The 224,402-nt window shown below is 73.6% G+C and carries 202 protein-coding genes, 1 tRNA gene and 7 pseudogenes (2 of these 210 running past the window's edge); 91 read left to right on the top strand and 119 right to left on the bottom strand.

What is annotated here, in order from left to right; all coding sequences use genetic code 11:
* Together pheT and pheS are read right to left on the bottom strand one after the other, a co-directional pair.
* A protein-coding gene (pheT, locus tag AC0VX0_RS07300) for a phenylalanine--tRNA ligase subunit beta (protein ID WP_036315647.1) crosses the window boundary here: on the bottom strand, window positions 1–572 show its beginning. Its footprint begins 2,008 nt before the window's first position; only the first 572 of its 2,580 coding nucleotides appear in the window; its start codon is at window positions 570–572; its stop codon lies beyond the left edge, outside the window.
* A gap of 3 nt (window positions 573–575) precedes the next feature.
* A complete protein-coding gene (gene pheS, locus AC0VX0_RS07305; protein WP_012750956.1) occupies window positions 576–1,658 on the bottom strand; it encodes a phenylalanine--tRNA ligase subunit alpha in 1,083 nt (360 codons plus the stop codon).
* Between the two features lie 86 nt (window positions 1,659–1,744).
* Between pheS and AC0VX0_RS07310 the strand changes: the two genes are divergently transcribed.
* Together AC0VX0_RS07310 and AC0VX0_RS07315 are read left to right on the top strand one after the other, a co-directional pair.
* Complete coding sequence (locus AC0VX0_RS07310) at window positions 1,745–2,152, top strand: CHY zinc finger protein (RefSeq protein WP_020624687.1); 408 nt, start codon at window positions 1,745–1,747, stop codon at window positions 2,150–2,152.
* Window positions 2,149–2,598, top strand: a complete 450-nt coding sequence (locus AC0VX0_RS07315) for a hypothetical protein (protein WP_036315645.1) — start codon at window positions 2,149–2,151, stop codon at window positions 2,596–2,598. The genes AC0VX0_RS07310 and AC0VX0_RS07315 overlap by 4 nt, the downstream gene beginning before the upstream one ends.
* Before the next feature lie 45 nt (window positions 2,599–2,643).
* Here AC0VX0_RS07315 and AC0VX0_RS07320 read toward each other — a convergent pair whose 3' ends face one another.
* Entirely contained in the window at window positions 2,644–3,306 is a 663-nt protein-coding gene (locus AC0VX0_RS07320; protein WP_036315688.1) for a pyroglutamyl-peptidase I, read from the bottom strand.
* A 92-nt stretch (window positions 3,307–3,398) separates the two neighbouring features.
* Here AC0VX0_RS07320 and AC0VX0_RS07325 point away from each other — a divergent pair, with 92 nt between their 5' ends.
* On the top strand, window positions 3,399–4,472 hold the full coding sequence (locus AC0VX0_RS07325; protein ID WP_020624690.1) for an Rv2578c family radical SAM protein: 1,074 nt from the start codon (window positions 3,399–3,401) through the stop codon (window positions 4,470–4,472).
* A gap of 34 nt (window positions 4,473–4,506) precedes the next feature.
* Here AC0VX0_RS07325 and AC0VX0_RS07330 read toward each other — a convergent pair whose 3' ends face one another.
* Window positions 4,507–5,019 carry a (deoxy)nucleoside triphosphate pyrophosphohydrolase gene (locus AC0VX0_RS07330; protein ID WP_036315642.1) on the bottom strand — a complete coding sequence of 171 codons (513 nt, stop codon included), beginning with the start codon at window positions 5,017–5,019 and terminating at the stop codon, window positions 4,507–4,509.
* A 56-nt stretch (window positions 5,020–5,075) separates the two neighbouring features.
* Between AC0VX0_RS07330 and AC0VX0_RS07335 the strand changes: the two genes are divergently transcribed.
* Together AC0VX0_RS07335 and AC0VX0_RS07340 are read left to right on the top strand one after the other, a co-directional pair.
* Complete coding sequence (locus AC0VX0_RS07335) at window positions 5,076–6,398, top strand: MFS transporter (protein WP_145951469.1); 1,323 nt, start codon at window positions 5,076–5,078, stop codon at window positions 6,396–6,398.
* Between the two features lie 141 nt (window positions 6,399–6,539).
* Window positions 6,540–6,812 (top strand): GlsB/YeaQ/YmgE family stress response membrane protein, encoded by a 273-nt coding sequence (locus AC0VX0_RS07340; protein WP_036315639.1) that lies wholly within the window; start codon window positions 6,540–6,542, stop codon window positions 6,810–6,812.
* A gap of 88 nt (window positions 6,813–6,900) precedes the next feature.
* Here the strand turns inward: AC0VX0_RS07340 and AC0VX0_RS07345 are convergent, their stop codons facing one another.
* From AC0VX0_RS07345 to infC, 4 genes are all read right to left on the bottom strand, one after another.
* Window positions 6,901–7,797, bottom strand: coding sequence for a TrmH family RNA methyltransferase (locus AC0VX0_RS07345; RefSeq protein ID WP_036315636.1), 897 nt, complete (start codon window positions 7,795–7,797; stop codon window positions 6,901–6,903).
* Between the two features lie 138 nt (window positions 7,798–7,935).
* A complete protein-coding gene (gene rplT / locus AC0VX0_RS07350) occupies window positions 7,936–8,322 on the bottom strand; it encodes a 50S ribosomal protein L20 (RefSeq protein ID WP_036315634.1) in 387 nt (128 codons plus the stop codon).
* 89 nt (window positions 8,323–8,411) lie between these two features.
* Window positions 8,412–8,606, bottom strand: a complete 195-nt coding sequence (gene rpmI, locus AC0VX0_RS07355) for a 50S ribosomal protein L35 (RefSeq protein WP_002853699.1) — start codon at window positions 8,604–8,606, stop codon at window positions 8,412–8,414.
* 104 nt (window positions 8,607–8,710) lie between these two features.
* Window positions 8,711–9,733 carry a translation initiation factor IF-3 gene (infC, locus tag AC0VX0_RS07360; protein WP_144818756.1) on the bottom strand — a complete coding sequence of 341 codons (1,023 nt, stop codon included), beginning with the start codon at window positions 9,731–9,733 and terminating at the stop codon, window positions 8,711–8,713.
* A 328-nt stretch (window positions 9,734–10,061) separates the two neighbouring features.
* Here infC and AC0VX0_RS07365 point away from each other — a divergent pair, with 328 nt between their 5' ends.
* A complete protein-coding gene (locus tag AC0VX0_RS07365; RefSeq protein ID WP_036313345.1) occupies window positions 10,062–10,433 on the top strand; it encodes a DUF1844 domain-containing protein in 372 nt (123 codons plus the stop codon).
* Between the two features lie 68 nt (window positions 10,434–10,501).
* Here the strand turns inward: AC0VX0_RS07365 and AC0VX0_RS07370 are convergent, their stop codons facing one another.
* Window positions 10,502–10,978: a hypothetical protein gene (locus tag AC0VX0_RS07370; RefSeq protein WP_041105247.1), complete on the bottom strand. Its 477-nt coding sequence runs from the start codon at window positions 10,976–10,978 to the stop codon at window positions 10,502–10,504.
* A 367-nt stretch (window positions 10,979–11,345) separates the two neighbouring features.
* On the opposite strand from AC0VX0_RS07370, the gene AC0VX0_RS07375 reads away from it, so the two are divergent.
* Window positions 11,346–11,594 carry a WhiB family transcriptional regulator gene (locus AC0VX0_RS07375; RefSeq protein WP_002854852.1) on the top strand — a complete coding sequence of 83 codons (249 nt, stop codon included), beginning with the start codon at window positions 11,346–11,348 and terminating at the stop codon, window positions 11,592–11,594.
* Window positions 11,595–11,656: 62 nt separating this feature from the next.
* Here AC0VX0_RS07375 and AC0VX0_RS07380 read toward each other — a convergent pair whose 3' ends face one another.
* From AC0VX0_RS07380 to AC0VX0_RS07390, 3 genes are read right to left on the bottom strand one after another with little or no spacing between them, the layout of a single operon-like run.
* Window positions 11,657–13,165 (bottom strand): sensor histidine kinase, encoded by a 1,509-nt coding sequence (locus AC0VX0_RS07380; protein WP_049145975.1) that lies wholly within the window; start codon window positions 13,163–13,165, stop codon window positions 11,657–11,659.
* Window positions 13,135–14,718, bottom strand: coding sequence for a tyrosine-protein kinase family protein (locus AC0VX0_RS07385; RefSeq protein WP_049145978.1), 1,584 nt, complete (start codon window positions 14,716–14,718; stop codon window positions 13,135–13,137). The genes AC0VX0_RS07380 and AC0VX0_RS07385 overlap by 31 nt, the downstream gene beginning before the upstream one ends.
* A 2-nt stretch (window positions 14,719–14,720) precedes the next feature.
* A complete protein-coding gene (locus AC0VX0_RS07390) occupies window positions 14,721–15,368 on the bottom strand; it encodes an SAF domain-containing protein (protein WP_113914377.1) in 648 nt (215 codons plus the stop codon).
* Window positions 15,369–15,593: 225 nt separating this feature from the next.
* On the opposite strand from AC0VX0_RS07390, the gene AC0VX0_RS07395 reads away from it, so the two are divergent.
* Window positions 15,594–15,818, top strand: a complete 225-nt coding sequence (locus AC0VX0_RS07395; protein ID WP_049147317.1) for a helix-turn-helix domain-containing protein — start codon at window positions 15,594–15,596, stop codon at window positions 15,816–15,818.
* 15 nt (window positions 15,819–15,833) lie between these two features.
* On the opposite strand, the gene AC0VX0_RS07400 is transcribed toward AC0VX0_RS07395, so the two are convergent.
* Entirely contained in the window at window positions 15,834–16,391 is a 558-nt protein-coding gene (locus tag AC0VX0_RS07400) for a hypothetical protein (protein ID WP_049147319.1), read from the bottom strand.
* 156 nt (window positions 16,392–16,547) lie between these two features.
* Between AC0VX0_RS07400 and AC0VX0_RS07405 the strand changes: the two genes are divergently transcribed.
* A complete protein-coding gene (locus tag AC0VX0_RS07405; RefSeq protein WP_044659782.1) occupies window positions 16,548–17,300 on the top strand; it encodes a LysM peptidoglycan-binding domain-containing protein in 753 nt (250 codons plus the stop codon).
* 50 nt (window positions 17,301–17,350) lie between these two features.
* Window positions 17,351–17,863: an Rv3235 family protein gene (locus AC0VX0_RS07410; RefSeq protein ID WP_049147321.1), complete on the top strand. Its 513-nt coding sequence runs from the start codon at window positions 17,351–17,353 to the stop codon at window positions 17,861–17,863.
* Window positions 17,864–17,950: 87 nt separating this feature from the next.
* Here the strand turns inward: AC0VX0_RS07410 and secA are convergent, their stop codons facing one another.
* The 12 genes from secA to AC0VX0_RS07470 all read right to left on the bottom strand — a co-directional run bounded on the left by secA (window position 17,951) and on the right by AC0VX0_RS07470 (window position 33,065).
* Window positions 17,951–20,686, bottom strand: coding sequence for a preprotein translocase subunit SecA (gene secA, locus AC0VX0_RS07415; RefSeq protein ID WP_049147323.1), 2,736 nt, complete (start codon window positions 20,684–20,686; stop codon window positions 17,951–17,953).
* A 174-nt stretch (window positions 20,687–20,860) separates the two neighbouring features.
* Window positions 20,861–21,538 carry a ribosome hibernation-promoting factor, HPF/YfiA family gene (gene hpf / locus AC0VX0_RS07420; protein ID WP_036316002.1) on the bottom strand — a complete coding sequence of 226 codons (678 nt, stop codon included), beginning with the start codon at window positions 21,536–21,538 and terminating at the stop codon, window positions 20,861–20,863.
* Between the two features lie 149 nt (window positions 21,539–21,687).
* Window positions 21,688–22,479 (bottom strand): ComF family protein, encoded by a 792-nt coding sequence (locus AC0VX0_RS07425; RefSeq protein ID WP_049147327.1) that lies wholly within the window; start codon window positions 22,477–22,479, stop codon window positions 21,688–21,690.
* A 109-nt stretch (window positions 22,480–22,588) separates the two neighbouring features.
* Window positions 22,589–24,334 carry an LpqB family beta-propeller domain-containing protein gene (locus AC0VX0_RS07430; protein WP_049147329.1) on the bottom strand — a complete coding sequence of 582 codons (1,746 nt, stop codon included), beginning with the start codon at window positions 24,332–24,334 and terminating at the stop codon, window positions 22,589–22,591.
* Window positions 24,331–26,265 carry an MtrAB system histidine kinase MtrB gene (gene mtrB / locus AC0VX0_RS07435; protein WP_049147332.1) on the bottom strand — a complete coding sequence of 645 codons (1,935 nt, stop codon included), beginning with the start codon at window positions 26,263–26,265 and terminating at the stop codon, window positions 24,331–24,333. Before mtrB ends, AC0VX0_RS07430 begins: the two co-directional genes overlap by 4 nt.
* Window positions 26,266–26,269: 4 nt before the next feature.
* A complete protein-coding gene (mtrA, locus tag AC0VX0_RS07440; RefSeq protein ID WP_049147334.1) occupies window positions 26,270–26,950 on the bottom strand; it encodes an MtrAB system response regulator MtrA in 681 nt (226 codons plus the stop codon).
* Between the two features lie 152 nt (window positions 26,951–27,102).
* Window positions 27,103–28,218: a hypothetical protein gene (locus tag AC0VX0_RS07445; protein WP_049147336.1), complete on the bottom strand. Its 1,116-nt coding sequence runs from the start codon at window positions 28,216–28,218 to the stop codon at window positions 27,103–27,105.
* Entirely contained in the window at window positions 28,211–28,600 is a 390-nt protein-coding gene (locus AC0VX0_RS07450) for a chorismate mutase (protein ID WP_049147338.1), read from the bottom strand. The genes AC0VX0_RS07445 and AC0VX0_RS07450 overlap by 8 nt, the downstream gene beginning before the upstream one ends.
* A gap of 9 nt (window positions 28,601–28,609) precedes the next feature.
* Window positions 28,610–29,746, bottom strand: a complete 1,137-nt coding sequence (gene mnmA, locus AC0VX0_RS07455; protein ID WP_049147340.1) for a tRNA 2-thiouridine(34) synthase MnmA — start codon at window positions 29,744–29,746, stop codon at window positions 28,610–28,612.
* A 39-nt stretch (window positions 29,747–29,785) separates the two neighbouring features.
* Window positions 29,786–30,988: a cysteine desulfurase family protein gene (locus AC0VX0_RS07460; RefSeq protein ID WP_049147342.1), complete on the bottom strand. Its 1,203-nt coding sequence runs from the start codon at window positions 30,986–30,988 to the stop codon at window positions 29,786–29,788.
* 36 nt (window positions 30,989–31,024) lie between these two features.
* On the bottom strand, window positions 31,025–31,714 hold the full coding sequence (locus tag AC0VX0_RS07465) for a potassium channel family protein (RefSeq protein WP_036315984.1): 690 nt from the start codon (window positions 31,712–31,714) through the stop codon (window positions 31,025–31,027).
* Window positions 31,707–33,065: a TrkH family potassium uptake protein gene (locus AC0VX0_RS07470; protein WP_162833775.1), complete on the bottom strand. Its 1,359-nt coding sequence runs from the start codon at window positions 33,063–33,065 to the stop codon at window positions 31,707–31,709. The genes AC0VX0_RS07465 and AC0VX0_RS07470 overlap by 8 nt, the downstream gene beginning before the upstream one ends.
* Window positions 33,066–33,130: 65 nt before the next feature.
* On the opposite strand from AC0VX0_RS07470, the gene folP reads away from it, so the two are divergent.
* From folP to AC0VX0_RS07495, 5 genes are read left to right on the top strand one after another with little or no spacing between them, the layout of a single operon-like run.
* A complete protein-coding gene (gene folP / locus AC0VX0_RS07475; RefSeq protein WP_136940065.1) occupies window positions 33,131–34,123 on the top strand; it encodes a dihydropteroate synthase in 993 nt (330 codons plus the stop codon).
* Window positions 34,120–34,911, top strand: a complete 792-nt coding sequence (locus AC0VX0_RS07480) for a pyrimidine reductase family protein (RefSeq protein ID WP_136940064.1) — start codon at window positions 34,120–34,122, stop codon at window positions 34,909–34,911. The genes folP and AC0VX0_RS07480 overlap by 4 nt, the downstream gene beginning before the upstream one ends.
* Window positions 34,908–35,861, top strand: a complete 954-nt coding sequence (locus tag AC0VX0_RS07485; protein ID WP_049147346.1) for a J domain-containing protein — start codon at window positions 34,908–34,910, stop codon at window positions 35,859–35,861. The genes AC0VX0_RS07480 and AC0VX0_RS07485 overlap by 4 nt, the downstream gene beginning before the upstream one ends.
* A 40-nt stretch (window positions 35,862–35,901) precedes the next feature.
* Window positions 35,902–36,462, top strand: coding sequence for a tRNA (cytidine(34)-2'-O)-methyltransferase (locus AC0VX0_RS07490; protein ID WP_044659766.1), 561 nt, complete (start codon window positions 35,902–35,904; stop codon window positions 36,460–36,462).
* Between the two features lie 7 nt (window positions 36,463–36,469).
* Window positions 36,470–37,900 carry an anti-sigma factor gene (locus tag AC0VX0_RS07495; protein ID WP_101966054.1) on the top strand — a complete coding sequence of 477 codons (1,431 nt, stop codon included), beginning with the start codon at window positions 36,470–36,472 and terminating at the stop codon, window positions 37,898–37,900.
* A gap of 62 nt (window positions 37,901–37,962) precedes the next feature.
* Here the strand turns inward: AC0VX0_RS07495 and AC0VX0_RS07500 are convergent, their stop codons facing one another.
* Window positions 37,963–38,742, bottom strand: a complete 780-nt coding sequence (locus AC0VX0_RS07500) for a PIG-L deacetylase family protein (protein WP_036314367.1) — start codon at window positions 38,740–38,742, stop codon at window positions 37,963–37,965.
* Complete coding sequence (locus AC0VX0_RS07505; RefSeq protein ID WP_051995236.1) at window positions 38,739–40,019, bottom strand: S1C family serine protease; 1,281 nt, start codon at window positions 40,017–40,019, stop codon at window positions 38,739–38,741. Before AC0VX0_RS07505 ends, AC0VX0_RS07500 begins: the two co-directional genes overlap by 4 nt.
* A gap of 254 nt (window positions 40,020–40,273) precedes the next feature.
* On the opposite strand from AC0VX0_RS07505, the gene AC0VX0_RS07510 reads away from it, so the two are divergent.
* The 3 genes from AC0VX0_RS07510 to AC0VX0_RS07520 all read left to right on the top strand — a co-directional run bounded on the left by AC0VX0_RS07510 (window position 40,274) and on the right by AC0VX0_RS07520 (window position 44,921).
* A complete protein-coding gene (locus tag AC0VX0_RS07510) occupies window positions 40,274–42,406 on the top strand; it encodes a TPM domain-containing protein (RefSeq protein WP_101966055.1) in 2,133 nt (710 codons plus the stop codon).
* 116 nt (window positions 42,407–42,522) lie between these two features.
* A complete protein-coding gene (locus tag AC0VX0_RS07515) occupies window positions 42,523–43,341 on the top strand; it encodes a PspA/IM30 family protein (protein ID WP_002854906.1) in 819 nt (272 codons plus the stop codon).
* Between the two features lie 179 nt (window positions 43,342–43,520).
* A complete protein-coding gene (locus AC0VX0_RS07520; protein WP_049147311.1) occupies window positions 43,521–44,921 on the top strand; it encodes a sodium/glutamate symporter in 1,401 nt (466 codons plus the stop codon).
* A 133-nt stretch (window positions 44,922–45,054) separates the two neighbouring features.
* On the opposite strand, the gene AC0VX0_RS07525 is transcribed toward AC0VX0_RS07520, so the two are convergent.
* The 3 genes from AC0VX0_RS07525 to AC0VX0_RS07535 form a co-directional block, all read right to left on the bottom strand.
* Window positions 45,055–45,128 (bottom strand) — tRNA-Met (locus AC0VX0_RS07525).
* A gap of 176 nt (window positions 45,129–45,304) precedes the next feature.
* Window positions 45,305–48,448 (bottom strand): UPF0182 family membrane protein, encoded by a 3,144-nt coding sequence (locus AC0VX0_RS07530; RefSeq protein WP_475451468.1) that lies wholly within the window; start codon window positions 48,446–48,448, stop codon window positions 45,305–45,307.
* Window positions 48,449–48,574: 126 nt separating this feature from the next.
* On the bottom strand, window positions 48,575–49,645 hold the full coding sequence (locus AC0VX0_RS07535) for a YlbL family protein (RefSeq protein WP_223247460.1): 1,071 nt from the start codon (window positions 49,643–49,645) through the stop codon (window positions 48,575–48,577).
* Window positions 49,646–49,841: 196 nt separating this feature from the next.
* Between AC0VX0_RS07535 and AC0VX0_RS07540 the strand changes: the two genes are divergently transcribed.
* A complete protein-coding gene (locus AC0VX0_RS07540) occupies window positions 49,842–51,242 on the top strand; it encodes a zinc-dependent metalloprotease (RefSeq protein ID WP_044659760.1) in 1,401 nt (466 codons plus the stop codon).
* Between the two features lie 64 nt (window positions 51,243–51,306).
* Here the strand turns inward: AC0VX0_RS07540 and AC0VX0_RS07545 are convergent, their stop codons facing one another.
* Window positions 51,307–51,978: a M48 metallopeptidase family protein gene (locus AC0VX0_RS07545; protein WP_036314354.1), complete on the bottom strand. Its 672-nt coding sequence runs from the start codon at window positions 51,976–51,978 to the stop codon at window positions 51,307–51,309.
* 97 nt (window positions 51,979–52,075) lie between these two features.
* On the opposite strand from AC0VX0_RS07545, the gene AC0VX0_RS07550 reads away from it, so the two are divergent.
* A complete protein-coding gene (locus tag AC0VX0_RS07550) occupies window positions 52,076–52,804 on the top strand; it encodes a ThiF family adenylyltransferase (RefSeq protein WP_144862243.1) in 729 nt (242 codons plus the stop codon).
* A gap of 42 nt (window positions 52,805–52,846) precedes the next feature.
* Here the strand turns inward: AC0VX0_RS07550 and AC0VX0_RS07555 are convergent, their stop codons facing one another.
* Together AC0VX0_RS07555 and nudC are read right to left on the bottom strand one after the other, a co-directional pair.
* Window positions 52,847–54,976: an ATP-dependent DNA helicase UvrD2 gene (locus tag AC0VX0_RS07555; protein WP_144862241.1), complete on the bottom strand. Its 2,130-nt coding sequence runs from the start codon at window positions 54,974–54,976 to the stop codon at window positions 52,847–52,849.
* 15 nt (window positions 54,977–54,991) lie between these two features.
* Window positions 54,992–55,981, bottom strand: a complete 990-nt coding sequence (gene nudC / locus AC0VX0_RS07560; RefSeq protein WP_049147297.1) for an NAD(+) diphosphatase — start codon at window positions 55,979–55,981, stop codon at window positions 54,992–54,994.
* A gap of 72 nt (window positions 55,982–56,053) precedes the next feature.
* On the opposite strand from nudC, the gene AC0VX0_RS07565 reads away from it, so the two are divergent.
* A complete protein-coding gene (locus tag AC0VX0_RS07565; RefSeq protein WP_122054445.1) occupies window positions 56,054–57,160 on the top strand; it encodes a phosphotransferase in 1,107 nt (368 codons plus the stop codon).
* Here the strand turns inward: AC0VX0_RS07565 and AC0VX0_RS07570 are convergent.
* Genes AC0VX0_RS07570 through AC0VX0_RS07580 form a run of 3 tightly spaced genes read right to left on the bottom strand, consistent with a single transcriptional unit; the run spans window position 57,135 to window position 64,494 of the window.
* Entirely contained in the window at window positions 57,135–60,659 is a 3,525-nt protein-coding gene (locus AC0VX0_RS07570; RefSeq protein WP_475451472.1) for an ATP-dependent helicase, read from the bottom strand. The two genes, AC0VX0_RS07565 and AC0VX0_RS07570, sit on opposite strands and share 26 nt — an antisense overlap.
* Window positions 60,647–64,087: an ATP-dependent helicase gene (locus tag AC0VX0_RS07575; RefSeq protein WP_036314339.1), complete on the bottom strand. Its 3,441-nt coding sequence runs from the start codon at window positions 64,085–64,087 to the stop codon at window positions 60,647–60,649. Before AC0VX0_RS07575 ends, AC0VX0_RS07570 begins: the two co-directional genes overlap by 13 nt.
* Complete coding sequence (locus tag AC0VX0_RS07580) at window positions 64,084–64,494, bottom strand: MGMT family protein (RefSeq protein ID WP_036314337.1); 411 nt, start codon at window positions 64,492–64,494, stop codon at window positions 64,084–64,086. Before AC0VX0_RS07580 ends, AC0VX0_RS07575 begins: the two co-directional genes overlap by 4 nt.
* Window positions 64,495–64,538: 44 nt before the next feature.
* Here AC0VX0_RS07580 and AC0VX0_RS07585 point away from each other — a divergent pair, with 44 nt between their 5' ends.
* The gene (locus AC0VX0_RS07585) at window positions 64,539–65,225 is read left to right on the top strand and encodes a 3'-5' exonuclease (RefSeq protein ID WP_036314335.1); all 687 of its coding nucleotides are present in this window, start codon (window positions 64,539–64,541) and stop codon (window positions 65,223–65,225) included.
* A 28-nt stretch (window positions 65,226–65,253) separates the two neighbouring features.
* Here the strand turns inward: AC0VX0_RS07585 and hemL are convergent, their stop codons facing one another.
* Both hemL and hemB read right to left on the bottom strand, forming a co-directional pair.
* Window positions 65,254–66,579, bottom strand: coding sequence for a glutamate-1-semialdehyde 2,1-aminomutase (gene hemL, locus AC0VX0_RS07590; RefSeq protein WP_036381097.1), 1,326 nt, complete (start codon window positions 66,577–66,579; stop codon window positions 65,254–65,256).
* On the bottom strand, window positions 66,576–67,562 hold the full coding sequence (gene hemB, locus AC0VX0_RS07595; RefSeq protein WP_036381100.1) for a porphobilinogen synthase: 987 nt from the start codon (window positions 67,560–67,562) through the stop codon (window positions 66,576–66,578). Before hemB ends, hemL begins: the two co-directional genes overlap by 4 nt.
* A gap of 107 nt (window positions 67,563–67,669) precedes the next feature.
* Here hemB and brnQ point away from each other — a divergent pair, with 107 nt between their 5' ends.
* From brnQ to AC0VX0_RS07615, 4 genes are all read left to right on the top strand, one after another.
* Window positions 67,670–69,064 (top strand): branched-chain amino acid transport system II carrier protein, encoded by a 1,395-nt coding sequence (gene brnQ, locus AC0VX0_RS07600; RefSeq protein WP_119217199.1) that lies wholly within the window; start codon window positions 67,670–67,672, stop codon window positions 69,062–69,064.
* A gap of 114 nt (window positions 69,065–69,178) precedes the next feature.
* Complete coding sequence (locus AC0VX0_RS07605; RefSeq protein ID WP_475451475.1) at window positions 69,179–70,186, top strand: IS481 family transposase; 1,008 nt, start codon at window positions 69,179–69,181, stop codon at window positions 70,184–70,186.
* Window positions 70,187–70,196: 10 nt separating this feature from the next.
* Window positions 70,197–71,315 (top strand): NYN domain-containing protein, encoded by a 1,119-nt coding sequence (locus tag AC0VX0_RS07610; RefSeq protein WP_119217197.1) that lies wholly within the window; start codon window positions 70,197–70,199, stop codon window positions 71,313–71,315.
* A gap of 99 nt (window positions 71,316–71,414) precedes the next feature.
* Window positions 71,415–71,696, top strand: a complete 282-nt coding sequence (locus AC0VX0_RS07615) for a hypothetical protein (protein ID WP_036314326.1) — start codon at window positions 71,415–71,417, stop codon at window positions 71,694–71,696.
* Window positions 71,697–71,723: 27 nt separating this feature from the next.
* Here the strand turns inward: AC0VX0_RS07615 and AC0VX0_RS07620 are convergent, their stop codons facing one another.
* Genes AC0VX0_RS07620 through hemE form a run of 6 tightly spaced genes read right to left on the bottom strand, consistent with a single transcriptional unit; the run spans window position 71,724 to window position 78,547 of the window.
* Window positions 71,724–72,563, bottom strand: a complete 840-nt coding sequence (locus AC0VX0_RS07620; protein WP_119217196.1) for a uroporphyrinogen-III synthase — start codon at window positions 72,561–72,563, stop codon at window positions 71,724–71,726.
* Between the two features lies 1 nt (window position 72,564).
* Window positions 72,565–73,698, bottom strand: coding sequence for a hydroxymethylbilane synthase (gene hemC / locus AC0VX0_RS07625; protein WP_119217195.1), 1,134 nt, complete (start codon window positions 73,696–73,698; stop codon window positions 72,565–72,567).
* Between the two features lie 4 nt (window positions 73,699–73,702).
* On the bottom strand, window positions 73,703–75,052 hold the full coding sequence (locus AC0VX0_RS07630; protein WP_475451478.1) for a ferrochelatase: 1,350 nt from the start codon (window positions 75,050–75,052) through the stop codon (window positions 73,703–73,705).
* A complete protein-coding gene (hemQ, locus tag AC0VX0_RS07635; RefSeq protein WP_036314319.1) occupies window positions 75,052–75,768 on the bottom strand; it encodes a hydrogen peroxide-dependent heme synthase in 717 nt (238 codons plus the stop codon). The genes AC0VX0_RS07630 and hemQ overlap by 1 nt, the downstream gene beginning before the upstream one ends.
* A gap of 50 nt (window positions 75,769–75,818) precedes the next feature.
* Window positions 75,819–77,327: a protoporphyrinogen/coproporphyrinogen oxidase gene (locus AC0VX0_RS07640; protein WP_036381112.1), complete on the bottom strand. Its 1,509-nt coding sequence runs from the start codon at window positions 77,325–77,327 to the stop codon at window positions 75,819–75,821.
* Complete coding sequence (gene hemE / locus AC0VX0_RS07645; protein ID WP_069941430.1) at window positions 77,324–78,547, bottom strand: uroporphyrinogen decarboxylase; 1,224 nt, start codon at window positions 78,545–78,547, stop codon at window positions 77,324–77,326. The genes AC0VX0_RS07640 and hemE overlap by 4 nt, the downstream gene beginning before the upstream one ends.
* 136 nt (window positions 78,548–78,683) lie before the next feature.
* On the opposite strand from hemE, the gene AC0VX0_RS07650 reads away from it, so the two are divergent.
* The 5 genes from AC0VX0_RS07650 to AC0VX0_RS07670 all read left to right on the top strand — a co-directional run bounded on the left by AC0VX0_RS07650 (window position 78,684) and on the right by AC0VX0_RS07670 (window position 84,789).
* On the top strand, window positions 78,684–80,036 hold the full coding sequence (locus tag AC0VX0_RS07650; protein ID WP_069941429.1) for a glutamyl-tRNA reductase: 1,353 nt from the start codon (window positions 78,684–78,686) through the stop codon (window positions 80,034–80,036).
* 25 nt (window positions 80,037–80,061) lie between these two features.
* Window positions 80,062–80,718, top strand: coding sequence for a TetR/AcrR family transcriptional regulator (locus tag AC0VX0_RS07655; protein WP_069941428.1), 657 nt, complete (start codon window positions 80,062–80,064; stop codon window positions 80,716–80,718).
* Window positions 80,719–80,838: 120 nt separating this feature from the next.
* On the top strand, window positions 80,839–81,063 hold the full coding sequence (locus tag AC0VX0_RS07660; protein WP_049147259.1) for a DUF3107 domain-containing protein: 225 nt from the start codon (window positions 80,839–80,841) through the stop codon (window positions 81,061–81,063).
* A gap of 68 nt (window positions 81,064–81,131) precedes the next feature.
* Window positions 81,132–82,697 (top strand): RNB domain-containing ribonuclease, encoded by a 1,566-nt coding sequence (locus tag AC0VX0_RS07665; RefSeq protein ID WP_049147257.1) that lies wholly within the window; start codon window positions 81,132–81,134, stop codon window positions 82,695–82,697.
* Between the two features lie 250 nt (window positions 82,698–82,947).
* Window positions 82,948–84,789, top strand: a complete 1,842-nt coding sequence (locus AC0VX0_RS07670) for a DEAD/DEAH box helicase (protein WP_095353688.1) — start codon at window positions 82,948–82,950, stop codon at window positions 84,787–84,789.
* Between the two features lie 118 nt (window positions 84,790–84,907).
* Here the strand turns inward: AC0VX0_RS07670 and AC0VX0_RS07675 are convergent, their stop codons facing one another.
* Complete coding sequence (locus tag AC0VX0_RS07675) at window positions 84,908–85,768, bottom strand: PHP domain-containing protein (protein ID WP_049147253.1); 861 nt, start codon at window positions 85,766–85,768, stop codon at window positions 84,908–84,910.
* 65 nt (window positions 85,769–85,833) lie between these two features.
* Between AC0VX0_RS07675 and AC0VX0_RS07680 the strand changes: the two genes are divergently transcribed.
* Window positions 85,834–87,432, top strand: coding sequence for an aminopeptidase P family protein (locus tag AC0VX0_RS07680; protein WP_073117084.1), 1,599 nt, complete (start codon window positions 85,834–85,836; stop codon window positions 87,430–87,432).
* 33 nt (window positions 87,433–87,465) lie between these two features.
* Window positions 87,466–89,271 (top strand): pyruvate kinase, encoded by a 1,806-nt coding sequence (locus tag AC0VX0_RS07685; RefSeq protein WP_036339218.1) that lies wholly within the window; start codon window positions 87,466–87,468, stop codon window positions 89,269–89,271.
* A gap of 6 nt (window positions 89,272–89,277) precedes the next feature.
* Here the strand turns inward: AC0VX0_RS07685 and AC0VX0_RS07690 are convergent, their stop codons facing one another.
* Complete coding sequence (locus AC0VX0_RS07690; RefSeq protein WP_036339215.1) at window positions 89,278–90,054, bottom strand: YflT domain-containing protein; 777 nt, start codon at window positions 90,052–90,054, stop codon at window positions 89,278–89,280.
* A 92-nt stretch (window positions 90,055–90,146) separates the two neighbouring features.
* Between AC0VX0_RS07690 and AC0VX0_RS07695 the strand changes: the two genes are divergently transcribed.
* From AC0VX0_RS07695 to AC0VX0_RS07705, 3 genes are read left to right on the top strand one after another with little or no spacing between them, the layout of a single operon-like run.
* Window positions 90,147–91,415, top strand: coding sequence for a magnesium transporter MgtE N-terminal domain-containing protein (locus AC0VX0_RS07695; RefSeq protein WP_036339212.1), 1,269 nt, complete (start codon window positions 90,147–90,149; stop codon window positions 91,413–91,415).
* A 40-nt stretch (window positions 91,416–91,455) separates the two neighbouring features.
* Complete coding sequence (locus AC0VX0_RS07700) at window positions 91,456–92,247, top strand: DUF1003 domain-containing protein (protein WP_036339209.1); 792 nt, start codon at window positions 91,456–91,458, stop codon at window positions 92,245–92,247.
* Complete coding sequence (locus AC0VX0_RS07705) at window positions 92,244–93,392, top strand: Mrp/NBP35 family ATP-binding protein (protein ID WP_036339206.1); 1,149 nt, start codon at window positions 92,244–92,246, stop codon at window positions 93,390–93,392. Before AC0VX0_RS07700 ends, AC0VX0_RS07705 begins: the two co-directional genes overlap by 4 nt.
* A gap of 48 nt (window positions 93,393–93,440) precedes the next feature.
* Here AC0VX0_RS07705 and AC0VX0_RS07710 read toward each other — a convergent pair whose 3' ends face one another.
* Together AC0VX0_RS07710 and AC0VX0_RS07715 are read right to left on the bottom strand one after the other, a co-directional pair.
* Window positions 93,441–94,049: a twin-arginine translocase TatA/TatE family subunit gene (locus AC0VX0_RS07710; protein ID WP_036316486.1), complete on the bottom strand. Its 609-nt coding sequence runs from the start codon at window positions 94,047–94,049 to the stop codon at window positions 93,441–93,443.
* A 60-nt stretch (window positions 94,050–94,109) separates the two neighbouring features.
* Window positions 94,110–94,982: a zf-HC2 domain-containing protein gene (locus tag AC0VX0_RS07715; protein ID WP_036316484.1), complete on the bottom strand. Its 873-nt coding sequence runs from the start codon at window positions 94,980–94,982 to the stop codon at window positions 94,110–94,112.
* A gap of 196 nt (window positions 94,983–95,178) precedes the next feature.
* Between AC0VX0_RS07715 and AC0VX0_RS07720 the strand changes: the two genes are divergently transcribed.
* Window positions 95,179–95,829 carry an O-methyltransferase gene (locus tag AC0VX0_RS07720; protein ID WP_036339203.1) on the top strand — a complete coding sequence of 217 codons (651 nt, stop codon included), beginning with the start codon at window positions 95,179–95,181 and terminating at the stop codon, window positions 95,827–95,829.
* A 78-nt stretch (window positions 95,830–95,907) separates the two neighbouring features.
* Here AC0VX0_RS07720 and AC0VX0_RS07725 read toward each other — a convergent pair whose 3' ends face one another.
* The 3 genes from AC0VX0_RS07725 to AC0VX0_RS07735 all read right to left on the bottom strand — a co-directional run bounded on the left by AC0VX0_RS07725 (window position 95,908) and on the right by AC0VX0_RS07735 (window position 97,403).
* Entirely contained in the window at window positions 95,908–96,078 is a 171-nt protein-coding gene (locus tag AC0VX0_RS07725; protein WP_002855133.1) for a DUF3117 domain-containing protein, read from the bottom strand.
* 180 nt (window positions 96,079–96,258) lie between these two features.
* Window positions 96,259–96,603 (bottom strand): hypothetical protein, encoded by a 345-nt coding sequence (locus tag AC0VX0_RS07730; RefSeq protein WP_036339289.1) that lies wholly within the window; start codon window positions 96,601–96,603, stop codon window positions 96,259–96,261.
* Window positions 96,600–97,403 carry an LOG family protein gene (locus AC0VX0_RS07735; RefSeq protein WP_036339200.1) on the bottom strand — a complete coding sequence of 268 codons (804 nt, stop codon included), beginning with the start codon at window positions 97,401–97,403 and terminating at the stop codon, window positions 96,600–96,602. The genes AC0VX0_RS07730 and AC0VX0_RS07735 overlap by 4 nt, the downstream gene beginning before the upstream one ends.
* Before the next feature lie 178 nt (window positions 97,404–97,581).
* On the opposite strand from AC0VX0_RS07735, the gene AC0VX0_RS07740 reads away from it, so the two are divergent.
* The 4 genes from AC0VX0_RS07740 to AC0VX0_RS07755 all read left to right on the top strand — a co-directional run bounded on the left by AC0VX0_RS07740 (window position 97,582) and on the right by AC0VX0_RS07755 (window position 100,927).
* Window positions 97,582–98,316, top strand: a complete 735-nt coding sequence (locus AC0VX0_RS07740; RefSeq protein ID WP_101965988.1) for an amino acid ABC transporter ATP-binding protein — start codon at window positions 97,582–97,584, stop codon at window positions 98,314–98,316.
* A gap of 47 nt (window positions 98,317–98,363) precedes the next feature.
* A complete protein-coding gene (locus AC0VX0_RS07745; RefSeq protein WP_036339193.1) occupies window positions 98,364–99,257 on the top strand; it encodes a glutamate ABC transporter substrate-binding protein in 894 nt (297 codons plus the stop codon).
* Between the two features lie 105 nt (window positions 99,258–99,362).
* On the top strand, window positions 99,363–100,043 hold the full coding sequence (locus AC0VX0_RS07750) for an amino acid ABC transporter permease (RefSeq protein WP_036339190.1): 681 nt from the start codon (window positions 99,363–99,365) through the stop codon (window positions 100,041–100,043).
* Window positions 100,040–100,927, top strand: coding sequence for an amino acid ABC transporter permease (locus tag AC0VX0_RS07755; RefSeq protein ID WP_475451483.1), 888 nt, complete (start codon window positions 100,040–100,042; stop codon window positions 100,925–100,927). The genes AC0VX0_RS07750 and AC0VX0_RS07755 overlap by 4 nt, the downstream gene beginning before the upstream one ends.
* Window positions 100,928–100,988: 61 nt before the next feature.
* On the opposite strand, the gene dapE is transcribed toward AC0VX0_RS07755, so the two are convergent.
* The gene (gene dapE, locus AC0VX0_RS07760; RefSeq protein ID WP_078025855.1) at window positions 100,989–102,125 is read right to left on the bottom strand and encodes a succinyl-diaminopimelate desuccinylase; all 1,137 of its coding nucleotides are present in this window, start codon (window positions 102,123–102,125) and stop codon (window positions 100,989–100,991) included.
* A 69-nt stretch (window positions 102,126–102,194) separates the two neighbouring features.
* On the opposite strand from dapE, the gene dapD reads away from it, so the two are divergent.
* Both dapD and AC0VX0_RS07770 read left to right on the top strand, forming a co-directional pair.
* Window positions 102,195–103,160 (top strand): 2,3,4,5-tetrahydropyridine-2,6-dicarboxylate N-succinyltransferase, encoded by a 966-nt coding sequence (gene dapD, locus AC0VX0_RS07765; protein WP_371506663.1) that lies wholly within the window; start codon window positions 102,195–102,197, stop codon window positions 103,158–103,160.
* Between the two features lie 271 nt (window positions 103,161–103,431).
* A complete protein-coding gene (locus AC0VX0_RS07770; RefSeq protein ID WP_245231861.1) occupies window positions 103,432–104,427 on the top strand; it encodes a DUF559 domain-containing protein in 996 nt (331 codons plus the stop codon).
* A gap of 110 nt (window positions 104,428–104,537) precedes the next feature.
* Here AC0VX0_RS07770 and AC0VX0_RS07775 read toward each other — a convergent pair whose 3' ends face one another.
* The 10 genes from AC0VX0_RS07775 to AC0VX0_RS07820 form a co-directional block, all read right to left on the bottom strand.
* A complete protein-coding gene (locus AC0VX0_RS07775; RefSeq protein WP_081339279.1) occupies window positions 104,538–105,824 on the bottom strand; it encodes a citrate synthase in 1,287 nt (428 codons plus the stop codon).
* Between the two features lie 148 nt (window positions 105,825–105,972).
* Window positions 105,973–107,124 carry a succinyldiaminopimelate transaminase gene (gene dapC / locus AC0VX0_RS07780; RefSeq protein ID WP_101965977.1) on the bottom strand — a complete coding sequence of 384 codons (1,152 nt, stop codon included), beginning with the start codon at window positions 107,122–107,124 and terminating at the stop codon, window positions 105,973–105,975.
* Window positions 107,125–107,129: 5 nt separating this feature from the next.
* Window positions 107,130–107,456, bottom strand: a complete 327-nt coding sequence (gene fdxA / locus AC0VX0_RS07785; protein WP_002855160.1) for a ferredoxin — start codon at window positions 107,454–107,456, stop codon at window positions 107,130–107,132.
* The gene (locus AC0VX0_RS07790) at window positions 107,453–108,019 is read right to left on the bottom strand and encodes a hypothetical protein (protein WP_060973537.1); all 567 of its coding nucleotides are present in this window, start codon (window positions 108,017–108,019) and stop codon (window positions 107,453–107,455) included. Before AC0VX0_RS07790 ends, fdxA begins: the two co-directional genes overlap by 4 nt.
* On the bottom strand, window positions 108,012–109,922 hold the full coding sequence (typA, locus tag AC0VX0_RS07795) for a translational GTPase TypA (RefSeq protein WP_060973538.1): 1,911 nt from the start codon (window positions 109,920–109,922) through the stop codon (window positions 108,012–108,014). The genes AC0VX0_RS07790 and typA overlap by 8 nt, the downstream gene beginning before the upstream one ends.
* A gap of 148 nt (window positions 109,923–110,070) precedes the next feature.
* The gene (locus tag AC0VX0_RS07800; RefSeq protein WP_354436144.1) at window positions 110,071–111,951 is read right to left on the bottom strand and encodes an ABC transporter ATP-binding protein; all 1,881 of its coding nucleotides are present in this window, start codon (window positions 111,949–111,951) and stop codon (window positions 110,071–110,073) included.
* The gene (locus AC0VX0_RS07805; RefSeq protein ID WP_070709048.1) at window positions 111,948–113,138 is read right to left on the bottom strand and encodes an ABC transporter permease; all 1,191 of its coding nucleotides are present in this window, start codon (window positions 113,136–113,138) and stop codon (window positions 111,948–111,950) included. The genes AC0VX0_RS07800 and AC0VX0_RS07805 overlap by 4 nt, the downstream gene beginning before the upstream one ends.
* A gap of 5 nt (window positions 113,139–113,143) precedes the next feature.
* A complete protein-coding gene (locus AC0VX0_RS07810) occupies window positions 113,144–114,664 on the bottom strand; it encodes an ABC transporter permease (RefSeq protein ID WP_036339165.1) in 1,521 nt (506 codons plus the stop codon).
* A 162-nt stretch (window positions 114,665–114,826) separates the two neighbouring features.
* On the bottom strand, window positions 114,827–116,689 hold the full coding sequence (locus tag AC0VX0_RS07815; RefSeq protein WP_036339161.1) for an ABC transporter family substrate-binding protein: 1,863 nt from the start codon (window positions 116,687–116,689) through the stop codon (window positions 114,827–114,829).
* A 251-nt stretch (window positions 116,690–116,940) separates the two neighbouring features.
* Window positions 116,941–118,419 (bottom strand): phytoene desaturase family protein, encoded by a 1,479-nt coding sequence (locus AC0VX0_RS07820; RefSeq protein ID WP_377636103.1) that lies wholly within the window; start codon window positions 118,417–118,419, stop codon window positions 116,941–116,943.
* 65 nt (window positions 118,420–118,484) lie between these two features.
* Between AC0VX0_RS07820 and zupT the strand changes: the two genes are divergently transcribed.
* Window positions 118,485–119,273, top strand: a complete 789-nt coding sequence (zupT, locus tag AC0VX0_RS07825) for a zinc transporter ZupT (RefSeq protein WP_036316454.1) — start codon at window positions 118,485–118,487, stop codon at window positions 119,271–119,273.
* Window positions 119,274–119,286: 13 nt separating this feature from the next.
* On the opposite strand, the gene AC0VX0_RS07830 is transcribed toward zupT, so the two are convergent.
* Together AC0VX0_RS07830 and tpx are read right to left on the bottom strand one after the other, a co-directional pair.
* Window positions 119,287–120,468, bottom strand: coding sequence for a S1C family serine protease (locus tag AC0VX0_RS07830; RefSeq protein ID WP_036316452.1), 1,182 nt, complete (start codon window positions 120,466–120,468; stop codon window positions 119,287–119,289).
* A gap of 2 nt (window positions 120,469–120,470) precedes the next feature.
* Window positions 120,471–120,971, bottom strand: a complete 501-nt coding sequence (gene tpx / locus AC0VX0_RS07835) for a thiol peroxidase (RefSeq protein WP_036316450.1) — start codon at window positions 120,969–120,971, stop codon at window positions 120,471–120,473.
* Window positions 120,972–121,052: 81 nt separating this feature from the next.
* Here tpx and AC0VX0_RS07840 point away from each other — a divergent pair, with 81 nt between their 5' ends.
* Entirely contained in the window at window positions 121,053–121,955 is a 903-nt protein-coding gene (locus tag AC0VX0_RS07840) for a patatin-like phospholipase family protein (RefSeq protein ID WP_475451489.1), read from the top strand.
* A gap of 24 nt (window positions 121,956–121,979) precedes the next feature.
* On the opposite strand, the gene AC0VX0_RS07845 is transcribed toward AC0VX0_RS07840, so the two are convergent.
* Window positions 121,980–122,519, bottom strand: a complete 540-nt coding sequence (locus AC0VX0_RS07845; RefSeq protein WP_036316449.1) for a PACE efflux transporter — start codon at window positions 122,517–122,519, stop codon at window positions 121,980–121,982.
* Window positions 122,520–122,648: 129 nt separating this feature from the next.
* Between AC0VX0_RS07845 and AC0VX0_RS07850 the strand changes: the two genes are divergently transcribed.
* A complete protein-coding gene (locus tag AC0VX0_RS07850; RefSeq protein ID WP_036316448.1) occupies window positions 122,649–123,167 on the top strand; it encodes a ferritin in 519 nt (172 codons plus the stop codon).
* A 145-nt stretch (window positions 123,168–123,312) separates the two neighbouring features.
* Complete coding sequence (locus tag AC0VX0_RS07855; RefSeq protein ID WP_036316447.1) at window positions 123,313–124,263, top strand: DUF808 domain-containing protein; 951 nt, start codon at window positions 123,313–123,315, stop codon at window positions 124,261–124,263.
* Between the two features lie 126 nt (window positions 124,264–124,389).
* On the opposite strand, the gene AC0VX0_RS07860 is transcribed toward AC0VX0_RS07855, so the two are convergent.
* Window positions 124,390–125,226, bottom strand: a complete 837-nt coding sequence (locus AC0VX0_RS07860) for an alpha/beta fold hydrolase (RefSeq protein WP_036316446.1) — start codon at window positions 125,224–125,226, stop codon at window positions 124,390–124,392.
* A gap of 128 nt (window positions 125,227–125,354) precedes the next feature.
* Between AC0VX0_RS07860 and AC0VX0_RS07865 the strand changes: the two genes are divergently transcribed.
* From AC0VX0_RS07865 to AC0VX0_RS07885, 5 genes are all read left to right on the top strand, one after another.
* A complete protein-coding gene (locus AC0VX0_RS07865) occupies window positions 125,355–126,089 on the top strand; it encodes an NUDIX hydrolase (RefSeq protein ID WP_036316445.1) in 735 nt (244 codons plus the stop codon).
* 28 nt (window positions 126,090–126,117) lie between these two features.
* Entirely contained in the window at window positions 126,118–127,446 is a 1,329-nt protein-coding gene (gene nadA, locus AC0VX0_RS07870; RefSeq protein ID WP_036316443.1) for a quinolinate synthase NadA, read from the top strand.
* Window positions 127,443–128,363 (top strand): carboxylating nicotinate-nucleotide diphosphorylase, encoded by a 921-nt coding sequence (gene nadC / locus AC0VX0_RS07875; RefSeq protein WP_475451493.1) that lies wholly within the window; start codon window positions 127,443–127,445, stop codon window positions 128,361–128,363. The genes nadA and nadC overlap by 4 nt, the downstream gene beginning before the upstream one ends.
* Entirely contained in the window at window positions 128,360–129,532 is a 1,173-nt protein-coding gene (locus AC0VX0_RS07880; RefSeq protein WP_136940143.1) for a cysteine desulfurase family protein, read from the top strand. Before nadC ends, AC0VX0_RS07880 begins: the two co-directional genes overlap by 4 nt.
* A 360-nt stretch (window positions 129,533–129,892) precedes the next feature.
* Window positions 129,893–130,363: an alkaline phosphatase D family protein gene (locus AC0VX0_RS07885; RefSeq protein WP_241253971.1), complete on the top strand. Its 471-nt coding sequence runs from the start codon at window positions 129,893–129,895 to the stop codon at window positions 130,361–130,363.
* Between the two features lie 12 nt (window positions 130,364–130,375).
* Here the strand turns inward: AC0VX0_RS07885 and AC0VX0_RS07890 are convergent, their stop codons facing one another.
* Genes AC0VX0_RS07890 through AC0VX0_RS07905 form a run of 4 tightly spaced genes read right to left on the bottom strand, consistent with a single transcriptional unit; the run spans window position 130,376 to window position 133,774 of the window.
* Window positions 130,376–131,383: a glycine betaine ABC transporter substrate-binding protein gene (locus tag AC0VX0_RS07890; RefSeq protein WP_060973550.1), complete on the bottom strand. Its 1,008-nt coding sequence runs from the start codon at window positions 131,381–131,383 to the stop codon at window positions 130,376–130,378.
* The gene (locus AC0VX0_RS07895; RefSeq protein WP_036382910.1) at window positions 131,380–132,132 is read right to left on the bottom strand and encodes an ABC transporter permease; all 753 of its coding nucleotides are present in this window, start codon (window positions 132,130–132,132) and stop codon (window positions 131,380–131,382) included. The genes AC0VX0_RS07890 and AC0VX0_RS07895 overlap by 4 nt, the downstream gene beginning before the upstream one ends.
* On the bottom strand, window positions 132,129–133,136 hold the full coding sequence (locus tag AC0VX0_RS07900) for an ABC transporter ATP-binding protein (RefSeq protein ID WP_070709188.1): 1,008 nt from the start codon (window positions 133,134–133,136) through the stop codon (window positions 132,129–132,131). The genes AC0VX0_RS07895 and AC0VX0_RS07900 overlap by 4 nt, the downstream gene beginning before the upstream one ends.
* The gene (locus AC0VX0_RS07905; RefSeq protein ID WP_002855197.1) at window positions 133,133–133,774 is read right to left on the bottom strand and encodes an ABC transporter permease; all 642 of its coding nucleotides are present in this window, start codon (window positions 133,772–133,774) and stop codon (window positions 133,133–133,135) included. The genes AC0VX0_RS07900 and AC0VX0_RS07905 overlap by 4 nt, the downstream gene beginning before the upstream one ends.
* A gap of 228 nt (window positions 133,775–134,002) precedes the next feature.
* Between AC0VX0_RS07905 and AC0VX0_RS07910 the strand changes: the two genes are divergently transcribed.
* Window positions 134,003–135,304 (top strand): dicarboxylate/amino acid:cation symporter, encoded by a 1,302-nt coding sequence (locus AC0VX0_RS07910; protein WP_221844987.1) that lies wholly within the window; start codon window positions 134,003–134,005, stop codon window positions 135,302–135,304.
* A gap of 73 nt (window positions 135,305–135,377) precedes the next feature.
* On the opposite strand, the gene AC0VX0_RS07915 is transcribed toward AC0VX0_RS07910, so the two are convergent.
* Window positions 135,378–136,859 carry a sugar porter family MFS transporter gene (locus AC0VX0_RS07915; RefSeq protein ID WP_221844986.1) on the bottom strand — a complete coding sequence of 494 codons (1,482 nt, stop codon included), beginning with the start codon at window positions 136,857–136,859 and terminating at the stop codon, window positions 135,378–135,380.
* Between the two features lie 138 nt (window positions 136,860–136,997).
* Between AC0VX0_RS07915 and AC0VX0_RS07920 the strand changes: the two genes are divergently transcribed.
* From AC0VX0_RS07920 to arfB, 3 genes are all read left to right on the top strand, one after another.
* A complete protein-coding gene (locus AC0VX0_RS07920; RefSeq protein ID WP_221844985.1) occupies window positions 136,998–138,734 on the top strand; it encodes a bifunctional 3'-5' exonuclease/DNA polymerase in 1,737 nt (578 codons plus the stop codon).
* 132 nt (window positions 138,735–138,866) lie between these two features.
* Window positions 138,867–140,312, top strand: coding sequence for an MFS transporter (locus tag AC0VX0_RS07925; RefSeq protein ID WP_063190258.1), 1,446 nt, complete (start codon window positions 138,867–138,869; stop codon window positions 140,310–140,312).
* Window positions 140,305–140,760, top strand: a complete 456-nt coding sequence (gene arfB / locus AC0VX0_RS07930) for an alternative ribosome rescue aminoacyl-tRNA hydrolase ArfB (protein ID WP_036338705.1) — start codon at window positions 140,305–140,307, stop codon at window positions 140,758–140,760. The genes AC0VX0_RS07925 and arfB overlap by 8 nt, the downstream gene beginning before the upstream one ends.
* A 27-nt stretch (window positions 140,761–140,787) precedes the next feature.
* On the opposite strand, the gene AC0VX0_RS07935 is transcribed toward arfB, so the two are convergent.
* On the bottom strand, window positions 140,788–141,777 hold the full coding sequence (locus AC0VX0_RS07935; RefSeq protein ID WP_475451495.1) for a cation diffusion facilitator family transporter: 990 nt from the start codon (window positions 141,775–141,777) through the stop codon (window positions 140,788–140,790).
* A gap of 247 nt (window positions 141,778–142,024) precedes the next feature.
* Between AC0VX0_RS07935 and AC0VX0_RS07940 the strand changes: the two genes are divergently transcribed.
* Together AC0VX0_RS07940 and AC0VX0_RS07945 are read left to right on the top strand one after the other, a co-directional pair.
* On the top strand, window positions 142,025–143,032 hold the full coding sequence (locus tag AC0VX0_RS07940) for an IS481 family transposase (RefSeq protein ID WP_043279157.1): 1,008 nt from the start codon (window positions 142,025–142,027) through the stop codon (window positions 143,030–143,032).
* A gap of 9 nt (window positions 143,033–143,041) precedes the next feature.
* A complete protein-coding gene (locus AC0VX0_RS07945) occupies window positions 143,042–144,172 on the top strand; it encodes a saccharopine dehydrogenase family protein (protein WP_122054477.1) in 1,131 nt (376 codons plus the stop codon).
* A 28-nt stretch (window positions 144,173–144,200) separates the two neighbouring features.
* Here the strand turns inward: AC0VX0_RS07945 and AC0VX0_RS07950 are convergent, their stop codons facing one another.
* Complete coding sequence (locus AC0VX0_RS07950; protein WP_069941701.1) at window positions 144,201–145,853, bottom strand: ABC1 kinase family protein; 1,653 nt, start codon at window positions 145,851–145,853, stop codon at window positions 144,201–144,203.
* 10 nt (window positions 145,854–145,863) lie between these two features.
* Entirely contained in the window at window positions 145,864–147,294 is a 1,431-nt protein-coding gene (locus AC0VX0_RS07955; RefSeq protein WP_475452040.1) for a DUF4921 family protein, read from the bottom strand.
* A gap of 126 nt (window positions 147,295–147,420) precedes the next feature.
* On the opposite strand from AC0VX0_RS07955, the gene AC0VX0_RS07960 reads away from it, so the two are divergent.
* From AC0VX0_RS07960 to AC0VX0_RS07970, 3 genes are all read left to right on the top strand, one after another.
* Complete coding sequence (locus tag AC0VX0_RS07960) at window positions 147,421–148,935, top strand: acetyl-CoA hydrolase/transferase family protein (RefSeq protein ID WP_135019574.1); 1,515 nt, start codon at window positions 147,421–147,423, stop codon at window positions 148,933–148,935.
* A 124-nt stretch (window positions 148,936–149,059) separates the two neighbouring features.
* On the top strand, window positions 149,060–150,631 hold the full coding sequence (locus AC0VX0_RS07965) for an AbgT family transporter (RefSeq protein ID WP_102708432.1): 1,572 nt from the start codon (window positions 149,060–149,062) through the stop codon (window positions 150,629–150,631).
* Window positions 150,632–150,660: 29 nt separating this feature from the next.
* Window positions 150,661–151,845, top strand: a complete 1,185-nt coding sequence (locus AC0VX0_RS07970; RefSeq protein ID WP_102708431.1) for a M20 metallopeptidase family protein — start codon at window positions 150,661–150,663, stop codon at window positions 151,843–151,845.
* 62 nt (window positions 151,846–151,907) lie between these two features.
* On the opposite strand, the gene AC0VX0_RS07975 is transcribed toward AC0VX0_RS07970, so the two are convergent.
* Window positions 151,908–152,333, bottom strand: coding sequence for a DoxX family protein (locus AC0VX0_RS07975; RefSeq protein ID WP_475451498.1), 426 nt, complete (start codon window positions 152,331–152,333; stop codon window positions 151,908–151,910).
* A complete protein-coding gene (locus tag AC0VX0_RS07980; protein ID WP_002855232.1) occupies window positions 152,333–152,752 on the bottom strand; it encodes an organic hydroperoxide resistance protein in 420 nt (139 codons plus the stop codon). Before AC0VX0_RS07980 ends, AC0VX0_RS07975 begins: the two co-directional genes overlap by 1 nt.
* Before the next feature lie 111 nt (window positions 152,753–152,863).
* On the opposite strand from AC0VX0_RS07980, the gene AC0VX0_RS07985 reads away from it, so the two are divergent.
* A complete protein-coding gene (locus AC0VX0_RS07985) occupies window positions 152,864–153,355 on the top strand; it encodes a MarR family winged helix-turn-helix transcriptional regulator (RefSeq protein WP_136940154.1) in 492 nt (163 codons plus the stop codon).
* A 31-nt stretch (window positions 153,356–153,386) separates the two neighbouring features.
* Here the strand turns inward: AC0VX0_RS07985 and AC0VX0_RS07990 are convergent, their stop codons facing one another.
* The 5 genes from AC0VX0_RS07990 to AC0VX0_RS08010 form a co-directional block, all read right to left on the bottom strand.
* Window positions 153,387–154,193 carry an alpha/beta fold hydrolase gene (locus tag AC0VX0_RS07990; RefSeq protein WP_036316503.1) on the bottom strand — a complete coding sequence of 269 codons (807 nt, stop codon included), beginning with the start codon at window positions 154,191–154,193 and terminating at the stop codon, window positions 153,387–153,389.
* A gap of 26 nt (window positions 154,194–154,219) precedes the next feature.
* On the bottom strand, window positions 154,220–155,230 hold the full coding sequence (locus AC0VX0_RS07995) for an NADP-dependent oxidoreductase (RefSeq protein ID WP_136940155.1): 1,011 nt from the start codon (window positions 155,228–155,230) through the stop codon (window positions 154,220–154,222).
* Between the two features lie 41 nt (window positions 155,231–155,271).
* Window positions 155,272–155,955 (bottom strand): type 1 glutamine amidotransferase domain-containing protein, encoded by a 684-nt coding sequence (locus AC0VX0_RS08000; protein WP_069941694.1) that lies wholly within the window; start codon window positions 155,953–155,955, stop codon window positions 155,272–155,274.
* Between the two features lie 114 nt (window positions 155,956–156,069).
* Window positions 156,070–157,722, bottom strand: coding sequence for a ribosomal protection-like ABC-F family protein (abc-f, locus tag AC0VX0_RS08005; RefSeq protein WP_070708874.1), 1,653 nt, complete (start codon window positions 157,720–157,722; stop codon window positions 156,070–156,072).
* 28 nt (window positions 157,723–157,750) lie between these two features.
* Window positions 157,751–158,575, bottom strand: coding sequence for a patatin-like phospholipase family protein (locus AC0VX0_RS08010; RefSeq protein ID WP_070708873.1), 825 nt, complete (start codon window positions 158,573–158,575; stop codon window positions 157,751–157,753).
* Between AC0VX0_RS08010 and AC0VX0_RS08015 the strand changes: the two genes are divergently transcribed.
* Window positions 158,574–159,383 carry a formate/nitrite transporter family protein gene (locus AC0VX0_RS08015; protein ID WP_070708872.1) on the top strand — a complete coding sequence of 270 codons (810 nt, stop codon included), beginning with the start codon at window positions 158,574–158,576 and terminating at the stop codon, window positions 159,381–159,383. The genes AC0VX0_RS08010 and AC0VX0_RS08015 overlap by 2 nt on opposite strands.
* 23 nt (window positions 159,384–159,406) lie before the next feature.
* Here the strand turns inward: AC0VX0_RS08015 and aqpZ are convergent, their stop codons facing one another.
* The 5 genes and pseudogenes from aqpZ to AC0VX0_RS08040 all read right to left on the bottom strand — a co-directional run.
* On the bottom strand, window positions 159,407–160,009 hold the full coding sequence (gene aqpZ / locus AC0VX0_RS08020) for an aquaporin Z (RefSeq protein ID WP_475451501.1): 603 nt from the start codon (window positions 160,007–160,009) through the stop codon (window positions 159,407–159,409).
* 11 nt (window positions 160,010–160,020) lie between these two features.
* Window positions 160,021–160,167 carry a hypothetical protein gene (locus tag AC0VX0_RS08025; protein ID WP_313955382.1) on the bottom strand — a complete coding sequence of 49 codons (147 nt, stop codon included), beginning with the start codon at window positions 160,165–160,167 and terminating at the stop codon, window positions 160,021–160,023.
* A 103-nt stretch (window positions 160,168–160,270) separates the two neighbouring features.
* Window positions 160,271–160,636: an NUDIX hydrolase gene (locus tag AC0VX0_RS08030; RefSeq protein WP_240739684.1), complete on the bottom strand. Its 366-nt coding sequence runs from the start codon at window positions 160,634–160,636 to the stop codon at window positions 160,271–160,273.
* Window positions 160,637–160,645: 9 nt separating this feature from the next.
* Window positions 160,646–160,906: a hypothetical protein gene (locus tag AC0VX0_RS08035; RefSeq protein WP_070708871.1), complete on the bottom strand. Its 261-nt coding sequence runs from the start codon at window positions 160,904–160,906 to the stop codon at window positions 160,646–160,648.
* A gap of 33 nt (window positions 160,907–160,939) precedes the next feature.
* Window positions 160,940–161,041, bottom strand: a pseudogene (locus tag AC0VX0_RS08040) (ATP-binding cassette domain-containing protein); the annotation flags it as partial.
* A 123-nt stretch (window positions 161,042–161,164) separates the two neighbouring features.
* Between AC0VX0_RS08040 and AC0VX0_RS08045 the strand changes: the two are divergent.
* The 3 genes from AC0VX0_RS08045 to AC0VX0_RS08055 are packed head-to-tail and all read left to right on the top strand — an operon-like array spanning window position 161,165 to window position 163,211.
* Window positions 161,165–161,890 (top strand): histidine phosphatase family protein, encoded by a 726-nt coding sequence (locus tag AC0VX0_RS08045; protein WP_186299915.1) that lies wholly within the window; start codon window positions 161,165–161,167, stop codon window positions 161,888–161,890.
* On the top strand, window positions 161,887–162,429 hold the full coding sequence (locus AC0VX0_RS08050) for a DUF3090 domain-containing protein (protein WP_063190266.1): 543 nt from the start codon (window positions 161,887–161,889) through the stop codon (window positions 162,427–162,429). Before AC0VX0_RS08045 ends, AC0VX0_RS08050 begins: the two co-directional genes overlap by 4 nt.
* The gene (locus AC0VX0_RS08055; protein ID WP_070708870.1) at window positions 162,429–163,211 is read left to right on the top strand and encodes an SCO1664 family protein; all 783 of its coding nucleotides are present in this window, start codon (window positions 162,429–162,431) and stop codon (window positions 163,209–163,211) included. Before AC0VX0_RS08050 ends, AC0VX0_RS08055 begins: the two co-directional genes overlap by 1 nt.
* 43 nt (window positions 163,212–163,254) lie before the next feature.
* Here AC0VX0_RS08055 and AC0VX0_RS08060 read toward each other — a convergent pair whose 3' ends face one another.
* From AC0VX0_RS08060 to AC0VX0_RS08070, 3 genes are read right to left on the bottom strand one after another with little or no spacing between them, the layout of a single operon-like run.
* Window positions 163,255–163,821 carry a mismatch-specific DNA-glycosylase gene (locus AC0VX0_RS08060; protein WP_041103934.1) on the bottom strand — a complete coding sequence of 189 codons (567 nt, stop codon included), beginning with the start codon at window positions 163,819–163,821 and terminating at the stop codon, window positions 163,255–163,257.
* A gap of 1 nt (window position 163,822) precedes the next feature.
* Window positions 163,823–164,077 (bottom strand): Txe/YoeB family addiction module toxin, encoded by a 255-nt coding sequence (locus tag AC0VX0_RS08065; protein WP_041103932.1) that lies wholly within the window; start codon window positions 164,075–164,077, stop codon window positions 163,823–163,825.
* A complete protein-coding gene (locus tag AC0VX0_RS08070; RefSeq protein WP_036340860.1) occupies window positions 164,078–164,338 on the bottom strand; it encodes a type II toxin-antitoxin system Phd/YefM family antitoxin in 261 nt (86 codons plus the stop codon). It abuts the gene before it with no gap.
* A 326-nt stretch (window positions 164,339–164,664) separates the two neighbouring features.
* Here AC0VX0_RS08070 and AC0VX0_RS08075 point away from each other — a divergent pair.
* Window positions 164,665–164,901, top strand: a pseudogene (locus AC0VX0_RS08075) (transposase); the annotation flags it as partial.
* A gap of 117 nt (window positions 164,902–165,018) precedes the next feature.
* Here the strand turns inward: AC0VX0_RS08075 and istB are convergent.
* Window positions 165,019–165,804, bottom strand: a complete 786-nt coding sequence (gene istB / locus AC0VX0_RS08080) for an IS21-like element helper ATPase IstB (protein ID WP_010078636.1) — start codon at window positions 165,802–165,804, stop codon at window positions 165,019–165,021.
* Window positions 165,801–167,324, bottom strand: a complete 1,524-nt coding sequence (locus tag AC0VX0_RS08085; RefSeq protein ID WP_031943827.1) for an IS21-like element ISMlu14 family transposase — start codon at window positions 167,322–167,324, stop codon at window positions 165,801–165,803. Before AC0VX0_RS08085 ends, istB begins: the two co-directional genes overlap by 4 nt.
* A 214-nt stretch (window positions 167,325–167,538) precedes the next feature.
* Between AC0VX0_RS08085 and AC0VX0_RS08090 the strand changes: the two are divergent.
* The 3 genes and pseudogenes from AC0VX0_RS08090 to AC0VX0_RS08100 form a co-directional block, all read left to right on the top strand.
* A pseudogene (locus tag AC0VX0_RS08090) lies at window positions 167,539–168,232 on the top strand (IS5 family transposase); the annotation flags it as partial.
* Window positions 168,233–168,367: 135 nt separating this feature from the next.
* Entirely contained in the window at window positions 168,368–168,778 is a 411-nt protein-coding gene (locus AC0VX0_RS08095) for an FAD-dependent oxidoreductase (RefSeq protein ID WP_070708869.1), read from the top strand.
* 224 nt (window positions 168,779–169,002) lie between these two features.
* Complete coding sequence (locus AC0VX0_RS08100) at window positions 169,003–170,085, top strand: L-dopachrome tautomerase-related protein (protein ID WP_475451505.1); 1,083 nt, start codon at window positions 169,003–169,005, stop codon at window positions 170,083–170,085.
* 174 nt (window positions 170,086–170,259) lie between these two features.
* On the opposite strand, the gene AC0VX0_RS08105 is transcribed toward AC0VX0_RS08100, so the two are convergent.
* Window positions 170,260–170,670 carry a four-helix bundle copper-binding protein gene (locus AC0VX0_RS08105; RefSeq protein ID WP_002855901.1) on the bottom strand — a complete coding sequence of 137 codons (411 nt, stop codon included), beginning with the start codon at window positions 170,668–170,670 and terminating at the stop codon, window positions 170,260–170,262.
* Between the two features lie 284 nt (window positions 170,671–170,954).
* Between AC0VX0_RS08105 and AC0VX0_RS08110 the strand changes: the two genes are divergently transcribed.
* The 6 genes and pseudogenes from AC0VX0_RS08110 to AC0VX0_RS08135 all read left to right on the top strand — a co-directional run.
* On the top strand, window positions 170,955–171,965 hold the full coding sequence (locus tag AC0VX0_RS08110; protein ID WP_119217898.1) for an IS481 family transposase: 1,011 nt from the start codon (window positions 170,955–170,957) through the stop codon (window positions 171,963–171,965).
* A gap of 339 nt (window positions 171,966–172,304) precedes the next feature.
* A complete protein-coding gene (locus tag AC0VX0_RS08115; RefSeq protein ID WP_256365920.1) occupies window positions 172,305–172,679 on the top strand; it encodes an NlpC/P60 family protein in 375 nt (124 codons plus the stop codon).
* Window positions 172,678–172,881, top strand: a pseudogene (locus AC0VX0_RS08120) (C40 family peptidase); the annotation flags it as partial. The gene AC0VX0_RS08115 and the pseudogene AC0VX0_RS08120, both read left to right, overlap by 2 nt.
* 494 nt (window positions 172,882–173,375) lie before the next feature.
* On the top strand, window positions 173,376–174,779 hold the full coding sequence (locus AC0VX0_RS08125) for a GntP family permease (RefSeq protein ID WP_396729171.1): 1,404 nt from the start codon (window positions 173,376–173,378) through the stop codon (window positions 174,777–174,779).
* Window positions 174,780–174,808: 29 nt separating this feature from the next.
* Complete coding sequence (locus tag AC0VX0_RS08130; protein WP_052001283.1) at window positions 174,809–175,963, top strand: glycerate kinase family protein; 1,155 nt, start codon at window positions 174,809–174,811, stop codon at window positions 175,961–175,963.
* A gap of 1 nt (window position 175,964) precedes the next feature.
* A pseudogene (locus AC0VX0_RS08135) lies at window positions 175,965–176,341 on the top strand (protein kinase family protein); the annotation flags it as partial.
* A gap of 120 nt (window positions 176,342–176,461) precedes the next feature.
* Here the strand turns inward: AC0VX0_RS08135 and AC0VX0_RS08140 are convergent.
* Window positions 176,462–176,698: pseudogene (locus tag AC0VX0_RS08140) on the bottom strand (antirestriction protein ArdA); the annotation flags it as partial.
* Window positions 176,695–176,907 carry an antirestriction protein ArdA gene (locus AC0VX0_RS08145; protein WP_052001236.1) on the bottom strand — a complete coding sequence of 71 codons (213 nt, stop codon included), beginning with the start codon at window positions 176,905–176,907 and terminating at the stop codon, window positions 176,695–176,697. The gene AC0VX0_RS08145 and the pseudogene AC0VX0_RS08140, both read right to left, overlap by 4 nt.
* Before the next feature lie 226 nt (window positions 176,908–177,133).
* Between AC0VX0_RS08145 and AC0VX0_RS08150 the strand changes: the two genes are divergently transcribed.
* From AC0VX0_RS08150 to AC0VX0_RS08165, 4 genes are read left to right on the top strand one after another with little or no spacing between them, the layout of a single operon-like run.
* A complete protein-coding gene (locus AC0VX0_RS08150) occupies window positions 177,134–178,699 on the top strand; it encodes a class I SAM-dependent DNA methyltransferase (protein ID WP_036340367.1) in 1,566 nt (521 codons plus the stop codon).
* Window positions 178,696–179,859 carry a restriction endonuclease subunit S gene (locus tag AC0VX0_RS08155; RefSeq protein WP_078025883.1) on the top strand — a complete coding sequence of 388 codons (1,164 nt, stop codon included), beginning with the start codon at window positions 178,696–178,698 and terminating at the stop codon, window positions 179,857–179,859. The genes AC0VX0_RS08150 and AC0VX0_RS08155 overlap by 4 nt, the downstream gene beginning before the upstream one ends.
* Window positions 179,856–180,662 carry an abortive infection family protein gene (locus AC0VX0_RS08160; protein WP_078025884.1) on the top strand — a complete coding sequence of 269 codons (807 nt, stop codon included), beginning with the start codon at window positions 179,856–179,858 and terminating at the stop codon, window positions 180,660–180,662. The genes AC0VX0_RS08155 and AC0VX0_RS08160 overlap by 4 nt, the downstream gene beginning before the upstream one ends.
* Entirely contained in the window at window positions 180,659–183,793 is a 3,135-nt protein-coding gene (locus tag AC0VX0_RS08165) for a type I restriction endonuclease subunit R (protein ID WP_145015303.1), read from the top strand. Before AC0VX0_RS08160 ends, AC0VX0_RS08165 begins: the two co-directional genes overlap by 4 nt.
* A gap of 550 nt (window positions 183,794–184,343) precedes the next feature.
* On the opposite strand, the gene ychF is transcribed toward AC0VX0_RS08165, so the two are convergent.
* On the bottom strand, window positions 184,344–185,429 hold the full coding sequence (gene ychF, locus AC0VX0_RS08170; RefSeq protein ID WP_036340374.1) for a redox-regulated ATPase YchF: 1,086 nt from the start codon (window positions 185,427–185,429) through the stop codon (window positions 184,344–184,346).
* A gap of 399 nt (window positions 185,430–185,828) precedes the next feature.
* Here ychF and AC0VX0_RS08175 point away from each other — a divergent pair.
* Window positions 185,829–186,281, top strand: a pseudogene (locus tag AC0VX0_RS08175) (GMC oxidoreductase); the annotation flags it as partial.
* A 109-nt stretch (window positions 186,282–186,390) separates the two neighbouring features.
* Here the strand turns inward: AC0VX0_RS08175 and AC0VX0_RS08180 are convergent.
* The 3 genes from AC0VX0_RS08180 to AC0VX0_RS08190 form a co-directional block, all read right to left on the bottom strand.
* Window positions 186,391–186,852: an Hsp20/alpha crystallin family protein gene (locus AC0VX0_RS08180; RefSeq protein ID WP_036317045.1), complete on the bottom strand. Its 462-nt coding sequence runs from the start codon at window positions 186,850–186,852 to the stop codon at window positions 186,391–186,393.
* Window positions 186,853–187,002: 150 nt separating this feature from the next.
* Window positions 187,003–187,554: a YdhK family protein gene (locus AC0VX0_RS08185; RefSeq protein WP_020626858.1), complete on the bottom strand. Its 552-nt coding sequence runs from the start codon at window positions 187,552–187,554 to the stop codon at window positions 187,003–187,005.
* Entirely contained in the window at window positions 187,551–188,117 is a 567-nt protein-coding gene (locus tag AC0VX0_RS08190) for an O-acetyl-ADP-ribose deacetylase (protein WP_036340380.1), read from the bottom strand. Before AC0VX0_RS08190 ends, AC0VX0_RS08185 begins: the two co-directional genes overlap by 4 nt.
* A 56-nt stretch (window positions 188,118–188,173) precedes the next feature.
* Here AC0VX0_RS08190 and AC0VX0_RS08195 point away from each other — a divergent pair, with 56 nt between their 5' ends.
* From AC0VX0_RS08195 to AC0VX0_RS08205, 3 genes are all read left to right on the top strand, one after another.
* Window positions 188,174–188,611: a hypothetical protein gene (locus AC0VX0_RS08195; protein WP_044658983.1), complete on the top strand. Its 438-nt coding sequence runs from the start codon at window positions 188,174–188,176 to the stop codon at window positions 188,609–188,611.
* Window positions 188,612–188,676: 65 nt separating this feature from the next.
* On the top strand, window positions 188,677–189,936 hold the full coding sequence (locus AC0VX0_RS08200) for a DNA recombination protein RmuC (protein WP_136940217.1): 1,260 nt from the start codon (window positions 188,677–188,679) through the stop codon (window positions 189,934–189,936).
* 127 nt (window positions 189,937–190,063) lie between these two features.
* Window positions 190,064–191,764, top strand: a complete 1,701-nt coding sequence (locus AC0VX0_RS08205) for an SLC13 family permease (RefSeq protein ID WP_129867342.1) — start codon at window positions 190,064–190,066, stop codon at window positions 191,762–191,764.
* Between the two features lie 108 nt (window positions 191,765–191,872).
* Here AC0VX0_RS08205 and AC0VX0_RS08210 read toward each other — a convergent pair whose 3' ends face one another.
* Both AC0VX0_RS08210 and AC0VX0_RS08215 read right to left on the bottom strand, forming a co-directional pair.
* Complete coding sequence (locus tag AC0VX0_RS08210; protein WP_475451508.1) at window positions 191,873–192,979, bottom strand: 4-hydroxy-3-methylbut-2-enyl diphosphate reductase; 1,107 nt, start codon at window positions 192,977–192,979, stop codon at window positions 191,873–191,875.
* Window positions 192,980–193,032: 53 nt separating this feature from the next.
* A complete protein-coding gene (locus AC0VX0_RS08215; protein ID WP_036340353.1) occupies window positions 193,033–194,121 on the bottom strand; it encodes a hypothetical protein in 1,089 nt (362 codons plus the stop codon).
* A 187-nt stretch (window positions 194,122–194,308) separates the two neighbouring features.
* On the opposite strand from AC0VX0_RS08215, the gene xseA reads away from it, so the two are divergent.
* Both xseA and AC0VX0_RS08225 read left to right on the top strand, forming a co-directional pair.
* Window positions 194,309–195,622: an exodeoxyribonuclease VII large subunit gene (gene xseA, locus AC0VX0_RS08220; RefSeq protein ID WP_221846258.1), complete on the top strand. Its 1,314-nt coding sequence runs from the start codon at window positions 194,309–194,311 to the stop codon at window positions 195,620–195,622.
* The gene (locus AC0VX0_RS08225) at window positions 195,619–195,906 is read left to right on the top strand and encodes an exodeoxyribonuclease VII small subunit (protein ID WP_043281217.1); all 288 of its coding nucleotides are present in this window, start codon (window positions 195,619–195,621) and stop codon (window positions 195,904–195,906) included. Before xseA ends, AC0VX0_RS08225 begins: the two co-directional genes overlap by 4 nt.
* A gap of 117 nt (window positions 195,907–196,023) precedes the next feature.
* Here the strand turns inward: AC0VX0_RS08225 and AC0VX0_RS08230 are convergent, their stop codons facing one another.
* The 5 genes from AC0VX0_RS08230 to AC0VX0_RS08250 form a co-directional block, all read right to left on the bottom strand.
* Window positions 196,024–196,608: a type 1 glutamine amidotransferase domain-containing protein gene (locus tag AC0VX0_RS08230; protein ID WP_010080458.1), complete on the bottom strand. Its 585-nt coding sequence runs from the start codon at window positions 196,606–196,608 to the stop codon at window positions 196,024–196,026.
* Window positions 196,609–196,735: 127 nt separating this feature from the next.
* A complete protein-coding gene (locus AC0VX0_RS08235) occupies window positions 196,736–197,653 on the bottom strand; it encodes a PPK2 family polyphosphate kinase (RefSeq protein ID WP_036316615.1) in 918 nt (305 codons plus the stop codon).
* A complete protein-coding gene (locus tag AC0VX0_RS08240) occupies window positions 197,646–198,884 on the bottom strand; it encodes a pyridoxal phosphate-dependent aminotransferase (protein ID WP_036316613.1) in 1,239 nt (412 codons plus the stop codon). Before AC0VX0_RS08240 ends, AC0VX0_RS08235 begins: the two co-directional genes overlap by 8 nt.
* Window positions 198,885–198,967: 83 nt before the next feature.
* Window positions 198,968–200,104 (bottom strand): glycine betaine ABC transporter substrate-binding protein, encoded by a 1,137-nt coding sequence (locus tag AC0VX0_RS08245; RefSeq protein WP_036316612.1) that lies wholly within the window; start codon window positions 200,102–200,104, stop codon window positions 198,968–198,970.
* On the bottom strand, window positions 200,101–200,577 hold the full coding sequence (locus AC0VX0_RS08250) for an NUDIX hydrolase (RefSeq protein WP_036316610.1): 477 nt from the start codon (window positions 200,575–200,577) through the stop codon (window positions 200,101–200,103). Before AC0VX0_RS08250 ends, AC0VX0_RS08245 begins: the two co-directional genes overlap by 4 nt.
* Before the next feature lie 160 nt (window positions 200,578–200,737).
* Here AC0VX0_RS08250 and AC0VX0_RS08255 point away from each other — a divergent pair, with 160 nt between their 5' ends.
* A complete protein-coding gene (locus AC0VX0_RS08255) occupies window positions 200,738–202,573 on the top strand; it encodes a hypothetical protein (protein WP_138976807.1) in 1,836 nt (611 codons plus the stop codon).
* A 59-nt stretch (window positions 202,574–202,632) separates the two neighbouring features.
* Here AC0VX0_RS08255 and AC0VX0_RS08260 read toward each other — a convergent pair whose 3' ends face one another.
* From AC0VX0_RS08260 to AC0VX0_RS08270, 3 genes are all read right to left on the bottom strand, one after another.
* Window positions 202,633–203,856 (bottom strand): phosphotransferase, encoded by a 1,224-nt coding sequence (locus AC0VX0_RS08260; protein ID WP_269295474.1) that lies wholly within the window; start codon window positions 203,854–203,856, stop codon window positions 202,633–202,635.
* Between the two features lie 22 nt (window positions 203,857–203,878).
* A complete protein-coding gene (locus tag AC0VX0_RS08265; protein WP_144825267.1) occupies window positions 203,879–204,790 on the bottom strand; it encodes a hypothetical protein in 912 nt (303 codons plus the stop codon).
* 77 nt (window positions 204,791–204,867) lie between these two features.
* Window positions 204,868–205,494 carry a GNAT family N-acetyltransferase gene (locus tag AC0VX0_RS08270; RefSeq protein WP_475451510.1) on the bottom strand — a complete coding sequence of 209 codons (627 nt, stop codon included), beginning with the start codon at window positions 205,492–205,494 and terminating at the stop codon, window positions 204,868–204,870.
* Between the two features lie 57 nt (window positions 205,495–205,551).
* Here AC0VX0_RS08270 and AC0VX0_RS08275 point away from each other — a divergent pair, with 57 nt between their 5' ends.
* Both AC0VX0_RS08275 and AC0VX0_RS08280 read left to right on the top strand, forming a co-directional pair.
* Window positions 205,552–206,217 carry a 5-formyltetrahydrofolate cyclo-ligase gene (locus AC0VX0_RS08275; RefSeq protein WP_475451512.1) on the top strand — a complete coding sequence of 222 codons (666 nt, stop codon included), beginning with the start codon at window positions 205,552–205,554 and terminating at the stop codon, window positions 206,215–206,217.
* An 88-nt stretch (window positions 206,218–206,305) separates the two neighbouring features.
* Complete coding sequence (locus AC0VX0_RS08280) at window positions 206,306–206,584, top strand: FmdB family zinc ribbon protein (protein WP_041104378.1); 279 nt, start codon at window positions 206,306–206,308, stop codon at window positions 206,582–206,584.
* 20 nt (window positions 206,585–206,604) lie between these two features.
* On the opposite strand, the gene AC0VX0_RS08285 is transcribed toward AC0VX0_RS08280, so the two are convergent.
* The 7 genes from AC0VX0_RS08285 to guaB all read right to left on the bottom strand — a co-directional run bounded on the left by AC0VX0_RS08285 (window position 206,605) and on the right by guaB (window position 216,670).
* Entirely contained in the window at window positions 206,605–206,844 is a 240-nt protein-coding gene (locus AC0VX0_RS08285) for a hypothetical protein (protein WP_101965831.1), read from the bottom strand.
* Window positions 206,834–210,598, bottom strand: coding sequence for a DUF4011 domain-containing protein (locus AC0VX0_RS08290; protein WP_101965832.1), 3,765 nt, complete (start codon window positions 210,596–210,598; stop codon window positions 206,834–206,836). The genes AC0VX0_RS08285 and AC0VX0_RS08290 overlap by 11 nt, the downstream gene beginning before the upstream one ends.
* A gap of 98 nt (window positions 210,599–210,696) precedes the next feature.
* Entirely contained in the window at window positions 210,697–212,316 is a 1,620-nt protein-coding gene (gene guaA, locus AC0VX0_RS08295; RefSeq protein ID WP_170079730.1) for a glutamine-hydrolyzing GMP synthase, read from the bottom strand.
* 22 nt (window positions 212,317–212,338) lie between these two features.
* Window positions 212,339–212,887, bottom strand: coding sequence for a DUF3817 domain-containing protein (locus AC0VX0_RS08300; RefSeq protein WP_010080440.1), 549 nt, complete (start codon window positions 212,885–212,887; stop codon window positions 212,339–212,341).
* Window positions 212,884–213,849 (bottom strand): SURF1 family protein, encoded by a 966-nt coding sequence (locus AC0VX0_RS08305; protein ID WP_036384661.1) that lies wholly within the window; start codon window positions 213,847–213,849, stop codon window positions 212,884–212,886. Before AC0VX0_RS08305 ends, AC0VX0_RS08300 begins: the two co-directional genes overlap by 4 nt.
* Before the next feature lie 47 nt (window positions 213,850–213,896).
* Window positions 213,897–215,033 carry a GuaB3 family IMP dehydrogenase-related protein gene (locus AC0VX0_RS08310; protein WP_002857600.1) on the bottom strand — a complete coding sequence of 379 codons (1,137 nt, stop codon included), beginning with the start codon at window positions 215,031–215,033 and terminating at the stop codon, window positions 213,897–213,899.
* Window positions 215,034–215,125: 92 nt separating this feature from the next.
* Complete coding sequence (guaB, locus tag AC0VX0_RS08315; protein ID WP_336644002.1) at window positions 215,126–216,670, bottom strand: IMP dehydrogenase; 1,545 nt, start codon at window positions 216,668–216,670, stop codon at window positions 215,126–215,128.
* Window positions 216,671–216,855: 185 nt separating this feature from the next.
* Here guaB and AC0VX0_RS08320 point away from each other — a divergent pair, with 185 nt between their 5' ends.
* The gene (locus AC0VX0_RS08320; RefSeq protein WP_061867093.1) at window positions 216,856–218,289 is read left to right on the top strand and encodes a dicarboxylate/amino acid:cation symporter; all 1,434 of its coding nucleotides are present in this window, start codon (window positions 216,856–216,858) and stop codon (window positions 218,287–218,289) included.
* Between the two features lies 1 nt (window position 218,290).
* Here the strand turns inward: AC0VX0_RS08320 and AC0VX0_RS08325 are convergent, their stop codons facing one another.
* The 3 genes from AC0VX0_RS08325 to groES form a co-directional block, all read right to left on the bottom strand.
* Window positions 218,291–220,246: a BCCT family transporter gene (locus tag AC0VX0_RS08325; RefSeq protein ID WP_475451515.1), complete on the bottom strand. Its 1,956-nt coding sequence runs from the start codon at window positions 220,244–220,246 to the stop codon at window positions 218,291–218,293.
* A 121-nt stretch (window positions 220,247–220,367) separates the two neighbouring features.
* Window positions 220,368–221,975, bottom strand: coding sequence for a chaperonin GroEL (gene groL / locus AC0VX0_RS08330; RefSeq protein ID WP_123244326.1), 1,608 nt, complete (start codon window positions 221,973–221,975; stop codon window positions 220,368–220,370).
* A gap of 108 nt (window positions 221,976–222,083) precedes the next feature.
* Complete coding sequence (gene groES / locus AC0VX0_RS08335; RefSeq protein ID WP_002857590.1) at window positions 222,084–222,380, bottom strand: co-chaperone GroES; 297 nt, start codon at window positions 222,378–222,380, stop codon at window positions 222,084–222,086.
* Between the two features lie 637 nt (window positions 222,381–223,017).
* Between groES and AC0VX0_RS08340 the strand changes: the two genes are divergently transcribed.
* The gene (locus AC0VX0_RS08340) at window positions 223,018–223,995 is read left to right on the top strand and encodes a hypothetical protein (RefSeq protein WP_036315903.1); all 978 of its coding nucleotides are present in this window, start codon (window positions 223,018–223,020) and stop codon (window positions 223,993–223,995) included.
* 205 nt (window positions 223,996–224,200) lie between these two features.
* Here AC0VX0_RS08340 and AC0VX0_RS08345 read toward each other — a convergent pair whose 3' ends face one another.
* Window positions 224,201–224,402, bottom strand: partial view of an iron ABC transporter ATP-binding protein gene (locus tag AC0VX0_RS08345; RefSeq protein WP_002857584.1) — the 3' end only. Its footprint extends 554 nt past the window's final position; the window shows 202 of its 756 coding nt (coding positions 555–756); its start codon lies off the right edge, out of view; it ends in the stop codon at window positions 224,201–224,203.

Raw genomic sequence — 224,402 nt, forward strand, 5'->3', positions numbered from 1 at the left:
TAGCCGCGGTCGGGCGTCACGTTGATCTCGGCGGCCTCGCCGTGCAGGTCCAGGACGTCCCGGGCGTCGGTGCCCGGCTCGGGGTCGAGCCCGAGGTCGCCGAGCACGATGATCCCGTCCGTGCCGTCGTCGCCCACGCCCAGCTCCGTGCTGGAGGCGATCATCCCGGCCGAGACGTGCCCGTAGGTCTTGCGGGGGCTGATGCGGAAGTCGCCGGGCAGCACCGCGCCGGGCAGGGTCACGACGACCTTGTCCCCGACCTCGAAGTTGTGGGCGCCGCACACGATGCCCTGCACGCCGGAGGGCTCGATGCCCTCGCCGGTGAGCGGCTGGGCGGCGCCCTCGGGAACCACCCGCACGGAGCACCAGTTGATGGTCTTGCCGTTCTTCTGCGGCTCGGGCTCCTTGGAGAGCACCTGCCCGACGACGATCGGGCCCTGCAGCTCGGCGGCCGGACGGTGGACGTCCTCCTCCTCGAGGCCGACGCGGACGAGGTCGGCCATCACGTCCTCGGCACGGTGCTCCGCGGGCACGGGGACGAACTCCCGCAGCCAGTCCAGGGGGATGCGCATGGATCAGACCTCCATTCCGAAGTGCTGGGAGAAGCGGACGTCGCCCTCGATCATGTCGTGCATGTCCGGGACCTCGTTGCGGAACATGAGCGTGCGCTCCACGCCCATGCCGAACGCGAACCCGGAGTACTCCTCCGGGTCCAGGCCCGCGGCGCGCAGCACATTCGGGTGCACCATGCCGCAGCCGCCCCACTCGATCCAGCGGGGCCCGCCCTTGGCGCCGGGGTGCCAGATGTCCAGCTCGGCGCTGGGCTCGGTGAACGGGAAGAAGTTCGGGCGCAGGCGGATGGCCGCCTCGGCCCCGAACATCTGGCGGGCGAAGTACTCGAGGGTGCCGCGCAGGTGGGCCATGGTCAGGCCCTTGTCCACGGCCAGGCCCTCGAACTGGTGGAACACCGGGGTGTGCGTGGCGTCCAGCTCGTCCGTGCGGAAGGTGCGACCCGGGCACAGCACGTAGGTGGGGGCGCCCCGCTCGAGCAGGGAGCGCATCTGCACCGGGGAGGTGTGGGTGCGCAGCAGCAGGTGGGCCTCGGCCGGGGCCACGAAGAAGGTGTCCTGCATCTCGCGGGCCGGATGGTCCGGCGCGAAGTTGAGGGAGTCGAAGTTGAACCACTCGGACTCGAGCTCGGGGCCCTCCGCGATCTCCCAGCCCATGCCGACGAAGATCTCCGAGACACGGTCCATCGTCAGCGAGAGCGGGTGACGGGCGCCGACGCGGCGGCGACGGACCGCGGTGGTCACGTCCACCGTCTCCTCGCGCAGGATCCGCGCGGCCTGCTCCGCCTCGAGCACCTCGGTGCGGGCGGCCAGGGCCTTGCCCAGGCGGCCGCGTGCGGCGCCCATGAGCTTGCCGGCCTCCGCCTTGCGCTCCTTGGGCAGAGCGCCGATCGCCTTGTTCGCGAGAGTCAGGGGGGCCCGGTCGCCGGTGTGGGCCAGGCGGGCGGCCTTGAGCTCATCGAGGTCCGCCGCGGCCTCGTACGCGGCGAGCGCGGCCTGCACGGCGGCCTCCACCGCCTCCGCGTCCACGGGGGAGATCTCCGCCACGGGCGCGGTGGGCTCCGCGCCGGTCTCGGGGCTGGGTGTCATCAGGGCAACGACCTTCGCATGGGGGACGGTGGGACGCCCGTCAGTCTAGTGTCCGCCCCGGGCGCGCTCGGCCTAGGCTGAGGCGCATGACCGCCCCGGACTCCCTCGACGGCACCGACCCGCTGCTGCGGGGCGTGGGGCTGGACGCGCAGACCCGCTGCGCCCATTACGCCACGGCGCGGGACGTCGTCGCCCTGCGCTTCGCCTGCTGCCCCGCGTACTGGTCCTGCCACCGCTGCCACGCGGAACTCGCCGACCACCCGGCCGTGCCGGTGCCGGCCGGCGACTTCGACCGGCCGCACGTGCTGTGCGGGGTGTGCCGCACCGAGCTCAGCGTGGCCGCCTACCTCGCCCTCGAGGCCACCGCCGATCCCGCGTGTCCGGCCTGCGGAGCGCCGTTCAACCCGGGCTGCGCCGCCCATGCCCCGCTCTACTTCGACGTCCCCGCGTCCGGGTCCCCCGCCGGTGACGTCGACCCCGCGACACGGCCGTGACCGCCGCCCCCTCCCGGCCGTCGCCTCCGGCGCACGTGCGGGCGCGCGGGCTGTGGAACCTGCTGAACCTGGCGACGCCGCTGGGGCTGGTGGGCGCCGTCGTCGCCGGCTGCGCGCTGCGGCCCGGGCCGCACGGGCTGATCGAGGCCCGCGGCTGGACGCACCGGTTCCCGGGCGGGGCCGCGTTCACGGTCGGCGACGTCGTGTTCACCCGCCCCGGCCTGCGCATGACGCCCGCGCTGTGGCGGCACGAGGCCGGCCATGCGGACCAGTACGCCCTCCTGCTGGGTCTGCCGTTCCTGCCGGCGTACGCGCTCGCGGCGGCGTGGTCGACGTGGCGGACCGGGGACCCGGCGTCGCGCAACGTCTTCGAACGACGCGCGGGCCTGGCCCTGGGCGGCTACGTCGAGCGGCCCGTGGTCCGCGGCCTGCGGCCGCGCCGCTGACGGGCACGGGCGGTCGCGCCGACGCGGACCCGGGGTCCGGGGAGGTCAGTGCATGGTGCCGCCGGGGACGTCGAGGTCGGGGCCGCCGGCCAGCGCCGTCAGGGCGGCCTCGGCCACCGCGCGCGCCAGGTCGGCCGCGGGCAGCGCCGGGGTGTCCGGCGTCGGGCGGTGCTCGGCGTCCCACGGCACGTGGAGGAAGCCGGCGGCCCGGGCGGTGCCGGGGGCGTCGAGGAGGGCGTACATGACGTGGTTGCACACGAACGCGCCCGCGGACAGGGACGGCTCCGCGGCGACGCCGGCCGCCCGGATCGCGGCGACGGCACGCTTGGCGGGCAGGGTGGCGAACAGGGCCGCGGGCCCGTCGGCGCGCACGGGCCGGTCCACGGGCTGGTCCCCCGCGTTGTCCGGGATCCGGGCGTCCTGCAGGTTCACGGCCACCCGCTCGACCCGGACGGCCGCCGTGCCGCCGGCCAGCCCGACGGCGATCGCCACCTCCGGCCGGACCCGGTCGAGGGCCGCGGTCAGGGCAGACCCGGCCGCGCCGAACGCGCACGGCAGCTCGACCGCCTCGGCCGTCACACCCCGGTCCGCCAGGATGCCCACGGCGTCCCGCGCGGCGGCGATCGACGGGTTGTGGACGTCGCCGCCGAAGGGCTCGAAGCCCGTGAGCAGGACGCGGGCGGCCGGGGCGGGTGCACGGGAGGTCATGGCGACCACGGTAGGCGCGTCTGGGCGCCCGCGCCCCGCCCGGACTCGAACACGCTTGCGGGTTGATTCGAACATGTGTTCTACTTCTGGCCATGCGATGGGAAGCGCAGACCCTGCGGTCCGAGGGCGGAGCCCAGCGGGCGACGGCCGGCACACCGGCCGGCTCCGCCGCCCTGCTGCCGCTCTCGGACCTGCAGCGGAGTGTCACCACCCCGGAGTTCGCGGGGGTCACCTTCCATGAGGTGCTCGCCAAGACCGCACTGAACTCGGTGCCGTCCGCCTCGGCCATGCCGTTCCGCTGGACCGTGAACCCGTACCGCGGCTGCACCCACGCCTGCCGGTACTGCTACGCCCGCAGCACCCACACCTTCCTCGAGCTCGACGCCGGGGCCGACTTCGACCGGCAGATCGTCGTGAAGGTCAACGTCGCCGAGGTGCTGCGCGCCGAACTCGCCCGCCCCACGTGGGGCCGCGAGGCGGTGGCGTTGGGGACGAACACGGACCCGTATCAGCGGGCCGAGGGCCGCTACGCGCTGATGCCCGGGATCATCCGGGCCCTGGCCGATTCCGGCACCCCGTTCTCCGTGCTGACCAAGGGGACCCTGCTCGCGCGGGATGTGCCCCTGCTGCAGGCGGCCTCGCGCCAGGTGCCGGTGCAGGTCTCGCTGTCCCTGGCGATGCTCGACCCCGCCATCGCCGCCGCGGTCGAGCCGGGCACGCCGTCGCCGACCGCACGCCTGCGCCTGATCGAGCGGCTCGCCGCCGCGGGTGCGGACGTCACCGTCATGGCCATGCCCCTGCTGCCGTGGCTCACGGACGGGGACCGCGAGATCGACGCCCTCATGCGCGCGCTGGCGGACGCCGGAGCCGCGCGCGTCATGCCGGGCGCCCTGCACCTGCGGCCGGGCGCGAAGGAGTGGTACCTGGACTGGATCCGCCGCGAGCACCCGGATCTGCTGGCCGGCTACGAGCAGATGTACGCCCGGTCCGCCTACGCGCCCGAGTCGTACCGCCGCATGCTCACCCGGATGGCCGGGGAGGCCGCCGCACGGCACGGCCTGGCCCGCGGCGGCGCCCACGGCATCCGGCGCGAGGACGGTCCCCCGGCCCGGCGCCGGCCGGCGTCCCGGCCCTCCGCTCCGGCGGCGCAGCCCGCGCTGTTCTGACCGGTCCGCGGGGCGCGGCCGGCCGCGTGTCGACTCAGCGCCCCGCGGAGAACGCCGTGGCGGCGCCACGGAGCACCTCGGCCACGATCGGCCGGTCCGCCGGGATCCAGTCCAGGTGCCGCACGCCCGGCCCGGCGAGCGGCAGCCACGCCAGCAGGTCGTGGTCCTGGAGGGCTCGGGGTGTCGTCCCCTCCTCCGCCAGGACGCCCCAGAACACCCGCATCCGGGCGCCGTTGGCCAGCTCCCACCCGTCCGGCTCCGGCGCCGCCACCTCGGGGCCGAGCCGCACGGCGACCCCGAGCTCCTCCCGGCACTCCCGCAGCAGCGCCTCCTGGACGCCCTCCCCCGGCTCGACCTTGCCCCCGGGGAACTCCCAGAGCCCCCGCAGCGGGGCAGGCGCGCTGCGACGGGCCGCCAGCAGGCGGGTCGGCGCGGCCACATCGTCGAGCAGCGCGAGCCCCACGACCAGCCGCGGTCGCGCACCGTCCCGGGGCGACGTCGTCGGGCTGGCAGCGGGCGCGGGGCGAGCGGGTGTGGCGGAGGTCATGAGCCCAGGCTAGCGAGGCCCCCGCCCCCGCAGACCGGAGTCCGTAGGCTGGGTCGGTGCCCACCCCCACTCCCGCCGCCGACGGCGCCCACGACCGTTCCCCCCGCGCCCCGCGTCCGACGCGCCCAGACCCGTCCGTTCCGCCGACCGTGCCGCCGGGCCCGGGCGCGTTGCTGGGCGGCCGCCGCGTGCGTCTGCTGCCGGCCATCCTCGCGCTGGCCCTGGGCAGCTTCGCGATCGGCACCACGGAGTTCGCGATGATGGGCCTGCTGCCGCAGGCGGTGGCCGACCTCGGCATCGGTCTCGAGGCCGGCGGCGTGCTCATCTCCATGTACGCGCTGGGCGTCGTGATCGGCGCTCCCCTGCTGGCCGCGTCCTTCGCCCGCGTCGACCGGCGGGTCACGAGCATCGTGCTGATGCTGCTGTTCGTCGTGGGACACGTGGCCGCGTTCCTCGCCCCGGACGCGGCCACCATGATGGCCGCCCGCTTCATCTGCGGCCTGCCCCACGGGGCCTACTTCTCGGCGGCCGCCCTGGCCGCCGCGGACCTGGCCGGGCCCGCCCGCCGTGGCCAGGCCGTCGCATGGGTGATGGCGGGCCTGTCGGTGGCCAACGTGCTCGGCGTCCCGGCCGCCACCGCCCTGGGCCAGAGCGCGGGCTGGCGCTGGATGTTCGTCATCGTGGCGACGTGCGCGGCCCTGTGCGTGGCCGCCACCGCATGGCTCGTGCCGCCGGTCCCGGCGCCCGAGGGGGCGTCCGTGCGCCGCGAGCTGCGCGGCCTGGCGTCCGGGCGCCTGTGGGCCACGGTGGCCGTCGGCGTCCTCGGCTTCGCCGGCATGTTCGCCCTCTACACCTACATCGCCCCCCTGCTGACCACGGTGTCCGGCCTCGATGAGCGGTGGGTGCCCGCCGTCCTGGCCCTCTACGGGGTGGGCATGGTCGTCGGCACGCTCGTCGGCGGCGCCCTCACGGACCGCGACCCGGTGCGCACGCTGCGTCTGAGCTTCGCACTCAGCGCCGTCTTCCTTCTGGGCGTCGGCCTGACCGCGCAGTGGGCGCCCGTGATGGTGGTCTTCCTCTTCCTGGTGGCCGTCAGCGGCTCCGGGATCGCCCCGTCCCTGCAGGTGCTGCTGGTGGACTCCGCCCCCACCGCGCCGCAGTTGGCGGGCTCCCTGAACCACTCCGCACTGAACATGGCCAACGCCATGGGGGCCTGGGTCGGCGCGGCCGCGATCGGCGCCGGAGCCTCCCTGAGGACCCCGCCGCTCATCGGTGCCGCCATTGCCCTCGGCGGCCTCGTCCTCGCGCTCCTGCTGGTCCGACGCACCCCCGCCGTCGGCGCCGTCCCGCACGACGGCCCCTCCGCCGCCACCGTGTGAATCGCGTGCGGCGCGCTCGGTCCACGGGCGGCTGACCTCGCGATCGAGGGGTAGCGGGCCGTCAGAGGTGGCACAGGTGGAATCGGCTTTGCTAAGTTCCTTTCCGTACGTCATCATCCGCAACTCGAAAGGAACATCAGCATGTTCACCATCATCGCTTGGATCATTATCGGCCTCATCGCCGGTGCCATCGCTCGCCTGATTCTTCCGGGGCGACAGGGCTCCGGCTGGCTGGGTGCCCTCATCACGGGCCTCCTGGGTGCCGTTCTCGGTGGCTGGATCTCCACCCTGCTCGGCGGGGAAGGGCTCGGCGACGCGTTCAGCTGGCAGACGCTCATCTGGTCTGTGATCGGCGGCGTCATCGTGGCCTTCATCTGGCAGGCCATCACCAGCCGCCGCGGCACCCGCGTCTGAGCTGACATCGGCTGACCCGGCACCCGCCGGGTCGACCCCAGAAGGGGCGGGGATCCTCACGGATCCCCGCCCCTTCTGGCGTGTGCGTTCAGTCCCGCGTGGTCGGCGAGGCCATCGCCGAGGCGTAGAGGCACACCGTGGCCGCCGTGCCCACGTTCAGGGACTCCGCGGCGCCGTAGAGGGGCACGGCCACCCGGCGCTCCGCCAGGGCCAGCTCCGCCTCGTCCAGGCCCTGGGCCTCATTGCCGAACAGCCAGGCGGTGCGCGCCCCCAGCGACGCCGGGGACAGGGCGTCCAGTCGATCGGACCCGTGGCCGTCGGCGGCCCACACCTGTAGACCCGCCGCCCGGGCAGTCACCGCCACGTCCTCCGCCTGCACCCCCGCGAGCACGGGCAGGTGGAACAGGGACCCGGCGGTGGAGCGGACCACCTTCGGATTGAACGGGTCCACCGATCCGGCGGTGAGCACCACCGCGTCCGCGCCCGCGGCGTCCGCCGCGCGCAGCACCGTCCCCGCGTTGCCCGGGTCCTGCACGCGGCACAGCACGGCCGCCAGCGCCGCACCGTCGAACGCGTCCTCCAGGGCGGGCTGATCCGGGACGCGGGCCACGGCCACGACGCCCTGGCCCGTCACCGCGTCCGCCATGGCCGTCAGGACCTCGTCCGAGGCCTCCCGCACGAACACCCGCTCGCCGCCGTCGGGCCCGTCGGCGGCCACCCGCTCCACGAGGGCCGCCAGCTCCGAGTCCCGGTCGGCGAGCCCGGCGGAGACGTAGACCTGGGTGAGGACGCGACCGGCCGGCCACTGCCGCGCCGCGCCCGCCGGCCCCTCCCCCAGGTGCGCGCGCAGCGCCTCGCGGCACGCCTGCGGGCCCTCCACCAGGAACGTGCCGGTCCGGCGTCGCGCGGGCCGGCCGGCCAGGGCGGCGACGGCGCGGACGCGCTCGGCGCGGGGGTGGGTCAGCGGCTCGGCGGGCGGGGTCATGGGCTCTCCTGGTCGGGTTCGGCGGGGCGCGGGTGCGCAGACGCCGACGGGGCGGGCCTCCTCATCGGAGGGCCCGCCCCGTCGGCGGCGGTGTCCACGTCTGACACGTGGCGGGGACCCGGGGGTCCCGGGGCCGGCTCAGCGGGAGGCGGCGGGGGCGTTGACGTCCGCGGGCAGGGCCTCGCGGGCGGTCTGCACCAGCACGGCGAAGGTCGCGGCGTCCGAGACGGCGATCTCGGCGAGCATGCGGCGGTCCACCTCGACGCCGGCCAGCTTGAGGCCCTGCATGAAGCGGTTGTAGGTCATGCCGTTGGCGCGGGCGGCCGCGTTGATGCGGGTGATCCACAGGCGACGGAAGTCACCCTTGCGCTTGTGGCGATGCTGGTAGTTGTAGGTGAACGAGTGGAGCATCTGCTCCTTCGCCTTGCGGTACAGGCGAGACCGCTGGCCGCGGTAGCCGGAGGCGCGCTCCAGCATGGTCCGACGCTTCTTGTGGGCGTTCACTGCCCGCTTCACACGTGCCACGTGCGTACTCCAATCTGTGTGGTCCCCGGGGCGCGCACTGGCGCGTCACGGCCGAGGAGGAAGGGGTTCCGGCGAGGCCGGGGGGGGTGTCAGATGCCGAGCATCCGCTTGATCTGCTTGATGCTGCCCTTGGAGACGAGCTGGTCGCCCTTGAGACGGCGGGTCAGGCGCGAGGACTTGTGCTCCAGGTAGTGGCGGCGGTTCGCCTGCTGGCGCATGATCTTGCCGGAGCCGGTCACGCGGAAGCGCTTCTTGGCACCGCTGTGGGTCTTCATCTTCGGCATGGCTGCCGTTCTCCTTCACTCATCGCTGCCGTGCGCGGCGCGCACGGCAGTGCTGGTCACCCCGGTCCGTCCGGACCGGGCTGGTCTGTGGCGACCCCGGGGGGTCAGGCCCGAGGACCGGACTTGGGGGCACCGCCGCGGGGGGCGGCGGGCTTGGGCGGGGCCGGCATCGGCTTGGCCGCCGGCTTCGGAGCCGACGACGGCGCGGCCGGCTTGGCGGCGGACCGCGGCTTCGGCGTGGCAGCCGGCGCAGCCGAGGACTGCGGCTTCGGCGTCGCGGCCGGCTTCGGGGCCGATGCGGGCGTGGCGCTGGAGGCCGGCTTCGCAGCCGGGGCGGCCGCGGCCGGGCGGGGAGCCGCCGGGGCCGGGGTCTTCGGCGCCTGCGTCGTCTCGGCCGGGGCCGCGGAGGCGTTCTCCTGCGTCCGGGCGGCCATGGCCTTCAGCTGCTCGGGGAACGCATCCCCGACCGAATTCCGCACCGGGGCGGAGTCGGACGCCGCCTTCTGCGCGGCGCGCTCCTTGGCCTCGCGGGCGGCCTGGTCGCGACGCGAACCGCCGCCCTGACGCTCGCGGTGGCTCTCGGCCGAGTTCTTGCGCTGGTCCGCCCGCGCATCGGCCTTGGTGCGCAGCGGGCCGACCACCATCACCATGTTGCGGCCGTCCTGGCGCGGCTGCGATTCGACGGTGCCCAGCTCGGCGACGTCCTCGGCGAACTGCTGCAGCAGCTTGATGCCGAGTTCGGGACGCTGCTGCTCACGGCCGCGGAACTGGATGATGGCCTTGACCTTGTCGCCCTGGCTCAGGAACTTCTTGGCGTGGCCGGTCTTGGTCTCGTAGTCGTGCTTGTCGATCTTCAGGCGGAAGCGGACCTCCTTGAGGACCGTGTTCACCTGGTTCTTGCGCGACTCACGGGCCTTCACCGCGGCCTCGTACTTGTACTTGCCGAAATCCATCAGCTTGCACACCGGAGGCTTGGCCGTGGGGGCCACCTCCACGAGATCCAGGTCCGCCTCGGCGGCGAGCCGGAGGGCGTCCTCGACGCGGACGATGCCGACCTGTTCGCCGTTCGGGCCGACCAGGCGGACTTCCGGAACGCGGATACGCTCGTTGATGCGGGGATCGCTGATGGTGGTACTCCTCTGTGTGAGACGACGGGTGACCCCGCGCCCACCGGAGGGGCCCTCGGAAACGAGGAAGGCCTCCCCTGCGCGGACGCAGACGGAGGCCTCGACACGATCCCGTCGGACGGGACCCTCGGTGCGGGCTGCGCGCCACGACGCGGCGGTCCCGACCGGCGACCCGGCAACTCGGCCCGGGGCGAACCGGACATCCTGCTGACGCGGGTGGGAGAGAGGCCTCCACTTTGCTGCTCCTGGCCCGTGCATGCCCGCCCCGGGGTCACCGGATGACGAGGTCTTGCGCGGACCACGAGTGGTCTATGGGAAGCTTACCACCATGACAGACGAACGTCAGGCCCAGGACGCCACCCCCATGGACGCCCCCGCCGAGATCCGCGACATCCACGAGGTCCCCGCCGTCGAGGTCATCACGACCACCGCCGTGCACCTGATGACCGCCGCCGCCGTCAAGTGCGGCCTGGCCGACTCCCCCGACGCCCGCGAGCTCATCGATCTCGACGAGGCCCGCAAGCTCATCACGGCCCTCGCCGGGCTGGTCACGGCCGCGGCCCCCGAGATCGGCAGCCAGCACGCCGGCCCGCTGCGCGACGGCCTGCGCTCGCTGCAGCTGGCGTTCCGTGAGGCCTCCCCGTTCCCGGACGCCCCGGGCAAGGGCCCCGGCGAGAAGTTCACCGGCCCGGTGAACTGACCACGCCCCCCGATGACGACGACGGCGCGCCCCCGACCGGGGGCGCGCCGTCGTCGTCGGAGCCGGGCTCAGGCGTCCGTCGAGGCCTCCGGGGCGGGGGTGAGATGCCGGGTGACCGGCGTCGTGAAGAGGGTGAGCAGCGCGACGCCGGAGACCGCGAGCAGCGGCCCACCCAGAGCGGCGGCGTCCACGCTGAAGAGCCACGAGGACAGGAGCACACCGAAGAGCTGGATCGCGACGGCGGCGCCGCGGCTCCACGCCCGACCGCGCAGCAGGGCGACGGCGGTCGCAAGGATCCACAGGGTGAGCAGCGCGTAGATGACGACCAGCATCACGCGGGCGCCGGCCGGGAGCACCCCGTCCGCCGCATGCACCACCGCGTCCACGGCGAGCCAGAGGAGCGCGCCCGCCTCGAGCACGAGCGCCGCGGCGACCACGAGGACGGCCACCGGCAGGCCCCGGCCGGGGCGGGGCGGGACCGTCGTCGCGTCGGCGCCCGACGACTCGGACGGGGCGACGGGGTCGGGGCGGCGGGACTGTGCCATGGGGCCTCTCCTGCGGGACGGCTGCGGGGACGGACGTGTCCCCCACCGTACGCCGGGCGGTGCGCGGGCCAGGTCCGCGGCGACGCGCCGCCCCGGGCATGGGTGTGACCAAGGACTCACTGGGAGGTGCGGTGATGCACCTCATTCACCTCTTGTTCACTCGTGAGGGCCGTGCGAGGATGGCACGCGAAAGATTTCCGGGGGCCGCGTTCGTACGAAAGCGGTCCCCGTTGCAATGACCAGGGTCGCCCTCCGTATCGGTCGTGCCGCGCGTCGTCCGCGCAGGCCCCCGCGCCCGCCGCCGGCGGAGGCCGTGACCACCGGCGCCCGCGGGCTCCGGCTCTTCCGACAGAAAGTGAGCGGACCGATGGATTGGCGCAGTAAAGCAGCGTGCCTGGACAAGGACCCGGAGCTGTTCTTCCCCGTGGGCAACACCGGCCCCGCCCTCCTGCAGATCGAGGAGGCCAAGGCGGTGTGCCGTTCGTGTGAGGTCGTGGACACGTGCCTGAAGTGGGCCATGGAGTCCGGCCAGGACTCGGGCGTCTGGGGCGGCATGAGCGAGGACGAGCGGCGCGCCATGAAGCGCCGCGCGGCGCGCGCCCGCCGCGCCTCCTGACCCACCCGGACCACCGGCCCCGTCGACCTCGTCGACGGGGCCGTCGTCATGCCCGGCCGGGTTCACGTCAGGGGCAGTCGCAGCACGACGCGCGTGCCGCCGTCGTCGGACCGCTCCCAGCGCAGGGTGCCGCGCAGGTCCCCCTCCACGAGCGAGTGCACGATGCGCAGGCCGAGCCCCGATCCCTCGCCCGCGCGGGGGGACTCCCCCGGCACCCATCCGTCGGGGGCGGCGGGGCCGCTGTCCGTCACGGACACGACCAGCACCGTTCCTGCGGGGGTCGACTCGCGGTCGGCGTGCAGGCCCACGCAGCCACCGCCCGGCGCCGTGCCGTGCTCGACGGCGTTGGCCGCCAGCTCATTGAGCACCAGCGCCAGCGGCGTGGTCACGTGGGAGGGCAGTTCACCGAACTCGCCCGTGACCGCGACCTGCAGCGGCCGCCCGTCCCCGGCCACCTCGACGGCCAGGCGGAACTGCCGCTGCAGCAGACCGTCCACGGGGACCTGGTCCTCGATCTCCTCGCTCAGCGTCTGGTGGACGAGGGCGATCGTGTCCACGCGCTGCATCGCCTGACGCAGCGCACGCTCCGCCTCGGGCGAGGACGTGCGCCGCGCCTGCATGCGCAGCAGCGATCCCACGGTCTGCAGGTTGTTCTTGACGCGGTGGTGGATCTCGCGGATGGTCGCGTCCTTGGTGAGCAGACGCTGCTCCTGGCGGCGCAGCTCGGTCACGTCGCGCAGCAGCAGCAGCGCCCCCTGCCAGCCGTCCGGACCGAGGAGGGGGACGGAGCGCACCGTCAGCGACACCCCGCCGGACTGCACCTCCCGCCGTCCGGCACGCAGCCCGGTGAGCACGGCCCACGTCCCCTCGTCGGTGGGAACGCGGGCGGCGTCGGTGCTGGCCAGGACGTCGGTGAGCCGGTGCCCCTCGAGGGTCGAGGCGATGCCCAGCCGGCGCAGGGCGGAGACCGCGTTGGGACTGGTGAACTCGGCGACCGAGTCCGGCCCGAGCACGACGAGGCCGTCCCCCACCCGCGGCGTGCCGCCCGCCCAGAGGCCGGAGGGCTCCTCGGGCGCCGGCCAGCGGCCGTGCTGCATCATGTCCAGCAGGGTGCTGGCCGTCCGGCTGTAGTTCTCCTCGATCACCGAGCGCGCCGGCCGGCCGTTCGGGTCCGCGTGCGCGGAGACGACCGCGATGACCCTCCCGGCGCGGACCACCGGCCACAGACGCACCTGCAGCGTGCCGCCCGGGGCCTCGACGGGGCCGGCCCCCTCGGCCCGCTCCCCGCCATGCCACGTCTGCCCGACGACGGCCCGCAGGTCCGCGCGGGCGCGCGAGCCCACGATGTCGCGGTGGAAGAGGGTGGGAGCGGTGAAGGGCCGGACCTGGGCGAGCGCGACGAACCCTCCGGCCTCGTCGCGGCGGGGCACGGGGCACCAGAGCACGAGGTCCGCGAGCGCCAGGTCTGCCACGAGCTGCCAGTCCCCCACGAGCCGCTGCAGCCAGGCGCGGTCCTCGTCTCCGATGTCCGGGTGCGACGTCAGGGGGTCCTGCGCGAGCGAACTGACCATGGGATCAGGGTACGGCGACGTGCCGGGCGGCCCGGGTCCGTGGCGTCGCGGGCGGCGTCGGACGACACGGCGGCGATGGTCTGCGAGGGCCGTGCGCGGTGCCGTCTGCGGCGGGCGGGGCGGGCGGGGACACCGGCCAGCGTGGCGAGGGCGCGACGCAGCGGGCTGTTCGGAGCGGCCTCGGCGAGCACCTGGCCGGCGAGCAGCGCGGGGTCCGCGGCGGCCGGGTCCCACGGCAGGAACGCCTCCAGGGGCGTGGCCGGCGAGGCGTAGCGGTTCCAGACGGCCTCGACCTGCCCGCGCGGGGCGACGCCGGCGGCGGCGGGCCGGAGCCGGTTGACCACGACGCGCAGCCGTGCCGCCGGGGCCGCCTCCGCCAGCTCCTCGACCGCGCGGACCAGGCGGGGCAGCGCGACGGCGTCCGGCCCGCCGACCGCGATGACCTCGTCGGCCGCGGCGAGCGCCGCCAGGGTCGCACCGTTGCGCTGTGGGGCGGGCACGTCGAAGGACAGCTCCTCGTCCTGTTCGAGACCGAACCCGACGTCGACGACCACGCGGTCCCAGTGTTCCCTGGCGGCCGCGATCAGCGCGGTGACGGCGGCGGGGCGCAGCTCGGGCCACCGGTCCACGCGGGTGAGTCCCGTCAGAACCGTCAGGTCCGCGCCGGCGACGCGGACGCGGACGCCCGCGGCCGCCAGGTCGGCGGCGCCCAGTCGGCCGTGGTCGGCCCGCCGTACGGCCCGCGCCACGCCGGCCGACTCCTCCGTCAGCCCCAGGTGCACACCGACGGCGGGGCCGTACGTGTCCAGGTCGACCAGCAGCGTGTTCCGGCCGGCCACGGCGTGCTCGGCGGCGAGGTTCACGGCGACGGTGGTGCGTCCCGGGGCGCCGGTGGGACCCCACACCACGGTCACCAGGGACTCCCGCGCGGGTGCGGTCGGTTCGCCCTCCTCCGGAGAGGGTGCGGGGTCGGCTCCCTCGTCCGCGGTGGCGGGGCCGTCGTCGGGGGTGGCCGCGGCGGGGGCGGCGCCCGGCCCGGCGTCGTCGGGCTCGTCGGCGTCGCGCCAGGGGTCCGTGAGGCCGGGCACCTCGTCCGCGCCGAGCGTCTCCAGGGTGATCGGCAGGTCGTCGAGGTCCTCGGCGTGATCCCGGGCGTGGTCGGCGTCCTCCCCGTGCGAGGTCTCCGGCCGGCGGCCCTCCGCGGCGGCGCTCGCGGACTCCACGACGACGGCCGCGATCTGCTCGGGGTCGGCGTCGGCGCGCACGCAGGGCACCCCCATGCTGCGGAGGCGACGGCGCTCGGTGCGAACCTCGCTGAGCGCCGCCACGCCCACGGGTCGGGGCAGCCGGGCCGTCTCCTCCAGGAAGGCGGCGGTGAGGGACTCGGTGTCCCCGGCTACGAGGACCGCGTCCACGAGACCGGAGCGGGCGATCGCGAGCAGCTCGGCGAGGTCCTCGGCCCGGCGGAGGACCGTGATGTCCGTCTGGTGCCGCTCGAGCGGGCCGATGTGGTCCAGGCCCGGCTGGACGGTGGTGGCCAGGGCGATGCGCACGGTCAGCGCACCCCGTGGGCCGGCACGAGGGTGACCCGCGCGTCCTTGACCTTCGCGTCCACGATGCGCGGCAGGGTCTCCTCCGGTGCCAGCAGCTGTACCCGGGTGGTGCCCGAGCCGCCGAAGCCGTTCTGCTCCGCCGTGACCTCGGAGATCTCGAGCGCCTCGGCCAGCCGGGCCGGGTCCGCATGGCCGCGGCCTCCCTCCGCGGGCATGGCCACCCAGACGTCCACGCGGTCTCCCACGCCCACGCCGGACGGCAGCGGCTCGTCCAGGGCCACCCCGACGGGACGACGGCCGTCCGGGTCCGCGTCCACCAGTGCCGCCGCCGGCAGCAGCTCGCCGGCCCGGACCGTCCCGGAGACCATCCGCCCCTCGGGCGCCGGAGCATCGGCGCTGAGGTACCGCTCGCCGGCCTCGCTGAGGTTCACCTCCACGGGCCGCAGGTCCCCGGCCGCGATGGGTGTGCCCGGGGGCAGGTCCTCCGCAGCCGTCCAGTACGCGGCGGTCCGCTGGGAGGAGGCGACCAGCGCCACGACGCCGGCGATCGAGGCGAGGACGAGCATGAGACCGACGAGGAGCCGGGGATCCCGCCAGCGGGGCCGGCGCAGACGGCCGCCCTCGGCGGACGCGGACATGGTCGTGGACACCGGATGTTCCCCCCTTCGGACCGGCCTCTCGGGCCGCCGCGGCCCCGGCACCCCGTCGGTGTCGGCCCCTCCGCGCTGCGCCCAGAGTAACCACAGGGGCCGTGGATCGCCGGATCCGCCGCGTACGCTGTGGAAAAGTGTCGCCTCCGGGTGTTCCCGGGGTTGAATGGGTCGACGTCGTGGGCCGCCCGCGACCGTCCTGGACGCCTCGACCGAAGGAGCACCGTGCAGCGCTTTCTCACCCTGACCGACGTGGCGGAGACCCTGAACATCTCCGGTCAGGCCGCCCGTGCCCTGGTCCGCTCGGGTGAGCTGCAGGCCATCCAGGTCGGGGGCCGCGGTCAGTGGCGCATCGAGGTGTCCTGGCTCGAGGACTACGTGGAGCGTCAGAAGGAAGTGACGCGCGCCCGCGTCCGGGAGTGGACCGAGGCGGACGCGCAGGCCCGCTGAGCCCACACGGTCTGCTCAGGCGGGGCGCAGCGCGGTCCGGACCGTCCCCAGCGCCCCGAACGGGATGACGAGCCGCCCGCGGACGGCGGCGGCCCGCCGGGCCTCGTCCCGCGGGTGGCGGGCGATGTCGAGGTGGTCGCCGCCGACCCGGTCCACGGTGCCCTCTGCCAGTGCCGCGCCGAGGCGCCCCGTCACCGCCACCGGCTGGCGCGTCCGCGCGATGCCGCGCAGCACCGTCCCCCAGCCGGCCGCGGCGAGCTCGGGCGCGACCGCGGCCCGGGTCAGGTCGGCCTCCACGGCCGCCACGCAGTCCACCGCGACGATCGCCGACCCCGAGCCGTCGACGTGCACGCCGACCCAGCCCTGGCCCACCGTGTGCACCACGCCGTCCACGACCTCGCCCCAGGCCAGGTGCAGCCGGACCTGCCGCCCTCGAGCTCCGCGCAGGCGGTCGGCCAGGGACAGCGCCATCCACTCCGCTCGGGTCAGCTCCGCGGCCTCGGCCACCGTCTCCTGCCAGCCGAGGTCGGCCCAGTGCGCCTCCAGGTCGTCGAAGAGTCCGTTCCACCGCATGCGCTCAGCATAGGAGGCTCAGCGCCGGACATCGGTCGTCATCAAACATCATCAAACATCACTCTTGACACCTATCGGCCCGTGCAGTTCACTGTGATCATCATCACCGGCCTGATCGCGGGATCCCGGCCGGACGGACGCACAGGAGGGGAATCCATGGAGCGCTCGACATCACCGGCCGGCCCGGCCCCGACCCGTCCGGTCGACGCGGCGGACGCCGTCGGCCTCACCGTCCTGCTTCTGGCCGGTCCCGGTCTGCTCGCCTGTGCCGCGGCGCTGCTGCAGACGGGCACCAGCGCGCCCGGGGCGGAACTGACCCGCGTGCTGGGCCTCGGTGCCGGTCTCGCCGGGCTCGGACTGCTCGCATGGTGGGCGGTGGGCCTGATCGGGCTGGCGCTCGTCGCGCTGGGGCGCCGCGCGGGTCGGCCGGCCTGGGCCCGCCTGGGCCGGAGCCTCACTCCCGCCCTGCTCGGACGCGTGGCAGGCGCCGTCGTCGGTGCCCAGCTGCTCGCGGCACCGGCCGCGTGGGCGGACGCGGCTCATCCCGTGCCGGACGCCTCCTGGACCGTGGCTGCGGTGCCTGCGCACGCCACCGGCGTCGAGGCCCCGGCGCCGGACGCCGCGTGGACGCCCCGGCCCCCGGCGCCGGCCCCACCGGGCGCCGGCACCGGCCGTGCGGATCCGGACCACCCGACCGTCACCGTCCGGCGCGGCGACTGCCTGTGGCACCTCGCCGCCGCCGAGCTCGGCCCGGACGCGACCCCCCGAGAGATCGACGCCCGCTGGCGCCGCTGGTACGAGGCCAACCGACGGGTGATCGGCGACGACCCGCACCTGCTGCTGCCCGGCACCGTGCTGACCTCCCCCGTGTTCACCCCGCACGCCGGCGTGGACGGACCACGGCCATGACATCCACGACCCTGCACTCCCCCGCTTCGCCTCGTCCTCAGGAGACCGCCATGACCACCCTCGCCACCCGCCCCCGCGCCGCTTCCGACCGGCGCACCGCCGACACCCTCCTCCACGGGCCCGCCCACAGCCCCGCAGTCCTGCCCCGCGGTGAGGAGATCGCCCGGCGGGCCCGCACCGAACAGGGGCGCGAGGAGCTGCGCCGCGTCCGCTCGCTCGCCGCCGTGATCGCCGTCGCCTGCGTCGAGGTCGAGACGGGCCGCCGTGCCCTGCGGGACCTCTCCGCCTGGCTCTCGCCCGAGGTCCTGGACAAGTTGACCCGTCGCATGGAGCTGCTGGGCGCCGTCGCGCCGACCGGGCCCGGTCGACGGCCCTCCGCGGCCGTCCCGCCCCGGACGCCCGCGTCCGCACCCCGCCCGGTGGGTGCCCGCGTGTGCGAGGTCGCGCCCGGCCGGGTGGAGGCCAGCGCGACGGTGCTGTGGGAGGGCCGGGCCCGGGCCTTCGCGCTCCGACTCGAGCGGCGGCTCAGCCGGTGGAAGGTGACGTCGGTCGAGATCGGCTGAGCCGGATCGTCCCGTCGGACCGACGATCGAGGGCCCGGAGACCTGGAGGTCTGCGGGCCCTCGTCCTGCGTCGTGGCGGGATGCCGGTCAGCCGCGGCGGCCGCGGCGCTCCGCCTGACGGCGGGAGCGGCGGTTCGTGCCCGCCGCGACCGTGGCGCCGGAGTCCGTGCCGCTGCGGGTGACCGCGCTCTGCCCGTCCTCGGACGGACCGGTGAAACGCAGCTGCGCCGGCTGCTGCGGGGCGTCGATGCCCTCCACGGAGATCTGCGGGGCCATCGTCACGGCGCGGGCGTCCTGGACGCCGGGCAGCGACGTCGGCGCGGGGGCCGCACTGATCTGCGCCTGGAACAGCGTGCGCACGGCGTCCTCGCGGATGGCGGCGAGCATGTTCTGGAACATCGTGTAGCCCTCGCGCTGGTACTCCACGAGGGGCTCGCGCTGGGCCATCGCGCGCAGCCCGATGCCCTCCTTGAGGTAGTCCATCTCGTAGAGATGCTCCTGCCAGCGGCGCCCGATGGTGGCGAGCACCACGCGACGCTCCGCCTCCCGCAGCGCCTCGGACCCCACCTGCGCCTCCCGGTCCTCGTACGCCAGGAGCGCATCGGAGACGAGTTCGCGCTTGAGGACCTCGGCCTTGAGCCGGCCCCGGCCGCCGACCTCGTCGAGGACGTCCTCCTGCGAGATGCCCACGGGGTAGAGCTCTGCCAGGTCCCGCCACAGCTGGTCGAGGTCCCAGTCGGTGGCGTGGCCCTCCTCGGTGGCCGCGTCCACGATGTTCCCGACGGCGTCCTCCACGAAGCGGCGCACCCGGTCCTGCAGGTCCTCCCCCTCGAGGATGGAACGGCGGTCCGTGTAGATGGCCTCGCGCTGGCGGTTCATCACGTCGTCGTACTTGAGCACGTTCTTGCGCTGCTCGGCGTTGCGCCCCTCGACCTGCGCCTGCGCGTTCTGGATCGCCTTCGAGACGAAGCCGAACTCGAGCGCCATGTCGTCCGGGATCGACGGGCTGTTCATGATCCGCTGGGCCACGCCCGGGTTGAAGTTGCGCATGAGCTCGTCCGTGAGGGAGAGGTAGAACCGGGACTCGCCCGGGTCGCCCTGACGGCCGGAACGACCGCGCAGCTGGTTGTCGATGCGGCGCGAGTCGTGGCGCTCGGTGCCCACCACGTACAGGCCGCCGGCCTCGATGACCGCGCGGTGCGCGTCCTCCACGGCGGCCTCGGCCTCCGCCAGCACCTCGGGCCAGCGGGCCTCGTACGCCTCCGGGTCCTCGGCGGCGTCGAGGCCCAGTTCCTGCATGCGGGCCACCGCCGTGAACTCGGCGTTGCCGCCGAGCATGATGTCGGTGCCGCGGCCGGCCATGTTGGTGGCCACGGTGACGGCGCCCGGGCGGCCCGCCTGCGCCACGATGGCGGCCTCGCGGGCGTGGTTCTTCGCGTTCAGGACCTCGTGGCGGATGCCGCGCTTGGCCAGCAGCGTGGAGAGGTACTCGGACTTCTCCACGGAGGTGGTGCCCACCAGGACCGGCTGGCCCTTCGCGTGCCGCTCGGCGATGTCGTCGACGACGGCGTCGAACTTGACCTTCTCGTTCTTGTACACCACGTCGTTGCGGTCCACACGCTGTGGCTCCCGGTTCGGCGGGATCACGACGACGCCGAGGCCGTAGGTCGACGTGAACTCGGCGGCCTCCGTCTCGGCGGTGCCCGTCATGCCGGCGAGCTTCTCGTAGCCGCGGAAGTAGTTCTGCAGGGTCACCGTGGCCAGCGTCTGGTTCTCGGGCTTGACCTCCACGCCCTCCTTGGCCTCGATGGCCTGGTGGAGCCCCTCGTTGTAGCGGCGTCCCTTGAGCACGCGGCCCGTGTGCTCGTCGACGATCTGCACCTCGCCGTCGAGGACCACGTAGTCCTTGTCCCGCTTGAACAGCTCCTTGGCCTTGACCGCGTTGTTCAGGAACTGGATGAGCGTGGTGTTCTGCGTCTCGTACAGGTTCGTGATGCCGAGGTGGTCCTCGACCTTCTCGATGCCGGGGCCGAGGATGCCGACGGTGCGCTTCTTGTGGTCCACCTCGTAGTCCGTGTTCGCCTCGAGGCGGCGCACCAGCCGGGCGAACTCGCCGTACCACCGGTTGGCCTCGCCCTGGGCGGGGCCGGAGATGATCAGCGGGGTGCGGGCCTCGTCGATGAGGATCGAGTCCACCTCGTCGACGATCGCGTAGTGGTGCTCACGCTGCACGAGCTCGTCGAGGGACCAGGCCATGTTGTCGCGGAGGAAGTCGAAGCCGAACTCGTTGTTCGTGCCGTAGGTGATGTCCGCGGCGTACTGCTCGCGCCGTACGGCCGGGGTCTGGCCCGCCACGATGACGCCCGTCTGCATGCCGAGGAAGCGGAACACGCGGCCCATGAGGTCGGCCTGGTAGGAGGCGAGGAAGTCGTTGACCGTCACCACGTGCACGCCCCTGCCGGACAGCGCGTTGAGGTAGGCCGGAGCGGTGGCCACGAGGGTCTTGCCCTCGCCGGTCTTCATCTCCGCGATGTTGCCCTGGTGCAGCGCGATGCCGCCGAGCAGCTGGACGTCGTAGTGCCGCTGGCCGAGCGTGCGTCCCGCGGCCTCGCGGACCGCGGCGAAGGCCTCCGGCAGGAGCAGGTCCAACGACTCGCCGTCCGCATGCCGGGCCCGGAGCGTGTCCGTCTCGGCACGCAGCTCCGCGTCGCTGAGCGCCCGGAAGTCGTCCTCGAGGAGGTTCACGGCGTCCACCGTGGCCTGCATGCGCTTGAGGACGCGGTTGTCCGAGATCTTCAGGACGCGGTCGATGATCGAAGGCACTGGTTCTCTGCTCCCTTGCGGTGTGGCCGGGGCGGGACGGGATGCCCCTCGCGCGCGGCCGTGGCGCGGTCTCCGGGACAGTGTACGGGCCGAGTCCGGACGGGCCGCGGCGCCCGTCCCGGAGGGGAGGGGCGTCGCGGCGTCAGCAGGTCGTGGTCGACGTCGGCGGGGCGGTCAGTCCTCCCGCGTCTGGTATGCCTGCTCCCCCTCGGAGGCGGAGACGTGATCCTGAGGGAGGGACTCGTCCAGGCGGATCACGCCGTAGCTCCAGCCTCGGCGGCGGTAGACGACGGAGGGCACGCCGGTCTCGGCGTTCTGGAAGAGGTAGAAGTCGTGGCCGACCAGCTCCATCGCGTCCACGGCGTCGTCCACGCTCATGGGGGTCGCGGGGAACGCCTTCTGCCGGATGCGCACCGGGGTGCCCGCCTCGGGGGCGTCCTGCGCGGAGGCGTCCTCCGCGGCCAGCGCGGCGCCCGACGGCGGCAGCGGTGGCACGAAGCCGACCTCGCCCGCGCCGCGGGAGGCGCCGAGCTTGCCGCGGCGACGGTCCTTGCGCCGGTCGCGCAGGCGCCGCAGGCGCTCGGTCAGTCGGGCGGCGGCTTTGTCGAAGGCTGCCAGCTCGTCGTCCGCGGCGGCCTCAGCCCGCACGACGTCCCGCGGGCCGCGGACCGTCAGTTCCACGCGGACCGCCTCGTCTGAGTGCTTGTGGTGGGATTCCTTCGTCACGCGGACCTCGAGCGTGTCGGCGCCCTCGGCGAGCCGCTGGAGGCGCTCGGTGCGCTCGACGACGTGGTCGCGGAAGCTCTCCGAGAGGCTGATGTTGCGGGCGATGTAGCTGACATCCATGGTCATGGCGTCCTCCTGGTCCGACTCTCACGGGTCCGGCCTCGGGAGGGGAGGTGCGCCTCGGTGTCGCGTCCGCAGGGGGGCGTCGGGTCCGAGGGGGCGACCTCCTTCCAGCCGTCGGCAGGACGGGAACCGTAGGGGCGATTCCGTGCCGTTCACCCTACCCGGGGGCCTGGCCGGGGGCCAGGCTCGGCGGGGTCCCGCGGCGGGGCCACCGCCGCGAGCACGACGGCCCCGACGGGGTGCCCGCCGGCGCGGCGCACCGCCTCCGCGAGCGCGGCGAGGGTGGCGCCGGTGGTGAGGACGTCGTCCACGAGCAGGACGGGCGCGCCGGCCGGCAGCCGTGCGGCGAGGACGCGCCAGTCCCGGGCCCGCCGGCGGCGCTGGCCCGCCCCGGTGCCCGCATGGGACGGGCCGCCGCCCCGGAGTGTGCTCGCGCGGGGCAGCAGCCGAGCGCGGACGGCGTCGGAGACCAGCCACGGCGCCGGCAGCGCCCGGGTGAGCTCGGCGAGCGGGTCGTAGCCGCGCCGTCGGAATCCGACCGCGCCGCCCGGGACCGGAACGAGCAGGGCGTGCGGTGCCCCGGGCAGGTCCGGCTCGAGGCGCGCCGCGGCGACGGTCCGGCAGAGGGCCTCGCCCAGCACGCCGCGCAGGTGCAGCGCGTGATGGTCCTTGAACGCGAGCACGGCGGCCGCCAGCGGGTCTGCGTAGCGGCCGGCCGCCATCACCGGCAGGGGAGCGCCGCCGGGGCCCACGGGCAGGGCCGGGGCGTCCTGTTCCGCCCGGAAGGGCCGGGACAGGGCGGCGGTCAGTCCCTCCGCGCAGGCCGGGCAGAGCCGGTGGCCCGGCGCCGCGCACACCGCGCACTCGGCGGGCAGGACCAGGTCGGCCAGGGCCCGACCGAGGGCGCCGAACGCCGGGGACGGGGAGGACGGCGGGGAATGCATGGCGATGAGTCCACCGCACGCCACCGCCGTCCGGGCGCCGGGGCGGGCCACTGTGCGGGACGGGGCGGCTGTGCAGGAATGGACGATGGGCGCCCGGCGCCGGCCCGGCTCAGTCCGGGAACGAGAGGTCGCGTACCCCGCGGTCGAGCTCCTGCGCCCGCCACGAGGAGCCCACCAGCAGGAACACGAACTCCTCCGTCTCCGCGTAATAGGCGCCGTCGTCGCCGGCGGAGATCCCCCGCAGGCCGCCCAGTGGGTTGAGCTCCCGGACGGTGCCATCGACCGAGACGATCCGCGGCACCACGCGCTCGTCGGGCTTCGCGGCGTACGCCGAGACGAGCAGGTTCGTGTCGCCGGCCCACTCCACCGAGTCCTCCGACCCGGAGGAGGGCAGCAGGATCGGCTCGGTCAGGGCGTTCGGCACCCCGTCCGAACCGCGCACGACGCCGGACACGCGCAGGGTGGTCCGCTGGCCGTCGTCGACGAGCATCGCGGCCCGGGCCCCGCTCCGGGCCAACCGCAGGTCGACGATCCGCTCGCCGGGGCGCAGCCAGGTGGCCGTCACGATGCGCTCCTGCCCGCCGGGCTGGGCCGAGACGGCGCGGATCCGCGAGGTCGTGCCCCGGTCGGCCGCCCACACCCAGCCCAGGAGGTCCAGCGACGGGACGGTGAGCCCGGTGCCGCGCAGCACCTCCCGCAGGGAGCCGTCCGTGCCGGCGACGTGGACCGCCGTCCGGTCACGGGTGACGAACGCGAAGCGGCTGCGGTCGCCGGACATGGTCGGGCGGACCGGATCGAGCGCGGTGACGTCCGGGGCGCCGCCCACCGGCGTGACGCTGGTCCCCTGCACGTACACGAGTCCGCCCGTCGCCGTGTCGATGCCCACCTGGACTGAGCCGACGGCGGGGTCGGTCTGGACCGGGGCGGGGCCGTCGTCTCCCGACGTGGACAGCTGGGCGCCGGCGACGGTCACCTCGACCTCCTTGACCGATTGGAGGCCCGTCAGGGTCAGCTCCAGCTGCTCCCGCATGCGGTGCCGCCGGTCGGCGTCGGCCCCCTCGGCGGCCGCCTGGGTGAGGTCGACGTGGGCCACGCCGTCGTCGTCGACGGGCACCGTGGGTGCGGCCAGGTCGGTGCCGGTGCGCAGCGGGAAGGCCGTGTCCACCGCCCCGGCCAGATACGGTGCCGGCCCGCGCAGCAGCGCTCGCGTCACCGCGGTCACGGTGGTGCCCCGATTGACGAACCACCGCACGTCCGGCACGACGTAGCGCTTCGCGGTGTCGTAGAAGGCGAGCTCGTGCGGGGCGAACAGCTGTCCGAACTGCGCCTGGGAGAGCAGCGTGCCGTTCTCCGTGGACGTGATCCGCATGCCCTGCGGCCGTTCCTGCACCGTGACCGCCCAGGCCTGCGTGGTCCCCGGCGGCGCGATGGTCCGCAGGCCGTACTCGTCGATCTCCGAGTCGACCTCGACCTGGATCTGGTAGTCCCCGGCGCCGTCGCCCCGGGTGATGCGCGGCTCCGCCGAGTACACGAGGGTGCGCTGCCCGGGCGTCCACTGGGTGGCCGCGGGCCCGTCGAGGAACTGGCGCGCCACCGCGTAGTCGTCCTGCGGGCTCGTGCCCGCGAGCAGGAAGCCCCGGATGGCCTCCTCCGCCGTGTCCGACTCGGCCGGTCCCGGCGGATGGAACTGCGGCGCGTCGGCGTCTGCGGTGGCCCCGTCGACCGGGTCGGCGCTGCGCACCTCGGAGCTCTGGGGGATCTGGGTGCAGCCGCTGAGGGCGAGCATCAGGGCGACGATCACGCCGACGACGGCGACCCGCGGCGGGCGGGGCGGCTGCGGATCCACGGTGGTCATCGGGCCTCCTCGGCCGGGTCGTCGCCGGTCGGGTCCCCGGGGGCCGACCCGTGGGCGGGATCCTCCGCAGGGACCACGCGCACCGGCCGGGTCGGTGCGGTCAGGGCCTGCTCGGTCTGGCGCGCGGACGGCGGGGCGGCCGCGGCCGCCGCGGCGACGTCCGCGACCGTGCCGACGGCGTCGGCGTCCGCCTCCTGCGGGACGGGCCGGGACAGGTCATCGGCGTACCGGCGGTCCGCCGTGCTGTAGCGGGGCGGAATGGGCAGCACGGAGCGGCCGATCGGCTCGGGGGCCTCGGCGCCCTGCGTGGCCGGGCGCGGCGCCCGCGGCAGGGTCACCATGAAGGTGGACCCCTCCCCCAGCTCGCCCCACGCCTCGAGCCGACCGCCGTGCAGCCGGGTGTCCTCGGTGGCGATCGCCAGACCCAGTCCGGACCCGCCGGTGGTGCGCTTGCGTGAGGGGTCGGCGCGCCAGAACCGGTCGAACACGCGCTGCACCTGCTCGGGGCTCATGCCGATGCCGTGGTCCACGACGGCGAACGTGACGGCCCCCTCGTCGGCCGCCACGAGCACGTCCACCGGCCGGCCCTCGGCGTGCTCGATCGCGTTGTTCACCAGGTTGCGCAGGATCCGTTCGATCCGCCGCGGGTCGACCCAGGCGACGTGGCCGTCGGCGCGGTCCCGGTCCATGGGCACCATGTACACGGGCACGCCGATCTGATCGGCCAGCGGCTGAGAGGTGAGCACGACGTCGCGGGCCAGCTCGAGCATGTCCGTGGCCTCGAGGGCCGGGGTGGCGGCGCCGGCGTCGAACCGGGTGATCTCCAGCAGGTCCGCGAGCATGGCCTGGAAGCGGTCCACCTGGTGGTAGAGCAGCTCGGTCGAGCGTCGGCTGACCGGGTCGAAGTCCTCGCGTGAGCCGTGCAGCACGTCGGCCGCCATCCGCACGGTCGTCAGCGGCGTGCGCAGCTCATGGGAGACGTCCGAGACGAACCGCTGCTGCATCTGGGACAGCTGGGCGAGCTGGCCGATCTGGTCCTGGATGCTGTCCGCCATCCGGTTGAAGGACATGCCCAGGCGGGCCATCTCGTCCTCACCGTCGACCGGCATCCGCACGGCCAGGTTGCCGCTCGAGAGGGACTCGGCCGCCCGGGCCGCCTGCTGCACGGGCAGGGTCACACGCCGCGAGACCCACCACGAGACCAGCACGTTGATCACCAGGAAGCCGACGCCGAACACCAGCAGCACCCTGAGCACCGAGTCGAGCGAGCTCTGGACGTCCGCGAGGTCGTAGACGAGGTAGAGCCCGTAGTTGGCACCCGGGGGCAGCACCATCTGGGCGCCGAACACGAGGCCGGGCCGGGTGCCACCGCCGGGGTTCGGCAGCGCCACGCTCGCGTCGTACACGCCCGGCCCGGAGGCGACCGCGTCCTGCAGCTCCTGGGGGATCACTGCGGGATCGAGCCCGGCGGAGGAGATCGTCCCCACGTACGCGGACTCGGAGTCCGGCAGCGGGGCGAGGTGGTAGCGGCGGCGGATCGTCGTGCCGGAGTCGCCTTCGAGGGCGCGCAGGGTCTGGGTCACCAGCACGTCCGTGCTCTGCGCGTCCGTGGCGGTGGTCTGCGCGAACGTCTCGCGCACCTGGCTCAGGCCACGGCGTGCCTCGGACTGGACCTGCTCGTAGCGGGCCTCGAAGAGGGCCTGGGTGATCTGCTGCGTGAGGAACGCGGCGACCACGAGGCCCGCGAGGATCGAGAGCAGGGCCGCGAGCACCGCCGTGCGCAGCCGCAGGGACCGACGCCACCGGCGGCGCAGCGCACGCCACGCGGGGCCGGGGCCCCACGACCGTGGGCGGGCGGCGGCGGGCTCGACCGGCTCGGCACCGGACTCGGCCGCCGGGGCCGCGCTCAGACCCGGGCCGGACACCGTCATGCCCTCAGCCCTGGCCGGCCTTGTACCCGACGCCGCGGACGGTCAGCACGACGCACGGGTTCTCGGGATCCGGCTCGACCTTCGAGCGCAGGCGCTGGACGTGGACGTTCACGAGCCGGGTGTCGGCCTGGTGCCGGTACCCCCAGACCTCCTCCAGCAGCATCTCGCGGGTGAAGACGTGGCGCGGCCGCCGGGCGAGGGCCACGAGGAGGTCGAACTCCAGCGGGGTGAGGGCGATGCCGACGCCGCCGCGGGTGACCTCGTGGCCCGCCACGTCGATCTCGAGGTCCCCGATGTGCAGGACCTCCGCCGGCTTGGCCTCCCCCTCACGCAGGCGGGCCCGGACGCGGGCCACGAGCTCGGCCGGCTTGAACGGCTTGGGCACGTAGTCGTCCGCACCCGACTCGAGGCCGCGCACCACGTCCGCCGTGTCCGACTTGGCCGTGAGCATCACGATCGGCACGTCCGACTCGGCTCGGATGAGCCTGCAGACCTCGATGCCGTCGATGCCGGGGAGCATGAGGTCCAGCAGCACGAGATCGGGGCGCTCGCGGTGGAACGCGGGCAGTGCGGAGGTGCCGTCCGCGGCGAACGCCGGCTCGAAGCCGTCATTGCGCAGGACGATGCCGATCATCTCGGCCAGCGCCTCGTCGTCGTCCACCACCAGGATCTTGGCCTTGCCCATCCTGACCTCCTCGTCAGCGCTCCCCCCGGCGCCGCGAGCGGGACCGGCCCCGGGCACAGGAAATTTTCAGGATCAGCCCGATGATACCCGCCGGGCGGGCCCGTCCACGGCGGACGACGCCGGAGGTCGCCCCGGTCCGTCGGGGCGCCGGCTCAGCCGCGCAGTTCGGCGAGCCGTGCGGCCAGCTCCTCCGCGTCCCGCCGCAGAGTGCGGAGCACGGCGGGGTCGTGCGACCCCGCCGCCGTGAGGCCGACGTCGCCCACCCGTCCGGGGTCCACCCCCAGCCGTTCCCACGTGCGGACGACGTCGACCGGGCGCACGCCCGGCTCGGGGGCCAGGGTCAGCCCGCGCCCGACGTCGGCCCAGCCGGCCGCGGCCTCCCACGCCTCGCGGGTGCCGGGCGTGCCGTCCGTGCCGTCGTCGAGGGCGCCCACGCCCACCACGAGCGAGACCGGGGCCCGGGCAGGCGCGTCCGCGGCTGCGTCGGGCCTGGGCAGGGACTCTCCCGTCAGCGCCGCCAGCGCGGCGGGCCCGGGCAGCTCGGCCCCCGGGGAGGCGGTGCGGCGGCCCGGCGCAAGCCACACCCGGGCGACGTCGGGCAGGGCGGTGAGCCCGTCGAGAGCGGCGCGCCACAGGCCGCGGGCCTCCTCGCGCGGCAGCGACCGGACGGTGCGGTACCCGCTCGCGGTGGGCAGGGTCCCGGCGAGGACGGCCGCCGCCCACGGCTCGTCGACGACGACGCCGAGGCGGGCCGCCCCGGTGGCCCTCCGGAGGCGGGGCAGGGCGTCCTGCAGTCCCTCGAGATAGGACTCGGCGACGTCGCGGCGGGCGCCGTGGTCGCCGAGGACGCGCTCTCCCCCGGGCAGCCAGAGGCCGGCGAGCAGGCTGAGCGGGCCGCGCACCCGCACGGCCAGACGTTCGACGACGGCGCCCTCGGCCCCCGCGGTGTCCGCCCAGCGGTGCGCGTCCTCGCGCCAGAGGGAGACGGCCCGGCGTCGGTCTCGGCCGGAGCCGGCGGCCCCGGGCGGGCTGACCCGCCAGCCGTGCGGCTGCAGGTCGACGGCCAGCTCCTGCAGGAGGGCGGCCGAGCGGCCGGTGGCGTCGGCGCCGGGTCCGCGATCGGGCAGCTCGGGGAGCACCGGCCAGTGGTCCGCGCCGAGCTCGCCGAGCGTGACGCGCTGCGCCTCGGCGACGTCGGTGCCGCGCCACGGCGTGCCGCCGAGGGCGACGGGGCCGGTGGCGCCGTCGTCGTGGGCGGCCTCAGTCATCCGCGTCCCCGGAGCCCGCCCCCGGCTCCGCCTCGGCGTCCGACCGGCCCTCGGCCGCCAGCGCGCGGTGGTGGCGGATGACCTCGGCGATGATGAAGTTCAGGAACTTCTCGGCGAACGCGGGCTCGAGGTCCGCCTCGAGCGCGAGCCGGTGCAGCCGCGCGATCTGGGCGGCCTCACGCCCGGGGTCCGAGGGCGGCAGGTCGTGCCGGGCCTTCAGCGCGCCGACCCGCTGCGTGAACTTGAACCGCTCGGCCAGCAGGTAGACGAGCGAGGCGTCGATGTTGTCGATGCTGCCGCGGATCGCGAAGAGCTCGTCGAGGACCGCCGGGTCCGCGGTGCCGGGCAGCGAGCTGGCGTGGGGGTCGTAGTCCGGGCTCATGGCCGAAGCCTACGCATCCGCGGGGGCCGACAGCCGGGCATTGCGGGCGGTGTCGATGGTGGCCTGGCCGAGCACGCGGGTGCCCCGGTACAGGACGGCCGTCTGACCGGGAGCCACGCCGCGCAGGGGGCGCCCCGGCTCGATCTCCCACCCCGGATGCCCCGCCGCGTCGGCGCGCTGGCGGGCGCGGGCCTCGACGATCTCGCCGTGGGCCCGGAACTGCAGCGCGCAGTCGAACCAGGCGCCCGTGCGGGCTTCGGGCACCGGGGCGCCGGCCCACGACGGGCGGATGCCGGTGATGCGGTCGACGTCGAGCAGCTCGCGGCCGCCGACGACCACCGTGTTCTCCTTCGGCCGCACCTCGAGCACGAACCGGGGCTTGCCGTCGGGCGCGGGACGGCCGATGGCCAGGCCCTTGCGCTGGCCGACCGTGAACGCCTGGGCGCCCGCGTGGGTGCCGAGCTCCCGCCCCTCCGGGTCCACGATGGGGCCGGGGGCCAGGTCGATGCGCTCGGCCAGCCAGCCGCGGGTGTCGCCGTCGGGGATGAAGCAGATGTCGTGGGAGTCCGGCTTCGCCGCCACGGACAGGCCGCGCTCGGCCGCCTCGGCGCGCACGAGCTCCTTGGACGGCGTGTCCGCGAGCGGGAAGAGGCAGTGGGCGAGCTGATCCGCGGTCAGCACGCCGAGCACGTAGGACTGGTCCTTCGCGTCGTCCGCGGCGCGGTGCAGCTCCAGCGAGCCGTCCGGACCGGGCCGCACGGCGGCGTAGTGGCCGGTGCAGACGGCGTCGAAGCCCAGCTCGAGGGCGCGCTCGAGCAGCGCCGCGAACTTGATGCGCTCGTTGCAGCGCATGCACGGGTTGGGCGTGCGGCCGGCCTCGTACTCGGCCACGAAGTCGTCCACGACGTCCTCCGCGAACCGCTCGGAGAAGTCCCACGTGTAGAAGGGGATGCCGAGCCGCTCGCACGCGCGCCACGCGTCCGAGGCGTCCTCGATGGTGCAGCAGCCACGCGAGCCGGTGCGCAGGGTGCCGGGCATGCGGGACAGGGCCAGGTGGACGCCGACGACGTCGTGCCCGGCGTCCACGGCACGCGCCGCGGCGACGGCGGAGTCGACTCCCCCGGACATGGCGGCCAGGACCTTCACGGGCGGACTCCTCTCTCGACGACGGACGGGCGCTCCAGTCTAGACGCCCGGCCCCAGCAGCGTCCGCAGCGCGTCGATGAGCGCGGCCGTCTCGGCCAGCGTCGTCGTCCGGCCGAGGGTGAACCGCTGGGTGGCCCGCGCGTCGGCCTCCGTCCGCCCCGGCAGGGCCGCGACCACGTGCGACGGCTCGGCCACCCCGGCGGTGCACGCCGACCCGGACGAGGTGTCCAGTCCGGCCATGTCGAAGGAGAACAGCAGCGCGTCCGCCGTCCGGCCCGGCACGGTGATGTGGACGTTGCCGGGCAGTCGGCGCGTCCCCGGCGGCAGCGGCTCCCCCGTCGCCGGGTCGAGGTCCCGCGGCCCGGTCAGGCGCACCCCGTCCAGGGCGTCGACGGCGGCGATCACCTCGTCCCGCAGCCCGCCCAGGCGGGCGGCCTCGGCGGGCTGCTCCGCGACGGCCTCCGCCACGGCGGCCGCCAGCGCGGCGGCCAGCGCCACCGACACCGTGCCCGAGCGCAGGCGGCGTTCCTGACCGCCGCCGTGCACCACGGCCTCCAGGGTGACGTCCCGGCGCACGAACAGGGCGCCGACACCCACGGGGGCACCGACCTTGTGCCCCGAGACGGCCAGGGTCGCGGCCCCGGACGCGGCGAAGTCCACGGGCACCGCCCCGAGGGCCTGGACGGCGTCGGTGTGCAACGGGATCCCGTGGTCGGCCGCGAGCCGGGCGGCCTCCGCGACGGGCTGGACCGTGCCGATCTCGTTGTTGGCCCACATCAGCGTGGCCAGGGCGGTCCGCTCGGGCGCGGCCGCCAGCGCGGCCCCCCATGCGGCGAGGTCGACCCGCCCGTCGTCGTCGACCGGGACGAGCACCGGCTCGGCACCCTCGTGCGCAGCGAGCCAGTCCACCACGTCGAGGACCGCGTGGTGCTCGATGCCGGTCAGCACGATCCGGGTGCGCTCCGGCGCGACCGCGCGGCGGGCCCGGTACAGCCCCTGGACGGCGAGGTTGTCCGCCTCGGTGCCCCCGGACGTGAGGATCACCTCGGGGGGGTGCGCCCCGAGCGCCGCGGCGATGCGCTCCCGCGCCTCCTCGAGGTGCAGCTTGGCCCGGCGGCCGGAGGCGTGGAGGGAGGCCGGGTTGCCCGGCAGCGCGGCCGCCTCGGCCAGGGCCGCGAGCGCGGTGGGGCGCACCGTCGTGGTGGCGGCGTGGTCCAGGTGCACGCGGTCCGGGGTGGTCACCCGGCCAGTCTAGGAGCCGCGCCGGATGTGCCCGGATCAGTCCCGGGCGAGGAACCGCTCGACGTCGCGGGTCGGGCCCACCAGGAGGATCGTGTCCTCGGGCTCGAGGACGTAGTGACTCGGCGGGTAGAGCCACGTGCCGCGGCTGCGGACCGCGACCACGCGCATGCCCCGCTCCCCCGCGAGCCCGGTGGCTCGCAGGTCCCTGCCCAGCAGGCGCGACGGCGGCGTGGCCCGGACCATGGCCAGGCCCGGCTCGACCTCGACGAAGTCCTGGAAGGACGTGCTGACCAGGTGCGCCACGCGGCGGCCCATGTCCCGCTCCGGGTGGACCACGTGCTCCACGCCGAGCTGACGCAGGATCTCGCCGTGGCGGTCGTCATTGGCCTTGGCCCAGAGCTGGTGCGTCCCGAACCGCCGCATCAGCGAGACGGTGAGGATCGAGTCCGCGAGGTCGCCGCCGATGGCGACGACGACGTGGTCCATCTCGTGGACCGAGAGCTGGCGCATCGCCTCCTCGTCCGTGCTGTCCGCGCGGACGACGTGGGTCAGCCGGCCGTTGAGCGCCTGGACGGCCTCGGCATCGGCGTCGACCCCCAGCACGTGGCAGTCGGACTCCATGAGCTCGCGGGCGACCCCTGAGCCGAACCGGCCGAGCCCGAGGACGGCCACGGTGGGGCGGTCGCCCCGGCGGGGGGCGAACAGGGAACGGGTGAGATCAGCCAATGAGGGGTCTCTCCTTCGGGTACTCGAAGTGGCGGGTGCGGTCGGTCAGGGCCAGGCTGCCGGCGACGGTGGCGGGGCCGATGCGGCCGACGAACATGAGGAGCATCAGGATGCCCTGCGCGGCCGGCGGCAGCTGGGCGGTGATGCCGGTGGACAGGCCCACCGTGCTGAACGCGGACACGCACTCGAACAGGATCTGGTCGGTCGTGAACGAGGACAGGCCCATGAGCGCCATCGTGGCGACGGCGATCGCGGTCGCGGAGAGCATGATCACGGTGATCGCCTCGCGGTGCGTGGTCCGGGAGAGCCGGCGGCCGAACGCATGGACGGCGCCCTCCCCCCGGATCTCCGCGAGCACGATGAACAGCAGGACGCTCGCCGTCGTGATCTTCACGCCCGAGGCGGTGCCGGCGGGGCCGCCGCCGATGAACATGAGCACGTCGGTGGCGAAGAGCGTCACGGGGTGCATCTGCCCGTAGTCCAGGGTGTTGAAGCCGGCGGTGCGGGTCGTGACGGACTGGAAGAACGCCGCGAGCACGCGCGAGGCCGGGTCCAGACCGCCCAGGGTCCGCGGGTTGGACCACTCGAGGACGAGGTACATGAGCGTGCCGCCCACCAGCAGCACCGCGGTGCCCACGAGCACGAGCCGGACCGTGAGGTTCCACCGCTCGGGTCGGCGCAGGTCTCGCCGCAGGGTCAGCACGACCGGCAGGCCCAGGCCGCCCAAGATGATCGCCGCCGCGATCGGCAGGCAGATGAACGGGTCCGAGACGAAGCCCATGAGGTTGTCGCTGAACAGCGCGAACCCGGCGTTGTTGAATGCGGAGACCGCGTGGAAGACCCCCTGCCACAGTGCCTGGCCCGGGGACATTCCCGCGCCCAGCCAGAAGCGCAGGCTCAGCAGCAGCGCCACCGAGGCCTCGACGGCCGTGGAGTACAGGATCAGGGCCCGCAGCACCCGGGGCAGGTCCCCGATCCCCTCGGCCCGGGTGGAGGCCGCGGCGTCGAGGCGCTGGGTGAGGCCGAGCCGCCGGAGGATCACCAGCCCCAGCAGCGACGTGAACGTCATGACGCCCAGGCCACCGAGCTTGATGAGCGTGAGGATCACGAGCTGACCCAGGGGTGTCCAGAACGTCTGGGTGTCCACGACGCCGAGGCCCGTCACCGTGGTGGCGCTGGTCGCCGTGAACGCGGCCTCCAGCGGGGTGGGCGCGCGGCCCTGATACGAGGCGGGCAGCAGCAGTGCGCCGGTGCCCGTCACGATGGCGACGAGGAAGGACCCGACCACGAGCTGGGTCGGACGGATGCGGGGCCGGCGCGGGCCGACCCGCGGCGACGAGGTAAATGTCACGGGAGGGAAACATAGTCCTTCCGGGGCGCACTGTCACCGTGCGGCGCCGGTGGTTGAATGGCCGGGTGCCGACCCCCTCCGTCCCGCTCGTCCACCCGGTGCACCGGTTCGCCCACCACGAGATCGACTTCCGCCGCCGGATCGTCACGATGGCCGTGGTCAACCGCACCCCGGACTCCTTCTACGACGACGGCGCCGGCGCCGTCCTGGAGGACGCCCTCGCCCAGGCCCACGCCGCGGCGGACGCCGGAGCCGAGTGGGTCGACGTCGGCGGCGTGCCGTTCGCGCCCGGGGCGGAGCTCGACCCGACCGAGGAGGCGGCGCGGGTGGTCCCCCTGATCGCGGCCCTGCGGAGCGGGGACGGGGCCGGGTCGTCCGAGGCATCGCGCCGGCTGATCCTCTCGGCGGACACGTTCCAGCCGGCCGTGGCCGAGGCGGCCCTGGCGGCGGGGGCGGACGTCGTCAACGACACCACGGGACTGTTCCACGCGGACCTGGGCCGGGTGGTGGCCGCCGCGGGCGCGCACCTCGTGGTCACCCACTCCCTCGCCCACGTGCGCGGACCCCGGGCCGTGGTCCCCCGGCCGACCTACGGCGACGTCGTCAGGGAGGTCCGCGACCACCTGCGGCGCACCGTCGACCGGGCCGTGGCGCTCGGCGTCCCCGAGGAGAGGATCATCGTGGACCCCGGCCACGATCTGAACAAGAACACCCGGCACACCCTCGAGATCACGCGGCGGCTGGACGAAATCGCCACCCTGGGGCTGCCCGTGCTGGCCGCGGTCTCGAACAAGGACTTCATCGGCGAGAGCCTGGACCGGCACCGGCACGAGCGCCTGCCCGGCTCGCTGGCCGCGGCCGCGGCCTGCGTGTACGGCGGCGCCCGGATCCTGCGCATGCACGACGCCGACGCCTCCGTCTCGGCGGCCCGCATGCTCGAGTGCGTGTTCGGGTGGCGCGAGCCGGCGCGCCTGGTCCACAACATGGGCGCGGAGAACCCGCCGCCGGACCGCAGCACCCTGGCCGGACACCGCGCCCACCGCGGGGGGCGGGCATGAGACGGCTGACCGAGACCGGCCCCGGCCTGGACGACGACGCCCTCCGCGCCGCCCTCGCGGCCCCGGCGGCCGAGGACACCGGCCCCGGACCCTGGGTCCGCGTCGTGTTCATCGCCTCCGCCGACGGCGCGGCCACCCTGGACGGCCGTGCCGGCGGGCTCGGCTCCCCCGCGGACCAGCGGCTGCTGTCCCTGTCCCGGCACGACGCCGACGTCGTGCTCGTGGGGGCCGGGACCATCCGGGCCGAGGGCTACGAGGGAGCGCTGCTGTCCGAGGAGGACCGGCGTCGACGCGCGGAGGCCGGCGGGCCCGCGGACCCGCCCGTGGCCGTGGTCAGCGGCAGCCTGGACCTGGACCCGGAGTCCGCGTTCTTCACGGCCGCCCCGGTGCGCCCCTGGATCCTCACGTCCCGGGCCGCCCTCGCGGCTGAGCCGGAGCGGGCGACGGCGCTGGCCGCGCGCGCGGACGTGCTGGCGGTCGGCGAGGAGCACGTGGACCCCCAGACCGTGGTGGGGACCCTGCACGCGCGCGGCGCCCGCGTCGTCCACTGCGAGGGCGGACCGCGCCTGTTCGGCAGCCTCGCGGCGGCCGGCCTCGTGGACGAGGTGCTCCTCACCGTGGCGCCGCTGCTGGCCGGACCCGCTCCCGGCCGCGTCCTGACCGGGGAGGACGGCCCCGGCCTCCCGGCCCGGCTGCAGCTGGTCCAGGTGCTCCACGACGACGGCATGCTGTTCCTGCGCCTGCACCACGAGGGGCACGCCTCCCCCGGCCCGGACCCCACGCCGTGAGCGCGGCCGAGGAGCACCGCACCGCCTACGAGGTCCTGGGCGTGCCCCGCGACGCGACGGCCGAGGAGGTCCGGCGGGCCTACCGCCGCGCGGCCCGGGCCGCGCACCCCGACGTCGGCGGCGACCCCGCCGCCTTCCGGGCCGTGACGCGGGCGTGGGACCTGCTCGGCGACGCCGAGGCCCGGCGCCGGTACGACCTCTCGCTGCCCGGCCCGGACGTCGGTCCCCGCAGCCCCCGCGCGACGGCCGGATCAGGGCCGGCGAGACCGTCGGGACGGTCCGGACCCGGCGGACGTGCCGCCCGCCCCGTGCGCTACGAGCCCCCGCCCGGCGAGGCGGAGACGGACCCGACCGTGCTGGACCTGCCGCGATCGAGCCAACGCGTCCACGGGGCGCCGCGGCCGCGCGGCATCCTGCCGGACGAGCACCGGGTGCTGCGGCAGGCCCGCACCCTCGACGTGCTGCTGCGCCACGTGGCGGACGCGCTCCCGGCCGCCCGGGTCCTGACCGGGCTGCGGCTGGGCGGGCGCTGGGGACGGCACCTCGACGTGGACCACGCGGTGCTGTGCGGCCACCGCCTGGCGCTGATCGGCTCCGTCATGGTCCCGGAAGGGACCTACACCTGGGACGGGGCGGACCTGCGCTCCCGGGGCCGCCCCGTGGCCCCGCCGCTGCTCGGCCCCGCGATGATGGCGTGGCAGCAGGCCCTGCCCCAAGTCACCGTCGGCGGATTCGTGCACGTGATGACGGACCGCGACGCGCGGCACGCACCCGTGATCCGCCACACGCGCGGCGCCGACGCGCCGGAGGCGCAGGCCGACCTGCTCACCGCCCCGCCCGCACCCGGGATCGCGTTCGCGCGCGAGGTCGCGCTCTTCCTGGGCACCGGCACGGACCCGGACCTCGTGGACCGGCGCGCGCTCGGCGCGCTGGTCGACCGGCTCCACTGAGGCACGCCCCCGCCCGGCGGCGCCCCACTAGGCTGGGCGCGTGCCCGACTCCCCCACCCCACCCCGACCGAACCCGCACGAGGGCGCCGACCGCGCCCCGGCGCCCGGCACCCCCGGCTTCCGGATCCTGCTGCTCACCCCGGAGATCCCCGGCAACACCGGCAACGCGATCCGGCTCGCCGCCCTCACGGGGGCCGAGCTGCACCTCGTGGAGCCGCTGGGCTTCGGGTTCGAGGACGCCCACCTGCGCCGCGCCGGCCTGGACTACCACGACCTCGCGGTGGTGACGGTGCACCCGGACCTCGACGCTGCGCTCGCGGCCCTCGCCCCCGCCCGTGTGCTGGCCTTCACCGCGCGCGGGTCCGTGCGGCACGACCGGGTCGCCTACCGGCCCGGCGACGTGCTGCTCTTCGGCCGCGAGTCCACCGGCCTGCCCGAGGAGGTGCTGACCGATCCGCGGGTCACCGAGACCGTCTGCCTGCCCATGCAGCCGGCCCGTCGGTCCCTGAACCTGGCGAACGCCGTCTCCATCGCCGTGTACGAGGCCTGGCGCCAGCACGACTTCGCCGGGTCCGCTGCCCGCCCCGATTCCCTAGACTGAGGCCACCATGCAGACTCCTGACGCGTCCGAGCCCCACGCCGACCGCCCCGATGACGCCGGCCAGCCCGCCCTGGACACCCTCCTGCGCCGCAGCGCCGAGGGTGACCGGGCCGCGTTCTCCGCGTTCTACGACGCCACGGTCCCGTGGGTGCACGGCCTGGCCGAAGCGATGTTCGGCCCCGGCGACGACGCCGCCGCGGCCACGGTCCGCACCTACCTGACGGCATGGGAGGAGGCCTCCGAGGCCGGGCTCGACCTGAGCGAGCGTGACGACGCGACCCACCGCGAGCGCCAGGTGTTCACGTGGCTCGAGGTCCTCGCCCACCGTGTGATGACCTCGCTGCGCCGCGCCGGCGGCTCCGCGGCGGAACGTGGGCGTCGTCCCGGCCCGGCCGGGCCCGCGCCGTTGCCCGAGGACCTCGTCGACCGCGTGGCCCCGGACGCCTACGAGGCCGTGCGACTGGCGTGGCTGGGCGGCTGCACCGACCGGGAGGTCGCCGATCGGCTGGGTCTGCCGGCCGACCAGGCCCGCACCCTCCTGCGTGACGGCGTGCGGCAGGTCGTGGCGGCCCGCCGCGACCTCACGCAGGACGCCGCCCGGCCGTCCGCGCCGGCCCCGGCGACCGGCCCGGCACTCGGCGCGGACGTGCGCGAGGACGTGGACGCCGGCCGCGCACTCGAGCTGGCCGACCTCTCGGCCGTGCACGCCCTCGACACGGCCGGGCACACCGCGGCCTTCTCCGCCGTGCAGCGGCGGGGCGGCGAGCTGGCCCGGTGGCGCTCCCGGGTGGACGGTGCGCGCCAGGCGGTGGCCTGGGCGTTCCGGTCCGTGACGGCCGAGCCGCCGTCGGCCCTGCTCGACGAGGTCCTGCGTCGCCTGCCCGCCCAGGACGTGGGCATGGACCTGATCGGCGACGAGTCCGCCCCCGCCGGCCCGCCGCGGGACCGCCTGCGCTGGCTCAAGGTGACCGCCCTCCTGCTGCTCGCGGCCCTCGTGCTCGGCGTCGGCGGGTGGACGGTGTGGAGTCAGTTCACGCGGCCGGGCATCGTGCACCGCATCGACCAGTCGAAGGACCTGTTCACGACCTCGGAGTACCCGGCCCAGGACGGCGGCACGGTCCAGGCGTTCCTGTCCCGGGAGCAGAACAGCGGCTACCTGATGATCAGCGGGATGCCCCAGCTGCCGGAGGGTCAGTCCTACCAGCTGTGGCTCTACCCCTCGGACGGCACGGCCCCGGCCTCGCTCGGCACGTTCGACGCCAACGGCTTCGGCGAGCCCGTGACCTTCCGGGGGCTGGACCGCTTCGCGGCGATGGGCATCTCCGTGGAGCCCAGCTCGGGCTCGGAGGTGCCGACGTCGGAGCCCGTCGTCGGCGTGGACCTCGACCCCACCGCGCAGACCGGCCCGCGCTACGGCGGGCGGCCGAGCAACAACTGAGTCCCCGGAGCAGAAGGGCCGACGACGCGGCGCGTCGTCGGCCCTTCTGCTGTGGGGGCGGTTCAGAACCCGGCGATGGTGCTCGGACCGTTGACCGTGACCAGGTGGAACGCCTCGGCGTGACCCGGCGCGGCGGCCGGGCCGGCGGCGCGCCGGTGATGTTCGGCCATCTGGGCGAGCACGTGCCGCCGCATCGCGTCGACGTCCGGGTGCTGGGAGAGGTGGGCGTCGAGGGCGCGCAGCTTCTGCTCCGCCAGGCCCGTGACGTCCACGACCGTGTTCCGGCGCGCGGCGGGGGCGGCGTACAGCAGCAGGTTCCGGACCTTGAACGCCTCGAGCCCCTCCGCCGCGAGCTCCGGGTACGCGTACGGGTTCTCGGCCGCCGGGTACGCGGCGCGCACCACGGCCTCGCCGCAGGCGAGGTGGTCCGGGTGGGCGGCCTGCATCCGCTCCCAGTCCCGCTCCGGGTGGGTGCTGAGCACCACGTCCGGGCGGACGCGGCGCATCAGCGCCACGAGCTTGCGGCGCACGCCGTGGTCCGGCTCGAGGTGTCCGTCGCGCTCGCCGAGGAAGTGGACCTCGGCGGCACCGACGACGGCGGCGGCCGCGCGCTGTTCGGCGTGCCGGCGGGCGGTCATCGCCTCCGGGCCCTCCGAGTCGAAGCCGCCGGCGTCCCCGTCCGTCACGATGCACAGCTCGATGTGCAGCCCGGCCGCGCGGAAGCCGGCCAGGGTGGCGGCGGCCCCGAAGTCGAGGTCGTCCGGGTGGGCGCCGACGGCCAGGACCCGGCGCCAGCCGTGGTGGGCCGCGAGCGCGGCGGGGGTGGTGAGCGTGGTGGTCACGAGCGGGTGTCCTCCGTGAACGTCACCTCGGTCGTCTGCTCCGCGCCGTCGCGGAGGTAGGTGACGTCCACCGAGTCTCCCACGCGGTGCTCGCGGACGACGGCGGTGAGGGACTCGGAGTCGATCACCGCGCGGTCGCCGACGGCGGTGATCACGTCGCCCTCCTTCAGCCCGGCCGCGTCGGCCGCCGACTCTCCCACGACCTGCTGGACGCGGGCGCCGTCGCTGAACACGGTCCGGGCGTTCTCGCTGCCGCCCTGCACCTCGGCGGGCTCCGGGGTGACGCTCACGCCGAGCATGGCATGCGTGGCCTTGCCGTGGTCGATCAGGTCCTGTGCGACCCGCTGGGCGTAGTCCACGGGGATGGCGAAGCCGACCCCGATGTTGCCCGCCTCGCTCGGGTCCTGGCCGGCCGAGGCGATCGCGACGTTCACGCCCACCAGGCGACCCTCGGCGTCGACGAGCGCGCCTCCGGAGTTGCCGGGGTTGATGGCCGCGTCGGTCTGCAGCACGTTGATGTACACCTCGCCCCGGGTGCCCTGCGGGGTGCCCGGCAGCTGGAAACGGTACTGATCGGTGCCGGAGGACGAGCCGGAGCTCTCGCCCTGCGGCTCGGGCGCCTCGGAGGACGCCACCGCGATGGTCCGGTCCAGGGTGGAGATGATCCCGTCGGTCACGGTGTTCGGCAGGCCCAGGGGGGCGCCGATGGCGACGGCCTCGTCCCCGACCTTCAAATCCCCGGACCGGCCGATCTGGATGGGGGTGAGGTCCGGGGCGTCGATCTTGATGACGGCCAGGTCGGACAGCGGGTCGGTGCCCACGACGGTGGCAGCGTAGACCTCCCCGTCCGAGGTGCGCACCGTCAGCTCGGCGTCGTTGGCCTGGCCGCCGAGGGTGACCACGTGGGTGTTCGTGAGGATGTGCCCCTCCGTGTCCAGGATCGACCCGGAACCGGAACCGGAGGCGGAGCTCGACGTCGCGGAGATGGTCACCACGGAGGGCAGCGCGGTCCTCGCGGCGTTCCCGACGGCGGTGTCCGCCACGGGCTGTCCCCCGGCCTCGGCCGAGGTGTCCGTCGCCTGCGAGGAGGAGGAGCTCGCGGCCTCGGACGCGGCCTCGCCGCCGTCCTCCGCGACCGCGCAACCGGAGAGCCCCACCATGAGCACGGCTGCGGCGAGCAGGCCCGCCCCGGCACGGGCGCGGGACTGGGGCCGGGGACGCGCGACGGTGCGGGCCGTCGGCACGGGGGGCTGGGTGGGGGCGGCGGTCTGGTCCACGGGGTCCTCGCTTCGGGTCGGGCCCCGGGCGGTCGACACAGACGCCCGTCGTCTTGCGGACGCGCGCCCCGGGGCACGTCCACGCTAGCGTGCATGACTGAACGCCGCCTAGAGGCCGAACGTCCGCTCCTCCCACGGTCCCGGCCGCGCCGGATCCCTGGTGCCCGATTCCCACGCCGCCCTACACTCAACCCCAGGATCCGGCGGGTCCGCCCGGTGCGGCGGCTCGCCTCCGCCGTCGAAGGAGACCCCGCATGACCGTGCCCACCCGCCCCGCCGATGTCGGCCGTCTGGCGCGCGCCGTGACCGCCGCGGGTCTGGGAGGCCTGGGCCTCCTGGTGGCGGCACCCGCCTCGCACGCCGTGACGGTGCCGCCGGGCGTGTACGTGGTGGACGAGGCCGGGGTGCTCTCGACCTCCGATGAGCAGCGGCTGACCCAGGAGATCCAGGACCTGCGCCGGGACACCGGGCAGGGGCTGTACGTCGTCTACGTGGATGAGTTCAGCACGGACGCCCAGACGCTGGCCCAGGACGTGGCGCGCCAGCGCGGGCTCGGGACGAACGACTCGGTCCTGGCGATCGCGGTCGAGGACCGCGCCTATGGGCTGGACAGCGGCGGGGACGCGGACCTGCAGAACCAGGTGACGCGCACCTACGTGGGCCCGGAGCTGTCCAAGATCGGCACGGACCCCGGCTCGGCGGAATGGCTCGCGGCGGGCACCGCCGCGGTGCAGGGGCTCGACGACGCCGCCGACGGCACGCTCGACGGCACGGGGGCCAGCGGGGCCGAGTACGATCCGGCCGGTGCCCTGCCGGCCGGCACCGCGGGCGACGGGAGCACGGCCCAGGGCGCCTCCGGCGGCGGGGCCCTGACGGCGGTGCTCGGCGCGGGCGCGGTGGCCGCGGCCGTGGGCGGCGGCGTGCTCGTGGCCCGCAGCCGGAAGCGCACGCAGGGCGGCGCGGTCGAAGGGGGCCGCACCGAGGAGGTCCGCCGCGACCCCCTCGACGAGCTCAGCGTGGAGCAGCTGCGCACCCAGGCCGGCTCGAAGCTCGTGGCCGCGGACGACGCCATCCGCTCCTCGGAGCAGGAGCTGGGCTTCGCCGAGGCGTCCTACGGGGAGAAGTCCGTGGCGACGTTCCGCGAGGACATCGATCGGGCCAAGGAGCACATGCGGGCCTCGTTCCAGCTCCAGCACCAGCTCGACGACGAGATCCCGGACACCGAGGCCGAGCAGCGCGCCTGGCTCAAGGAGATCATCCAGCGCAGCGAGGCCGTGGGTGCGGCCCTCGCGGCGCACAAGAAGGAGTTCGACTCCCTGCGCGACCTCGAGAACCAGGTGCCCGAGGCCCTGGAGCGCGTCGACGCCCGCCTGCCCGAGGCGCGGTCCCGGGTGCAGGAGTCCGAGTCGGCGATCGCCGCGCTGCACGGCCAGTACGCGGAGTCCGCCCTCGCCGAGGTCGCGGACAACGCGGCGCAGGCCCGGGAGCGGCTCGAGTTCGTGGAGACCGCCGTCGCGAAGGCGCGGAGCGCGTGGGACGCCCAGGACCGCTCCACGGCGGCGCTGGCCGTGCGTGCCGCCGAGGAGGCGCTCAGCCAGGTGGACACGCTCACGGAGGCGGTGGGCAAGGCCGAGGGGTCCCTGCGGGCCATGCTGGGCAACCTGCAGACGGGCCTCGCCCAGTCCGAGCAGGACGTCGCCGAGGCCGAGGCGCTCGTGGCCAACGGGTCGAACCCCGAGCTGGCCGGCCCGGTGGCGGGGATGAAGAACGCTGTGAACGCGGTGCGCCGAGCCCTCGCGGCCGGCCGCCCGGACCCCCTGGAGCTGCTGCACCAGCTCGAGGCCGCGCACCGCCAGCTCAACACCCCGCTGGCCGGCGTCCGCGACGCTCGGGAGCAGGCCCGCCAGGCCTCCCAGGTGCTCACCTCCACGATCGCCCAGGCCCAGGCGCAGATCGACGGCACGGCCGACTTCATCGGCGCCCGGCGCGGTGCGGTGGGCTCGGAGGCCCGGACCCGGCTCGCGGAGGCCGACCACACGCTGCGTTCGGCGATCAGCCTCGGCCGCACCGACCCCGTGGCCGCCCTCCAGCAGGCGCAGCGCGCCTCCCAGCTGGCCGAGCGCGCGAGCGAGCTGGCCCGCGCGGACGTCGAGGGCTTCGGCTACGGCCCCGGCATGGTGGGCGGCATGTACGGTGCACGCCCGCGCGCCGGAGTGGGCGGCAGCTTCGGCGGCGGCCTCGGCGGCGCACTGCTCGGCGGCATCCTGATGAACTCGATCCTGAACAGCGGCAGCTGGGGCGGCGGTGGCTTCGGCGGGTTCGACGGCGGCGGCCTCGGCGGCGGCGACTTCGGCGGGTTCGGCGACATCTCCGGCGGCGGCTTCTGACCGCCGCCCCATGAACTCCGGCGCCCCGGGCGCCGGCCCGGCCCGCACGCGCGGGACGGGGTGGACGCAGGCCGACGGTCTGCGCTGACGTGAAAGACCGACGAAAGGCAGACACCATGGTCAAGCAGTCCATCTTCGGCCGCATCAGCACGCTGGCGAAGGCCAACATCAACGCGATGCTGGACAAGGCCGAGGACCCCCAGAAGATGCTGGACCAGATGGTCCGCGACTACACGAACAACATCGCGGAGGCCGAGGCCGCCGTCGCCCAGACGATCGGCAACCTGCGAATGATCGAGGACGACTACCGCGAGGACCAGGACGCGTCCCGCAGCTGGGGCCAGAAGGCGCTGGCCGCCTCCCAGAAGGCCGACGACTTCCGCACCAAGGGTGACACCGCCTCGGCGGACAAGTTCGACAACCTCGCCAAGGTGGCCATCGAGCGCCAGATGGACTTCGAGCGCCAGGCGAAGTCCGCGGAGCCGACCATCGCCTCGCAGCGCGAGATCGTGGAGCGCCTGAAGACCGGTCTGGACCAGATGAAGGTCAAGCGTCAGCAGCTGGTCGCCAAGCGCGACGAGCTGACCGCCCGCGCCAAGTCCGCCCACGCCCAGTCCGCGGTGGCCGACGCCGTGAAGTCGATCGACCTGCTGGACCCGACCTCCGAGGTCTCCCGCTTCGAAGAGAAGGTCCGTCGCGAGGAGGCCCGCGTGCGCGGCCAGCAGGAGATCGCCGCCTCCTCCCTCGACGCCCAGTTCGAGTCCCTCGAGGACCTCGGCGAGAAGACCGAGGTGGAGGCCCGCCTCGCCGCCCTCAAGGCCGGCGGCGCCGGCCAGGCCGCCCTCACCTCGGGCGACGTCGACGCCGATGAGACCCTGACCCTCGACTACGCGGCCGAGGGGACCGCCGAGGAGACCGGCACCGCGCGCGGCTGACCCCGCCCCTCCCCACGGCCCGTCGCCCGGCCCACGCCGGCGCGGCGGGCCGTCCTCGTGCGCCCCGGCCCGGTGCTCCTCCCGGACGCGCCCCGGCCCCCGCGCTCCTTTGGTACTGTCCCGGGGTCCCTCGGCACGCTCCGCGGGACGCCCCCGTCCCCGCACAGAGGAAGAACCCCATGCAAGAGCAGTTCACGGCCTGGTCCGTGCTGGTCGACGCCGGCCTCATCGGCGCGCTCCTGGCCGTGGGCACGCTGGCCCGTGCCGTCATCACGCCCCTCCAGACCCTGATGATCCCGGCCTCCGTCATCGCCGGCATCCTGGGCCTGGTCCTCGGCCCGAACGGCCTGGGCTGGCTGCCGTTCAGCTCCCAGCTGGGCACGTACGGCTCGATCCTGATCGTCATCGTGTTCGTGTGCATCGCGCTCACCGACGACTTCGACGTCCGCAAGATCGGCCGCCCCGTGGGTGCGTTCGCGTCCTACGGCGTGCTGATCTACGCCTCCCAGGTGGCCATCGGCGCCCTCGTCACGCTGGTCCTCCTGCAGCCGCTGTTCGACGCGCCCGACTCGTTCGCCGCCCTGCTGTTCGCCGGCTGGGCGGGCGGCTTCGGCTCCGCGGCCGCCGTGGGCCAGGCATACGCGGCCAACGGTGATGCGACCGTCACCTCGCTGGCCTACACCTCGGCCACCGTCGGCATGATCGTCGGCGTGGTGGGTGGCATCATCCAGGCCAAGATCGGCGCGCAGCGCGGCCACGCGCGGGAGTTCGCGGGCCTGACCTCCATCCCGGAGGAGCTGCGCACCGGGGTGCTGAACCAGGTGGAGGAACGCCCGGTCATCGGCCGGCACACCTTCTCGGCGGCCTCGGTGGAGTCACTGGCCTTCCAGGTCGGCGTCGTCGCGATGATCGCGGCGGCCGCGCACGGCGTGGTCTCCTGGATCACGTCCGTGTGGCCGAGCGTCGTGGGCGAGGACGGACCCCAGCTGATCATCCCCGCGTTCGCGATCGCGTTCCTCCTCGGCCTGATCGCTCGCGTCCTGTTCCAGGCCACGAAGACGGCGAAGTTCCTCGACCCGGGCTCGCTGAACTCGGTGTCCGGCACCGCCACGGACATCCTCATCGTCTGCGGCATCGCCGCGATCGCCCCGACCGTGGTCGTGGACTACTGGCAGCCGCTGCTGCTCCTGTTCGTGATCGGCCTCGCGCTGGCCCTGTTCCTGGGGATCGTCGTGGCGCCGCGCGTCATGACCGACGCGTGGTTCGAGAAGCAGCTGTTCACGTGGGGCTGGGCCACCGGCGCCGTCGCCACGGGCGTGGCCATGCTGCGCATCGTGGACCCGAAGCTGAAGTCCGGGACCATGGAGCAGTTCGGCGTGGCCTACATCCCGGTGGTGCCCGTGGAGATCGCGGCCGTGTCCTTCGTGCCGCTGCTGCTCCTCGCGGGCCTGTCCTGGGCCGTCGTCGGCATCTGGGGCGCCATCGCGGTCATCGCGATCATCGCTGCCGTCTGGCTGCGCCGCACCGACCCGGGCCGCCGCACCCCGGCCCAGCAGGCGGTCCGGGCCTCGAGCCGCTGACGCTCCCGCTCCCCCGCGTTGATCGCCCGAGGGCGGTCGGCTCGCCCGCCGGCACCGTGCCGGCGGGCCGGGGCGACCGGGTCCGGACATGCGAGAAGGCCCCCAGCAGATGCTGGGGGCCTTCTCCTTCTCGTTGCGGGGGCAGGATTTGAACCTGCGACCTCCGGGTTATGAGCCCGGCGAGCTACCGAACTGCTCCACCCCGCGGCGACTTCTAGAACTATACACACCTGTTCCGTCGAGTTCAAATCGGCGTCAGCACCCCGCCACCCGGCGGCCATGCGGCGGCCACCTGCCCCGAGACGACAGCGGCCCCGACCACGCGCGGTGCGTGGCCGGGGCCGTCGTCGACGGTCCGGCGGGCCCGGCCCGCCGGCGCCGACTCAGCCGCTCGGCGTCGGGCTGGGGCTCGACGACGGCGCGGGGCTCGCCTCGGCCGGGGCCTGCTCCTGGGCAGGCGCGTCGCCGCCCAGGGCGTCGTCGGCGGCGGTGGCACGCTTCAGGGCCTCGTTGAGACGCTTCTGCTGCTCGCCGTAGCCGGCCCAGTCGCCCTCGGCCAGACGCTCCTGGCCCTGGGTCAGGGCGTCCTGAGCCTCCTCGAGGGCCGCCGAGAGCTCCTCCTCGACGGTGCCCGGAGCCGTCGGCTCCTCGCCCGGCGCGGGCGCCTCCGCCTGCTTCTCCTCCGGGGTGACCGCGCCCGAGTCCCCGTCGAACACCTGGTCCAGGGCCTCCTGGAGGGTGTCCGCGAAGCCGACCTTGTCGCCGAAGGAGACGAGCACCTTGCGCAGCGTCGGGTAGGTGGTGCCGCCCGAGGAGCGGACGTACACCGGCTGGACGTAGAGGATGCCGCCGGCCACCGGCAGGGTGATCATGTTGCCGTTGAGCACCTCGGACGCGCCCTGGCGCAGCAGGTTCAGCTCCCGCGAGACGTCCGCGTTCGAGTCGAAGTTGGCCTGCGCCTGGCCCGGGCCGGGCACCGTGGTGGACCGCGGCAGCTCGAGCAGTCGGAGCTGCCCGTAGCCCTCGGCCTTCACGCCGTCCTCCCCCGTGCCGGCGTCGCCGGCGGCGGAGAGGAACCCGTAGAGCACGTTGCGCTGCTGGGCACCGTCCGTGATCTGCGGTATGTAGCTGCTGGTGAGGGAGAACGCCGGCTCGTCCTGGCCGGGCATCTGCAGCGTCATGTAGTACGGCGGCTGCTTGACGTCCTCCTCGCGCGTGGGGTCCGACGGCACGGACCACGCGTCGTTGTTCTCGTAGAAGTCGTCCGCGTCGGTCACGTGGTAGCGGCCGAGCAGCTCGCGCTGGACCTTGAACATGTCCTCCGGGTAGCGGACGTGGTCCAGGAGTCCGGCGCTCATCTCCGAGTACGGGCGCAGCGAGGACGGGTAGACGTTCTGCCAGGCCTGCAGCAGCGGATCCTGGTCGTCCCACGCGTAGAGAGACACCGAGCCGTCGTACGCGTCCACCGTCGCCTTCACCGAGTTGCGGATGTAGTTCACCCGGCCCTGGAGCGCCGGGTTCTGGCCCTGGCTCAGGGAGTCCACCGTGACCTCGCCCAGCTGCTGCGCGGTGGAGTACGGGAACTGGTCCGAGGTCGTGTAGGCGTCCACGATCCACTGCACGCGGCCGTCGACGATCGCCGGGTAGGGGGCGGTGTCCACCGTCAGGTAGGGCGCGACCTTGCGGACGCGCTCGGCCGGGTCGCGGTCGTAGAGGATCTGCGAGGCCTCGTTCACGTCCGAGGACAGCACGAGCTCGGGCGAGCCGAACTTCACCGCGTACGCGAGCCGGTTGAACAGGTTGCCCACCGAGGGGCCGCCGTCGCCGGAGAAGGTGTACGCCGTGTCCTCCTGGGAGTCGGCCGTCTGCGGCCGGTCGCGTTCGACGGCCGGCGCGCCCTCGGGCGCACCCACCACCGAGTACGAGGGCGAGTTGAGCCCGAAGTAGATGCGCGGCTCGTAGTCCTGGTCGGAGGCCAGCGGCCCGCGCGTCGGGATCTCGGAGAGCAGCCACTGGGGCCGGCCGCCGGCCGCGACCTCGGAGGCGTCGGCCACGACCATGCCGTAGCCGTGCGTGTAGATGGTGTGGCGGTTCACCCACGACTGCATGTCGTCCACGTTGACGTCACGGGCCGCCAGGATGGTGTCCCGCGTCTGGCCGTCCACCTCGTAGCGGTCCACGTGCAGCGTGGTGGGGAACGAGTAGTACGGACGGAACTGCTGGAGCTGCCCGAAGGTCTGGGAGATCAGGTTCGGGTCCATGAGACGGACGTTGGCCGTGTTGGCCTCCTCGCCCGCCAGGGCCCCGGCCTCGGGGTCCGTGGCGCCCTCATAGTTCGTCACCTCGACGTCGTCCAGGCCGTACGCCTCGCGCGTCATGGCGATGTTCCGCTCGATGTACTGGGATTCGAGCGTGCGCTCGGACGGCTTCACCTGGTACTCCTGCACGATGAAGGGGTACGCCGTGCCCACCACGAGCGCCGTGATGACCAGGACCGCGGTGCCGATCAGCGACAGCCGCCACCGGCCCGAGACCACCGTCCACACGAACAGGCCGGCCACGATCACGGCCGTGACCGCCAGGATCGCCGACGTCGGGATGACCGCGTTCACGTCCGTGTAGAGCGCGCCGGCCCAGTTGCCGGTCTGCGACTGCGTGGTGCGGTAGCGGTTGAGCCAGAAGTTGACGCCCTGCAGCAGCAGGAACACGGCCAGGGTGATGCCGATGTGGGCGCGCGCCGCCGGGGTGATCCGCACGCCGCCGCCCTCCTCCACGCGCACCGCGCCGTACAGGTAGTGCACCAGAAGACCGGTGATGCCGGAGACCAGGACCACCGAGATCAGGTACCCGACCACGAGCGTCAGGAACGGCAGGGTGGCCATGAAGAACATGAGGTCCAGGCCGAACTCCGGGTCCGCCTGGCCGTAGGGCACCTGGTTCAGGAACAGCAGGACCGTGTTCCACCCGTTCATCGCGGTGGAGCCGGCGAACACGCCGAGCACGAGCGGGACACCCAGGAACACCAGGCGCCGGATGGGCTCCAGCTGGCGCTGGGCCTGGCTGAGCGAGTCCCGCGCGGCCGCGGACGCGTCCGCGGGGCGGTGGCGCCAGGCCGTGCGGATCGCCAGCCACACGGCGAGGGCCATCCCGAGCCCGGCGATCAGGAACAGCGCGGCCTTGGCGACGACCTCGGTCCAGAAGACCTCGGTGAAGCCCAGCTGCGAGAACCACAGCACGTCCGTGTAGACGTTCGTGAACACCACGAACAGCCCCACGAGCACGGCCACCGCGATGATGGTCAGCACGAGCGCGCTCGGCCGGCCCGGCCGGCCCCTGCCGCGCGCGGCGGAGGACCCGCCCCCGCCGAACGGGCCACCAGGACCGCGGTCGCCGTCGTCGCCCGGGCCGCGCGGGGCGCCGCCGAAGGGGCCGAACGCCCCGAACGGGCCGGACTGGCCCCCGGCGGTCCCGCCGCCGTCACGGGGCGGGCCGCCGAACGGTCCGCCGCCTCCCTGTCCGAAGCTCACTGCTCTGTCCTCTTCCCTCCCGCGTCCGCGGGGCTCTGCTCCGGTCCGGGGCGCTGCGCCCCGGACATGTCGTCCGGTCTGGTGGTCTGGTGGTCTGGTGGTCTGGTGGTCCTGGTGTGCGTCGGCTCAGCCGCACGTCCGGGCGGCGGCCGGGGTCTCCCCCCGGGCCACCGCCTCGACGATGTCGCGGGCCTGGCCCAGCGTGTCCACGGGGTACACCGTCAGGCCCTCGGGCACACGGCCGGCCAGCTCCTCGCAGTTCGCCGTGGGGGCGAGGAACGTCGTGGCCCCCGCCTCGGCGGCGCCGCGCACCTTCTGCGGGATCCCGCCGATGGGACCCACGACGCCGTCCCCCGTGATCGTGCCCGTTCCCGCGATCGGGGCGCCCCCCGTCATCGCCCCCGGGGTCAGCCGCTCGATCACGGTGAGCGCGAACATCAGACCCGCCGAAGGTCCGCCGATGTCCGGCACGGTCAGCTCGACGTCCACCGGGACGTCGTAGGCGGTCTCGATCAGGGCCCCCATCTGCCACGGCTGGGGCGCGCCCTCGGGGGCGGCCGCCACCGGCACCTCGAGGTCCTGCTCCACGCCGTCGCGGCGGACCGTCAGCGTGACCGGGTCGGGCCCCGCGGCCCCGACGGCGGCGCGCACGGCCTCCAGGTCGGCCACGGGCCGTCCCTCGGCGGCGATCACCTCGTCCCCGGCCCGCAGGACGCCCTCGGCGGGCCCGCCGGGCACGAGCTGCTGCACGACGAGCCGCTGGGGCACCTCGCGTCCGAGCTCGTGCAGGGCCGCGGCGGTCGCGGTCTGCTGGGAGTCCGACATGGCCGCCGAATTGGCCTCGCCGACCTCGTCGGAGGTGACGCCGGTGGGATACATCAGCTCGCGCGGGGCCACGTCCACGGCGGGGTCCGTCAGGCCGCGGCCGAGGTCGAGCAGGGAGGTGGTGCCGATGGGAGGACCCCCGACCATCACGGTGGTCATGTGCAGGGTCCCCTCACCCGGGTCCGCCTCGCCGCCCTCGACGCGCAGCACGGGTCGACCCTCGCGTTCGCCCAGCAGGTCCACGGCGGGGCCGGGGCCCTCGAGGATGTAGGGGGTGGGGGCCAGCAGTGCCAGCCCGGCGCTGCCCAGGGCGAGCCATCCGGAGAAGGGCACGCGGGCGGCGCGGGTGGTCCTCGAGGGCACTGCGCGCACGCGACACCGTCTTTCCTGGGGGTCCTGATCGGGCCGTCCTCGCCGCCGGGCACGGGCCGCGCGGCGACGGTCACACCAGTCTACGCGGGGCCGCGACCCCCGCCTGCCCCGCGCGACGCCGTGCGCCATGGGCGAACCGCGCCGCCGCGACGTCGGGAGGGCGGGCGCGCCGCGCCGACGCGGATACGCTGGAGACATGAGCAACGACGCGCGCACGCCCGGATCCGACGACGGCCGCGACCCCCTGGAGGAGATGCTGCGGCAGCTCTTCGGCGGCCAGGGCCCCGACCCGGACGAAGTCCGACGCGCCATGGAGGGCCTGGGCGGCCCCGGCGGGGTGCCCTTCGACCCGTCCCAGCTGAATCCGGCCATGATGCAGCAGGCCATGGCCCAGTTCCAGGCGATGATGAGCTCCGGCTCCGGCTCGGACGGCCCCGTGAACTGGGCTCTGGCGAAGCAGGCCGCCCGCCAGGCCGTGGCCGGCGAGGACCCGGCCGTCGGCTCGTTCGCGCGACGCGAGGTGGACGAGGCGCTGCGGCTGGCCGAGCTGTGGCTCGACGGCGTCACGCAGACCGAGCCCGTCGGCAGCGTCGGCGTGGCCTGGTCCCGTGCCGAGTGGGTCGAGGCGACCATGGACCAGTGGCGCCGGCTCACCGAGCCCGTGGCCGTCTCGATGTCCCGCGCGATGTCCGCGGCCATCGAGCAGCAGCTGCCGGGCCAGCTCCCCGAGGGCATGGACGCCTCCCTGCTCGGCGGGCTGCAGCCCATGCTGAAGAACATGGGCGGCACGATGTTCGGCCTGCAGCTCGGCGGCGCCGTGGGCGCCCTGGGCAAGGAGGTGCTCTCGGGCACGGACATCGGCCTGCCCGTCGCCGGCCACCGTCTCGCCCTCGTCCCCGTGAACATCGAGGAGTTCGGCGACGGGCTCTCGGTGCCGGACGACCAGATCCGCATCTACCTGGCCCTGCGCGAGGCCGCACGCATGCGCCTGTTCCTGCACTCGCCGTGGCTCGAGCGGGACCTGTACGCCGCCGTCGAGCAGTACGCCGCGGGCATCCGCCTGGACACCGAGGGCATCGAGCGGGCCGCGCAGTCGGTGGACCCGATGGACCCCGGCTCCCTGCAGGCCGTGTTCGACGGGGCGTCCTTCATCGCCGCCCCGGACGCCACCCAGCAGGCCGCGCTGGACCAGCTGGAGCTGCTCGTCGCCCTCGTGGAGGGCTGGGTGGACGTGGTGGTCGCCGAGGCCGCGCGCCCCCTCGAGTCGGCGGCCGCCCTGCGCGAGACCATGAACCGCCGCCGCGCCTCGGGTGGCCCGGCCGAACAGGCCTTCGCCGCCCTCGTGGGCCTCGAGCTGCGCCCGCGCCGCCTGCGCGAGGCCGCCGCGTTCTGGGAGCACGTCACGGCCGAGCACGGCACGGAGTACCGCGAGGAGATCTGGCGCCATCCCGAGCGTCAGCCCACGGCGGAGGACCTCGAGGACCCCGCCGGGTACGCCGGGCGCCGCTCCGCCGCGGACGCCAGCGCCGAGTCCCTCGACGACGAGCTGCGCAAGCTCCTCGAGGGCGGCTTCGGCGACGCGCCGCGCGAGGGCTGAGCCCCTCCCGGCACGACGGCGGCGGGCGGTCCGGCACCTCGGGTGCGGGCCGCCCGCCGTCGTGTCAGCCCGCGTCCTCGTCCTCCGCCCACCGGTCCGGCGCCGTGCGACCGCGGCCCTCGGCGAAGGTGACCCCCTCGAGGAAGGCCATCGCCTCGGCGTAGCGCGGGTACCGGTCCACGAGGCGTCGGAAGGCCGGGCCGTGTCCGGACTCCAGCAGGTGGGCCAGCTCGTGGACGAGCACCGCCGCCACCACCCAGTCCGGCATGCCGCGCAGCTGCGTCGAGAGCCGGATGGTGCCGCGGGCCGGCGTGCACGAGCCCCAGCGGCGGCGCTGCCGGGCCGACCACGTGACCGAGACCGGACGGGCCCGCCCACCCAGGTGCGCCGCCGAGAGCCGTCCCGCCCAGGCCAGGAGCGCGTCGTCGGAGCGAGCGTCGGCGGGGCCGCCGTCCGGGTCGGCCGCCGGCTGCCCCGTCCCGCCGCGTGCGCCCACCTTCGCGACCATCCGGCCGATCCACTCGCGCTCCTGCGCGGCCGAGAGCCGGGCCGGGACATTGACCTGCAGGCGGCCGTCGCGCCACGCCGCCGAGACGGTGCGGGTGCGGGCCGTGGAGCGCACGAGCCGCACGGGCGTGCCCTCCCAGTCCAGATGGATGCTCTCGCGGGCGGGACCGCGGTGGGCGGCCGGGACGGCACGCGGAGGGCGGCCGGGGGCGGGCGGGACAGGGCGCATCCGGCCATTGTCCGGCATGGGCCGCAGGCTGTGGACAATCCGGCGCGGTCCGGGAGTGCCCTGGCAGGGTGGGAGGCACCGAGCCGAGAGGAGAGCCGTGCGCACCGTCGCCGAGACCGTCACCACCGTCCCTCATGATGCCGCCGCGTCAGCGCTGGAGCCGGGGGCGTGGGCCCCGCCGACGGACGTCCATGTGGCGGGCCTCGACGCGGTGGGCGCGGCGATCGCCCACGCGCTGGCGGGGGCCGGGGCGCTGCGCCTGGCCCTGTGGGATCCGCGGCCCGTCGACGCCGCGGACCTGGGGACCGGCCTGCTGCCCGGGGACCTCGGTCGGCCCCGGGCGGGTGCGCTCGAGCGCCGGCTGGGCGATGTGGCCCCCGGGCTGCGCGTCTTCGCGCACCACGGCCCGGTGCCGGTGCTCGTGGGGCAGGCGACGGTGGCGGTGGGGTCCGTGCTCGACGCGGACCTGGCCGCGCACGCCCTCGCCGCCGACCACCCGCTGCTGCCGGTCAAGGTGGGGCCGAGAGCGGTCACGGTCGGACCGTGGTGCGCCCCCGGGGTGCGCGGGTGCCCGCTGTGCCGATGGCCCGCGGACCCGGCGGGCGTCCCCGGTGCCCCGACGGCGCCCGGCCCGTCGGCGCACCGGGGACAGGTGGACGGGCTCGCGGCGCTGCGGGCCGCCGTGCTGACCGTGGACGCGCTGCGGACCGGACCGGCCCCCGGCGTGCTGCGGGCCGATCGGGTGACGGGACGCACGCGCCGAGTGAAGGTCCGCCCCCGGCCCGGCTGCGCCTGCGACCCGGACGCGCTCGGCTGGGCGTTCTGACGGGGGCGGCGCCGCCGGCGGAACGGGGTGCGGGCCCGCGGCTCAGGCCGTCGGGGTGCCGTGCAGCAGCTCGAGCAGCTCCGGTCCGTGCTTCTCCAGCTTGGTCTTGCCGAGGCCGGGCACCTTCAGGAGCTCTGCCGGGGTCCTCGGCATGGCCTCGGCGATGGCCACGAGGGTGGCGTCCGTGAACACCACGAACGCGGGCATCCGCATCTCGGCGGCCGTGCGGGTGCGCCAGTCGCGCAGCTCCTCGAGCACCGCCTCGTCGTAGGTGGCGGGGCAGTCCAGGCAGCGGCCGACCTTGCGCTCGGCTCCCGTCTCGAGGGGCTTGCCGCACGTGCGGCACACGGCGACCTTCGCACCCCGGCGCCGCGGCGCCGTCGGGCCGGCCGCGGATCCGCGGGCCGGGGCGTGCTCGCGGGTGCCGCCGAGGGTCGGGTCGATGGCCCACAGGAACCGGGAGGGCCGCCGGGTGGAGCGCCCGCCCGTGCCCCGCGAGAGCGTCCACGTCAGCGACAGGTGCTGGCGGGCACGCGTGATCCCCACGTAGAGCAGGCGCCGTTCCTCGTCCACCTCGGCCTGGGTCTCCGCGAAGGAGATCGGCATGAGCCCCTCGGACAGGCCCACGAGGAACACCGCATCCCACTCGAGGCCCTTGGCCGAGTGCAGCGAGGCCAGGGTGATGCCCTGCACCGTCGGCGCGTGCTGGTGCTGGGCCCGCTCGTCGAGCTCGGCCACGAGCTCGGTCAGCGTGAACTCGGCCCCGCGCGTCGTGGCGAGCTGGTCGGCGAGGTTGACGAGGGCGTGCAGGGACTCCCACCGTTCACGGGCCGCGCCGGTGGCCGACGGCGGTTCGGCGGAGTAGCCGAGCGAGGAGAGCACGTCCCGCACCCGGTCCGTGACGTCGTCGCCCGTCAGGTCCTGGGCCGCGCGGGCGGCCGCCCGCAGCTGCAGGATCCCGTCGCGCACCTCGCGCCGGGAGAAGAACCGCTCGCCGCCGCGCAGCTGGTAGCCGATCCCCGCCGAGGACAGCGCCGTCTCGAAGGCCTGGGACTGGCCGTTGGTGCGGAACAGGACGGCGATCTCGGAGGCGGGCACGCCGTCGTCGATCAGCGCCGCGATCCGGTCGGCGACCCAGCCGGCCTCGGCCTCGTCGTCGGTGCACTCCGCGAACACGAGGTCGGGGCCGGCCGGCCGCTGGGAGACGAGCTCGAGGGGGTCGGGCCAGCGCGGCATCGTGCGGTCCCGCTCCCCCGCCTTGGTGCGGTCCGCCAGCAGGCGGTTGGCCGCCTCCACGATCTGCGGGCTGGACCGGTAGTCGCGCACGAGCCGGACCACCGTGGCCGCGGGGTACCGCTCACGGAAGTCGGTGAGGAAGCGGGAGGTCGCGCCCGTGAACGAGTAGATCGTCTGGGAGGCGTCGCCGACGACGCACAGGTCGCCGCGGTCGCCGAGCCAGAGGTCGAGCAGGCGGTGCTGCAGCGGCGAGACGTCCTGGTACTCGTCCACCACGAACACGCGGTACTGGTCCCGGATCGTGGCCGCGATCTGCGGCTCGGTGGACAGGATCCCCACGAGGATCAGCAGCACGTCCTCGAAGTCGATCATGTTCCGGGCTGTCTTGGCCTCCTCGTAGCCGGTGTAGAGACGGGCGACGGTGGTGGCGGTCCAGCCGGCGGGCATCTCCCGCTCCTTCGCGGCCTCGGCGTAGCCCTCGGGGGCGTGCAGGGAGACCTTGGCCCATTCGATCTCGCCGGCGAGGTCGCGCAGTCCGGCCCGGTCCACGGTCATCCGCATGCGCTGGGCGACCTCGGTGAGCAGGCGCACCTTGTTCTCGATCAGCGAGGGCATGGGGCCGCCCACGGCCTGGGGCCAGAAGTACTGCAGCTGGCGCAGGGCAGCGGAGTGGAAGGTGCGGGCCTGGACGCCGGCCACGCCGAGGTCGCGCAGGCGGGTGCGCATCTCCGCGGCCGCACGCGCCGTGAAGGTCAGGGCGAGGGTGCGGTGCGGGTCGAAGACGCCGGAGGCGACGCCGTAGGCGATGCGGTGCGTGATGGCGCGGGTCTTGCCGGTGCCGGCGCCGGCCAGGATGCAGACGGGCCCGTGCAGGGCCGTGGCGGCCCGGCGCTGCTCCGGGTCGAGGCCGCGGAGGATCTCGTCGGGAGTGCTCATGCGGGACGAGTCCTCCTAGGTGATCAGGGTCTGCGCATCGGGCAGCGTCCCACCGTACCAATCCTCGATGAGCGCCCGCGCGATGGACACGGCCCCGGGCAGGGTGACGTCGCCCTCGCGGGCCAGACGCGCGAGCTCCTCCCGCTCGAACCAGCGCACGGAGAGGATCTCCTCGCCGTCCGGAACCGGCTCGGCGCCGGCCGGTGCCAGCGCGGTGAACCCGAGCATGAGCGAGCGCGGGAACGGCCACGGCTGGGAGCCGCGGTAGCGCGGCTGCGTCACCGTGACCCCGGACTCCTCCGCGATCTCCCGGACCACCGCGTGCTCCAGGGACTCCCCCGGCTCCACGAACCCGGCCAGGCAGGAGTACAGCCCCTCGGGCCACGCCGCGTTGCGGCCCAGCAGGATCCGCCCGGCCGGGTCGATGACGGCCACGATCACCGCCGGGTCCGTGCGCGGGAACTGCTCCCGGGAGCAGTCGCGGCAGCGACGCACCCAGCCGGCCGCCTCGACGTCCGTGACGCCGCCGCAGAACGCGCAGAAGCGGTGGGTGGCGTGCCAGTTGGCGTTCGCGACGGCGGCCACGAACAGCCCGGTGTCCGCGTCGCTGAGGGCGGCGGCCGCGTCGCGGAGGCCGACCCACACGGCGTCCGCGAGCGCGGTGGCCGCGTCCTCGGGCAGGGCCGCCGGCGGCTCGACGGCGACGGAGACCACCTCGCGCTCCCGCCCGTGCGGGCCCCGGTCCGCCGCGGTGCCGCGGCCCAGATACGCGGCCTCGGCCGGCACGGGACCGGAGGGCGCGGTGAAGACGAGCCGGCCGTCCGCGACCGGTGCGCGGCCGCCCTGCAGCCACAGGACCTCCGTCCCCTCGCGCGCCCAGGACGCCGCCAGGTGGCCCGGGTCGAGGCGGGCCACGGCACCGCGGTCCAGCTCCTCGCGGGCCAGCGGCAGGGCCAGGGGTGGTGCGGCGGTGGGGTCGGACGACGACGGGGGGCAGGAGGCCATGCGTCCAGGCTAGCGACCCGTCTCCGGTGCGCCCGACGACGGGGGAGGGCGTTCCGCGCCTAGGCTGGAGGGGTGGATCGTCAGCCCCTTCGTCTCGCAGCCCTGGCCGCCGCGGCCGTCCCCGGCCTCGCCCCCGTCTCCGTGGAGGCGAGCCCGGACGACCCCGCGGACTTCTCGACCGCCGTCGTCGTGGACGGTGAGGGCCAGCGGTGGCGGGTCCGCTCGCCCCGCACCCCGGAGGCGGGCATCCGTCTCGAGACGGAGCTGCAGGTGCTGGCGGGCCTGACCCCGGCGGTGCGCGCCGGCCTGCCGTTCCGCACGCCCTCCGTGGCGGGCGCGGTGCGGCTCGAGGGGCTGCGCACCTTCGTCTACCAGGACATGCCCGGGCGTCCCGTCACCCTGGACGAGCTGGCCCGGCTCGGCGAGCCCGCGGTGCAGGACGTGGGCCGCGTGCTGGCCGCGATCCACACGCTGCCCTCGGACGTCGTGGACCACGCGGACCTGCCCTCCTACACGGCGGAGCAGATCCGGCAGCGTCACCTCCACGCCCTCGACCAGGCGGCCACCTCCGGCCGCGTGCCGCCCCTGCTGCTGCGCCGCTGGGAGGAGGCCATGGAGGAGGAGGCCCTGTGGCGGTTCACCCCGGTGCCCGTGCACGGTGACCTGCACGAGGACAACCTGCTCCTCGAGCGCGGCCGCGTGGTGGGCGTGACAGGCTGGACGGACCTGCACGTGGGCGACCCCGCCGGCGACGTCGCCTGGCTGGCCGCCGCCACGGACCCGGACCTGGCCGACCGCGTCCTCGACGCCTACGCGGCCCGGCGGGCCGACGCGGGGGCCGCCGACGACGGCGACGCCCACCTGATGCGCCGTGCGGCGCTGCTCGCCGAGTTCGCCCTCGCCCAGTGGCTCACGCGGGTCCTGGACCGGCACGACGAGGCCATGGTCGCCGAGGCGGAGGCCATGCTGGCCGAGCTCGCGGGCGACGTGCGCGCCGCGCAGGAGGCGGCCGCGCGCCAGGCGGAGGCCGACGCGGCCGCCGACGCCGCCGAGGACGCCCGGGATGCGGCGGAGGACGCCCGGGAGGCCGCGGCCGCGAGGACCGCGGACCCGGAGACGGGCCCGCTGCCCGCCGCCGAGGTGGTGCGGCCGATCAACGGCGGGCCAGGGCGTCCGTGATGTGACGCTCGAGCTCCTCCTCCCCCGGCAGGTCCGGGAAGGAGCGCTCCTGCCCGTGGGCCACGTACACGAAGCTGGCCCCGATCCGTTCCAGCGGGATCCCGTGCAGCCGTGACCAGGCGAGCCGGTAGACGGCCAGCTGCAGCGACTTGAGCTCGAGGTCGCGGCCCCGCGGCACGGCGCCGGTCTTCCAGTCGACGAGCTCCCAGTCGGCCTCGGGGTCGAAGGGCAGGCGGGGGTCGCCGCCGGAGCGGTAGATCGCGTCGACCCGGCCGCGCAGCGTGATCCCGCCGACCGTCGTCTCGACCGGGGCCTCGACGAAGGCCGGGGTGCGCTCCGCCCAGCGCGAGGAGCGGAACCACTCCTGCATCGGGCCGAGGTCGAGGGCCTCGTCGACCCACAGGTCCGCGGCGTCCTCGGCCGAGTCGATGTCCAGCATGCCGGTGGCCCCGAAGCGCTCCTCGAGCCACGCGTGGAACGCCGTGCCGCGCCGCGCCGCGTGCGCGGGCGGCCGGGGCAGGGGCCGGCGCAGCTGCTCGGCCACGGCCTGCGGGTCGGCGGCGAGCTCGCCGTAGAGGGACACGGAGACGTGCTCGGGCAGGGCGGTCTCCCCGCCCGTCCCGGCGACGTCCCGGCGGCGCACCAGCACCCAGTCCACCTGGCGGGCCAGCTCCGGGTCGTCCCCGAGCGCCGCCGGGTCCGCGGCGTGCACGGCCGCGGCGGCCGCCTCCACCCCGTGCCGGCGGGCCCGGGAGCGGCGCGGCAGCGGCTGCCAGCGTTCCTCGTCCTCGGGGTCCTCCGGGTCGGCGACGAAGGCCTCCGGGCCGTCGAGCGGGTCGAAGGGCCAGCGGGCGACCAGCGTCCGGCCCGCGGCGGGGTTGGCCTCGGGCAGGTCGTCCTCGGCCGGGGCGGGGCCGAGCGCGACCCCGGGCACCTCCCCCGCCAGACCGGCCACCTCCTCGAGGAAGGCCGAGGCCGGCAGGGGCTCCTTGTTGACTCCCTTGAACAGGGAGGTGCTCAGCCACAGGGCGGATCGCGCGCGCGTGTACGCGACGTAGGCCAGGCGCCGCTCCTCGCGCTCGGCGTGGGCGGCCACGGCCACGGCATAGGGGTCCGGGTTGCCCTCCTGGGCCGCCTTCGAGCTGTATCCGGTGCCGGCCGACTGGACCCAGTCCCGCTGGTCCTGCGCCCACGAGCCGTCCCACTGCGGCAGCGACGCGCGGTCCCCGCGCAGGGGCCACGGCAGCGCGCCGGCCCGGGGGCTGGTCCAGCGGTCCGCCCGCGTGGAGGGGAACGTGCCCTCCTGCAGGCCGGGGACCGCGACGACGTCCCACTCGAGCCCCTTCGAGGCGTGCGCGGTGAGCACCTGGACCAGGCCGGGGGTGGGCTCGGCGTTCTCGACGCCGAGGCCGTCCTCGTGCTCGAGGACGGACTCCGTCCAGGCCAGGAACGCCGTCAGGTCCGTCGCCGTGGTGCCGGCGCCGAAGTCGCGGGCCGCGTCCTGGAACGCGTTCAGGTGCCGCCGGGCCGCGGCCGCGGAGACGCCGGGCCGCAGGGCCACCTCGACGTCCAGCCCCGTCTCACGGATCACCTCCGCGATGAGGTCGGCCGGGTCCTCCCCGGTGCGCGTAGAGAGCCGGCGCAGCTCGGCGTTGACGGCCCTCAGTCGGGCCAGGCCCTCGGGTGAGAAGCCGCGGCCGCGCGAGCCGACCCAGTCCGTCCCCTCCCCGGGCAGGGAGTCGAGGGCCTCCAGCAGGGCGGCGGCGTCGGCGTCCTCCTCGGGGCTCACGTCCCGGGCCGGGTCCGGGGCGTCCCCGGCGGGGTCCTCCCGCCCACCGCCGGCCCGCCGGGCCCGCAGCCGCGAGACGAACCGGGCGCGCTCCTGCAGCACCTCGAGGTCGGCCACGCCGATGCGCCAGCGCGGGCCGGTGAGCAGGCGGACGAGCTGGTCGCTGCGCGTGGGGTCGGCCAGCACGTGGAGGACGGCGAGCACCTCGGCGACCTCCGGCAGCGCCAGCAGCCCGGAGAGCCCGAGCACCTCGTAGGGCAGGCCGGCGGCGTCGAGCGCGTCCAGCACGGGGCCGAACTGGGCGCGGGTGCGGCACAGGACGGCGCGGCTCGGGGTGGTCCCCCCGGGCCCGGACCCGGTGAGGGCGCCGAGGCGGGCGACGACGTCGGCGGCCTCCTCCTCCGCGGTGACGAACCGGTCCACCCGGACGACGCCCTCCCCCGCGCCCGGCCGGGGCCGCAGGGTGCGCACCTCCACCGGCGCGCCGCCCGTCGCGGCGGCGTGGGCGTTCAGCGGTGCGGCGACGGCGTTGGCGACCGCCAGGATCGACTCCTCGTTGCGCCACGCGATCGTCAGGTGCGAGACGTCCGCGTTCACGCGCCGCGGGGCGCCGCCGGGGCCGGTCTCCAGTCGGGGGAAGGCGTGCGGGAAGGCGAAGAGCTGCCCGGCGGAGGCGCCGCGGAAGCCGTAGATCGACTGGTGGGGGTCACCCACCGCGGTGACGCAGTGCCCCAACCCGGGCGCGTCGTCCTCGGGGCCGCGCGGGCCGAACAGCCCGGCGAAGATCCGCATCTGGGCGTGGGAGGTGTCCTGGAATTCGTCCAGCAGCACCACGGGGAACCGCGCGCGCTCCTGCTCGCCGGCCGCCGGCACCTCGACGGCGATGCGCGCCGCGTGGCGCAGCAGGTCGCCGAAGTCCATCACGTCCTGCTCGCGCTTGACCTCGTCGTAGCGGGCCACGAGGTCCGCCATGAGGGCGCGGTCCGCCAGGCCGGTCAGGAACTCCTGGATCTCCTTCGAGGGGGTCTTGGCGCGCGGGGGCAGCGGCAGGGCGCTCCCCTGCTCGGCCAGCCGGGCGAGGAACCCGCGCACCTCGTCCGCACTCACCAGGTGCTCGGCCATGTCCCCGGCCAGCCGCAACGCCTGCGTGATGAGCCGGGACGGGGCCACGCCGAGGGTGTCCGCGACCACCGGATGCGAACGCACGACGGCGCCCATGAGCCGGTGGGCGTCCGCGCCTCCGAGCAGCCGCGCCTCCGGTTCCACGCCGATCCGCAGGCCGTGGTCCCTGACGAGCGCGCCGGCGTAGGAGTGGTACGTGGACACCGAGGCGCGGCCCAGGTCCTCGGGCTCCCCGTCGAAGCCGGGGATCTCGAGGCCGGAGCGCAGCAGGGCGTCCACGCGCCCGTTGATCCGCTCGGCGAGCTCACCGGACGCCTTCCGGGTGAACGTGACGCCGAGGACCTCGTCCGGGCGCACGAGACCGTTGGCCACGAGCCAGACCACGCGGTCGGCCATGGTGGCGGTCTTGCCGGAGCCGGCGCCGGCCAGCACCAGGCGCGGAGTGAGCGGGGCGGTGACCACCTCGGCCTGCTCCTCCGTGGGCGGGGGCAGCCGCAGCCGTGCCGCGATGTCCTCCGGCGAGTGGACCGCGTCCTCGACGCGCGGACGATCGGTCTGGGCGGCGGGATCGCCGGTCAGCGGGGCCATTCGGTGACCTGCCTTCCTTCGGAGCAGAGCGGACAGACGGAGGGCAGCGCGCACCGGCGGGCGCCGGCCTCGTGGAGGGCGAGGAAGCGCGGCCCCGTGGTGCGGCGGGCCGCCGTGAACACCTGCTCGAGCGCCCAGGTGTCCTCGTCCTCGAGGGCCGGCTGGTCCTGCACCTTGGTCTTCTGGGTGCCGGCGCCGAGCTGGACGAGGGCCGCGCCGGCCGGTGTCGTGGGGTGCTCCAGACCGGCGAGCGCGGCGCGCAGGGCGGGGTCCGTGGCGGGGTCGTCCCGGACCTGCTCCAGACCGCCGGCGCGGACGGCCACCTGATAGGCGGCCAGCTGGGGCTGGCGCGCCATCTCCGCGCCGGTGGGCGCGCTGCGGCCGGTCTTGAGGTCGGCGATGAAGGGTCGGCCCTGCGCATCCGCCTCGAGCCGGTCCACGACGCCGGTGATCCGGACGGTGGTCCCGCCCCAGGTCAGGTCCGCGAGGAGCCGCACCTCCTGGGCCACGGGCCGACGCCCGGCCGCCCGGGCGATGCTCCAGTAGCCGATGTAGGCGTCCACCAGGCCGCGGGCCCGGTCGTGCTCGATCTCCGTGATCCAGCCCTCCGGCAGGCCGAGTTCGGGCAGGCGGCGTTCCAGTTCGGCGCGCACGTCCTCGGGCACGCCCTCGGGGTGGTGTTCGGCCACCGAGTGCACGAGCGTGCCCACGGACTGGGCGAGGGTTCCGCCCGCGTTCGCGCCGACGTGGTACAGCACCCAGTTCAGCGGATTGCGCAGGGCCGTCTCCACGCGGGAGGGCGAGAGCGCGACGACCTCGCGCTCCGGGTCGACGAGCGCGGCCTCGGTGGACAGCGGCAGCAGGCCCCACCAGCGTCGGGGGTCCGCGACGGTCACGCCGTCCTCGGCGAGGACCGCCAGGCCGGCGGCCGCCGCGGCCCGGGATGTCGCCCCGTCGGCCGCGTCCGCCTCGTCCCCGGCCTCCAGGACGCGGCGCAGCCGGCCGACGAGCGCGGACGCCGTGATCGGGTCGGGGACCGCGGTGAGCCGCCGGACGCCGGCGGCGTCGCGCGCCTCGGCGGGCAGCCGTTCGGGCGGGTCCACCAGGTCGAGGAAGTCGGAGGGGCCCTCATCCGGCGAGCGGACGGCCGTGACGACCACCTGACGCCGTGCCCGGGAGACCGCGGCCGCGAGCATGCGCAGCTCGTCCTGACGCACCTCGCGCAGCCGGGTGCGGTGATCCGTGGGCCACGGGGCGTCCGCGGGCAGGGTCACGAGGTCCACGAGGTCGGTGGCGCCGAGCAGCTGGCCGCGCAGCCGGGTGTTCGGCCACACGCCCTCCTGCAGGCCCACGACGATCACCGTGTCCCACTCCTGGCCGGCCGCCGCGGCGGGGGTGCGCACGTGCACGGCGTCACCGGACTCGGCACGGCGGGCCAGGGTGTCCACGGGCAGGTCCTGGGACTCCATGTAGACGGCGAACGACTCGGGCGACGCGCCCGGGAACTGGTCCACGAAGCGCTCGGCCACCTTGAACAGGGCGACGACGGCGTCGAGGTCCGCGTCCGCCCGGCGGGACTCGCGGCGGTCGTTCGCGTGCTCGGCGGGCCGCAGCGCGAGCGAACGCCACCGCTCGGCCCGACCGGAGGCGGACCACAGCGCCCACAGCACGGTCTCGGGCGAGGCCGAGGGGGCGCGGGCGGCCTCCAGGCCGTCCCGGAGCATCCAGTGGACGCGGCGCAGGGCGCGGTGCCGCTCGTGCTCGGGGCCGGCCAGGCTCGGGTCCAGCAGGGCCGCGGCGAGCAGCGCGTCCGAGGTGCGCCGGCCGCCCCGGCCCCGCTCGGCGGCCAGCAGGTCCTGGCGCAGCCGCCGCACGTGCAGCGCGCTGGCCATCCCGTACCGGCCGGTGAGCAGTCCCACGACCTCGTCCGGGTCGAGCACGTCCTCGACCCGGGCCTCCGGATCCTCCGCGAGCGCCCCCGCCGCGTCCACCAGCGTGAGCAGGGGCGCGACGGCGGGCTCCTCCTTCAGCACGAGCCCGGCGGCGTCGCGCAGCACGGGGACGCCCTCGGCCTCCAGGTGGCGGGCGAGCGCGGCCACACGGGAGCCGGAGCGGGCGACCACGAGGATCCGGTCCAGGGGCACCCCGTCCTCGTGGTGGACCCGCAGCACCCGTTCGAGGACGAGCTGGTCCTCGTGGGCGCGGGTGGGCACGACGTGCGCGCGGACGGCGCCGTCACCGTCCGCCGGGACGGTCTCGGTCCGGGTCCGTTCGACGCCGGCGGTGCGCTGGCGGACCCGGCGGGCCACGCGCAGGTAGGCGTCCTGGACCTCGGCGCGCATGCGGTGCCCGCGCGTCAGCACCCGGACGCGCCCGTCCGGGGACGCGGGCGGGGCGGCCCCCGGCACGGGATCGGGGTCGAGGACCCCGGGGTACCGGGCGAGGAGGTCGGGCCGGGCGCCGCGGAAGCCCTCCACGGTGGTGTCCGGCGACGCGGTGAGCAGCACGTCCCGCCCGCGTCCGAGCACGGTGAGCAGGTCGTGCACGGCGGGGGTGGCCTCGTGGAGGTCCTCGACCACGAGCACGGCCAGGCGGTCCCGCTCCGCCGCCACGAACGCCTGCGCCGCGGCGTCGCGCTCCGGGTCCTCGGGATGCCGCTCGGTGAGCACGCGGACGGCGGCGGACAGCAGCCCGGCGGCGTCGAACGCCTCGGCCATGCCCAGGTCGATCCGGTCCCGGTAGTCCTGCAGCAGCACGGCCGCGGCCTCCCACTCGGGGCGCCCGTGGGCGGTGCCGAGCTCCTGCAGGCGGCCCGGCTCGAGGCCGAGCTCGCTCATGCGGTCCACGAGCTCGCGGACCTCGCGGCGGAATCCCCGCGCCTCCACGGCGGGGGCGACGTCGGCCGGCCAGTCCGGCGCGGCGGCGAGGCCGGCGGCGTAGCCCTCGAGCAGCTCGGCGATGACCGTGTCCTGCTCGGCACCGGTGAGCAGCCGGGGGGCGACCTCCAGATGCCTCAGCGGTCCCGTGACGCGGGCACGGCGCAGCAGGTCGAACGCGTAGGAGGACCAGGTCCGCACGGGGGTGACGGCGCGGGTGCCCCGACCGGCGGCGGCGAGCCGGCGGGTCAGCGCGTCGCGCAGCCGCGCCGCCGCATCCCGGCTCGGGGCCAGCAGCAGGAGGGACTCGGGGTCCAGCCCCGCCTCGATCCGGCGGGCCGCGTACTCGACCGCCACGGTGGTGCGCCCCGTGCCGGGGGCGCCCAGCACGAGCACGGCGTTGTGCCCGGGGGCGAGCGAGGCGATCGCCTCCTGCTCGTCCGTGAGCGTGATCCGGTCCTCGGGCGCGGCGGCCGTGCGCACCAGCCGAGCGGCCCGTTCCGGCGCCGCCGCGTCGTCGTCGAAGGGGTCCACCCCGTGTTCCCTGGTCATGGCCTCATCCTCGCACCGGGCCCGGACACGATACGGTCGGCGATCGCACGGATCGCCCGCGCGGCGCCGTCGTCGGGCTCCCAGCGGGCCCGGGGCAGGTCCACGCGCCCGGCCGGGGTGCGGGGCATGGCCTCGCGTTCGTGCTCGACGGCGGCCCGCGCGGCCAGCTCCGGAGGCAGCGAGCCGTCGGCCCGGACCACCCGCCACCACGGCGTGCCGGGGCTCGATTCGGCCATCGCCCGGCCGGCCTGCCGCGGACCGCCGACCCCCAGCAGGCCGGCCAGCCCCCCGTAGCTGACGGCGCGTCCGGGCGGGACCAGACGGGCGAGCGCCTCGAGCCCCTCGCCGAGGGTGAGCGGTCCGTCGTCGCGGTGGCGGGCGCCGGGGAGCACAGGGTGATCGGTCACGACCCCATCCTGTCGTGTCCGCCGCTCCGGGTAGCGTGAGGCGCGTGACTTGGCATGAGAGCATCCGCGCCGGCTTCGACCTCGAGACCACCGGACGTGATCCGCGCACCGCGCTGATCGTGACCGCCACCCTGGTGATGGTGGACGAGCAGGGCCGCGCCGCGTCGTCGGCCGAGTGGCTCGTGGACCCGGGCGTGCCCATCCCGGCCGAGGCGGCCGAGGTCCACGGCGTCACCACGGAGCGGGCGCAGGCGGAGGGCATGCCCGCCGCGCAGGGTGTCACGGAGATCACCGAGACCCTGCGGGACCTGTTCGCCGCGGGCATCCCCGTGGTGGCGTTCAACGGCGTGTACGACTTCACGGTGATGGACCGGGAGGCGCGCCACCACGGGCTGACGCCGCTCGAGGCCCGCCCCGTGATCGACCCGTTCGTGCTGGACAAGCAGGTGGACCGGTTCCGCAAGGGCAAGCGCACGCTCTCCGCGGTGTCCGAGCACTACGGGGTGACCCTGGAGAACGCGCACACCTCCGCGGCGGACGCCCTCGCCGCCGTCCAGGTGGCCGACGCCCTGGCCGCCCGGTACGAGCAGCTGCGCGTCGCGCCGGTGGACCTGCACGAGCGGCAGGTCCGCTGGAAGGCCGAGCAGGCGGAGAGCTTCGAGCAGTACCTGCGACGCAAGGACCCGCAGGCCACCGTCTCGCGCCACTGGCCGGTCGAGGCCGAGCGCTGAGCGCCCGGCCCCGACCCGCACCCGGGTCTCAGCCCTGGGGCGTCGCCGCCGCGGCCGCCTTCGCCGCGGCCGGCAGCGCGTCGAGCACCCGGGTGACCGCCGCGTCGTCGTGGGCGGCGGAGACGAACCAGGCCTCGAACACGGACGGCGGCAGGTACACGCCGGAGGCCAGCATCGACTGGAAGAACGGGGCGTAGCGGAAGACCTCCTGGCCCTGGGCGTCCCGGTAGTCCCGCACGCCGGTGCCGGAGGTGCCGAACGCCAGGGAGAACAGGGTGCCGGCCCGCTGGATCGAGTGGTCCACGCCCTCGGCGTCGAGCGCGGCCACGAGGCCCTCGCGCACGGCGTCCGAGGCGCGCGTCACGGCCGCGTAGACGGCCTCGTCGGCGCGGGAGAGCGTGGCGTGGCCGGCGGCCATGGCCACCGGATTCCCGGAGAGGGTGCCGGCCTGGTACACGGGGCCGAGCGGGGCCAGGTGGTCCATGATCTCGGCGGAGCCGCCCAGGGCGGCCGCGGGCATGCCGCCGCCGATCACCTTGCCGAAGCACCAGATGTCCGGGGTCCAGCCCTCGGGCTGTCCGGACAGGCCCCAGCCGCCCGTGGCGGTGGCGCGGAAGCCGGTGAGCACCTCGTCCCAGATCAGCAGCGCGCCGTGGCGGCGGGTGATCTCGCGCAGGAACGCGTTGAAGCCCTCGGCGGGCTCCACGACGCCCATGTTGCAGGGCACGGCCTCCGTGATGAGCGCGGCGATGCGCTCACCGTGCTCGGCGAACACGGCCTCGACGGCGGCGCGGTCGTTGTAGTCCACCACGAGGGTCTCGGAGGCGGCGGCCTCGGTGACGCCCGCGGAGCCGGGCAGGGCGGCGGTCGCCACGCCCGAGCCGGCCGCGGCCAGCAGGCCGTCCGAGTGGCCGTGGTAGCAGCCGGCGAACTTCACGATCAGGTTGCGGCCGGTCACGCCGCGGGCCAGGCGCAGGGCCGTCATGGTGGCCTCGGTGCCGGTGGACACGAAGCGCACGCGCTCGACCGGGACCTTGGAGGCGATCAGCTCGGCCAGCGCGGTCTCCTCCAGCGTGGAGGTGCCGAAGCCGAGGCCGCGGTCCACGGCGGCGTGCACGGCCTCGACGACCTCGGGGTGCTGGTGGCCCAGCAGCATGGGGCCCCACGAGCAGACCAGGTCCACGTACTCGTTGCCCTCGACGTCGGTCAGGTACGGGCCGCGTGCGCCGGCCATGAACCGGGGCGTGCCGCCCACCGAGCCGAAGGCGCGCACGGGTGAGTCGACGCCGCCGGGGATGACGGCCTGGGCCGCGGCGAAGGCGGCGGCGTTGGTGGTCGGCTGGGACGCGGTCACAGGGACCCCTCCTTCATCCAGCGGCCGAGCTCGGCCGCCCAGTAGGTGAGCACGGAGTCGGCGCCGGCGCGCCGGATGGAGAGCACGGACTCGACGATCGAGGCCTTCCGGTCGATCCAGCCGTGCGCGGCGGCGGCCTCGATCATCGCGTACTCCCCCGAGATCTGGTACGCGGAGACGGGCACGTCCGCCATGTCCGCCACGTCGCGCACGATGTCCAGGTAGCTCATCGCGGGCTTGACCATCACCATGTCCGCGCCCTCCTCGAGGTCGAGGGCGACCTCGAGCAGGGCCTCGCTCCGGTTGGCGGCGTCCATCTGGTAGGTCTTGCGGTCGCCAGTGAGCTGGGAGTCGACGGCGTCGCGGAACGGCCCGTAGAACGCCGAGGAGTACTTCGCGGCGTAGGCGAGGATCGCGGTCTCGTGGTGGCCGGCGCCCTCGAGGGCCTCCCGGATCACGCGGACCTGGCCGTCCATCATCCCGGAGGGGCCGAGCACGTCCGCACCGGCCTCGGCCTGCGCGACGCCCATCCGGGCGTAGATCTCCAGCGTCGCGTCGTTGTCCACGGTGCCCTCGGCGGTGAGCACGCCGCAGTGGCCGTGGTCGGTGAACTCGTCCAGGCACAGGTCGGACATCACGACGAGCCCGTCCCCCACCTCCGCCTTCACGTCCCGGATGGCCCGGTTCAGGACGCCGTCCGGGTCCAGGGCGGCGCTGCCGACGGCGTCGCGCGTGGTCGGCACGCCGAACAGCATGATGCCGCCCAGGCCCAGCTCGGCGGCCTCGGCCGCGGCGGCCTTGAGCGAGTCCGCGGTGTGCTGCACGACGCCCGGCATCGAGGCGATCGGCACGGGCTCGGCGGCGCCCTCCTTGATGAAGGCCGGCAGGATCAGCTCGGCGGGGTGCAGGCGCGTCTCAGCGACGAGGCGGCGCATCGCGGCGGACCGGCGCAGACGCCGGGGACGGTGCAGCGGGAAGGACATGACGGGGTCACACGCTCCTGGTTCGGGGACCCGTCCAGTCTAGGCGCGGAGGCTGACCGCGCGCCGGGTACAGTCGTGGCGCCCCGTCCGCCGTCGAGAGGCCCGTGATGCCCCCGCGCCTGCGCCCCGGTCAGACCCTGCTGCTGGCCTCGCTCGTCTTCGGCCTGTTCTTCGGCGCGGGCAACCTGATCTTCCCCGCCGGCCTGGGCCGGGATGCGGGCGCCGCGGTCACGCCGGCCACGCTCGGCTTCCTCGTCACGGCGGTGGGGCTGCCGGTCCTGGGCATCGTCGCCTCGGCGGTGACGGGGGCGCGCTCGGTCCGTGAGATGACGGCGCCCGTCTCCCGGCGCTTCGCCGTGGCGTTCACGTGCCTGCTGTACCTGACGATCGGCCCCCTCTTCGCCATCCCCCGCACCGCCACGGTGTCCTATGAGATCGGTGTCGCGCCCCTGGCGGGCGACGGCGGCCTGCGGCTGCTCGGCTTCACGGCGGCGTTCTTCGCGGTCGCCGCGGTCGCGGCGTTCCGTCCGGGCCGGCTCATGGAGTGGGTGGGGCGGTACCTGACCCCGGCGTTCCTGGTCCTGCTCGGCGCTCTGGTGGCGGCCGCCGTCGTGGCCCCGATGAGCACGGGCGCCCTGCCCTCGCCGACCCCCGCCTACGCCGACGGGGCGCTCGTGCGGGGCCTGCTGGACGGCTACGCCACGATGGACGCGCTCGCCTCGCTCGCCTTCGCGGTCGTGATCGTCGACGCCGCCCGGCGCCTGGGCGTGACGGGCCCGCGCCGCATGGCGGTGGAGCTGGGCAAGGCGGGGCTGCTCGGCGGCGCGGCGATGACGGTGGTCTACGCCTCGCTGGCGTACGTCGGCGCCACGAGCCACGGCGCGTTCGCGCAGGCCACGAACGGCGGCGACGTCCTCGCCCGCAGCGCGAGCCACTTCTTCGGCACGGCGGGCGCGTACCTCATCGCGGCCATCGTCTTCGTCGCGTGCCTGAAGACCTGCATCGGACTGATCGTGGCGTGCGCCGAGATGTTCGCGGAGATGTTCCCCGGGTCCTACCGGCTGTGGGCGGGCCTCTTCCTCGTGGTGTCCTTCGCGCTCGCCAACCTGGGCCTGGAGGCGATCATCGCCTGGTCCGTCCCGGTGCTGATGTTCCTCTACCCGATCGCCGTCGTCGTCATCCTGCTCGGCCTCGCCTGGGCCTGGGTGCGGGACCGCCCGGCGGTGGCCCGCTGGGTGGTCGCCTGCACGGGGCTCGCCGCCTTCTTCGACCTGCTGGGCGCCCTGCCGGAGGCGCTCGTGACGACGCCGCCCGTCACCGCCCTGACGGGCCTGGCCGGCCGGGTGCTGCCCGGCTACGCGGTCGGCTTCGGCTGGGTGGTCCCGGCGCTCGTCGGGCTGGTCGTCGGCACGCTGGCCGCCGCCTCGCGGCCCCGCTCCCGCCGGGGCGAGCGGGAGGCGATCCCGGTCACCGCCGGCCACGGGCGCACCGCCGCCGACTAGGTGTTGTGGGTCATGAGGTTCTTGACATCCGTACCGGGCTGAGATGAGACGAGTGGGCCCCGCCCCGCAGGATGGAAGTTCCTCAACAACCCACCTGCCAGAAGAGACCCACTCATGACTCACGCTAACGCACCCCTGACCCCCACTGGCCGTCTCAGGATGGTCCAACGCCACCTGCACGACGGGATCCCGCAGGCACACGTGGCAGCCGAGTTCCGGGTGAGCCGGCCCACGGTGGCCACCTGGGTCGCCCGCTACCGCGCCCAGGGAGAAGCCGGCCTTCAGGACCTGCCCAGCCGGCCGCACCGTTCACCTGCCCAGCTCGATCCGGTCCTGGTCGCCCAGATCCACGCCCTGCGGCGGGAGCGCAAGTGGTCCGCACGGCGCATCCATCACCACCTCGTCTCCGAGGGCCACCGGGTGTGTCTTCGTACCGTGGGACGGTGGCTGCACCGGGCCGGGATCTCCCGCCTACGGGACCTGACCCCGGCCGGAGAAGACCTGCGCCAACGACCCCAGAAGATCACCGCGAGAGGGCCGGGGCACATGGTGCACCTGGATGTGAAGAAGATCGGGAAGATCCCAGACGGGGGCGGCTGGCGCACCCACGGACGTGAAAGTGAAGCAGGCCGTGCTTCCAAGCGTGGTGCAGGCCGGCGGGTCGGCTACACCTATCTGCATTCGGCGATCGACGGGTTCACCCGCCTGGCGTACACCGAAGCGTTGGAGGACGAGCGGGCGGCCACGACCGTGAGCTTCTACTGCCGGGCGAGGGCGTTCTTCGCCGAACACGGCATCACCGTGGACCGGGTGATCACGGACAACGGAAACAACTACCGGGCTGCGGACTTCACCGCGAAGGTGGTCTCGCTCGGAGGCCGGCACCACCGGATCCGGCCCTACACCCCGCGCCATAACGGGAAGGTGGAGAGGTACAACCGGCTGATGGTCGATGAGGTCCTCTACGCCCGCCCCTACACCTCAGAGCAGGCTCGGCGTGAGGCCCTGGCGGTGTGGGTGAACCACTACAACTACCATCGGCCTCATACCTCCTGCGGGGACGCCCCGCCGACCTCGTTGGCACCGGCCCGAGTCAACAACGTCATGCCCTCCTACAACTAGGGTGGGACACATGCCCGAACCCACCCCCGCATCCCTGCGCATCGCCGTCCTGATGGACAGCGACAACGTCTCCCCCAAGTTCGCCCCCCTGATCCTCGAGGAGCTCGCCACCTACGGCACCCCCACGATCAAGCGCGCGTACGGCGACTGGACCACGACCAACCTCAACGGCTGGAAGAAGGCGCTGAACCACCACGCGATCCAGCCGGTCCAGCAGTTCGCCTACACCGTGGGCAAGAACTCCTCGGACTCCGCGCTCATCATCGACGCGATGGACCTGCTCTGGATGGGCAACGTGGACGCGTTCGCCCTCGTCTCCTCCGACTCCGACTTCACGCGCCTGGCCACCCGCCTGCGCGAGGGCGGCAAGCGCGTGATCGGCCTGGGCGCCCGCAAGACCCCCGCCTCCCTGCGCAACGCCGTGGACCAGTTCATCTACCTCGAGCTGCTCGGCACCGCCACGGACCACGACGTCGACGACGACGAGACCGGCGAGGACGCCCCCGCCAAGGAGGAGAACGCCAAGGCGTCCGAGGGCTCCGGCCGCTCGGGGTCCCGCCGCGGCGGTCGAGGCCGCGGTCGCGGGGCAAAGACCACCGACGCCACCGACACCCCCGAGGCCACGGACGCGGACGCGGAGGCCCCCGCTGTCGACGAGGCCCCTGCTGCCGACGAGGCCCCCGCCGCCGACGCGGCGCCCGCCGGGGACGCGGCGCCCGCCGGGGACGCCGCCGCCGGCAAGGACGGGAAGGCCGCGGAGGCGAAGTCCGGGGCCGGTCGGCGGGGCCGCCGTGCGTCGTCGTCGGACGTCACCGAGGACCCGACCCCGCCCGAGGTGCCGGTCGAGGCCGAGCCCGAGCACGACGAGGCCGACGCCGCCCCGCGCATCGACCTGCAGGCCGCGCTCACCAAGGCCGTCAACGCCACGAGCACCGACGACGGCTGGGCCACGCTGTCCCTGATCGGCCAACACCTGAGCCGCACCCACGTGGACTTCGACCCGCGCGACTTCGGACACTCCAAGCTCTCCACCCTCGTGGAGGACCAGCCGTACCTGCGCACCCGCACCGAGGGCCGGACCATGGAGGTCTCGCTGGTCCGCCGCCGCAGCCGCCGCGCCGAGGGCTGAGCGGCACGGCCCGTCGTCCCCCGCGGCCGGCGGGCCGGTCCACCGGCCGTTCACCCGCCGGCCACCCGCCCACCACGCCCGTTCGGTAGGCTCCCCGGCATGGGGAACACTCTGGACTTCCTGCGCGGCGTCGACCGCCTGCACGCCTTCTACACGGAGAACGTGCGCATGCTCGCGCACGCGTACGACCTGACGGATGAGGAAGCCTCGGAGCTGCTCGCCAACACGGGCTTCACCAACGTCTCGGTCGCCATCCTGCGCGGCCCGCGGGTGGACATCATGGCCGCCGCCACCGGCGTGCCGCAGGACGAGAGGCACGACGCCGGCCCGGCGCCGACGGAGGACGACGCGCCCGACCCGGACGGCGGCCGCCCCGACTGAGCCTCGCCTCGAGTGCGGACGGGCGGCTCAGGCCGCAGCGCGCAGCACGGCCAGCACTCCGGCCGCATCCGGCGTGGGGGCCGTCCCGAGCAGGGGCAGACCCCGCCGCGCGCATGTGTCCCGGGTCGGCGCGCCGATCGCCACGAGCCGCACCCGCTCCCCCACCAGCGGCGTCAGACCCGCGGCCACGAACTCCTCCGCCGCGGACGAGCTGGTGAGCACCACGGCGGTCCCCGCCGCGACCTCGGCCAGCCGCGCGGGCGTCACGACGTCCCCCCGGCCCTCGTCCGCCGCCCCGTCGAGCAGCCGCCTGCCGGCCTGCGCCGGATACGGCACCGTCCGGTAGGCGAGCCCGGTCCGCACGTCCCAGCCCGCCGCGCGCAGGCCGTCGGCGAGGCGGGACCGGGCCCGATCGGACTGGGGCAGCCACGCGCGGGCGCCGCGGGGATGCAGGGCGGCGAGTCCGGCGATCAGGCCCTCGGCGGAGCGGTCCTCGGGCGGCAGCCACGGCGCCGCGTCGCAGCCCGCCTCGGTCAGCACCCGTGCCGTGCCCGGTCCGGTGACCGCGATCCGCGCGCCCGCCGGGACATGGCCGTCCCAGCCGACGGCCCTGAGCGCGCGCACGGTGTTGGGGCTCGTCACCACGAGCCAGCGGGACCCGTCCGAGCGCACCGGCCCGGCCGCATCACCGTCGGCCCCCGCCCAGTCCGCGAGCAGCGCGCGCAGGGGGCCGTCGTCGTCGGGCAGTGCGAAGTCGGTCAGCGGCAGGAAGCCGACCCGCAGCCGCCGCCCCGCCACCTCGGTGCCGGCGAGACCGGCCTCGAGGTCGCCGGCCTGGGCCGGCTGGCGGGTGAGCAGGACGCGCATCTCAGGCCGGGTCGTCGGGGCGCGGGGCGCCGTCGCCCCGGTCCACCCCGCGCACCGTGCCGGGCAGCAGGTCGGCGCCCTCGGCCACGAACTGCTCGGCCACGTGCACGCCGAGTGCCTCCGCGGCCACGAACAGGGTGTCCTCGAGCCACTCGTCGCCGGCCGCCGGGTCGCCGGCCACGTCGGTCGGCACCGGGTCGAGCTGCACGGACGAGGTCCGGCGCAGCACGCGCGAGCCGTCGAGGGCGGCCACCATCGCGGTCATCTCGATGCGCGGCGCGCCGGCCTCGCCGTCGGTCACGCGGGCCACGGCCCCGATCGGCGCGGCGCAGCCGGCCTCGAGGCGGCGCAGCAGGGCCCGCTCGGCGGTGACCGCCACGTGGGTGTCCCGATCGTCGACCAGCTCGAGGGCGGCGTGCAGCCTCCCGACCGGCGCCTCGGGGTCCAGGAGCGCCCGACCGAGGAAGGACTCGTCCTCGGCCCGGATCTCCACGGCCAGGGCGCCCTGCCCGGGGGCGGGCACCATGACCTCCGGGTCGATCCGCTCGGTGATCACGTGGTCCAGGCCGAGCCGGTCGAGCCCGGCACAGGCCAGGATCACGGCGTCGAGGTCACCGCGGGGCGAACCCGCGGCGGCCGGGGCGTGATCGTCGTGCTGCTCCAGCCCGGGCACGCGGGCCAGGCGGGTCTGCACGTTGCCGCGGATGTCCACCAGCTCCAGATCCGGGCGCAGCGCCTTGAGCTGGGCCACGCGGCGCGGCGAGCCCGTGCCCACCCGGGCGCCCTCGGGCAGGGTCGCCAGGGTGAGGCCGTCGCGGGCGCACAGGGCGTCCCGCAGGTCGGCCCGGGCCGGCACCGCGGCGATCTCGAGGGTCTCCGGTTGGACGGCCGGCAGGTCCTTGAGCGAGTGCACGGCCGCGTCCACGACGCCGTCGAGCACGGCGGCCCGCAGCGCCGAGGCGAACACGCCGGTGCCGCCCAGCGAGGCCAGCGAGCCGGTGGTGACGTCGCCCTCGGTGCGGATCACCACCAGCTCGTGGGCCAGGCCGGAGCGCTCCGTGAGCGTCTCGGCCACGTGGGTGGTCTGCGTGGTCGCCAGGGCGGAGCCCCGGGTGCCGATGCGCAGGGGGGTCACGGTCTCAGGCCTCCTCGGCGGGGGCCGCGGCGCCCGCCTCGTGCTCGGCCAGCCCGCGCACGGCGGCGTCGACAGCGGACGTCGTCGGCCGCGTCGAGCCGTCCCGCATCACCTTGACGCAGCAGTCCGGCCGGCACACGTCGTACCACGCCGGGAAGCAGCCGACCGCGGCGCGACCCTCGCGCCGGCCCAGCCGCTCCTCCACGATGTCCACGAGCCCGGCCACGAACCGCGGGTCGGTGCCCGGGGTGGGGCTGCGACGGAACCCCACGCCCAGCCCCTCGGCGGTCTCCTTGGCCTCGGTGTCGAGGTCCCAGACCACCTCCATGTGGTCCGAGACGAACCCCAGCGGCACGACGATGAAGCCCGCCACGGCACGCCCCTGCGCGTCCGTCTCGGCGCCCTCGCCCGCGAGGTGCTCCATCGCGTCGTTGATGTCCGGCTCCAGCCACGGCACCGAGGGCGGGCCGGAGCGCGACTGGTACACGAGCGACCACGGCACGTCCGCGGCCTCGGGCACGCCGGCGAGGATCTCGCGGGCCACGTCGAGGTGCTGCGCCGAGTACACGTCCGCACCCTCGTCGCCCGGCTCCGCCCCCGCCTGCGCGCGCAGGTCTGCGGCGAGGCCGCGCGGGCCGGCCGCGGCGGCGTCGGAGGTGGGGATCGAGTGGGTCGCGAAGAGCACGTGGATCCGCGCGTCGTCCCCCAGCTCCGCGCGCAGCGACGCCAGGTCCGCGCGCAGGCCGTCCCGGAACGGCTCGATGAAGCCGGGGTGGTTGAAGTACTGGCGCGTCTTGTCCAGGTCCACCTTCCCGGTCAGGCCGGTCTGCTCCAGGGCCATGCCCATGTCCTCGCGGTACTGGCGGCACGAGGAGTAGCAGGAGTACGCGGAGGTGGTGACCGTCAGGATGCGGCGGTGCCCGTCGGCGTGCATCCGCGCGAGGGTGTCCGGGAAGTAGGGCTCCCAGTTGCGGTTGCCCCAGTACACGGGCAGGTCCAGGCCGCGGGCGGCCAGCTCGGCCTCGATGGCCGCCTTCAGCGCGCGGTTCTGCGCGTTGATGGGGCTGACACCGCCGTTGGCGCGGTAGTGGGTGGCGACCTCCTCGAGGCGCTCGTCCGGGATGCCGCGCCCGCGCGTGACGTTGCGCAGGAACGGGATCACGTCGTCCTGGCCCTCGGGCCCGCCGAAGGAGGCGAGCAGCAGGGCGTCGTAGTCCTTGGGGGCCATCACGCCGCACACGTCGTAGTCGACGCCGGCGGCGGCCTTCTCGGGCGTCCGGAGGGCCGGGGCGACGCCGGCGTCCGGGCCGGTGTGGACGGGCGCGTTGGCGCGGGGCTCGGGGGCGGTAGTCATCAGGCCAGCACCTCCGCGATCTCGGCGGTCTCCAGACGGCGTCCGGTGTAGAACGGCACCTCGCTGCGCACGTGCAGGCGGGTCTCGTTGTTGCGCAGGTGGCGCATCATGTCCACCAGGTCCGTCAGCTCGTCCGCCTCGAGGCCCAGCAGCCACTCCCAGTCGTTCAGGCCGAACGCGCTGGTGGTGTTCGCCCACACCTGCGGGAAGTCCTGGCCGAGCTGGCCGTGCTCGCGGAGCATGCGGGCCCGCTCCTTCGGGTCCAGCAGGTACCAGTCGTACGAGCGCACGAACGGGTAGAAGCACAGCCACTTCAGGGCCTTGCGGCCCATGGCGAAGGCGGGGACGTGGTCCTTGTTGAACTCGGCCATGCGATCGGCGCCCATGGCCGAGAGCACCATCGTGGTGCCCTCGAGCAGACGGGTGCGGCGCAGCTCGCGGATGGCGGCCTGCAGGTCCTCGGGCACCTGGCCGTACATCCACACCATGACGTCGCCGGCCTCGCGCATGCCCGAGACGTCGTAGACGCCGCGCACGGTCACGCCCGTCTGGGCCACCCGCGCGACGGCCTCGTCGAACTCCTTGGCGGCCTTCTTCGCGTCGCGGCCCTCCAGTCCCAGCCAGCCTGGCTCGCCCTGCGGGCGGGCGAACACGGTGTAGGTGGTGAACCAGTCCTTGCCGGCCTCGGCAGGGGTGGTGGTGCTGTCCTTGGTCATGGTCCTCTTCCTTGGGATCCGATTGCGTCAGGGGTGGTCTGGGGGCGAGGTCAGCCGGCGGGCGGTGCGTCGGCGCCGAGGGTGCGGTCCACGCCGGCGACGACGGCGGCCAGCCCGGTGCCGTGCACCCAGCTGCCCACGAGGTCGAGGCCGGGCACGTCCCGTGCCCAGTCGATCAGCGTGTCCGCCTTCGCGCGGTCGGGGCCGGCCTGCGGCGGGATGGAGCGGCGCCAGCGGGTGACGGTGCGGGCGACGACGTCCTCCTCCGCCAGCGGCACCCCGGTGAGAGTCGCCGTGTCCACGAGCGCCTGCGCGAGCAGCTCCTCGTCCGCGCTGCGGTGGCCCAGGGCCTCGGGCCCGCCGCCCTGGCGGCCGTAGGACAGGCGCAGCACGTGGCGGTGGGGATGACGGGCGACGCCGTCCTCCTGCGGCCGCGCGACGACCTCGCGCAGCCACGCCCACTTGGCGGTGGCGTGGGTCAGGGCCTTGGCGGCCACGTCCGTCCCGGCGCCGACCAGCACTCCGGTGCCGCGTGGCGCGTCGTCCAGGCCCGCGGCCTCGACGACGAGCGTGGCCAGCGCGATGCCCTCGCCGAGGGCGGGGCCGGCGTCGGGGTCCAGGGCCTCGGCCGAGAGCGGGGCCAGCAGGTCCCAGGCGGTGACGCCGTCCACGGCCAGCACGACGCGGTCCACGTCGAGCCCGCGGACGACCTCGTCGTCCCGGTCCGAGATCTGGGCCCACCAGCCGCCGGTGGCGGGCACGCGGGACAGGGCGGCCACCCGGACACCGCGCAGGACGGTGGCCCCGTCCTCGCGCAGCGCCTCGACGAGCCGGCCGGTGAGGCGGACCATGCCGCCGTCCAGACCGGCCACGAGCGAGCCGGGGGTCCCGGTGGACCGCAGCGCGGCGACGCCCGCGGCCAGCCCGCCGTGCTCCACGGCGGCGGCGAGCAGGCCGGGGGCCACGCGCTCCAGCTCGACGACCGCGGGGTCGGCCGAGTGGACTCCGGCGACGACGGGGGCCACGAGGCGGTCGAGCACCTCGTCGCCGAGGCGGTCGGCCACGACCTGCGCGACGGTCACCGGCTCGCCGGCCGCGAGCGCGGCGGCCCAGCGATCCATGGGGGCCTCGGCGTCCTGCCGGGCGCGCTCCAGGCCGGCCGGCGTGAGGGCGGCGGCGAGGTCCTCGGCGTCGAGGTCGCCGGGGATGCCGACGATGCCGAGACGCGGGGCGCGCACGGGGCCGGCGGGACCGTGCAGCCACGAGCCGAGGGGCTCGGGCGCGACGATCTTCTCGCCCAGCCCGAGCTCCTCCACGAGCGCGCGCACGGCGGCGCCGCGGACGGCGAACGACTCGGCGCCGCCGTCGAGTTCGAGGGTCTGGGTCTCGGGGGCCCCGGTCTCGCCGTGCGAGGGGACGTCGAGGAAGCGCGGGGAGACCGCGCCCCCGAGCACGGAGGTGGCCTCGGCGAGGGTCACGTCCCAGCCCGCCGCGGACAGTCGGTGGGCCGCGACGAGGCCGGCGATGCCGCCGCCGACCACGAGCGCCGTGCCGCTCATGCGCGCTCCTCCCGCTCGGCGGTCTCGACCCCCGGTGCCGGGTCCTGGCCCTCCCGCTCCGGCACGGGCAGGGAGTGGATCAGCTCGACCACGCGGGTCAGCACGGCCGCGTCCGTCTCCGGCGGCACGCCGTGGGCGAGGTTGACGACGTGGCCGGGCGCGACGGCGCCGGAGGCGACAACGTCGCGCACGTGGGCCTCGAGGACCTCCCACGGGGCGGCGAGCAGGGCCGGGTCGATGTTGCCCTGCAGGGGCACGGCGCCGCGTCCGTCGGGGCCGGGGTTCGCGCTGAGCCGGCGGTGCGCCTCGGCGAGCGTGAGGCGGTGGTCCACGCCGACGGCGGTCGCGCCCGCGTCACGCATGTGGTGCAGGAACTCTCCGGTGCCCGTGCCGAAGTGCAGGAGCGGGGCGCCGTCGGGGACGCCGGGCCCGGCGAGGTCGGCGACATGGGCGAGGGCCGCCGTCGAGTGCGGCTGCACGTGCTCGAGGTAGTCGTCCGCCGAGAGCGAACCGGCCCACGAGTCGAACAGCTGCGCGGCGGAGGCGCCGGACTCGAGCTGGGCGCGCAGGAACTGGCCGGACACGGTGGCCGCCCAGCCGGCCAGGGCGGCCCAGGTCTCGGGGTCGGCGTGCATCATGCGTCGCGGGCCGAAGTGGTCGCGGGAGGGACGGCCCTCCACCATGTACGCCGCCAGCGTGAAGGGGGCGCCGGCGAAGCCGATCAGGGGGCGCGGGCCCAGCTCGGCGACGGTGGCCGCGACGGCCTCGCGGATGACGTCCAGGGCGGCGTCCTCGAGGACGGGCAGCGCGGCGACGTCGTCGGCGGTGCGGACGGCCTGGCCGAGCACGGGGCCCACGCCGGGCTGGATCTCCACGTCCACGCCCGCCAGGCGCAGGGGGACCACGATGTCCGAGAAGAAGATCGCCGCGTCGACGTCGTGGCGGCGCACCGGCTGCATCGTGATCTCCCGGACCAGGTCCGGCATGAGGCAGGAGTCGAGCATCCCGATCCCCTCGCGCACCCGGCGGTACTCGGGCAGCGAACGGCCGGCCTGCCGCATGAACCACACGGGGTGGCGGTCGGGGCGCTGGCCGCGCAGCGCGCGGAGGAGCGGGCTGGCCACGGTCGAGCGTGACGGATCCTCGGTGCGCAGCGGGTGCTCGGCGGGCAGTGCCGGGACGGCCGCGGGGGTCTCGGGGGTCTGGGACAGGGCGGACATGCCCCCAGTGTCCCACCGGTCGTGTCGCGGTGGCACATCCGCGTCCTCCGTGAGCGTCGTCACACTGGCCGACGGCACCCGGGTCAGGTCCGCCTTCCCGGACGGGCGGGGCGGTCGGGGCTAGACTTGGCCCGCTGTGACTGTCTTCTCTCTCGTCGCCTCCCACCATGACCTGGACCTGGACACGGTCGCCCGCCTCAGCGCCGGCGCGACCGGGGTCGGGCCCGCCCTGCCCGGCAGCGGCGCGGCGGGCGCCGTCGTGCTGGCCACGTGCAACCGCGTGGAGATCTACGCCGAGGCCGACGCGGCCGGCGTCGAGGCCGCTCGCGCGGGGCTGCTGTCCGCCGTCGCCGCCTCCACCTCCCTGCCGGACGAGGACGTGCACACCGCGTTCCGCACGCTCGACGCCGACGCCACGGCCCGTCACCTCTTCGAGGTCGGCGCCGGACTGGACTCCGCCGTGGTGGGCGAGCGCGAGATCGCCGGTCAGGTCCGGCGCGCCCTGACGGCGGCCCAGGAGGCCGGCACCGCCTCGGGCCCGCTCGTCCGCCTCTTCGAGTCCGCCACGCGCACGGCCAAGGACGTCGGCTCCCGCACGGCGCTCGGCGCGGCCGGCCGCTCGGTCGTCTCCGTCGCCCTGGACCTCGCGGAGGAGCTGCGCGGTCTCACCGACGCCGCGGCCCAGCGTGACTTCTGGGCCGGGGCCACCATCCTGCTGATCGGCACGGGCGCCTACGCCGGCACCACGCTGGCGCAGCTGGCGGACCGGGGTGCGACCACCGTCGGCGTGCACTCGGCCTCGGGCCGCGCGGAGCAGTTCGTCGCGGACCGCGGCGGCTGGGCCCTCGCGCTCGGCGGCGAGGCCGTGGCCGGCGCCGTCGCCGAGGCGGACGTGATCATCGGCTCCTCCGGCGGCGAACGCCAGATCAGCCCCGAGCGCCTCCAGGAGCTGCGCAAGGGCGGACGGCGTCCGCTCACGGTGGTCGACCTGGCCCTCTCGCGCGACTTCGACCCGGCGGTCGCGGACCTGCCGGACGTCGACCTCATCACCCTCGAGTCGGTGCGGCTGGCCGCCCCCGAGCAGGCCCAGGTCGCCGTCGCCGAGGCCCGCGCGCTCGTGGACGATGCCGTCGAGGAGTACCGCGCCGCGCAGCGCGGCCGCAGTGCCGACGCGGCGATCAAGGCCCTGCGCCGCCACACCCTCGGGGTGCTCGACCGGGAGCTCGAGCGCGTGCGTGCCCGCCACGGCTGCACGGCGGCTGCCGAGGAGGTGGAGTTCGCCCTGCGCCGCATGGTGAACCAGCTCCTGCACGAGCCCAGCGTGCGCGCCAAGCGGCTCGCCGCCGAGGGCCGGCTCGACCGCTATGAGGACGCCCTCGAGGCGGTCTTCGGGATCGAGGCCCCCGGCCGCCCCGCCCCCGCCGTGGGCACGGTCGAGGCGGTCTGCCCCGCGCACGAGGACGAGGGCGGCGCCGCGCGCATCGCGTGAGCCGGCCCCGCGCCAGGAGGACCCCGTGACCGCCCACCCCGCCGCCACCGCGCCCGACGAGCCCGGGCGAGGCCGTCGTCTGCCCCGGCACGAGCGTCGCCGCCAGCTGTTGGACTGCGCCCGCGCGGTCTTCGCCGCGGAGCGGTACGCGGGGGCCTCCATGGAGCAGATCGCCGAGCGGGCCGAGGTCTCCAAGCCGGTCCTCTACCAGCACTTCCCCAGCAAGCACGAGCTCTTCCTCGAGCTGCTGGACGCCGAGGTCGCGAGCCTGCGCGCGCTCCTCGAGGCGGCGATGGACACCCGCCGGGACAATCGCGAACGGGTGCGGGCCACCGTCGCCGCCGTGTTCGAGTACATGGCCTCCCCCGAGCGGACCCACCGCCTGATCTTCGACTCCGGCATCGACGGGGACCCGGAGGTGCGCACGCGCAGCGAGGCCGTGCACCGGCTGCTCTCCTCCGAGGTCGCGCGCACCATCCGCGCGGACACCACCGTGGCCGAGGCCGAGGCCGAGGTGCTCTCCCGCGGACTCGTCGGCTATCTCCTGGGCGCCGCCCGCCACTGGGCGGACCGGCTCGACGCCGACGCCCGCCCCGCCGCCGCCGAGATGGCCCGCACGGTGGACGCGCTCGTCTGGCGCGGCCTCGCCTCGCTGCCCTCCGCGGACGACGCGCCGCGCTGACCCGGCCGTCCGGCCCGTTTCGCCCGCGGGTGAACCTCGGGGGTGCCCGTCCACCCCGCCGAGCGGTCCCGTAGGCTGACGGCGGACCGCACAGGACGCGACGAAGAGAAGAGGTTCCCCATGGAGATCCGCATCGGTGTGCAGCACGTCGGCCGCGAGGTCGTCATCGACAGCGAGCAGTCGGCGGACGAGGTCCGCTCCCTCGTGGACGCCGCCGTCTCCGACGGCACCCCGCTGGTCCTGGCGGACGCCAAGGGCCGCCAGGTGGTCGTCCCCGGCGACCGCATCGGCTTCGTGGAGATCGGCGCGAAGAAGTCGGGCCCGCTCGGGTTCGCCGCCTCCTGACCCGCCCGCACGCCCCGGTGATCCGCCGGGGCGTGCGTCGTCTCGGCCCCCTGCCCAGGAGCACCGCCATGACCCCTCACGCCCTCGGCCTCCGCGGCCCCGCCGACCCGACCCTGCTCGAGCGCCTCGCCGCCCTGCGGACGGAGCTCGAGTTGCCGCCGGCCTTCCCCGCCCCCGTCCTGGCCGAGGCGGAGGCGGCCGCGCGTGAGGTGCACGCGGGCCTGACCGGGAGCCCGGACCACGCGGACCGCACGGCCCTGCCGTTCGTCACCGTGGACCCCGCCGGCTCCACGGACCTGGACCAGGCCCTGCTCCTGACCCCCGCCGACGACGACGGCATCCTGGTCCGCTACGCGATCGCGGACGTGCCCGCCTTCGTGACCCCGGGCGGCGCCGTGGACGGCGAGGCCCGCCGCCGCGGCCAGACCGTCTACCTGCCCGACGGCCGGGTCCCCCTGCACCCGGAGGTGCTGAGCGAGGACGCCGCCTCGCTGCTGCCCGACCGCGAGCGCCCGGCGTTCGTGTGGACGTTCCTGCTGGACGCCGCGGGCGCCGTCGTCGAGACCGGCCTCGAACGCGCCCGCATCCGCTCCCGGGCGCAGCTGACGTACGGGCAGGTGCAGGCCTTCCTCGACGCACAGCCGGGGGCGCAGGCGCCGACGACGCCGCGCCCCGGGGTCACCGACGCGGACCGGGCCGCCGCCGAGGGGTGGCCGGCCGAGGTGCGCGACTCGCTGGCGCTGCTGCCGGAGGTGGGCCGACGGCGGGCCGCGCAGGAGGCCGCCCGCGGCGGCGCCTCCCTGAACCTGCCGGACCAGGAGGTCCGTGTCACCGAGGACGGGGCGCACGAGCTCGTGCACCGGGCGCCGTTGCCGGCGGAGGAGCACAACGCCCAGCTCTCCCTGCTGACCGGCATGGCCGCGGCCGAGCTGATGCTGGCCGCCGGAGTCGGGATCCTGCGTACGATGCCGGCGCCGGACACCGACGCCGTCGCCGCCTTCCGAGAGCGCACGCGCGCCCTGGGCGCCCCGTGGGACGAGGGCCAGGACTACGGCGCCTACCTGCGTTCCCTCGACCCCGCCGACGCGCGGCACCTGGCGGTGCTGCACGCGGCCACCGGGCTGTTCCGCGGCGCCGGGTACACGGCCTTCGACGCGCAGGCCGAGGACCCGGCCCTGCGCACCCCGCCGGACGAACCGGCCCAGGCCGCGCTCGCCGCCCCCTACGCCCACGCCACCGCTCCGCTGCGCCGGCTCGTGGACCGCTTCGTCCTGGCCCTGTGCCACGCCCATGCCATCGGCGCCCCCGCCCCCGCATGGGTCCGCAGCGCCCTGCCCGCGCTGCCCGCCCTCATGGCGGACTCGTCGCGCCGGGCCTCGGCCGCGAGCCGGACGGCGGCGGACCTCGTGGAGGCGGCGGCACTCGAGTCCCGCGTCGGCGCGGAGCTCGAGGGGATCGCGGTGCGCGAGGCGAAGGACGGCACGGAGGTGTGGCTGCTCGACCCGGCCGTGAGCCTGCGGGTGCCGGGCAGCGTCCCGGCGGGCACCCGGGTGCGCGTGCGGATCGAGGGCGTGGACCGCGCCTCGGGTGCGATCACGGCCGCGGGGGTAGACTGGCCGCACAGCTCACGCTGACCCAGGATGACCGGTCGCTCTCTGATCACCCTGACCCGCCGCCCGCGCCCCTGACGCCCGGGACGGCACCATGACCTGCCGGATCCGGCACGGCCCGCCGCGTACGGCGCGCCCGCCCGGTTCCACGGGGCGCCGCCCGTCGGCCGCTCCGCGTGCTTGCCTCGCGATCGGCTTCCGCTTGAACCGCGCGCACGGCGGAGCCGGGCCTTCCGCCCGCCGTGACGACGCCTGACCAGGAACGCGAGTCGCCATGACCCAGAACTCCGAGCACACCCCCGCCTCCGCCGACCTCGACCCGACGGTCGCCGCGATCGCGGAGGACATCGTCACCGAGGACGCCGCCCCCGTGGCCCCCGAGCAGACCTTCGCCGACTTCGGGGTGCACCCCGCGATCGTCGAGGCCCTGGAGGCCAAGGGCATCGTCCACCCCTTCCCCATCCAGGCCATGACCCTGCCGGTCGCCCTCGGCGGCCACGACATCATCGGCCAGGCCAAGACCGGCACCGGCAAGACCCTCGGCTTCGGCATCCCCGCGCTACAGCGCGCCATCGGCCCGGGCGAGCCCGGCTGGGACGGCCTCGAGGCCAAGGGCACCGCGGGCGCCCCGCAGGCCCTGATCGTCGCCCCGACGCGCGAGCTCGCCGTCCAGGTGGCCGGCGACCTCACGGCCGCCGCGGCCCGGCGCCCCCTGCGCATCGCCACCATCTACGGCGGCCGCGCCTACGAGCCGCAGATCGAGGAGCTGCAGCGCGGCGTCGAGATCGTCGTCGGCACCCCCGGCCGCCTCATCGACCTGATGCGCCAGCGCCACCTGCGCCTGGACCTGGTGAACACGGTGGTGCTGGACGAGGCCGACGAGATGCTGGACCTCGGCTTCCTCCCCGACGTCGAGACCCTGCTCGCCGCCGTCCCGGCCGTGCGTCAGACCATGCTGTTCTCGGCCACCATGCCGGGTCCCGTGGTCGCGATGGCGCGCCGCTACATGACGCAGCCGACCCACATCCGCGCGGCGGACCCGGAGGACGAGGGCCTGACGAAGAAGGACATCCGTCAGCTCGTCTACCGCGCCCACCACATGGACAAGGACGAGCTCGTGGCCCGCGCCCTGCAGGCCGAGGGCCGCGGCCGGACCATCATCTTCACGCGCACCAAGCGCACGGCCGCTCGCGTGGCGGACGAGCTGACGGCGCGCGGCTTCGCGGCCGGCGCGCTGCACGGCGACCTCGGCCAGGGCGCCCGCGAGCAGGCGCTGCGCGCGTTCCGCAACGGCAAGGTGGACATCCTCGTGGCCACCGACGTCGCGGCGCGCGGCATCGACGTCGACGACGTCACGCACGTGTTCAACTTCCAGGCGCCGGAGGACGAGAAGACCTACGTGCACCGCGTGGGCCGCACGGGCCGCGCCGGCAACAAGGGCGTGGCGGTGACCCTCGTGGACTGGGAGGACATGCCGCGCTGGTCCCTGATCGACAAGGCGCTCGGCCTCGGCCAGCCCGAGCCGGTGGAGACCTACTCCTCCTCCCCGCACCTGTTCTCCGACCTCGGCATCCCGAAGGGCACGAAGGGCCGTCTGCCGCAGGCCAAGCGCGTGCTCGAGGGCCTCGAGGGCGAGACGCTCGAGGACCTCGGCGGCCCCGAGGCGAAGCAGCGCGACGGCGGCCGCGGACGGGGTCGCGAGGGCGGCCGGTCCCGCGACGGCGAGCGCGGCGGCCGAGGCCGGGGCGGGCGCTCCGGCGAGGGCCGTGACCGGGCGCGCGGCGGAGGCCGTGGCGAACGGAACCGGGGCGGCCGCTCCGGCGAGGGCCGTGACGATGCACGCGGCGGAGGCCGCGGCGAGCGCTCGGCCCGCGGGCGTGGTGAGGCACCCGCCGAGCAGCGCGCCGAGGGCCGGGGCCGTGGTCGCGGCGAGGGCCGCGAGCGCACCGCCTCGCGCTCCGAGACCCCCGCGGCCCGGACGTCGGAGCCGGTGGCCGGCGTCGAGCTCACGGAGGCCCGCCGGGCCGAGCGCGCCGAGGCCCGGGCCGAGGCCCGTCGTCGCCGGGGCGGCCGCTCCCGCACGCGGCGCCGCAACGGCGAGGTCGTGGACGGCTGACCCTCCCTTCCGGGCCCCCGGGAGTCTTCTGCACGAATGACCCTTCTGACCGCCGTGCAGGCGGCCGGAAGGGTCATTCGCGCAACGGATCCTCCGCCGTCGCCCGGGCCGTCCGGGCTCAGCCGCGGATGATCGCCGTGCCGGTGCCCTGCCGCTCGATCTCGGCGAGCACCTCCGCGCCCGTGGTGTGCTCGCCGATCGGATTGGGCTTGCCGGTGCCGTGGTAGTCGGACGAGCCGGTGACGAACAGTCCGTGCCGGTCCGCGAATGCGCGCAGCCAGGTGCGCTCCTCCGCCGGGTTGTCCCGGTGCTCGACCTCGACCCCCGCCAGTCCGGCCTCGGCCATCTGCTCGAACACCTCGTCGCCCACCACGCGGCCCCGCATGCGCGCCCGGGGATGCGCGAACACCGGCACCCCGCCGGCGGCCCGGATGAGCGCGACCGCCTCGGCCGGGTCCGGGGCGAAGTGCGGCACGTAGTACTTGGACCGGCCGGCGAGGATCTCCCGGAACGCCGCGGAGCGGTCCGGGACGGCCCCGATCGTCACGAGGGCGTCGGCCAGGTGGGGCCGGCCGATCGTCGCGTTCTCCGCCGCGTGCTCCTGGACCAGCTCCCACGTGATCGGGAAGTCCGCGCCCAGGCGCCGCACCATCTCCTGCGCCCGGATCAGCCGCGCGTCGCGGGCCAGGCCGACCTCCCGCAGCAGGGCGGGGTCCTCGGGGTCGTGCAGGTAGCTGAGCACGTGCACGCTCACGCCGTCGGCGGAGGTGCAGGACATCTCCATGCCGGGCACGAGCGTCAGCCCGGTCTCCCGCGCGGCGTGGGCGGCCTCGGCCCAGCCGGCGGTCGTGTCGTGGTCGGTGAGCGCGAGGCCGTCCAGCCCGGCCCGCGCCGCCGCACGCACCACGTCGGCCGGCGGCTCGGTGCCGTCGGACTCGGTCGAGTGCGTGTGCAGGTCGTAGCGGGCCATGGCGGCCATGGTACCGACGACCCGCGCGCGGCGGCCCCGACCTGCCCCCGCCCACCGGTGCCATGATGGAGGGCATGACCGATGCCGCACAGCACCCCGCCCAGACCACCCCCGACCAGCCCGCCGCCACCCCCGAGGCGGGCGCCGACGGCACCGGCGCGGTGAACCCCCAGCCGCTGGCCGAGCGCGTCGACAACCGCTCGCAGCGCCCCGCCTCGAACGCCTTCCGCGACTTCATGGCCTCCGATTGGGCGCCCTCGTCGCAGGCCCTGCCCGACCCCGACGCCTCGGCCCCGTACGCCGCCCGGCGGCGGGCCGCCGTGTCCGCGCGCTTCCCGGGCGAGCGGATCGTGGTGCCGGCCGGCCGCCTCAAGGTCCGCTCGAACGACACCGACTACCGCTTCCGCGCGCACTCCGCGTTCGCCCACCTGACGGGCCTCGGCGTGGACCACGAGCCGGACGCCGTGCTCGTGCTCGAGCCCACGGACCCGGGCGCCGGCGACGACGGCACGGACCACACCGCCACCCTGTACTTCCGTCCCCTGGCCGGCCGGGACACCGAGCAGTTCTACGCGGACTCGCGCTCGGGTGAGTTCTGGATCGGCCCCCGTCCGACCCTGGCCGGCCTGGCCGCCCGCACGGGTCTGCGCACGGCGGGGCTCGAGGAGCTCGAGTCCGCCGTCACCAAGAACGTGGCCGCGGACGGCACCGCGGTGCGGCTGCTGGCCGAGACCGACCAGGACGTGGACGCCCTGCTGGCCGCCGTCCGGACCGAGGCCGGCGTGGACCTGGCCGCCGCGGCCGAGGCCGACGCCCAGACCGCCGAGTTCCTCTCCGAGCTGCGCCTGGTCAAGGACGCGTGGGAGATCGAGCGGATGCGCGCCTCGGTGGCCGCCACGATCGCGGGCTTCGAGGACGTCGTGCGGGCCCTGCCGCGCGCCGTGGGCCACGACCGCGGCGAGCGCGTGGTCGAGGGCGCCTTCTTCGCCCGCGCCCGCCTCGAGGGCAACGACCTGGGCTACGACACGATCGCGGCCTCCGGCAACAACGCCACGATCCTGCACTGGATCCGCAACACGGGCGCCGTGCGCCCGGGTGAGCTGCTCCTGCTCGACGCCGGCGTCGAGGACGACTCCCTCTACACCGCTGACATCACCCGCACCCTGCCCGTGTCCGGCACGTTCACGGACGTGCAGCGCCGCATCTACCATGCGGTCCTCGACGCCGCGGACGCCGCCTTCGCGATCGTGCGCCCCGGCATCCGGTTCCGTGAGCTCCACGCCGAGGCCATGCGGGTGCTCGTCGACCGCCTCGACGGCTGGGGCCTGCTGCCGGTCTCGGCCGAGGTCGCGCTCTCGGACGAGGGCCAGCACCACCGGCGCTGGATGCCCCACGGCACCTCGCACCACCTCGGCCTCGACGTGCACGACTGCGCGCAGGCCAAGCGCGAGCTCTACCTGGACGGCGTGCTCGAGCCGGGCATGGTCTTCACGATCGAGCCGGGTCTGTACTTCAAGGAGGAGGACCTGGCCGTGCCGGAGGAGTACCGCGGCATCGGCGTGCGCATCGAGGACGACATCCTCGTGACCGAGGACGGGGCCGAGAACCTCTCCGCGGCCCTCCCCCGCACCCCGGACGAGATCGAGGCCTGGATGGCGCGGCTCCAGGCGTGATCCGGCGCGGAGGGCGCCCCTAGGGTTCGGACCATGGGTATCGACCTGACCACCGAGCTCACCGCCCTCCGCGACCGCCTCCTCTCCGCCGAGGCGGAGCACGCCGACCTCATCTCCCGCGTCCGGGAGCGCCACCGGGCCTCGGCCCGGAACCTCGTGCACTACGTCGCCCTGCGCGGCACCGACCTGCGGCCCCTGCAGGAGGCGCTGAGCGACGCCGGACTGTCCTCGCTGGGCCGCATGGAGGCCGGCGTGCTGGGCCACGTGGACGCGGTGCTGGCCGCCGCCCGCGCGCTCGACGGCGACCCCGCCCCCGCGCCGGAGGACGACGCCCTGACCTCCGCCGAGGGCCGCGCCATCCTCGCCCGCAACGCGGCGAGCCTGCTCGGTCCGGCCCGCGACGACCGGGACGCGCGCATCATGGTGACCATGCCCTCCGAGGCCGCCACGGACCCGGAGCTCGTGACCCGGATCGCCGAGGCCGGCATGGACCTGGCGCGCGTGAACTGCGCCCACGACGACGAGCAGGCGTGGGCCGCCATGATCGCGGCGGTCCGCCGGTGCGCCGGGGCGGGCCGGCCCGCTCCCCTGGTCGCGATGGACCTGGCCGGGCCGAAGGTGCGCACGGGCCCCATCGAGCCGGGCCCGCGCGTCGTGAAGGTGAAGCCCGCCCGGGACCCCTCCGGGACCGTCACCGAGCCCTCCCGCGTGTGGCTCGCCGCCGGGACCCACGACGCCGTGGCCGCGGCTCACGGGCCGGAGGGCGCCGTCGTCGTGCCGCTGGCGGACCCGGACGGGAAGACCCTGGCGGGCCTGCAGCGCGGCGACGAGATCGAGCTGACCGACGCGCGTGGCGCACACCGCAGGCTGGAGGTCGAGCGGGTGGACGGCGAGGGCGTGCTCGTGCGGGCGGAGAAGACGGTCTACTGGGCGACGGGCACGGCGCTGACGACGCCGCACGGTCCGCTCGAGGTGGGCCAGCTGCCCCCGCTCGAGCAGTCCATGCGCGTGCACGAGGGCGAGGAGATCGTGCTGGCCCGCTCGCTCGAGCCGGTCCCCGCGGTCGACACGCCGCCCTACCGGATCGGCCTCACCCTGGCGCAGGCGTTCGCGGATGCGGCGGTCGGCGACCGGGTCTCCATCGACGACGGACGGATCGGCGCGCGGATCACAGCGGTGTCCGCCGACGAGATCACCCTCGAGGTGACCCAGGCCGGCCCTCGCGGGGCGAAGCTCAAGGCGGAGAAGGGCGTGAACTTCCCGGACACGCACCTGGCCATCCCGGCCCTCACGGACGAGGACCTCGCCCACATCCCGTTCGCGGCCCGCCACGCGGACATGGTGAACATGTCCTTCGTCCGCTCGGCCGAGGACGTGGCCCAGCTGATCGACGCGCTCGAGGCCGAGGACGCACCGGACGTGGACATCACGCTGAAGATCGAGACGGTGGAGGCCTTCCGGCAGCTGCCGCGGATGCTGCTCGAGGCGATGCGCTGGCGGGACGTCGGGGTGATGATCGCCCGTGGCGACCTGGCGGTGGAGGCCGGCTTCGCACGGATGGCCGAGCTGCAGGAGGAGATCCTGTGGCTGTGCGAGGCGGCGCACGTGCCCGCGATCTGGGCCACCCAGGTCCTCGAGTCCCTCGCCAAGACCGGCCTGCCCTCACGGGCGGAGATCACGGACGCCGCGATGGCGCAGCGGGCCGAGGCCGCGATGCTGAACAAGGGCCCGTACATCGACCGCGCCGTCACCGTCCTCGGCGACATCCTGGGCCGGATGCACGGTCATGCGAGCAAGAAGCGCGACATGCTCCGGCGGCTCGAGTCCTGGTCCCTCTGACGGGGCTCAGCCGCGCGGCTCGTCCTGGGGCCGGGGCGGGTGGCCGCCGCGCGCCTCGATGAGCTTGGCGACCTCCTCCGGGGGCAGGGTCACGCCGTAGGAGCGGTCCAGGCCGGTGGGCGCGGGGTCCGCCTCCGGGACGGGCCGGGCCGGCGCCTCGGGTCCGCCGGGAGCGGGCGCCGCGTGGGACCCGCCCGACGACGGCGCGGCGGCCGGGGTGGCCTGCACGGGCCCGTCCTCGGCCTCCTCCGCGGCGGGCGCGGGCGCCGGCTGCGGGGCCGCGGGCGGCGTCGGGGCCGCGGCACCGCCCAGGCCCAGCTCCTGGCGGGCGCGGGCGGCGTGGTCGAACGCGACCACGAGGTCGAAGGCCGTGGGCACGACGGCCTGCGAGGACGCGAAGCCGTGCTGGCCCCGACGCATCGCGAAGCCGATCACGCCGAAGATCAGCCACACCGCCAGGCCCAGCAGCATGGAGGTGAGGATCTGCCCCGGGCCGGCCTCGGGGGCCAGCAGGTAGAGGAACACGCCGATCAGTCCACCGAAGAACACGCCGCGCACTCCCGCGGACAACGCCACCTGGGCGTAGTTCAGCCGGCCGCGCACCCGCTCCACGACCCGCAGGTCCTTGCCCACGATCGACACGGCGCTCACGGGGAAGTCCGTGGCGGCGAGGCGGTCCACCTGCTCGCGCGCCTGCGCGTAGGTGGCGTAGGTGGCCAGCAGCTCTCCGCGGGGCAGGCCCTGCTCGGCGCCGGGCTGAGGGTTGGACATCATGAACGACATGGACCCATTGTGCCCGGCCCGGCGCCCGGGCGGGCGGCGGTCCGCCGTCCGCGGACACGGAGCCGCGGCCCGGCACGCCGTAGGCTGGGTCGGTGAGCTCCCCCAAGATCTTCGTAGCCCGCCTGCTGGGCCTGGACGTCTTCGACCCCCTCGGCGACCGCCTGGGACGGCTGCGCGACGTCGTCGTGCTGGACCGCGGCCCCGCCGCAGCCCCGTTCGCCACCGGCCTCGTGATCGAGGTCCCCGGCAAGAAGCGCGTCTTCGTCCCGATGACGCGGGTGACGTCCATGGACTCGGGCCGGATCATCACGACCGGGCTGATCAACCTGCGCCGGTTCTCCCGCCGTGGCGCCGAGCAGATGGTGGCCGCCGACCTCTTCGACCGGAAGGTGCGCCTCTCCGACGGGTCGGGCGAGGCCTTCCTGGAGGACATCGGGCTGGAGCAGCAGCGCAACGGCGACTGGCTGGTCTCGGACCTGTACGTGCGCCGCATCGTCGGCCGCGGCCCCTTCGGCCGCGCCCAGCGGGGCGAGCACCTCCTGCTGAACTGGGACGAGGCCCGCTGGACGGCGCAGGCCGACCCGCAGGGGGCCACGAGCTTCCTCGCCGCGCACGAGGACCTCAAGCCCGCCGACCTGGCGGACATGCTCCACGACATGTCGGAGAAGCGCCGCGTCGAGGTCGCCAGCGAGCTGCAGGACGAACGCCTCGCGGACGTGCTCCAGGAGCTGCCCGACGACGACCAGGTGCAGATCCTCTCCCAGCTGGACATCGACCGCGCCGCCGACGTCCTGGAGGAGATGGACCCGGACGACGCGGCGGACCTGCTCCACGAGCTGCCCGACTCCCAGCAGGAGCTGCTGCTCGAACGCATGGAGCCGGAGGACGCCGAGGACGTCCGGCGCCTGCTCGAGTACGAGGAGGGCACCGCGGGCTCGCTCATGACCCCCGTGCCGGTCATCCTCCCCCCGGAGGCCACCGTGGCCGAGGCCATGGCGACCATCCGACAGCAGGAGATCTCCCCCGCGCTGGCCTCGCTCGTGATCGTGGCCCGGCCGCCCCTGGAGACGCCGACGGGCCGGTTCCTCGGCGTCGTCCACTTCCAGCGCCTGCTGCGGTACCCGCCGCCGGAGGCGATCGGCAACATCATGGACAAGGACCTCGAGCCCGTCTCGGACCTCGCCCCCATCGCCCATGTGACCCGCGAGCTCGCGACCTACAACCTCACGTGCATCCCCGTGGTGAACGAGCAGGACCGCGTCGTCGGGGCCGTGAGCGTGGACGACCTGCTCGACCACATCCTGCCCGACGACTGGCGGGCCATGGACCTCGACGACGCCGAGACCCGCCCCGCAACCTGACCCCCGCGGCCCGCCGCCGCACGACACCGGAGGTGTGAGCATGACCCAGACCGCGCGAGACCTGCGCCCGGGCCGCGGCACCGGCCTGGACACCCCGCTGAGCGCCAGCGGGCGCCGCGTGCCCCGGCTGGCCCCGAACCCGGACGCCTTCGGCGAGGCCACCGAGGGCATCGCCCGCTTCATGGGCACCCCGCAGTTCCTCGTCTGGATGACGCTGTTCTGCGCCGCCTGGCTGGGCTGGAACACGTTCGGCCCGATGGAGTGGCGGTTCGACTCCGCCGAGCTCGGCTTCACCGCGCTCACGCTCATGCTCTCCCTCCAGGCGTCCTACGCCGCACCCCTGCTCCTGCTGGCGCAGAACCGCCAGGACGACCGGGACAAAGTCGCGCTGCGCGAGGACCGTGACCGCGCCGAGCGCAACCTCGCCGACACCGAGTTCCTCACCCGCGAGATCGCCGGTCTGCGGCTGGCCGTCCAGGAGGTCGCCACGCGCGACTTCGTGCGCGGCGAGCTGCGCGGCGTCCAGGACGACCTCAGGGACGACCTCCGCGAGGCGCTGCGCGCCGAGCTGCGGGAGGAGATCCGGGAGGAGATCCGGGAGGAGATCCGGGAGGAGCTGCGCGCCGGCCTCCCGGGCGCCGAGGCCCAGCCCCGCAAGAACAAGAAGACCAAGGGCCGCGGCCGGGATGCGCGGCGCGGCGACGCCGGCGCCGAGCCCACGACCACCACGCTCGCCACCCTCGCGGCCCAGGAGGCCCGCGAGGCCGGGGGGTCCGGTCCGGCGGCCGGTACCGCCGACGGTGCGGGCCCGGTGGACGGGGGCGGCCGATGAGCGCCCTGGGCCTGCCCGTGCCCGAGGTCCGCACCGACCTCGAGCGCCGGGTGCTGGAACGGCTCGCCACGGTCCAGGACCCCGAGATCCGCCGCCCGATCACCGACCTCGGCATGGTGGAGTCGGTCGTGGAGACCGCCCCGGGCGTCGTCGAGGTCGCGGTCCTGCTCACGATCGCCGCGTGCCCCCTGCGCGGGACGATCCAGACGGACGTGGCCGCCGCCGTCGCCGTCGTGCCCGGCTGTGAATCCGTGGACGTTCGCGTCGGGGTCATGGAGCCCGAGCGCCGCCTGGCGCTGCAGGACGCCCTGCGCGCGACTCGGCCGACGAACCCGTTCGGGGAGGGGACGCTCACGCGCGTCCTCGCGGTGGCCTCGGGCAAGGGCGGCGTGGGCAAGTCCTCGGTCACGGCCAACCTCGCGGTCGCGCTCGCCGCGCGCGGGCTCGCCGTCGGCCTGATCGACGCGGACGTGCACGGCTACTCCATCCCCGGGCTCCTGGGCGTGACCGGCACCCCGACGAAGCTGGACCGGATGATCCTGCCCCCCGTGGTGCGGGACGTGAAGGTCATCTCGATCGGCATGTTCCTCGACGCGGACCGACCGGTGGCCTGGCGCGGGCCGATGCTGCACCGCGCGCTCGAGCAGTTCGTCACGGATGTGCACTGGGGCGACCTGGACGTCCTGCTCGTGGACCTGCCCCCGGGCACCGGGGACATCGCGATCTCGACGGCGCAGCTGCTGCCCGCCTCGGAGCTGCTCGTGGTGACCACGCCGCAGCACGCCGCCGCGCAGGTGGCCGCGCGCGCCGGTCAGCTGGCGGAGCAGACGGGCCAGACCGTGGCCGGCGTCGTGGAGAACATGGGGCCGATGACCCTGCCAGACGGCACCGTCCTGGATGTGTTCGGGACCGGCGGCGGCGCCGAGGTGGCGGAGCGGCTGTCCGGGGTGCTGGACACGCAGGTGCCGCTGCTGGGCACCGTTCCCCTGGACCCGGCGCTGCGCGCGGGCGGCGACGCCGGCGAACCCGTGGTGGTGTCCGCGCCGGAGAGCCCCGCGGGCCGGGCGCTGACGCAGATCGCGCAGCGGGTGGCCGTGCGACCGCGCGGGCTGGCCGGGCGACCCCTGCCGTTCACCCCTCGCTGACCTCGGGTGCCGGCGCCCCGGCCGGGGCACCCGACGCGCGCGACGGCGTCAGGTCGCGTCGACGTCGAAGGGGGCGGGCGCCAGCCCGAGCAGCTCGAGGGGGTCCGGTTCGGTCTCGACGGCGGCAGGACGCTCCTCTGCGAGGGCCTCGGCGCGGCCGGAGGCCATCAGGGCTGCGGCGGCACCGCCCACGGCGGCCGCCCCCGCGGCGGGCGCGGTGGACCGAGTCTGTGCGGCGGCGACGGACTCCGCGGCGGCGGTGCTGCCGCCCCCGGCGGGGCGGCGGAAGAGCGTGCGCGGATCCATGTCCGCCAGGTCCTGGTGGGTGAGGCCGCCGTGCACGTCCTCGGCGCTGATGCCCGTCGCCTGCGCCGCCCGGGACGCGGGCGTGGACGAGCCGTCGGCGGGCTCGCGGAGCGCGTCGCGGATGATGCGGCGCGGGTCGTACTGGCGGGGGTCGTACTTGCGCCAGTCCACCTCGTCGAAGTCCGTGCCGGTCTCCTCCTTGAACTGCGCCTTGGCACCCTCGGCCTTGTCGCGCATGACGCGCAGCCAGTCGGTGAAGGCGCGCGTGTACTCGGGGAGCTTCTCCGGCCCGAGGATGACGATCGCGAGCACCGCCAAGATGATGAACTCGCTGCCGTTGATACCTAACACCCTCCGAACTCTACTAGAGCGGCACCGCCCCACAGCCCGGAGCCGCGGGGGCGGGGCGGCTCAGCCGCGGGGGCGCGGCACGGCGTCCGCGATGCGTTCGAGGCCTCGCTCGAGGCGCTCCTCGACGGCGTCTCCGCCGCCCAGCTCGAGCACCCGTGCCCGCTCGGAGACCAGCAGGTGGGTGAGGACCGCGTCCGCGCGCTCGTCCGGCAGGGTGGCCTCCACGCGGTAGGCGGCCTGCGGCGTGGTCAGCTCGGCCGTCCAGCCGTCCTCGCCCCCCGCCGGGACGATCCGGTAGACGCCGCCGCCGGCCAGTCGACGCTCCTGCGCCCCCGTGCTCAGGGGCGCGGTCGAGGCACAGCCCTCCGGGGCGGCTCCCACGATCCGGGGTCGGCACTCGCGGACGGTCACGGTCGGCTCGTCCCGACCCCAGCCGACGACGACCTCCACGTCCTCGGCCGTCTGGGCGGTGTCCACGGTGAGCGGCTCCAGGCCGGCCCCCACGAGGGAGGGCACCGTCCAGCCCTGACCCCGCAGCTCCGCGACGGTTCCGCGCCGGTCCGTCGACGCGGTCCCGGCTGCCGGCAGGGCGACGGTGTCCGTCGGGGTCGGGGCCGTGCGCACGGCCGTGGCGCGGGGCGCGCCGGCCACCCAGACCGCGGTGAACAGCCCGCCGAGCAGGACGACGAAGGTGAGCAGCCCCACCACGAGGCGGCCGGAGACGCCGCGGGCGCGCAGCACCGGGGCGACGACGGCGCCCGCCGGACGCTGGTGCACCGTGCGGGCGGCGTCGAGCACGCGGGCCCGGGCCTGGACCGTGGCGCGGCACTCGGGGCAGCGGTCCAGGTGGCGGGCGATGCGCGCCCGGGACGCGGCGGGGAGGGCGCCCTCGAGGTAGGCGTCCATGTGGCGCTGGGTGTGTCGACGTCCCATGCGGCCACCTCCTCGGTCCTCGCGTCCTCGGCCCGGCGAACGGCCTCCCACATGGCGGGAGCCGGTTCGTGCCATCTCCCATCATCGGCCCGCCTCCTGGGAGAACTCTGGGTCGCGGCCGCGTGCCGACCCGTACACTGGCCCGCGTCGCCCGTGCCGCGGGCGAGGTCCCGCCGTCGTCGTCCCGGAGTCACCCATGAGCGCCCTGCAGCCCCAGCCCACCGACAAGCACGCGTCCTGGGCCTGGTCGGAGAGCCGGGCCACCGAAGACGACGTCGTCCTGCGCGCCCGCGAGCGCGCCGCCGAGCTGGAGGTGCCGCCGGTGAGTGAGGGGACGGCGGCCCTGTTGACGGTGCTGGCGGCCACGCGTGCCCCCGCGGCGGTCGTGGAGGTGGGCACGGGCGCCGGCGTCTCGGGTCTCGCCCTGATGCGCGGTCTGCCCGAGCGCACGGTCCTCACCACCGTGGACCCGGACGCGGAGGCACAGCGCGCGGCCCGCGAGGCGTTCTCGGAGGCCCGCCTGCCCACGAGCCGCACCCGCATGATCACGGGGCGCTCCCGGCTCGTCCTCCCCCGGCTCACGAGCGGCGCCTATGAGATGGTCCTGGTGGACGGGGACCCGGCCGCACGTCAGTTCGACGTCGAGCAGGCCGCGCGCATGCTCGCCCCCGGCGGCGTGCTCGTCGTGGTGGACGCCCTCGACGGCGACCGCGTTCCCCGGCCCGCCGTGCGCGACGAGTCCACCGTGTCCGCCCGGGCGGTGGACCGCCTCATCCGGGAGGACGAGCACTGGCTGTCCGCCGTCGTCCCCTCCGGCACGGGCGTGCTGATCGCGGTGCGCCGCTGATCCGCGGCGGGGACGCGGATGCGGACGCCCCGCGCACCGTGACGGTGCGCGGGGCGTCCGCGTCGAAGGGGTCAGGGCTCAGGCCTGGATGACGCCCTCGAGGCACTCCTTGAGCTCGCGGGCCTCGTCCGCGTTGATCTCCAGCACGAGACGGCCGCCGCCGTCGATCGGCACGCGCATGATCAGGCTGCGCCCCTCCTTGGTCACTTCCATGGGACCGTCCCCGGTGCGGGGCTTCATGGCGGCCATTGCGACTTCCCTTCTGGATGATGTTCCCGTCACGGCGTCCGGTGACCGCGGGAGCGGGCACTGTCCGGACGCCTCCGGCGCCCCCGCACGCGAGCGTGCGCGAGGCCGGTCACATCACCATTATCGCGGATTCCGCGTGCTCGCGCCAAACGATGGCCCGCACCGAGCCCGGCCCGCGACTCAGGCACGCCCCGCCGGATCGCTCCGGGACGGGTCGGCGGCCTCGAGCTCGGCCACCCGGGCCCGCAGGGCGGTCACCTCGTCCTCGCGCTGCGCCAGGGCGTCCCGCAGCCGCAGCAGGACGGCGTCCACCTGGTCCCGCTGGTAGCCGGGCACCGCGACGGCCAACCGCAGCAGGTCGACATCCGCCGCGCGCGGCCGCTCCGGCAGCAGCACGGGGTGCCCCGGCGTCCGCCCGGCCGGGTCGTCGGCCCGGAGCGTGAGCCGGCCCGCGAGGGCGGCGGCCAGGGCCGCCAGCACGACGACGAGCACGGCCACCAGGACGATCCACTGCGGCCCGCTCACGCGTCGGCCCTCCCCGCCGAGCGGAGCACGCACGCGACGGCCTCCTCGGCCGTGTCCACGAGGTGGAACAGGTCCGGGTCCTCGGGCGAGATCATGCCGCGCTCCACGAGCGTGCCGCGGATCCAGTCCACAAGCGGGCTCCAGAAGCCGCGGTCCACGAGGACCACGGGGAAGCGGGTGACGGTGCCGGTCTGCACGAGGGTGAGGGCCTCGAAGAGCTCGTCCAGGGTGCCGAGGCCGCCGGGCAGCACGATGAACCCCTGCGCGTACTTGAGGAACATGACCTTACGGACGAAGAAGTAGCGGAAGTCCACGCCCACGTGCACCCAGGGGTTCAGGCCGGTCTCGAACGGCAGCTCGATGCCCAGGCCCACGGACTCTCCACCGGCCTCGTGGGCGCCCCGGTTGGCGGCCGCCATGGTGCCGGGCCCCCCGCCGGTGATGACCGTGTACCCGGCCTGGGCCAAGCGGCTCCCGACCTCGTGGGCCAGGGCGTACTCGGCGCTGCCCTCGGGCGTGCGCGCCGAGCCGAACACGGAGACCGCGGGACCCAGCCTCGCGAGGGTGCCGAAGCCCTCCACGAACTCCGCCTGGATGCGCAGGACACGCCAGGCCTCGGACGTCGTCGAGGTGACGTCGGCGGCGGGGCGTGCCGCGTCGCCGGGCCGCCGGCCGTCGAGGAGGAGCTGGTCGAACGTGGGGGTGTGCGCCGCCTCCCCGCGCAGGACCTGCCCGCCGCGGCGGACGCGCTGGGGCGCGGCGGCGACGTCGCCGCCCGAGGGGTGCTCATGTGGGGCCATGGCGTCAGCCTAACGAGCCGGCGGGCCGCCAGGGCCGGCGTCGCACGGCGCACCCCGCCGGGTGTGGCGTGCGCTATATTCCATTGGCATGACGCAGATCACGCCTGAGCAGCCCCACGGCGCCCACCTCCTCGACGAGGCCGGCACGCGGCGCCGTCGCGGTGCCGCAGGCGACGACCTGATCGTCCTCGAGGGCGTCAACAAGCACTTCGGCGACTTCCACGCCCTCCGACAGATCGACCTGCGGATCCCGCGCGGCCAGGTGGCGATCGTCCTCGGCCCGTCGGGCTCCGGCAAGTCGACGCTGTGCCGCACGATCAATCGGCTCGAGACCATCGACGACGACGGCGGCCGCATCCTGATCGACGGGCGGCCGCTCCCCACCGAGGGCAGGCAGCTCGCCCAGCTGCGCGCCGAGATCGGCATGGTCTTCCAGTCCTTCAACCTCTTCGCGCACAAGTCGATCCTGGAGAACGTGACCCTCGGGCCCATCAAGGTGAAGGGCAAGCGCCGGGCAGACGCCGAGCGGCACGCCATGGAGCTGCTCGAGCGCGTGGGCGTGGCCGCCCAGGCCAGGAAGATGCCGGCCCAGCTCTCCGGCGGGCAGCAGCAGCGCGTGGCCATAGCCCGCGCCCTGGCGATGGAGCCGAAGGCCCTGCTCTTCGACGAGCCGACCTCCGCCCTCGACCCTGAGATGGTGCAGGAGGTCCTCGACGTCATGGTCCAGCTCGCCGAGGGCGGGATGACCATGGTCGTGGTCACCCATGAGATGGGCTTCGCCCGCAAGGCCGGGGACCGCGTGGTCTTCATGGCCGACGGCGCCATCCTCGAGGACACCGACCCCGACACCTTCTTCACGAACCCCCAGCACGAGCGCGCCCAGGACTTCCTGGGCAAGATCCTCGCGCACTGACCCCGTCCCCCGTCGCACCCCACCGCACCGAACCAGAGGAGAGCACCATGCTCCGCACGAAGCTCCTGACCCTGTCCGCCGTCACGGCCGCGGCCGCCCTGTCCCTCACCGCCTGCTCCCCCTCCTCGTCGCAGGGCGGCGGTGGCGACGCCGCCGGCTCGTCCTCGGCCGGCGAGTCGACGTCGTCCGGCTCCGGCGAGAGCCTGCGCATCGGCATCAAGTTCGACCAGCCGGGCCTGGGCTACCGCGAGGGCTCGGCCCAGCCCACCGGCTTCGACACGGACGTGGCCCGCTACGTGGCGGGCAAGCTCGGCGTGGCCGAGAAGGACATCGAGTGGGTCCAGACCCCGTCCGCGAACCGGGAGAACGCCCTGGAGAACGGCGAGGTCGACATGATCTTCGCGACGTACTCCATCACGGACGCCCGCAAGGAGCGCGTCGACTTCGCGGGCCCGTACTTCGTGGCCGGCCAGGACCTGCTGGTCCGCGCGGACGACACCGCGATCACCGGCCCCGAGTCCCTCGACGGGAAGAACCTCTGCTCCGTCACCGGCTCCACCTCGGCTCAGAAGATCAAGGACCAGTTCGCCTCCGGCGTGAACCTGGTGGAGCAGGGCGGCTACGCCGAATGCGTGACCTACCTCGAGTCCGGCCAGGTGGACGCCGTGACCACGGACGACATCATCCTCGCGGGCTTGGCCGCCGCCGACGCCAACAAGGGCAAGTTCAAGGTCGTCGGCAACACCTTCACCACGGAACGCTACGGCGTCGGCCTGCCGAAGGACTCGGAGCACTGCGAGGACATCAACGAGGCCATCAAGGAGATGAAGGACTCCGGCGAGTGGAAGAAGGCCCTCGAGTCCAACACCGAGGGCACGGGCTACACCTACGACGAGACGCTGAACTCCGGCAAGGACGCCGAGTTCGAGCCCTGCGCCTGACGACCTCCGCCGCCGGTCGGGCCGGGGACGTGACCTGAACGGTCACCCTCGGCCCGCCCGGCGGCTCCCCTGCCCGTCAGCCCCGTCCCGACCCTCGGAGAAGTCATGGAATCGATCTCCTCGCTCCTCGCGGACTACGGCGCGGACATCCCGCTCGCGTTCTGGACGAACATCAGGCTCGCGTTCCTCGCGACCCTCGGCTCGTTCGCCCTCGGCGTGGTGCTCGCCCTGTTCCGCATCTCGCCCGTCCCCTCGCTGCGCGCCCTCGGCACCGGCTACGTCAACGTGGTCCGCAACACCCCGCTGACGATCATCATGCTGCTCGGCGTGCTCGCCGTCTGGGGGCAGCTGAAGATCAGCTTCTCGTCCGACTTCACGCTGAACTTCTTCATCTACGCCGTGATCGCCCTCTCGCTCTACCACGCGGCGTTCATGTGCGAGGCGATCCGCTCCGGCGTCAACACCGTCCCCCTCGGGCAGGCCGAGGCCGCCCGCTCCATCGGCCTGGGCTTCCTGCCTGCGGCCCGCCACGTGATCCTGCCCCAGGCGCTGCGCGGGGCCATCACCCCGCTGGGCAACACCGTGATCGCGCTGACCAAGAACACCACCGTCGCCGCTGCGGCGTCGGTGGCGGAGGCCTCGGGCCTGATGAAGCGCATGATCGAGTTCAGCCCGGACGTGATGGTGGCGATCTTCCTGACCTTCGCGATCGGCTTCTGCCTGATCGTCATCCCCATCGGCCTGCTGACCACGTGGGCCTCGGAGAAATGGGCGGTGGCCCGATGAGCGCCCAGGCCTCCGTCCTCTTCGACGCCCCGGGTCCCATCGCCCGCCGGAGGATCCTCCTCGCCAACCTCGTCGCCCTCGCCGCGGTGCTGGCCGTGGCGGTGCTCGTGCTGATCCAGATGAACGCCACCGGCCAGCTCTCCGGCCGCCGCTGGCTGGCCGCCGTCGACGGCGACGCGTGGCGGAACTACTACCTGCCGGGCCTGCAGTTCACCCTGCAGGCCGCGGGCATCGCCGTGGTCTCCTCCGTGGTGTTCGGCCTGGTGTTCGGCTTCCTGCGGCTGGCCCCGGTCGGCCCGGTGCGCTGGCTGGCCGCCGTCGTCGTGGAGTTCTTCCGGGCCGTGCCTGTGCTCGTGATGATGGTGTTCTTCTACCAGCTGTTCGCACAGGTCGCGCGCTCCGGGGCGATCCAGCCCCAGGACGGCCCGTACTACGCGGTGATCGCGGCGCTGACCCTGTACAACGGGTCCGTGATCGCGGAGCTGGTGCGCTCCGGGGTGCGCTCGCTGCCGCGCGGCCAGCGCGAGGCGGCCGCGGCGGTGGGCATGACGAGCACCCAGTCCCTGCGGCTCGTGGAGGTGCCCCAGGCCCTCATCGCCATGCTGCCGTCGCTGCTGAGCCAGTTCGTGGTGATCCTCAAGGACTCGGCGCTGGGCTACCTCATCGGCTTCTTCGAACTCCTGCAGTACGCCCGCCAGCTCGGCTCCGGCAACGGCAACATCCTGCAGTCCCTCGTGGTGGCCGCGATGATCTTCATCGTGATCAACTTCCTCCTCACCTGGGCGGCCACCCGGCTCTCGCGGCGGCTGTCGTCGCGGACGGCCGGCGACGCCAGCGCCCCCACGACCCCGCGCGTCGGGGCGCCCACGGACACAGCGGGCTGACCGGGCGGCGGGCGAGGCGGGCCCGCGGGTCGGGCGGCTGGCACCGGCCGACGTCGTCGGGTCAGCCGGCCAGCCAGGCCGTGAGCGCCGCGAGGCACGCGTGGACCGCCTCGCGGGACACGTGCTCGTCGTCCGTGTGGGCCAGCAGGGCGTCTCCGGGGCCGAAGTTGACCGCGGGCACGCCCAGCTGGGAGAACCGGGCCACGTCCGTCCACCCGTACTTGGGCTGGGGCTCTCCCCCGACGGCGGCGACGAACGCGGCGGCGGCCGGTCGGTCCAGACCGGGGCGGGCGGCGGGCGAGGCGTCGTCGATCCGCACCTGGGCGTCCCAGTCCACGCCGGCCCCCTCCAGCACCGCGCGCACGTGCGCGTGAGCCTGCTCGAGGGTCTTGTCCGGAGCGAACCGGTAGTTCAGGTCCACGGACGCCTCGTCCGGGATGACGTTGCCCGCGACGCCGCCGGCCACGCGGATCGCGTGCAGCCCCTCGCGGTACTCCAGGCCCTCCACCGTGACCGTGGCCGGCTCGTACGCCGCCAGGGCGGTGAGCACGGGGGCCAGCTTGTGGATCGCGTTGTCGCCGCGCCAGGCGCGGCCCGAGTGCGCCGCGACACCGGAGAAGGTGACGCGGTACCGGCACGTGCCGTTGCAGCCGCCCTCCACGACGCCGTCGGTCGGCTCGAGCAGCACCGCGAAGTCGCCCTCCAGCAGCTCGGGGGCCTGGCGGGCCACGCGGGCGAGGCCCGAGAGGTCCGAGGAGACCTCCTCGTGGTCGTAGAACACCCACGTGACGTCGTGCACGGGGGTCGGGCCGTCCGCGCGGCCGAAGCGGCCGGCCAGGGCCAGCTGCACGGCGACGCCGGACTTCATGTCCACGGCCCCGCGGCCGTACAGCACGTCCCCGTCCCACGCCGAGGGCACGGTCCCGCGCGAGCCCGGCACGGTGGGCAGGGGCACCGTGTCCAGGTGCCCGGCCAGGATCACGCGGGTCGACCGCCCCAGAGCGGTGCGGGCGACGACGGCGTCCCCGAACCTCCGCACCTCGAGGCCGCCGAGGGCGCGCAGGGCCTGCTCGACGGCGTCGGCCAGCGGCCCCTCCTCCCCCGAGACGGAGCGCACGTCCAGCAGGGTGGCGGTGAGCGCCGCGACGTCGAGGTCCGGATCGGCGAGGTCGGGCAGGGTGTTGGGGGTGAGACTCATGTGTCCAGTCTACGGACGCGCCTCCCGTCGCCCCGCAGCGTGCCACCGCCACTCAGTAGGCTGAGGCGCATGACCCAGACCGCCGCACAGCAGCCCTCCTCCCGTCTCGTCTCCGGCCACGGCCTGGCCACCACGGCCGCCGACGGCGCCGTCCTGGACGTGTGGTTCCCCGCCCCCGTGGCCGGCCCGCTCTCCGCTGCGGACGCCTCGCTGCGCGACACCCTGCGCGCCCTCGCCGCGGACGACGCGGACCGCGGGACCACGCAGGCCGTCGTCGAGCTGGAAGTCGACCTGGACGCCGCCCCGGCCTCCACCGCGGACGCGTGGCTGCGCCTGCACGCCCTCTCGCACCGCCTGGCGCGGCCGAACGAGCTCAACCTCGACGGCGTCTTCGGGCTGCTCACCAACGTGGTGTGGACGAACCACGGACCCTGCGCGGTCGCCGACTTCGAGCTGACGCGGGCGAGGCTGCGTGCCCGCGGCGCCGTGCAGGTGTACGGCGTGGACAAGTTCCCGCGCATGACGGACTACGTCGTGCCCTCCGGGGTGCGCATCGGCGACGCGGACCGGGTGCGCCTGGGCGCCCACCTGGCCGAGGGGACGACCGTGATGCACGAGGGCTTCGTCAACTTCAACGCGGGCACCCTGGGGCACTCGATGGTGGAGGGCCGGATCTCGGCCGGCGTCGTGGTGGGCGACGGGTCCGACGTCGGAGGCGGCGCGTCCATCATGGGCACGCTCTCCGGCGGCGGCACCCAGCGGATCGTGATCGGCGAGCACGTGCTGCTCGGCGCGAACTCCGGCGTGGGCATCTCCGTCGGCGACGACTGCGTGGTCGAGGCCGGTCTGTACGTCACCGCGGGCACGCGCGTGAGCGTGCTCCAGGACGGCGAGGCGGCGCGGACCGTGAAGGCCGTGGACCTCTCCGGCGTGCCGAACCTGCTGTTCCGCCGCAACTCCACCACGGGCCGGGTCGAGGCCCTCCCCCGCGCCGGCCGGACCGTCGAACTGAACGCGGCGCTGCACGCGAACTGACCCGGCACACCCGGCCCTCCCCTCCCCCGTTCCTCCCCGCGTTTTCCGCCGCGTTGGGGGGCGATTTCCGGTGGTATCCCGCCGGGATAACGCCCAGTATCGCCCCCGGAACTCCCCGGCGGCCCGGGGGCGGGAAGACGACGACGGCGGCACGCGGCGCGGGCCGTCGGCTCCTGCACAGCAGCGCCCGCCCCGCGCGTCATCCCCGTGCCGCGGCCAGCGCGCCCCGGGCGCCCCGCCGGCGTCGTCCGATGGGTGCATGCCGCGCGTCGTGACTCCTCTGCCGCCCGACCAGCCCGCCGTCCTGTTGGCCACGGACCTGGCCCGACTGGGGCTGCCGCCCGACCGCGCCCGCCGGTCGGACCTGGAGCGGGTCGGACAGGGCTTCCACCGGCAGCGGGCGCACCCTGGCACGGGATGGGCCGACCTGGGCCTGCCCGAGCCCGGGCACGGCTTCTCCCCCGATCACCTTGCCGCGCTTCTGCGCCGACGCCCGGATGCCGTCCTCTCCCACGAGACCGCGGCCCACCTGCACGGTCTGCCGATGCCCGCGCGTGCCTGGCGGCGGCGCGACCCGGCGACCGGCGAGCTCGACGTCGACCCGCCGGTTCACCTCACCGTGGCCCGGGGGACACGACGCGTCCGGCGGGCTGGTCTGATGGACCACCGGCGGCCGCTGGCGCCCGAGTTCGTCACGCACGTGCACGGCCTGCGCGTCACCACGGTCGATCGCACCTGGCTGGACCTGTGCTCCCTGACTCCCCCGTGGACGTTCGAGGACCTCGTGGCCGCCGGGGACCACGCCGTCCGGCACCCGTGGACGCCCGCGGGCCGGACGGATCCGGCCACCACGATCGCCGCGCTGCGGTCGGCGCTGCACGCGTCCGGACGCTTCCACGGCCGCCCGGCCGCCCGGGAGGCGCTGGATTCCGTTCGCGTCGGGGCGGACTCGCCGCCCGAGACCCGCCTGCGCCTCGCCCTCGTGGCCGGCGGGCTGCCGGAGCCGGGGCTGCAGGCCGCGCTCGAACCCGAGGACCCCTTCTCCCCCGTGGCCGACCTCGCCTACCGCCACGTGCGCCTGGCCCTGCAGTACGACGGTGCCGGGCACCGCACGCGGGAGCAGCAGGCGCGCGACGCCCGCCGGGACCGCTACGGCCAGGCGCGCGGCTGGACGACGCTCCGCGTCACCTGGGCCGATGGGCGCGAGGACTTCCGTGGCGTCGTCGCGGTGGTCCGACGCCGCCTCGGCCACTCCGCCTCGACATGAAGACGCTCCGGCGAACGCATTGGGGGCGGTTTCGGGTGGTATTCCGTCGGAATACCACCCGAAACCGCCCCCAAACGCAGGGTCAGCGCCCCAGGGTCAGCGCCCCCGGGTCAGCGCTGCGGGTACTGGCGCAGCTGCTCGCCCACGTAGATCTGGCGCGGGCGGCCGATCTTGGTGGCCGGGTCCTCCATGAGCTCGCGCCACTGGGCGATCCAGCCGGGCAGGCGGCCCAGGGCGAAGAGGACGGTGAACATCTTCTCCGGGAAGCCCATGGCCTTGTAGATCACGCCGGTGTAGAAGTCGACGTTCGGGTAGAGCTTGCGCTCCACGAAGTAGTCGTCGGCGAGGGCCTTCTCCTCGAGACGCTGGGCGATCTCCAGCAGCTCGTCGTTGCCGCCCATCTTGCCCAGGATGTCCTCGGCGGTCTTCTTGATGATCTTGGCCCGCGGGTCGTAGTTCTTGTACACGCGGTGCCCGAAGCCCATCAGACGGACGCCGTCCTCCTTGTTCTTCACCTTCTCCATGAAGTCCTCGGGCGTGATGCCCTCCGACTTGATCTTCCGGAGCATGTTCAGCACGGCCTCGTTGGCGCCACCGTGCAGCGGGCCATAGAGGGCGTTGATGCCGGCGGACACCGAGGCGAACAGGTTGGCCTGGGTGGAGCCGACCAGGCGCACCGTGGAGGTGGAGGCGTTCTGCTCGTGGTCGGCGTGCAGCATGAGCAGCAGGTCGAGGGCCTTGACCACGTCCGGGTCGATGTCATATTCCTCGGCCGGCACGCCGAAGCACAGGCGGAGGAAGTTCTCCACGTAGTTCAGCGAGTTGTGCGGGTACATGAACGGCTGGCCCAGCGACTTCTTGAACGCGTAGGAGGCCAGCACCGGCAGCTTGCCGAGCAGGCGCACGGTGGAGATGTGGACCTGCTCCGGGTCGTGGGGGTCCAGGGAGTCCGGGTAGAACGTGGACAGCGCGGACACGGAGGAGGACAGCACCGGCATGGGGTGCGCATCCCGCGGGAAGCCGTTGAAGAACAGCTTGAGGTCCTCGTGCACCATGTTGTGGCGCAGGATGTTGGTCTCCCAGGCCTCCAGGGTCTCCTTGGACTCGGGCAGCTCGCCGTAGATCAGCAGGTAGGCCACCTCCATGAAGGAGGAGTGCTCGGCGAGGTCCTCGATGGCGTAGCCGCGGTAGCGCAGGATGCCCTGGTCGCCGTCGATGTACGTGACGGCCGACTTGGCGTTCGCCGTGTTCATGAAGCCCGGGTCGTAGGTGACGTCGCCGGTCTCCTTCAGGAGCGGGGCGATGTTGATGCCGTTGTTGCCCTCTGTGGCGTGCTCGACGCCCAGGTCCAGGCTCTGCTCGCCGACGGTCAGCCGGACGGACTCGTGATGGGTCACGGGTGTGCTCCCTCGTCTTGTCTTCTCGATGGCCCGGGTTCGCACGCCCATGTGGGCGCGCCCACGCGGGGACGACTCTGCTCCAAACTATCAAGGACCGGCCCGGGACGCGCGGTCGCTTCCCCCGACGACGGCCCCCGACCCCGGCTCAGCCGGTCCGCGGCCCGCGGGCCGTGAGTCTCGCCGCGGCCCGGGCGACCGCCTCGTCCGTGGCGGTGATCGCCACGCGGACGTAGCCGTCGCCGCCGGCACCGTAGAACACGCCGGGCCCGGCGATGATGCCCAGGTCCGCCAGTTCGCCCAGCAGGTCCCACGAGTCCTGCGCCGTGGCGTCGGCCGGGTCCAGGTCCGCCCGCCGGGTCCACAGGTACAGCCCCGCCTCGGAGTGGTCCACCGTGTGGCCGGAGGCCTCCAGCGCGGTGCGCAGCGCGTCCCGACGGCGGCGGTAGCGGTCCTTCTGCTCCGCGACGTGCGCGTCGTCGGCCAGGGCCACGGCCATCGCATGCTGCACCGGGGCCGGCACGATCATGCCCGCGTGCTTGCGGGTGTTGACCAGGGTCGCCACGAGCTGCGGATCCCCCGCGGCGAACGCGGCGCGGTAGCCGGCGAGGTTGGACTGCTTGGACAGCGAGTAGACGCTCAGCAGGCCCGTCAGGTCGCCGCCGGCGACCTCGTCGGACAGGATGCAGGGCACGACGGCCCCGTCCCACGCGTCCCAGCCGAGCTCGGCGTAGCACTCGTCCCCGCACACCACGGCGCCCACGGCACGGGCGGCGTCCACCGTGCGGCGCAGCGCCGCCGCGTCCAGCACGGCGCCGGTGGGGTTGGCCGGCGAGTTGGTCCACACGAGGCGCACCCGCTCCCGCACCTCGGGCGCCAGCGCGTCGAGGTCGTCCGCGGCCACGGCCTCCGCCCCGGCCAGCAGCGCGCCCACCGCATAGGTGGGGTAGGCGGCCTCGGGGTGGACGACGACATCGCCTGCGCCCAGCCCGAGCAGCGTGGGCAGCCACGCGATGAACTCCTTGGACCCGACCGTGGGCACCACGGCCGCCGGGTCCAGCCCGGACACCCCGCGGCGCCGGGCGTACCAGTCGACGACCGCGCGGCGCAGGGCGTCCGTGCCGTGCGTCGTCGGGTAGCCGTGCGCGTCGGCGGCCTCGGTCAGGGCCCGGCGGATCAGCGCCGGCGTCGGATCCACCGGCGTTCCGATGGACAGGTCCGCGACGCCGTCCGGGTGGGCGGCGGCACGCTCACGGTAGGGGGTGAGCGTGTCCCACGGGTAGTCCGGCAGCGTCAGCATGGGGCTCAGGCGTCGGCGTTCTGCAGGGGCAGGGCGGAGATGATCGGGTGGTCCTTGGCGATCATGCCCAGCTTGGCGGCGCCGCCCGGGGAGCCCAGGTCGTCGAAGAACTCGACGTTGGCCTTGTAGTACTCGGCCCACTCGTCGGGGGTGTCGTCCTCATAGTAGATGGCCTCGACGGGGCACACCGGCTCGCACGCACCGCAGTCGACGCACTCGTCCGGGTGGATGTAGAGCATGCGCTCACCCTCGTAGATGCAGTCCACGGGGCATTCGTCGATGCACGCCTTGTCCTTGACGTCCACACACGGCAACGCGATCACGTAGGTCATGGCTGACCGTCCACCTCTCTCTGGGCACGGGGTTGCGGGGCTGCGGTCCAGGGTACTCGCTCCCCCGGACGCGTTTCGCGGGCGGTCACAGTGGCCCGGCGGGGGCGCGTGGCGGCCTCGGCGGCCTCCGCGGGTCGGCGGTCCAGCCGCCGGCCCGCGGCCAACAGGACCATACCGAGCACCGGCTGGCCGACGTTCCAGGCCACGGAGGCGACGACGGCGCCCGGCGCCGCCGCCCACAGGCCGGCCGTCCAGGACAACCCCAGGGCGTCGTCCACCGGCAGGCGCTGCAGGGCCAGGACGGCGGTGAACGCGCCGGCGACGACCGCGGCCCCCGCCGGCAGGGCGCGCCCGCCGCGGCCCGCGCGTCGGACCATCCACCAGCGCTGTGTCGAGCCGACGAGCACGAGCGCCAGCACCGCACCCCAGGGCAGGGTCCAGCCGCCCGGCAGGGAGGCCAGGTTCAGATGGACGGCGGTGCCGAGCGCGCCGGCGACGACGCCGAGCAGCGTCCCGCCCACCACGTCGGCGGGCCGGGCGCGGCGGCGGGGGCGATCAGGCACGGGCGCGGGCGCGCGCGGCCTTCAGGCGCTCGTTGGCGTCCAGGACGACCTTGCGGATGCGGATGTCCTCGGGGGTGATCTCCACGCACTCGTCCTCGCGGGCGAACTCGAGGGACTCCTCGAGGGTGAGCCGGCGCGGGGGCGTCAGGCCCTCGAACGACTCGGAGGAGGCCGCACGCATGTTGGTGAGCTTCTTCTCCTTGGTGATGTTCACGTCCATGTCGTCGGCGCGCGAGTTCTCGCCCACGATCATGCCCTCGTACACCTCAGCGCCCGGCTGCACGAAGAAGGTGCCGCGCTCCTGCAGGTTGATCATGGCGAACGGCGTGGCGGTGCCCGCCCGGTCGGCCACGAGGGAGCCGTTGGTGCGGTACTCGATCTCACCGGTCCACGGCTCGTAGCCGGCCGCGTAGGAGGAGGCGATGCCTGCGCCGCGGGTCTCGGTGAGGAAGCGGGTGCGGAAGCCGATCAGGCCGCGGGCCGGGACCAGGAACTCCATGCGGATCCAGCCCGTGCCGTGGTTGGACATCTCCTGCATGCGGCCCTTGCGGGCGGCCATGAGCTGCGTGACCGCGCCCATGAACTCCTCGGGGATGTCGATGGTCATGCGCTCCATCGGCTCGTGGACCTTGCCGTCCACGGTCCGGGTGACCACCTGCGGCTTGCCCACGGTGAGCTCGAAGCCCTCGCGGCGCATCTGCTCCACGAGGATGGCCAGGGCGAGCTCGCCGCGGCCCTGCACCTCCCACGCATCCGGGCGTTCGGTGGGGAGCACCTTGAGCGAGACGTTGCCGATCAGCTCCTTGTCCAGGCGGTCCTTCACCTGGCGGGCCGTGACCTTGGCGCCCTTGACGCGGCCGGCCAGCGGGGAGGTGTTGATGCCCACGGTCATGGAGATGGCCGGGTCGTCCACCGTGATCAGCGGCAGCGGCTTCGGGTTCTCCGCGTCGGTGAGGGTCTCGCCGATCATGATGTCCTCGATGCCGGCGACGGCGACGATCTCGCCCGGGCCGGCCTCCTCCGCGGGCACGCGCTCGAGGCCCTTGGTGGCCAGCAGCTCGGTGATCTTCACGGTCTTCAGGGCGCCGTCCTGGCGGGCCCACGCGACCTGCTGGCCCTTGCGGAGGGTGCCGTTGAAGATGCGCAGCAGCGCGAGGCGGCCGAGGAACGGGGAGGCGTCCAGGTTGGTGACGTGCGCCTGGAGGACCTCGCCCTCGGTGTAGGACGGGGCCGGGATGTGCTCCATGATCACGTTGAAGAGGGCCTCGAGGTCCTCGGCCTCCGGCAGGGCGCCGTCGGCGGGCTGGGTCAGGGAGGCGCGGCCGGCCTTGCCCGAGGCGTAGACGACGGGGACGTCCAACACCGAGTCGAGGTCCAGGCCCGGGTCCTCCTCGGCCAGGTCCGAGGCCAGGCCGAGCAGCAGGTCCATGGAGTCGGAGACGACCCCGTCGATGCGCGCGTCCGGGCGGTCCGTCTTGTTGACCACGAGGATCACGGGCAGCTTGGCCGCGAGGGCCTTGCGGAGCACGAAGCGGGTCTGGGGCAGCGGGCCCTCGGAGGAGTCCACGAGCAGCACGACGCCGTCCACCATGGACAGGCCGCGCTCCACCTCGCCGCCGAAGTCGGCGTGGCCGGGGGTGTCGATCACGTTGATGGTGACGGTCTCGCCCTCGGGGGCGGACGGGCCGGAGTAGAACACCGTGGTGTTCTTGGCGAGGATCGTGATCCCCTTCTCCTTCTCCAGGTCCCCGGAGTCCATGACCCGCTCGGCGACGTCGCCGTGCGTGTTGAAGGCACCGGTCTGGCGCAGCATGGCGTCCACCATCGTGGTCTTGCCATGGTCCACGTGGGCCACGATGGCCACGTTGCGCAGATCGGAGCGGCGGGTTTCGGTCGAGGTCATGGGCGTCCTGTCCGGTTCGACATCAAAGGGGTGGAGGCGCACGACGACGGCGGCCCCCGTGCGATTGTACGCGCAGGGGCCGCCGTGGACAGGCGGGCCGGTGGGCCCGGGGCCGGCGGCGGGACGCGCCCGCCGCCGACCCGCGCGGTCAGTAGACGCCCTCGCCGAGGGAGGCGAGGAACTCGCGGCGCTCCTGGCGACGCTCCGCCTGCTGGTCCGGGTCCGGCACGGGCGCCGCCGCCAGGAGGCGACGGGTGTACTCCTCCTTCGGACGGTGGAGCACCTCCTCCGTGGGGCCCTGCTCCACCTGGCGGCCGTCCTTGAGGACGAGCACCTTGTGGGCCAGCATGTCCACCACCGCGAGGTCGTGGGACACGAACAGGCACGCGAACTCGTAGCGCTGCTGCAGCTCCGCGAACATGTCCAGCACGGCGGCCTGGACGGACACGTCGAGGGCCGAGGTCGGCTCGTCCGCGATGAGCACCTGGGGGTCCAGGGTCAGGGCGCGGGCGATCGAGATGCGCTGGCGCTGACCGCCGGAGAGCTCGTGCGGGTACCGGTTCACCACGGAGCGCGGCAGACGCACCGCGTCCAGCAGCTCCTCGGCGCGGGCGAGGCGCGAGCGCCGGTCCCCCACCTTGTGCACGACCATCGGCTCGGTAATGATGTCGCCGATCGGGAACCGCGGGTCCAGCGAGGCCGCCGGGTCCTGGAAGACCACGCCGATGTTCTTGCGCAGGGCGCGCTGCTCGGCCTTGGGCATCGTCGCCAGGTCGTGGCCCTGGATGCGCAGCGAGCCCTCCGCGATGGTGAGCAGGCCGAGGACCGACTTGGCGATGGTGGACTTGCCCGAGCCGGACTCGCCCACCAGGCCCAGGATCTCGCCCGGGGCCACCTGGAAGCTGACGTCGTGGACCACGCGGTTCTTCTTGCCGCGGTGGTCGTACTCGAGGTGGAGGTTCTCCGCCTCGATCGCGTACCGGGCCTGCGTCTGCGTGGCCGTGACCGGCTCCGGCTCTGCCACCTCGAGGGGCTCGCCGAGGCGCGGCACCGCCGAGAGCAGCTTCTGGGTGTACGGGTGCCGGGCGTGCTGGAGCACCTGGTGCACCGAGCCCTGCTCCACGAGCTCGCCGTGGAGCATCACGCACACCCGGTCCGCCATGTCCGCCACCACGCCCATGTTGTGCGTGATGAGCAGGATGCCGGTGTTCATCTTGTTCTTCAGGGAGCGCAGCAGCTCCAGGATCTCGGCCTGGACCGTCACGTCGAGCGCCGTGGTGGGCTCGTCCGCGATGATCACCTTCGGCGAGCAGCTGATCGCCATCGCGATGACGATGCGCTGGCGCTGGCCGCCCGAGAACTGGTGGGGGTACTGCTTGAGCCGGGTGGCGGCGTCGGGGATGCCCACCATGGTGAGCAGCTCGACGGCGCGCTTGTCCGCCTCGGTGCCGTAGGCGATGCCGTGCAGCTCGAGGGCCTCCGTGAGCTGGTCTCCCACGGTGAGGACGGGGTTCAGGGCCGTCATGGGCTCCTGGAACACCATCGCCACCTCGTCGCCGCGGATGTCGCGCAGCTGCCCCGGGGTCATGGTGAGCACGTCGCGGCCGGCCAGCTGCACGGAGCCGGTGATGTCCGCATTGCCCGGGAGCAGGCCCATGGCGGTGGCGCTCGTGACGGACTTGCCGGAGCCGGACTCGCCCACGAGGGCGACGACCTCGCCGGGCTTGACGTCGAACGTCACGCCCTTGACCGCGTGCACCTCGCCGAACTCGGTCGCGAACTTCACGTCCACGTCGCGGAAGGCGAGCACCGGCTCGCCGCCCAGGTCGTCGTGGCGGGCCACGACGCCCATCGCGCTCGTCGCGGGGCCCGGAGGCACGCCGCCGGCGCCGGAGGAGCCGGGCACGGCGGCGCCGCGCGCCTCGAGGTCGGCCGACGACGCCGCGTGCGAGCCCTGCCCGCCGGCGGTCACGTCGTTCTGGTTCTTCTTGCCGAACATGGATCGGCCTTTCTTGTCGTTCGCGCTCATCGCTGACCGTCCTCGTCCGCGTCGGAGATCCGTGCGGATCCGCCGGCCGCCTCCACGGGGGCCTCGATCCGGCCGGCCGTCGGGGCCGCGGCCAGACCGCCCGCCGTCGTCGCACCGGCCTCGGTGGCGGCCGCGCGGCGGCCGAAGAAGCGGGGCCTGCGGTGGGCGCCCGCACCCTGGCGCGGGTCGAAGGCGTCGCGCAGGCCGTCACCGAGGAAGTTCACGGACAGGGCGATCGCCAGGATGATCATGCCGGGCCACCAGAACAGCCACGGACGGGTGGTGAACGCGTTCTGATAGTCGGAGATGAGCAGGCCCAGAGACGAGTCCGGCGCCTTCACGCCGAAGCCGAGGAAGGACAGCGAGGTCTCCAGCAGCACCGCGCCCGCGATCGCGAACGTCGCGTTCACGACGATCACGCCGATCGTGTTGGGCAGCAGGTGCTTGAAGATCAGGCGGCCCGGCTTGGCGCCCATGGCGACGGCGGCCGCCACGAACTCCTTCTCGCGCAGGGACAGGACCTCGCCGCGCACGAGGCGGGCCAGGGACGTCCAGGACACGAGGCCGAGCACCACCGCGAGCGGGAGGATGCCCATCTTCATGCCGCTGGCCATCTGGCCGAGCACCGCGGCGAGCACGAGCAGCGGGATGACGATGATCAGGTCGGTCAGGCGCATCAGCACGGAGTCGACCCAGCCGCCGAAGTACCCGGACACGGCGCCGACGATCGCGCCGATCACGGTGGAGAGCAGGCCCACGATGGCCGCGATGATCATGGACTGCTGGGTCCCGCGCATCACGAGGGCGAAGTAGTCCTTGCCCGTGGTGTCCTGGCCGAAGGGGTGCTCGCCCCAGCGGAGGCCCTCGCCCCCGAAGGCCTGCGGCACGACCGACAGCGTCGGGCGACCGCCGTTCACCACGGAGGCCGCGGCCGTGTAGGACTTGTCCCACCAGCCGGGGATGCCGGCGAAGCCGATGGAGGAGAACGCCATCAGCGTGATGAAGACCAGCACGATCAGGGAGATCATCGCCGCCCTGTGGCGGAAGAACCGCTTGCGGACCAGGGCGCCCTGGGAGTAGGACTTCCCGGCCTTGGCGCGGAGCTTGGCGTCCTCCGCCTCCGCAAGGTCGAAGATCTGCTTCTCGTCGAGCTGCGCGCCCGTCATCGAGGAGTTGTTGGTGGTCATCTGGCTCACACTCGAATCCGGGGGTCGAGGACGGCGTAGAGCACGTCCGCCACGAGGTTCATCAGCACGGCGGCGGTGCCCGTCACGAGGAAGAACGCCATCACGGGCATGGGGTCCACGTCGCGCAGGCCGGTGGCGAACAGCTCGCCCATCCCCTTCCAGCCGAACACCTGCTCCGTGATCACGGCGCCGCCGATCAGGCCGGCGAAGTCGAAGGCCATGATCGTGGTGATGGGGATCAGGGAGTTGCGGAACGCATGCTTCAGGATCACCTGGCGCTCCGGCAGGCCCTTGGCGCGCGCGGTGCGGATGTAGTCCTGGCGCGAGACCTCGAGCATGGAAGAGCGCGTGTACCGCGAGTACGTGGCCACCGAGATGATGGTCAGCAGGATGGTGGGCAGCAGAAGCTGCGCACCGCGGTCCAGGAACACCACCCAGAAGTGGGCGTCCAGGTTCGGGGTGCCCGAGCCGATCGTGGAGATCGGGCGCGGCTTGACCTTCAGGAAGGTCGGCCAGTAGTTCATCAGGTGTTCCGCCACGATCGCCACGCCCATGATCAGGGCGGTCACCAGCGAGGCAGACACGGCCGAGCCCTTGGAGAAGCCGCCGAGCAGCCGGCCCACCAGGATGGCCACCAGCACGAGGATGACGCCGAGGCCGGCCAGCAGCAGTGCGGACGGCGTCCGCCACAGCAGGCCGTAGGTGGCGTAGTAGGCGACGAGGCCGATCGCGACCGTGACCAGAGCGGCCTTGAGGACCGACCGGTTGCGCAGACCGGAGATCACCGCGGTGGCGCCGACGGCGGCGGCCAGGCCGATGACCAGCTGCACGACCGGGCCCATCTGCGGATGCCGCCAGAAGTCGACGGCGAACAGCACCCAGCCGGCGAGGAGGATGAACGCGGCGGTGGCGCCGAACGTGAAGGCGCGCCGCCTGAGGTCGCCCGCCATGACGGCCTGCAGGACCAGGCCCGCGAGGACGGCGACCCCGATGAGGAGGGGCCAGTTCAGCTCGGGGCTGCGGATCCAGTCGTTGAACCGGATCCCCATGTACTCCTTCAGGAGCACGGCCGCCCAGAACACGGGCAGCGAGAAGAAGAGGAAGATCAGGAACGTGACCACGTAGTCGAGGCCGGAGTACTGGCGGATCGCGGTGACGATGCCGATCGCGATGCCGATGATGATCGCCAGGACGGTCGCGAGCACCACGAGGCGCAGCGTGGAGGCCGCGGCGTTGCTCAGCAGGTCGGCGACGGACTGGCCGTTTCGGCTGAGGCCGAGGTCGCACTGACCGGTGACGCAGCCGCCGATGCCCTGGAGCCAGTCCCAGTACCGGGCGTACCAGGGCTGGTCCAGCCCCATGAACGCGGTGCGGGCGGCGATGAGGGTCTCGCGGTTGGGGTTCTGTGACTCTCGCAGGTCCTGGAGGGGGTCACCCGAGTGGGCCACGAGGAAGAAGAGCAGGATCGACGCGCCGAACAGCACCAGGAGGGAGCTGCCGAGGCGCTTGAGGATGAATTTCAGCACAACAGGGGGTGACCTTCCGTGCGCGTGCAAGGGAAAGGGAGGGGTGCGGGTTCGCCGCGGTTCACGGCCAGAGCCCGGCCGGTGCCCGGCCGGGCTCTGTCCTCGATCCCGACGCCGGCGGTCCGCGGGAGGCGGACCGCCGGGTCAGAGGTCAGCGGGGTGTCACTCCTGGACGCGGACCCACTGCTCCACGTTCCACAGCGCACCCGACTGGGCGGCGGTGTCGCGCACGTTGGCGACGTCGGCCTTGTGGCCGACCAGACCCGGGTGAGCGTACAGCGGGATGGCCTGGAAGTCCTCCCACAGCAGCTTCTCGATGGTCTTGACCTGCTCCAGCTGCTCGTTCTCGTCCAGCGAGGTGGCGAGCTTGTCCCAGGCCGCGTCCACCTCGGGGTTGTTGTAGCTCTGCTGGTTCTGGGCGCCGTCCGACTGGTAGATGTTCGCGCCGGAGGCCTTCTGGCCCGAGCCGGCCCAGGCGAAGAGGGCGGCGTCGTAGTCACCGGCCGGCATGACCTCCTTGAAGAACACCGGCGAGTTGGCGTCCTGCACGTCGAAGCCGGCCTGGTCGCAGGAGCTCTTGATGAGCGCGACGGTCTCGGTGCGACGCTGGTTGCCGGCCTGGTAGCCGAGGCGGACCGTGGGCTTGGAGACGCCCGACTTCTCGACGAGCTCCTTGGCCTTCTCGATGTTCGGCTGGTCCATCTCCTTCGGGTAGGCCGCGTCCACGACCTCCTGGTACTTGTCCTGGAAGGGGAAGACCTCGCGCAGGTTCATGACCTGGGCGTCCGCGTAGATCGGCTTGATCAGGTTGTCCACGATCTGCTGGCGGGGCAGGCAGAGGGCGAAGGCCTCGCGCAGCTCCGGGGAGTCCGCGAAGACCGAGCCCTCGCCGCGGTTGTAGTCCACGTGCTCCCAGGTCAGCTGGTCACCGGTCTGGACGTTGACGTCCTCGCCGAGGCCCTCGAGCTGCTGGAGGGTGTCCACGGTGGCCTGCGGCTCGATGACGTCGAGGTCGCCGTTCTGCAGGGCCTGCACGTGGGTCTTCGGGTCGGCGAAGCGGAGGACGAGCTCCTTGGTGGCCGCCGGGGTGCCCCAGTACTCGGGGTTGGCCTCAAGGGTGATGGACTGGCCGGCCTGCCAGCCGCCGTCCTTGAACTTGTAGGGGCCCATGGAGGGCACCAGCGAGGCGTCCGGCAGCTCGCCGGGGCTGAAGTCCCAGCCGTCGTTCCAGAACTCGGCCGCCGGGGTGAGCGCCTCGACGTCCTTCTCCTTCGCGGCGGTGACGAGCTCCTCGAAGCTCATGCCCGCCTCCTTGGCGACGATGTGCGCCGGCAGCGCGGTGCTGATGAGGATCTCCCAGTCCGCGTAGGGCTCCGGGTAGGTGACGGTGAACTCCTTGCCGTCGGCCTCGCCCTCGGGCGCCTCCGGGATGTACTTGCCCTGCTCGAAGGAGATCGAGTCGAACAGCGGGGTCTCGGCACCCTCGGCCTTGATCGTGTCGTTGTTCGCGGCCCAGTGGACGATGAAGTCGCCCGCGGTGACGGGGGTGCCGTCGGACCACTTGGCGTCGTCGCTGATGGTGTACTTCACGGTCAGCGGGTCGTCCGAGGTCTTCTCGTACGTGCCGAAGTCCTTGTCCGGGATGATCGAGCCGTCGGTGCCGAAGTACCAGAAGGACGAGAACATGCGGTCCGCGACGGCCGAGTTGTACGTGGTGTACGTGTTCGACTGCAGGCCGTTGTAGGACAGGAAGTCGTCGGCGCCCACCGAGTACGCGATGGAGCCGTCCTGGGTCTTGACGTCGCCCAGGTCGGCCTTCCCCGGCCCGGAGGCCTCGGCGGTGAGCTTCTGACCCTTGTCCCCTTCGATGACGTTGCCGGCGCCCGAGTCGCCGCCCTGGCTGGCGCCGGAGGCGCTGTTGCTGCTGGAGTCGCCTGCATTGCCGCCGCCCGGGGCGCACGCGGAGAGGATGAGGGCCGAGCCGGCGGCCAGGGCCGCGGCAGCGGAGAGCTTCGTGTACTTCATGGAAGGTGCTTCCGTTCATGAGAGGTGCAAGGACGTCGCGCGCCCGCATCCCTGTGGGGACCTGGTGGTGCGAGACGACCCCCGGGCCGTTCCGTCGAGACGGGACGTTCCGTGAGATGGAGCACACTGTAGCGGGAACATTCAGGTTCGCGAAAGTCCGAATCTGGATCCGTCCCAGCCGTGTCGCACAGCGGTCGCCGACACCCCGGCAGGCCCCGGCCCGGCGCCGCTGCACCCGGGCGCCGGCGCGGTCAGCGACGACGGTCCGCCAGCAGCGTCCGCACGGCCCACGCCCCGCCCATGCCATGGACGCCGGCGCCCGGCGGGGTGGAGGCGGAGGCCAGATACAGCCCGGTCCGACCCGCCCGGTGCGGCCGGGGCGACGCAGTGGGGCGCAGGAGCGCGCGCGCTCCCGCGAGCGATCCCCCCGCGATGTCGCCGCCCACGAGGTTCGGGTTCCACGCCTCCAGATCGGCCGGGCGCATCGCGACCGCGGCCTGGATCCGGTCCCGGGAACCGGGTGCGTGCCGCTCCACCTCCGCCTCGATCAGCGGACGGACGTCGCCGGGGTGGCCGTGGGGCACATGGGCGTAGGACCAGACGACCGTGTGCCCCCGGGCGGGCCCGGTGGCCCGTGAGGGGTCTGCCGCCTGCTGCTGACAGAGCATGACGAAGGGCCGCGCCGGCATCCGGCCGGCCGCGACGTCGTCCTCGGCCCGCCGGATCTCGGTGGCGGTCCCGCCCAGGTGCACCGTCCCCGCGCCCGCCAGCCGGGCGTCGCGCCACGGGATCGGCCCGTCGAGCAGGAAGTCGACCTTGGACACGGACGGCCCGGGGCGCCACCGGCGCAGGGCCGCGGCGTAGCGCGGCGGCAGGCCCGTGCCGGCGACGCGCAGCACCTGGCGCGGGGTCAGGTCCAGCACGACGGCGTCCGCGGCGGGCAGCGCGCGCAGGTCCGTGACCTCGTGACCCAGGTGCAGGCGCCCGCCGTGCGCCCGCAGCACCGCCACGAGCGCGTCGACGATCGCCCCCGACCCGCCGCGCGCCACCGGCCAGCCCGAGCTCATCCCGAGCGCGCCGAAGAGCGCACCGAACGCCGCCGTCAGGGGCCGGCTCGAGGGCAGGATCGCGTGGGCCGCCGAGCCCGTGAACAGGGCGCGGGCGGCCTCCGTGCGGAACATCGCCCGGCCCAGCAGATCGGCCGGCCACGGGGCGCGCAGGCCGAAGCGGGCCATCGCCACCGGATGGGGCGGGGGTCGCAGCACCGGGCCGAGCGCGCCCGCCAGGATCTCGTCGACGTGGTCGACCAGGGCCCCGTGCACGGCCCGCCAGGCCCGCGCGTCGACGCCGAGACCCGCGGCGGTGGCCTCGAGGTCCCGGTGCAGGAGGGCGGCCGGCCCGTCCGGCAGCGGATGTCCCATCGGCACGGCCGGGTGCAGCCAGGCGAGCCCGTGGTCCGTCAGCCCCAGCTCCCGGAACACGGGGCTGGCGACGCCGAACGGATGGCCCGCCGCCCCGAGGTCCACCACGGTCCCCTCCCCCAGCACCGGCGCGGACGCGCACGCGCCGCCGGGCACCGGGGCCCGCTCGAACACGTCCACCTCCCAGCCCTCGCGGGCCAGCAGGGCGGCGGCGGTCAGGCCGTTGGGGCCGGCGCCCACGACGACGGCGCGGCCCGGCTCGACGCCCCGGGGCAGCGCGAATCCGGGGCCGGCGGCGGTGTCGGTCATGGTCTCCTCCTGTGGTCCCTAGGATGGTCCCACCCCGCCCGCCGCCCGTCAGGAGGCCCTCCCCCGTGGACCCGTTCTGGACCGCGCTCGCTCTCACGACGTTCGCCGGGCTGGCCACGGTGCTGGGCGGCGTCCTGGCGATCGTCGGACGCGAGCCCTCGGGCCGCGGGCTGGGGGCCGCCCTCGGCCTCTCCGCGGGCGTCATGCTCGCGGTCTCCTTCCTGGAGATGCTGCCGGCCGCCGTCGAGGGGCTGGGCGGGGCGGTCGGCCCCGCGGCGACCGCCGTCGCGGTGGCCGCCCTGGCCCTCGGCGCAGGCGCCTACGTGCTGCTCGAGCGCGCCGTCCCCGACCCCGTCTCGGAGATGCCGGGCGACGTCGACGACCCGGCCGGCCTGGACCGGCGGAGGATGCTGCGCCTGGGCACGGTGACGGCCCTGGCGATCGGCCTGCACAATCTGCCGGAGGGCTTCGTCACCTTCGCCGGCACCCTGCAGGATCCGTCGGTGGGCCTCGCGCTGGCCGTCGCGATGGCCGTGCACAACGTGCCCGAGGGCGTGGCCGTGGCCGTGCCCGTGCGGCAGGCCACCGGGTCGCGGTGCAAGGCCTTCGCGTGGGCCGCGTTCACGGGGATCGCGGAGCCGCTGGGCGCGCTGATCGGCTGGCTGCTGCTGGCCCCGTTCCTCACGCCCGCGCTCGTGGCCGCCGTCTTCGCGGCCGTGGCGGGCGTGATGGTGACCGTGAGCCTCGACGCGCTGCTGCCCGCCGCCCGGGCGGCCGGGGGCCGTGGCGCAGCGCTGGGCGGCGTGTTGCTGGGCGTGGCCGCGATGGCCCTCTCGCTGGACCTGCTCGCCTGAGCGCGGGCGCCGGTCAGTTCACGAGGGCCGGCTGCAGGACCGCCTCGGCCTCGCGCACCTCGCCGCTGGCGGTGCGCCACTGGACGGTGATCCGGTCCCCCACGTTGTGGTCGTTGACCAGGCGGGACATCCGGAAGGCGTCGTCGCCGACGGGCCGCCCCTCGATCTCGAGGATCACATCGCCCTCGACCAGGCCGATCTGCTCGGCCGCCGAGCCCGCGTCCACCTGCATGACCACGACGCCGACGTCGGGATCCGCGCCGACCATGATGCCCAGGGCGCCGTCCGCGCCGATGCTCACGGTGTCCGTCTCCTCACCCGAGAGGACCTGGTCCACCACGTCGAAGGCCACGTCCAGCGGGATCGCGAAGCCGTCCACCTCCTCTGCGGTGGTCCCATCGCTGGCCGCCACGGTCACGCCGACCACCTGGCCGGCGTCGTCCACCACCGGGCCGCCGGAGTAGCCGGGCACGACGTCCGCGTCCGTCTGGATCAGGCCGGACAGGCGCGCGTACTGATCGGTGCCCTCGGCCGCGGCCATGATCGAGCGGTCCGTGCCGAGCACGGTGCCGCGCACGGCCGTCAGGTGGCCCTGGCCCCCGCCGTTGCCGACGGCGGCCACCGTCTCCCCGCGACGCACAGGGTCCAGCGAGACGCTGGCCACCGGCAGGTCTGAGACGCCTTCGACGTCGAGCACCGCGATGTCGTGCTCGGCATCGCGCCCGAGCACCGTGGCCGTGTGCCGCGCGCCGGTGTCCGCGACCACCACGTGCACCTCCGAGGAGTCCTCGACCACGTGGTAGTTGGTCACCGCCAGTCCGTCCGGGGAGAGCACCATGCCCGTCCCCGTGCCGGTGCGGGCGCCGAGGGCGGTCTCCACGAGGAGGATGCCCGGGGCGTCCGCGACCGGCTGGCCCGGATCCAGGGACGATCCGTCGTGGGCCGACGCGGACCAGTCCACCGCCACGCCGTCGTGGACGTGCGTCAGGCCCGCCGCGAGCTCGCCCGCCTCCCGGGCGGGGGCCTCGGCGGCGGGCACGGTCGGGGCGGAGTCCGCGGCGACGTCGACCATCCGGCCGGCGAGGAGCGCGGTGAGGCCCCCGGCCAGGACCAGCGCGCCGAGCACGCCGAACAGCGCGATGACGAACGCCAGGGGCGCGCGTCGTGCGCGCGGCGGCCAGCCCGGCGGCGTCACGCTCAGCCCCGGGCGGCCGCCAGGGCGGCCTCGTAGTCCGGCTCCTCGGAGATCTCGGGGACGAGCTGGGCGTGACGGACCACGCCGTCGGCATCGACCACGACGACGGCGCGGGCCAGCAGGCCCTCGAGCGGACCGTCGGTCATGCGCACGCCGTAGTCGTCGCCGAAGGACGAGCGGAACACGGAGCCGCTGCGGACGTGGTCGATGCCCTCGACCGAGCAGAAGCGTGCGGCGGCGAACGGCAGGTCCGCGGACACGGCCACGACGGTGGTGTCCTCGAGGTCCGCGACGCGGGAGTCGAACTCGCGGACGGAGGCGGCGCACACGCCCGTGTCCAGGGACGGGAAGATGTTCAGGATCACGCGGCGGCCGCGCAGCTCCCGCAGGGTCACCGGGGACAGGTCCGCCCCGGTGAGGGTGAAGTCGGGGGCGGGGGCACCCACCGGGGGCAGCTCACCGACGGTGTGGACGGGGGTGCTCTTCATGTGGGTCGTCGCCATGGGGACAGCCTAGGATGGGCGCGGCCGGACGGGAGCACTCCGCGCCCGGCTCGGCGGACGGCGAACACGGAGGTACCGACCATGACCGAGCCCATGACGTCCAACGTCACCGACACGGCGCTGCTGTTCGAGGGCGGGGGGATGCGCGCCGCGCTCACCTCGGCCGTGGTGGCGGAGCTGCTGCGCGAGCGGATCCACGTGGACTTCGTGGCCGGCATCTCGGCGGGCTCGTCCAACGCCGTGAACTACCTGTCCCGCGACCCGGCCCGCGCGCGGCGCTCGTTCGTGGACTTCGCCGACGATCCTCGGTTCGGCAACTGGCTGAGCTTCGTGCGCGGCAAGGGCCTGTTCAACGCCGAGTACATCTACGAGCACGCCGGCCTGCCCGAGGCGGACCTGCCCTACGACTTCGCCACGTTCCGCGCGAACCCCGCCCGGCTCGTGCTGGGCGGGTTCGACGCCGCGAGCGGCGAGACCCGCTGGTGGGACCGCTCCGACATGACCACCCTGACCAATCTGATGGTCCGCGTCCGCGCGTCGTCCACGATGCCGGTCCTCATGCCCCCGGTGCACGCCGAGGGCAGCGTGTTCGTGGACGGCGCCCTCGGCGTGGACGGCGGGATCCCGCTGACCGCGGCGGAGGACGCGGGGTTCGAGAAGGTCCTCGTGGTCCTGACCCGGGAGCGCGGGTACGTGAAGCGGCCCGAGCGGTTCCCCTCGTTCTACCAGCGCACCTTCCGGCGCTACCCCGCCGTCGCGGACGCCCTGCTCACGCGCTGGCGCCGGTACAACGCGACCCGCGAGCGCCTGTTCGAGATGGAGCGGCAGGGACGGGCCTATCTGTTCGTGCCCGCGACCATGCCCATCTCCAACGGCGAGCGGTCCGTGGCCAAGCTGGCCGCCGCCCACGAGCTCGGCCTGGACCAGGTGCGCCGCGAGATGCCGGCGATCCGCGCGTTCCTGGGGCTGCCGGCGTCCCGCTGAGCCGCGCCTGCTCCGAGCGGTGGGTCAGGCCTCGGCGCGGGCGGCCGAGTCCGGCAGGCCGAACACCGAGTCGAACGCGTAGGCGTACACCGCGGCGTAGACGAGGAAGAACACGAGCAGGCCGGCCTCGATGAGGAACGCCTCCCCCAGCCCGATGCCGAGGATCAGCGCCACCGCGGGCACGAGGAACACGATCAGCCCGCCCTCGAAGCCGACGGCGTGGGCCACGCGCACCCACCAGGGTCGGCCCGTGATCCCGAGGCGGCGTTCGAGGGTCTCGAACACCGAGTTGAACACGATGTTCCACAGCAGGGCCACGGTCGAGGACACCACCGCCACGGCGAGCGAGGGCCCGCCGCCGTTGCCGAGCGCCGCCAGGATCCCGGTGGTGAAGAGGATGGCGAGCAGCTCGAAGACCACCGCGTAGACCACGCGGCGCAGCAGGGGCGTCTGGAACACGCGGCGGCGGACGAGCGCGTCCCGGCCTCCCGGGCCACGCGGCACGTCGGAGGGCGGCGCCGACGCGGGGTCGACGCCCGGGCGGGCGCGGTGGGTCTCGGACACGGCGCCCAGCCTAGGGCCGGGTCCGCGGGGCGCCGAATCCGGCGGAGCCCGCCGCCCGCCGTCGTCGCGCCTCGATGACGGGGCGGCGCGCCTTCACCGCGCCCCGGCCGCCTGCCTAGAGTTCGAGTCATGAAGCTCACCGAAGACCTGCTGCAGAAGTTCGACGACCAGATCACCCTCGAGTTCGAGGCGTCCATGGTCTACCGCCAGCTCGCGATCGCCGCCGACGACCTGGACCTGTCGGGGATGGCCGCGTGGCTGCGGCACCAGGCGGACGAGGAGATCGTCCACGCGAACAAGTTCATCGACCACGTCGCCGACCGGGACAGCGTCCCGACGATCGGCGCCATCCCGGCCCCGCCCGTGCAGGCCGGCATCTCGGCCCTGGAGATCTTCCGGGCCGCGCTCGCGCACGAGCAGAAGGTCTCCGAGGCGATCCGCGAGCTGTACCGGGCCACCGAGTCCGCGGGCGACCTCAACTCACGCCCGCTGCTGAACTGGTTCCTGGACGAGCAGATCGAGGAGGAGGCCACCGTCTCCGAGATCGTGGGCCAGCTCGAGCTCGTCGGCGACGACGGCTCGGGCCTGCTCCGCATCGACGGCCGCCTGGGCTCCCGTCCCGTGGAGACCACCGAGAACGACGCCTGAGCCCACCGGCGGCCTCGTCGGCCGCGCACGCACCGGCCCGGTCCCCCACGGGGCCGGGCCGGTGCGTGTCCGTCCTCGCCGCTATGCTCGACCTGCGCCCTGCCCGCGCACCGGCGCGCCCGTCGGCCCCACCCCAGGAGGAACCATGGTCGGACTCGTAGCCCTGCTCGACGACGTCGCCGCCCTCGCCCGCCTCGCCGCCGCGAGCGTGGACGACGTGGCCGCCGGAGCGGGACGCGCTGCAGCCAAGGCGGCGGGTGTGGTGGTCGACGACGCCGCGGTGACCCCGCAGTACATGGCCGGCGCGGCCGCGGCCCGCGAGCTGCCGATGATCTGGCGGATCACCAAGGGCTCCCTGCGCAACAAGCTCGTGTTCATCCTGCCCGCGCTGTTGCTGCTCGACTGGCTCGCCCCCTGGATCCTGCCGTGGCTGCTGCTGGCCGGCGGCACCTACCTGTCCTATGAGGGCGCGCACAAGGTATGGGGCAAGCTCGCCGGCCACGGGCATGCCGACGACGCGGAGCCCGCCGTCGAGCGGGGCCCGGAGGCCGAGGACACCGTGGTGCGCGGGGCCATCACCACGGACTTCATCCTCTCCCTGGAGATCATGGTCATCTCCATGAACGAGGTGACCGACCTGGGCTTCTGGATGCAGGCGGCGGTCCTGGCGGTGGTGGCCGTCCTCATCACCGTATGCGTGTACGGGGCGGTGGGGCTGATCGTGAAGATGGACGACGTCGGCCTGCACCTGCACCAGAACGCCTCGACCTCCGGCGGCCGCTCGTTCGGCGCCGGGCTGGTCAAGGCCATGCCGCACGTGCTGCGCGTGGTGACCGTCATCGGCACCGTGGCGATGCTCTGGGTGGGCGGCCACATCGCCCTCGTGGAGCTGGACGCGCTGGGCGTGCCGTGGCCCTACTACGCCGTGCAGCACGGGATCGTCGAGCCCGTCACGCACGCCGCCGGCGCGTTCCTCGGCTGGCTCACGGAGACCGCGACGTCGGCCGTGTGGGGCCTGCTCTGGGGCTCGGTCGCGCTCGGGGTGGTCCTGCTCGTCGGACGCCTGCGCGGGAAGAAGGCCGCGCCCGCCCACTGATGCGGCGGCTGACGGGTCCGCCACCACCCGCGCCCGACGCTGAGGCCCGCAGACGCGCCGCTACGCACGGAACGTGGCGGCGCGTCTGCGGGCCTCGGCGCTGTCTCCGTCTCCCGACGGGCCCCGTCAGTCGGCGGTGAGGAAGGTGCGCACCGCGGAGACGAAGGCCTCGGGCTGGTCGGCGTGCAGCCAGTGGCCGGCGTCACGGACGGTCACGCGCACGACGCGCGGGAACAGCTCCTTCATCCGCGGCACGTCCTCATCCTGGACGTAGTCCGACTCGGCGCCGGCCAGCCACAGGACCGGATGGTCGAACACGCGCTCCGGATCCTCGGGGACCACCGGGTCCGGGAACGAGCCGATCTCCCGCAGGTGCTCGAAGAGCATGGCCACGTTGGGCTGCCACGCGAAGTGGCCGGCCGTGCGCCGCAGGTTCTGCAACAGGAAGCCGCGCACCCGCGCGTCGTGGACGTGCTCGGCCATGGCCGCGTCGGCCTCGGCCCGCGAGTCGTACGCGTCCAGGTCCATGCGCAGCATGGTGCCCAGCAGGTGCACGAACTCGTCCGTGGCCTGCGGCGAGACCCGCGGGGAGATGTCCTCCACGATCAGCCGGTCCACGAGGTCCGGGTGCCGCAGGGCGAGCACCATCGCGACCTTGCCCCCCATCGAGTGGCCCAGCAGATGGACCGGCCCGTCGGCGGCGAGGCCGGCGCGCAGGTGGGCGGCCACCCGGTCCGCGATCTCGCGGTAGTCCACCCGGTCCGTCCAGGGCGAGGCGCCGTGGTCCGGCAGATCGATCAGCTCCACCGTGAAGTCGTCGCCCAGCTCCTTGGCCGGGCCGGTGAAGTTCCGGCCCCGGCCCAGGAGGCCGTGCAGGAACGCGACGCGGCGCGGGCCCTCCCCGATGCGGGTGGAGGCCAGGGGGGCGTCGGACGGGTCGGAGGCGGCGGCGGTCGTGTTCACCCGACTCAGGCTAGCGCGGGACCGCGACGGTGCCTCCCCCGCCTTACAGTCATCTCGACCCTCTGAGATGGGCGCGAACAGTGTCATACTGACCAGAACAGCCCCGCCAGTCCGCCCCGGGAGGTCCCATGCCGGTCGCTGAGGCCCGCGTCAGCGTGGCCGTGTCCACGGCCGTCTTCGGCGTGCGCCCGGACCCGCACGGCGTGCCCCGCCTCTGCGTCGCCCTCGTCCCGCGGATGCGCGAGCCGTTCCTGGACCGGTGGGCGCTGCCGGGCGCGTGGCTCGGCGCGGACGAGGAGCTGGCCGACGTCGCCGCACGCGTGGCCGCCGAGTGCGTGCCCGGTCCCGTCCGTCGCCTCGAGCAGCTGGCGGCGTTCGGCGCCGTGGACCGCTCCCCCACCGGACGCGTCCTCACGGTGGCCCACTGGGCGCTCAGCCCCGCCCTGGACGACGACGGCGCCGCCCCAGCGTCCAGCCCGGACCCGGACGTGGCCGGGCTGCCCATCGGGGTCCATGTGCGCTGGCACCGGGCCGACGCGCCGCCCGCGCTGGCGTTCGACCACGCGCAGATCCTGGCGGCGGCCGTGGCGCGCCTGCGCGCGGACCTGCCGCGAGCCGGCGTCGGGCACGCGCTGCTGGGGCCCTCCTTCACCCTCGCCGAGCTGCGCGCCGTGCACGAGGCCGTCCTCGGCCGCGGCCTCGACGCCGCCAACTTCCGCCGCGCCACCCTCGCCGCCGGGGCCCTCGAGGAGACCGGCGAGGTCCGCGGCGGCACCCCGCACCGCCCGCCCAAGCTCTACCGCTACCGGCCCGCCGGGCCCGGGACCGACCCCGATCCCGCCGGGCCGGATGCCCGCCGCTGACCCACCAGCCCCGACCCAGGAGTCACCCATGACCACCCCGACCGGGACCACCGCCTCGGTGGCCCGCACCCTGACCCTGATCGACAAGGACGCCGCGCGCGGCTCCTCGTGCTCCCCCGACCTGACCCGCGGCCCCTGGGCGTTCGACGCCGGCCTGCCCGCCTACGGCCCCGGCGCATCGCAGGACGACGCCGTCCCGGCCGACGCCCCCGTGCAGGGCCGCATCCCCGAGGAGTACCAGCGGGCCTCGGACGAGGAGCTCCACGCCCGGATCAGCGCGGCGCGGCAGACGCTCGGCGAACGCGTCGTCGTGCTGGGCCACTTCTACCAGCGCGACGAGGTCGTCCAGCACGCCGACTTCGTGGGCGACTCCTTCCAGCTCGCGCGGGCCTCCCAGGGCCGGCCCGAGGCGGAGGCGATCGTGTTCTGCGGCGTGCACTTCATGGCGGAGACCGCGGACCTTCTCTCCACCCCGGACCAAGCCGTCATCCTGCCCAACCTCGCCGCCGGCTGCTCCATGGCGGACATGGCCGACCTGGACTCGGTCGAGGACGCGTGGGAGCAGCTCGAGGCGGTCTACGGCACCGAGCCGGACGACGACGGGCGCGTGCCCCTGCTGCCCGTGACCTACATGAACTCCTCCGCGGCCCTCAAGGGCTTCGTCGGCGAGCGCGGCGGCATCGTGTGCACGTCCTCCAACGCCTCGGCCGTGCTGGACTGGGCGTTCGAGCGTGCCCAGCGCGTCCTGTTCTTCCCGGACCAGCACCTGGGCCGGAACACGGGCCGCGCCAGGGGGATCCCACTCGAGCAGATGCCGACGTGGAATCCCCGCCTGCCGCTGGGCGGGAACTCCGAGGACGCCCTGCGGGACGCGAAGGTCCTGCTGTGGCACGGCTTCTGCTCGGTGCACCGCCGCTTCACTGTGGCGCAGATCGAGCAGGCCCGCGCCGAGCACCCGGACGTCCAGGTGATCGTGCACCCCGAGTGCCCCCTGCCCGTGGTGGAGGCCGCGGACTCCTCCGGGTCCACGGACTTCATCGTCAAGGCCATCCAGGCGGCGCCGGCCGGCTCGACCTTCGCGATCGGCACCGAGATCAACCTCGTGCAGCGCCTGGCCGCCCAGCACCCCGAGCACACGATCTTCTGCCTCGACCCCGTGATCTGCCCGTGCTCCACGATGTACCGCATCCACCCCGGCTACCTCGCGTGGGTGCTCGAGGAGCTCGTGGCCGGCCGCGTGGTCAACCGGATCACCGTGCCCGCGTCCGTGGCCGACCCGGCCCGCACCGCGCTCGAGCGAATGCTGGCCGTCGCGCCGAAGCAGTCGGCCGCGCAGTCCGCCGGGGCTGGGACGTGACCCCGGCCGACCGCGCCCCGACGACACCGGCCCCGCGGCCGGACGTGGAGCGGATCGTGGCCGCAGCGCTCGCCGAGGACGCGCCCTGGGGTGACGTCTCCTCGGAGGCCTTCGTCCCGGAGCAGGCCCGGATCACCGCGCGCGTGGTGGCCCGCGAGGCCGGGGTGCTCTCCGGCACGAACGCCCTCGAGGCCGCCTTCCGGCTCGTCGACCCGGCCGTGTCCGTCACCCTGCACCTGGCCGACGGCGCCGACCTGTCCCCCGGCGCCGTCGTCGCCGAGGTCGCGGGCCCCGCCCGCTCGGTGCTGCGCGCCGAGCGCGTGGCGCTGAACCTCGTCCAGCGCCTGTCCGGGATCGCCACGACGACGGCCGCCCACGTGGCCGCCGCGCGCGCCGGCGGCGGGCACGCGCGGGTGGTGGACACCCGCAAGACCACCCCGGGTCTGCGCGTGCTCGAACGGCAGGCGGTGCGGGACGGAGGCGGGCACAACCACCGCTTCAGCCTCTCGGATGCCGTGATGCTCAAGGACAACCACCTGGCCGCGCTGGGGTTCGGCGGTGCCGGCGACCCGGGCGAGGCCCTCACCGCGGCCCTGCGCGCCGGGATGGCCCGCCTGCCGCACACCACCCACGTGGAGGTGGAGGTCGACCGGCTCGAGCAGATCCCGGCGGTGCTCGCCGCCGGGGTCGACACGATCATGCTGGACAACTTCTCGCCGGCCGAGCTGCGGGCCGGCGTCGAGCTCGTGGCGGGCCGCGCCGTCGTCGAGGCCTCCGGCGGGGTGAGCCTCGAGACGATCGGGGCGATCGCGGCCACGGGCGTGGACGTGATCTCGGTGGGAGCACTGACCCATACCGTCCGGTCCCTGGACCTGGGCCTGGACGCCGTGGTCGAGGAGGGCTCGCCGCGCCGATGAGCACCACCCTCGACCTGGACCACGCGGCCACCGCGCCCGTCCGGCGCAGCGCGCTGGAGGCGATGTGGCCCGCGCTCACCGGCGTCTACGGCAACCCGTCCTCGGCGCACGAGGCCGGCCGGGCGGCGGCGGCCCTGCTCGAGGACGCCCGCGCGCGGGTGGCCCGCCTGATCGGCGCCCGGGCCGGGCAGGTCGTGTTCACCTCGGGCGGCACGGAGGCCGACGCGCTCGCCGTGCTCGGCACGGTGCGCGCCCGGATCCTCGCCGGCCGCCCGGCGGGCCACGTGCTGACCACGGGGATCGAGCACAGCGCGGTGCGGCAGTCCTGTGACCAGCTGGCCCGGCTGCACGGCGTCGAGGTCGAGCACCTCGCGCTGGACCGGGACGGCCTGACCTCGGCGGACGACCTCGCCGCCCGCCTGCGCCCGGACACCGCGCTGGTCAGCGTGCACCTGGCCCACAACGAGGTGGGCACGGTGCAGCCGGTGGCCGAGCTGGCCGCCGTCGCCCGGGAGGCGGGCGTGCCGGTGCACGTGGACGCGGTGCAGGCCGCGGGGCAGATCCCGGTGGACGTGCGCGCCCTCGGGGCGGATCTGGTGGCGCTGTCCGGGCACAAGGTGGGCGGGTCCAAGGGGGTCGGCGCGCTGTGGGTGCGCCCGGGTCACGCCCTGGAACCGCTCGTGCCCGGTGGCGGCCAGGAGCGGGGCCGGCGGTCCGGGACGCAGAACGTGGCCGGCGCGGCCGGGTTCGCGGCCGCCTTCGAGGAGGCCGAGGCGGAGCGCGCCGCGGCCGCGGACGCGTGGGCCGGGCTGCGGGACCGGTTCGCGGCGCGCGTGCTCGACGGCGTCCGGGAGCTCGTGCCCGACGCGCGGCTGACCGGCCATCCCGCCCGACGGCTGCCACGCCACGCCTCGTTCGTGCTGCCCGGCGTGAACGGCGAGTCGGTGCTGGAGGAGGCGGCCCGCCGGGGCGTGCTGGCCTCGGCGGGGTCCGCGTGCTCGGCCCACGACGCCGAGCCGTCCCCGGCCCTGCTCGCGCTGGGCCTCAGCGAGGACGAGGCCCGCACGGCCCTGCGCTGCACGTTCGGCCCGGACGCCGACGCCCCGCTGCTCGAGGCCGCGGCGGACGCGATCGTCGACGCCGTCCGGACGGTCGCCGCCCTGCGCTGAGCGGCCCCGGGCCGGTCGACCCCGCTGCCGCCGGGGCCGGCGTCGGACGTTCACCCGGGGGTCAGCCCGAGGCCACACACCCGGGGGCCTGGCCGAGTCCGGCCGTTCGCGCCTGCACGCCACGCTGCGCGCGGTCGACGAGGACGGGCTGGTGCTGCGCGGCCGCTTCGCTCGCGGGCTGACCCTGCGCTCCGGCTGGGTCGACGGGGCCGCCGAGCACACCGCGAAGATCCTCGCGGACACGCTGCCCTCCGGCGCCCGCTTCGAGGTGACGTACGCGTTCGAGGACGAGACCGGCCGCCTGGGCGAGTCGGCCGTGGCCCGCTTCACGACGGCGCCCGGCGAGCGTGGCAGGAGTACATGCCGATCGCCGACTCCACGGCCCTGCACCGCGGCTCCGGCCTCGCGCCCACCCGCATCCACCGCAGGATCCCCCGCGGCGCGACGCTCGACGTGTTCGCCCTGGACATGCGCACCCACAAGGGCGAGAACACCCAGCGTCTCGAGACCCACGAGACCCCGATCCTGGGCGAGGAACAGCTGCAGTGGCTCATCCGCGGGCTGCGCGCGGCGTTCACCGACTTCGAGCCGTTCTGGGAGTTCGTGGCCGGCCCCATCAACGCCGGATCGTTCGGCCCGAACACGCTGGACGGCACCTTCGGCCCGCGCCTGGACTTCGAGGCGCACGGGCCGGTCATGGGCTCACCGCGCTCCGGCGAGCACCAGTACTTCGGCCACGTCGAGATCCCCGAGGACGGCCGCGAGTTCCGAGTGCGTCTGATCAACGCCGCCGGCCGGACGGTCTACTCGCGCACGCTGACGGCGGCCTGATTCTGCGGGCCGTCAGTCGGTGATCAGGCCCTCCTCGCGGAGCCAGTCCCACGCGACCTGGGTGGGCTCCTCGCCGTCGACGTCCACCCGCGCGTTCAGGCGCGCGGCCGTCGCGTTGTCCAGGCGCGCGGTCACGGGCGCCAGCAGGTCGGCGATCTCGGGGTGCTGGGCCAGGACCTCCTCGCGCACGATGGGGGCCGCGTTGTACTTCGGGAAGAAGCTCAGCGGGTCCTGCAGGGTCGTCAGGTCCAGCGCGGCGATCCGCCCGTCCGTGGCGTACGCCTCCCCGAAGGTGCACGACCCGTCCGCCACCGCGGCGAACACCGCCCCGATGTCCATCTGGCGCAGCCGGGATCCGGTGGGCCGTTCGATCCCGTAGGACTCGAGCATGGGCAGGAACCCGTCGTTGCGGGCGGCGAACTCGGCGCTCACGCAGAAGGACTGCTCCTCCGCGGGGAGGTCCTTGATGTCCGCGAGCGTCTCCAGGCCGAGCTCCTCCGCCCGGTCCTGGCGCACGGAGAAGGTGTAGGTGTTGTCGAGTTCGGCCGGCGGCAGCCACACCAGGCCCTGCTGCGCGTCCTCGTCCCGGACCGCGGCCCACTGCGCCTGGGCGTCCGGGATCGGATCGGTGTGGCCCAGGTACGTGATCCAGGCCGTCCCCGTGTAGTCCCACTCGACGTCCACGACGCCGGCGACCTGGGCCTGGCGCGCACTGAGCGAACCCGGCATGTTGGTCAGATCCTCGACGTCGGCCCCCGCGGAGCGCAGCAGGATCGCGGTGATCTTGCCGAGCACGACGCCCTCGTTGAAGTTCTTGGAGCCCACCGCCACGTGGGCGCCCTCGAGGTCGATCCCGGCGACGTCGCCGGCGGGCGTGCCCGAGGGCAGGTAGCCGCCGGCGGTGCTCAGCCCGCACCCGGACAGGACCAGGGAGGCCGCCAGGCCGAGCGCGGCGAGCGCGGCACGAGCGGGGGTCCGGCCGCGGCGGCGGGATGGGGTGGTCGCGCGCGGGGTGGTCATGCGAGCCCCCTCGGGGTGGCCAGCGTCTCGACGAGGCGGCCGATCCACTCGATCATCAGGGCGAGGGCGGCCACGAGGATCGCCCCCGAGACGAGCAGCGGGAAACGGAACAGGACGATCCCGGTCTGGATGAGCAGGCCGAGGCCGCCGGCGTCGATGAACGTCGCGAACGCCCCGGTGCCCACCAGCAGCACCAGGGCGGTCCGCAGACCCGCCATGATCACGGGCAGGGCCAGGGGCAGCTCCACCCGGAGCAGGGTCTGCAGCGGCGACATGCCCATGCCGCGGGCCGCCTCGACGACGGTGGGGTCGACGCCCCGCAGCCCGGCCAGCGTGTTGGCCAGCACGGGCAGGAACGCGTAGAGGGACAGGGCCAGGACGGCGACCCGGAAGCCGAACCCCCACGCCATGGCGAGCAGGACGATCACACCGATCACGGGGGCGGCCTGACCGGCGTTGGCCAGCCCCATGGCGACGGGGGTGAACCGCCGGGCGGCGGGGCGGCTCAGCAGCACGCCGAGCGGGACGGCCGTCGCCACGACCAGAACGGTGGACACGCCGACGAGGGCCAGGTGCTCGGCGGTGAGGCGCAGGACGGTGGGCCAGGTCAGCAGCCGGGCCTCGACGTCGTCGAGGGCGGCTCCGCGCACCCAGACGGTCCACCCGATCAGCAGGGCGGCCACCAGCAGCGGCAGGCCGATCAGGAGCAGGCGGTCTTCGGCGGAGGCCGAACGCAGCCGGGCGATCATGGCTGAGCCTGCTCGTCGGCGGCGCGGGCGTGCGCGCGCAGTGTCGGATAGTCGAGCAGACCGATGACCGTGCCATCACGGACCACGGCGATCTCCTCCGTCGGGGCCATGACCAGCGCCGCGAGGGCTTCGCTGATCGGGGTGGCCGCGTCGAGCACGGGCCCGCCCGGCAGCGGGCCCGTCGGGTGGTGTGCGATCGGGCGCAGCGGCAGCGAGTCGACCGACCGCAGCCCCAGCCGCTTGAGCCCCGCCCCCGACCCCACGAGGTCGGCCACGAACTCGGTGGCCGGCCGAGCCAGGACCTCTTCGGGGGTGGCGTACTGGGCCACGTGCGCGCCGGGTTCGAGCACCAGGATCCGGTCGCCCAGGAGCACGGCCTCGTCCACGTCGTGGGTGACCATCACGATGGTCTTGCCCACCCTGGCCTGGATGTCGAGCATCTCCTGCTGCAGGCGCTCGCGGGTGAGGGGGTCCACGGCGCCGAAGGGCTCGTCCATGAGCAGCACGGGAGGATCCGCCGCGAGGCCCCGGGCCACGCCGACGCGCTGCTGCTGTCCGCCGGACAGCTCGCGCGGGAAACGGTCTCGATAGATCGCCGGGTCCAGGCCGACCAGGTCGAGCAGCTCGTCCACGCGGTCGGCGATGCGCCGGCGGTCCCACTTGAGCAGGCGCGGCACCAGGCCGACGTTCTCGGCGACGGACAGGTGGGGCATCATCCCGCCACCCTGCACGACGTAGCCGATCTGACGGCGCAGCCGGGTGGGGTCACGGCGTGTGATGTCCTCCCCGCCGATCAGGATCCGCCCGGAGGTGGGCTCGATGAGGCGGTTGATCATCTTCAGCGAGGTGGTCTTGCCGCAGCCGGACGGACCGACGAACACCACCGTCTCCCCCGCGGGGATGACGAGGTCCAGGGCGTCCACGGCGGGACGGTCCTGCCCCGGATAGAGCTTCGTCAGGGACTCGAGACGGATCTCGGCCCCGGCGTCACGGTCGGTGCTCATGCGCGCAGTCCCTTCGAGATGGTGAGCCGGCCGAGCAGCACGAGCAGCCCGTCCAGGACGAGGGCGACGACGACGATGCCGAGGGTGCCCACGAGGGCGTAGTTCAACGCGTTGGCGCCGCCCAGGGAGACCAGCCCCGTGAAGATGTACGAGCCCAGTCCGGGCCCCAGGACGTAGGCCGCGACCGCGGCCACGCCCATGCCGAGCTGGCCCGCGACCCGGATGCCGGTGAGGATCACGGGCCAGGCCAGCGGGAGACGCACCCGGGTGAACAGCGCCACCGGCCCCATGCCCATCCCCCGGGCGGCCTCCAGCACCTCCGGGTCCACGCCGCGCAGACCCACGAGCGCGTTGCGGAGGATGGGCAGCAGGGCATAGAAGACCACCACCACGACGGCCGGGACGGTCCCGATGCCCACCAGGGGGATCAGGACGCCGATGAGCGCGAAGGAGGGCAGGGTCAGCCCGACGGCCGTGAAGGCGTTCGCGATCGGGGTCAGGGCCTTGATCCGCGTGGCGATCACGGCCAGCGCGATGGCGAGCACGGTGGCGATGGCCAGCGCCTGCAGCACGAGCCACCCGTGCTGCCACGCCCGGAAGAGGATGTCGGGCCAGCGTGAGGCGAGGAACTCGCTCATGCGGCCTCCACGCCGGCAGCGCACCCCTGGGCGGCCCGGGCGTCTGCGGGGCGGGGCAGGACCGTCATCGTCGTCTCCTTCGGTCCGGGTGGGTCGGGCGTGCTCTTGCACGCTCCCCGAGATGGTGGCGCTCCCTGTGTTCTGCGCCACGAAGGGGGTCACCGGCACCGCCAAGGATGGCCTACCGACCGGGCGACGGGCAGGACGGCCTGCGCTAGCGTGTCGGCCATGTCTCGCTCCCACTCCGACGCCCTCGACGCGTCCGGCCCCGACTCCGGGGGCGCCGTCGCCGTGCCCCGCCGCCGCTTCGGCCTGCTGCCCCGCATCCTCGTCGCGATCGTGGCCGGCGTCCTCGTCGGCCTGGTCGCGCCGACCTGGCTCGTGCAGGCCTTCGCCACCTTCAACGGGCTGTTCTCGAACTTCCTGGGTTTCATCGTCCCGGTGCTGATCCTGGCGCTCGTCGCCCCCGCCATCGGCGACATCGGCCGGGGCGCGGGGAAGCTGCTGGCCCTGACCGGCGGCATCGCCTACGGCTCCACCCTGGTCGGCGGCTTCGGCGCCCTGCTGGTCTGCCTGCTCGTCTTCCCGCTGATCCTCACGCCCGGGTCCTTCGAGGGGATGGCCAACCCCGAGGACGCGCTGCTCGGCCCGCTGTTCGAGGTGCAGATGGACCCGCCCTTCGGCGTGATGACGGCCCTGCTGCTCGCGTTCGTGCTCGGCATCGGCCTGACGACGCTGCCGCGCGGCGCCCTGCACGAGAGCTTCGACCAGCTGCGATCGATCATCGAGCGGGTCGTCATGGGCCTGATCGTGCCGCTGCTGCCCGTCTACATCTTCGGCGTGTTCCTGAACATGACCGCCGCCGGCGAGGTCTTCAAGGTCATCACCACGTTCCTCGGCGTGATCCTGCTGGTCTTCGGCCTCACCGTGGTGCTGCTGCTCCTCCAGTACGTCGTCGCGGGCGCGATCGCGGGCCGCAACCCGTTCACGGCACTGAAGACGATGCTGCCGGCCTACGCGACGGCCCTGGGCACCTCGTCCTCGGCGGCGACCATCCCGGTGACCCTGCGCCAGACCCTGCTGCTCGGCGTGCGCCGGCCGATCGCCTCGTTCGTCGTGCCGCTGTGCGCGACGATCCACCTGGCCGGCTCCACCGTGAAGATCGTCTCGTTCTCCATCGCGGTGCTGTTCCTCTCGGGCCAGTCGATCGACGTCCCGGTGTTCGTGGGCTTCATCTTCATGCTGGGCGTCACCATGGTCGCGGCGCCCGGCGTGCCCGGCGGCGCGATCGTGGCGGCCTCGGGCCTGCTGACCTCGATGCTCGGCTTCACCGAGCCGCAGGTCGCGCTCATGGTCGCCACGTACATCGCCATCGACTCCTTCGGCACCGCCACCAACGTGACCGGCGACGCCGCCATCGCGATGATCGTCGACAAGATCGCCGGAGACCGTCTCATCGAGGACTCCGAGGACGAGGGCCTGGAGCGCCTCGACGACGAGGGGGCCGCGACCGGCGCCGACGCCGGCTGACCCGCCCCGCACACACCACGGCCCCCTCCCTGTCTGCAGCTCAGGGAGGGGGCCGTCGTCGGGACGGGCGGTGTCAGCCGCGCAGGTCCCGCTCCGCCTCGGCGCGCACCGCGCGCCGCTGCCCCGGGGAGCGCACGACGACGTCGCTCATCTCCTCGAGCGTCTTGCCCTTGGTCTCGGGGACGAAGGCCGCCACGAAGGCCAGGGACAGCGCCGCCATGACCGCGTACAGGCCGTAGGCGAGGGTCAGGCCGATGTCCGCCAACCACGGGAACGTGGTGGAGACGGTGAAGTTCGCCGCCCACTGCGCGGCGGCGGCCACGGCGAGCGCGCCGGCGCGGATGCGGTTCGGGAACATCTCGCCCAGCAGCACCCAGACCAGCGGACCCCAGGTGGCGCCGAAGAACACCACGAAGGCGTTCGCGGCCACCAGCGCCACGGTGGACCACGGCTGCGGCAGGGACACGGACTCGGCGCCGCCGGTCTGCGCGAAGGAGAAGGCCAGTGCCATCAGGCCGAGGCTGACCGTCATGCCGGCGGAGCCGGCGATCAGCATGGGGCGACGGCCGACGCGGTCCACCAGGGCGATCGCGATGAGGGTGACGGCGATGTTCGTGACCGAGGTGATCACGGTGACCGTGAGGGCGTCCGACTCCCCGAAGCCCACCGAACGCCACAGGGTGGTGGAGTAGTAGAAGATCACGTTGATGCCCACGGCCTGCTGGAAGACCGAGAGCAGGATGCCGATCCACACGATCGGCTGCAGGCCCGCCGCCGGTCCACGCAGGTCCGCCAGCGACTCGCGGCGCTCCGAGTCCAGCGAGCGCCGGATGTCCTCGATCATCAGGTTCACCCGGTCCACACCGGTGAACTCGTGCAGGACCTCGGCCGCCTCGTCCGTGCGGCCGCGGGCGACCAGGTAGCGCGGGGACTCCGGCAGCTTCAGGGCGAACAGGCCGTACAGCACCGCCGGGACGGCCTCGGCCAGGAACATCCAGCGCCAGGCGTCGACGCCGAGCCAGAACGGCTGCGCCGCTCCCCCGGCCATCGTCGCGAAGAGCGCGCCCGTGAGGAGCGCGGCGAAGATGCCGAGGACGATCGCCAGCTGCTGGAGCGAGCCGAGGCGACCGCGCACATGGGCCGGGCTGACCTCCGCGATGTACGCCGGAGCGATCACGGACGCGGCGCCCACGCCCAGGCCGCCGACCATGCGCCAGACGATCAGGTCGACCACGCCGAACGCCAGGCCCGAGCCGATGGCGGAGACCAGGAACAGGATCGCGGCGATCACCATCACGGGCACGCGGCCGCGGCGGTTGGCGATCGGCCCGGCGAACCAGGCGCCGAGCGCGCAGCCGATCAGCGCCGACGAGACGGCGAAGCCCGTCAGACCGGCGCCGAGGCCGAACTCCCCGGCGAGGGCGTCCACGGCACCGTTGATAACGGAGGTGTCGAAGCCGAACAGGAAGCCGCCGAGCGCGGCGGCGACCGAGATGCCGACCACCTTGGCGTTGAGGCGAGACGTCGCGGCGCCGCCGGACCGGGTCGCTGTCATGGTGGGTCCTCTCTGGGTGGCGCCCGACGGCCCGCTGCGCGCCGGTGCGTCCGCACAGTGTGTTCTTCGCTTGGCGAGCGTGCAAGTCGCACAGCCCCTCGCCCCGCGCAGAGGAGGCGGCGGGGCAGAATGAGGGCCATGTTCGTCGTCCTGGGCCCCGCCCCCGCCTCCGTCGGCAGCCCCGGCGCCTGGTGGGCCGTGGACGGGGACGACGCCTCTCCCCTGGGATCCTGCGCCGCCGGGTCCGTGGCCGGGCTCGTGGCCGGTCTGCCCGCCCGCCTGGGCGTGGACCCGAGCACGGTCCGCTGGGTGCTCGCCGACGTCGGGACGGAGTACGCCGCCTGGCTGGTGGCGGGGGTGCGGGTGGATCGGTGCTGGGACCTGGCCCTCGTCCAGCGGATCCTGCGGCACGCGGCAACGGCGCCGGGCAGCGGGGTGCGTTACACGCCCGTGGCGCAGCTCGAGGTCGCCGACCCGACGGAACCCGAGCGCCCGGCGCGGGTGCCCGCCGGTCAGGAGTCCTTCTTCGACCTGCCGGACGAGTCCGGCCCCACCCCGGACGTCACCGTGCTCGCGGCCGAGCTGGCCGCGCAGCGGGCGGCCGTCGAGGGCTCAGCCCACCCCCACCGGCTGCGGCTGCTCGCGGCGGCGGAGTCGCAGGGCGCACTCGTGGCCGCAGAGATCCGGGCGGCGGGTCTGCCGTGGGACCGGGGCGTGCACGAGGCGCTCCTCGCCGAGCAGCTCGGCCCCCGGCCTGCACCGGGCGAGCGTCCGGCCCGCCTGCAGACCCTGGCCGAACGCATCGCCGACGTCCTGGGCTCCCCCGGGCTGAGCCCCGACTCGCAGCCGAGCCTGCTGCGGGCGCTGCAGACGGCGGGCGTGGCCGTGGAGTCCACGCGGCAGTGGGACCTGAAGCACTGGATCGACGCCGGCGGCGCGGAGCGCGAGGCGCGGGCCGCGCTGCTCGCGCCTCTGCTGGAGTACAAGGCCCTGGCCCGGCTGTGGACGGCCAACGGCTGGCACTGGCTGGACCAGTGGATCGGCGACGACGGCCGGTTCCACGCCGCCTACCTGGTCGGCGGCGTGGTGACCGGGCGGTGGGCCGCCCACGGCGGTGGGGCCATGCAGGTCCCGGCCGGGGTGCGCGACGCCGTCCGCGCAGACCCCGGGTGGACGCTGACCGTGGCCGACGCCTCCCAGGTGGAGCCGCGCATCCTCGCCGCGATGGCCGCCGACGAGGCGCTGGCCCGTGCCGGGACCACGCCCGACCTGTACCGGGAGGTGGCGGAGCAGGGCCGGGCGGCCGGCACCGCGCTGGCCGACCGCGGGCGCGCGAAGATCGCCCTGCTGGGTGCGATGTACGGCTCGACGACGGGCGACTCCGCGGCGCTCATGCCGCACCTGCGCCGGCTCTACCCCCGAGCGATCGGCCTGCTCGAGCGGGCGGCCTCCGTCGGCGAGGGAGGCGGCCAGGTGTCCACGTGGCTGGGCCGCTGGTCCCCCGCGCCGGGGCGGAAGTGGCAGGAGTCCGTGTCCGACGTCGGCACCCAGGCCGCCGAGTCCGCGGCCCGGCGACGGCGGCGCTCCCAGGGCCGCTTCACCCGGAACTTCGTGGTGCAGGGCACCGCGGCCGAGTGGGCGCTGTGCTGGATGGGCGAGATCCGCCGTCGACTGCGCTCGGCCGGCATGCGCACGGAACTCGTGTTCTTCGTCCACGACGAGGTCGTCCTGCACGGCCCGGCCACGGAGGCCGAGGCCGTGCGGACGGTCGTGGCGGAGTCCGCGAGCGCCGCCGGCCGCCTGCTGTTCGGCCCCGCCCCCGTGGACTTCCCGCTCACCGTCTCCAGCGTGGGGTCGTACGCGGACGCGAAGTGAGGGGCGGCAGGGCATCGGTCGCGGTCACAGCCTCCGTGCGCCGCACCGGGCCGAGGACCCTCGGACCTGGCACGATGCGGGACGAGGGCCGATCCTGGAGAGCGCCCGAGACACCCTTGTGAAGGAGACCGCATGCCCGTCGCCCCGCGTCCGTCCGACGGCGCCGCGTCCTCGGTCTTCACCCCGCACCAGCAGCGCATCCTCGCGGTGCTCCTCATCCCGATCTTCATGTCCCTGCTGGCCGTGTCCAGCATCAACGTGGCCCTGCCCGCCCTGCAGCGGGGCCTGGACGCCAGCGACGCGGAGCTGCAGTGGGCCATCTCCGGCTACACCCTCGTGTTCGGCATGGTGCTCGTGCCGGCGGGCCGGGCGGGTGACCTCTTCGGCCGCCGCCGGCTGTTCCTGGTGGGCCTCGGCGTGTTCGCGCTCGGTGCGCTCCTGTCCGGCCTGGCGCCCACGGGCGTCCTGCTCGTGCTCGCGCGCCTGGTCATGGGCGTGGGCGCGGGCCTGCTCAACCCGCAGGTCACCGGCTTCATCCAGGGCGAGTTCTCCGGCGCCTCCCGCGCCCGGGCGTTCGGGGCGCTCGGCGCCGTCGTCGGGGTGTCCGTGGCGGTGGGGCCGCTGCTCAGCGGCGGGCTCATCGCGTGGCTCGGCGGCGACCTCGGCTGGCGCGCGACCTTTCTGGTGAACGTGCCCATCGCCCTCGGCGCCCTGATCGTGGCCCGCCAGTGGCTGCCGCGCACCGCCCCCGAGCGGGCGCGGCGTCCGGACCTGGACCCGGTCGGCGTCGTCCTGCTGGCCGGCGCCCTCGTGGCCGTCATGCTCCCGTTCCTGGACCGTGAGCTCGGGCCGTGGCGGTTCGTGCTCGTGCCCGTCGGCATCGGCCTGGCCGCCCTCTGGACACGCTGGGAGGCCCGCTACGCCCGACGGGGCCGCGCCCCGATGGTGGACCTGCGCCTGTTCCAGACCCGCAGCTTCGCGTGCGGCGCCCTGCTGATCGCCATCTACTTCACCGGCTCGACCAGCATGTTCGTGGTGATCGCCATGTTCATGCAGAACGGGCTGGGCTACCCGGCGCTGCACGCCGCACTCATCGGCCTTCCCTCGGCGGTCATGTCGAGCGTGATGTCCACCGTGGCCGGTCGCGTGGTGCTGCGCACGGGCCGGAAGATCGTCGTCCTCGGCATCGCGCTGGCGCTGCTCGCCGTCGTGGGCTCCATCGGGGTGGCGTGGGCCAACCGGGAGTTCGGCCTGAGCCCGTGGTGGCTGCTGCTCACCCTCGCCATCTTGGGTGCCGGGCAGGGGCTGGTGGTCTCCCCCAACCAGACCCTCAGCCTGGCCGAGGTCCCGCCGCGGCACTCCGGCACGGCCGGCGGCGTCCTGCAGACCGGCCAGCGCGTCGGCACGGCCGTCGGCACCGCCGTGATCGTGGGGGTGTTCCTGGGCGTCGCCTCCGGTGCCGACTGGGACGGGGCGTTCATGGCCGCCTTCACCCTGGTGGCGGGGTGCATGGCGCTCGCGCTCCTCGTCGCACTCGCGGACCTGCGCGGACCACGGACGGCGGCGCCCCGTGGCTGAGCCCCGCCCCGGCGACGTGCGCGTCACCCCCGGCCCCGGCGCACCCCGCGGGCTGGTCATCCCCGCGGGCGAACTCGTCGAGCGCTTCTCCCACGCCTCCGGCCCGGGCGGTCAAGGCGTGAACACGGCGGACTCGCGGGTCCAGCTCAGCCTGGACCTGGCGGCCACCTCCGCCCTCGACGACGTCCAGCGCGCCCGCGTCCTCGCACGGCTGGCACCCCGGCTGGCCGGCACGGTGCTCACCGTCAGCGTGGCGGAGCACCGGGCCCAGCGGCGCAACCGGGTGGCCGCCCGCGAGCGGCTCGCGGCGCTGCTGCGCGAGGCCCTGGCCCCGCCGACGCCGCGGCGGGCTACCAAGCCGACGCGCGGCTCTCGGCGGCGCCGCCTGGAGGCCAAACACCGTCGCTCCGAGGTGAAGCGCACGCGCCGCCGCCCCGGCCTCGACTGAGGCCGCTCGCCCGCCGGCCGCGCGGGCTCAGACGCGGGTGTTCTGCGATTCCGGGGCCAGGGGCGCGTGGGCGGGGTTGGACAGGGAGAGCACGACGGCGGCCACGCGCGGGTGTTCGAGGAGGGCGTCCTCCACGCGCTGGAGCAGGACCGCGGCCTCGCTCTCCCGCTCGTCCCCGGCCAGGTCCACGGCCCCGACGACGAAGAGCTTCTCCGGGCCGACGTACTCGAGGTGCAGGTAGCTCACGGAGAGCACCTCGGGCCGCTCCAGCAGCCAGCGCAGCACCCGGGTCCGGATCACCGGGTCGGCGACCTCGCCGACGAGGAACGCCATGTTCCGCGAGAGCAGGAAGATCGCGACGACCCCGAGCAGCACGCCCACGAGGATCGAGCCGGCGGCGTCCCACCGGGGGTCCCCGGTGAGCTGGTGCAGGGCGAGGGCGGCGGCCGCGATGGCCAGGCCGATCAGGGCCGAGGCGTCCTCCACCCACACGGCGCGCAGCGTGGGGTCCGAGGTCTGGCGCAGGAACGTGGCATCGCTGATGTGCCGCCGCTCCGCGTCGCGGCGGACGCGCCGGTGCGCGTTCAGGAACGAGATGCCCTCGAGCACGAACGCGACGGCGAGCACGATGTACGCGATCGTGTACTCCGCCTCCTCCTCGGGGGCGGACCAGGCCGTGATCCCGTGCCAGACCGAGACCGCCGAGCCCACCGCGAACAGGCCGAAGGCCGCGACCATCGACCACACGTAGGCCGCCCGCCCGTAGCCCAGCGGGTGCCGCGCGTCGGGGGCTCGGCCGGCCCGACGCTCCGCCAGCAGCAGGAAGACCTCATTGCCGGCGTCGGCCCAGGAGTGCGCGGCCTCCGCCACCATCACGGCTGAGCCGGTGACCGCGCCCACGATCGACTTGACGACGGCGATCACCGTGTTCACGCCGAGGGCGATCAGGACGGTCAGCAGGCTCTCGCCGCCGGACTCGGCGGCGGGCGGGGCGACGGCGGGCGGGGTACGGGTCATCCCCCGAGTCTGCCCCTGCAGGCGGGTGCCGGGCCAGGCTCGCCATGTCCGGGTCCGCCGGTCCGGGAGCGCGAGAGGGGGTCCACGCGGATCGGCGTCGCCGAGCCCGTGAGGTCTCCGCGTGCGCGGCCTAGCTGTTGTGGGTCATGAGGTTCTTGACATGGGTACCGGGCTGAGATGAGACGAGTGGGCCTCTCCCGCAGGATGGAAGTTCCTACACCACCGACCTGCCAGAAGAGACCCGCTCATGACTCACGCTAACGCACCCCTGACTCCCACCGGCCGTCTCAGGATGGTCCACCGCCACCTGCACGACGGGATCCCGCAGGCGCACGTGGCCGCCGAGTTCCGGGTGAGCCGGCCCACGGTGGCCACTTGGGTCGCCCGCTACCGCGCCCAGGGAGAAGCCGGCCTTCAGGACCTGCCCAGCCGGCCGCACCGTTCACCTGCCCAGCTCGATCCGGTCTTGGTCGCCCAGATCCACGCCCTGCGGCGGGAGCGCAAGTGGTCCGCACGGCGCATCCATCACTACCTCGTCTCCGAGGGCCACCGGGTGTGTCTTCGTACCGTGGGACGGTGGCTGCACCGACTCGGGATCTCCCGCCTACGGGACCTGACCCCGGCCGGAGAAGACCTGCGCCAACGACCCCAGAAGATCACCGCGAGAGGGCCGGGGCACATGGTGCACCTGGACGTGAAGAAGATCGGGAAGATCCCAGACGGGGGCGGCTGGCGCACCCACGGACGTGAAAGTGAAGCAGGCCGTGCTTCCAAGCGCGGGCCTGGCCGGCGGGTCGGGTACACCTATCTGCACTCGGCGATCGACGGGTTCACCCGGCTGGCCTACACCGAGGCGTTGGAGGACGAGCGGGCGGCCACGACCGTGAGCTTCTACTGCCGGGCGAGGGCGTTCTTCGCCGCCCACGGCATCACCGTGGACCGGGTGATCACGGACAACGGAAACAACTACCGGGCTGCGGACTTCACCGCCAAGGTGGTCTCGCTCGGGGGCCGGCACCACCGGATCCGCCCCTACACCCCGCGCCATAACGGGAAGGTGGAGAGGTACAACCGGCTGATGGTCGATGAGGTCCTCTACGCCCGCCCGTATACCTCAGAGACAGCTCGGCGTGAGGCGCTGGCCGTGTGGGTGAACCACTACAACTACCATCGGCCTCATACCTCCTGCGGGAACGCCCCGCCGGCCTCGTTGGCACCGGCCCGAGTCAACAACGTCATGCCCTCCTACACCTAGCGTGGGGCCATGACGGATTCTCCCCTGCACCTCGACCACCCCGACGCCCCCCGCATCATCGTGCTCGGCGCGACGGGCTACGCCGGATCCCTCGTCGTGGACGCCCTCGTGGCCCAGGGCGCACGGCCCGTGCTGGCGGGCAGGAACCGGGACTCGCTCCAGCACGCGGCGAGGCGGCACGACGGGCTGGAGGTCGCCGTCGCCGACGCCGGGGACCCCGCCTCGCTGAGGGCCCTGGTCACGGAGGGCGATGTGCTGGTCTCCACGGTCGGCCCCTTCGAACGCTACGGCCGACCGGTCGCCCGCGCCGCCGCGGAGCGGGGCGCGCACTACGTGGACTCGACCGGTGAGGTCGGCTTCGTGAAGGACCTCAAGGCGGACCTGGACGCCACCGCCCGACGCACGGGCGCCACCCTGCTGCCCGCCCTCGGCTTCGACTACGCGCCGGGCATGCTCGCGGGCGGGCTCGCGCTGGCGGAGGCCGGTGGACGCGCACGGTCCCTGCAGATCGGCTACTTCGCCGACGGCGAGCTGGACCCGCGCGTCGACCTCAGCCACGGGACGCGCCAGACGATGGTGGGCGCCCTCACCGAGCGGACGATCACGTGGCGCGGCGGGCGGCTGGCGACCACGGGCCCGGCCAGCCGGTCGGCCGTCTTCCGGGTCGACGGGCAGGACCGCCGCGGCGTGCTGTTCGGCGGCACGGAGTCCCTGTTCCTGCCGCGGATGCAGCCCGGCCTGGACGAGGTCGAGGTCTTCAACGGCTGGTTCCCGGCCCGGCCCACGCAGATCGGCGCCGCCGCCCTCGGCGCGGTGGGGTGGCTCCCCGGCGTCGCCCGCGGCGTGCAGGCCCTGCTGCGGCCCCTGGCCGGCGACCCGGGTGGCCCCGACGCCGCAGACCGGGCCCGCACGGGCTCCCGGGTCGGGGCGATCGCGCGCGACGCGGCCGGCCGCATCGTGGCGGACGTCCACCTGAGCGGCCCCAACGCCTACACGTTGACCGGGGACCTCATGGCCTGGGGCGCCCGGCAGCTCGCCGCAGGACAGGCCCGCGAGGCCGGCGTCGTCAGCCCGATCCAGGCGTTCGGCCTCGACGACTTCGAGACGGCCTGCACCGCGGCCGGTCTGGTGCGGGCATGATCCCGACGACTGACCCCGCCCACGGCCCTCAGCGGGGGCGACGCCGCGGGCGGCTGATCCAGGCCAGATAGGCGCTGCCGCCGGTCAGGGCGGCGCCGCCGGCGGCCACCACCGGCCCGGCGAAGCGGCCGAGCCGGTCCTTGTACGCCACGAGCACGTTCGTGCCGCCGGTGATCATCGCGGCCACCACCATGGCGGCCACCACCCGGTCGCCCGTCCGCTCGAGGCGCGTCACGAGCGGCTCGAGCTCGCTCGCGCGGACGGTGACGTCGATCCCGCCGTCGTCGATGCGTTCCATCACCTTGCGGGCGTACTCCGGCAGGTCGATGCCGAGCTCGGCCGCCGCGATCGTGGCCCGGCCGATCCGGCCCGCCACCCGCCGGGGGTCGAGGTGCTCCCCCACAAGGCGTAGGGCGAAGGGGTCGAGCACGCGGGTGTAGTCGAAGCCGGGGTGCAGGCGGCGGCCGATGCCGTCCACGATGATCAGCATCCGCAGCAGCTGCACGAGCTCGGGCGGCAGGGACAGCCGGTGGCGCCGCACCAGGGCGAAGATCTCCGAGACCAGCTGCGCCACGCGGATGTCCTCGAGCTCGCGCCCCTCGAGGCGGCCGACGATCCGGGCCACCTCCAGCCGGAGCCGACGGCGGTCCACCGGGCCGCGCGGCGGGGCGATGTCCAGCAGGGCCCGCACCAGCCCGTCGGTGTCCTGCCGGGCCAGCGCCATGGCCAGGCCCGCGAACCGGCGCCGGAGGGACGGGGAGATCCGCCCGACGGAGCCGAAGTCGATGAACCCGACGGTCCCGTCCGGCTCGATGAACAGGTTGCCCGGGTGCGGGTCCGCATGGAACACGCCGTGCTCGAACACCATGGCCAGCAGCACGTCGGCGGCCCGGTACGCCAGCTCCTCCCGGTCGATGCCGGCGGCGTCGAGTCCGGCCAGGTCGTCCACGCGCAGCCCGGAGAGCTCCTGCATGGTCAGCACGCGCGAGGTGGTCAGGTCCCACTCGATCCACGGGAACCGCACGCCCGGGGTGTCCCGGAAGCCGGCGGCGATCTCCTCGCAGGCCCGCGCCTCCACCACGTAGTCGAGCTCGGCGCGCAGCGAGCGGTCGAACTCGTCCACCATGGCCGGCACGTCCAGGTCGGCGAAGGTCCGTGAGGCCCGCGACCACGTGGCCGCCAGCGTCCGCAGGATCTCCAGGTCCGCCTGGGCCTGCTCCACCACACCGGGCTTGCGGACCTTCACGACGACGGCGCGCCCGTCGTGCAGGCGCGCACGGTGGGCCTGACCGATGGAGGCGGTGGCCAGGGGCGCCCGGTCGAACCAGGCGAACAGGGTGTCGACGTCGGCGCCGAGGTCCTCCTCGACCGTCCGGGCGACGGCCTCGAAGGGCACCGCCGTCGTGCTGTCCGTGAGGCGGGCGAACGCCGCGCAGTAGGCCTCGGGGAACAGGTCCGGGCGCGCCGAGATCAGCTGCCCGAGCTTCACGAAGGTGACGCCCAGCTCCTCGAACGTGCGCACGAACAGCTCGGGGCGGGCCTCGGCGTCGATGCCCAGGTGCGGCTCCCCCTCCTCGAGGGGCAGCCACCGGGAGAGCCCGGCCTGCACGGCCGTGGCCCTGAGGCCGTTGCGGGCCATGACGTGGGCGATCTCGCGGTAGCGCTGCAGGTGGAGGGCCATGACGCCCACGCTACCGACCGCGCGGAGGGGTGAGTCTCGCCGCTCCGTCGGCGTACCGCAGGGCGCCCGGCCGGACCCGCGCGTCGGCCCCGATCCGCATCCCGTCCGCGAGCGCGCCCGCCGCCCGCAGCTCCCGCAGCCGCGCCAGCACCCGGTCCCGCACGTCCCACGGGCTGATCGTGTTGACGTTGATCTTGGTGGCGCCCTCGAAGCCGGCGAGGGTGGAGACGCGCCACTTGAGCATCACGCGCCAGGGCATCGGGGAGGCGACGCCGGGCGGGCGGGTGTGCCATTCCTCGTTGGAGGGGACATCGGGCCCGGTGGCCGCGTGGGCGGCGTGCAGCAGGTCGGAGACGGCGCGCAGCTCGGCCGCGGTCTGCCGCCACGGCTGCCCCACCGGGCTCGTGGAGTAGACCTCGACCGTCGGATACCGGTGACCGAAGCCGGCGAACATCACGGCGTGCTCGTTCGCGGCGATCACGAGGTCGTGCGCCACGGCCACGTCCAGCGCGGCGTGGTTGAACACCTGCGGGTCCTCCCGCAGCCGGTCCGGGGCGGCGACGTTCTGCGCGCCGACCTCGTCGATGGCCACGAGCTGCTTGTGCAGGTGGTCGAAGGAGGCGCCGGCGGGCTTGAGCCAGTTCTGGAACACGGAGACGTACCGCACGGCGGGCGTGGTTGCGTAGAGGTCCCGCATCGCGTCGGCGGTCAGGGCCAGGAACGCGTGGTGCTCGTCCGGGGTGAGGGTGCCCGAGGAGGCCAGCTGGTGGTCGTCCACGGCCCCGTCGACGAAGTGCCGCCGAGCGATCACGACGTCGTGCGTGCCGCCGAAGAATGCGGCCGACGCCCCGATCAGCTCCGCCTCGGACATCGCCGCCGCCTCCTCGGCGGAGCGGCCGGAGGCGCGCAGCTTCGCGGCGACGACGGCGCGCACGTGGGCGCGGCCGGCCTCGGTGGCCAGGTACTCGTCACGGCGGCGGCGCGCGTCCGGGGGAAGTTCATAGCCGTGGTTGAGACGCCAGTAGTCGTAGCTGAGGATCTCGAAGAGGTTGGGGACCCGGCGAAAGGCCGGGGTCGTCTCCTCGAGCCGCTCCGCGGCCGGGTGCCGCAGGATCTGCCAGGCCGGGGCGCCGTCGTCGGCCCTCATGGAGACGATGCGTGACTTCTCCGGCGGCGTCTCCAGCATCCGGTGCTCGCAGAAGGCGCAGTGCCGGCCGTGCTGGGCGGGGTCGAGCGGCTGCGGGGCGGGCCGGACGAGGCCGAGCGGGCGGTGGCCGCGGCCGGGCACGGTCCAGACCTCGGTGCCGGTGAAGGGGTTGCGCTGCTTGACGGTGCCGTCCGGCAGTCGGGTGAGGGGCTCGCTCACAGACGGGTGCACGAGGCCAGGATACGAGGCGGTGCCGGCCCGGAGGGCCGAGCCCTGTTCGCCGTCGTCGATCACGCAGGGCGGGCCCGTGTCCTCCGGCGTGATCATCCCCACGGCCACCCGTGACGCGGGTACGCTGATCGCTGTTCCACGTCACAGCGCTCTCGCTCGACTCGTCTCACCCGCACGGAGGCCTCACCCATGTCGTCCCGCATCCACCACCCCGGCCTCCGGTCGAAGGTGATGTCCGCCGCGGAGGCGGCGGCGTTCATCCAGCACGGCACCACCGTGGGCATGAGCGGGTTCACGGGGTCCGGCTACCCGAAGGCCGTGCCGACGGCGCTGGCCGAGCGGGCCAAGGAGCTGCACGCGCGCGGCGAGGAGTTCCGCATCAACCTCCACACGGGGGCGTCCACCTCCGCGGAGATGGACGGTGCGCTGGCCGAGGCGGACGCCGTCGCGCTGCGCACCCCGTTCCAGTCGGACCCGACGATGCGCGCCAAGATCAACGCGGGCGCGATCGAGTACATCGACACACACCTGTCCCACCTGGCGCAGACCGTGTGGAACGGCTTCTACGGGCCCATGACCACCGCGGTGATCGAGGTGTCCGGGATCCGCGAGGACGGCCGTCTCGTCCCCAGCTCCTCCGTGGGCAACAACAAGTCCTGGATCGACCTGGCGGATCAGGTGATCCTCGAGGTCAACTCGTGGCAGAGCGAGGACCTCGAGGGTCTGCATGACGTCTACTACGGCACCGCGCTGCCCCCGCACCGCACGCCGATCATGCTCACCCACCCCGCGGACCGCATCGGTGAGACGTACCTGCGGTGCGATCCGGCCAAGGTGGTGGCCGTCGTCGAGACCCACGCCCCGGACCGGAACTCTGCCTTCAAGCCCGCCGACGCGGACTCGATCGCGATCGCCCAGCACCTCGTGGAGTTCTTCGAGCACGAGGTGGCCCAGGGCCGGTACGACGAGCGACTGCTGCCGCTGCAGTCGGGCGTGGGCAACATCGCGAACGCGGTGATGTCCGAGCTGGTGAAGTCCCGGTTCACGGGCCTGTCCGCGTTCACCGAGGTGGTGCAGGACGGCATGCTCGACGCCCTGGACTCCGGCACCCTGGCGACCGCGTCCGCGACCGCGTTCTCCCTGTCCACCGAGGCCGCCGAACGGTTCAACGACAACGCCGCGAAGTATCGGGACAAGCTGATCCTGCGCACCCAGGAGATCTCCAACCACCCCGAGCTCGTGCGCCGGCTCGGCATCCTCGCCATGAACGGCATGCTCGAGGCCGATCTGTACGGCAACGTGAACTCCACGCACCTGATGGGCACGAAGATGATGAACGGTCTCGGCGGCTCCGGCGACTTCGCCCGCAACGCGTTCACCTCGTTCTTCCTCACCCCGTCCACGGCCAAGGGCGGGGACATCTCCTGCATCGTGCCGATGGTCTCGCACGTGGACCACACCGAGCACGACGTGCACGTGGTGGTCACCGAGCAGGGGCTGGCCGACCTGCGCGGCCTCTCCCCCAAGCAGCGCGCCCGCACGATCATCGACACGTGCGCGCACCCGGACTACAGGGAGCAGCTGCGGGACTACTTCGACCGCGCGATGCGTGAGTCGGACGGCCTGCACACCCCGCACCTGTTGGGCGAGGCCCTGTCCTGGCACCAGCGCTTCCTCGAGACCGGGACGATGCGTCAAGGCTGACGGCCCGCCGGACCGGACACCCGCGGGACACCTGCGGGACACCTGCGACGGGGCACCCTACAGTGGGCCGTACCTCGCCCCTGTGGCCGAGGTCTCACCGTCTCTCGCACCTCGGAGGAGTCCCATGACCTCGCCCACCGGTGGGTCCACCGCCGCCGACGCCTCACCCCGGAAACACGCCCCCGGAGGCCTGCTCAACAGGTTCCTCAACGTGATCGAATGGAGCGGCAACAAGCTCCCGGACCCGATCATCATCTTCGCGGCCCTCTGCGCCCTGACCCTGGCGGCGTCCGCCGTGGCCGGGCTGAGCGGGTGGAGCGCGGTCCACCCGGGCACGGGTGAGACCCTCGTGGCGACCAATCTGCTCAGCACGGAGGGCATGCGCGTCGTCATCGGCGACGCCGCCAAGACCTTCGGCGCCTTCGCCCCGCTGGGACAGGTGCTCATCATCATGCTCGGCATCGGCGTCGCCGAGCGGTCGGGATGGTTCGAGGTCGGCCTGACGCAGTCCATGACCAGCGCCCCCAAGGGCCTGATCATCCCCGCGATCGCGCTCATCGGACTGCTCGGCAACATCGCCGGCGACGCCGCCCCGATCGTCCTGCCCCCGCTGGCCGCCCTGATCTTCCACAAGCTGGGCTGGCACCCGATCGCCGGCATCGCCCTGGCCTACGCGGCCGCGACCGGTGGCTTCGCGGCGAACCTGATGATCGGCATGTCCGACGCCCTCGTCCAGGGCTTCACCCAGGAGGCCGCGGTCATCATCGACCCCGACATCGAGACGACCGTCCCGATGAACTGGTGGTTCATCGCCGCCTCCGTCGTCGTCCTCCTGCCGGTGCTGTGGCTCGTCACCACCAAGATCGCGATCCCCCGCCTGGGCGCCTACCAGGAGACGGACGACGTCGAGGCCGGGGACATGGAGGTCACCGACGTCCAGCGCCGGGCCAACCGGTGGGCCCTGGTGGCGCTGGCACTGTTCGCCGCGCTCGTGGTGGCCGCCTGCATCCCCCAGGGCTCGTTCCTGCGCAACGCCGAGACCGGCTCCCTGACCACCGACGCGCCCCTGATGAACGGCATCGGGCTGATCCTTGCCCTGGCGTTCTTCCTCCCGGGCCTGGTCTACGGGGTCCGGGCCAAGACGATCACGGGCTCCTCGGACGTCGCCCGCATGATGGTGGAGTCCATGGCCACGATGGCCAGCTTCATCGTCGTCGTCTTCTTCGCCTCGCAGCTGCTGTCGTACGTGAGCGCGTCCAACATGGGCGCCATCCTGGCCATCCGCGGCGCCGAACTGCTCCAGGGCCAGGACGGCATCGTGCTGATCCTCGGGATCATCGCGATCTCCGCCGTCGTGAACCTCTTCGTCGGGTCGGCCTCCGCCAAGTGGGCGATCCTGGCGCCGATCTTCATCCCGATGATGATGCTGCTGGGCTACCACCCGGCGTTCACGCAGATGGTGTACCGCATCGGCGACGCCGTCACGAACCCGATCACGCCCATGTTCCCGTACTTCGCCCTGGTGCTGACCTACGCCCAGCGCTACGACAAGAAGCTCGGCATCGGCACGTTCATCTCCACGCTGGTGCCCTACTCGCTCGCGATGGGCCTGGCGTGGACCGCCATGATGGTCGTCTGGTACCTGCTGGGCTGGCCGATGGGGCCGGACGGTCCCATCCACCTGCCCACCCCGTGACGTCCCGCCCCGACCGAGAGGAGACCCCCATGTCCGCCGACATCGACGCCTACCAGGACCAGCTCGTCGCCTGGCGCCGCCACCTGCACCAGCACCCGGAGGCCTCGTTCGAGGAGCACGAGACTGTCCGCTACATCCGTGCCGAGCTGGAGCCGCGCCTGCCGGGCGCCACGTTCGAGAACCTCACGCCGACGAGCCTCGTGGTGACCCTGGACACCGGCCGCCCCGGCCCCACCCTGGGTCTGCGCGCGGACATCGACGGGTTGGCGATGACCGAGGACCGCCCCGACCTGGACTTCGCCTCGACGACGCCGGGTCGCATGCACGGCTGCGGTCACGACGGCCACACGGCCACCATCATGTCCGCCCTGGTCTGGGCGCACGATCACCTGGACGAGCTGACCGGCACCGTGCTCGGCATCTTCCAGCACGCGGAGGAGACCCCGCCCGGTGGGGCCAAGGAGATGGTGGAGACGGGCCGGTTCGCGGACGTCGACTACTTCTTCGGCTTCCACTACTGGAGCACCCTCCCCACGGGCACGGTGGACATCAAGCCCGGCCCGGCCTCGGCGAACTCGGACCTGTTCGAGGTGCACCTGCGGGGCGAGGGCGCCCACGCGTCCACCCCGGAGGACGCCGTGGACGTGGTCACCGCGGCAAGCTCCCTGATCCAGCAGTTCCTGCTCATCCCGTCCCGCCGGGTGGCCGGCCTGGACCCGTGCGTGGTGTCCACGACGTGGATGGACGCCGGACGTCAGTCAGCGCTGAACGTGTACCCGCCGGAGGCGCACATCGGCGGCGTGGTCCGCACGCATGACGACGACGTGCGGGACACGGTCGAGGCGGCGATGCGGGACATGGTCCGCGGCCTGGAGACGGCGAACCCCGGTCTGCGCTGCGAACTGGACTATCTGCGCGGCTACGACATGGTGTGGAACGACCCGGCCCGCACCGCTGTGGTCCAGGAGCTGTGCGAGGACCTGTTCCCGGGCTCGGTGATCACCGACCCGCCGATGCTCGGCGGCGAGGACTTCGCGGCCTTCTCCCGGACCGCGCCCGCCACGTACGTGTTCGTGGGGGCCGGCAACGCCGCCAAGGGCTTCGACGCGGGTCACCACAACCCGCGGTTCGGGCTGGATGAGGACGCCTTCCCGATCGCCCTGCGGCTGGTCGTGGAGGTCCTGCGGAACGGGCCGCGCCTCGGGGCGGGGTGAGAACACGCCGGCTCCGGGCACGCGCCCGGAGCCGGCCCAGGACCGCAGGACCGGCGACGGCGTCAGCTGCGCCCGCCCTGCTCCCGCTCGGGGATTCCCGCGGCCCACAGGGCGGCCGCGATGAGGGCGGGCTGGCCGAACAGCCGCGCCAGGCGGCGGCCGTCCGTGTCCAGCCCGAAGCCGTCCTTGCGCTCGGCGTACTGCCCGATGTTCCCGGGGTAGATCGCGGTGTAGAAGGCCGCCAGGGCGGTGCCGGTCAGGCGACGCTGCCCGGGGAGCGCCAGCAGAGCGGCCCCGAGGCTGATCTCGGCCACGCCGGATCCGAGCACCACGAGGTCCGCCGGGAGCGGGACCCACGAGGGCACCTGGGCGCGGAACTCACGGCGCGCCACGGTGAGGTGGGACAGCCCCGCGGCGGTCATGAACCCGCCGAGGCCGAGGCGGGCGCCGGTCTGGGAGAGGGGGGCGGACTGCCGGCGCTTCGTCATCACGCCTCCCCGAGCTCGAGGACGACGTCGATGTTGCCCCGGGTGGCGTTCGAATAGGGGCACACCTGATGCGCCTGCTCCATGAGGGCGCGGGCCTGGTCCGCGGGGACGTTGGGCAGCACGACCTCGAGGGTGACCTCCAGGCCGAAGCCCTCACCCTGGCGGCCGATGCCCACGCGCGCGCCGACGGAGGAGTCGGTGATGTCGGCACGGGAGGCACGGGCGACCATCTGCAGGGCCGAGTGGAAGCACGCGGCGTAGCCGGCGGCGAACAGCTGCTCGGGGTTGGTGCCCTGGCCGGAGCCGCCCATCTCGGTGGGCACCGCGAGGTCGAGGTCGACCCGCCCGTCGGTGGTGCGGACATGGCCGTCGCGGCCGGCGCCGGTGCTGAGCGCCTCGGCGGTGTAGATGGTCTCCATGAGAGGTCCTTTCATCCGCCCGCCCCGTGCGGGACGAGTCGGCTCCAGCCTGCCACCCGGTTAGGTCGCGCGCAACCAAGTCGCTCCCCAGCGACCACTAGAATCGCTCCCATGGATGCCGCGCCGACCCCCAGCCTCGCCCTCGAGGACCAGCTCTGCTTCGCCCTGCACCGGGCGGCGCGCGCCGTCACGCGCGGCTACGGCCCCCTGCTCTCCCGCCTCGGCCTCACCTACCCGCAGTACCTCGTGATGCTCACCCTGTGGCAGGTGGAGAGTGACGCCTCGGCTGAGACGGAGGCGTCGACATCGGACGCCGCCGGCGCGCTGGGGGTCGGCGCGCTGCGGGACCGGCTCGGCATGGACAACGGGACGATCACACCCCTGGTGCGGCGCCTGGCCGGCATGGGGCTCGTCACGCGGGAGCGCGACGTCCACGACGAGCGACGCGTGCTGGTCCGGCTGACGGACGAGGGACGAGCGCTGCGGGCGTCCGCCCGGACGGTCCCGGTGGACGCCCTCACCCGGATCCCCCTCGACGCCACCGAGCGCCAGGTCCTCATGGGCCTGCTGAACCGGATCACCGAGGCCGCCGGGCCGCGCTGAAACGGCGGGAGCGGCCCGCGCGGAGCGCGGGTCAGCGCACCCGGTCCAGGATCGCCCGGGCGACGGCGTCCGCCTCGCGCTCGGGCAGCCAGTGGTCCGCGTCGAGCGCCACGAACCGGTACTCCCCCGCCGCCTGCCCCGCCGTGAGCTCGGCGGCCCGCGGCCCCAGGGCCGCGTCCCGGGTGCCCCACACATACGTGGTGGGGACCGACACGGGCGCGCTGCTCGTGGTGGTCACCAGATCCGGGTTCGCCCGATACCAGTTCACCGGGCCGCGCAGGCTCTGCGGGGTGGAGAACCGGCGGGCGTAGTGCTCCGCCCCGGGGACCTGCCCCCGTTGCAGCAGGGAGCCCAGCCGTCGGGCGAGGATTCGTTCGGGGAGGGCCGGCGCCTGGAAGGCGGCGATGTACCAGCTGCGGCGCAGCTGGTCCGGGCCGCGCAGGGCGCGGGCCAGGGCGGCCGGGTGCGGCGTGGACAGGACCGTCAGGGACGCGACGCGCTCGGGGTGGGCGGTGGCCAGCGCCCAGGCGACGGCGCCACCCCAGTCATGGCCGACGACGTGGACGCGCCGCGCCCCCGCCGCGTCCGCCAGCGCGACGGCGTCCCCCACGAGCGCCGGGAGGCGATAGGCCGCCGTCGCCCGCGGAGCGGCCCCCGGGGAGTAGCCGCGCTGATCCGGGGCGAGCGTGCGCAGCCCCGCGGCGTGCAGCAGCGGTTCGACATGCCTCCAGGACGTGGCGTCCTGCGGGAAGCCGTGCAGCAGCAGGACCACCTCCCCCTCGGCCGGCCCGCCGTCGCGGACGTCGAAGGTCAGGCCCTGATGCCGGAAGGTGTCCATGCCGCCCCCGAGTGCGCCGTCGCCCGTCACAGCCGGACGAGCATCTTCCCCGTGTTGGCACCCTCGAGCAGGTCGATGAACGCCTGGGGTGCGTTCTCCAGCCCCTCCCGGACGGTCTCGTCCCACTGGATCTTCCCGGCGGCGACCCACGGGCCCACGCGCTCCAGGAACTCGGGGCGGACCTGCGCTGCGTACTTCTGCAGGACGAAGCCGCGCAGGGTCAGGCACTTGCCGATCGCCAGGGCGAGGTTGCGCGGGGCGGCCGGCGGCTCCGTCGAGTTGTACTGGGCGATCGCGCCGCACATCGCCACGCGGCCGTCGACCCGCAGCGCGGCGATGGCGGCCTCGAGGTGGTCGCCGCCCACGTTGTCGAAGTAGACGTCGATGCCCTCCGGCGCCGCCTCGGCCAGCAGATCGGTGGGCGAGCCGTCGTGGTAGTCGAACGCGGCGTCGAAGCCCAGCTCCTTCACCCGCGCCACCTTCTCGGGCGTGCCCGCCGAGCCGACCACGCGCGAGGCGCCCAGCAGGCGGGCGATCTGGCCGGCGACCGAGCCGACGGCCCCCGCGGCGCCCGAGATGAAGACGGCGTCGCCCTCCTGCATCTCGGCCACGTGCACGAGGCCGGTGTAGGCGGTCAGACCCGTCATGCCCAGCACGCCCAGGTAGGTGCTGTCCGAGAACTGGGAGGTGTCCACGACCTGGACGGTGTCGCCGTCGAGGACGGCGTGCTCGCGCCAGCCGCGGCCGTGGAGCACGGACGTGCCCTCCGGCACGTCCGCGTGGCGCGAGGCGATCACGGTGCCCACCGCGCCGCCGTCGAGGGGGGCGTCGAGTTGGAACGGAGGCACGTAGGACTCGACGTCGTTCATGCGGCCGCGCATGTACGGGTCCACGGACATCACGGTGTTGCGCACGAGGACCTGGCCCTCGGCGAGCTCGGGGAGCTCGACCTCCGTGAGGCGGAAGTTCTCCGGCGTCGGGGCGCCGTGGGGGCGGGAGGCGAGGTGGATCTCGCGCGTGCGGGTGGGGGTGCTCATGGTGGTCTCCTCGGGGTCGGGGCGGCGGGCTCGGTGGAGGGTCAGCGCGCGAGCAGGTCCAGGAGGCGGCGGGCGGCGTCGGCGGAGGAGGCCGGGTTCTGGCCGGTCACCAGGGTGCCGTCCGTGACCACGAAGCTCTCCCCGTCCGGGCCCTTGCGGTAGTCCGCGCCGGCGGCGATCAGCGAGTCCTCGACGAGGAACGGGACGACGTCCGTCAGCTGGGCGGCCTCCTCCTCGCCGTTGGTGAACCCGGTGACCTGACGGCCGCGTACGAACGGGGTGCCGTCGGCGGCGGTGATCGGGTGCAGGATCCCGGGCGCGTGGCAGACGAGGCCGAGCGGGCGCCCGGCCGCGTCGCTGTCGAGGATGATCCGCGTGGAGTCGGCGTCGGACACCAGGTCCCACAGCGGGCCGTGACCGCCCGGGTAGAAGACGGCGTCGAACCCGTCCACGTCCACCTGGGCCAGGGGCGTGGTGTGGGCCAGGGCGGCCTTGGCCTCCTCGTCCTGGTCGAACCGGCGGGTGGCCTCGGTCTGCATCTCCGGCTTCGAGCTCGTCGGGTCGATGGGCGGCTGGCCGCCGCGGGGCGAGGCGAGGGTGACCTCGTGGCCGGCGTCCGTGAAGACATAGTAGGGCGAGGCGAACTCCTCGAGCCAGAACCCGGTCTTGCGGCCGGTGTCGCCCAGCTGGTCGTGCGAGGTGAGGATCATCAGGATGCGGGACATGTCTGGGGCCCTTTCGTCGGTGGGGACTGAACTCTCATGGTCGTACACGACCGAATCTCGGGCAAGGGTGACGATGCCCACCGGCCTGACGCCGCGGCCGCCGCGCCCGAGACATCAGCGCTCCGTCACCCGCCCGTCCTGGACCTGCCAGCGGCGGTCGGTGCGGACGGTGTCCAGCATGCGGCGGTCGTGGGTGACGAGCAGCAGGGCGCCCTCATAGGTCTCCAGGGCCTGTTCGAGCTGCTCGATGGCCTCCAGGTCCAGGTGGTTGGTGGGCTCGTCGAGCACCAGGACGTTCACCCCGCGGGCCTGGAGCAGGGCCAGGGATGCCCGGGTGCGCTCGCCGGGAGAGAGCTCGTCCACGGGGCGGTTCACGTGGTCGGCCCTGAGGCCGAACTTGGCCAGCAGGGTGCGCACCTCCCCGGAGGCCATCTCGGGCACGAGCGCCTCGAAGGCCGCAGCGAGCGGGGCGGTCCCGGCCAGCAGTGAGCGCGCCTGGTCGATCTCCCCGATCTGCACGCTGGATCCCAGGGCGGCCGTGCCCTCGTCCGGGGCCTGGCGGCCCAGCAGCCCGCGCAGCAGGGTGGACTTGCCGGCCCCGTTGGGCCCGGTGATGCCGATCCGCTCTCCCGCGTTGACCTGGAGGGACACCGGGCCGAGCGTGAAGCCACCCAGCCGGAACACGGCATCGTTGAGGGTGGCGACCACGGAGCTGGAGCGCGGCTCCGCGCCGATGGTGAACTCCAGCCTCCACTCCTTGCGTGGCTCCTCCACCTCCTCCAGGCGCGCGATGCGGCTCTCCATCTGCCGGACCTTCTGGGCCTGCTTCTCGCTCGACTCACTGTTGGCCTTGCGGCGCAGCTTGTCGTTGTCCGGGGACTTCTTCATCGCGTTGCGCACGCCCTGGCTGGACCACTCCCGCTGGGTGCGGGCGCGGGAGACGAGGTCCTGCTTCTGCTCGGCGAACTCCTCGTACTTCTCCCGGGCCTGGCGGCGCAGGGTGGCCCGCTCCTCGAGGTAGGCCTCGTAGCCGCCGCCGTAGACGCGGTTGGTGCGCTGGGCGAGGTCGAGCTCCAGGACGCGGGTGACGCAGCGGGCCAGGAACTCGCGGTCGTGGCTCACCAGCACGACGCCGCCGCGCAGCTCCTGCACGAAGGCCTCCAGGCGGGTCAGACCGTCGAGGTCCAGGTCGTTGGTGGGCTCGTCCAGGAGCACGACGTCGAAGCGGGAGAGCAACAGCGCGGCGAGGCCGACGCGGGCGGCCTGCCCACCGGAGAGGGAGGTCATGAGGACCTGTTCCGGGGAGGCGGAGAGGTCGAGGCCGAGGTCGGCCAGGACGGCGGGGATGCGCTCCTCCAGGTCCGCGGCGCCGGAGGCCAGCCAGCGGGTGAGGGCGGTGTTGTAGCGGTCTGCGGCGGCGTCCGTGACGTCCGGGTCCGCCAGGCCCGAAGCGGAGGCGTCCATCTCTCGAGTGGCCTCGGCGCAGCCGGTGCGGCGGGCGATGTACCCGGCGACCGTCTCCCCCGGCACCCGCTCGTGCTCCTGCGGCAGCCAGCCCACGAACGCGTCGGCCGGGGCCAGGCTGACCGTGCCGGCCTGCGGCGCGAGGTCCCCGCCGAGAATGCGCAGCAGGGTGGACTTGCCCGCGCCGTTGGCCCCCACGACGCCGACGACGTCCCCGGGCGCGACCGTGAGGTCCAGATCCTCGAAGAGCGTGCGGTGGCCGTGGCCGCCGGCGAGGCCGGAGGCGACAAGGGTGGCGGTCATGGTGCTCCTGACGGAAGTGCGGCGGGCGTCAGGCCATTCTGCCGCGACTGAGCTCCACGAGCTTCTCGGCCCGGGCGCGCGTCGCCTCCTCTCCCGCCGCGATGGCGACGCCGGAGCTGCGGAAGTCCGCGACCGTCATCCCCTCGATCGGCGGGCTGATGAGCACGTCCGGCCGGTAGAGCGAGAGCCGGACGGTGGTGAGCTGGGCCTGCATGACGTCGATCGCCCGCATGGCCTGGCGCAGCGACGTGGCGGGCGAACGGCGGGTGCGCGCCCCGGGCTCCGGCCGCTCCAGGGGCTCGAGCGTGGTGGCATCGACGGCGATCACCCGCTGCGCGCCCAGAAAGCGCACCCCGTCCACCGGGATCTGGTTGAGGATGCCGCCGTCCACCAGCACGGAGTCCCCCACGGTCACCGGCTCCAGCGCGCCGGGGTAGGCGGTGGTCGCCTGGATCGCGGTGATGAGGTCCCCGGTGTTCAGGTAGCGGGTCTGGCCCTCGACGACGTCGGCCGCGGTGAGCACCAGGGGAATCTGCAGCTCCTCGAAGGTGTCCGGGAGCAGCTCGCGGAGCCAGGCCCGCAGCCTCTCGCTGGAGAGGATGCCGCCGGTCAGGCCCCAGTTGATGAGCCGCGGCCAGTCCACGCTCCGCTCGATCTTCTCGAGCGAGGCGGCGTCATGACCGGCGGCTATGAGCGCGCCGAGGAGGCCGCCCATGCTCGTTCCCGCGAGCACGTCCGGGCGGATGTCGAGCTCCTCGAGCACCCGCCAGACCCCGATGTGGCACAGCCCGCGCGCTCCTCCGCCGCCCAGGGCGAGGCCCAGCCGACCCGTGGGCCGTTCGTCATGCATCATGGGCCCAGTGTGCCACGGACATGACCGTGAAGGGAGCGATGCCGGTCAGTCCGTCTCCGGCAGGCCGGCGGCCCACAGGGAGGCGGCAGACGAGGGCGCGGAACGCCTGCATCGGTCCCTCACCGCCCTGACGACCACCGGGTTCCTGGGCGGCGTCGAGATCACGATCGGCCTGCTCGCGTACCTGCTCACGCTCCACGAGACGGGCAGCCACCTGCTGGCCGGACTCGCGTTCTCCATCGGCCTGGTCAGCCTGTTCCTCGCCCACTCCGAGCTCTTCACGGAGGGGTTCTACTACCCGATCACCGCGATCGCCGCCGGCCGGGGCACGTGGATGGAGCTGCTGCGTCTGTGGGCGGTGACCCTCGTGATGAACCTCCTCGGCGGCACCGTGATGATCGCCCTCGTGGTGGCGGGGTTCCCCGACCTGCACGGCACCCTGGCCGAGAGCGCCCACCACTTCCTGGACATCGGCTTCAGCTGGCAGGGCGCCGCCCTGGCGGTCCTGGCCGGGGTGGCGATCACCCTCGTGACGCGGATGCAGGCCGGGACGGACAGCCCGACGGCGATGATCGTCGCGTCCGTCGCCGGAGCCGTCGTCCTCGCCGGCGGTTCGCTCTTCCATTCGGTGATGGACTCGATCCTCATCATCGGAGCCATCCCGTCCGGAGCGCACGGCGTGGGCTGGCTCGAGTGGCTCAGCTGGGTGTGGTGGGTGATCCCCCTGAACATCCTCGGCGGGTTGGCGCTGACGACGGCGCCGCGCCTGCTGCGTTCCAAGGAGGTGCGGGAAGAGAAGGGGCGGTGAGGGCAGGGTCCGAATGGCAGGGGTCAGACGGCGTCACGCGTCCCGTCGGCGGCGGGCTCGGGCAGCTCCTCGGTCATCCGGGAGGAGTTGGGGAAGACGAAGCGGTAGCTGAGACCGGCGACCGCGGCGCCCAACAACGGGGCCACGAAGAACAGCCAGACCTGGCCGAGGGCGTCCCCGCCTGCGAACAGGGCCACGCCGAAGGAGCGAGCGGGGTTCACGGAGGTGTTCGACACGGGGATGGAGATCAGGTGGATCAGCGTGAGGGTCAGGCCGATGGCCAGCGGCGCGAAGCCGGACGGAGCACGGCGGTCCGTGGCGCCGAGGATGATGTAGAGGAACACGGCGGTCAGCAGCGCCTCTGTCAGGAACACCGCGCCCATCGAGTAGCCGGCGAGCGAGAGTTCGCCGTAGCCGTTGGTGGCCAGGCCGTTCTCCGCAAGCGAGTAGCCCGGACGACCGGAGGCGATCGCCAGCAGCACGCCGCCGGCCGCCACGCCGCCCACGAGCTGGGCGATCCAGTACGGCACAGTGAGCTTCCACGGCAGACGACCCGCGAGCGCCGCACCCAGGGTGACTGCCGGGTTGAAGTGACCGCCGGAGACGTGACCCACGGCGTAGGCCATGGCCACCACGGTCAGGCGAAGCCGAGGGCGACGCCGAGGAAGCCGATGCCCATGTTGACGCCTGTGGCGTCGTCGATCACGGATGCGGAGAACACGGCAGCGGCGTCCGTGGGACCGTCCCGCCGTTGCCTGGGCGCACCGTCTCGTCCCGCGTCCACCCTCCTGACCGCGCCGCCACGATCACGCCCGCAGATCAGGCAGCGGCCCTCATCCGGGACGGGGACGCCGCCGGGCACCGCTCGTCCGGCCGGAGGACGGGCCTCAGCCCGCCGGCTGATCCACCCCCGCGGCGGGACGCCCGTCCTCCAGGTAGACGCAGTGCGCGGCGTCCCAGGCGGCGTCGACGCGGCGGGCGATCGCCGGGCGCAGGAGCTTCCGGGCCTCCTGGCACGTCACGAAGCTATGCTCGGAGGCCTCGTCCTCCTGCAGGCGGATGGCGGCGACGTCCGCAGCAGTGAGCGGGTGGACGGCGCGGAAGAGGAAGCGCAGGCCGATCCGGCCGTCGGCCTTGCTGGGCCGCGTGTCGACGGCGACGAGCCGCCCGGCGGTCACCTCCAGCCCCGTCTCCTCCCGGACCTCGCGGCGGCAGCCGCAGGAGACGGGGACGGAAGGGATCAGGAAGGACATGGCGCCAGCCTAGAGGCCGGCGCCGGCGGGGCGCTGGCCGGCAGACTTATGTCCCGCGCGGCGGGCGCGCACCGTGCGGACGGCCAGGATCAGCCAGGCGAGCACGGCCAGCGCGGCGAACACCGCGGGCAGCACGTGCCCCAGGAGCACGGAGGAGGCGACGGCGGCGAGGAACGCGGCCAGGTTGAGGACGACGTCGTACATCGGCGTGATGAACCGCCGGTTCACCACGTGGAGCCCGGCGATCGCCACGCCGCACGCGAACGTCACCGAGAGCAGGAGGTTGACTACCGGGGGAGGGTATCAGCGGCGGTCGAGTCGGACGGCCTCGAGCATGCGGCGGTCGTGGGTGACCAGCAGCAGGGCGCCGTCCTAGGCCTCGAGGGCCTGCTCCGGGCGTTCGAGGCCTGCAGACGGGCGTCAGCCTTGCCGGGCATAGGCGTGCTCGCGTTGCGTCACTGACCCTTTGCGTCATGGCCGCGAGGCTTTGTCCGCGAGAGGCGGGCATCCCCTCGCTACGCTGAGGCCATGGCGACGGTTCTCCTCGTGCGGCACGGCCGCACCACGGCCAACGCGACCGGACTGCTGGCGGGCCGCACCCCCGGGGTCAGCCTGGACGATCACGGACGGGAGCAGGCGGCACGCACCGGGGGCCGGATCGCGGCCGTGCCCGTGGCCGCGGTGGTGGCCAGTCCCCTGGAGCGGTGCGCGCAGACGGCCCGCGCCCTCCTCGATCGCCAGCCGGGGACGGTGCCCTCGCTGGTCGACGACGACCTCACCGAGTGCGACTACGGCCAGTGGCAGGGACGCGCGCTCAGCGACCTGGCCACCGAGCCCCTGTGGGCGACGGTGCAGACCCAGCCGTCCGCCGTCGTCTTCCCCGGTGGGGAGTCCATGGCGGGCATGCAGGCCCGCGCGGTGGCGGCGATCCGCCGGCACGACGCCGCGGTCGAGGCCGAGCACGGGCCCGGGGCGGTGTGGGTGGCGGTGAGCCACGGGGACGTCATCAAGTCGATCCTGGCCGACGCGCTCGGCACGCACCTGGATCTGTTCCAGCGGATCGAGGTGGGGCCCGCCTCCGTGTCCATCGTGAGCTACGGTCCGGCCCGCCCGCGGGTCTGGGCGATGAACACCGACGCCGGGGACCTGTCCTGGCTGGCGACCCTCGGCCCGTCCGACGACGCCCCGGTGGGCGGCGGCGCAGGCACGGGCGCCGGTGCGGTGGACGAGCGGACGCCTAGGATCGTGGCATGACTGATGCACCTGCCCCCGCCCATGAGTTCGACTGGCCGGATCGCGTCGTGATCGGGACGCTCGGGCGTCCCGGCGCCCGCACGTTCTACCTGCAGGTGCGCACCGGGCCCCGGCTGGTGAGCCTGGCGCTGGAGAAGCAGCAGTCGGCCCTGATGGCGGAGATGATCGACGAGATCCTCGACGATCTCATGGCGCTGGAGGGCAACCCGCACAGCGTCCCGGCCAGCACGCCCGTGGAACTCGTGGACAACGATCCGCTGGACCCGGTGCAGGAGTGGTTCCGGGTGGGGGCTATCGGCCTGGGCTGGGACCCCACCACCGCGCAGGTGCTCGTCGACGCGCACCCCCTGACCGACGACGACGCCGACCCGGCGCTCGAGGCGGACGCCGAGGCCGTGCGCGTGCGGATGCCCGTCGGCGCCGCCCGGGCGTTCGCTCGGCGCACCCGGGAGGTCGTGGACGCCGGGCGTCCGGTCTGCTCGGACTGCGGCCAGCCCATCGACCCCGACGGCCACGACTGCACTTTCCCCGACTCCTGATGAGCGCCGCGGACGTGCCCGCCGGCGAGCTGGTGTCCGGGGAGCTGATGCTCACCGGCCGCATCACGACGGCCTCCAACGCCACCTTCCTGGGCAGCATCGGGGACACCTCGGTGGTCTACAAGCCGGTGGCCGGTGAGGCCCCGCTGTGGGACTTCCCCGCCGGGACCCTGGCCCGCCGCGAGGTGGCCGCGCACCTGGTGTCCGAGGCGCTGGGGTGGGAGATCGTGCCGCGCACCTGGCTGCACGAGGGCCCGTTCGGCGAGGGGATGGTGCAGCTCTGGCAGGAGCAGGATCCTGAGCAGGACGCCGTGGACCTGTTCCCGGCGGACCAGGTGCCGGCCTCGGGGTGGCTCACGATCCTGGAGGGTGAGGACGAGGACGGGAATCGGCTGGTCCTGGCCCACGAGGACACGGCGGCGCTGCGCCGCATGACGGTGTTCGACGTGATCGTGAACAACGCCGACCGCAAGGGCGCCCACATTCTCGCCATGCCCGGCGGGCACCGGTACGGGGTGGACCACGGGCTCACGTTCCATGTGGAAGACAAGCTGCGCACCGTGCTGTGGGGGTGGCTGGGCGAGGCGCTGAGCGAGGAGGAGCGCGACGGCGTCGCCCGGGTTCTCCACGGGCTCGACGGTGAGCTGGGGTGGGGGCTGGCGGAGCTGCTGGGTGCCGAGGAAGTCGACGCCCTTGCCGAACGCTGTGCCCGGTTGCTCGACGGCGGGATCTTCCCGGCCCCGAGCGGGCTGACGCCGGCCGTGCCCTGGCCGCTCTTCTGACGGGCCTGAGGCGTCAGCGCGGCCGCAGGGACAGCGGGCGCACTCAGTCCACGAGCCCCGCCGCGGCACCGGCCGCACGGTAGTCCGCGGCGAGCGAGTCCAGGGTGGCGTGAGCGTTGAGCCCGCTGGGGTTCGGCGCCACGAACAGCCGCGTGCCCGGCCACGGCGTCTGCTGCTCCCCCAGCACCGCCTTCGGGCGTCCGAACGCCTGCCGGTAGGCCGTCACCCCCAACACAGCGACGACGGCCGGCGCATGCGCTGCCACGAGCGCGTCCAGGCGGGCGGGGGCGGCGGCGAGCTCCTCCGCGGTGAGCTCGTCGGCGCGGGCGGAGGCCCGCGGGACGAGGTTGGAGATCCCGATGCCGCGGGCGTGCAGCTCGGCGAGGTCCTCGGCCTTGTAGCCGTCGGAGGCGTCGATCAGGTGTCGGGTGAGCCCGGCGCGGTGCAGGGCCGGGTAGAAGCGGTTGCCGCGGCGGGCGAAGTGCGCACCGGTGGCGGCGCTCCACAGGCCGGGGTTGATGCCGATGAACAGCAGCCGCAGCGGGTCCGGCAACAGGTCGGGGACGGTGCGGTCGCGGAACTGCTGGAGCTCGGCCTGGGTGAAGCGCATGTCAGTAGTGATACCTCGCCTGGAGGATGATCAGGTCCTCGCCGTCGACGAGGTAGACGAGCCTGTGCTCCTCCGTGATGCGTCGGGACCATGCCCCGGGCGCGCCGTACTTCAGCTGCTCGGGCTTGCCGATCCCGTCGAAGGGATCACGCAGGGCGGCGTCGATGAGGGTGTTGATCCGCTTGAGGACCTTGCGGTCCGTGGTCTGCCAGTGCGTGTAGTCCTCCCAGGCCGAGCGGTCCCACACGAGGCGCACTCAGGCGTCCCCGTCCATGCGGTCCAGAGCGTGCTCCTCGACGCTCCCTGCGCGGGCGCGCTCGTAGGCGTCCAGCAGCCGGCGGGCGTTGGCCGGGGAGCGGAACAGGTAGGCGGTCTCCTGCCAGGCGGCGTACTCGTCCGCGGGCATGAGGACGGCATTCCCCTTGCGGGAGACGATCTCTACGGCGTCGCGGTCCGCATTCACTCGCTCGATGAGCGGGAACAGGGTCTTGCGGGCTTCACTGGCGCTGATGGACATGCTGGCCTCCTCGGGTGCGATGTGGTACTTGCTTATGGTACCAGTTGGGGCTGTCGAACTCGGGGGGTGCCGTGCGGGATGCAGATCTCCTTGCCCTCGTGGTCCGTGGGCGCGGCGACGGCGTCCCCTGCTCTCCCAGGAGCGCCTTGGGCTTCCCGAAGATGTCCACACCCGCTCTCCTGACGCAGGCCCCCGCGGGCCGTTCTATTGTCCTGAGGACCATCGAGACGGCCGAACCCTGTTCGCCACAACATCGCCGTTGAAGTCCCATCTGCCCTAGGGCGTGTCTCCCTTATCGGTGGTGAGGCTCGCGGCAGGCTGGTCGGGTGAGGTCGACAGGGTCGCGGTATCAGGTGTTCACGGACGAGCAGTGGGAGCGGATCGAGCCGTTGCTGCCCTCGAATCAGGGCCGGCGTGGGCATCCCTTCGGGGAGCACCGCAGGGTGGTGGAGGGCATCGCCTACCGGTATCGGACCGGGGTCCCGTGGCGGGATCTGCCCCGGGAGCAGTTCGGGCCCTGGCAGACGGTGTGGAAGCGCCACCGCCGCTACGCTGTCAAGGGCCATTGAGTTCTGCCCATAGGCGGCCAGTGTTTCTTCCCGCTGGTGGCCATCAGAACTGCCCACTGGTGGCCAGCTGGTTTGCCCGTTTGGGTGGTGGTGCTGGCCACCGTGATGGGATCAGTTCAGTGGCATGACTCCCTTCCCGGCCATTGCCTGGGTCATCCGTACGGAGTCTCCGGTGGTCTGGCACACGTGGGCGTGGTGCAGGAGCCGGTCCACGGTGGCGGTGGCCAGGGTCTTGGGCATCAGCTCGTCGAAGCCGGCCGGGTGCAGGTTCGAGCTGATCGCTACGGAGCGTTTCTCGTAGGCGGCGTCCACGATGCGGTAGAGGCCCTCGGCGGCATCGTCGGCGACCGGCAGCAGGCCGATGTCGTCGATGACGATCAGGTCGGCGCGCAGGATTCGGGCGACGGCTTTGGTGATGGTGTCATCGGGCCGGTGGGCCCGGATCATCGCCCCGAGGTCCTCCAGGGTGAACCAGGCCACCCGCTTGCCCTCCTCCACGGCCTGCTGGCCCAGGGCCTCGAGGAAGAAGGTCTTGCCGGTGCCGGAGGGCCCGCAGACCACGAGGTTCTCTCTGCGCGAGAGCCATTCCAGGGTGCGCAGGGACTGCTGGGTCGGGGCCGGGATCGAGGAGGCGCCCGGATCCCAGGTCGTGAAGGTCTTGCCGGTGGGGAACCCGGCGGCCTTGCGCCGGGCGGCGAGCATGGATCGGGCCCGACCGGTGGTCTCCTCGACCAGCAGGGCCTTGAGGACCTCGGCCGGCTCCCAGCGTTGGGCCCGGGCGGTGGCCAGTACCTCGGCGGCGATACCGCGGGCGTGGGGCATCTTCAGCTGCCGCAACAGCGCCTCCAAATCGGCCGGCAGCGCCGGTGCGGCGGTGTTCGGGGTGTGGATGCTCACCGGGCTGCCCCCTCGGTGTTGGAGGTACCGAGGCCGGCCCAGCCGGCGGTGCCCTGGGTCAGGGACCGTTCCTCGGTGGCGGTGTGCATCCCGGTGCGGTGGCCGGCGGCGGTGAGCAGGGAGGCCAGGTCGCCGTGGGCGAAGCGCTGGTGCACCGCGGCCACCCCGAGGGCGCGGTCGACCTGGTCGGTGCCGGCGAGCTTGGCCAGGGTGACGGCCTCGGCCATCTTCTGACCGATCCGGCTGGTGCCGGCCGCGGCGGCCTCCACCAGCCAGGTCCTCGCTCCGGCCCCGATGGCCAGGAACTCGGCCTCCGCCGCCGAACGGGGCACCGGGGTGTAGTCCCCGGGCACCTTGTCCGTCTCGTGGCCGGGGAAGTGCGCGTCGTCGATGGCCGGGGACCCGGGCCGGGCCACCCGGTGCCGGGCGACCTCCACCGGCCCCTGCGCACCGGCGTGCATGATCACCACCATCGAGTCCGGTCCGGTGCCGTGATGGCGCACGAACACCTCGGCCCCGAGCAGGTGCGCGGGCACCGAGTACTGGGCGTTTTCGAAGGAGACCATCGGCGTGTTCTCCGGCACCTTCCGTCCCACCCCGTAGGCCACGGTGTGCGCCGTGGCGGGGATCCGATGCAACGCGCTGGTCTCCTCGGCGAGCATGTGGTCCGGGCGGCGCCGGGTCACCCGGTGCTCCCGGGAGTTCACCATGGCCATGAACCCCGCGCAGGCGGCCTCGAGCTCAGCGAACGAGGCGTACTGGTCCCGCAGGTTGGTGTCCTTCGGGACCAGGTCGGCCTTGGCCAGCTTCACCGCGTTCTCCACCCCGCCCTTGGCGGCCGGATCCGCTGGCTGGCAGGTCAGCACCTCCACGCCGTAATGCCGAGCGAACGCCACGGTGGCCTGGTTACGCACCGGCACCCCGGCCACATGAGAGACCGTCACTGTCTTCTCGTTATCCGTCAGCACATAGGTCGGCGCGCCCCCGATCAGCCGGAAGCACCGGTCCAGGGCGGCGAACACACTCGGAGCCGTCCTATCACGCAGGGCGATGACGATCCGGTAGCGGGACCAGGCCAGCCAGGCCACGAACAGCACCGTCTTGGCCCCGTCGATCGCCGGCCCATCGCCGAAGTCGTACTGCAGCCATGCGCCCGGCTCGGTGATCCAGGGCCGGTGCACCCGGCGCTTCCCGGCCCGCCAGGCGGCCTTCACCTCGGCCACCGCCCGCCGGGTGGAGCGCTCAGAGCCGGTGTAGCCCATTGCGGTGAGCTTGGCGTGCACGACATCGGCGCGGATCCTGCCCGTGGAGGCCTCGACCCATTCCTCGATCTTGGGCAGCCAGACATCGGTGACCTTCGGGCGGCTGGCTCCGGATCCAGGGGTCTGGCCGGCGTCGCGGGCCCGCACCAGCCGGGCCACGGTGTGATGGGAGCAACCGGCCAGCTCGGCGGCGCCCCGCAATGACTTGGTCAGGTCATAGGCACTGAGTATTTTCATGGTTTCTGCGGCATCCTTCATTCAGGGCCTCTTCCTCGCTGGATTCGATTCGACACCGATATCCAACCCGGGGAGGAGGCCCCCGCCGGCTCACGACGCGGCGGGCAACGAGCAACGCGGGCAAACCAGATGGCCAGCACCGGGCAGTTCCCGTGGCCATCACTGGGCAGTCCTCATGGCCGTCAGCGGGTCATTCCCTGGCCACCTATGGGCAGCTTTTCATGGTCGCTTACACTACGCCGCGGATGGGACCTGGGATCGGGTGCTGACCCACGTGCTGGCCGAGGCCGATGCGGCCGGGATGATTGACTGGGCCGTCTCGGTCGATGCGACCATCGCCCGGGCCCATCAGCACGCCACGAACACCACTCGTCCGGACCAGGACACAGGGGGCCGGGGCGAATCACAAGAAACTGCCGCTGGATGAGGTTGAGCCGCCCGGGCACGGCATCGGGCGTTCCCGCGGCGGGCTGACGACCAAGATTCACCACGCCGTCGATGGCCGCGGCCGGCCGCTGGCCGCGATCGTCACCGGCGGGCAGCGCAACGACGAGGCCGTGCTGGCGCAGGTGCTGGCCGAAATCCAGATTCCCCGACTCGGCGCCGGCGCCGCCCGAGCCCGCCCGGAGGCGGTGATCGCCGACCGGGCCTATGCCACCGGAGTGATTCGCAACGAGCTGCGCCGCCGCCGAATCACCGCGGTAATTCCGGAGAAACGGGACCAGATCGCGGCCCGAGCCCGTCGCGGCAGCCGCGGCGGGCGGCCGCCGGCCTTCGACGCCCAGGCCTACCGCGGGCGCAACGTCGTGGAACGCCACTTCGCCCTAGCCAAGCAATGGCGCGGCTTGGCCACTCGTTACGACAAGCTAGCGATCACCTACCGCGCCGCCGTCACCCTCTGCGCCATCTTCACCTGGCTACGCGCATAAGGGAGACACGCCCTAGCCCAGAGAGGAAGGGGTCGCTGTGCGCGGTGACTGCGGGCTTACACAGCCCGCTGACGTCGTGGCAGCGGCCCTTCTCCTGCGGCGTATCGCTCATCACCAACAGATCGAGGAACCGCGATGACAGGAACTGACGACGGCGTTGCCACGACGCGTTCACCCGAGGTAGCAGCGATCGGGGGTGGGATCGTTGGTCTGTCGACGGCGTACGCGCTGCGGGAGCAGGGCGTGCCGGTGCGTTTGTACGAGGCTGGTCTGCCCGGGACGGGTCAGTCCGGAGGCGAGTCGCGGATCTTCCGACATGCCCACGACGACCCGCGACTCGTTGCTTTCGCGTGCGAAAGCCGCGGCGTCTGGGATGAGTGGGCCGAACACTTCAACGTCGGGCTGGTCTCATCAGACGGTGTCCTGGCGATCGGAGACAGCGCCCTGGCGCGGCTGCGGGTGCTCAACCAGGTCGGCGGCGTGGAAGCGCACGAGATCGACGCGGTCGCGGTCACCCTGCTCAGCGCCGTGGCCCGGACCAGCTGACCGGCGCACCACTCCCCTTACGTGACTTGGACGGGGGCTCTCCATGCACCGGGGTCCTGGGCACCGCACACCGCAACCCACTGGGACTGCCGGGCAGAACTGGTCCTGCCCGAAGGCTCCCGCCCCGGCGGCCGAGAACCCGGTGTACCGTTCCGAGCACGAGCCCGACTGACAGGAGCGATGTGATGGAGAATCGATCGGAAGGCCTGCCCGCGGAGCAGCCGGTGGGCGAGCTGGAGGAAGTGGCCCATTTCCACGGCGCCATGCTCACCGGCGTCACGGTCTCGCACCGGGGGCGGATCTTCGTCAATTACCCGAAGTGGGGCGATGACGTCGCCTTCACGGTGGCCGAAATTCGCGACGGCGAGGCGGTGGCCTACCCGAACGAGGCCATCAATCGCACCGATTCCGACGACCTGGTGAACACCCTGGTCTCGGTGCAGAGCGTGGTGGTGGACCCTGCCGATCGGCTGTGGATCCTGGACACCGGAAGCCCGCTATTCAAGCCCACGACCTACGGCGGGCCCAAGCTCGTCTGCGTCGACCTGACCAGCGACACAGTGGTCAAGACCATCCTGTTCCCCCAGGATGTCGCGTTGCCCACCAGCTACCTCAACGACGTGCGCTTCGACCTGCGCCGCGGAGCCGAGGGCGTCGCCTACCTCACCGACTCCTCCGACCAGGGACCCAACGCGCTGGTGGTGGTGGACCTGGCCACCGGTCAGAGCTGGCGGCGGCTGCACGAGCACCCCTCCACGAAGGCCGAGCCGCTCACAGACTTCATGCCGGTTGTCGAGGGCCGCCCGATGGTCGCCCGCCAGGAGGACGGGACCGTGGCGCCGGCGATCGCGATGGGCGCGGACGGAATCGCCATCGGCGCCGACGGCGCCCGCCTCTACTACTGCCCGCTGGCATCCCGGCGGCTCTACAGTGTGGCTACCGACGCGCTGGTGGACCGAGCCCTGGATGAGGCGGCGGTGGCCGCGACCGTGCGTGATGAAGGCGACAAGGGCGGGGCCGGCGACGGCCTGGAGTCCGACGCACAGGGCAACGTGTATGCGACGAACTACGAGCACAACGCGGTGCTGCGGCGTCGGGTCGACACCGTCGGGGCGTGGGAGACCGTGGTCAGCGACCCTCGGTTGCTGTGGCCGGACACGCTCTCGGTCGCGGCCGACGGCTACCTCTACATCACCGCGAACCAGCTCCACCGCCAGGCCGACTACCGGCAGGGGCAGGATGAACGGGTCAAGCCCTACACCCTCTTCCGCACCCGCATCGACGCCCGACCCGTCCTGCTGCGCTGACCACAGCGGGACGGAACTGGATGCAGCCATGCACAAGTGAAGCGCCCTGTCTTTGACACGTCGAGTTCTCCTCCTGCGGGGATGTTCTTTTACCGCCGGGCCAGTCAGGGACAGCAGCACATGTTCCACGCCTGCTGGCCCTGACTGGCATTACGGCATGGGCCTGGACTGCGCTCAGCCCAGGGAGGCGAGCAACTCGGCGCAGGCCCGCTCGCAGCGCCGGCAAGCCTCAGCGCAGATCTTGCAGTGCTCGTGCATTTCAGCGTGGGAGGCGCACTCGTCCCCGCACGTCTTGCAGGCGGTCCGGCAGGCCTCCAGCAGGGCACGAGTGGTCTCGACGTTGTTGCCGGTCTGCCTGGACAGCACCGCCCCGGTGGTGGCGCAGATGTCGGCGCAATCCAAATTGAACCGGATGCACTGCCTCAGTTCTGCGACCATGTCCTCGGCCAGGCACGCGTCCGCGCAGGCCGTACAGGTCTGAGCGCACTCGAAACAGGCCTCGATGCACTCGGCCAGCTTCTGCCGGTCGATGTCCCCCAAGTCTTTCGGGTAGGTCTCCAGCATCGAGCTCACGTGATGGGTCATGGCTTACTCCTTCATCGGTGCGGTTCGGAAAACGAACCGGCTGGAACCGGCCCGCCATGCAACCGACCATAGACCCCCCGCCCGGCCCGGAAAAGGGGCTCAACTTTGAAGATTCCGTAAAGATCCCAGCCGGCCACGGGCTCCGCCCGAGCCGTTCGAGCGGGCGGCTAGGTGTTGTGGGTCATGAGGTTCTTGCCACGGGGTACGGGCTGAGATGAGACGAGCGGGCCTCTCCCGCAGGATGGAAGTTCCTACACCACCGACCTGCCCGAGAAGACCCACTCATGACTCACGCTAACGCACCCCTGACCCCCACCGGCCGTCTCAGGATGGTCCACCGCCACCTGCACGACGGGATCCCGCAGGCACACGTGGCCGCCGAGTTCCGGGTGAGCCGGCCCACGGTGGCCACCTGGGTCGCCCGCTACCGCGCCCAGGGAGAAGCCGGCCTTCAGGACCTGCCCAGCCGGCCGCACCGTTCACCTGCCCAGCTCGATCCGGTCCTGGTCGCCCAGATCCACGCCCTGCGGCGGGAGCGCAAATGGTCCGCCCGACGCATCCATCACCACCTCGTCTCCGAAGGCCACCAGCTGTGCCTGCGCACCGTGGGGAGGTGGATGCACCGACTCGGGATCTCCCGCCTACGGGACCTGACCCCGGCCGGAGAAGACCTGCGCCAACAGCCGGCCCAGAGGATCACCGCCCGCGGGCCGGGGCACATGGTGCACCTGGACGTGAAGAAAATCGGGCGCATCCCCGAGGGGGGCGGCTGGCGTGCTCACGGCCGGGACTCCGAGAACGCGCGAGCGGCCAAGCGCGGGCCTGGCCGACGGGTCGGGTACACCTACCTGCACTCGGCGATCGACGGGTACACCCGCCTGGCGTACACCGAGGCGTTGGAGGACGAGCGCGCGGTGACCACGATCGGGTTCTTCTGCCGGGCGCGGGCGTTCTTCGCCGCCCACGGCATCCGGATCGACAGGGTGGTCACGGACAACGGGAACAACTACCGGGCCGCGGACTTCACCCGGAAGGTGGTCTCGCTCGGAGGCCGGCACCACCGGATCCGCCCATACACCCCGCGCCATAACGGGAAGGTCGAACGGTACAACCGGCTGATGGTCGACGAGGTCCTCTACGCCCGCCCCTACACCTCAGAGCAAGCTCGGCGTGAGGCCCTGCAGGTGTGGGTGAACCACTACAACTACCATCGGCCTCATACCTCCTGCGGAGACGCCCCGCCGGCCTCGTTGGCCCCGGCACGAGTCAACAACGTCATGCCCTCCTACAGCTAGGCTCGAAATGACGGCCTTTCCGGGCCCGGCTCAACCCTGAATCGGCTCGGAACTTGGCACTCCGGCAAGTTGCGGCCAGATCACGAATCCGCATTGTTGCATAACGTTCTGGCCACGGACCATTTCGACTAAGTGATAACTTGCTCGACGCGGAATTAGGAGGCCGTGGAAAAAGTCCAGAAAATGTACGCCAATGTCTACCGAGGTAACCCATGTCCTACCCCCACCCGCCGTGCCCGCATCGAGGCTGAAGCACAAGCCCGCCGTTCCCAGTACCGCCGTTCCCTCACCATGGGTGCGATAGGCCTGACCACCGTGGTGGGAGCCACGGTGGCCGGCATGGGCCCGGCCGCAGCCAACGAGGGCGCCTACTCCGCGCCCAGCGGCTCCACTGCTAATTCCTGTACGTGGGAGGGCGGTACCGCCGCCGAGACGTCCCGCTCTTCCAGGGTTCACACGCACTCGTCCGCGACCAGCAGTGAGCCGGCCCAGGATATCCAGCGGGCCTCTTACTCCACCGCTTCCTCCAGTAGTACTGGTTGGGGGGCGGCCGTGCAGTGGGCTACGGCCAAGGCTGCCGATCCGGGCGTCGGTTACGTCTGGGGTGGAAATGGCCCGACCGGCTACGACTGCTCCGGCTTCATTCAGAACGCGTTCGCGCAGGCCGACATTGAGCTGCCTCTGAACTCCAAGGCCCAAGTATGCGGCCGCTAGCCAATACGTCTCCCTGGACGACCTCCAGGTCGGTGACCTGGTCTTCTGGTCCAACAACGGCTCGGCCTCCGGGATCTACCACGTGGCCATGTACATCGGCGACGGCCAGATCGCCCACGCCCGCAACCCGCAAATGGGCGTGGCCGTGACCGCTGTCGACTACAGCCCCTGGAACATGATGGGCACCACCGCCCGCTACTGAACGGCACGCCACCACCCCGGGACGGCCCCGCAAGACGAAAGCCTCGGGGCCGTTCGATCTCAGGAGACCTCAGCCACCGTGCCCACCCCGCTGTCCCGCTGACCGAACCCCCCACCGGACACGCCAGCAGCTCACGTGGACGAACGTTGACATCCCTTGGGCCGCGTCCCGTCGGCCCCGTCCGGTGGTCCTTCCGGTGATGGGGCGTCATATGACACAAGTCTGGATGGCTCCCCCTCCCCTGTTGTCGCTTGCAGACGATGGGGCAGCGCCAAGAGCGCTAATTTGCAGCAGGTATGGCGCGGATGCGTCGGTAGAGGGTGGCTCGGGACATGCCCTAGCCAAGCAATGGCGCGGCTTGGCCACTCGTTACGACAAGCTAGCGATCACCTACCGCGCCGCCGTCACCCTCTGCGCCATCTTCACCTGGCTACGCGCATAAGGGAGACACGCCCTAGTCTGGCTAGAATCCCCTGCCGCACAAAGGACTTCCGATGACTGGAATACCGTTTCTGCTCGTCTTCATCCTCGCCGTCGCCCTGATGATCGTCATGATCTCCAGATGGAAGATCCACCCCTTCCTCTCGATCATGGCCGTCGCCTTCGCCTTGGGGATCATCGGTGGGATACCGCTGGTGAAGTCGACCGGCGCCGAAGGGGAAGCGCCCGTCAAGGGCATCGCCGACGTGATCGGGGAGGGATTCTCCGGGATCTTCACCTCGATCGGCATCGTCATCATCCTGGGCACGCTCATCGGACTCATCTTGGAGCGCACCGGCGGCGCCTTCAGGATCGCCGATGCGCTCGTGAGGGTCGTCGGCAAGCGCTACCCCGTCCTGGCCATGCAGCTCATGGGCTGGGTGGTCTCCATCCCCGTGTTCTGCGACTCCGGATTCGTCATTCTCAACCCCATCCGCAAGGCCCTGGCCCGTCGTACCGGGGCGTCACCCGTGGCGATGACCGTGGCCCTGGCGGCAGGCCTGTACACCTCGCACGTCTTCATCCCGCCGACCCCGGGGCCCATCGCAGCGGCCCAGAACCTCGGCATCGGCGACCACCTTCTGTTGGTGATCGGCCTCGGCGTCCTCGTCTCGATCCCCGCACTCCTCGTCGCGTACCTGTACGCCCTCTACATCGGCAAGCGGGTGACCTCCCCTGAGGAGACCGGCACGGAGGATACGGATGAGCTGGAGGCGGCCTACGACGCGCTTCGCCGGTCCTACGGGCGGATGCCTGGGACCGCTGCGTCCTTCGCGCCCATCATCGCCCCCATCCTGCTCATGGCTCTCGGCTCGCTCGCATCCGTCCAGAAGTGGACCGGCCCCGCGGGTGACTTCGCCCGATTCCTCGGCACGCCGATGATCGCGCTCGCCGTCGGCACCCTCTGCGCAGTCGGCGTGCTGTTCAGCGTGCGCCGTGGCGAGACGTTCTACGACCTGACAGAGGAGACCCTCCGGGTCGTCGGCCCCATTCTGTTCATCACGGCGGCCGGCGGTGTGCTGGGGCGCGTCATCGCCGCCACCGACCTCGTCACCTTCATCGAGAGCAACGCTGCGCCGTTGTCGGTCATCGGACTGTTCTTCCCCTTCCTCGTCTCCGCCGTCCTGAAGACCGCGCAGGGCTCCTCCACCGTGGCCCTCACGACCACGTCGGCCATGGTCTTCCCGATGATGCCCGCACTGGGCTTCGAGACCCCGGTGGCCAGCGCGCTCGTGGTCATGGCCATTGCAGCCGGCGCCATGACCGTCTCCCACGCCAACGACTCGTACTTCTGGGTGGTCACCAACTTCAGCGGCATGACGCCCTCGCAGGGCTACCGCACCCAGACGATGGTCACGCTTCTGATGGGACTCACCTCCATCGTGTTCATCTGGCTCCTCGGCCTCGTCCTCGTCTGACCCCGTCACCTGACTCAGGAGATCCACGCGTGCAGCGCATCATCGTCATCCCAGACTCGTTCAAGGGGGCCCTGTCGTCGCGGGAGGCGGGCTCCGCGATCGCCGCGGGTCTCGCGTCGGTCACCGACGCCGAAGTTCTCGTGGTGCCCATCGCCTACGGCGGGGAAGGCACCGTCGAGGCCTTCGTGGCCGCCGCAGGGGGCGCCTTGCGATCCGCGACCGTCTGCGGGGTGTTCTACGGCGAACGCGTGCCCGTCCACTACGGACTGATCGACCCGGACGTGGCGGTGGTCGAGACAGCCTCATGTGCCGGGCTCCCTCTCGCCTCCGGACGCGAGGACACGGGACGGGCCACGACGTTCGGTGTCGGTGAGCAGATCCTCGACGCGGTGTCCGCTGGCGCGGGCAGAGTCATCGTCGGGGCAGGCGGGAGCGCCACGACGGACGGCGGCACGGGCGCTGCCGCAGCCCTCGGCGTCCGGTTCCTGGACGCCGCAGGTGAGGAGTTCGTCCCCACCGGCCACACCCTCACCCGGATTGCGCGGATCGACTCCAGCCCGGCACGAGACCGGCTCCGCGACGTCGACGTGGAGGTGATGTGCGACATCAGCAACCCCCTCACGGGATCGCAGGGTGCAGCCCACGTGTTCGGCCCCCAGAAGGGGGCGGATCCTGCATCAGTGGCGAGCCTGGACACCGGACTGGTCCATCTCGCGGGCATCGTCGAACGAGACCTCGGGGTCGCGATCGATGCGCTCCCCGGTTCGGGGGCGGCGGGAGGTCTGGCCGGTGGCCTGCACGCCTTCATCGGGGCCACCTTGAAGCCGGGCATCGACGTCGTCCTCGAGACGGCGGGTTTCCACGACCTCGTGAAGACCGCTGACCTCGTCATCACCGGGGAGGGGCGCATTGACGGTCAGTCCTTGGCCGGGAAAGTGCCGATCGGCGTGGCCCAGGCCGTGCGCGCAGCCGGTCGTGCGATCCCGGTGATCGTCCTCGCCGGCTCCGTGGGACAGGACACGGACACCCTCTACGACGAGGGCATCACCGCGATCGTGCCCATCGGCCGCGGGCCCCAGGACTTGGCGACAGCGATCCGTCGTACGGCAGAGGACCTGACCGCGACCGCCCGCGACGTCGGGCGGCTGGTGATGGCCTGCTCCCCCGCCGGGCTCAGACGTTGAGGAGGGTGAGGGCGGGCATCGGCTGACCCTGGCCCACGAGGACTCGGCGGCGCTACGCCGCATGGCGGTGTTCGACGTGATCCTCAGCAACGCCGACCGCAAGGGCGCCCATATCCTTACCGTGCCCGGCGGGCACCATCACGGGGTGGACCACGGGCTGACCTTCCATATGGAGGACAAGCTGCGCACCGTCCTGTGGGGATGGCTGGGCGAGAAGCTGACCGAGGAGAAGCGCGACGGCGTGGGGCAGGATATCGATGCACTTGAGGGTGGGATGGTTGGCGGCTTGCGGAGCTGCTCAGTGCCGAGGAGATCGGTGCCCTCGCCGAGCGTTCCGCCGGCTTGCTCGACGACGGCCCGTGCTCCGGGTCGCATTAGACCTGGCGCATGCTCATATCCCCTGCCATGACAAGCACGCGCTTGGCGATGCTCGGCACCCCCGACCGTGTAGTCGAACGCCAGGTCACGGGTCCGCATCGACCAGTCGAAGTACCAGGCGACATCGTCCGAGACTGCCGACAATAAGCCCGTGCCGTCGGCCAGCTCCTCCGCGTACTCGCGGAATGACGCACACTCGCCGCAGTAGCGGTCCTCGAAGTCCGGGATGCCCGGCAGGTCGCCCGTGCCCTCAGCCACGTAGTCACCGCTCCTCACCCACGCGCACAACGCCTCGCGCTGGTGCTCCGGGACTGATGCCAGCAAGCTGCCCCACTCGGCGGCTTCGTGCGGGCTCATCTCGCCGCGCACGGGCAGATTCTCGTGGTCGAAGCACCACAACTCCTTGCAACCGGCGCGGTACCGCCCGCGCCCCGGTGCACATGGGTCAGGGTGACCTCTTCGGCATCGACGGCGTCGAACCACTCCCCGACGAGGCCTCCGGAGTTGTAGCAGTGCAGGCAGCCGATCCACACGCGCGGCGTGTTGTCCAGGGTGTCCGTGTCCATGGGTCTCCTCCTCGGATCGAGGAGAGCGGCGAACGCGACAGGCAGTCAGGCTCTGATGGAATGACGCGCTTACGCCGCGTCAACCGCTCTCACGTCGACCCCCGGGCGCCGCTCCGCGGCGCGCCAGCTGCCTGGAGACCCTACGATGCCCGTGGTGCTCGGTATCCTGAGATGGAGCTGAAAATTGCAGACGAAGGCGCGTTTCTCGCGCGAAGGAGTACGAACTATGGCGAGACGGGCCGCGAAAGCGAAGCCGGCGAAAACGCTCGAACAGACACTGTGGGATGCCGCTGACAAGCTCAGGGGCAACCAGGAGCCCAGCGAGTACAAGCACGTCGTGCTGGGCCTGGTGTTCCTCAAATACGTCTCCGACCGGTTCGAGGAGCGCCGCGAGCAGCTCAAGGACGAGCTGGCCGCCGAGGGCATCAAGCCCGAGCGGATCGAGTCGTTCCTGGAGGATCGGGACGAGTACGCGAGTCAGAACGTCTTCTGGGTGCCGTCTCTCGCCCGGTGGGGATACGTGCAGTCGGTGGCCAAGCAGCCGGAGATCGGTCAGCAGATCGACCAAGCGATGGATCTCATCGAGAAGGAGAACCCGTCGCTTCGCGGCGTGCTGCCCCGTAACTATGGCCGTGATGGCCTCGACAAGCGACGCCTCGGTGAGCTGGTCGACCTCATCGGGTCGATCGGCTTTACTGAGACCGACGATCACGGCGCAGACGACGTGCTCGGTCGCGTGTACGAATACTTCCTTGGCCAGTTCGCAGGCAAGGAGACCGGCAAGGATGCGGGAGCCTTCTACACGCCTCGCTCCGTGGTCAAGACACTTGTCGAGATGCTGGAACCGTTCAAGGGTCGCGTGTACGACCCAGCTGCGGGCTCGGGCGGCATGTTCGTACAGTCGGCTGAGTTCGTGAAGGCTCACGGCGGCAAACGCACCGACATCTCGGTATATGGGCAGGAGTTCACCGATACGACATGGAAGCTCGCGAAGATGAACCTGGCTTTGCGTGGCGTCGAGGCGGACATGGGCTCGCATTCTGCGGACTCGTTCACAGAGGACCTTCACCTCGACCTGCGTGCTGACTACGTGATCGCGAACCCGCCTTTCAACGTCTCTGACTGGTGGGATGCGAAGCTCGCCGACGACCCCCGATGGAAGTACGGGACACCACCGAAGGGCAACGCGAACTTCGCATGGGTGCAACACTTCCTTCACCATCTTGCGCCTCACGGCACAGCAGGTTTCGTGCTCGCCAACGGGTCACTGTCCTCCAAGAGCAGTGGCGAGGGCGAGATCCGTCAGCGGCTCGTCGAGGCTGGCCTGGTCGACTGCATCGTCGCAATGCCAGACAAGCTCTTCTTTAACACAGGCATCCCCGTGTCGTTGTGGTTCATCTCCAAGGGGCGTGACGGCAATGGGCACCGCGCGCGCAAAGGTGAGGTGCTGTTTATAGACGCCCGCAAGCTCGGAGCTATGCAGTCGCGACGCCTGCGCGTGCTATCGGACGACGACATTGCGCAGATCGCGGACACCTACCACGAATGGCGCAACCACGACGGCTGCTATGAAGACGTCCCCGGTTTCGCGAAGTCGGCCACGATCGGGGAGATTGAGAAACACGAATTCGTCCTCACACCCGGCCGGTACGTCGGTGCAGCTGAGGCGGAAGTCGACGACGAACCGATCGATGAGAAGATTGAACGCCTCACGAACGAGCTGTTAGCGGAGTTCGAGCGTGGGCGCGAGCTGGAAAATGAGGTTCGACTGCGCATGGGATCGCTCTCGTGACCGCGCAGTGGATGGAAAGCGTGCTCGGGGAACTCTGTACATTCCAGGCAGGAGGAGCTTTTCCGAGACACGAGCAAGGACATTTGACCGGCGACCATCCGTTCATCAAGGTCAGCGATATGACTCTTCCTGCTAACAGCATACGGATCATTGAGGCAAATAACTGGGTGTCGGCTGAAACCGCGGCGCGAATGAAGTTGAAACTAACACCTCCCGGCGCCGTAGCATTCGCAAAAATTGGCGAGGGACTGAAGGCTGAGCGCCTGAGGCGGATCACGGTACCGACCGCGATGGACAACAACATGATGGCTGCCATACCCAAGCCCGCTGTTGTCGATAGCGGCTTCTTGATCTATCTGATCGAAAGTGTCCATATCGCGGAATGGGCTCAAGGGAGCGCGCTTCCATACCTGAGCCAAAAACTTCTCGCAGACATTCCGGTGCACGTCCCGTCCCTCCCGGAGCAACGCGCGATCGCTGCGACACTCGGCGCGTTCGACGACAAGATCGAGTCGAACCGACAAGCAATGGCCACTGGGGAATCTCTTATCCGCGCGGTTGTCGAATCTACGCTCGATGCCTCCGAGGGCGAGGACGGAACACTGGGCGATTATTGCGCACTGGTGAAGGCCCCAGTAGAAATAGACAAGATTGATCCCGATGACAACTATATTGGGCTTGAACACATGCCCAGAGGATCAATTTTCCTGACTGAATGGAAGAAAGCTAAGGGTCTTGGCAGTAATAAGACTGCCTTTAAGCGAGGGGACCTCCTCTTCGGTAAGCTTCGCCCGTACTTCAAGAAGGTGGGTATTGCGCCTATCGATGGCGTGTGCTCGACTGACATCTTGGTAGTCCGGCCGAAGAGTCCTCGCGACATTGCCTTGGTGACAGCCGTCGCAGCATCTGATGCATTGATCGATTCTTTGTCAGCCAGTTCTACTGGGACAAGAATGCCCCGTGCCTCTTGGAAAGACCTCGCGGCATGGCGAGTTCCGGTCCTGACCGCCACCGAACGAATCGAGCTATCAGCCCGTGTAGACCCGCTCGTTGAGCGTCTCACGCAGTTGACGTTCGAGTCTCATCGTCTTGTCGCTCTTCGCGACGCTCTCCTCCCCGAACTACTCTCAGGTGGTCTACGAGTTCCGGTGACGTCATGAAAACACCTGTCTTGAGCGCGACAGATATGCGCATCGTTGAACAAGTCCTCGACATGGGTGACGGTTACGTACTCGACTTCAGTAACCGCACCTTCGCGGATTTCTTTGCTGATCTGGATGTCGAGATCGAGCCAGAAGACTCCGGCCTCTCGAAGGCTAAGCGTTTACGTGCGTTCTTTCGCTCTGCTTCGACGTCAGAGTGCGCTCGTGTTCTACATGCACTTCTCGAATACAGAGGCGAGCAAGACGGAGACGATGAAAGTGCCTCGATCGATAAGTATCGCGCGATCGTCTCGCGACTGGAAGGCGTCGCCGTCCCGTTGAGTGCTGCGCCGGTCGCACCGGAAGTTCTCACGCTGGCGTATGTCCGAGAACTGTCCGACAAGGCGGAGCGTCGTCTCGCAGCCTCAGACCTCGAAGGGGCGATCACAGTGTCGCGCACCTTGGTTGAGGCGGTGTTGGAACAGCTGGAGATTCGTTTAACAGGCCAGAGCGGAAACTACGCCGGTGACCTCCAGCGACAGTACAAGGCAGTTGCGAAGATTCTTCGGATCGACGACAAGGATGACCAGGTCGACGAAGGGTTCAAGCAGATCGCACGCGGCCTGGTCCAGATCGTCAACGGTCTGGCAGCGATCCGGAACATGGCGAGTGACGGACACGCGCGTCACGTGCAGCCACAAGCGCGACATGCCCGGGTGGCTGTGAACTCAGCGAAGACCGTCGCGAGCTTCCTCGTCGAGGTCTATCTGGCGAAGCGCACTGGACCAACGTCGCCTGCCGCAGTGAGGAGTGGCGGATGAGCACCTTCAACGAGAACGTCGTCGAACTGGCCGCTCTAGAGCACTTCGCCGAGCTGGGCTACCGACGTGTGCACGCCCCTGAGATCGCGCCGGGAGAGCCTGACGCAGAGCGGGACTCGTACGAGGACGTCGTGCTGTGGGGGCGTCTGCGTGATGCGCTTCGGCGGATCAACACTAGCGCTGACGCCGCGCTGATCGCCGAGGCTGTGAAGACCGTGCAGCGTGCCGGGTCGCAGAGCGCTGTAGACGAGAACGCTCGCCTGCACAAGCTCATCACGGAGGGTGTACCTGTCGAGCATCGCGGCGACGATGGCCTGCTGCGCACAACACGCTTGTGGCTGGTGGACTTCGACGAGCCGGCGAATAACGACTGGGTGGCTGTCAACCAGTTCACGATCGTCGAGAACGGCAAGAACCGCCGCCCTGACGTGCTCGTGATGGTTAACGGGCTCCCGCTCGCGCTGTTGGAGCTGAAGAATCCGGCCGCTGGGCACGCGACGCTAAAGTCGGCGTGGAACCAGGTGCAGACGTACCGACACGACATCCCGTCGGTATTTGTGCCGAACGCGGTGACAGTGATCTCTGACGGAACGTCGGCGGCGATGAGCAGCTACTCGGGTGCGTTCGAGCACTACGCGCCGTGGAAGACCATCGAGGGTCGTGAGGTCGTCAGCAACCGGCCAGCACTTGAGGTTCTCATCAAGGGCGTGTTCGAGCCGAAGCGGTTCCTGGACCTACTGAAGAACTTCGTGGTGTTCAGTGACGAGACAGTCACCGACAAGTCGACAGGACAGCCCACGCGGGCGCTCTTGAAGCGTGTGGCGAAGTACCATCAGTACTGGGCGATCAACGCTGCCGTCGAGTCCACGGTGCAAGCGTCAAGCCCTGATGGGGACCGACGCGGCGGCGTGGTGTGGCACACCCAGGGCTCCGGCAAGAGCTTCGAGATGGTGTTCTACGCTGCAAAGATCATGCGCGACCCGCGCATGGCGAACCCGACGCTGGTGTTCATAACCGATCGCAACGATCTCGACGATCAGCTGTTCGGCGAGACTTTCGCCCCCGCGCGCATCCTGCCGGAGACGCCGGTGCAGGCAGCAACGCGCTCGGATCTGCGGGCCAAGCTGAAGCGCGCGTCGGGTGGGATCGTGTTCACCACCTTGCAGAAGTTCGCGCCGGGCGAGGACGGAGACGCCAACCCCGTGCTCACTGACCGTCGGAATGTCATCGTGATCGCCGACGAGGCGCACAGGAGTCAGTACGGATTCAGCGAGACGCTCGACCGCCACGGTCGACTCAAGTCCGGGCTGGCCAAGCACATGCGCGACGCGCTCCCCGGCGCGACGTACCTCGGTTTCACCGGCACTCCGATCGAGTCGAACGACAAATCCACAAGGGCTGTGTTCGGCGATTACGTGGACGTGTACGACCTCACAAGGGCAGTGGAGGATGGTGCGACTGTCCGGATCTTCTACGAGTCCAGGTTGGCAAAAATCGAGCTGTCGGAAGCGGACCTCGCTGCCTTGGACGACCTCGCCGATGAGATCACCGAGTCCGTCGAGAAAGACACCGCAACAGCTGCGAAGTCACGTTGGTCGCGGTTGGAAGCGGTCGTCGGAGCGGAGGCACGACTTGATCTCGTGGCCCGCGACATCGTGGAGCACTGGGAGAAGCGCCGCGAATCCCTGTTCGGCAAGGGCATGATCGTCACCATGAGTCGCCGGATCGCCGTGCGGCTGTACGAGAAGATCATCGCACTGCGACCCGACTGGCATTCGGATGATCCGGCGCAGGGCAAGATCAAGGTCGTCATGACCGGGTCCGCGTCTGATCCTGCTGAGTTCCAGCCGCACATCCACTCGAAGGACGTGCGCAAGGACCTCAAGCTGCGGGCGAAGAACGCGGACGACCCGCTGGAACTGGTCATCGTCCGGGACATGTGGCTGACCGGTTTCGATGCCCCGTCGATGCACACGATGTACGTCGACAAGACCATGCAGGGCGCGGGGCTCATGCAGGCCATCGCTCGGGTGAACAGAACGTTCCGTGACAAGCCCGGCGGGCTGATCGTCGACTACATCGGAGTGTTCGCGAACCTCCAGAACGCGCTGAGCGAATACTCGCCGTCCGACCGCGACCAGGCTGGCGTGCCCATCGACGAGATGGTCCAGGTGATGCTGGAGAAGCACGACATCGTGCGCGGACTCCTCCACGGAGTCCAGTTCGACTCTTCCCCGGAGCTGACAGCTGCCCAGCGGTTGAACGAGTACGCAAAGGTCCTCGACTTCGTCATGGCGGACCCAGACCGGACCTCGCGGTTCAATGACCAGGTGCTGGCTCTGGCGAAGGCGTTCGCGCTGGCGGGCGCGCGCGATGAGGCAGCCGCGATCCGGAACGATGTCCGACTATTCACGGACGTCCGAGCAGCGATCCTGAAGATCCAAAACCCCGACTCTGGCCGAGGCGGTTCGGGCGCAGTAGAGGTCGATACAGCACTCAGTCAGCTTCTCAACGAGGCGGTCACAGCTAATCAGGTAGTGGACGTGTACATGCTCGCTGGGATCGAGACGCCCGAGATCTCAATCCTCAGTGAGGAGTTCCTCGATTCGTTCGCGGAGAAGGACAGGCCGAACCTTCAGATGGGGCTGCTGCGGCGTCTCCTGAACGACCAGATCCGTACGGTGCAGCGAACGAACGTCGTCCAAGGGCGCAAGTACTCGGAGATGCTCGAAGAGACCGTGAACCGCTATACGAACCGGTCGTTGACGACCGCTGAGATCATCGCGGAATTGGTGAAACTTGCGAAGCAGATGCGCGACGCTCAGAAACGGCACGAGGAGCTCGGACTGCGCGAAGATGAGGTCGCTTTCTATGACGCGGTAGTGCAGAACGACTCTGCGGTGATGGAGCTGGGCGACGAGACACTCAAGGCGATCGCTCAAGAGCTCGTGACGTCTGTCAGGCAATCAGCAACGATCGACTGGAACCTGAAGGAGTCTGTGCTGGCTGCGATGCGCTCAAAGGTACGCCGCATCCTCGCCAAGTACGACTACCCGCCTGATGCGGAAGCTAAGGCAATCGAGCTGGTGATCGAGCAGGCGGAATTGTTTGCTCGCGGAGTGTCTGCGTAGGGGTGTGTAGATGTCGACAAAAGTGATGCTCGGCCGTTCACCCCGCAAGGGTACTGGAGGCGCGCCTGGAACTGATGCACGTAAAGGTGACATTCTTGGTCACACCGCGTAAGCGGGCATGGGGTCTAAAATCAGTTCGTCGATTGGCCACTGGTGCGGCTCATGCAGACTGATTTGCAGGGATACCGTGGGACAATCCCCGCATGAAAAGGTGGTGTGCCCCGCGCATGTGAAGGCCGTTGCCGAGGTGCCTCCAGCGCCCCGGGTTTCGTTCCGGGGTCAGGACGCAACGGGCGCTACGTTTAGGTCATGAGTGTAGGCCGATTAGCCCCGGTGGAGTGCGAGCTGATCATGAACCACATGACCGCTCACGCGGCATGACCGAGGGTGCCACATATACGTTACGTGCATACGTCCCACAGACGACGAAGCCCCCACCAGAACCAGCCAGTGAGGGCATCCACCGCTACGACACGACTGCCATAGGCTCGCCATAATTCTGCGTCATGCCACAGACTAACGGCGCCAAAAACCGCATGATTTCAACGAATCACACGTTGAACCGGAACTCCACCACGTCGCCGTCCTTCATGACGTAGTCCTTGCCCTCCATGCGCACCTTGCCGGCGGCTTTGGCATCGGCCATCGACCCGGCGGCGATCAGGTCATCAAAACTCACGATCTCCGCCTTGATGAAGCCACGCTGGAAGTCGGTGTGGATCACGCCGGCGGCCTCCGGAGCGGTCGCGCCGACGGGGATGGTCCACGCGCGCGTCTCCTTCGGCCCGGCCGTCAGGTAGGTCTGCAGGCCGAGGGTGGAGAAGCCCACGCGGGCCAGCTGGTCCAGCCCGGACTCGTCCTGCCCGGCCATCTCCAGCATCTCGGCGGCCTCCTCCTCGGAGAGCTCCACGAGGTCGGACTCGAGCTTGGCGTCCAGGAACACGGCGTCGGCGGGGGCCACCAGATCGCGCAGCTCCTGCTGCTTGGCCTCGTCCCCCAGCACACCCTCGTCCGAGTTGAACACGTAGATGAACGGCTTGGCGGTGAGCAGGCTCAGCTCGCGCAGCCGGTCCATGTCCAGCTTGTCCTTGTCCTTCGCCGCGAAGATCGTCTCGCCCCGCTCCAGCACCGCGAGCGCGGCCTTGAGCGCCTCGAGGTCGGCGGGCTCCTTCTTCTTGCCCTTGACCTCCTTCTCGACGCGCGGGATCGCCTTCTCCACGGTCTGCATGTCCGCGATGATCAGCTCGGTGTTGATGGTCTCCATGTCCGAGGCCGGGTCCACCTTGCCGTCCACGTGGACGACGTCGCCGTCGTCGAACGCGCGCACCACCTGGGCGATCGCGTGGGCCTCACGGATGTTGGCCAGGAACTGATTGCCCAGGCCCTCCCCCTCCGAGGCGCCCTTCACGATGCCGGCGATGTCCACGAAGGACACCGTGGCCGGCAGGATGCGCTCGGAGCCGAAGATCTCGGCCAGCTGGGGCAGCCGCTCGTCCGGCAGGTTCACCACGCCCACGTTCGGCTCGATCGTCGCGAACGGGTAGTTCGCCGCGAGCACGGTCTGGCGCGTCAGCGCGTTGAACAGGGTCGACTTGCCCACGTTGGGCAGTCCCACGAATCCGATAGTCAAAGCCACAGTCCGGCAGTCTACCGGCGGGCCCGCCGCGGCGGAGGCGTCCCGCACCGGCCCCGTTCCGTGGGCAGAACCGGCAGCCCCGCCCGCTCCGTGGGCAGAAAGCGCGCTCTCCCCTGTTCCGGGGGCAGAACCGGCAGGGTTTTCGCTTCCGGGGGCAGAAACCCTTGCTTTTCTGCCCACGGAACCCAGAGGCCCGGCGGCCACGGGGCCCGGCAGCCCCAGCCCCAGCCCGGCGTGCCCACGGAACCCAGAGACCCGCACCGCCCAGCACGCATCCCCGTCCAGATGACCGATCCGTAGGGTGGACGGGCCGCCCAGACCCCGTCGACAGTAAGCACACCCGTGTCTGCCGACCAGAGGACGACAGCCGAGACCGCAGGGCCGCCGGGCCCTCCCGACGCCAAGTCCCGCGGCACCGTGCGCCTGCGCTTCAACGACTACCGGGACAAGCCGGCCGTGGACCCGCGCTACTTCACCGACCCGGAGGGCCATGACATGGCCGTCGCGGTGGCCGGCATCCGACTGGCCCGGGAGATCGTCTCCCAGCCGGCCATGGCGGCGTGGGCGGGGCGCGAGCTGGCCCCGGGCGAGCAGGCGCAGACGGACGAGGAGATCGCCGACTACGTGCGCCGCACCCACAACACCGTGTACCACCCGGTGGGCTCGGTGCGCATGGGCGCCGACGACGACGCCATGAGCCCCCTGGACGCCCGCCTGCGCGTCAAGGGCGTGACGGGTCTGCGCGTGGCCGACGCCTCCGTGATGCCCGAGCACGTGACCGTGAACCCCAACATCACGTGCGTCATGATCGGTGAGAAGGCGGCGCAGCTGATCCTGGCCGATCGCGCCTGACCGCCACGCAGATGCGGCGGGCCCCCGGTGGGGGGCCCGCCGCATCTGCGTTCGGGGGACGGACCGCGCGCCGGTCACGCCGGCCGCGCGCGGCTCCGTCAGAGGCCGGTCACTCGCCGGTGGTCTCGGCGGTCTCGCCCTCCACGGTCTGCCCGGCCACGGGGGCAGCACCGCCGTGGGTGACGGAGATCTTGCGGGGCTTGGCCTGCTCCGCCACCGGGATGGTGAGGGTCAGGACGCCGTCGCTGTAGTCGGCCTGGATGCGGTCGAGGGCGAGGCCCTCGCCCAGGGTGAGCTGGCGGGCGAAGGTGCCGGCGGAACGCTCACGGGTGAGCCAGCGTCGGTCCTCGCGGGCCGGGTCCTCCTTGCGCTCGGCGCGGACGGTGAGGGTGCGCTCCTCCACGTCCACGTCGATGGAGGCCGGGTCGACGCCGGGCAGCTCGACCTCGGCGACGAAGACGTCGCCCTCGCGGTACAGGTTCATGGGCATGGACACGGTGCCGGTCGCGCGGGGCGTCAGACCGTTCACCAGGCGCTCCATCTCACGGAACGGATCGATAGGACGGGCCATGTCGGTTCACTCTCCTCGGGATTCGGGTGGGCGCCGCTGACACCGCGGCGTCTGACCACTACAACAGCACGCCCGGCGAGCCTATTCCAGAAATCTACGTGAAGTTCGATCAACTTCCAGGCGGGCGGTCAGGACCCTCCCGGCCCGGGGTCAGCCCGCCGAGGCGATCTCGCTCTCCACCACCCACTTGTGGTTCCTCATCCGCATGCCGTCGGACTCGTAGTCCACCATGTAGACGGTCTCATCCGTCGAGGAGTGCACCGTGCCCTCCGCACCCTGCATGCCCGGCATGTGGTCAGCCGCGAGGGTGACCGCCGCGCCGTCGGGCAGGCGTTCGGCGCCCGCGTCCTCCAGCTCCTCCTGGACGACCCACTTGTGGTCCGTCACCTCGGGCCCGCCCGTCGTCGGCCGGTAGTCCACGGAGTAGGCGGTGGTCTCGTACGCGCCCACGACGGTGGCGGCGGCCCCCTCCATCCCGGGCATGTGGTCCGCCATGAGGGTGACCTCGGTGCCCACGGGGTGGGCCGGGTCCGCGGCGGGCTCGATGCCCTCGGGGGCGGGGCCGCCGTCCATCGCGTGGCCCGCGTGCCCGCCGTGGGAGGACGACGTCGCCGCCTCTTCCCCTCCCGTCGCGCAGCCGGTGAGCGCGAGCAGACTCGCCGCAGTCACGGCGACGGTCCTGGTCCAGAAACGCATGGTCATCGTCCGGTGTCTCCTTCGTCATCGGTGGTCTGGGGGGCCTCGAGGTGCCCGAGCGCCGCACGGAACGCGGCCTCCGCCGTCTCGCCGTACGGCACGAACAGCACCTCGTCCACGGTGTCGCCCACCTCGTCCGCCATCGCGTGGCAGGTCTCGACGGCAATCCGCGCCGCGTCCTCCATGGGCCAGCCGTAGATCCCCGCGGAGATCGCCGGGAACGCGACCGTCCGGGCGCCGAGCCCGGCCGCCACCTTCAGGGACTCGCGGTAGCACGAGGCGAGGGTGTCGGACTTGTCGATCGTCTTGGCCCACACCGGGCCCACCGTGTGGATGACCCAGCGCGCGGGCAGGCGCCCCGCCGTCGTCGCCACGGCCTGGCCGGCGGGCAGCCCCTCCGGCAGGTCGGTCTCGCGCAGGCGGCGGCACTCGGCCAGGATCTCGGGACCGCCACGCCGGTGGATGGCGCCGTCCACGCCTCCGCCGCCGAGCAGGGTGGAGTTGGCGGCGTTGACGACGGCGTCCGCGTGCGTGGCCGTGATGTCCCCGGGGGCGATGGTGAGCTGCATGGGTTCACGCTAGGCGCGGGTGGGCGCCGTCGGACAGGGCCGGTAGCCTCGGCCCCATGAGCACCCCGACGCCCACCGGACCGACCCCCACGCCTCCCGGCGGCGAGCTGCTGCCGCTGATCAGCCTCGCGGTGGAGCACGTGTTCGACACGCTCGGCCGGCAGCCCGTGTTCGCCCCCACGATCCTCGCCGTCACCGCCGACGGCCAGCGCGGCATGTGGGAGCACCCGGACCTCGAGCCCGAGCAGGCGGCCGCCACGGTCGCGAAGATCAGCCCACGCCCCACGCGGGCGGTGGCGGTATTCGACGGCGAGATCGAGACGGCCGACGGGCCCCGCCCGGCCGTCGCGGTGGAGGCCTTCGACGCCGCCGCCCTGGCCTCGACCCGCATGGTCTTCCCCTATCTGCCCGGTGTGGCCGCGGCGGGCATCGCCGCCCGCGTCGACGGCGACCCGCAGGTCGTGGCCAACGGCCCCAACCCGCTCTTCGGCTGAGCCGCCCACCACGACGACGGCGCGCCGCGGCCTACCGTGTCCGTGCGGCCTGCGAGGGTGGGGTCATGGAGATCCTCAGCCTGCTGCTCGCCCTCATCCTCGGACTTGTGCTGGGTGCCCTGGTGGGCGCGTGGCTCATGTGGCGCCGGGCGGCCGGCGGCGGTGAGGAGGCCCGCCGGGCCCAGGCCGAGCTGGCCGCGCTGCGCACCGAGCACCAGGGGACGCGAGAGGAGCTCGCGGCCGCCCGGGCGGAGCAGCGCGCGCTCACGGCCGCGCGCGCCGAGGACGCCGAACGCCAACGCGCGGAGTCCCAGGTGATGTCCACGCTCGCCCCGCTGGGCCAGCGGCTGGCGGCGCTCCAGGAGCAGGTGAGCGTGCTGGAACGGGACCGGGCGTCCCAGTTCGGCCGGCTCGGGGAGCAGCTCCGCGCCGCCGCGGCCACGGACCGGGACCTGCTGAACCAGACCACGTCGCTCATGGCCACCCTCAAGTCCACCTCCGCGCGGGGCCACTGGGGCGAGGCGCAGCTGCGGCGGGTCGTCGAGGCGGCGGGCATGCTCCACCACGTGGACTTCACGGAGCAGGCCACGCTGTCCGGCAGGGACGGCGAGCGCCTCCGCCCGGACCTCGTGGTGTCCCTGCCCGGCGGCAAGGCCATGGCCGTGGACGCCAAGGCCCCCATCGGGGACGCGCTGGCCGCCGAGGCCCTCGCGGATGAGCCCGGCGAGGAGGCGTACGAGCGGCGTCAGGCGCTGGCCGCCCAGCACGCCGCGGCCGTGCGCCGCCACGTGGACCAGCTCTCCGCGAAGTCCTACTGGGCCGGCCTCGAGCACTCCCCCGAGCTGGTCCTGTGCTTCCTGCCCGCCGAGTCACTCCTGGCCGCGGCCCTGGACGCGGACCCCGGGCTGCTGGACCACGCGTTCTCCCGGAACGTCGCGCTCGTCGCCCCCGTCTCCCTCCTGACCGCCCTGAAGTCCGTGGCCTATGCCTGGCGGCAGGACACCCTGGCCGAGAACGCCCACACCGTGGTGGCCAGCGCGAAGGACCTCTACGAGCGCCTCGGCACGCTCGGCACCCACCTGGACCGCATGGGCGGATCCCTCAAGACCGCCGTGGACCGCTACAACCAGCTCGTCGGCAACGTCGAGTCGCGCGTGCTCCCCGCCGCCCGGCGCCTCCGCGACGCCGACCCGGGCCTGGCCCCCACGCCGGACATCCGCACGCTCGAGTCCGCGCCCCGGCCCCTGGCCGCCCCGGAACTGGTCGCGGGCGTGGAGGAGGACGAGCTGCGCCGTCGTCGGGCGGAGTCGGCGCGGGAGGCGTGAGCAGGGCCGGGCGGGTGGGCCGTCGCGGCCCCGACGTCGTCTTTCCGTGTCCCGGGCCACTTGCTACCGTGAAACTCACAGAGAATTGCCAGGCCGCGCCGAGGGCCTGACTTGATGAGGAGGCCCCGTGGAGTCCCGATCGACCCCCCCGCCGAGCAACGTCAACGAGCACGTCTCCCGCTTCAACCCCCGGGCGGCCGCCCAGGAGTTCGAACACGAGCTCTCCCCGGGCATGCGTGACGAGCCGCTGACCGGCGGCGAGAACGTCAAGCGCATCATCGGCCTCGTGGCCGGCCCCCTGCTCGCCGTCGCCCTGTTCCTGCTGATGCCGGGCGACCTCGGCGTCTGGCCCCGCCTCGTCGCCGCCACCGCCGTGCTCATGGCCGTGTGGTGGATGACCGAGGCCCTGCCCATCCCCGCCACCGCCCTGCTGCCGCTCGTGGTCTTCCCGCTCGGCGTGCCCGCCGAGGAGTCCGACGGCGGCATCACCTTCGACGCCGTCGGCGCGAGCTACGGCAACAACATCATCTTCCTGTTCATGGGCGGCTTCATGCTCGCCCTGGCCATGCAGCGCTGGAACCTGCACCGGCGCATCGCGCTCGGCGTCCTGACGTTCATGGGCGCCAGGACCGTGAACCTCGTCCTGGGCTTCATGATCGCCACCGGGTTCATCTCCATGTGGGTGTCCAACACCGCCACCGCCGTGATGATGCTCCCCATCGGCGTGTCCATCCTCGTGCTCGTCCAGCGCTACGGCACGGACGGCGCCCTGACCGGGGACGAGGCAGCGGACCAGGCCGACCGCCCCGCCGCGCCCGCATCCGCGCCCGGCGAGGCCCCCACGCAGGCCGAGATCCGCTCCCTGACGAAGACGAACTTCGGCACCGCGCTCATGCTCGGCATCGCCTACGCCGCGTCCATCGGCTCGCTCGGCACCATCATCGGCACCCCGCCCAACACCCTGCTCGCGGGCCACATGGCCGCCGAGCACGGCGTGGAGATCGGCTTCGGCCAGTGGATGCTGGTCGGCGTGCCGATCGCCGTCGTGCTGCTCTTCGCGTGCTGGTTCCTGCTCACCCGCGTGCTGTTCCGCCCCGAGATCGACGAGGTCCCCGGCGGCCGCGACCTGATCGCCACCGAGCTGGCCCGCCTCGGCCGCATGAGCGCCCCCGAGGCCAAGGTCCTCGCCGTCTTCATCCTCGCCGCGCTGGCCTGGATCACCGTGCCGCTGATCTCCGAGTACGTCCTGGGCCTGGAGTCCCCGCTGCTCTCGGACGCGGCCATCGCCATGGTCGTCGGACTCATCCTGTTCCTCCTGCCGGCCGGCGGCGGGGCCGGGCGCGGCGTGCGCCTGCTCGACTGGGAGGCCGCGAAGGAGCTGCCGTGGGGCGTGCTCCTGCTGTTCGGCGGCGGCCTGGCCCTGTCCGGTCAGTTCTCCAAGTCGGGCCTGTCCACGTGGCTCGGTGAGCAGGTCAAGGGCTTCGGCGACATCCCCGTGTGGGTGCTCGTGGTGATCGCCGCCGTCGGCATCCTGCTGCTGACCGAGATGACCTCGAACACGGCCACCGCGGCCACGTTCCTGCCGGTCGCCTCCGGCGTGGCCCTGGGCACCGGCGTCCCCCCGCTCATGCTGGCCGCGCCCGTCGCCCTCGCCGCGACCTGCGCGTTCATGCTGCCCGTGGCCACCCCGCCGAACGCCATCGCGTACGGCTCCGGCTACGTGACCATCGGCCAGATGGTGAAGGGCGGCGTGTGGCTGAACATCATCGCCGCCGTGCTCATCTCCATCGCGTCGATGACCCTGCTCGTCTGGGTCTTCGGGCTCTGAGTCCCTGACCACCCGCCGGCCCGGACACACCGAGGCCCGCAGACTCGCCGCTACGTCGGCGTCGCGACGGCGAGTCTGCGGGCCTCAGCGAGGAGACGAGGGGCGCGGTCAGGCCTCGGCGTCGCGGCGGCGTCCGCCGAGGGCGCGCCCGTCGTCGCCCACGCGCTTCATCTCCGCGCGCAGCTCCTTGGGCAGGGAGAAGATGATGTCCTCCTCGGCGGTCACCACCTCGTCCACCTGCCCGTAGCCGTACTCGGCCAGCAGCGCGAGCACCTCCTGGATCAGCACCTCGGGCACGGACGCGCCGGAGGACAGGCCCACGGTGGCCACGCCCTCGAACCAGGACTCGTCCACCTGGTTGGCGAAGTCCACGCGCTCGGCGCGGGAGGCCCCGTACTCCGCGGCGACCTCCTTGAGGCGCACCGAGTTCGAGGAGTTCGCCGAGCCCACGATGATCACCAGGTCGCACTCCGGCGAGATCGACTTGATGGCCGCCTGCCGGTTGGAGGTGGCGTAGCAGATGTCGTCCGAGGGCGGGTCCTGCAGGTTCGGGAACCGCTCGCGCAGCACGGAGACGATCTCGAGGGTCTCGTCCACGGAGAGCGTGGTCTGGGAGAGCCAGATCAGGTTGTCCGGGTCCTCCACCTGGACGGTGCGGGCCTCCGCGACGTCGTTGATCACCGTGGTGTGCTCGGGCGCCTCGCCGAACGTGCCCTCGACCTCCTCGTGACCGTCGTGGCCGATCAACAGGATCCGCTTGTCCTGCTTCGCGAAGCGCACGGCCTCGCGGTGCACCTTGGTCACGAGCGGGCACGTGGCGTCGATGGTGCGCAGGTTGCGCTGGGCGGCCTCCTCGACGACGGCCGGGGACACGCCGTGCGCGGAGAACACGGTCAGGGCGCCCTCGGGCACCTCGTCCAGCTCGTCGACGAACACCACGCCACGCTCGGTCAGGGTGTCCACGACGTGCCGGTTGTGGACGATCTCCTTGCGCACGTACACGGGGGCGCCGTGGTGCTCGAGGGCCTTCTCGACGGCGACGACGGCACGGTCCACGCCGGCGCAGTAGCCACGGGGGGCGGCCAGCAGCACGCGCTTCTCACCGGACACGGGCGCGGCCGCCTCCACCTCCTCACGGGAACGACGAACGCGCGGGACCTGCGGCATCCCGAGGCCGACGGCGGACGGACGGGCGGAGACGGAGGGAGCGGACATGCCCTCCATGCTATCGGCCGGGACGCAGACCGGGCCCGGGCTTCGCCGCGGGCTCAGCGCGACGTGACGTCGGCGGCGGTGTGGGAGCGGCCCACCGCGGGGGGACCGTCCGCCCGGGCGGCACGGACCCGGCCACGCCGAGCGACCCACAGCTCGGCCAGGGCCAGCAGCAGGCCCGCGGCCAGCACGATCCAGCCCAGGGTGGTCAGGGTCTGGGGGTAGGGGGCGACGGCGGCCGCGAACGCCGGGCGGGCGGCCTCCTCCATCTGCTGGACGAACGCGGCCACCCCGGGGGAGGCCCCCTCGGGTGCCGTGAGGTGGACCGCGTCCGGACCCAGGCGGGCGCCGCCGATCAGTCCGCCGGCCAGGGCGACCGCACCCGCCACGGCCACGGCGAGGCCCCGCCGCCCTCGGGGGGCGAGCAGCAGGGCGCCCACGAGCGCCAGCACGGAGGCGGCGGCAGCCCAACGCCAGTGCGCGGAGGCGTCCACCCAGCGGTGCACGGTGGCCCGATCCGTGCCGGCCAGGGCGTCGATGCGCGCGTCCATGCGCAGCGCGGTGCTGTCCCGCAGGTCCGCGGCGCGGTCGTACAGGGGTGCCAGCAGCGTGTCCGCGGCCCAGTCGCCGACGTCCGCGCCCGCGATCGTCTCCAGCAGCGCCTGCCCGGGCAGGTCGAACCGGTCCTCGCGCAGGTCACGTTCGATGTCGCCCAGGGCGGCGGTGATCCCGGACTGTGCGACGGGACCGAACGGGATGGTCACGTCCGCGCCCGAGCCGGGCTCGTCCGCGCCCTGCGGGTCCTCGAGCTGGGCGAGCCAGGCGCGCCGGGCCTCGTCAGCGGTGTCGGACCAGCCCTGCACCACCTGCGGGTCGTCCGCCACGCGCTGGGCCAGCGGGCGCAGCAGGTCCTCGGCCACCTGGGCCAGCGGGCCGGGCACCTGCTCGGGGATGGCGTCGTGCACGACGTCGTCGATCACCCCCGGCACGGCGGCGCGGACCTCGGGGTCCACCGCGACCTGCTCCGTCACCCCGCGCAGCAGCTCCGGGCGGTGCGTCGCCTCGTCGACGAGGGCACCGGCCGTCGCGAGCACCGCCAGCAGGCCCGCCAGGGCCGCGACGAGGAAGCTGAGGGTGGTGCGCATGAGGTCCTTTCCGTTCCGTTCCGACCCCGTCGAGCGTACTGATCCCGGCCGGATGTTCCCCGGTCTGAGCACCCGACCGGTCCGGCGGCGGCCCCGGGGGACGCCCGGGCGCCGTCTTGCGCGTCCGGCGAGGGCGGTACGGTGGGCCCGTGCCCGGGCGGACCGGGCGCGGACAGGAGGGACCCGGATGGACCAGCCCGTGACCGAGGGCGCCCCGGCGGCGTCGGACGTGCCCGGCTCGGCGCCCGCCCGCGCGGGCGAGACCTCCGCCGAGCGGCCGTGGCCCCTGCGCCGGTTCTCCGAGAACCTCAAGGCCCACATCGAGCGCGCGCCCGCCACGTGGATCGAGGGCCAGCTCATCGAGTTCAAGAACAACCGCGGCAACGTCTACATGACCATGCGGGACCTCGAGGAGGAGGTCTCCCTGCCGCTCACCGCCTGGCGGAACGTCGCCACGACCCTGGACGGGACCGTCCAGCAGGGCTCCCGCGTGGTGGCGCGCGTGAAGCCGAACTTCTGGCTCAAGGCCGGGCGCCTGTCCATGAACGTACAGGAGATGCGCCCGGTCGGCCTCGGCGATCTGCTGGCCCGCGTGGAGCTGCTGCGCCGGGCCCTCGCCGAGGAGGGGCTGACCTCCCCCGCGCGCAAACGACCCCTGCCCCTGCTCCCCCACCGGATCGGGCTCATCACCGGCCGCGACTCGGACGCGAAGAAGGACGTGCTGCGCAACACGCTGCTGCGCTGGCCCGCGGCCGAGTTCGAGATCCGTGAGGTCGCCGTGCAGGGCGCCGAGGCCCCTCGGCAGGTGGCCGCCGCGCTCGCCGAGCTCGACGCCGACCCGACCGTGGACGTCATCGTCATCGCCCGCGGCGGCGGGGCGCTCGAGGAGGTCGTGCTCCCCTTCTCGGACGAGGCGTTGGTGCGTGCCGTGGCGGTGGCGCGCACGCCCGTCGTCTCGGCGATCGGCCACGAGGCGGACCGCCCGGTCCTCGACGACGTCGCCGACCTGCGCGCCTCCACGCCCACGGACGCGGCCAAGCGGATCGTCCCGGACGCGGCCCAGGAGGCCGCGGGACTCGCCGACGCGCGCCTGCGGCTGGCCGCGGCCGTCGAGCGCCGCGTGCGCGCCGAGGCCGAGGGGCTCGCGGCCCTGCGCTCCCGGCCCGTGCTGGCCCGTCCGCACGTGATGGTGGACACCCGGCAGGAGGAGACGGACCGGTGGCGCGAGCGCGGCCGGTCCGCCCTGGGCCACCGGCTCGTCCGCGAGGAGGACGCACTCACGCAGCTGCGCGCCCGCGTCCGCGCCCTGTCCCCGCAGCGCACCCTGGACCGCGGCTACGCCGTGGTCCAGCACGCCGGACAGGTCGTGCGCGACGCGGACCAGGTCGCCCCGGACGACCGGCTCGACATCCTCGTGGCGGTCGGACGGATCGCCGCGGACGTCGTCGCGACGCATCGGCCCACCCCGACCCCATCCCACGAGAGGACACGACAGGCATGAGTGAGCAGGGCATGGAGCAGACGCAGGACCCGGGCCGCCCGAGCGGCGTGGAGGGCTTCACCTCCGCGGACGTCTCGGACGTGGCCCGGATGAGCTACGAGCAGGCGCGCGCCGAGCTGATGGAGACCGTGGGGAGGCTGGAGGCCGGTGGCGCCGGCCTCGAGGAGTCCCTGGCCCTGTGGGAACGCGGGGAGGCGCTGGCCGACCGCTGCCAGGCCTGGCTGGACGGCGCCCGCGCCCGCCTCGACCAGGTGCGCGGCGAGGCCGCCCCCGACGTCGACTGACCACGCCCCCCCCACTTTCGTTCGGGAAACGGCGGCCTCCGCCCCGCTTTCGTTCGGGAAACGGTGGGGGCGGGGGCCACCGGCCCCCGCCCCCACGCGACTCGCGCCCGACGTCGGTCAGGCGGTCTGGTCCTCGTGCTTGCCCTCGCTCAGCTCCTCCACGACCTTGGCGTTGAAGGCGTCGAGATCGTCCGGGGAGCGCGAGGTGGTCAGCCCGTTGTCCACGACGACCTCCTCGTCCACCCACTGGGCGCCCGCGTTCTTCAGGTCAGTCTTCAGGGACGGGTAGCTGGTCAGGCGGCGGCCCTCCACGACGCCGGCCTCGATCAGGGTCCACGGGGCGTGGCAGATGGCCGCCACCGGCTTGTGCTGCTCGAAGAAGGCACGCACGAACGCCTGGGCGTCCTTGTTGACGCGCATGGCGTCCGCGTTCAGGGTGCCGCCCGGCATCACGAGGCCGTCGAAGTCCTCGGCCTTGGCGTCCTTCACCGTCGTGTTCACGTCGAAGGACTCGCCGTGATCCCAGTCGGACTGCATCGCGGTGATGGTGCCGGACTCCGGCGAGACGAGCACGGGGGTCGCGCCGGCGGCGATCACGGCCTCCCACGGGGAGGTCAGCTCGACCTGCTCGACGCCGTTGGTCGCGAGGAACGCGACGGTCTTGCCGGTCAGCGGGGCATTCTGGTTGGCGTTCTCAGTCATGGGTCCACCTTTCGGATCGGATCCGGAGCGCCTCTGCGGCGCCCGGTGTCCGTACATCGACTCACCGCGGCCCCGTGCTCGGCAAGGTCCGGCCACCACTGCCCGCCCAGCGCGACGACGGCGGCGCTCAGCCCGCCAGCAGGCGACGGCGGGCGGCCGCGACGTCGAAGTCGGCCTTCGGCCAGTCCAGCCCCATCCCCTGCAGGGTCTCGATGATCAGCTGCTGCACCGCCAGCCGCGCGAACCACTTGCGGTCCGCCGGCACGATGAACCACGGCGCGTCCTCGGTGTCCGTCCGCTCGATCGCGATCCGGTACGCGTCCATGTACTGGTCCCAGTACGCGCGGTCATCGAGATCGCTCTCGCTGAACTTCCAGTGCTTCGTGGGGTCGTCCAGGCGGGCCAGCAGGCGCTTGGCCTGCTCCTCCGGCGAGATCCGCAGCATCACCTTGACGATCCGTGTCCCCGCGGCGCGCACGGCCGCCTCGAACTCGCGGATGGCCCCGTAGCGCTCCTCCACCTCGGCCAGAGGGGAGAGCCCGCGCACGCGGTGCACGAGCACATCCTCGTAGTGCGACCGGTCGAACACGGAGACCAGGCCGGGCCGCGGGAGGTGCGGTCGGATGCGCCACAGGAAGTCGTGGGCGCGCTCCTCCGGGGTCGGCGCCTTGAACGCGTGCACGTGGACGCCCAGCGGATCCATCGCCCCGATCACGTGGCGCATGATCCCGCCCTTGCCGGCGGTGTCCATGCCCTGCAGGACCACCAGCAGGGACGGCACCTCCCCCACGGGCGCGTCGCGCACCGACTGGGCGAACAGCAGCTCCTGCAGGTCGGCGAGCACCGCGCCGCGCGCGGCCAGGTCCTTCTTGCCCTTCGCCTTGTCCCCGCCGTAGCCGGGCGTCGCGGCGGCGTCGACGTCGGCCGGGCCCCGGACCTCGTCCCCGCGGCGGGCGGCGAACAGCTCCCGGGCGGGGGCGCCGAAGACGCCGTCATCAGTGGCACGGGCGGGACGGCCCGCCTCGGTGGCCGGGGTGTCAGCCATGGCGCTCCCTCCAGTCCTCGAGGAAGTCCTCGAGGCGGTCCAGGGCCACGTCCAGGTCCTTCACGCTGGGCAGCGTGACGAGCCGGAAGTGGTCGCTGTGCGGGTAGTTGAACGCCCCGCCGTGCGAGACGAGGATCTTCTTCGCCCGCAGCAGCTCGATGACGAACGCCTCGTCGTCGTCGATCGCGTAGACCTCCGGGTCCAGCCGCGGGAACAGGTAGAGGGCGCCGTGGGCCGGCTGCACGGACACGCCGGGGATGGCGTTCAGGCGGTCCTGGGCGAGGTTGCGCTGCTCGAGCAGCCGGCCGCCGGGCAGGACGAGGTCGTTGATGGACTGGTAGCCGCCCAGTGCCACCTGGATGGCGTGCTGCGCGGGCACGTTGGCGCACATCCGCATGTTGGCCAGCAGGGTCAGGCCCTCGAGGAAGTCGGCGGCCCGGTGCTTCGGCCCGGACACGGCCACCCAGCCGGAGCGGTAGCCCGCCACCCGGTACGCCTTGGACAGGCCTGAGAACGTCAGGGTGAGCACGTCGTCGGACAGGCCGGCGGCGTTGATGTGGCGGGCGCCGTCGTAGGTGATCTTCTCGTAGATCTCGTCCGCCATGAGGACGAGGTTGTGGCGGCGGGCCACGTCCACGATGCCCTGCAGCACGGCGCGGGAGTAGACCGCGCCGGTGGGGTTGTTCGGGTTGATCAGGACGATGCCCTTGGTGCGCTCCGTGACGAGGGACTCGATGTGCTCGAGGTCGGGCTCCCAGCCCTCCTCCTCGACGCAGCGGTAGTGCACCGCCCGGCCCCCGGCCAGGGTGGTGGCGCCGGTCCACAGCGGGTAGTCGGGCGAGGGGACGAGGATCTCGTCGCCGTCGTCGACCAGGGCCTGCAGGACCATCGTGATCATCTCGGAGACGCCGTTGCCGATGAACACGTCGTCCACGCCGATGTCCCGGATGCCCCGGGACTCGTAGTACTGCGAGACGGCGGTGCGCGCCGAGTAGATGCCCTTGGAGTCCGAGTAGCCCTGCGCGTGCGGCAGGTGCTGGTGCATCGCCGCCAGGACGGCGTCCGGCGCCTCGAAGCCGAACGGGGCCGGGTTGCCGATGTTCAGCTTCATGATCCGGTGGCCCGCGGCCTCCATCCGCTGCGCCTCCTCCAGGATGGGGCCGCGCACGTCGTACCGGACGTTCAGCAGCTTGGCGGACTGGCGGATCTGGCGGGGATGCGGGGTGGGCATGCCCCCATCATGGCACCCCCCGGGCGGTGTGCATCACAGTCGAGCTCGTGCGACGCGGGCCGGCACCCCGCCTCCGTGCGGGCTCAGAACCAGGAGCCGCGGGGCACGAACCAGTCCTCAGGCGCGTCCTCCAGGCCATGGTCCACCAGCCAGTACTGCGCGGCCTCGGCGGCCGGAAGCGGGTCGGCGCCCGTGGTGAGCCGTTCGAGCTCCCGCAGACCGTCGCCGTCGAGGGCGGACATCACCTCGGCGATGCGCCGCTCGGCGTCGTCATCCAGCGTCGCGGCGGAGCCGACGGCGGTCAGCCGCCCCTCCGGGAGCACGCGGCCGTCGTCCTCGAGCGGGACGAGCGTGTTCGCGTCGATCTCCGGATCCGTGTCGGTCAGCAGCGCGACCTGGGCCTCGTCCGCGACGAGGGCGGCGCTCGGGTCCTCGGTGTCGGCCAGCCAGGTCTCGGGTCGGCAGCCGGCGAGCCGGTCCAGGCGGGCGCGCAGGGCCGTGGCCGCGTCCGGATCCGCCGCGGCGGTCAGGGGCGGGGGTGCGACGGCGGTGAGCGACTCGCACCGGCCGTTGAGGTCCGTGATCGACTCGAGCTCGAGCCGGGCCGCGGTGGTCTGGGTGACGACCGCGGTCAGGCGCAGCACGCCCGCCGACGAGGACAGCACCGCCGGGGCCTCGTCCTGCGGTGTCCCCGCCGCGGACGTCTGCCCGGCGAGCAGCGTCTCCAGGACGCGCCCGGCCGCCGGGGCGTCGGCCGCGGGGTCGCCGACGGGCAGCGCGGTGGGGCTCGGGGCGGCGGTCGAGGCGGTGGCCGAGGCGGTGGGCACGGCGTCCGTGGACGGGCCGGCCTCCATCCCGGTCGGCGTCGACGCCGGCGACGGCGGGGACGGCAGCGCCGCTGCGGGGTCGGCGGCGGTGGCCAGGGCCAGGGTGTCCACGACGGCGACCGTGTCCCCGCCGGCGGCGGACCACGCCGACTGCTCCACGGCGACGCCGTCCTCGTCCGCCACGGCGTGGCCGTGCAGGCGCAGGTGACGGGCCAGGACCGCCGCGACGGCGCCCTCCAGGCCCTCGCCGCCGTGCACGACCGTGATCGGGGTGCCTGACGCGGAGGGCGTCGGCGGGGCGTCCGCCTGCCGCGCGCACGCCCCCAGGGCCAGCGACAGCACGAGGGCGGAGGCGGCGAGGGCCGTCGGGCGGCGGTGGGCGGGGCGGCTCACGTGTCCACCCCGGCACGGGCGAGCGCCTCGGTGACCCAGGAGGCGGTGCGCAGCTCGCTGAGCTCCGCGAGGTCGAACCAGCGTGCGTCCGTCGAGGATCCGCCGACCTCAGGGCGCAGGACGCCGCCCGTGATGCGGGCGGTGTAGAGGACCTGCACGGTGAGCAGGGGCAGCGGCTCGCCCCGCAGGCGCTTCTCCACCGGGATCGTCCCGGTCGTGACGCCCAGCAGGCCCGTGAGCTCGGCGGTGTGGCCGGTCTCCTCCCAGACCTCGCGCAGGCACGCCTCCTCCGGGCTCTCGCCGAGTTCGATGCCGCCGCCGGGCAGCGTCCACTGCAGGAACTCGGGCCCCTGCCACGAGCTGAGCAGGACGCGGCCGCCGTCCACGATCAGGGCGTAGGCGCCGGCGCGGGTCTGGAACGGGCCTGCGGGGTGCGCTCCGGCGGCGTCCGGGGCGGCGGGGGTGGTGCTCATGGCTGCGGTCTCCTGGCGGCAGTGGGACGGCCCGCGGCGGGCGACGCCGCGGGCCCGGCCAGTCTACGAGCACCGCCCACCGCGAACAGCGGCACGGTCCACCGACCCGCGCCCTAGGCTGGAGGACCACCCGTCCCACCCCCCGGAAGGAGCCGCGCCCGTGGACACCCCGCAGGACCCGCCCCACCGGGACGACCCCTCCGGCGGCCCCGTGGAGCCGGCCGTCGACGCCGCCCTGGACCGGGTGCGCGCCCTGCTCCGGCAGGCCCGCGGCACCGCGGCGCCCGACGCCCCGACCGCCCTGGACGCCCGAGGCTGGTGGGAGCTCTCCCTCGAGGCCGCGCTGCGCGACGAGCCCCGGGAGTCCGCCCGCCTCGCCGACTCCGGTCTCGCCGCGCTCGGGCCCGGCCAGGACGACGTCCGCCTCGCCCTGCTGCGGGCGCTCGCCGTCGCCGCGGGCCAGGTCGGGGACGAGGCCGCCCTGACCCGCTGGGTGGAGGCCCGGGCGGCGCTGCTGCGCCACCTCGGCCGGCCCCGGCAGGCCGAGCTCGAGTCCCAGCTCGGCGCCGCCCTCGTGCGCGACCCGGACACGGTCGAGGCGGCGGTGCTGGCCGGCGTCGTGGAGGACGAGCCGGGCGCTCCCGGCGAGGACCCCGGGGACACCGTCCTGCCCGAGGCCGCCCTGGCCCTGGCCGTGCACCGCGTGCACACCGGGGACCTGGACGCCGCGCTCGAGCTGGCCCGCCGCGTCATCGCCGTCCTGGGCGGGCTGCGCGCGGCCGGTGCCCTGCTGCCCACCGGCTCGTGGTCCAGCGCGCACCTGCTGCTCGCCCGCCTGCACCTGTGGCGGGGCGAGCACGCCGAGGCGGACGCGGCGGCCGCCGTCGTCACCGCGCTGCCCGCCGCCCGGGCCGTCCTGGCCTCCGCCACCACGGTGCGGGCGATCGCCGCCCATGAGCTGGACCGTCCGACGGCGGCCCTCGACCTGGCGCTCGAGGCGGCGGAGCGGATGGCCTCGGTCGGTCTGCGGCGCGGCGCGGCCTCCGCGGCGGCCCTGGCCGGGCGCGTGGCCGGCGACCTCGACGGGTACGAGGAGGTCGCCGTGGCCGCGTGGGAGCTGGCCTCCGTGCACGCGGAGAAGGCCGAGGCGCCGGAGGCCTCGAGCCTGAGCTACTGGTGGGCGCACCAGCTCGTGCTCGCCGGCCGCGCCGACGAGGCCGAGCCCCTGCTCGCCCGGTTGGTGCGCCGCGAGGCCACCCACGGCCGGGACGTCGAGCAGGCCCGCGCCCTCGTGGACCTCGGCCACGCGCACCACGACCAGGACCGCGCCGAGAACGCGCTGCCCCTGTGGCGGGAGGCGGCCGGCCTGTTCGAGGCCCACGGCCAGTGGGAGGACGCCGCGCGCACGCTCCTGGCCGCCGGCGCCCTCGTGAACCGCGAGCGCGACGAACGCACCCGGCCCTCGGCCCTCGACCTGTTCGAGCGGGCGGTCGCGGCCGCGCGCCAGGCGGTGGACGAGGACCCGGCGGTGCTGCCGGCCGCGCTGCACGCGCACGGGTACCTGCTGTGCGAGTCCGGCCAGGCGGAGGGCCTCGACCTCCTCGAGGAGGCGCTCGCCCTCGTGCGGGACGCCGGCGCCGACTGGCAGGTGGCCGACTACACGGACACCCGCGCCCGGGCCCTGTGGTCGCTCGAGCGGGGGCCGGAGGCGATCGCCACCGCGCTGCAGGCCGCCGACCTGTTCACGGCCGCCGGGGACCGCGAGGGCGCCGCGCAGGCCGAGCTCTTCGCCGCCTACGTGGTGGCCGAGGACGGCAGCCCCGAGCAGGCCGCGACGCTCTTCCGCCTGGTGTGCGACTCCACCGACTCCACGCTCGTGCGCCTCGGCGCGCTCACGGGCCTGCACCAGTGCCTGTCCGCCCTCGGGGACCACGACGGCGCCGCGCGCGTCCGGGACGAGCTCGACGCGCTCCGGGAGGGGCTCGGCGCGGACTGACCGCCGCTCGAGGCGGCGGCCCGGCGGCCCGGCCCGACGGTGGCGGCAGCCGTCGCGGGTCAGAGGCCGACGCGGGCCAGGGCGGCGTCGGCGGCGGCACGGCGGGCGGCCCGCACGGCGCGGGGCGCGGTCGGCTGCGCCGCGAGGGCGGCGAGCACGGTCGCGACGCGGGCCGCCAGCGCCACCTCGTCGACCTCGCTGCGGGCGTGGCGCCGGAACCGTGCGGCCACGGCGCGCAGCGCGGCGCCGCCGGCACCGAGGTCCACGGCGCCCGCCTCGAGATGGGCGATCAGGACGGCCCAGTCGTCCACGCGGTGCCCCATGCCCAGGTCGTCGGCGTCCAGCACGCCGGTGATCCGCTCCCCCGCCGCGTCCACGTGCAGGTTCCCCGGGTGCAGGTCGCCGTGCACGGGCACGCGCGGGCCGGGGTCCCCGGCCGCGAGCGCCGCGCGGATCCGGTCCGCCCGGGCGGCCGCCTCGTCCTGGGCCTCGGGGTCCAGCACGACGGCGGCCCACGTGGCGTGCTCGAGCAGGACGGCGGGTCCGCCGTCGTCCGCGGCCGCCCCGGCCGTGGGGCCCGCCGGGCCGGGGGGCTCCTCGGGCACCGGCGGCAGCCGGTCCAGCAGCGCGGCAACCCGCGCGGGGTCGAGCGCGGCGGCCTCGGGCCCGGCCAGCAGCGCCCGCCAGGGCAGGCCCGGCACGCTGGCGAGCGGGAGCACCCCGTGCTCCGGCGCCGCGCGGACGGCGGGCACCGGCACCCCGGCCGCCCCCGCCGCGGCCATGCGCCGGGCGACCCGTGCGGCCCGCGCGGGCGGGAGCACCTTCAGGAACGTGCGGGCCACGACGCCGTCGTCGCCGGTCGCCTCGACGGCCAGGACCGCGCGGTCCCGCGGCCGGTAGCCGCGCCACGTGAGGCGGGCCCGGCCCGGCGCCGTGCCGATCAGGGCCGCGAGCGCGTCCGGATCGGCGGTCAGCGTGAGGCCCGGCAGGACGGGGTCGGCGGGGGCCCACCACCACAGGGTGCCGTCCTCCAGGATCCCGCGCTCGCCCGGGACGGGCGGGCACGCCGCGCCGGGGGCGGCGGGGTGTCGGGGGTCGCGGGCGAGGACGAGGGTGCGGGAGCGGACGCGGGCGTCGCCCGCGCGTCCGGTCATCACGTCCAGGTCCAGGACGCGCGCGAGCCGACGTCCCCGCTGCAGGTGCAGGGCGTCGGCTCGGGTGCGCAGCCAGCGCTCGCCCGACGCGCGGACGGCCTGGCGCGCGGCGGCTCGGTCGATGCTCACGGGCGCGCCCGCCCGGCGGGGCTCAGCAGGCCCGGCGCCGCGCCAGGACGTTGTCCAGGTCCAGGGCGGCGATGTCCTGCTCGGCGGCGGCGCTGATCTGATCGTCCGCCGTGCGCGCGGCGTCCTGGGGCCGGGTGTCCGCGCCGGTGGGGGCGGGGGTCTCGAGCGGCGCCGGCAGGGGGCGGGCCATCTCCGGGGCGTCCAGGTAGGTGGGGCGCGGCACCGCGGGGATGGTCACCGCACGGTCCGCTGCGGGGGCGGCGGCGGAGGCGGTCACCACCACGGGCTCGGCCCGGGACGCGGCGGGCGCGGCAGCCGGACGCGGCGCCTCGGTCTCGAAGGCCAGCACGGTCTCCAGCACGCGGCGGTCCCGCTCGGGGTCCGCGGGCGGGGCCTGCCGCTCCTCGGCCGCCGGGGCGGTGGGGCGCTCCGGGACGACGACGGCGGCGGGCCGGGCGCGACGGGTGCGGTCGCGGACCGCGAGGGCCCGCAGGCCGGCCAGCCCGGCCACGGCGAACAGGAGCGACCAGCCTGCCAGGGCGAGCGTGCCCGCGCCGAACGCCGCGGCGAGCCCGGCCACGAGGAACACGAGCAGGGCCACGAGGACGGCGAGGAACAGCGCCGTGCGCCCCCACCGGATGTGCAGGCCGGTCCGGCCGCGGGCGGCGCGCGCCGCGTCGGCGGCGGCGCTCAGGCGGCCCGAGAACCGGGCGGTCAGGGCACGGACGGCGGGCGAGCTCTGCAGGCGGTGCATGAAGGACCTCGGCATCGACGGGCGGGCGGGGGCGGACGCGAGACGATGGCGGCGCAGCACGAGCCGCCAGGCCAGGAAGGCCACGAGGGCCACGATGACCAGCGACGCGCTCACCCGGGCGTCGGCCAGCGCGTCGAGCGCGGCCTGCACGGCCCTCGTCGGCGCGGTGGTCTCGTCCATGCCGTCAGCCTAGCGCCGGAGGCGGACCGGCCCGGCCATCGCGGCGTGTCCGCACGCGGCGTGTCCCGCCGGACCGCTCAGGGGCGCGGCCGGGTGGCCAGCCACCGGGCCAGCAGGCCGTCGGGGACCTCCTCGGCGGTCACCGCGAACGTCCGGTGGTCCCGCCAGGCGCCGTCCACGTGCAGGTACGCGCGCCGCAGGCCCTCGTCGCGCAGGCCGAGCTTCGCCACGACCCGCAGGCTGGCCGCGTTCTCCGGGCGGATGTTGACCTCGACCCGGTGCAGACCGGCGCTGCGGAACGCCCAGTCCGTCGCCATGGCCACGGCCGTCGGCGTCAGCCCCCGACCCGCCTCGCGACGGTCGATCCAGTAGCCGATCGAGCCGGAGAGCACCGAGCCGTACTGGATCCCGCCCAGGGACAGCAGCCCCACCAGGCGGTCCCGGTCCGGGCGGTCGTCGTCGAGGGCCATGCCCCACGTGTAGGCGCTGCCGTCCCGGCCCTGGCGGCCGTGCCAGCGGACCATCTGCCCGAACGACGCCGGGCCCGCGCCCGGCACGGGGCTCGTGGCGTCCCACGGCGTCAGCCACTCCCGGTTGTGCGCCCGCTGCTCCTCCCACGCCTCCCGGTCCCGCCGCCGCAGCGGCCGCAGGGCGAAGGTGCCGTGCCGCAGGGTCACGGGCCAGGGGGAACGCTGCCAGGACATGGCGTCGATCCTATGCGCGGCCGGGCGCGGCACCGGTGCGGCGGGCATCATGGGGACATGCGCACTCCCCCTCCCGTGCCCGAGCCCGCCGCCACGGGCCCCGTCGCCGGCGTCGACGACGTCGTGGACGCCAAGGCCGCCCTGCGTGCGCGCCTGCGCACCGCCCGCCGCGACCGCTCCCCCGCGCGCCGCGCCGCCGAGTCCGCGGCCGCCGTCGAGCACCTGTGGGCGTGGCTGGGTCCGCGCGTGGCCGCGGCGACCACGGACGGGACCGCCCCGGTGGTGGCCACCGTGCTGCCGATGGCCACCGAGCCGGACACCGGTGTGCTCCGCGCCCGCCTGCTGGCCGCGGGGGCGCGGGTGCTCGTCCCCGTGATCGAGCCGGAACGACGCCTCAGCTGGGCTCCGTGGCACCCGGAGGCCGCGACGGCGCGCGCCGCGAACGCACCCGTGGACGAGCCCGTGGGCGAACGACTCGGGACCGACGCGCTGGCGGCGGCAGCCGCGGTGGTCATGCCGGCGCTCGCGGTGGCCGAGGACGGGATGCGCCTGGGCCAGGGCGGGGGCTACTACGACCGCGTCCTCGCCGAGCTGCCGCGGAGCGTGTCGACCGTGGCCCTCGTGTTCGAGGACGAGCTGCTGCCGGCGGGCGCCATCCCTGCCGAGCCCACGGACCGGCCCGTGGACGGCGTCGTCACCGCGGCCGGGCTGCGCTGGGTCTGAGCCCGGCCCGCGGCGCGGAGTAGCATTGGGGGTCGGATCCCCCCAGAACCGCGCGCCCCGGCGCGCCCCGAGCGAGCTGGAGCTGAGCATGCCCACCTACGCCTACCGCTGCAAGGACTGCGGCCACGCCTTCGACGTCGTCCAGGCCTTCACCGACGACGCCCTCACCGAGTGCCCCGCGTGCGGCGGCGTCCTGCGCAAGCAGTACGGCTCGGTCGGCGTGAGCTTCAAGGGCTCCGGGTTCTACCGGACCGACTCGCGCTCCGGCACCGGGGGCACCGGCTCGGCCGGCGGATCGACCTCGGACTCGGCCGCCGGGTCCTCGACGTCCTCGACGTCGTCCTCGTCCTCCGCCCCCGCGGACTGACCCGGCCGGATCGGGCCGGCTCAGCCCCAGTGGGGCGGGCGCTGCTCGCGCAGCCAGCGGTCGTGCTCGGCCTCGGCCGCGCCGATCTCGACCCCGGCCTCATGTCCGGTCGGCGCGGTCGCCGGCGACGTCCCGGCCTGCCCGGTCAGCCGGGGCATCCCCGGCAGGCGCGGCTCGCGGCCGTCGGCGGCTGCCGGGCCGGTGCCCGGGGCGTCCGCCCGGCGCGGGCCGCGGCGGCGCGGCGCGCCGTCAGCGGACATCGTCGTCGGTCTCGTCCGTCTCGTCCGCCGGCTCCACGCCCAGCCGGTCGGCCAGCTCCCGGGCCACGGACTCCGGGTCCGCGAACACGTCGATCGCCCACAGGGTCCGGGGCTCCCAGCCGCGGGCCTCGAGCCCCTCGGGCAGGGTCCGCGAGCGCTGCCGCACCGTGAGGGCGCGGTACACCTCGCCGCCGTCGCCGGCCAGGGCCAGCGGACGGGGCGCCTCGTCCCGGTCCGCGCGCGGATCGAGCACGGCCAGGTCCATGACGCCGGCGTAGCGGGGCAGGACGCGGGCGCCGTGCTCCTCGAGACGGTCGCGCAGATCGGCCAGCAGCGGGTCGCCCACCATGCCCACCGGATCCGCGGCGTCCTCGCCGAGGTAGGCCTCGAGCAGCCGCAGGAACCAGAGGGCGCCGCCGTCGAGCCGGTCCTCGTCCAGGTCCGCGGCGCGCAGCGCGGAGATGAGGTGCAGGCGGCGGCGTGCCCGGGTGAGCGCGACCGTGACCATGCGCTCGCCGTCCGGGTCGGAGAAGGCGCCGAAGTGGTGCACCACGCGGCCGTGCGGGGTGCGGCCGTAGCCGGGGGTGAGGATCACGGCGTCACGCACCACGGAGGCGGCGCGCACGACCGGCACGATCACGAACGGCTCGGCGTCGGCGGCGTCCTCGCCGCGGCCGCGGGCGAGGAACTCGTGGGCCCACGGCGCCTGCGCGGCCGTGGCCTGCACGGCGGCGGCCACCCTGCGGGCGTGCTGCTCGGACACCGTGACCACGGCCAGGGACTGCTCGGGCCGGTCGCGGATGTGCTCGAACACGCGCTCCACGGTGCGGGCGACCTCGGCGTTCGTGGACTCGACCACGTCGCCGCCGGTCATCGGGATGCCGGTGCCCTCGGGCAGGTACTCGGCCGTGACGGCACGATCCCGGCCGGTGGCCTCGCCCGCGGTGGGCAGCGCGTCCAGGGCGCCGTCATAGGCGAGCGCGGAGAGCAGGCGCACGAGGCGCCGCTCGAGGGGGCGGTGCACGGTGCGCAGCGGCAGGGTGGGCAGCACCTCGTCCAGCGCGTCGTGGGCCGAGCGCAGCGGGCGCAGGGGCCCGGCGGTCGCCGTCGGGTCCACGGACACCTGGAACGACTGCGGGCGCCCGATGACCGGGTCGCCGAGGGCCACCACCTGGGGGGCGCGGGTGAGCGCGCCCATCGCGGTGGCCAGGGCGGTCGCGTCGGCCTCCAGCAGCACGACGACGTCGGCGCGCCACTCCGGGGGGAACTCGGACAGGGCCATGGGCGAGGTGGTGACCACCGGCACGAGCGGCTGCAGGAGCTCGGGGGTGATCGTGGCCAGGGACTCGACCGTGGGGCTGCCCTGCTTGAGCAGGGTGCGCAGCACGGCCGCGTCCGCGCGATAGGTGCGCAGCGCCTCCCGCCAGCGCGCGGCCAGCGCGGCGGAGAGCCGGGCGCCGCCGCGCTCGAGATGGGCGCGGTCCAGGTCGCGGAACCCGCGCTCGACCTCCGCCAGGTCCGTGCCGCTCATCATGGCCAGGAAGTCGTCCCCGGAGATCATCGCCTCGAGCGCGGACTGCCACCACGCCAACTCGAGCTCGGCGGTCAGGGCCTCGGTGGGCACCTCGCGGTCGCGCAGGTCCTCGAGCAGCTCCGCCAGGCCGTGGTCGCGCAGGCTGTCCAGCACGAGGGTGCGCTCGGGCAGCGTGGCCAGGGTGTCGCGGTCCGCCACGAGCCCGTCGACGGCGGCCACGAGGTCGTCCACGTCCCGCTCCTCCAAGGGCGCCTCGGCCACGGCCTCCGGGGCGAGGACGCCCTCGAGCCGGCGCAGGCGCTCGCGCACCTGGCCGACCTGGCCCATCACGTGCTCGCCCTGGTCCGGCACCTGCGGGGGCGTGCCCGGCTCGGCGGCGTGGCGGTTCCAGTCCTCCAGGACGGCGGCGGCGTCCACGAGGGCGCCGTGCAGGTCCGTGGGCTGCACGCCCGGGCGGACCGCGTCCTTCGCCGCGCGGCGCAGGCGGGACCGGGTCACCGAGGACATCTCGACCAGGTGGAGGCGCCGCCACGAGCTGGTGGCGGTCGCCGCGACCAGCTGGGGCACGTCGAGGGAGAACACCTCGGGGGTGAACTCGGTGAGGGTGCGGGCCACACGGCGGTAGAGGTCCGCCTGCTCCGCCCAGCCGGCCACCGTGCGCTCGGGGCGCAGGCCGGCCTGGGCGGCGGCGGTGTCCACGGCGCGCCGGGTGGTGTGCAGGGCGGCCGCCAGCTCGTCGGCCAGCTCCGAGGCGGCCTCGGTCTCCTGCACGTTGCGCACGCGGGCGCCGAACCAGCGGCTCTCGGTGGCGGCGGCCGAGAACGCGCCGAGCTCCCCGGCGCGCACGAGCTGCTCGCCCACGGCCTGCCGGTTCACGGTGGAGTCCAGCACGGAGCGCTTGAGGCGCACGGTGGTGGCCGGCGGCGTCTCGAGCCCGGTCAGGGCGGCCAGGGCCTGCATCGCCTGGAACGGCGAGCAGCCCCAGCGGGGGCGGACGTGGTGCAGTGAGCCGACGTGCTCCTGCAGCCGGCGCCGTCGTTCGGTCAGGGCGGCCTCGTCCCGGGCGGTGTCGGGGTCCACGGCCCGCTCGGAGCGCAGGACGGCCTGCACGAGCTGGCGGCGGAGCAGCTCGGGGTCCGCGTTGGCGGGCACGTCCAGCGCGATCGAGCGCAGGTCCGCCTCCTCGAGGCGGTCGAGCACGTCGGCCAGGGCGGCGGAGCGCTCGGCCACGACCAGCACGCGCCGACCCTCCCAGGCCAGGCGCGCGGCCAGGGCGGCGGCGGTCTGGGTCTGCCCGGTGCCGGGGGCGGCCGCCACCACGAGGGACTCCCCCGCCGCGGCGTGCTCGAGCACGCGTGCCTGGGCGGCGTCGACGTCGACGACGAGGCGCTCGTCCGCCGGGGCGACGTCATCCTCCGCGGGCGCGCCCGTGGGCTGCAGCGCCGCCGGGCGGGGCACCATGCCGGTCCCGGCGTCGTACAGGGCCTGCACGACCGGCAGATCCTCGAGGGAGGCGGGCAGGGAGGCGGTCTCGCCGAGGTCCGCGAACGTGGAGACGAGCAGGCAATCCTGGATGTGCAGGTCCGCGATCGCGGCGGTCTCCTCGCGCAGGCGGGCGAACGCGGGGGCGGGCTCGAGGCGCGCCGTGGCGTAGGCGGCCTGCTGGTACGCCTCGGGGTCCAGGGCGATGCCGTGGTGCCGGCGCAGGTTCCGCACGAGCGCCGGGTTCAGGCGGGCCGGCTCGGTGATCTGGACCTCCAGCTCGTCCCGGCCCCGGGCGCCGCGGCGCACCGTCAGGGCCACGCGGGCCAGCAGCACGGGGGCGGAGCGGCGCTCCCGCCGACCGTCCTCCTCGGCCGTCCACGTGGCCACGCCCACGGCGAGCGCGCCGACGTCGATGCCGCGTTCCTCCGCCAGCTCGCGGACCTTGGCGCGCAGGCCGAGGGAGACCTCGTGCGCCGCGTCCAGCTCCGGGCCGGCCGGCAGCAGGGTGGACAGGCGGGTGCGCCGCCCCAGCAGCAGCTGCGAGACGCCGGAGGAGTTCGCCTCCGTGAGGTCGATGCTGTTGGCCGCCGAGGGCGCGAACCGCAGCATCGTGTCGTTCTCGGCGCCCGAGCCCAGGGAGGACACCCAGGCGGCCGGGTCGGGGCGGGTCTGCCCCTCGTCGGGGCGTGCGGCGGCGCGGGCGCGGGCCAGGCGCGGGAACTCCTGCTCGGTCACGTGCGTGCGGTCCTTCCTCCGTCGCCTGGGTCCAGGCGGTCTTCGTGCGGACGGCCGCCCCGGTCAGGGGCGGCCGGATGCGGCGCCGGACGCGCCGCTCACTCCCACTCGATGGTGCCCGGCGGCTTGCTGGTCACGTCGAGCACGACGCGGTTGACACCGTCGACCTCGTTGGTGATGCGGTTCGAGATGCGGGACAGGACGTCGTCCGGGATCCGCGCCCAGTCCGCCGTCATGGCGTCCTCGCTGGTGACGGGGCGCAGGACGACCGGGTGGCCGTAGGTGCGGCCGTCACCCTGCACGCCCACGGAGCGCACGTCCGCGAGCAGCACCACCGGGCACTGCCAGATCTGGCGGTCCAGCCCGGCCGCGGTGAGCTCGGCGCGCACGATCGCGTCCGCGCGGCGCAGCAGATCCAGGCGCTCCTGGGTGACCTCGCCGATGATGCGGATGCCCAGACCCGGGCCCGGGAACGGCTGGCGGTGCACGATGCCCTCGGGCAGGCCGAGCTCGGCGCCCACGGCGCGGACCTCGTCCTTGAACAGCTCGCGCAGCGGCTCGCACAGCTCGAACTCGATGTCGTCCGGCAGGCCGCCCACGTTGTGGTGGGACTTGATGTTGGCCGCCCCGTCCCCGCCGCCGGACTCGACGACGTCCGGGTAGAGCGTGCCCTGCACGAGGAAGCGGACCTCGGTGGCGTCCGGGTCGTGCTCGGACTCGAGGACGATGTCCGCCTGCGCCTTCTCGAAGGTGCGGATGAACCGCTCGCCGATGATCTTGCGCTTGGCCTCGGGGTCGGTGACGCCGGCCAGCGCGGACAGGAAGTCCTCGCGCGCGTCCACCATCACGAGGCGGGCGCCGCCGTGGGCCTCGCCGAAGGCCTGCTCGATCTCGGCGGACTCACCCTCGCGCATGAGGCCGTGGTCCACGTAGACGCAGGTGAGGCGGTCGCCGATGGCGCGCTGCACGAGGGCCGCGGCCACGGCGGAGTCCACGCCGCCGGACAGGCCGCAGATGGCCCGCTTGTCCCCGATCTGCTCACGGATGCGCTCGACCTGCTCCTCGATCACACCGCTGGCCGTCCAGTCCGCGCCCAGGCCCGCGCCCACGTGCAGGAACTGCTCGAGCACCCGCTGGCCGCGGGAGGAGTGACCCACCTCGGGATGCCACTGCACGCCGTAGATGCGGCGCTCGCGGTCCTCGAACGCGGCGACGGGGGCGCCCGCGGTGGAGGCCGTCACGGCGAAGCCCTCGGGCGCCTGCGTCACGGCGTCGCCGTGGGACATCCACACGACCTGCTCGAGGTCCTGGTCCGCGAACAGCACGGAGTCGGCATCCACCGAGTCCAGGCGGGTGGAGCCGTACTCCCGGGTGCCGGTCTTGGCCACGGTGCCGCCGAGGGCGTGCGCGATCGACTGGAAGCCATAGCACAGGCCCAGCACGGGCACCCCGGCCTCGAGCAGCGCCGGATCCAGCTGCGGGGCGCCGGGCTCGTACACCGACGACGGCCCGCCCGAGAGGATCAGCGCCGCGGGCTCGCGCTCCAGGATCTGCGCCGCCGGGGTGGAGGCGGGCACGACCTCGGAGTAGACGTTGGCCTCGCGCACACGACGCGCGATGAGCTGCGCATACTGGGCGCCGTAGTCCAGCACCAGCACCGTGGGCATCACGTCGCTGAGCGGGGTGGGGGTGTCGGGGTGGGGGGCGTTCTGCGTCACCCGTCCAGGATAGTCGAGGCGCTCAGTAGCGCCGCGCGGCGTCCGGGAAGCGGTGCAGCTCGTCCCGGACCACGCGGGTCATGCGCTTCTCCACCACGAAGGACAGGAACGGCACGACGCCGCCGCCGGCCATCGCCAGCAGGCGCAGCGGCTCCCAGCGCATCAGGGACCACAGGCGGAACGAGGCGAGCAGGTACACCACGTACATCCAGCCGTGGGCGATGAGGATGAACAGGGACAGGTTCACTCCCCCGGTCACGCTGTCCGTGGGGTGCAGCCCCAGGCCGTTGGCGTCCCCGTCCAGGGTGGTGCCCCCCGCGTAGAGCTCCACGTGCATGCCGTACTTCAGCACCATCTCCGCCACGAGCAGCAGGAGCATGATGCCGGTGATCCACGCGCACACCACGTAGAGGCGGGTGGCGGAGCGGATCTGCTGCTGGGTGCCGGCGAAACGGCGCTGCTCCCGGCCCGGCCGCGGGGGCGGCTCGGGCAGGTCGGCCTCCGTGATGTCCTCGGGATCCGGCAGGCTGGCCGGGTCCACCGGCTGGGGGCCGGGGTGCTGGGTGCTCATCGGCTCTGCTCCTCTCGGGGCCCACGGGGGCCCGGGTCGCGGGGGTCGGGGCGCGCGGCCCCGTCGTCGTCGTGGTCCTGGCGTGGGTGCGCCGCGGCCTGCGCCGCGAAGGCCCGCTCCTTGGCCTCGCGCGCGGCCGCCCGACGCCGCTCGAGCTCCTCGGCGCGCCACTGTGCGGCCCACTCCTCGTCGAGCCGGCGCTCGTGCTCGTCCCGGACGTGGTCGTCGCGGACGAACCGCCACCACAGGAACAGGGCGAAGCCGGCGAAGAGCATCCACTCCACGGCGTAGAAGACGTTGAGCCAGATGATCTGGGTCTCCTCCGGCTGCGGGGCCACCCACACCGGCTCGAGCCCGCCGGGGCCGGCCGCGCCCGTCTCGGCGCCCGCGGCGTCGACCATCTCGAACGCCGCCACGAACGCCGCGTAGGACGGCTCGTCCCACACGTTCACCAGCTGGGCCGGGGCCAGGCTGCGGTACAGGAGCCGGTCGGCGGTGTCCTCGGCCGCGGCCTCACGCGGCAGCGGCCCGTCCGGGGGCAGCAGGCGCCCGGTGACGGTGACCTGCCCGGCGGGCGCGGGGTCCACGACGTCGGCGTCGGCCGACCAGCCGCGGACCACCGGGACGACCTCGCCGTCCGGGGCGCCGGCCACCCGCAGGGCCGTGACCGTCCAGTAGCCGTCGCGGCCGTTCAGCAGGCGCGGGCCGACCAGGACGTCCGTGCCGGGCACGAACTCCCCCTCGACCGTGACCACCTGGTCGGCCTGCGAGCCCAGCAGGGCCTCGTAGGGGCGCACGTGCTCCAGGAACGGCACGGCGTTCTCGGTCTGGGTGCGCGGCGGCGGCGCGTTCGTCTCCGCGGACTCGAACTGCCACTTGGACAGCGCCACGAAGACCGCGGCCGCCACGAGGGCCAGCACCAGGGTGGCCAGCCAGACGGGCTTGAGGGCGGTGCGCAGCACGCCGTATCAACTCTTCCGGTCGGGGTGCCGCCTCGGGGCGGCGGGGATCAGACGGTCTGGGTGGGGGTCACGAGGACCTCCACCTTCTGGAAGTCCTTGAGCTCGGTGTAGCCGCAGGTGGCCATGGCGCGCTTCAGGCCGCCCATCAGGTTGGACGTGCCGTCCGCGTGGCGGCCGGGCCCCCACAGGACCTCCTCGAGCGGAGCCACCTGGCCCACGTGGGTGCGGTGCCCGCGCGGCAGCTCCGGGTGGGCGGCCTCGAGGCCCCAGTGCCAGCCGCCGCCGGGGGCGTCGGTGGCGCGGGCCAGGGCGGCGCCCAGGACGACGGCGTCCGCACCCATGGCGATCGCCTTGACGATCTCCCCCGAGGTGGAGACGCCGCCGTCGGCGATCACGTGCACGTAGCGGCCGCCGGACTCGTCCATGTAGTCGCGGCGCGCCTCGGCGATGTCCGAGATGGCCGTGGCCATCGGCACGCGGATGCCCATGGCGCGGCGCGTGGTGGTGGACGCGCCGCCGCCGAAGCCGACGAGCACACCGGCCGCGCCGGTGCGCATCAGGTGCAGGGCCGGCGTGTAGCCGGCCGCCCCGCCCACGATCACGGGCACGTCCAGCTCGTAGATGAACTGCTTGAGGTCCAGCGGCTCCTGGGTGGAGGAGACGTGCTCGGCCGAGACGGTGGTGCCGCGGATGACGAACAGGTCCACGCCCGCCGCCACGACGGTGCGGTAGAACTCCTGCGTGTTCTGCGGGGTCAGCGAGCCCGCGACGACGACGCCGGCCTCGCGGATCTGTGCGAGGCGCTCGGTGATCAGATCGGGGCGGATGGGGGCCGCGTAGGCCTCCTGCAGCTTGCGGGTGGCCTCGGTCCCGGCCGGGCCGGCCTCCAGGGCGGCGATCTCCTCGAGCAGCGGGCGCGGATCCTCGTGGCGGGTCCACAGGCCCTCGAGGTTGAGGACGCCGAGACCGCCCAGCCGCCCCATCGCGATGGCGGTCTCCGGACTCATCACGGAGTCCATGGGCGCACCGATCACGGGCATGTCGAACGTGTAGGCGTCGATGCGCCACGTGAGGCTGACGTCCTGGGGATCCCGGGTGCGCCGCGCGGGCACCACGGACACGTCGTCGAGGGAGAAGGCCCGGCGGCCGCGCTTGCCGCGGCCGATCTCAATCTGGTTCGTCACCGGGCCAGCCTAGCCCAGGCGCCACGGGGCGGCGCCGACCGTGTCGTCGGCGCCGCCCCGTCCGGGGGCTCCCCCCGGACCCGACGTGCGGGTCAGCGCGAACGGTAGTTCGGGGCCTCGACGGTCATCATGATGTCGTGCGGGTGGGACTCCTTCAGGCCCGCCGCGGTGATGCGCACGAAGCGGCCGTTCTCCTTGAGATCGGCCACCGTGGACGCGCCCGTGTAGAACATCGTCTGGCGCAGGCCGCCCACGAGCTGGTGGACCACCGAGGCGATCGGGCCCCGGAAGGGCACCTGGCCCTCGATGCCCTCGGGGATCAGCTTGTCCTCGTCCGGCACGTCCGCCTGGAAGTAGCGGTCCTTGGAGAAGGAGCGCGTGCCGTTGCGGGTCTGCATGGCGCCCAGGGAGCCCATGCCGCGGTAGGTCTTGAACTGCTTGCCCTGGTAGAACACGAGGTCGCCCGGGGACTCGGCCGTGCCGGCCAGCAGGGAGCCGAGCATCACCGAGTCGGCGCCGGCCACGAGGGCCTTGCCGATGTCACCGGAGTGCTGCAGTCCGCCGTCGGCGATCAGCGGGACGCCCGCGGGGCGCGTGGCCTTGGCCGCCTCGTAGATGGCGGTGATCTGCGGGACGCCGACGCCGGCCACCACACGGGTCGTGCAGATCGAGCCCGGGCCCACGCCCACCTTCACGGCGTCCGCGCCGGCGTCGACGATCGCCTTGGCGCCCGCGTAGGTCGCGGCCTGACCGCCGATGACGTCGACGTGCGCGGCCGCCTTCTCCTTCTTCAGGCGCGCGATCATGTCCAGCACGCCGTGCGTGTGGCCGTTCGCGGTGTCCACCACGAGGGCGTCCACACCCGCCTCGACGAGCGCCATGGCGCGCTCCCAGCCGTCGCCGAAGAAGCCGACGGCGCCGCCGACGAGCAGCCGGCCCTCGTCGTCCTTCGCGGCGTCCGGGTACTGCTCCGCCTTGTCGAAGTCCTTGATGGTGATCAGGCCGGTCAGGCGGCCCGCATCGTCTACGAGCGGCAGCTTCTCCACGCGGTTCTGGGAGAACAGGTGGATGGTCTCGGCGCGCGAGACACCCTCCTGCGCGGTGACCAGCGGCATGCGGGTCATGGCGGTGTCCACCGTGCGGGTGGCCCACTCCTCGCGCGGGATGAAGCGGGTGTCGCGGTTGGTGATGATGCCCAGCAGCGTCATGTCCTCGGCCACCACCGGCAGGCCCGAGACGCGGTACTGGGCGCACAGCTCGTCCAGGTCCGCGAGCGTGGCGTCGGGGCCGATGGTCACGGGGTCCTTGATCATCCCCGACTCGGAGCGCTTCACGGTGTCCACGTGGCGGGCCTGGTCCTCGATGGACAGGTTGCGGTGGATGATGCCCATGCCGCCCTGGCGGGCCATGGCGATGGCCAGGGGGGCCTCGGTCACGGTGTCCATCGCCGCGGAGACGATGGGGATGTTCAAGCGGATGTTGCGGGTCAGCCGGGTGCCCGTGTCCGCGTCCGCGGGGATCACGTCGGTGGCGTTGGGCAGCAGCAGGACGTCGTCATAGGTGAGGCCGAAGAAGCCGAAGGGATCCGAGGAGGAGTGGACGGGCTCGGGGCTGGGACCGGTGCTGGTGTTGGTCACGAAGGCGCCTTTCGGGACGGGTGTTTCCGCGATTCTATGCCCGGGGGTCAAACCGGCGACCCGGGTGCGGGCCACGTCACAGGGCCCCCGCGCTGGGCCACGCGGGGGCGAGACGGACGTCACCACGACGTCACATGGCGCAATCCGTTTCGTCGCCGTGGTATTGGACCGCCTAACCTCCCCGGATGAGCACCGCACAGTCCTCCCCCGCACCGGCGCCCCGACGCCGGCTCCCCGCCTGGACGTCGAACTTCGGCTGGCAGATCGCCGCCGCCCTCGTCCTCGGCCTCGTCCTGGGCCTGATCGCCCGCGCGACGGGGCACACCTCCGAGCACCCGACCTGGCTCGGCGAGACGCTGGCCACCGTCGGCAGCATCTACATCAGCCTGCTGAAGGCCACGGTCGTCCCGCTGGTCTTCTTCGCCGTCGTCGCCTCCATCGCCAACCTGGCCCAGGTGACCAACGCGGCCCGCCTGGCCGCCAAGACCCTGCTGTGGTTCGCCATCACGAGCCTGATCGCGGTGCTCATCGGCCTCGCCGTCGGCGTCGTGCTGCAGCCGGGCGTGGGCACCGGCCAGACCGCGCCGGCGTCGTACCAGGCCAAGGACGTCGGCTGGCTCGACTTCCTGACCTCCCTGGTGCCGGCGAACTTCCTCGGCCTGACCGTCAAGACCACGGCGGGCGAGGACGGCGCGCTGGCCTCCTCCCCCACGTTCAACGTGCTGCAGATCCTCGTGATCGCGATCGTCGTGGGCGTGGCCGCGCTCAAGGTCGGCGAGAAGGCCGCCCCGTTCCTCACGTTCTCCCGCTCGGTGCTCGCGATCATCCAGAAGCTGCTGTGGTGGATCATCCGCCTGGCCCCGATCGGCACCATCGGCCTGCTGGGCAACGCCGTGGCCTCGTACGGCTGGTCCACGATGGGCACGCTGGCCAAGTTCGTGGTGGCGATCTACGTGGGCCTGGCCCTCGTGATGCTCGTGGTGTACCCGGTGCTGGCGCGCTTGCACGGGCTCTCCGTCAAGCAGTTCTTCACCGGCGTGTGGCCGGCGTTCCAGCTCGGCTTCGTCTCCCGCTCCTCCCTCGGCACGCTGCCCGTCACCCAGCGGGTGGCCGAGCGCAACTTCGGCGTGCCCACCGGCTACGCCTCCTTCGCCGTCCCGCTGGGCGCCACCACCAAGATGGACGGCTGCGCCGCGATCTACCCGGCCGTGGCCGCGGTGTTCATCGCCCAGTTCTACGGGATCGACATGAGCCTGAGCCAGTACGCCCTCGTGGCACTCGTGTCCGTGCTGGGCTCGGCCGCGACCGCCGGCACCACCGGCGCCACCGTGATGCTCACGCTCACGCTGTCCACCGCCGGGCTGCCCCTCGAGGGCATGGCCCTGCTCCTGGCCGTCGACCCGATCGTGGACATGGGCCGCACCGCCCTCAACGTGTCCGGCCAGGCCCTCATCCCCGCGCTCGTGGCCTCCCAGGAGGGCATCCTCGACCGGGACCGCTACGACGCCCCACGCGGCGACATCTTCGGCGAGGACGAGGAGGAGATCGTCGAAGCCCGCGCCCACGCGACCGCCGACTCCCGCGCCCAGCTCGTCGGCACCCCGGAGCCGCGCGCCTGAGTCAGCGGCCGGACGGGCCTGCTCCGGCGGGCCCGTCCGCGCCGTCCCCGTCCCCCTCGTCCAGGTACTCGCCCAGCACGTAGTCGTAGTCCACGGGGTTCCCGTCCTCGTCCGTGCGGCGGTACCAGTCGGTGATCTCTGCGGCGGTGGAGTCGAACCCCTCGCCGGCCGCGTACCAGCTGCCCGGCGGGGTGCGCTCCACCGTGAACGCGAAGTCGTCCCCGTACTCCACCAGGCCCCGCACCGTCGCCTTCTCGACGGCGGCCCGCTGGTACCGGTCACGGATCGCGAAGGGGTCGTTGGCCAGTTCGCGCTGGAGCGCGACCGCCATGAGGACGAGCACCACGGTGAACGGCAGCGCCGTGATGGTGATGAGGTTCTGCAGGCCGGTGAGCGCGGTGTCGCCGCCGGTCAGCAGCATCACGACCGCGATGCCCGCCATGCACAGTGCCCAGAACACCGTGATCGTGCGGCGCGGGGCCGGGGCGCCGCGCTGCGAGAGCTGCGAATTCACGATCGAGGCGGAGTCCGCCGTCGTGATGAAGAAGACCGCCAGCATGACGATCACGACCGGGGCCACCAGCCCGCCGCCGGGCAGCTGGTCCAGGACCACCCAGAAGATCTCCGCCGGCGCGGGCAGCGACGCGGCTGTGCCGTCCGGCGCCACGGAGCCCTGGGTCCGCTGCAGCCAGATGGTGGTGCCGCCGATGATCGTGAACGCGCCGACGATCACCGCGGCCGGGATGAACAGGGCCCCGAGGACGTACTGGCGGATGGTCCGACCCTTCGAGATCTTCGCCATGAACACGCCCACGAACGGGGCCCAGCTGACCCACCACGCCCAGTAGAAGATCGTCCAGCTGGAGAGGAACTCCTGCATGTCCTCCCCCTGGGCCATCGAGGCGCCGAGGGCGTCCGGGGCGGAGGAGACGTAGTCCATCAGGACGCCGGGCACGATGTTCAGCAGGAACGCCGTCGGGCCGACGACGAAGAAGAACAGCGCCAGGCCGAGGGCGAGCAGCATGTTGATGTTGGACAGCCACCGGATGCCGCGGGCCACACCGGACACCGCCGAGAAGATGGTGCCGATCGTGAGCACCACGATGATCCCCAGCGCCACCGTGTTCCCCGGCGCCGACCAGCCCGAGACGATCTCCACGCCGCGGCCGATCTGGAGGGCGCCGATGCCCAGCGAGGCCGCCGTGCCGAACAATGTGGCGATGATCGCGAGCCCGTCGATCAGGCGCGCGCCGACCGAGTCGCTGCGCTGGGAGTCGCCGAACAGCGGCGCGATGATCGAGCTCATCAGCGGCACCCGGCCCCGGCGGTAGGACACGTAGCCGACCGACAGGCCGACGACCGCGTAGATCGCCCACGCGTTCACGCCCCAGTGCAGCGCGGCCTGGGCCAGCGCGCCCGTCACCGCCTCCTCGCTCCCCGCCTCGTACGCCCCCGGGCGCGGGGCCAGGTAGTAGGTCAGCGGCTCGTACGGGCCGAAGAAGATGATGCCGATGCCGATGCCGGCCGCGAAGAGCATGGCCGACCAGCTCGCCGTGGAGTACTCCGGCTTCTCCCCGTCCAGGCCCAGCGGGATCTCGCCGTACCGGGAGAACGCCAGGACCAGCAGGAACACCACCATCCCGATGGCCAGCAGGACGAACAGCCAGCCGGCGTGGACCATCACCCAGTCGAGGGCCGCGCTCGAGACGGCCAGCACGGCGTCCGGCTGCAGCACGCCCCACACCACGAAGCCGACCACCAGCAGGCCGACGACGGCGAGGATCACCCGGTCCACGCCGTAGCGCACCCGGCGGTCCTCCACGGACACGCCCGGCACGAGGGCCGGGTGGATGCCGTGCGGATAGGAGAACTCGCGGACGAAGCGGCGCAGCCGTGGCCGGGCCGGGGCCCGGGTCGGGTGGGACCCGGTGGGACGGGGCGGCGTGGGTGTGTCCATGGGCACACCCTAGAGGGCGCCCCGGACGGCGGTCGTCTCCCGCCCGCACGACGACGGCCCCTCACCCGGGCGGGCGAGGGGCCGTCGTCGTCGACCGGCCGCGTCAGGGCCGACGGAGGGGTCAGTGCTGGTGGTCGGCCTCGTCCTCCTCGGCGGGCTTGTCCGCCACGAGGGTCTCGGTGGTCAGCACGAGGGCCGCGATGGAGGCGGCGTTGGCCAGCGCGGAGCGGGTCACCTTGACCGGGTCGATCACGCCGTCGGCGATCAGGTCGCCGTAGACGCCGGTCTTCGCGTTGAAGCCGTGGTTCGGCTCCAGCTCGGCGACCTTGGAGACCACCACGTAGCCGTCCTCGCCCGCGTTCTGGGCGATCCAGCGCAGCGGCTGCTTCAGGGCCTTGCGGACGATGTCCACGCCCACGGCGGCGTCGCCGGTCAGGGCCTGGACGTCGGCGTCGGTGTCGAGCGCGGTCAGCGCGTTGATGAGCGCGGTGCCGCCGCCGGCCACGATGCCCTCCTCGAGGGCGGCGCGGGTCGAGGACACGGCGTCCTCGATGCGGTGCTTGCGCTCCTTGAGCTCCACCTCGGTGGCGGCGCCCACGCGGATCACGCCGATGCCGCCGGAGAGCTTGGCGAGGCGCTCCTGGAGCTTCTCGCGGTCCCAGTCGGAGTCGGTCGCGGCGGCCTCGGCCTTGATCTGGGCGACCCGGGCCTCGACGTCCTCGGCCGCACCGCCGCCGTCGACGATGGTGGTCTCGTCCTTGGTGACGGTGATGCGGCGGGCGGAGCCGAGCACGTCCAGGTCGGCCTGCTCGAGCTTCATGCCGAGGTCCGGGGAGACGACCTGGGCGCCGGTGAGGATCGCGATGTCCTGCATCATGGCCTTGCGGCGGTCGCCGAAGCCCGGGGCCTTGACGGCCACGACGTTCAGGGTGCCGCGGATCTTGTTGACCACGAGGGTGGACAGGGCCTCGCCCTCGACGTCCTCGGCGATCACGAACAGCGGCTTGTTGGCCTGCAGGACCTTCTCCAGCAGTGGCAGCAGCTCCTGCACGTTGGAGATCTTGCCCGAGTTGATCAGGACGTAGGCGTCCTCGAGCACGGCCTCCTGACGCTCGGCGTCGGTGACCATGTACGGGGACAGGAAGCCCTTGTCGAACTGCATGCCCTCGGTGACGTCCAGCTCGGTGGAGGTCGTGGAGGACTCCTCGATGGTGATGACGCCGTCGGTGCCGACCGTGTCGAACGCGCGGGCCAGCAGCTCGCCGACCTCGTCGTTCTGGGCCGAGATGGCGGCCACGTGGGCCACCTCCTGGCCCTCGACCGGGCGGGCGTTCTCCTGCAGGCGCCGCTCGACGGCGGCCACGGCCACCTCGATGCCCTTCTTGACCTCGCCCGGCGCGGCGCCGGCGGCGACCTGGCGCATACCCTCGTTCACGAGGGCCTGGGCCAGCACGGTGGCGGTGGTGGTGCCGTCGCCCGCGATGTCGTTGGTCTTGGTGGCGACCTCCTTGGCGAGCTGGGCGCCCATGTTCTCGTACGGGTCCTCCAGCTCCACCTCACGGGCGATCGTGACGCCGTCGTTGGTGATGGTGGGGGCGCCCCACGCCTTGTCGAGCACCACGTTGCGACCCTTGGGGCCGAGGGTGACCTTGACGGTGTCGGCGAGCTTGTCGATGCCGGCCTGGAGGGCGCGGCGTGCGTCGTCGTTGAAAGCCAGCTGCTTGGCCATGACGGACGCTCCTTTCGTTCAGGGAGTCAGGGGGTGCGGGGACGCGAGGGGCCCGGGGCGCGCGCACCGGTGCGGTGCGCGCCGCTCACCGGGCCCGTCGCGGCGGGGTCACTTGGTGACGACGGCCAGCACGTCGCGGGCGGAGAGCACCAGGTACTCCTCGCCGCCGACCTTGACCTCGGTGCCGCCGTACTTGGAGTACAGCACCACGTCACCCTCGGCGACGTCGACCGGCACGCGGTTGCCGTTCTCGGCGACCCGGCCCGGGCCCACGGCCACGACCTGGCCCTCCTGCGGCTTCTCCTTGGCGGTGTCCGGGATCACGAGGCCCGACGCGGTGGTCTGCTCGGCCTCCAGGGGGCGGACAACGATGCGATCCTCAAGGGGCTTGATGGAGACAGACATGCTGCACACTCCTTCTTCGTCGACGTGCGGCTCCGGCGGGCTCGCCGGACCGCTGATGCTGTGGTCTGCGGGTGCGCCACGGGCGTCAGACCCTCCGTCGTCGCGGTGCCGGACGGTCCACCTCGGGCATTGGCACCCGGTACCCCCGAGTGCCAGTGCCCACTCTACTCCGGGTTCTGGCACTCCTTCAACATGAGTGCCAGCCGTGTCCCCGCCGTCCGCCGTGGGCGGAGGGCGCGGGGCGCGGTGCGGTGGGATGCCGTGGGGCGGCGGGCGGGGCGGGTTCCGAGCCCAAGAGCACGCGGAGTGGTCACGACTGCGGCCCGCAACCTGTCCCTCCCCCACTCCCCACCCTCCCCCCTCGCCACCCTCCGTGGGCAGAAACCGCACCCCCGCCCGTCGCGTGGGCAGCATCCGCAGGTTTTCGGTCTCCGTGGGCAGAAGCGCCCTCTCTTCTGCCCACGGATGTTGCGTGGGCGGAACTCCTCGCAGTTCTGCCCACCGAGCCATGACGACGTCGTCCCGGCGGGACAACCGGCCGCCGCCGAGTCCTGCACAGCCGGCCCACCCCGCGCCGGTGTGCACAGACACGCGGCCCGCCCGGCCGTCGTCAGGCCGACCGCGTCAAGGTCGACCCATGTCCTTCGCCCCCGATCTCCCCCTCGTCCCCGTCTTCACCACCCGCGACGTGCTCGAACGCGGTCTGCCGCCCAGCCGGGTGCGGCGGTCCGACGTCCTCCGCCTCGCCCGCGGCATCCACCGTCGCCGTGACATGCCGCTGCGCACCTGGGAGTCTGCCGGGCTCCCGCCGCCGCACCACGGGGTCGGCCTCGACCTGCTGACCGCCCTCCTGCGGTCCCGTCCCGACGCCGTTCTCTCCCACGAGACGGCGGCGCACCTCCACGGCCTCCCGCTTCCCCCGGGCGGGGCCACGCGACGCGCCGCCGTCGAGATCACGTTGCACCGCGGCACCGCACGGGCGCGGATCCCCGGCGTCATGGAGCACCGCAGACCCCTGCCCGCCGGCCACGTCACCTCCGTGCTCGGGCTACGGGTGACGACGCCGGAACGGACCTGGCTCGATCTGTGCTCGATCGGCCACCCCTGGGACGAGGCATCCCTCGTGTCGGCGGGTGACCACCTGGTCCGTCACCCCTGGTCCCCGCGCGGCCGGCGGCCTCCCATCACCACGGTCACCGCGCTGCACGAGGCGATGCGGCCGCTCGGGCGGTTCGTCGGAAGACCGCGGGCGACGGCGGCGCTCGAGCGCGTACGGGTGGGTGCCGACTCGCCGCAGGAGACCCGGCTGAGGCTGGCGCTCGTCGAGGCGGGGCTGGGCGAGCCGACGCTGCAGCACGTGTTCGACCCCGGGCGGCGGGACGCCCCCGAGGCCGATCTGTGGTTCGAGGACTGCCGGCTCGTCCTCCAGTACGACGGCGAGGTGCACCGGAGTGCCGAGCAACACGCCCGGGACGCCCGGCGAGACCAGTACTACGCGGAGCGTGGGCAGATGACCCTGCACGTCACGAGCCGGGACGTCGGCGAGGGATACGCGCGGGTGATCGAGGCCGTCCTCAGACGACGGGCACAGGTCTCGAACGGCTGGGATGCCTGACGTCGTCGTCGCGTATGGCCCTGCCGTCCATGCGCAGGGGTTCCGTGGGCAGAAGCGAGGGTGCTTCTGCCCACGGAACCTGGAAACACGCGGGTTCTGCCCCCGGAAGGCGAGACCCGGCGGGTTCTGCCCACGGAACGCTCGCGTCGGCCGGGCACCCGACCCCCGCCCGGACCGACCCGGGCCGGCCTCACCGTCGCCCCGCTCAGTAGTACACGGCCAGCGGCCCGTGCGGTCCGTCCACCACGCTGCAGGGGGTCTTGAAGATCCGCTCCAGCACCTCAGGGCGCAGGATCTCGGCCGGGGTGCCGGTCTCCACCACCTGGCCGTCGCCCATGGCCACGATCCGGTCGGCGTAGTGGGCGGCGAAGTTGATGTCGTGCAGCACGATCACCACGGTCCGGCCC

The organism is Micrococcus sp. iso_26 (genome assembly GCF_056172975.1).

Excerpts from the sequence above, each read along its gene's own strand:
- pheS (WP_012750956.1), bottom strand. The coding sequence starts at position 1,658 with ATGACACCCAGCCCCGAGACCGGCGCGGAGCCCACCGCGCCCGTGGCG.
- AC0VX0_RS07310 (WP_020624687.1), top strand. The coding sequence starts at position 1,745 with ATGACCGCCCCGGACTCCCTCGACGGCACCGACCCGCTGCTGCGGGGC.
- AC0VX0_RS07320 (WP_036315688.1), bottom strand. The coding sequence starts at position 3,306 with ATGACCTCCCGTGCACCCGCCCCGGCCGCCCGCGTCCTGCTCACGGGC.
- AC0VX0_RS07325 (WP_020624690.1), top strand. The coding sequence starts at position 3,399 with ATGCGATGGGAAGCGCAGACCCTGCGGTCCGAGGGCGGAGCCCAGCGG.
- AC0VX0_RS07330 (WP_036315642.1), bottom strand. The coding sequence starts at position 5,019 with ATGACCTCCGCCACACCCGCTCGCCCCGCGCCCGCTGCCAGCCCGACG.
- AC0VX0_RS07340 (WP_036315639.1), top strand. The coding sequence starts at position 6,540 with ATGTTCACCATCATCGCTTGGATCATTATCGGCCTCATCGCCGGTGCC.
- AC0VX0_RS07345 (WP_036315636.1), bottom strand. The coding sequence starts at position 7,797 with ATGACCCCGCCCGCCGAGCCGCTGACCCACCCCCGCGCCGAGCGCGTC.
- rpmI (WP_002853699.1), bottom strand. The coding sequence starts at position 8,606 with ATGCCGAAGATGAAGACCCACAGCGGTGCCAAGAAGCGCTTCCGCGTG.
- AC0VX0_RS07365 (WP_036313345.1), top strand. The coding sequence starts at position 10,062 with ATGACAGACGAACGTCAGGCCCAGGACGCCACCCCCATGGACGCCCCC.
- AC0VX0_RS07370 (WP_041105247.1), bottom strand. The coding sequence starts at position 10,978 with ATGGCACAGTCCCGCCGCCCCGACCCCGTCGCCCCGTCCGAGTCGTCG.
- AC0VX0_RS07375 (WP_002854852.1), top strand. The coding sequence starts at position 11,346 with ATGGATTGGCGCAGTAAAGCAGCGTGCCTGGACAAGGACCCGGAGCTG.
- AC0VX0_RS07380 (WP_049145975.1), bottom strand. The coding sequence starts at position 13,165 with ATGGTCAGTTCGCTCGCGCAGGACCCCCTGACGTCGCACCCGGACATC.
- AC0VX0_RS07400 (WP_049147319.1), bottom strand. The coding sequence starts at position 16,391 with ATGCGGTGGAACGGACTCTTCGACGACCTGGAGGCGCACTGGGCCGAC.
- AC0VX0_RS07405 (WP_044659782.1), top strand. The coding sequence starts at position 16,548 with ATGGAGCGCTCGACATCACCGGCCGGCCCGGCCCCGACCCGTCCGGTC.
- AC0VX0_RS07410 (WP_049147321.1), top strand. The coding sequence starts at position 17,351 with ATGACCACCCTCGCCACCCGCCCCCGCGCCGCTTCCGACCGGCGCACC.
- hpf (WP_036316002.1), bottom strand. The coding sequence starts at position 21,538 with ATGACCATGGATGTCAGCTACATCGCCCGCAACATCAGCCTCTCGGAG.
- AC0VX0_RS07425 (WP_049147327.1), bottom strand. The coding sequence starts at position 22,479 with ATGCATTCCCCGCCGTCCTCCCCGTCCCCGGCGTTCGGCGCCCTCGGT.
- AC0VX0_RS07430 (WP_049147329.1), bottom strand. The coding sequence starts at position 24,334 with ATGACCACCGTGGATCCGCAGCCGCCCCGCCCGCCGCGGGTCGCCGTC.
- mtrB (WP_049147332.1), bottom strand. The coding sequence starts at position 26,265 with ATGACGGTGTCCGGCCCGGGTCTGAGCGCGGCCCCGGCGGCCGAGTCC.
- mtrA (WP_049147334.1), bottom strand. The coding sequence starts at position 26,950 with ATGGGCAAGGCCAAGATCCTGGTGGTGGACGACGACGAGGCGCTGGCC.
- AC0VX0_RS07445 (WP_049147336.1), bottom strand. The coding sequence starts at position 28,218 with ATGACTGAGGCCGCCCACGACGACGGCGCCACCGGCCCCGTCGCCCTC.
- AC0VX0_RS07450 (WP_049147338.1), bottom strand. The coding sequence starts at position 28,600 with ATGAGCCCGGACTACGACCCCCACGCCAGCTCGCTGCCCGGCACCGCG.
- AC0VX0_RS07480 (WP_136940064.1), top strand. The coding sequence starts at position 34,120 with ATGAGACGGCTGACCGAGACCGGCCCCGGCCTGGACGACGACGCCCTC.
- AC0VX0_RS07495 (WP_101966054.1), top strand. The coding sequence starts at position 36,470 with ATGCAGACTCCTGACGCGTCCGAGCCCCACGCCGACCGCCCCGATGAC.
- AC0VX0_RS07510 (WP_101966055.1), top strand. The coding sequence starts at position 40,274 with ATGACCGTGCCCACCCGCCCCGCCGATGTCGGCCGTCTGGCGCGCGCC.
- AC0VX0_RS07515 (WP_002854906.1), top strand. The coding sequence starts at position 42,523 with ATGGTCAAGCAGTCCATCTTCGGCCGCATCAGCACGCTGGCGAAGGCC.
- AC0VX0_RS07520 (WP_049147311.1), top strand. The coding sequence starts at position 43,521 with ATGCAAGAGCAGTTCACGGCCTGGTCCGTGCTGGTCGACGCCGGCCTC.
- AC0VX0_RS07540 (WP_044659760.1), top strand. The coding sequence starts at position 49,842 with ATGAGCAACGACGCGCGCACGCCCGGATCCGACGACGGCCGCGACCCC.
- AC0VX0_RS07545 (WP_036314354.1), bottom strand. The coding sequence starts at position 51,978 with ATGCGCCCTGTCCCGCCCGCCCCCGGCCGCCCTCCGCGTGCCGTCCCG.
- AC0VX0_RS07555 (WP_144862241.1), bottom strand. The coding sequence starts at position 54,976 with ATGAGCACTCCCGACGAGATCCTCCGCGGCCTCGACCCGGAGCAGCGC.
- nudC (WP_049147297.1), bottom strand. The coding sequence starts at position 55,981 with ATGGCCTCCTGCCCCCCGTCGTCGTCCGACCCCACCGCCGCACCACCC.
- AC0VX0_RS07570 (WP_475451472.1), bottom strand. The coding sequence starts at position 60,659 with ATGGCCCCGCTGACCGGCGATCCCGCCGCCCAGACCGATCGTCCGCGC.
- AC0VX0_RS07575 (WP_036314339.1), bottom strand. The coding sequence starts at position 64,087 with ATGACCAGGGAACACGGGGTGGACCCCTTCGACGACGACGCGGCGGCG.
- hemB (WP_036381100.1), bottom strand. The coding sequence starts at position 67,562 with ATGTCCTTCCCGCTGCACCGTCCCCGGCGTCTGCGCCGGTCCGCCGCG.
- brnQ (WP_119217199.1), top strand. The coding sequence starts at position 67,670 with ATGCCCCCGCGCCTGCGCCCCGGTCAGACCCTGCTGCTGGCCTCGCTC.
- AC0VX0_RS07605 (WP_475451475.1), top strand. The coding sequence starts at position 69,179 with ATGACTCACGCTAACGCACCCCTGACCCCCACTGGCCGTCTCAGGATG.
- AC0VX0_RS07610 (WP_119217197.1), top strand. The coding sequence starts at position 70,197 with ATGCCCGAACCCACCCCCGCATCCCTGCGCATCGCCGTCCTGATGGAC.
- AC0VX0_RS07615 (WP_036314326.1), top strand. The coding sequence starts at position 71,415 with ATGGGGAACACTCTGGACTTCCTGCGCGGCGTCGACCGCCTGCACGCC.
- AC0VX0_RS07620 (WP_119217196.1), bottom strand. The coding sequence starts at position 72,563 with ATGCGCGTCCTGCTCACCCGCCAGCCGGCCCAGGCCGGCGACCTCGAG.
- AC0VX0_RS07630 (WP_475451478.1), bottom strand. The coding sequence starts at position 75,052 with ATGACTACCGCCCCCGAGCCCCGCGCCAACGCGCCCGTCCACACCGGC.
- hemQ (WP_036314319.1), bottom strand. The coding sequence starts at position 75,768 with ATGACCAAGGACAGCACCACCACCCCTGCCGAGGCCGGCAAGGACTGG.
- AC0VX0_RS07640 (WP_036381112.1), bottom strand. The coding sequence starts at position 77,327 with ATGAGCGGCACGGCGCTCGTGGTCGGCGGCGGCATCGCCGGCCTCGTC.
- hemE (WP_069941430.1), bottom strand. The coding sequence starts at position 78,547 with ATGTCCGCCCTGTCCCAGACCCCCGAGACCCCCGCGGCCGTCCCGGCA.
- AC0VX0_RS07660 (WP_049147259.1), top strand. The coding sequence starts at position 80,839 with ATGGAGATCCGCATCGGTGTGCAGCACGTCGGCCGCGAGGTCGTCATC.
- AC0VX0_RS07665 (WP_049147257.1), top strand. The coding sequence starts at position 81,132 with ATGACCCCTCACGCCCTCGGCCTCCGCGGCCCCGCCGACCCGACCCTG.
- AC0VX0_RS07670 (WP_095353688.1), top strand. The coding sequence starts at position 82,948 with ATGACCCAGAACTCCGAGCACACCCCCGCCTCCGCCGACCTCGACCCG.
- AC0VX0_RS07675 (WP_049147253.1), bottom strand. The coding sequence starts at position 85,768 with ATGGCCGCCATGGCCCGCTACGACCTGCACACGCACTCGACCGAGTCC.
- AC0VX0_RS07680 (WP_073117084.1), top strand. The coding sequence starts at position 85,834 with ATGACCGATGCCGCACAGCACCCCGCCCAGACCACCCCCGACCAGCCC.
- AC0VX0_RS07685 (WP_036339218.1), top strand. The coding sequence starts at position 87,466 with ATGGGTATCGACCTGACCACCGAGCTCACCGCCCTCCGCGACCGCCTC.
- AC0VX0_RS07690 (WP_036339215.1), bottom strand. The coding sequence starts at position 90,054 with ATGTCGTTCATGATGTCCAACCCTCAGCCCGGCGCCGAGCAGGGCCTG.
- AC0VX0_RS07700 (WP_036339209.1), top strand. The coding sequence starts at position 91,456 with ATGACCCAGACCGCGCGAGACCTGCGCCCGGGCCGCGGCACCGGCCTG.
- AC0VX0_RS07705 (WP_036339206.1), top strand. The coding sequence starts at position 92,244 with ATGAGCGCCCTGGGCCTGCCCGTGCCCGAGGTCCGCACCGACCTCGAG.
- AC0VX0_RS07715 (WP_036316484.1), bottom strand. The coding sequence starts at position 94,982 with ATGGGACGTCGACACACCCAGCGCCACATGGACGCCTACCTCGAGGGC.
- AC0VX0_RS07720 (WP_036339203.1), top strand. The coding sequence starts at position 95,179 with ATGAGCGCCCTGCAGCCCCAGCCCACCGACAAGCACGCGTCCTGGGCC.
- AC0VX0_RS07725 (WP_002855133.1), bottom strand. The coding sequence starts at position 96,078 with ATGGCCGCCATGAAGCCCCGCACCGGGGACGGTCCCATGGAAGTGACC.
- AC0VX0_RS07735 (WP_036339200.1), bottom strand. The coding sequence starts at position 97,403 with ATGGCCCCACATGAGCACCCCTCGGGCGGCGACGTCGCCGCCGCGCCC.
- AC0VX0_RS07745 (WP_036339193.1), top strand. The coding sequence starts at position 98,364 with ATGCTCCGCACGAAGCTCCTGACCCTGTCCGCCGTCACGGCCGCGGCC.
- AC0VX0_RS07750 (WP_036339190.1), top strand. The coding sequence starts at position 99,363 with ATGGAATCGATCTCCTCGCTCCTCGCGGACTACGGCGCGGACATCCCG.
- AC0VX0_RS07755 (WP_475451483.1), top strand. The coding sequence starts at position 100,040 with ATGAGCGCCCAGGCCTCCGTCCTCTTCGACGCCCCGGGTCCCATCGCC.
- dapE (WP_078025855.1), bottom strand. The coding sequence starts at position 102,125 with ATGAGTCTCACCCCCAACACCCTGCCCGACCTCGCCGATCCGGACCTC.
- dapD (WP_371506663.1), top strand. The coding sequence starts at position 102,195 with ATGACCCAGACCGCCGCACAGCAGCCCTCCTCCCGTCTCGTCTCCGGC.
- dapC (WP_101965977.1), bottom strand. The coding sequence starts at position 107,124 with ATGCTGACGCTGCCGGACTACCCGTGGGACACGCTCACCCCCTACCGT.
- fdxA (WP_002855160.1), bottom strand. The coding sequence starts at position 107,456 with ATGACCTACGTGATCGCGTTGCCGTGTGTGGACGTCAAGGACAAGGCG.
- typA (WP_060973538.1), bottom strand. The coding sequence starts at position 109,922 with ATGACCTCGACCGAAACCCGCCGCTCCGATCTGCGCAACGTGGCCATC.
- AC0VX0_RS07800 (WP_354436144.1), bottom strand. The coding sequence starts at position 111,951 with ATGAGCGCGAACGACAAGAAAGGCCGATCCATGTTCGGCAAGAAGAAC.
- AC0VX0_RS07805 (WP_070709048.1), bottom strand. The coding sequence starts at position 113,138 with ATGACCACCAACAACTCCTCGATGACGGGCGCGCAGCTCGACGAGAAG.
- AC0VX0_RS07815 (WP_036339161.1), bottom strand. The coding sequence starts at position 116,689 with ATGAAGTACACGAAGCTCTCCGCTGCCGCGGCCCTGGCCGCCGGCTCG.
- AC0VX0_RS07820 (WP_377636103.1), bottom strand. The coding sequence starts at position 118,419 with ATGACCGACACCGCCGCCGGCCCCGGATTCGCGCTGCCCCGGGGCGTC.
- tpx (WP_036316450.1), bottom strand. The coding sequence starts at position 120,971 with ATGGCGACGACCCACATGAAGAGCACCCCCGTCCACACCGTCGGTGAG.
- AC0VX0_RS07840 (WP_475451489.1), top strand. The coding sequence starts at position 121,053 with ATGACCGAGCCCATGACGTCCAACGTCACCGACACGGCGCTGCTGTTC.
- AC0VX0_RS07850 (WP_036316448.1), top strand. The coding sequence starts at position 122,649 with ATGAAGCTCACCGAAGACCTGCTGCAGAAGTTCGACGACCAGATCACC.
- AC0VX0_RS07855 (WP_036316447.1), top strand. The coding sequence starts at position 123,313 with ATGGTCGGACTCGTAGCCCTGCTCGACGACGTCGCCGCCCTCGCCCGC.
- AC0VX0_RS07865 (WP_036316445.1), top strand. The coding sequence starts at position 125,355 with ATGCCGGTCGCTGAGGCCCGCGTCAGCGTGGCCGTGTCCACGGCCGTC.
- nadA (WP_036316443.1), top strand. The coding sequence starts at position 126,118 with ATGACCACCCCGACCGGGACCACCGCCTCGGTGGCCCGCACCCTGACC.
- AC0VX0_RS07880 (WP_136940143.1), top strand. The coding sequence starts at position 128,360 with ATGAGCACCACCCTCGACCTGGACCACGCGGCCACCGCGCCCGTCCGG.
- AC0VX0_RS07885 (WP_241253971.1), top strand. The coding sequence starts at position 129,893 with ATGCCGATCGCCGACTCCACGGCCCTGCACCGCGGCTCCGGCCTCGCG.
- AC0VX0_RS07890 (WP_060973550.1), bottom strand. The coding sequence starts at position 131,383 with ATGACCACCCCGCGCGCGACCACCCCATCCCGCCGCCGCGGCCGGACC.
- AC0VX0_RS07895 (WP_036382910.1), bottom strand. The coding sequence starts at position 132,132 with ATGATCGCCCGGCTGCGTTCGGCCTCCGCCGAAGACCGCCTGCTCCTG.
- AC0VX0_RS07900 (WP_070709188.1), bottom strand. The coding sequence starts at position 133,136 with ATGAGCACCGACCGTGACGCCGGGGCCGAGATCCGTCTCGAGTCCCTG.
- AC0VX0_RS07905 (WP_002855197.1), bottom strand. The coding sequence starts at position 133,774 with ATGAGCGAGTTCCTCGCCTCACGCTGGCCCGACATCCTCTTCCGGGCG.
- AC0VX0_RS07910 (WP_221844987.1), top strand. The coding sequence starts at position 134,003 with ATGTCTCGCTCCCACTCCGACGCCCTCGACGCGTCCGGCCCCGACTCC.
- AC0VX0_RS07915 (WP_221844986.1), bottom strand. The coding sequence starts at position 136,859 with ATGACAGCGACCCGGTCCGGCGGCGCCGCGACGTCTCGCCTCAACGCC.
- AC0VX0_RS07920 (WP_221844985.1), top strand. The coding sequence starts at position 136,998 with ATGTTCGTCGTCCTGGGCCCCGCCCCCGCCTCCGTCGGCAGCCCCGGC.
- AC0VX0_RS07925 (WP_063190258.1), top strand. The coding sequence starts at position 138,867 with ATGCCCGTCGCCCCGCGTCCGTCCGACGGCGCCGCGTCCTCGGTCTTC.
- AC0VX0_RS07935 (WP_475451495.1), bottom strand. The coding sequence starts at position 141,777 with ATGACCCGTACCCCGCCCGCCGTCGCCCCGCCCGCCGCCGAGTCCGGC.
- AC0VX0_RS07940 (WP_043279157.1), top strand. The coding sequence starts at position 142,025 with ATGACTCACGCTAACGCACCCCTGACTCCCACCGGCCGTCTCAGGATG.
- AC0VX0_RS07945 (WP_122054477.1), top strand. The coding sequence starts at position 143,042 with ATGACGGATTCTCCCCTGCACCTCGACCACCCCGACGCCCCCCGCATC.
- AC0VX0_RS07950 (WP_069941701.1), bottom strand. The coding sequence starts at position 145,853 with ATGGCCCTCCACCTGCAGCGCTACCGCGAGATCGCCCACGTCATGGCC.
- AC0VX0_RS07960 (WP_135019574.1), top strand. The coding sequence starts at position 147,421 with ATGTCGTCCCGCATCCACCACCCCGGCCTCCGGTCGAAGGTGATGTCC.
- AC0VX0_RS07965 (WP_102708432.1), top strand. The coding sequence starts at position 149,060 with ATGACCTCGCCCACCGGTGGGTCCACCGCCGCCGACGCCTCACCCCGG.
- AC0VX0_RS07970 (WP_102708431.1), top strand. The coding sequence starts at position 150,661 with ATGTCCGCCGACATCGACGCCTACCAGGACCAGCTCGTCGCCTGGCGC.
- AC0VX0_RS07975 (WP_475451498.1), bottom strand. The coding sequence starts at position 152,333 with ATGACGAAGCGCCGGCAGTCCGCCCCCCTCTCCCAGACCGGCGCCCGC.
- AC0VX0_RS07980 (WP_002855232.1), bottom strand. The coding sequence starts at position 152,752 with ATGGAGACCATCTACACCGCCGAGGCGCTCAGCACCGGCGCCGGCCGC.
- AC0VX0_RS07985 (WP_136940154.1), top strand. The coding sequence starts at position 152,864 with ATGGATGCCGCGCCGACCCCCAGCCTCGCCCTCGAGGACCAGCTCTGC.
- AC0VX0_RS07990 (WP_036316503.1), bottom strand. The coding sequence starts at position 154,193 with ATGGACACCTTCCGGCATCAGGGCCTGACCTTCGACGTCCGCGACGGC.
- AC0VX0_RS07995 (WP_136940155.1), bottom strand. The coding sequence starts at position 155,230 with ATGAGCACCCCCACCCGCACGCGCGAGATCCACCTCGCCTCCCGCCCC.
- AC0VX0_RS08000 (WP_069941694.1), bottom strand. The coding sequence starts at position 155,955 with ATGTCCCGCATCCTGATGATCCTCACCTCGCACGACCAGCTGGGCGAC.
- abc-f (WP_070708874.1), bottom strand. The coding sequence starts at position 157,722 with ATGACCGCCACCCTTGTCGCCTCCGGCCTCGCCGGCGGCCACGGCCAC.
- AC0VX0_RS08015 (WP_070708872.1), top strand. The coding sequence starts at position 158,574 with ATGGGCCCAGTGTGCCACGGACATGACCGTGAAGGGAGCGATGCCGGT.
- AC0VX0_RS08010 (WP_070708873.1), bottom strand. The coding sequence starts at position 158,575 with ATGATGCATGACGAACGGCCCACGGGTCGGCTGGGCCTCGCCCTGGGC.
- aqpZ (WP_475451501.1), bottom strand. The coding sequence starts at position 160,009 with ATGGCCTACGCCGTGGGTCACGTCTCCGGCGGTCACTTCAACCCGGCA.
- AC0VX0_RS08030 (WP_240739684.1), bottom strand. The coding sequence starts at position 160,636 with ATGTCCTTCCTGATCCCTTCCGTCCCCGTCTCCTGCGGCTGCCGCCGC.
- AC0VX0_RS08045 (WP_186299915.1), top strand. The coding sequence starts at position 161,165 with ATGGCGACGGTTCTCCTCGTGCGGCACGGCCGCACCACGGCCAACGCG.
- AC0VX0_RS08050 (WP_063190266.1), top strand. The coding sequence starts at position 161,887 with ATGACTGATGCACCTGCCCCCGCCCATGAGTTCGACTGGCCGGATCGC.
- AC0VX0_RS08055 (WP_070708870.1), top strand. The coding sequence starts at position 162,429 with ATGAGCGCCGCGGACGTGCCCGCCGGCGAGCTGGTGTCCGGGGAGCTG.
- AC0VX0_RS08060 (WP_041103934.1), bottom strand. The coding sequence starts at position 163,821 with ATGCGCTTCACCCAGGCCGAGCTCCAGCAGTTCCGCGACCGCACCGTC.
- AC0VX0_RS08070 (WP_036340860.1), bottom strand. The coding sequence starts at position 164,338 with ATGTCCATCAGCGCCAGTGAAGCCCGCAAGACCCTGTTCCCGCTCATC.
- AC0VX0_RS08085 (WP_031943827.1), bottom strand. The coding sequence starts at position 167,324 with ATGAAGGATGCCGCAGAAACCATGAAAATACTCAGTGCCTATGACCTG.
- AC0VX0_RS08095 (WP_070708869.1), top strand. The coding sequence starts at position 168,368 with ATGACAGGAACTGACGACGGCGTTGCCACGACGCGTTCACCCGAGGTA.
- AC0VX0_RS08105 (WP_002855901.1), bottom strand. The coding sequence starts at position 170,670 with ATGACCCATCACGTGAGCTCGATGCTGGAGACCTACCCGAAAGACTTG.
- AC0VX0_RS08110 (WP_119217898.1), top strand. The coding sequence starts at position 170,955 with ATGACTCACGCTAACGCACCCCTGACCCCCACCGGCCGTCTCAGGATG.
- AC0VX0_RS08115 (WP_256365920.1), top strand. The coding sequence starts at position 172,305 with ATGGGCCCGGCCGCAGCCAACGAGGGCGCCTACTCCGCGCCCAGCGGC.
- AC0VX0_RS08125 (WP_396729171.1), top strand. The coding sequence starts at position 173,376 with ATGACTGGAATACCGTTTCTGCTCGTCTTCATCCTCGCCGTCGCCCTG.
- AC0VX0_RS08145 (WP_052001236.1), bottom strand. The coding sequence starts at position 176,907 with ATGGACACGGACACCCTGGACAACACGCCGCGCGTGTGGATCGGCTGC.
- AC0VX0_RS08150 (WP_036340367.1), top strand. The coding sequence starts at position 177,134 with ATGGCGAGACGGGCCGCGAAAGCGAAGCCGGCGAAAACGCTCGAACAG.
- AC0VX0_RS08160 (WP_078025884.1), top strand. The coding sequence starts at position 179,856 with ATGAAAACACCTGTCTTGAGCGCGACAGATATGCGCATCGTTGAACAA.
- AC0VX0_RS08165 (WP_145015303.1), top strand. The coding sequence starts at position 180,659 with ATGAGCACCTTCAACGAGAACGTCGTCGAACTGGCCGCTCTAGAGCAC.
- AC0VX0_RS08180 (WP_036317045.1), bottom strand. The coding sequence starts at position 186,852 with ATGGCCCGTCCTATCGATCCGTTCCGTGAGATGGAGCGCCTGGTGAAC.
- AC0VX0_RS08185 (WP_020626858.1), bottom strand. The coding sequence starts at position 187,554 with ATGACCATGCGTTTCTGGACCAGGACCGTCGCCGTGACTGCGGCGAGT.
- AC0VX0_RS08190 (WP_036340380.1), bottom strand. The coding sequence starts at position 188,117 with ATGCAGCTCACCATCGCCCCCGGGGACATCACGGCCACGCACGCGGAC.
- AC0VX0_RS08195 (WP_044658983.1), top strand. The coding sequence starts at position 188,174 with ATGAGCACCCCGACGCCCACCGGACCGACCCCCACGCCTCCCGGCGGC.
- AC0VX0_RS08200 (WP_136940217.1), top strand. The coding sequence starts at position 188,677 with ATGGAGATCCTCAGCCTGCTGCTCGCCCTCATCCTCGGACTTGTGCTG.
- AC0VX0_RS08210 (WP_475451508.1), bottom strand. The coding sequence starts at position 192,979 with ATGTCCGCTCCCTCCGTCTCCGCCCGTCCGTCCGCCGTCGGCCTCGGG.
- AC0VX0_RS08215 (WP_036340353.1), bottom strand. The coding sequence starts at position 194,121 with ATGCGCACCACCCTCAGCTTCCTCGTCGCGGCCCTGGCGGGCCTGCTG.
- xseA (WP_221846258.1), top strand. The coding sequence starts at position 194,309 with ATGGACCAGCCCGTGACCGAGGGCGCCCCGGCGGCGTCGGACGTGCCC.
- AC0VX0_RS08225 (WP_043281217.1), top strand. The coding sequence starts at position 195,619 with ATGAGTGAGCAGGGCATGGAGCAGACGCAGGACCCGGGCCGCCCGAGC.
- AC0VX0_RS08230 (WP_010080458.1), bottom strand. The coding sequence starts at position 196,608 with ATGACTGAGAACGCCAACCAGAATGCCCCGCTGACCGGCAAGACCGTC.
- AC0VX0_RS08235 (WP_036316615.1), bottom strand. The coding sequence starts at position 197,653 with ATGGCTGACACCCCGGCCACCGAGGCGGGCCGTCCCGCCCGTGCCACT.
- AC0VX0_RS08240 (WP_036316613.1), bottom strand. The coding sequence starts at position 198,884 with ATGCCCACCCCGCATCCCCGCCAGATCCGCCAGTCCGCCAAGCTGCTG.
- AC0VX0_RS08250 (WP_036316610.1), bottom strand. The coding sequence starts at position 200,577 with ATGAGCACCACCCCCGCCGCCCCGGACGCCGCCGGAGCGCACCCCGCA.
- AC0VX0_RS08265 (WP_144825267.1), bottom strand. The coding sequence starts at position 204,790 with ATGGACGAGACCACCGCGCCGACGAGGGCCGTGCAGGCCGCGCTCGAC.
- AC0VX0_RS08270 (WP_475451510.1), bottom strand. The coding sequence starts at position 205,494 with ATGTCCTGGCAGCGTTCCCCCTGGCCCGTGACCCTGCGGCACGGCACC.
- AC0VX0_RS08275 (WP_475451512.1), top strand. The coding sequence starts at position 205,552 with ATGCGCACTCCCCCTCCCGTGCCCGAGCCCGCCGCCACGGGCCCCGTC.
- AC0VX0_RS08280 (WP_041104378.1), top strand. The coding sequence starts at position 206,306 with ATGCCCACCTACGCCTACCGCTGCAAGGACTGCGGCCACGCCTTCGAC.
- AC0VX0_RS08285 (WP_101965831.1), bottom strand. The coding sequence starts at position 206,844 with ATGTCCGCTGACGGCGCGCCGCGCCGCCGCGGCCCGCGCCGGGCGGAC.
- AC0VX0_RS08300 (WP_010080440.1), bottom strand. The coding sequence starts at position 212,887 with ATGAGCACCCAGCACCCCGGCCCCCAGCCGGTGGACCCGGCCAGCCTG.
- AC0VX0_RS08320 (WP_061867093.1), top strand. The coding sequence starts at position 216,856 with ATGAGCACCGCACAGTCCTCCCCCGCACCGGCGCCCCGACGCCGGCTC.
- AC0VX0_RS08325 (WP_475451515.1), bottom strand. The coding sequence starts at position 220,246 with ATGGACACACCCACGCCGCCCCGTCCCACCGGGTCCCACCCGACCCGG.
- groL (WP_123244326.1), bottom strand. The coding sequence starts at position 221,975 with ATGGCCAAGCAGCTGGCTTTCAACGACGACGCACGCCGCGCCCTCCAG.
- groES (WP_002857590.1), bottom strand. The coding sequence starts at position 222,380 with ATGTCTGTCTCCATCAAGCCCCTTGAGGATCGCATCGTTGTCCGCCCC.
- AC0VX0_RS08340 (WP_036315903.1), top strand. The coding sequence starts at position 223,018 with ATGTCCTTCGCCCCCGATCTCCCCCTCGTCCCCGTCTTCACCACCCGC.